Source organism: Bradyrhizobium sp. (assembly GCF_016219575.1).
Classification (GTDB): domain Bacteria; phylum Pseudomonadota; class Alphaproteobacteria; order Rhizobiales; family Xanthobacteraceae; genus Bradyrhizobium.
Window position 1 is genome coordinate 282,761 of sequence record NZ_JACRMG010000009.1, and the last position, 226,845, is coordinate 509,605.

At 64.9% G+C, this 226,845-nt stretch carries 209 protein-coding genes, 1 tRNA gene and 3 pseudogenes (2 of these 213 only partly in view); 126 read left to right on the plus strand and 87 right to left on the minus strand.

Translation table 11 applies throughout. The features are described from left to right. Positions 1-339 carry the 5' portion of a TIGR00730 family Rossman fold protein gene (locus HZB49_RS06375; RefSeq protein ID WP_291611111.1) on the minus strand. 267 nt of this gene lie to the left of the window's left edge, so the window shows 339 of its 606 coding nt (coding positions 1-339); its start codon is at positions 337-339; its stop codon lies off the left edge, out of view. 363 nt (positions 340-702) lie between these two features. Between HZB49_RS06375 and HZB49_RS06380 the strand changes: the two genes are divergently transcribed. The 13 genes from HZB49_RS06380 (at position 703) to HZB49_RS06440 (ending at position 15,906) form a co-directional block, all read left to right on the plus strand. Next, complete coding sequence (locus tag HZB49_RS06380) at positions 703-2,652, plus strand: ABC transporter ATP-binding protein/permease (RefSeq protein WP_291609662.1); 1,950 nt, start codon at positions 703-705, stop codon at positions 2,650-2,652. A 49-nt stretch (positions 2,653-2,701) separates the two neighbouring features. Further along, positions 2,702-3,400 (plus strand): phosphatidylserine decarboxylase, encoded by a 699-nt coding sequence (locus tag HZB49_RS06385; RefSeq protein ID WP_291609663.1) that lies wholly within the window; start codon positions 2,702-2,704, stop codon positions 3,398-3,400. 73 nt (positions 3,401-3,473) lie between these two features. Next, positions 3,474-4,355 (plus strand): phosphatidylcholine/phosphatidylserine synthase, encoded by an 882-nt coding sequence (locus HZB49_RS06390; RefSeq protein WP_291609664.1) that lies wholly within the window; start codon positions 3,474-3,476, stop codon positions 4,353-4,355. A 234-nt stretch (positions 4,356-4,589) separates the two neighbouring features. Further along, entirely contained in the window at positions 4,590-5,303 is a 714-nt protein-coding gene (locus HZB49_RS06395) for an RraA family protein (protein ID WP_291609665.1), read from the plus strand. Between the two features lie 139 nt (positions 5,304-5,442). Then, a complete protein-coding gene (locus HZB49_RS06400; RefSeq protein ID WP_291609666.1) occupies positions 5,443-6,402 on the plus strand; it encodes a tripartite tricarboxylate transporter substrate-binding protein in 960 nt (319 codons plus the stop codon). A 13-nt stretch (positions 6,403-6,415) separates the two neighbouring features. Continuing rightward, positions 6,416-7,237, plus strand: coding sequence for an SDR family NAD(P)-dependent oxidoreductase (locus HZB49_RS06405; protein ID WP_291609667.1), 822 nt, complete (start codon positions 6,416-6,418; stop codon positions 7,235-7,237). Positions 7,238-7,439: 202 nt separating this feature from the next. Beyond that, positions 7,440-8,213 (plus strand): MotA/TolQ/ExbB proton channel family protein, encoded by a 774-nt coding sequence (locus HZB49_RS06410; RefSeq protein WP_291609668.1) that lies wholly within the window; start codon positions 7,440-7,442, stop codon positions 8,211-8,213. 33 nt (positions 8,214-8,246) lie between these two features. After that, positions 8,247-9,077 carry a flagellar motor protein MotB gene (locus HZB49_RS06415; RefSeq protein WP_291609669.1) on the plus strand — a complete coding sequence of 277 codons (831 nt, stop codon included), beginning with the start codon at positions 8,247-8,249 and terminating at the stop codon, positions 9,075-9,077. A gap of 138 nt (positions 9,078-9,215) precedes the next feature. Next, positions 9,216-11,114, plus strand: coding sequence for a potassium transporter Kup (locus tag HZB49_RS06420; RefSeq protein WP_291609670.1), 1,899 nt, complete (start codon positions 9,216-9,218; stop codon positions 11,112-11,114). 152 nt (positions 11,115-11,266) lie between these two features. Further along, positions 11,267-13,192 (plus strand): potassium transporter Kup, encoded by a 1,926-nt coding sequence (locus HZB49_RS06425; RefSeq protein ID WP_291609671.1) that lies wholly within the window; start codon positions 11,267-11,269, stop codon positions 13,190-13,192. A 117-nt stretch (positions 13,193-13,309) separates the two neighbouring features. Then, entirely contained in the window at positions 13,310-13,636 is a 327-nt protein-coding gene (locus tag HZB49_RS06430) for a rhodanese-like domain-containing protein (RefSeq protein WP_291609672.1), read from the plus strand. 6 nt (positions 13,637-13,642) lie between these two features. After that, positions 13,643-14,818, plus strand: coding sequence for an aminotransferase (locus HZB49_RS06435; RefSeq protein ID WP_291609673.1), 1,176 nt, complete (start codon positions 13,643-13,645; stop codon positions 14,816-14,818). Further along, positions 14,815-15,906, plus strand: coding sequence for a polyamine ABC transporter substrate-binding protein (locus HZB49_RS06440; RefSeq protein ID WP_291609674.1), 1,092 nt, complete (start codon positions 14,815-14,817; stop codon positions 15,904-15,906). Before HZB49_RS06435 ends, HZB49_RS06440 begins: the two co-directional genes overlap by 4 nt. 114 nt (positions 15,907-16,020) lie before the next feature. On the opposite strand, the gene HZB49_RS06445 is transcribed toward HZB49_RS06440, so the two are convergent. The 6 genes from HZB49_RS06445 to HZB49_RS06470 form a co-directional block, all read right to left on the minus strand. Continuing rightward, a complete protein-coding gene (locus HZB49_RS06445; protein WP_291609675.1) occupies positions 16,021-16,959 on the minus strand; it encodes a lipid A biosynthesis lauroyl acyltransferase in 939 nt (312 codons plus the stop codon). 22 nt (positions 16,960-16,981) lie between these two features. After that, the gene (locus HZB49_RS06450; RefSeq protein WP_291609676.1) at positions 16,982-18,253 is read right to left on the minus strand and encodes a beta-ketoacyl-ACP synthase; all 1,272 of its coding nucleotides are present in this window, start codon (positions 18,251-18,253) and stop codon (positions 16,982-16,984) included. A gap of 56 nt (positions 18,254-18,309) precedes the next feature. After that, positions 18,310-19,497: a beta-ketoacyl-ACP synthase gene (locus HZB49_RS06455; RefSeq protein WP_291609677.1), complete on the minus strand. Its 1,188-nt coding sequence runs from the start codon at positions 19,495-19,497 to the stop codon at positions 18,310-18,312. Further along, positions 19,494-19,964 (minus strand): 3-hydroxyacyl-ACP dehydratase FabZ family protein, encoded by a 471-nt coding sequence (locus HZB49_RS06460; RefSeq protein ID WP_291609678.1) that lies wholly within the window; start codon positions 19,962-19,964, stop codon positions 19,494-19,496. The genes HZB49_RS06455 and HZB49_RS06460 overlap by 4 nt, the downstream gene beginning before the upstream one ends. A 10-nt stretch (positions 19,965-19,974) precedes the next feature. Continuing rightward, positions 19,975-20,274 carry an acyl carrier protein gene (locus HZB49_RS06465; protein ID WP_291611112.1) on the minus strand — a complete coding sequence of 100 codons (300 nt, stop codon included), beginning with the start codon at positions 20,272-20,274 and terminating at the stop codon, positions 19,975-19,977. A gap of 207 nt (positions 20,275-20,481) precedes the next feature. After that, entirely contained in the window at positions 20,482-20,808 is a 327-nt protein-coding gene (locus HZB49_RS06470; RefSeq protein WP_291609679.1) for a hypothetical protein, read from the minus strand. Positions 20,809-21,012: 204 nt separating this feature from the next. Between HZB49_RS06470 and HZB49_RS06475 the strand changes: the two genes are divergently transcribed. Further along, positions 21,013-21,639, plus strand: a complete 627-nt coding sequence (locus tag HZB49_RS06475) for a ParB-like protein (protein ID WP_291609680.1) — start codon at positions 21,013-21,015, stop codon at positions 21,637-21,639. A gap of 42 nt (positions 21,640-21,681) precedes the next feature. Here the strand turns inward: HZB49_RS06475 and HZB49_RS06480 are convergent, their stop codons facing one another. The 3 genes from HZB49_RS06480 to HZB49_RS06490 form a co-directional block, all read right to left on the minus strand. Next, positions 21,682-22,266: a peroxidase-related enzyme gene (locus tag HZB49_RS06480; protein WP_291611113.1), complete on the minus strand. Its 585-nt coding sequence runs from the start codon at positions 22,264-22,266 to the stop codon at positions 21,682-21,684. A gap of 77 nt (positions 22,267-22,343) precedes the next feature. Beyond that, positions 22,344-24,128 carry a DUF87 domain-containing protein gene (locus HZB49_RS06485; protein ID WP_291609681.1) on the minus strand — a complete coding sequence of 595 codons (1,785 nt, stop codon included), beginning with the start codon at positions 24,126-24,128 and terminating at the stop codon, positions 22,344-22,346. Continuing rightward, positions 24,125-24,376: a hypothetical protein gene (locus HZB49_RS06490; RefSeq protein ID WP_291609682.1), complete on the minus strand. Its 252-nt coding sequence runs from the start codon at positions 24,374-24,376 to the stop codon at positions 24,125-24,127. Before HZB49_RS06490 ends, HZB49_RS06485 begins: the two co-directional genes overlap by 4 nt. A gap of 332 nt (positions 24,377-24,708) precedes the next feature. Here HZB49_RS06490 and HZB49_RS06495 point away from each other — a divergent pair. Next, a pseudogene (locus tag HZB49_RS06495) lies at positions 24,709-26,448 on the plus strand (EAL domain-containing protein); the annotation flags it as partial. Positions 26,449-26,615: 167 nt separating this feature from the next. Further along, positions 26,616-27,875 (plus strand): MFS transporter, encoded by a 1,260-nt coding sequence (locus HZB49_RS06500; RefSeq protein WP_291609683.1) that lies wholly within the window; start codon positions 26,616-26,618, stop codon positions 27,873-27,875. Positions 27,876-27,884: 9 nt separating this feature from the next. Here the strand turns inward: HZB49_RS06500 and HZB49_RS06505 are convergent, their stop codons facing one another. Next, the gene (locus HZB49_RS06505) at positions 27,885-28,583 is read right to left on the minus strand and encodes a dienelactone hydrolase family protein (RefSeq protein WP_291609684.1); all 699 of its coding nucleotides are present in this window, start codon (positions 28,581-28,583) and stop codon (positions 27,885-27,887) included. A gap of 5 nt (positions 28,584-28,588) precedes the next feature. Further along, on the minus strand, positions 28,589-28,720 hold the full coding sequence (locus tag HZB49_RS06510; RefSeq protein WP_291609685.1) for a hypothetical protein: 132 nt from the start codon (positions 28,718-28,720) through the stop codon (positions 28,589-28,591). Between the two features lie 83 nt (positions 28,721-28,803). On the opposite strand from HZB49_RS06510, the gene HZB49_RS06515 reads away from it, so the two are divergent. Then, positions 28,804-29,325 carry a helix-turn-helix domain-containing protein gene (locus tag HZB49_RS06515; protein ID WP_291609686.1) on the plus strand — a complete coding sequence of 174 codons (522 nt, stop codon included), beginning with the start codon at positions 28,804-28,806 and terminating at the stop codon, positions 29,323-29,325. 66 nt (positions 29,326-29,391) lie between these two features. After that, positions 29,392-31,701 (plus strand): xanthine dehydrogenase family protein molybdopterin-binding subunit, encoded by a 2,310-nt coding sequence (locus HZB49_RS06520; protein ID WP_291609687.1) that lies wholly within the window; start codon positions 29,392-29,394, stop codon positions 31,699-31,701. A gap of 4 nt (positions 31,702-31,705) precedes the next feature. Here the strand turns inward: HZB49_RS06520 and HZB49_RS06525 are convergent, their stop codons facing one another. Both HZB49_RS06525 and HZB49_RS06530 read right to left on the minus strand, forming a co-directional pair. Further along, entirely contained in the window at positions 31,706-33,109 is a 1,404-nt protein-coding gene (locus HZB49_RS06525) for an amidase family protein (protein ID WP_291609688.1), read from the minus strand. Positions 33,110-33,232: 123 nt separating this feature from the next. After that, positions 33,233-33,306: transfer RNA gene (locus HZB49_RS06530), tRNA-Gln, on the minus strand. A 242-nt stretch (positions 33,307-33,548) separates the two neighbouring features. Here HZB49_RS06530 and HZB49_RS06535 point away from each other — a divergent pair. Continuing rightward, positions 33,549-33,950 carry a VOC family protein gene (locus tag HZB49_RS06535; protein WP_291611115.1) on the plus strand — a complete coding sequence of 134 codons (402 nt, stop codon included), beginning with the start codon at positions 33,549-33,551 and terminating at the stop codon, positions 33,948-33,950. Positions 33,951-34,036: 86 nt separating this feature from the next. Here HZB49_RS06535 and HZB49_RS06540 read toward each other — a convergent pair whose 3' ends face one another. Then, positions 34,037-34,687 (minus strand): TetR/AcrR family transcriptional regulator, encoded by a 651-nt coding sequence (locus tag HZB49_RS06540; protein WP_291609689.1) that lies wholly within the window; start codon positions 34,685-34,687, stop codon positions 34,037-34,039. 133 nt (positions 34,688-34,820) lie between these two features. Here HZB49_RS06540 and HZB49_RS06545 point away from each other — a divergent pair, with 133 nt between their 5' ends. Continuing rightward, entirely contained in the window at positions 34,821-37,106 is a 2,286-nt protein-coding gene (locus HZB49_RS06545) for an arylsulfatase (RefSeq protein WP_291609690.1), read from the plus strand. 87 nt (positions 37,107-37,193) lie between these two features. Here HZB49_RS06545 and HZB49_RS06550 read toward each other — a convergent pair whose 3' ends face one another. After that, a complete protein-coding gene (locus HZB49_RS06550; protein ID WP_291609691.1) occupies positions 37,194-37,766 on the minus strand; it encodes an invasion associated locus B family protein in 573 nt (190 codons plus the stop codon). Positions 37,767-37,944: 178 nt separating this feature from the next. Here HZB49_RS06550 and HZB49_RS06555 point away from each other — a divergent pair, with 178 nt between their 5' ends. From HZB49_RS06555 to HZB49_RS06585, 7 genes are all read left to right on the plus strand, one after another. Next, positions 37,945-38,184, plus strand: a complete 240-nt coding sequence (locus HZB49_RS06555; RefSeq protein ID WP_291609692.1) for a hypothetical protein — start codon at positions 37,945-37,947, stop codon at positions 38,182-38,184. Between the two features lie 236 nt (positions 38,185-38,420). Further along, positions 38,421-40,832, plus strand: a complete 2,412-nt coding sequence (locus tag HZB49_RS06560) for a TonB-dependent receptor (RefSeq protein WP_291609693.1) — start codon at positions 38,421-38,423, stop codon at positions 40,830-40,832. A gap of 4 nt (positions 40,833-40,836) precedes the next feature. Next, the gene (locus HZB49_RS06565) at positions 40,837-41,526 is read left to right on the plus strand and encodes a Fe2+-dependent dioxygenase (protein WP_291609694.1); all 690 of its coding nucleotides are present in this window, start codon (positions 40,837-40,839) and stop codon (positions 41,524-41,526) included. Further along, entirely contained in the window at positions 41,523-42,440 is a 918-nt protein-coding gene (exbB, locus tag HZB49_RS06570; protein WP_291609695.1) for a tonB-system energizer ExbB, read from the plus strand. Before HZB49_RS06565 ends, exbB begins: the two co-directional genes overlap by 4 nt. A gap of 4 nt (positions 42,441-42,444) precedes the next feature. Then, on the plus strand, positions 42,445-42,909 hold the full coding sequence (gene exbD, locus HZB49_RS06575) for a TonB system transport protein ExbD (protein WP_291609696.1): 465 nt from the start codon (positions 42,445-42,447) through the stop codon (positions 42,907-42,909). Positions 42,910-42,922: 13 nt separating this feature from the next. Continuing rightward, a complete protein-coding gene (locus HZB49_RS06580) occupies positions 42,923-43,711 on the plus strand; it encodes an energy transducer TonB (RefSeq protein WP_291609697.1) in 789 nt (262 codons plus the stop codon). A 127-nt stretch (positions 43,712-43,838) separates the two neighbouring features. Further along, the gene (locus HZB49_RS06585; RefSeq protein WP_291609698.1) at positions 43,839-45,323 is read left to right on the plus strand and encodes an AMP nucleosidase; all 1,485 of its coding nucleotides are present in this window, start codon (positions 43,839-43,841) and stop codon (positions 45,321-45,323) included. 5 nt (positions 45,324-45,328) lie between these two features. Here HZB49_RS06585 and HZB49_RS06590 read toward each other — a convergent pair whose 3' ends face one another. The 7 genes from HZB49_RS06590 to HZB49_RS06620 form a co-directional block, all read right to left on the minus strand. Continuing rightward, positions 45,329-45,763 (minus strand): hypothetical protein, encoded by a 435-nt coding sequence (locus HZB49_RS06590; protein WP_291609699.1) that lies wholly within the window; start codon positions 45,761-45,763, stop codon positions 45,329-45,331. Between the two features lie 29 nt (positions 45,764-45,792). Then, positions 45,793-46,473 carry a site-2 protease family protein gene (locus tag HZB49_RS06595; RefSeq protein ID WP_291609700.1) on the minus strand — a complete coding sequence of 227 codons (681 nt, stop codon included), beginning with the start codon at positions 46,471-46,473 and terminating at the stop codon, positions 45,793-45,795. A gap of 65 nt (positions 46,474-46,538) precedes the next feature. Beyond that, positions 46,539-46,931 (minus strand): GFA family protein, encoded by a 393-nt coding sequence (locus HZB49_RS06600; protein ID WP_291609701.1) that lies wholly within the window; start codon positions 46,929-46,931, stop codon positions 46,539-46,541. 132 nt (positions 46,932-47,063) lie between these two features. Then, complete coding sequence (locus HZB49_RS06605; protein WP_291609702.1) at positions 47,064-47,810, minus strand: SDR family NAD(P)-dependent oxidoreductase; 747 nt, start codon at positions 47,808-47,810, stop codon at positions 47,064-47,066. A 26-nt stretch (positions 47,811-47,836) separates the two neighbouring features. Next, positions 47,837-48,568, minus strand: a complete 732-nt coding sequence (locus HZB49_RS06610) for an SDR family oxidoreductase (protein ID WP_291609703.1) — start codon at positions 48,566-48,568, stop codon at positions 47,837-47,839. Positions 48,569-48,681: 113 nt separating this feature from the next. Then, the gene (locus tag HZB49_RS06615) at positions 48,682-50,511 is read right to left on the minus strand and encodes an IlvD/Edd family dehydratase (RefSeq protein ID WP_291609704.1); all 1,830 of its coding nucleotides are present in this window, start codon (positions 50,509-50,511) and stop codon (positions 48,682-48,684) included. 165 nt (positions 50,512-50,676) lie between these two features. Next, complete coding sequence (locus HZB49_RS06620; RefSeq protein WP_291609705.1) at positions 50,677-51,747, minus strand: LacI family DNA-binding transcriptional regulator; 1,071 nt, start codon at positions 51,745-51,747, stop codon at positions 50,677-50,679. A gap of 237 nt (positions 51,748-51,984) precedes the next feature. Between HZB49_RS06620 and HZB49_RS06625 the strand changes: the two are divergent. The 10 genes and pseudogenes from HZB49_RS06625 to HZB49_RS06670 all read left to right on the plus strand — a co-directional run. After that, a pseudogene (locus HZB49_RS06625) lies at positions 51,985-52,098 on the plus strand (sugar ABC transporter ATP-binding protein); the annotation flags it as partial. A 174-nt stretch (positions 52,099-52,272) separates the two neighbouring features. Beyond that, positions 52,273-53,574 carry a substrate-binding domain-containing protein gene (locus HZB49_RS06630; RefSeq protein ID WP_291609706.1) on the plus strand — a complete coding sequence of 434 codons (1,302 nt, stop codon included), beginning with the start codon at positions 52,273-52,275 and terminating at the stop codon, positions 53,572-53,574. Positions 53,575-53,697: 123 nt separating this feature from the next. Then, positions 53,698-54,639, plus strand: a complete 942-nt coding sequence (locus tag HZB49_RS06635; protein ID WP_291609707.1) for a sugar ABC transporter permease — start codon at positions 53,698-53,700, stop codon at positions 54,637-54,639. 61 nt (positions 54,640-54,700) lie between these two features. Further along, positions 54,701-55,552: a carbohydrate ABC transporter permease gene (locus tag HZB49_RS06640; RefSeq protein WP_291609708.1), complete on the plus strand. Its 852-nt coding sequence runs from the start codon at positions 54,701-54,703 to the stop codon at positions 55,550-55,552. 77 nt (positions 55,553-55,629) lie between these two features. Further along, positions 55,630-56,721: a sn-glycerol-3-phosphate ABC transporter ATP-binding protein UgpC gene (ugpC, locus tag HZB49_RS06645; RefSeq protein ID WP_291609709.1), complete on the plus strand. Its 1,092-nt coding sequence runs from the start codon at positions 55,630-55,632 to the stop codon at positions 56,719-56,721. A gap of 49 nt (positions 56,722-56,770) precedes the next feature. Then, positions 56,771-57,757 carry a D-erythronate dehydrogenase gene (gene denD, locus HZB49_RS06650; protein ID WP_291609710.1) on the plus strand — a complete coding sequence of 329 codons (987 nt, stop codon included), beginning with the start codon at positions 56,771-56,773 and terminating at the stop codon, positions 57,755-57,757. Between the two features lie 16 nt (positions 57,758-57,773). After that, entirely contained in the window at positions 57,774-58,709 is a 936-nt protein-coding gene (locus tag HZB49_RS06655) for a sugar kinase (protein WP_291609711.1), read from the plus strand. Continuing rightward, positions 58,706-59,356 (plus strand): bifunctional 4-hydroxy-2-oxoglutarate aldolase/2-dehydro-3-deoxy-phosphogluconate aldolase, encoded by a 651-nt coding sequence (eda, locus tag HZB49_RS06660; protein ID WP_291609712.1) that lies wholly within the window; start codon positions 58,706-58,708, stop codon positions 59,354-59,356. Before HZB49_RS06655 ends, eda begins: the two co-directional genes overlap by 4 nt. Positions 59,357-59,409: 53 nt before the next feature. Continuing rightward, positions 59,410-60,579 carry an acetyl-CoA acetyltransferase gene (locus tag HZB49_RS06665; protein ID WP_291609713.1) on the plus strand — a complete coding sequence of 390 codons (1,170 nt, stop codon included), beginning with the start codon at positions 59,410-59,412 and terminating at the stop codon, positions 60,577-60,579. Between the two features lie 115 nt (positions 60,580-60,694). Beyond that, positions 60,695-62,233 carry an AMP-binding protein gene (locus tag HZB49_RS06670; protein WP_291609714.1) on the plus strand — a complete coding sequence of 513 codons (1,539 nt, stop codon included), beginning with the start codon at positions 60,695-60,697 and terminating at the stop codon, positions 62,231-62,233. Between the two features lie 57 nt (positions 62,234-62,290). On the opposite strand, the gene HZB49_RS06675 is transcribed toward HZB49_RS06670, so the two are convergent. Both HZB49_RS06675 and HZB49_RS06680 read right to left on the minus strand, forming a co-directional pair. Then, the gene (locus HZB49_RS06675; protein ID WP_291609715.1) at positions 62,291-62,587 is read right to left on the minus strand and encodes a DUF1488 family protein; all 297 of its coding nucleotides are present in this window, start codon (positions 62,585-62,587) and stop codon (positions 62,291-62,293) included. Next, complete coding sequence (locus HZB49_RS06680) at positions 62,584-62,763, minus strand: hypothetical protein (RefSeq protein WP_291609716.1); 180 nt, start codon at positions 62,761-62,763, stop codon at positions 62,584-62,586. The genes HZB49_RS06675 and HZB49_RS06680 overlap by 4 nt, the downstream gene beginning before the upstream one ends. A gap of 332 nt (positions 62,764-63,095) precedes the next feature. On the opposite strand from HZB49_RS06680, the gene HZB49_RS06685 reads away from it, so the two are divergent. The 6 genes from HZB49_RS06685 (at position 63,096) to HZB49_RS06710 (ending at position 70,525) form a co-directional block, all read left to right on the plus strand. Then, complete coding sequence (locus tag HZB49_RS06685; protein WP_291609717.1) at positions 63,096-64,301, plus strand: CoA transferase; 1,206 nt, start codon at positions 63,096-63,098, stop codon at positions 64,299-64,301. Between the two features lie 9 nt (positions 64,302-64,310). Further along, positions 64,311-65,477 (plus strand): acyl-CoA dehydrogenase family protein, encoded by a 1,167-nt coding sequence (locus tag HZB49_RS06690; protein ID WP_291609718.1) that lies wholly within the window; start codon positions 64,311-64,313, stop codon positions 65,475-65,477. Between the two features lie 86 nt (positions 65,478-65,563). Further along, positions 65,564-66,700: a thiolase family protein gene (locus HZB49_RS06695; protein ID WP_291609719.1), complete on the plus strand. Its 1,137-nt coding sequence runs from the start codon at positions 65,564-65,566 to the stop codon at positions 66,698-66,700. Next, positions 66,697-67,056 carry an OB-fold domain-containing protein gene (locus HZB49_RS06700; protein ID WP_291609720.1) on the plus strand — a complete coding sequence of 120 codons (360 nt, stop codon included), beginning with the start codon at positions 66,697-66,699 and terminating at the stop codon, positions 67,054-67,056. The genes HZB49_RS06695 and HZB49_RS06700 overlap by 4 nt, the downstream gene beginning before the upstream one ends. A 484-nt stretch (positions 67,057-67,540) precedes the next feature. Then, a complete protein-coding gene (locus HZB49_RS06705; protein WP_291609721.1) occupies positions 67,541-68,068 on the plus strand; it encodes a carboxymuconolactone decarboxylase family protein in 528 nt (175 codons plus the stop codon). Positions 68,069-68,185: 117 nt separating this feature from the next. Continuing rightward, positions 68,186-70,525, plus strand: a complete 2,340-nt coding sequence (locus HZB49_RS06710; protein ID WP_291609722.1) for a Tex family protein — start codon at positions 68,186-68,188, stop codon at positions 70,523-70,525. An 8-nt stretch (positions 70,526-70,533) separates the two neighbouring features. Here HZB49_RS06710 and glsA read toward each other — a convergent pair whose 3' ends face one another. From glsA to HZB49_RS06735, 5 genes are all read right to left on the minus strand, one after another. Then, on the minus strand, positions 70,534-72,378 hold the full coding sequence (glsA, locus tag HZB49_RS06715; protein ID WP_291609723.1) for a glutaminase A: 1,845 nt from the start codon (positions 72,376-72,378) through the stop codon (positions 70,534-70,536). A gap of 21 nt (positions 72,379-72,399) precedes the next feature. Next, a complete protein-coding gene (locus HZB49_RS06720) occupies positions 72,400-74,463 on the minus strand; it encodes a TRAP transporter permease (protein WP_291609724.1) in 2,064 nt (687 codons plus the stop codon). A gap of 42 nt (positions 74,464-74,505) precedes the next feature. Then, on the minus strand, positions 74,506-75,669 hold the full coding sequence (locus HZB49_RS06725; RefSeq protein WP_291609725.1) for a TAXI family TRAP transporter solute-binding subunit: 1,164 nt from the start codon (positions 75,667-75,669) through the stop codon (positions 74,506-74,508). Between the two features lie 58 nt (positions 75,670-75,727). Beyond that, positions 75,728-76,891, minus strand: coding sequence for a TAXI family TRAP transporter solute-binding subunit (locus HZB49_RS06730; RefSeq protein ID WP_291609726.1), 1,164 nt, complete (start codon positions 76,889-76,891; stop codon positions 75,728-75,730). A 160-nt stretch (positions 76,892-77,051) separates the two neighbouring features. After that, positions 77,052-77,273: an acetyl-CoA carboxylase biotin carboxyl carrier protein subunit gene (locus tag HZB49_RS06735; RefSeq protein WP_291609727.1), complete on the minus strand. Its 222-nt coding sequence runs from the start codon at positions 77,271-77,273 to the stop codon at positions 77,052-77,054. 130 nt (positions 77,274-77,403) lie between these two features. Between HZB49_RS06735 and HZB49_RS06740 the strand changes: the two genes are divergently transcribed. Next, positions 77,404-78,375 (plus strand): IclR family transcriptional regulator, encoded by a 972-nt coding sequence (locus tag HZB49_RS06740; protein ID WP_291609728.1) that lies wholly within the window; start codon positions 77,404-77,406, stop codon positions 78,373-78,375. Further along, entirely contained in the window at positions 78,305-79,864 is a 1,560-nt protein-coding gene (locus HZB49_RS06745; RefSeq protein ID WP_291609729.1) for a carboxyl transferase domain-containing protein, read from the plus strand. Before HZB49_RS06740 ends, HZB49_RS06745 begins: the two co-directional genes overlap by 71 nt. A gap of 806 nt (positions 79,865-80,670) precedes the next feature. On the opposite strand, the gene HZB49_RS06750 is transcribed toward HZB49_RS06745, so the two are convergent. The 4 genes from HZB49_RS06750 to HZB49_RS06765 all read right to left on the minus strand — a co-directional run bounded on the left by HZB49_RS06750 (position 80,671) and on the right by HZB49_RS06765 (position 86,898). Continuing rightward, positions 80,671-81,960: an MFS transporter gene (locus tag HZB49_RS06750; protein ID WP_291609730.1), complete on the minus strand. Its 1,290-nt coding sequence runs from the start codon at positions 81,958-81,960 to the stop codon at positions 80,671-80,673. 100 nt (positions 81,961-82,060) lie between these two features. Continuing rightward, the gene (locus tag HZB49_RS06755) at positions 82,061-83,251 is read right to left on the minus strand and encodes an acetyl-CoA C-acyltransferase (protein ID WP_291609731.1); all 1,191 of its coding nucleotides are present in this window, start codon (positions 83,249-83,251) and stop codon (positions 82,061-82,063) included. A 248-nt stretch (positions 83,252-83,499) separates the two neighbouring features. Next, positions 83,500-84,270, minus strand: coding sequence for an enoyl-CoA hydratase (locus HZB49_RS06760; protein WP_291609732.1), 771 nt, complete (start codon positions 84,268-84,270; stop codon positions 83,500-83,502). 306 nt (positions 84,271-84,576) lie between these two features. Continuing rightward, the gene (locus tag HZB49_RS06765) at positions 84,577-86,898 is read right to left on the minus strand and encodes a molybdopterin-dependent oxidoreductase (protein ID WP_291609733.1); all 2,322 of its coding nucleotides are present in this window, start codon (positions 86,896-86,898) and stop codon (positions 84,577-84,579) included. A 79-nt stretch (positions 86,899-86,977) separates the two neighbouring features. Here HZB49_RS06765 and HZB49_RS06770 point away from each other — a divergent pair, with 79 nt between their 5' ends. Next, positions 86,978-87,535 (plus strand): PaaI family thioesterase, encoded by a 558-nt coding sequence (locus HZB49_RS06770; protein WP_291609734.1) that lies wholly within the window; start codon positions 86,978-86,980, stop codon positions 87,533-87,535. Between the two features lie 60 nt (positions 87,536-87,595). After that, complete coding sequence (locus HZB49_RS06775; protein ID WP_291609735.1) at positions 87,596-88,204, plus strand: TetR/AcrR family transcriptional regulator; 609 nt, start codon at positions 87,596-87,598, stop codon at positions 88,202-88,204. A 106-nt stretch (positions 88,205-88,310) separates the two neighbouring features. On the opposite strand, the gene HZB49_RS06780 is transcribed toward HZB49_RS06775, so the two are convergent. After that, positions 88,311-89,234 (minus strand): LysR family transcriptional regulator, encoded by a 924-nt coding sequence (locus HZB49_RS06780; RefSeq protein WP_291609736.1) that lies wholly within the window; start codon positions 89,232-89,234, stop codon positions 88,311-88,313. Between the two features lie 120 nt (positions 89,235-89,354). On the opposite strand from HZB49_RS06780, the gene HZB49_RS06785 reads away from it, so the two are divergent. The 8 genes from HZB49_RS06785 to HZB49_RS06820 all read left to right on the plus strand — a co-directional run bounded on the left by HZB49_RS06785 (position 89,355) and on the right by HZB49_RS06820 (position 98,692). Further along, the gene (locus tag HZB49_RS06785) at positions 89,355-90,851 is read left to right on the plus strand and encodes a CoA-acylating methylmalonate-semialdehyde dehydrogenase (protein WP_291609737.1); all 1,497 of its coding nucleotides are present in this window, start codon (positions 89,355-89,357) and stop codon (positions 90,849-90,851) included. A gap of 123 nt (positions 90,852-90,974) precedes the next feature. Further along, positions 90,975-92,120, plus strand: coding sequence for an isobutyryl-CoA dehydrogenase (locus tag HZB49_RS06790; RefSeq protein WP_291609738.1), 1,146 nt, complete (start codon positions 90,975-90,977; stop codon positions 92,118-92,120). Continuing rightward, entirely contained in the window at positions 92,117-93,199 is a 1,083-nt protein-coding gene (locus HZB49_RS06795) for an enoyl-CoA hydratase/isomerase family protein (RefSeq protein WP_291609739.1), read from the plus strand. Before HZB49_RS06790 ends, HZB49_RS06795 begins: the two co-directional genes overlap by 4 nt. 34 nt (positions 93,200-93,233) lie before the next feature. Then, positions 93,234-94,124 (plus strand): 3-hydroxyisobutyrate dehydrogenase, encoded by an 891-nt coding sequence (mmsB, locus tag HZB49_RS06800; RefSeq protein WP_291609740.1) that lies wholly within the window; start codon positions 93,234-93,236, stop codon positions 94,122-94,124. After that, a complete protein-coding gene (locus HZB49_RS06805; RefSeq protein WP_291609741.1) occupies positions 94,124-95,860 on the plus strand; it encodes an AMP-binding protein in 1,737 nt (578 codons plus the stop codon). Before mmsB ends, HZB49_RS06805 begins: the two co-directional genes overlap by 1 nt. Continuing rightward, entirely contained in the window at positions 95,860-96,339 is a 480-nt protein-coding gene (locus HZB49_RS06810; RefSeq protein ID WP_291609742.1) for a MaoC family dehydratase, read from the plus strand. Before HZB49_RS06805 ends, HZB49_RS06810 begins: the two co-directional genes overlap by 1 nt. A 215-nt stretch (positions 96,340-96,554) precedes the next feature. Beyond that, on the plus strand, positions 96,555-97,472 hold the full coding sequence (locus HZB49_RS06815) for an SDR family NAD(P)-dependent oxidoreductase (RefSeq protein ID WP_291609743.1): 918 nt from the start codon (positions 96,555-96,557) through the stop codon (positions 97,470-97,472). Then, on the plus strand, positions 97,469-98,692 hold the full coding sequence (locus HZB49_RS06820) for a TIGR03862 family flavoprotein (protein WP_291611117.1): 1,224 nt from the start codon (positions 97,469-97,471) through the stop codon (positions 98,690-98,692). The genes HZB49_RS06815 and HZB49_RS06820 overlap by 4 nt, the downstream gene beginning before the upstream one ends. 76 nt (positions 98,693-98,768) lie before the next feature. Here HZB49_RS06820 and HZB49_RS06825 read toward each other — a convergent pair whose 3' ends face one another. From HZB49_RS06825 to HZB49_RS06835, 3 genes are read right to left on the minus strand one after another with little or no spacing between them, the layout of a single operon-like run. Beyond that, entirely contained in the window at positions 98,769-99,851 is a 1,083-nt protein-coding gene (locus tag HZB49_RS06825; RefSeq protein WP_291609744.1) for a D-TA family PLP-dependent enzyme, read from the minus strand. Positions 99,852-99,853: 2 nt separating this feature from the next. Next, a complete protein-coding gene (locus HZB49_RS06830) occupies positions 99,854-101,668 on the minus strand; it encodes an ATP-binding cassette domain-containing protein (protein ID WP_291609745.1) in 1,815 nt (604 codons plus the stop codon). Next, positions 101,668-102,159, minus strand: coding sequence for a YaiI/YqxD family protein (locus HZB49_RS06835; RefSeq protein WP_291609746.1), 492 nt, complete (start codon positions 102,157-102,159; stop codon positions 101,668-101,670). Before HZB49_RS06835 ends, HZB49_RS06830 begins: the two co-directional genes overlap by 1 nt. A 140-nt stretch (positions 102,160-102,299) precedes the next feature. On the opposite strand from HZB49_RS06835, the gene HZB49_RS06840 reads away from it, so the two are divergent. After that, positions 102,300-103,100, plus strand: coding sequence for a hypothetical protein (locus HZB49_RS06840; RefSeq protein ID WP_291609747.1), 801 nt, complete (start codon positions 102,300-102,302; stop codon positions 103,098-103,100). A gap of 23 nt (positions 103,101-103,123) precedes the next feature. Further along, on the plus strand, positions 103,124-103,753 hold the full coding sequence (locus tag HZB49_RS06845) for a 2-hydroxychromene-2-carboxylate isomerase (RefSeq protein WP_291609748.1): 630 nt from the start codon (positions 103,124-103,126) through the stop codon (positions 103,751-103,753). 187 nt (positions 103,754-103,940) lie between these two features. Here the strand turns inward: HZB49_RS06845 and HZB49_RS06850 are convergent, their stop codons facing one another. Both HZB49_RS06850 and HZB49_RS06855 read right to left on the minus strand, forming a co-directional pair. After that, on the minus strand, positions 103,941-105,332 hold the full coding sequence (locus HZB49_RS06850) for an FAD-binding oxidoreductase (protein WP_291609749.1): 1,392 nt from the start codon (positions 105,330-105,332) through the stop codon (positions 103,941-103,943). 47 nt (positions 105,333-105,379) lie between these two features. Continuing rightward, positions 105,380-107,755, minus strand: coding sequence for a xanthine dehydrogenase family protein molybdopterin-binding subunit (locus tag HZB49_RS06855; protein WP_291609750.1), 2,376 nt, complete (start codon positions 107,753-107,755; stop codon positions 105,380-105,382). Positions 107,756-107,944: 189 nt separating this feature from the next. Here HZB49_RS06855 and HZB49_RS06860 point away from each other — a divergent pair, with 189 nt between their 5' ends. Then, positions 107,945-108,988 carry a Ppx/GppA phosphatase family protein gene (locus HZB49_RS06860; protein WP_291609751.1) on the plus strand — a complete coding sequence of 348 codons (1,044 nt, stop codon included), beginning with the start codon at positions 107,945-107,947 and terminating at the stop codon, positions 108,986-108,988. A gap of 200 nt (positions 108,989-109,188) precedes the next feature. Beyond that, positions 109,189-109,872, plus strand: a complete 684-nt coding sequence (locus HZB49_RS06865; protein ID WP_291609752.1) for an RlmE family RNA methyltransferase — start codon at positions 109,189-109,191, stop codon at positions 109,870-109,872. Between the two features lie 181 nt (positions 109,873-110,053). Here the strand turns inward: HZB49_RS06865 and HZB49_RS06870 are convergent, their stop codons facing one another. Beyond that, a complete protein-coding gene (locus HZB49_RS06870; protein WP_291611119.1) occupies positions 110,054-111,541 on the minus strand; it encodes an MFS transporter in 1,488 nt (495 codons plus the stop codon). Positions 111,542-111,876: 335 nt separating this feature from the next. Between HZB49_RS06870 and guaB the strand changes: the two genes are divergently transcribed. Both guaB and HZB49_RS06880 read left to right on the plus strand, forming a co-directional pair. Continuing rightward, positions 111,877-113,391 carry an IMP dehydrogenase gene (guaB, locus tag HZB49_RS06875; protein WP_291609753.1) on the plus strand — a complete coding sequence of 505 codons (1,515 nt, stop codon included), beginning with the start codon at positions 111,877-111,879 and terminating at the stop codon, positions 113,389-113,391. 160 nt (positions 113,392-113,551) lie between these two features. Continuing rightward, positions 113,552-114,574 (plus strand): NADP-dependent oxidoreductase, encoded by a 1,023-nt coding sequence (locus HZB49_RS06880; protein WP_291609754.1) that lies wholly within the window; start codon positions 113,552-113,554, stop codon positions 114,572-114,574. A 3-nt stretch (positions 114,575-114,577) separates the two neighbouring features. Here the strand turns inward: HZB49_RS06880 and HZB49_RS06885 are convergent, their stop codons facing one another. Continuing rightward, the gene (locus HZB49_RS06885) at positions 114,578-115,417 is read right to left on the minus strand and encodes a metallophosphoesterase (RefSeq protein WP_291609755.1); all 840 of its coding nucleotides are present in this window, start codon (positions 115,415-115,417) and stop codon (positions 114,578-114,580) included. A 133-nt stretch (positions 115,418-115,550) separates the two neighbouring features. Between HZB49_RS06885 and HZB49_RS06890 the strand changes: the two genes are divergently transcribed. Beyond that, entirely contained in the window at positions 115,551-116,849 is a 1,299-nt protein-coding gene (locus HZB49_RS06890; protein ID WP_291609756.1) for an RsmB/NOP family class I SAM-dependent RNA methyltransferase, read from the plus strand. A gap of 97 nt (positions 116,850-116,946) precedes the next feature. On the opposite strand, the gene HZB49_RS06895 is transcribed toward HZB49_RS06890, so the two are convergent. Beyond that, the gene (locus HZB49_RS06895; RefSeq protein WP_291609757.1) at positions 116,947-117,318 is read right to left on the minus strand and encodes a nuclear transport factor 2 family protein; all 372 of its coding nucleotides are present in this window, start codon (positions 117,316-117,318) and stop codon (positions 116,947-116,949) included. Positions 117,319-117,481: 163 nt separating this feature from the next. On the opposite strand from HZB49_RS06895, the gene guaA reads away from it, so the two are divergent. After that, the gene (gene guaA, locus HZB49_RS06900; protein WP_291609758.1) at positions 117,482-119,077 is read left to right on the plus strand and encodes a glutamine-hydrolyzing GMP synthase; all 1,596 of its coding nucleotides are present in this window, start codon (positions 117,482-117,484) and stop codon (positions 119,075-119,077) included. 12 nt (positions 119,078-119,089) lie between these two features. On the opposite strand, the gene HZB49_RS06905 is transcribed toward guaA, so the two are convergent. After that, positions 119,090-120,289, minus strand: a complete 1,200-nt coding sequence (locus tag HZB49_RS06905) for a hypothetical protein (protein ID WP_291609759.1) — start codon at positions 120,287-120,289, stop codon at positions 119,090-119,092. 361 nt (positions 120,290-120,650) lie between these two features. After that, complete coding sequence (locus HZB49_RS06910; protein ID WP_291609760.1) at positions 120,651-120,878, minus strand: DUF1778 domain-containing protein; 228 nt, start codon at positions 120,876-120,878, stop codon at positions 120,651-120,653. Positions 120,879-121,021: 143 nt separating this feature from the next. Between HZB49_RS06910 and HZB49_RS06915 the strand changes: the two genes are divergently transcribed. The 13 genes from HZB49_RS06915 (at position 121,022) to HZB49_RS06975 (ending at position 130,768) form a co-directional block, all read left to right on the plus strand. Further along, complete coding sequence (locus HZB49_RS06915) at positions 121,022-122,284, plus strand: serine hydrolase (RefSeq protein ID WP_291609761.1); 1,263 nt, start codon at positions 121,022-121,024, stop codon at positions 122,282-122,284. A 308-nt stretch (positions 122,285-122,592) separates the two neighbouring features. Continuing rightward, entirely contained in the window at positions 122,593-123,144 is a 552-nt protein-coding gene (locus HZB49_RS06920; RefSeq protein ID WP_291609762.1) for a carboxymuconolactone decarboxylase family protein, read from the plus strand. Between the two features lie 50 nt (positions 123,145-123,194). Further along, positions 123,195-123,542, plus strand: a complete 348-nt coding sequence (locus HZB49_RS06925; RefSeq protein ID WP_291609763.1) for a Lin0512 family protein — start codon at positions 123,195-123,197, stop codon at positions 123,540-123,542. A 108-nt stretch (positions 123,543-123,650) separates the two neighbouring features. Further along, the gene (locus HZB49_RS06930; RefSeq protein ID WP_291609764.1) at positions 123,651-123,893 is read left to right on the plus strand and encodes a ribbon-helix-helix domain-containing protein; all 243 of its coding nucleotides are present in this window, start codon (positions 123,651-123,653) and stop codon (positions 123,891-123,893) included. Beyond that, positions 123,890-124,294: a type II toxin-antitoxin system VapC family toxin gene (locus tag HZB49_RS06935; RefSeq protein ID WP_291609765.1), complete on the plus strand. Its 405-nt coding sequence runs from the start codon at positions 123,890-123,892 to the stop codon at positions 124,292-124,294. Before HZB49_RS06930 ends, HZB49_RS06935 begins: the two co-directional genes overlap by 4 nt. A gap of 104 nt (positions 124,295-124,398) precedes the next feature. Further along, positions 124,399-126,117: a dihydroxy-acid dehydratase gene (locus tag HZB49_RS06940; protein WP_291609766.1), complete on the plus strand. Its 1,719-nt coding sequence runs from the start codon at positions 124,399-124,401 to the stop codon at positions 126,115-126,117. Positions 126,118-126,147: 30 nt separating this feature from the next. Continuing rightward, on the plus strand, positions 126,148-126,783 hold the full coding sequence (locus HZB49_RS06945) for a class I SAM-dependent methyltransferase (protein ID WP_291609767.1): 636 nt from the start codon (positions 126,148-126,150) through the stop codon (positions 126,781-126,783). A 114-nt stretch (positions 126,784-126,897) separates the two neighbouring features. After that, on the plus strand, positions 126,898-127,275 hold the full coding sequence (locus tag HZB49_RS06950; RefSeq protein ID WP_291609768.1) for a metalloregulator ArsR/SmtB family transcription factor: 378 nt from the start codon (positions 126,898-126,900) through the stop codon (positions 127,273-127,275). Next, positions 127,275-127,832, plus strand: coding sequence for an SRPBCC family protein (locus tag HZB49_RS06955; RefSeq protein ID WP_291609769.1), 558 nt, complete (start codon positions 127,275-127,277; stop codon positions 127,830-127,832). Before HZB49_RS06950 ends, HZB49_RS06955 begins: the two co-directional genes overlap by 1 nt. A 42-nt stretch (positions 127,833-127,874) precedes the next feature. Next, positions 127,875-128,612 carry a DUF899 domain-containing protein gene (locus HZB49_RS06960; RefSeq protein WP_291609770.1) on the plus strand — a complete coding sequence of 246 codons (738 nt, stop codon included), beginning with the start codon at positions 127,875-127,877 and terminating at the stop codon, positions 128,610-128,612. Between the two features lie 77 nt (positions 128,613-128,689). Beyond that, positions 128,690-128,926, plus strand: a complete 237-nt coding sequence (locus HZB49_RS06965) for a hypothetical protein (protein WP_291611121.1) — start codon at positions 128,690-128,692, stop codon at positions 128,924-128,926. Between the two features lie 63 nt (positions 128,927-128,989). Next, positions 128,990-129,409 carry a GFA family protein gene (locus tag HZB49_RS06970; protein WP_291609771.1) on the plus strand — a complete coding sequence of 140 codons (420 nt, stop codon included), beginning with the start codon at positions 128,990-128,992 and terminating at the stop codon, positions 129,407-129,409. 138 nt (positions 129,410-129,547) lie between these two features. After that, positions 129,548-130,768, plus strand: coding sequence for an MFS transporter (locus HZB49_RS06975; RefSeq protein WP_291609772.1), 1,221 nt, complete (start codon positions 129,548-129,550; stop codon positions 130,766-130,768). Positions 130,769-130,822: 54 nt separating this feature from the next. On the opposite strand, the gene HZB49_RS06980 is transcribed toward HZB49_RS06975, so the two are convergent. After that, a complete protein-coding gene (locus tag HZB49_RS06980; RefSeq protein ID WP_291609773.1) occupies positions 130,823-133,216 on the minus strand; it encodes a DNA/RNA non-specific endonuclease in 2,394 nt (797 codons plus the stop codon). Between the two features lie 214 nt (positions 133,217-133,430). After that, positions 133,431-134,264, minus strand: a complete 834-nt coding sequence (locus HZB49_RS06985) for an SDR family oxidoreductase (RefSeq protein WP_291609774.1) — start codon at positions 134,262-134,264, stop codon at positions 133,431-133,433. Positions 134,265-134,375: 111 nt separating this feature from the next. Here HZB49_RS06985 and HZB49_RS06990 point away from each other — a divergent pair, with 111 nt between their 5' ends. Both HZB49_RS06990 and HZB49_RS06995 read left to right on the plus strand, forming a co-directional pair. Further along, entirely contained in the window at positions 134,376-135,083 is a 708-nt protein-coding gene (locus HZB49_RS06990; RefSeq protein WP_291609775.1) for a glutathione S-transferase N-terminal domain-containing protein, read from the plus strand. A 15-nt stretch (positions 135,084-135,098) separates the two neighbouring features. Further along, on the plus strand, positions 135,099-135,458 hold the full coding sequence (locus HZB49_RS06995; protein ID WP_291609776.1) for an ArsC family reductase: 360 nt from the start codon (positions 135,099-135,101) through the stop codon (positions 135,456-135,458). On the opposite strand, the gene HZB49_RS07000 is transcribed toward HZB49_RS06995, so the two are convergent. Continuing rightward, positions 135,455-136,075 carry a hypothetical protein gene (locus tag HZB49_RS07000; protein WP_291609777.1) on the minus strand — a complete coding sequence of 207 codons (621 nt, stop codon included), beginning with the start codon at positions 136,073-136,075 and terminating at the stop codon, positions 135,455-135,457. The two genes, HZB49_RS06995 and HZB49_RS07000, sit on opposite strands and share 4 nt — an antisense overlap. 8 nt (positions 136,076-136,083) lie before the next feature. Next, complete coding sequence (locus HZB49_RS07005) at positions 136,084-136,686, minus strand: PAS domain-containing protein (RefSeq protein ID WP_291609778.1); 603 nt, start codon at positions 136,684-136,686, stop codon at positions 136,084-136,086. 375 nt (positions 136,687-137,061) lie between these two features. Between HZB49_RS07005 and HZB49_RS07010 the strand changes: the two genes are divergently transcribed. The 8 genes from HZB49_RS07010 (at position 137,062) to HZB49_RS07045 (ending at position 145,248) form a co-directional block, all read left to right on the plus strand. Next, positions 137,062-137,817 carry an ABC transporter ATP-binding protein gene (locus HZB49_RS07010; protein ID WP_291609779.1) on the plus strand — a complete coding sequence of 252 codons (756 nt, stop codon included), beginning with the start codon at positions 137,062-137,064 and terminating at the stop codon, positions 137,815-137,817. Beyond that, positions 137,810-138,556 carry an ABC transporter ATP-binding protein gene (locus tag HZB49_RS07015; RefSeq protein ID WP_291609780.1) on the plus strand — a complete coding sequence of 249 codons (747 nt, stop codon included), beginning with the start codon at positions 137,810-137,812 and terminating at the stop codon, positions 138,554-138,556. The genes HZB49_RS07010 and HZB49_RS07015 overlap by 8 nt, the downstream gene beginning before the upstream one ends. Positions 138,557-138,595: 39 nt before the next feature. Beyond that, the gene (locus HZB49_RS07020; protein WP_291609781.1) at positions 138,596-139,813 is read left to right on the plus strand and encodes an ABC transporter substrate-binding protein; all 1,218 of its coding nucleotides are present in this window, start codon (positions 138,596-138,598) and stop codon (positions 139,811-139,813) included. A 73-nt stretch (positions 139,814-139,886) separates the two neighbouring features. Further along, a complete protein-coding gene (locus HZB49_RS07025; protein WP_291609782.1) occupies positions 139,887-140,750 on the plus strand; it encodes a branched-chain amino acid ABC transporter permease in 864 nt (287 codons plus the stop codon). A 1-nt stretch (position 140,751) separates the two neighbouring features. After that, positions 140,752-141,720 carry a branched-chain amino acid ABC transporter permease gene (locus HZB49_RS07030; protein WP_291609783.1) on the plus strand — a complete coding sequence of 323 codons (969 nt, stop codon included), beginning with the start codon at positions 140,752-140,754 and terminating at the stop codon, positions 141,718-141,720. Positions 141,721-141,873: 153 nt separating this feature from the next. Continuing rightward, positions 141,874-142,518: a DUF47 domain-containing protein gene (locus tag HZB49_RS07035; RefSeq protein WP_291609784.1), complete on the plus strand. Its 645-nt coding sequence runs from the start codon at positions 141,874-141,876 to the stop codon at positions 142,516-142,518. A gap of 16 nt (positions 142,519-142,534) precedes the next feature. Beyond that, a complete protein-coding gene (locus HZB49_RS07040; protein WP_291609785.1) occupies positions 142,535-143,542 on the plus strand; it encodes an inorganic phosphate transporter in 1,008 nt (335 codons plus the stop codon). Positions 143,543-143,631: 89 nt separating this feature from the next. Further along, entirely contained in the window at positions 143,632-145,248 is a 1,617-nt protein-coding gene (locus tag HZB49_RS07045) for a peptide chain release factor 3 (protein WP_291609786.1), read from the plus strand. A gap of 25 nt (positions 145,249-145,273) precedes the next feature. Here the strand turns inward: HZB49_RS07045 and HZB49_RS07050 are convergent, their stop codons facing one another. After that, positions 145,274-145,561, minus strand: a complete 288-nt coding sequence (locus HZB49_RS07050) for a hypothetical protein (protein WP_291609787.1) — start codon at positions 145,559-145,561, stop codon at positions 145,274-145,276. Between the two features lie 286 nt (positions 145,562-145,847). On the opposite strand from HZB49_RS07050, the gene HZB49_RS07055 reads away from it, so the two are divergent. Both HZB49_RS07055 and HZB49_RS07060 read left to right on the plus strand, forming a co-directional pair. Next, a complete protein-coding gene (locus HZB49_RS07055; protein WP_291609788.1) occupies positions 145,848-146,573 on the plus strand; it encodes a crotonase/enoyl-CoA hydratase family protein in 726 nt (241 codons plus the stop codon). A 43-nt stretch (positions 146,574-146,616) separates the two neighbouring features. Beyond that, positions 146,617-147,174: a TetR/AcrR family transcriptional regulator gene (locus HZB49_RS07060; protein ID WP_291609789.1), complete on the plus strand. Its 558-nt coding sequence runs from the start codon at positions 146,617-146,619 to the stop codon at positions 147,172-147,174. Between the two features lie 21 nt (positions 147,175-147,195). On the opposite strand, the gene HZB49_RS07065 is transcribed toward HZB49_RS07060, so the two are convergent. Next, entirely contained in the window at positions 147,196-148,428 is a 1,233-nt protein-coding gene (locus tag HZB49_RS07065) for a benzoate/H(+) symporter BenE family transporter (protein ID WP_291609790.1), read from the minus strand. A 199-nt stretch (positions 148,429-148,627) separates the two neighbouring features. On the opposite strand from HZB49_RS07065, the gene HZB49_RS07070 reads away from it, so the two are divergent. From HZB49_RS07070 to HZB49_RS07085, 4 genes are all read left to right on the plus strand, one after another. Then, entirely contained in the window at positions 148,628-149,188 is a 561-nt protein-coding gene (locus tag HZB49_RS07070; protein ID WP_291611123.1) for a hypothetical protein, read from the plus strand. A gap of 85 nt (positions 149,189-149,273) precedes the next feature. Then, the gene (locus tag HZB49_RS07075) at positions 149,274-149,858 is read left to right on the plus strand and encodes an NnrU family protein (protein ID WP_291609791.1); all 585 of its coding nucleotides are present in this window, start codon (positions 149,274-149,276) and stop codon (positions 149,856-149,858) included. Positions 149,859-149,860: 2 nt separating this feature from the next. Continuing rightward, positions 149,861-150,685 (plus strand): 3-methyl-2-oxobutanoate hydroxymethyltransferase, encoded by an 825-nt coding sequence (gene panB / locus HZB49_RS07080; protein ID WP_291609792.1) that lies wholly within the window; start codon positions 149,861-149,863, stop codon positions 150,683-150,685. Between the two features lie 12 nt (positions 150,686-150,697). Next, positions 150,698-152,308 (plus strand): class I adenylate-forming enzyme family protein, encoded by a 1,611-nt coding sequence (locus tag HZB49_RS07085; RefSeq protein ID WP_291609793.1) that lies wholly within the window; start codon positions 150,698-150,700, stop codon positions 152,306-152,308. On the opposite strand, the gene HZB49_RS07090 is transcribed toward HZB49_RS07085, so the two are convergent. Beyond that, positions 152,305-153,186: a hypothetical protein gene (locus HZB49_RS07090; RefSeq protein WP_291609794.1), complete on the minus strand. Its 882-nt coding sequence runs from the start codon at positions 153,184-153,186 to the stop codon at positions 152,305-152,307. The two genes, HZB49_RS07085 and HZB49_RS07090, sit on opposite strands and share 4 nt — an antisense overlap. Positions 153,187-153,427: 241 nt before the next feature. Here HZB49_RS07090 and HZB49_RS07095 point away from each other — a divergent pair, with 241 nt between their 5' ends. The 4 genes from HZB49_RS07095 to HZB49_RS07110 all read left to right on the plus strand — a co-directional run bounded on the left by HZB49_RS07095 (position 153,428) and on the right by HZB49_RS07110 (position 157,342). Further along, the gene (locus HZB49_RS07095) at positions 153,428-154,081 is read left to right on the plus strand and encodes a tetratricopeptide repeat protein (RefSeq protein WP_291609795.1); all 654 of its coding nucleotides are present in this window, start codon (positions 153,428-153,430) and stop codon (positions 154,079-154,081) included. Positions 154,082-154,091: 10 nt separating this feature from the next. Then, the gene (locus HZB49_RS07100) at positions 154,092-154,655 is read left to right on the plus strand and encodes a hypothetical protein (protein ID WP_291609796.1); all 564 of its coding nucleotides are present in this window, start codon (positions 154,092-154,094) and stop codon (positions 154,653-154,655) included. A 66-nt stretch (positions 154,656-154,721) separates the two neighbouring features. Further along, entirely contained in the window at positions 154,722-156,101 is a 1,380-nt protein-coding gene (der, locus tag HZB49_RS07105) for a ribosome biogenesis GTPase Der (protein WP_291609797.1), read from the plus strand. Then, positions 156,098-157,342, plus strand: coding sequence for a TCR/Tet family MFS transporter (locus HZB49_RS07110; RefSeq protein WP_291609798.1), 1,245 nt, complete (start codon positions 156,098-156,100; stop codon positions 157,340-157,342). The genes der and HZB49_RS07110 overlap by 4 nt, the downstream gene beginning before the upstream one ends. 92 nt (positions 157,343-157,434) lie before the next feature. Here the strand turns inward: HZB49_RS07110 and HZB49_RS07115 are convergent, their stop codons facing one another. The 7 genes from HZB49_RS07115 to HZB49_RS07145 form a co-directional block, all read right to left on the minus strand. Continuing rightward, entirely contained in the window at positions 157,435-158,661 is a 1,227-nt protein-coding gene (locus HZB49_RS07115; RefSeq protein WP_291609799.1) for an ABC transporter substrate-binding protein, read from the minus strand. Between the two features lie 146 nt (positions 158,662-158,807). Further along, positions 158,808-159,554: an SDR family oxidoreductase gene (locus tag HZB49_RS07120; RefSeq protein WP_291609800.1), complete on the minus strand. Its 747-nt coding sequence runs from the start codon at positions 159,552-159,554 to the stop codon at positions 158,808-158,810. A 198-nt stretch (positions 159,555-159,752) separates the two neighbouring features. Beyond that, a complete protein-coding gene (gene purF / locus HZB49_RS07125) occupies positions 159,753-161,261 on the minus strand; it encodes an amidophosphoribosyltransferase (protein WP_291609801.1) in 1,509 nt (502 codons plus the stop codon). A gap of 29 nt (positions 161,262-161,290) precedes the next feature. Then, a complete protein-coding gene (locus tag HZB49_RS07130; protein WP_291609802.1) occupies positions 161,291-161,920 on the minus strand; it encodes a CvpA family protein in 630 nt (209 codons plus the stop codon). A 164-nt stretch (positions 161,921-162,084) separates the two neighbouring features. Continuing rightward, positions 162,085-163,545, minus strand: a complete 1,461-nt coding sequence (radA, locus tag HZB49_RS07135) for a DNA repair protein RadA (RefSeq protein WP_291609803.1) — start codon at positions 163,543-163,545, stop codon at positions 162,085-162,087. A 152-nt stretch (positions 163,546-163,697) separates the two neighbouring features. Then, positions 163,698-165,104, minus strand: a complete 1,407-nt coding sequence (locus HZB49_RS07140; protein ID WP_291609804.1) for an adenylate/guanylate cyclase domain-containing protein — start codon at positions 165,102-165,104, stop codon at positions 163,698-163,700. Between the two features lie 263 nt (positions 165,105-165,367). Then, positions 165,368-165,661 carry a hypothetical protein gene (locus tag HZB49_RS07145; protein WP_291609805.1) on the minus strand — a complete coding sequence of 98 codons (294 nt, stop codon included), beginning with the start codon at positions 165,659-165,661 and terminating at the stop codon, positions 165,368-165,370. Between HZB49_RS07145 and HZB49_RS07150 the strand changes: the two genes are divergently transcribed. From HZB49_RS07150 to HZB49_RS07160, 3 genes and pseudogenes are all read left to right on the plus strand, one after another. Beyond that, positions 165,638-166,909, plus strand: a complete 1,272-nt coding sequence (locus tag HZB49_RS07150; protein WP_291609806.1) for a DUF2254 domain-containing protein — start codon at positions 165,638-165,640, stop codon at positions 166,907-166,909. The two genes, HZB49_RS07145 and HZB49_RS07150, sit on opposite strands and share 24 nt — an antisense overlap. Positions 166,910-167,084: 175 nt before the next feature. Next, positions 167,085-167,321 (plus strand): hypothetical protein, encoded by a 237-nt coding sequence (locus tag HZB49_RS07155; RefSeq protein ID WP_291609807.1) that lies wholly within the window; start codon positions 167,085-167,087, stop codon positions 167,319-167,321. An 81-nt stretch (positions 167,322-167,402) separates the two neighbouring features. Beyond that, positions 167,403-169,270 (plus strand): annotated as a pseudogene (locus HZB49_RS07160) (KUP/HAK/KT family potassium transporter). Between the two features lie 54 nt (positions 169,271-169,324). Here the strand turns inward: HZB49_RS07160 and HZB49_RS07165 are convergent. Together HZB49_RS07165 and HZB49_RS07170 are read right to left on the minus strand one after the other, a co-directional pair. Then, complete coding sequence (locus HZB49_RS07165) at positions 169,325-170,212, minus strand: prohibitin family protein (RefSeq protein ID WP_291609808.1); 888 nt, start codon at positions 170,210-170,212, stop codon at positions 169,325-169,327. 148 nt (positions 170,213-170,360) lie between these two features. Then, positions 170,361-171,086 (minus strand): sulfite exporter TauE/SafE family protein, encoded by a 726-nt coding sequence (locus HZB49_RS07170; RefSeq protein WP_291611125.1) that lies wholly within the window; start codon positions 171,084-171,086, stop codon positions 170,361-170,363. Between the two features lie 225 nt (positions 171,087-171,311). Here HZB49_RS07170 and HZB49_RS07175 point away from each other — a divergent pair, with 225 nt between their 5' ends. Continuing rightward, positions 171,312-171,680 (plus strand): GFA family protein, encoded by a 369-nt coding sequence (locus tag HZB49_RS07175; protein WP_291609809.1) that lies wholly within the window; start codon positions 171,312-171,314, stop codon positions 171,678-171,680. Between the two features lie 112 nt (positions 171,681-171,792). On the opposite strand, the gene HZB49_RS07180 is transcribed toward HZB49_RS07175, so the two are convergent. From HZB49_RS07180 to HZB49_RS07190, 3 genes are read right to left on the minus strand one after another with little or no spacing between them, the layout of a single operon-like run. Continuing rightward, on the minus strand, positions 171,793-172,563 hold the full coding sequence (locus HZB49_RS07180; protein ID WP_291609810.1) for an exodeoxyribonuclease III: 771 nt from the start codon (positions 172,561-172,563) through the stop codon (positions 171,793-171,795). Continuing rightward, on the minus strand, positions 172,560-173,888 hold the full coding sequence (gene alr / locus HZB49_RS07185; protein WP_291609811.1) for an alanine racemase: 1,329 nt from the start codon (positions 173,886-173,888) through the stop codon (positions 172,560-172,562). Before alr ends, HZB49_RS07180 begins: the two co-directional genes overlap by 4 nt. 59 nt (positions 173,889-173,947) lie before the next feature. Then, positions 173,948-175,450 (minus strand): replicative DNA helicase, encoded by a 1,503-nt coding sequence (locus tag HZB49_RS07190; protein WP_291609812.1) that lies wholly within the window; start codon positions 175,448-175,450, stop codon positions 173,948-173,950. A 575-nt stretch (positions 175,451-176,025) separates the two neighbouring features. On the opposite strand from HZB49_RS07190, the gene HZB49_RS07195 reads away from it, so the two are divergent. The 4 genes from HZB49_RS07195 to HZB49_RS07210 all read left to right on the plus strand — a co-directional run bounded on the left by HZB49_RS07195 (position 176,026) and on the right by HZB49_RS07210 (position 178,468). Beyond that, on the plus strand, positions 176,026-176,232 hold the full coding sequence (locus HZB49_RS07195; protein WP_291609813.1) for a transcriptional regulator: 207 nt from the start codon (positions 176,026-176,028) through the stop codon (positions 176,230-176,232). A 223-nt stretch (positions 176,233-176,455) separates the two neighbouring features. Next, positions 176,456-177,310: a hypothetical protein gene (locus HZB49_RS07200; protein ID WP_291609814.1), complete on the plus strand. Its 855-nt coding sequence runs from the start codon at positions 176,456-176,458 to the stop codon at positions 177,308-177,310. Positions 177,311-177,404: 94 nt separating this feature from the next. Beyond that, on the plus strand, positions 177,405-178,004 hold the full coding sequence (locus tag HZB49_RS07205; protein ID WP_291609815.1) for a TetR/AcrR family transcriptional regulator: 600 nt from the start codon (positions 177,405-177,407) through the stop codon (positions 178,002-178,004). Beyond that, positions 178,001-178,468, plus strand: coding sequence for a PaaI family thioesterase (locus HZB49_RS07210; RefSeq protein ID WP_291609816.1), 468 nt, complete (start codon positions 178,001-178,003; stop codon positions 178,466-178,468). The genes HZB49_RS07205 and HZB49_RS07210 overlap by 4 nt, the downstream gene beginning before the upstream one ends. Positions 178,469-178,501: 33 nt before the next feature. Here HZB49_RS07210 and rplI read toward each other — a convergent pair whose 3' ends face one another. The 4 genes from rplI to rpsF all read right to left on the minus strand — a co-directional run bounded on the left by rplI (position 178,502) and on the right by rpsF (position 180,961). Continuing rightward, the gene (rplI, locus tag HZB49_RS07215; protein ID WP_291609817.1) at positions 178,502-179,107 is read right to left on the minus strand and encodes a 50S ribosomal protein L9; all 606 of its coding nucleotides are present in this window, start codon (positions 179,105-179,107) and stop codon (positions 178,502-178,504) included. Between the two features lie 44 nt (positions 179,108-179,151). After that, positions 179,152-180,126, minus strand: a complete 975-nt coding sequence (locus HZB49_RS07220; RefSeq protein ID WP_291609818.1) for a hypothetical protein — start codon at positions 180,124-180,126, stop codon at positions 179,152-179,154. Between the two features lie 119 nt (positions 180,127-180,245). Next, positions 180,246-180,485, minus strand: coding sequence for a 30S ribosomal protein S18 (gene rpsR, locus HZB49_RS07225; RefSeq protein WP_291609819.1), 240 nt, complete (start codon positions 180,483-180,485; stop codon positions 180,246-180,248). A 5-nt stretch (positions 180,486-180,490) separates the two neighbouring features. After that, positions 180,491-180,961, minus strand: coding sequence for a 30S ribosomal protein S6 (gene rpsF, locus HZB49_RS07230; RefSeq protein ID WP_291609820.1), 471 nt, complete (start codon positions 180,959-180,961; stop codon positions 180,491-180,493). A gap of 373 nt (positions 180,962-181,334) precedes the next feature. Here rpsF and HZB49_RS07235 point away from each other — a divergent pair, with 373 nt between their 5' ends. From HZB49_RS07235 to gmk, 9 genes are all read left to right on the plus strand, one after another. Then, complete coding sequence (locus tag HZB49_RS07235) at positions 181,335-182,048, plus strand: TetR/AcrR family transcriptional regulator C-terminal domain-containing protein (RefSeq protein WP_291609821.1); 714 nt, start codon at positions 181,335-181,337, stop codon at positions 182,046-182,048. Beyond that, the gene (locus HZB49_RS07240) at positions 182,045-183,070 is read left to right on the plus strand and encodes a fatty acid desaturase family protein (RefSeq protein WP_291609822.1); all 1,026 of its coding nucleotides are present in this window, start codon (positions 182,045-182,047) and stop codon (positions 183,068-183,070) included. Before HZB49_RS07235 ends, HZB49_RS07240 begins: the two co-directional genes overlap by 4 nt. 946 nt (positions 183,071-184,016) lie before the next feature. Beyond that, positions 184,017-184,973, plus strand: coding sequence for an ACP S-malonyltransferase (gene fabD, locus HZB49_RS07245; RefSeq protein WP_291609823.1), 957 nt, complete (start codon positions 184,017-184,019; stop codon positions 184,971-184,973). A 135-nt stretch (positions 184,974-185,108) separates the two neighbouring features. Beyond that, positions 185,109-185,846, plus strand: coding sequence for a 3-oxoacyl-[acyl-carrier-protein] reductase (gene fabG, locus HZB49_RS07250; RefSeq protein WP_291609824.1), 738 nt, complete (start codon positions 185,109-185,111; stop codon positions 185,844-185,846). Positions 185,847-186,163: 317 nt separating this feature from the next. Next, on the plus strand, positions 186,164-186,403 hold the full coding sequence (locus HZB49_RS07255) for an acyl carrier protein (protein ID WP_291609825.1): 240 nt from the start codon (positions 186,164-186,166) through the stop codon (positions 186,401-186,403). A gap of 96 nt (positions 186,404-186,499) precedes the next feature. Then, positions 186,500-187,765 carry a beta-ketoacyl-ACP synthase II gene (fabF, locus tag HZB49_RS07260; protein WP_291609826.1) on the plus strand — a complete coding sequence of 422 codons (1,266 nt, stop codon included), beginning with the start codon at positions 186,500-186,502 and terminating at the stop codon, positions 187,763-187,765. 127 nt (positions 187,766-187,892) lie between these two features. Continuing rightward, positions 187,893-189,185: an endolytic transglycosylase MltG gene (gene mltG / locus HZB49_RS07265; RefSeq protein WP_291609827.1), complete on the plus strand. Its 1,293-nt coding sequence runs from the start codon at positions 187,893-187,895 to the stop codon at positions 189,183-189,185. A 104-nt stretch (positions 189,186-189,289) separates the two neighbouring features. Further along, positions 189,290-190,177: a YicC/YloC family endoribonuclease gene (locus HZB49_RS07270; protein WP_291609828.1), complete on the plus strand. Its 888-nt coding sequence runs from the start codon at positions 189,290-189,292 to the stop codon at positions 190,175-190,177. A 4-nt stretch (positions 190,178-190,181) separates the two neighbouring features. After that, positions 190,182-190,841: a guanylate kinase gene (gene gmk, locus HZB49_RS07275; RefSeq protein WP_291609829.1), complete on the plus strand. Its 660-nt coding sequence runs from the start codon at positions 190,182-190,184 to the stop codon at positions 190,839-190,841. Between the two features lie 15 nt (positions 190,842-190,856). On the opposite strand, the gene HZB49_RS07280 is transcribed toward gmk, so the two are convergent. The 8 genes from HZB49_RS07280 to lptF all read right to left on the minus strand — a co-directional run bounded on the left by HZB49_RS07280 (position 190,857) and on the right by lptF (position 200,661). Further along, positions 190,857-191,687, minus strand: coding sequence for a hypothetical protein (locus HZB49_RS07280; RefSeq protein ID WP_291609830.1), 831 nt, complete (start codon positions 191,685-191,687; stop codon positions 190,857-190,859). Between the two features lie 286 nt (positions 191,688-191,973). Continuing rightward, positions 191,974-193,032, minus strand: a complete 1,059-nt coding sequence (locus tag HZB49_RS07285) for an alcohol dehydrogenase (protein WP_291609831.1) — start codon at positions 193,030-193,032, stop codon at positions 191,974-191,976. Between the two features lie 19 nt (positions 193,033-193,051). Then, on the minus strand, positions 193,052-193,912 hold the full coding sequence (gene rsmA, locus HZB49_RS07290; RefSeq protein WP_291609832.1) for a 16S rRNA (adenine(1518)-N(6)/adenine(1519)-N(6))-dimethyltransferase RsmA: 861 nt from the start codon (positions 193,910-193,912) through the stop codon (positions 193,052-193,054). Beyond that, complete coding sequence (pdxA, locus tag HZB49_RS07295) at positions 193,909-194,916, minus strand: 4-hydroxythreonine-4-phosphate dehydrogenase PdxA (RefSeq protein WP_291609833.1); 1,008 nt, start codon at positions 194,914-194,916, stop codon at positions 193,909-193,911. Before pdxA ends, rsmA begins: the two co-directional genes overlap by 4 nt. Positions 194,917-194,919: 3 nt before the next feature. Further along, the gene (locus HZB49_RS07300; protein ID WP_291609834.1) at positions 194,920-195,840 is read right to left on the minus strand and encodes a SurA N-terminal domain-containing protein; all 921 of its coding nucleotides are present in this window, start codon (positions 195,838-195,840) and stop codon (positions 194,920-194,922) included. Between the two features lie 80 nt (positions 195,841-195,920). After that, positions 195,921-198,320, minus strand: coding sequence for an LPS-assembly protein LptD (locus tag HZB49_RS07305; RefSeq protein WP_291609835.1), 2,400 nt, complete (start codon positions 198,318-198,320; stop codon positions 195,921-195,923). Positions 198,321-198,397: 77 nt separating this feature from the next. Further along, positions 198,398-199,495, minus strand: a complete 1,098-nt coding sequence (lptG, locus tag HZB49_RS07310) for an LPS export ABC transporter permease LptG (RefSeq protein ID WP_291609836.1) — start codon at positions 199,493-199,495, stop codon at positions 198,398-198,400. Further along, positions 199,492-200,661: an LPS export ABC transporter permease LptF gene (gene lptF, locus HZB49_RS07315; RefSeq protein WP_291611127.1), complete on the minus strand. Its 1,170-nt coding sequence runs from the start codon at positions 200,659-200,661 to the stop codon at positions 199,492-199,494. The genes lptG and lptF overlap by 4 nt, the downstream gene beginning before the upstream one ends. Positions 200,662-201,010: 349 nt before the next feature. Between lptF and HZB49_RS07320 the strand changes: the two genes are divergently transcribed. The 3 genes from HZB49_RS07320 (at position 201,011) to HZB49_RS07330 (ending at position 203,636) form a co-directional block, all read left to right on the plus strand. After that, complete coding sequence (locus HZB49_RS07320) at positions 201,011-202,513, plus strand: leucyl aminopeptidase (RefSeq protein ID WP_291609837.1); 1,503 nt, start codon at positions 201,011-201,013, stop codon at positions 202,511-202,513. After that, positions 202,510-202,962, plus strand: coding sequence for a DNA polymerase III subunit chi (locus tag HZB49_RS07325; RefSeq protein ID WP_291609838.1), 453 nt, complete (start codon positions 202,510-202,512; stop codon positions 202,960-202,962). Before HZB49_RS07320 ends, HZB49_RS07325 begins: the two co-directional genes overlap by 4 nt. Before the next feature lie 131 nt (positions 202,963-203,093). Next, positions 203,094-203,636: a hypothetical protein gene (locus HZB49_RS07330; RefSeq protein WP_291611129.1), complete on the plus strand. Its 543-nt coding sequence runs from the start codon at positions 203,094-203,096 to the stop codon at positions 203,634-203,636. A 69-nt stretch (positions 203,637-203,705) separates the two neighbouring features. On the opposite strand, the gene HZB49_RS07335 is transcribed toward HZB49_RS07330, so the two are convergent. The 3 genes from HZB49_RS07335 to HZB49_RS07345 all read right to left on the minus strand — a co-directional run bounded on the left by HZB49_RS07335 (position 203,706) and on the right by HZB49_RS07345 (position 206,274). Beyond that, positions 203,706-205,571 (minus strand): ABC-F family ATP-binding cassette domain-containing protein, encoded by a 1,866-nt coding sequence (locus tag HZB49_RS07335; protein ID WP_291609839.1) that lies wholly within the window; start codon positions 205,569-205,571, stop codon positions 203,706-203,708. 82 nt (positions 205,572-205,653) lie between these two features. Next, positions 205,654-205,830, minus strand: a complete 177-nt coding sequence (locus HZB49_RS07340) for a hypothetical protein (RefSeq protein ID WP_291609840.1) — start codon at positions 205,828-205,830, stop codon at positions 205,654-205,656. A gap of 198 nt (positions 205,831-206,028) precedes the next feature. Then, positions 206,029-206,274 (minus strand): sulfur globule protein precursor, encoded by a 246-nt coding sequence (locus tag HZB49_RS07345; RefSeq protein WP_291609841.1) that lies wholly within the window; start codon positions 206,272-206,274, stop codon positions 206,029-206,031. 267 nt (positions 206,275-206,541) lie between these two features. Here HZB49_RS07345 and ndk point away from each other — a divergent pair, with 267 nt between their 5' ends. Continuing rightward, positions 206,542-206,964: a nucleoside-diphosphate kinase gene (gene ndk / locus HZB49_RS07350; RefSeq protein ID WP_291609842.1), complete on the plus strand. Its 423-nt coding sequence runs from the start codon at positions 206,542-206,544 to the stop codon at positions 206,962-206,964. A gap of 59 nt (positions 206,965-207,023) precedes the next feature. Beyond that, positions 207,024-207,851 carry a TerC family protein gene (locus HZB49_RS07355; RefSeq protein WP_291609843.1) on the plus strand — a complete coding sequence of 276 codons (828 nt, stop codon included), beginning with the start codon at positions 207,024-207,026 and terminating at the stop codon, positions 207,849-207,851. On the opposite strand, the gene ppx is transcribed toward HZB49_RS07355, so the two are convergent. The 4 genes from ppx to HZB49_RS07375 all read right to left on the minus strand — a co-directional run bounded on the left by ppx (position 207,852) and on the right by HZB49_RS07375 (position 212,966). Further along, positions 207,852-209,354: an exopolyphosphatase gene (gene ppx, locus HZB49_RS07360; protein WP_291609844.1), complete on the minus strand. Its 1,503-nt coding sequence runs from the start codon at positions 209,352-209,354 to the stop codon at positions 207,852-207,854. It lies immediately after the preceding gene. 12 nt (positions 209,355-209,366) lie between these two features. Beyond that, positions 209,367-211,565, minus strand: a complete 2,199-nt coding sequence (locus HZB49_RS07365) for an RNA degradosome polyphosphate kinase (RefSeq protein WP_291609845.1) — start codon at positions 211,563-211,565, stop codon at positions 209,367-209,369. A 135-nt stretch (positions 211,566-211,700) separates the two neighbouring features. After that, positions 211,701-212,378, minus strand: a complete 678-nt coding sequence (locus HZB49_RS07370) for a chromosomal replication initiator DnaA (RefSeq protein ID WP_291609846.1) — start codon at positions 212,376-212,378, stop codon at positions 211,701-211,703. A gap of 42 nt (positions 212,379-212,420) precedes the next feature. After that, positions 212,421-212,966 (minus strand): CDP-alcohol phosphatidyltransferase family protein, encoded by a 546-nt coding sequence (locus HZB49_RS07375; protein ID WP_291609847.1) that lies wholly within the window; start codon positions 212,964-212,966, stop codon positions 212,421-212,423. A 145-nt stretch (positions 212,967-213,111) separates the two neighbouring features. Here HZB49_RS07375 and purM point away from each other — a divergent pair, with 145 nt between their 5' ends. Together purM and purN are read left to right on the plus strand one after the other, a co-directional pair. Next, on the plus strand, positions 213,112-214,185 hold the full coding sequence (purM, locus tag HZB49_RS07380; RefSeq protein WP_291609848.1) for a phosphoribosylformylglycinamidine cyclo-ligase: 1,074 nt from the start codon (positions 213,112-213,114) through the stop codon (positions 214,183-214,185). Further along, positions 214,185-214,838 carry a phosphoribosylglycinamide formyltransferase gene (gene purN, locus HZB49_RS07385; RefSeq protein WP_291609849.1) on the plus strand — a complete coding sequence of 218 codons (654 nt, stop codon included), beginning with the start codon at positions 214,185-214,187 and terminating at the stop codon, positions 214,836-214,838. Before purM ends, purN begins: the two co-directional genes overlap by 1 nt. A gap of 67 nt (positions 214,839-214,905) precedes the next feature. Here the strand turns inward: purN and HZB49_RS07390 are convergent, their stop codons facing one another. Then, positions 214,906-215,115 (minus strand): cold-shock protein, encoded by a 210-nt coding sequence (locus HZB49_RS07390; protein WP_291609850.1) that lies wholly within the window; start codon positions 215,113-215,115, stop codon positions 214,906-214,908. Between the two features lie 415 nt (positions 215,116-215,530). On the opposite strand from HZB49_RS07390, the gene HZB49_RS07395 reads away from it, so the two are divergent. Further along, on the plus strand, positions 215,531-216,604 hold the full coding sequence (locus tag HZB49_RS07395) for an autotransporter outer membrane beta-barrel domain-containing protein (RefSeq protein ID WP_291609851.1): 1,074 nt from the start codon (positions 215,531-215,533) through the stop codon (positions 216,602-216,604). A 4-nt stretch (positions 216,605-216,608) separates the two neighbouring features. Here HZB49_RS07395 and HZB49_RS07400 read toward each other — a convergent pair whose 3' ends face one another. Continuing rightward, positions 216,609-217,652 (minus strand): LysR family transcriptional regulator, encoded by a 1,044-nt coding sequence (locus HZB49_RS07400; protein ID WP_291609852.1) that lies wholly within the window; start codon positions 217,650-217,652, stop codon positions 216,609-216,611. A 68-nt stretch (positions 217,653-217,720) separates the two neighbouring features. Here HZB49_RS07400 and HZB49_RS07405 point away from each other — a divergent pair, with 68 nt between their 5' ends. From HZB49_RS07405 to HZB49_RS07415, 3 genes are read left to right on the plus strand one after another with little or no spacing between them, the layout of a single operon-like run. Continuing rightward, entirely contained in the window at positions 217,721-218,332 is a 612-nt protein-coding gene (locus tag HZB49_RS07405) for a hypothetical protein (RefSeq protein WP_291609853.1), read from the plus strand. Next, positions 218,319-218,930: a GNAT family N-acetyltransferase gene (locus tag HZB49_RS07410; RefSeq protein ID WP_291609854.1), complete on the plus strand. Its 612-nt coding sequence runs from the start codon at positions 218,319-218,321 to the stop codon at positions 218,928-218,930. Before HZB49_RS07405 ends, HZB49_RS07410 begins: the two co-directional genes overlap by 14 nt. Continuing rightward, entirely contained in the window at positions 218,927-219,463 is a 537-nt protein-coding gene (locus HZB49_RS07415) for an isochorismatase family protein (RefSeq protein ID WP_291609855.1), read from the plus strand. The genes HZB49_RS07410 and HZB49_RS07415 overlap by 4 nt, the downstream gene beginning before the upstream one ends. Positions 219,464-219,472: 9 nt before the next feature. Here the strand turns inward: HZB49_RS07415 and rnd are convergent, their stop codons facing one another. Together rnd and HZB49_RS07425 are read right to left on the minus strand one after the other, a co-directional pair. Continuing rightward, the gene (gene rnd, locus HZB49_RS07420) at positions 219,473-220,624 is read right to left on the minus strand and encodes a ribonuclease D (RefSeq protein WP_291609856.1); all 1,152 of its coding nucleotides are present in this window, start codon (positions 220,622-220,624) and stop codon (positions 219,473-219,475) included. A 571-nt stretch (positions 220,625-221,195) separates the two neighbouring features. Further along, positions 221,196-222,674: a protein adenylyltransferase SelO gene (locus tag HZB49_RS07425; protein WP_291609857.1), complete on the minus strand. Its 1,479-nt coding sequence runs from the start codon at positions 222,672-222,674 to the stop codon at positions 221,196-221,198. A gap of 156 nt (positions 222,675-222,830) precedes the next feature. Between HZB49_RS07425 and aspS the strand changes: the two genes are divergently transcribed. Together aspS and HZB49_RS07435 are read left to right on the plus strand one after the other, a co-directional pair. Then, entirely contained in the window at positions 222,831-224,621 is a 1,791-nt protein-coding gene (gene aspS / locus HZB49_RS07430; protein WP_291609858.1) for an aspartate--tRNA ligase, read from the plus strand. A 56-nt stretch (positions 224,622-224,677) separates the two neighbouring features. Further along, on the plus strand, positions 224,678-226,845 hold the 5' portion of the coding sequence (locus tag HZB49_RS07435; RefSeq protein ID WP_291609859.1) for an NADP-dependent malic enzyme. 142 nt of this gene lie beyond the right edge of the window; only the first 2,168 of its 2,310 coding nucleotides appear in the window; it begins with the start codon at positions 224,678-224,680; its stop codon lies beyond the right edge, outside the window.

The window sequence follows — 226,845 nt, forward strand, 5'->3', positions numbered from 1 at the left end:
CGTGCCGACGCCGCCGGGCAGCGCCACGAAGGCGTCCGCGCGCTCGAACATCAGCCGCTTACGCTCGTGCATGTCGGGCGTGACGATCATCTCCTGTACCCTGGTCAGGGCGTTCTCGCGCGCGCGCAGGAAGTCGGGGATGATGCCGGTCACCGCGCCGCCATGATCGAGCGCGGATCTCGCGATCGCCCCCATCAGGCCGACCGAGCCGCCGCCATAGACCAGACGGATGTTGTTTTCTGCGAAGATTTTGCCGAGCGCTTGCGCGGTCTCGACGAAGCGGGGGTTCGTGCCCGGGCCGGAGCCGCAATAGACACAAACAGTCTTGATTTGGTTCATAAGGGCCATGTGGCACTGCAGCGTAGGATTATCAAGCTTATCGGATTCGTTGATCCCTGAGAATTTCCCTGCAAATCCCCGGAATCGCGAAAGAATTACCTGCAAAAGGCTGTACGGCGCGCACAAAGCCTTTATATGACGGGCACGATGCAACGAGATGAACGACACCCGTGGATCGGGGCAGGGCTATCGCCTGGGAGGAATGGTGAAAGCCTCCTTGCAGCAAATCCTTCGAGACGCCGCGCAAGCGCGGCTCCTCAGGATGAGGGCTCGTCTCGCGGCGAGATTTCAGACCCTCATGGTCAGGAGCGCCGCTTGCGGCGCGTCTCGAACCATGCGGCCCGAGACCTTCAAGGCTGATTGATGGCCCACCCGCATTCGCAAGCCCACGCGCCGGCGACCGAAGCCGCTGCCACCTCGCCCGAGAAGGCGACGCTGGCCGGGACGCTGGTGCACCTGTGGCCCTACATCTGGCCGAGCGACCGCGCCGACCTGAAGATGCGCGTGGCCTGGTCGATGGTGCTGCTGCTCATCGCCAAGCTCGCAACGCTGACGGTGCCCTTCACCTTCAAATGGGCGATCGACGCGCTGACCGGCGCCAACACCGCACCGGTCGAAGCCTCGAACTGGATGCTGTGGCTGATCGCCTCGCCGCTGCTGATGACGCTCGGCTATGGCGGCATCCGCGTCCTGATGGCGCTCTTGACGCAATGGCGCGACGGACTGTTCGCCCGCGTCGCCATGCATGCCGTGCGCAAGCTCGCCTACATCACCTTCGTCCACATGCACCAGCTGTCGCTGCGCTTTCATCTGGAGCGCAAGACCGGCGGCCTGACGCGCGTGCTGGAGCGTGGCCGTTCCGGCATCGAGGTGATCGTGCGCATGGTGATCCTGCAGCTGATCCCGACCATCGTCGAGGTGACGCTGATGCTGGGCGTGCTGTTCTGGCAGTTCGACTGGCGCTATGTGCTGGCGACCGCGGTCATGGTCGCGATCTACATGTACTACACCTATATCGCGACCGAGTGGCGGATCGAGATCCGCCGCAAGATGAACGATTCCGACACCGAGGCGAACACCAAGGCGATCGACTCGCTGCTCAACTATGAGACCGTGAAGTATTTCAGCGCGGAGGCGCGCGAGGCCGCGCGCTACGACCGCTCGATGGAGCGCTACGAAGAGGCGAGCACGCGCACCTATACCTCGCTCGCGGTCCTCAACGCCGGTCAGGCCGTGATCTTCACCGCCGGTCTCACCGCCACCATGGTGATGTGCGCGATCGGCATCCGCAACGGCACCCACACCGTCGGCGATTTCGTGCTGATCAACGCCATGATGATCCAGCTCTACGTGCCCCTGAACTTCATGGGCATGGTCTATCGCGAGATCAAGCAGGCGATCATCGACATCGAGAAGATGTTCAACGTCCTGCAACGCGATCCCGAGATCAAGGACGTGCCGGGTGCTGCGCCGCTCGTGGTGACGTCGGGCAATGTGCGCTTCGAGGACGTGCGCTTTGCCTATGAGGCCGACCGGCCGATCCTGAAAGGCCTCAGCTTCGAAGTCCCGGCCGGCAAGACGGTCGCGATCGTCGGGCCCTCGGGCGCCGGCAAGTCCACCATCTCGCGGCTGCTGTTCCGCCTCTACGACGTCTCCGGCGGCAAGATCCTCATCGATGGGCAGGACATCAAGAACGTCACGCAGAATTCGTTGCGCGCGGCGATCGGCATGGTGCCGCAGGACACCGTGCTGTTCAACGACACCATCCGCTACAACATCCGCTACGGCCGCTGGGACGCGAGCGACGCCGAAGTGGAGGAGGCAGCGCGGCTGGCGCAGATCGACGCCTTCATCAAGTCCTCGCCCAGGGGCTACGAGACGCAGGTCGGCGAGCGCGGACTGAAACTGTCCGGCGGCGAAAAGCAGCGTGTGGCAATTGCGCGCACGGTGCTGAAGGCGCCGCCCATCCTGGTGCTGGACGAGGCGACCTCGGCGCTCGACAGCCACACCGAGCACGAAATCCAGGGCGCGCTGGAGCGCGTCTCGCAGAACCGCACCTCGCTGGTGATCGCGCACCGGCTTTCGACCATCGTCGCCGCCGACGAGATCATCGTGCTCGACCAGGGCAAGATTGCGGAGCGCGGAACCCATGCGCAGCTTTTGGCTTCCGGCGGACTTTATGCCAGTATGTGGAACCGGCAGCGCGAGGCGCAGGAAGCGCGCGAAAAGCTCGCGCAGATCGACGACGACAACGAGGCGCCCAACCGCACGCCGCCGCCAATCGAGGATCCCCTGGCGAGCGCTGCGGAGTGAAAGCGTACCGACTGCCCTGGCGCCCGGGCGGCCAATTCAGTGAGTGACAATGTCCATCAGCAATTCCATCCGCGCGCAAATCCCGCCGATCCACCCCGAGGGCTATCCGTTCATCGGCGGCTTTGCGCTGGCGAGCCTGATCCTGTTCTGGATCTGGACGCCGCTGGGCTGGATCGGCACGGTGTTGACGGTCTGGTGCGCGCTGTTCTTCCGCGATCCCGTGCGGGTGACGCCGGTGCGCGAGGGCGTGGTGGTGTCGCCGGCCGACGGCCGCGTCTCCATGATCACGCAGGTGCTGCCGCCGGCCGAGCTCGGGCTCGGCGACCGGCCGCTGACCCGCGTCTCCGTCTTCATGAGCGTGTTCAATTGCCATGTGAACCGCGCCCCTGTAACGGGACGGATCGAGAAGATCGTCTACCGGCCCGGCGTGTTCATCAATGCCGAGCTCGACAAGGCGAGCGAGGACAATGAGCGGAATTCGCTGGTGATCGGCACGGCGCAGGGCCGCATCGGCGTGGTGCAGATCGCAGGACTCGTGGCGCGGCGCATCGTCTGCTTTGCCAAGGAAGGGCAGGCGATCGGCGCCGGCGAGCGGTTCGGCCTGATCCGCTTCGGCTCCCGGCTCGACGTCTACCTGCCCGACGGCACCAAGCCGCTGGTGTCGGTGGGCCAGACCGCGGTGGCGGGCGAGACGGTTCTGGCGGATTTCCGGCTCGGCGACAACGGGCTTGGCTTCCGCGCCAATTAACCATTGGTAATGGTGGATTTTGCCGCGGCTCCGGCCAATGGCGGAGGGGCCGGGCGCTTGCTATATTAGAGGTATGGTGCCGTTGGATTACAAAACCCCTGAAGGACGCCGCCGCCGCTTTCGCCCGATCCCGGTGCGCATGCTGGTGCCGAACGTCATCACGCTGCTGGCGATCTGCGCCGGCCTGACCGCGATCCGTCTTGCCATCGAAGGCAAGATGGAGTGGGCGGTCGCGGCAATCGTGTTCGCCGCCGTGCTCGACGGCATCGACGGCCGCGTCGCGCGTATGATCAAGGGGCAGTCGAAATTCGGCGCCGAGCTGGACTCGCTTGCCGACTTCGTCAATTTCGGCGTCGTGCCCGGACTGGTCCTGTACTTCTGGCAGCTGCAGGAGCTCGGCAATGGCGGCTGGATCGCCGCGATGGTGTTTGCGATCTCCGGCGGCCTGCGGCTTGCGCGCTTCAACGCCTCGATCGACGACCCCAACAAGCCGGCCTATGCCGCCAATTATTTCACGGGCGTGCCGGCGCCCGCCGGCGCGGTCACGGCGCTGCTGCCGATCTATCTCGCCTTCCTCGGCGTCGCCAAGCCGCCGGCCACGCTGACGGCGGCCTACACGCTGCTGATCGCCTTCCTGATGGTCTCGCGGCTACCGGTGTTCTCCGGCAAGACCGTGCGCATGCGCGTGCCGCCGGAAATGGTGCTGCCGGTCTTCGTGTCGGTGATCTTCTTCATCGCGCTTCTGATCGGCTATCCCTGGCACATCCTCTCGATCGGCACCGTGCTGTATCTGGCGAGCCTCCCCTTGGGCTGGAAGTCCTACAAGAACCACGAGCGCGCGGCTGCCGCAGCGGGGGCCGCGCCGGCAACCGAGGCGACCGCTGAGTCTGCGCAGACCTTCACCGCACCGGCATCCGACACCCCGCCCGACGACCGGCCGGAGCGATTGCATTAGAGGAGCGTGACATTTCCCCTCATCCTGAGGAGCGGCCCCTGGCCGCGTCTCGAAGGATGAGGCCCCAGTTGCGGCCTCATGGTTCGAGACGCGCGTGCCGCGCTCCTCACCATGAGGGTCTGACACAAATAGCAGCCATGAGCGCCGGCCGAGTTGGGTTCATCCCCGATCTCGGCTATGACCGTGGCTGCAAGAGCCCGCGACCAACGCCGGCCAGACCAGGAGACAAACGCCGTGACCCAGTCCGCCCCGCTGCCCGCATCCGTCCTTGAAGCGCTGGGCCGCTACGACACGCCGACCATCTGCAACGCGATGGAGATCGTGGCGCCGGAGCGGCGGCTGATCGGTTACACGACGAAACCGCTGGTTTGCCCGTTCCCCGACCTGCCGCCGATGGTCGGCTATGCCCGCACCGTGACCATCCGCTCGGTGCTGAAGTCCGGCCTGCCGGCGGACGAGCAGGCCCGGCGCCGCATCGCCTATTACGAATATGTCGGCACCGGTTTTGGGCCGCGCATCACTGTGATCCAGGATATCGACGGTGCCGACGTCGGCTATGGCGCGTTCTGGGGCGAGGTGCAGAGCAACGTGCACAAGGCGCTCGGCTGCCTCGGCGTCATCACCGACGGCTCGATCCGCGATATCCCGCAATGGGCGCCGGGTTTCCAGGCGCTGGCCGGCTCGATCGGCCCGTCGCATGCCTGGGTGCATGCGGAGAATTTCGGCGGCGAGGTGCGCGTGGCCGGCATGACCGTGAAATCCGACGACCTGATCCATGCCGATCAGCATGGCGCGATCGTCATCCCGACCGACATCGCGGCAAAAATTCCTGACGCCTGCGAGCTCTGCGGCCGGCGCGAGACGCCGATCCTGGAGATCGCGCGAGCCAAGGATTTTTCGCTGGAGAAGCTGAAAGAGGCGCTGAAGCGTTCCGCTGAGATACATTAGAGCGTTTTCAAGCGAAGTGGATACCGGTTCGCGTGAAGAAAACGCGTCAGATCATGAATCTAGAGCTTCGGTTCTGATTCAATCAGAACCGAAAATGCCCTAGGCGCGAAAAATCGCGCACACATCGGGGGAGGAAGTGATGAGCAGGTTAATCGCCGCGCTGTTCATGGTCGTCTGTGCAGTTGCGACTGTACAAGCGCAGACCTTTCCCACTCGGCCGCTCACCTTGATCGTGCCGTTCCCGCCGGGCGGCTCGACCGATTCCGCGGCGCGCATCATGGCGGAAAAGATGCGGGAGTCGCTCGGCCAGCCCATCGTGATCGAAAATGTCGGCGGCGCCGGCGGCAGCCTCGGCGTCGGCCGTCTCGCCCGCTCCGTGCCCGACGGCTACACCTTCGACATCGGCCAGTGGGACACCCATGTCGGCAGCATCATCTACAAGCTCGACTACGACCTGGAGAAGGATTTCGAGCCGATTGCGCTGGTCTCCAACAACCCGCAGCTGATGGTCGCCAAGAAGGATTTGCCGGCGCAGAATCTTCGCGAACTCGTGGCGTGGATGAAGGAAAACCCCGGCAAGATCAATTTCGTCAACCAGAACGCTGCGGCCAATGTCACCGGCGTCCTGTTCGAGAAGCTGACCGGCCAGAAGGTGCAGTTCATTCCCTACCGCGGCGCGGGCCCGGCGATGACCGATCTCGTCGCCGGCACCGTGGACCTCCTGGTGGTGCAGGGGGCGGTGGCGTTGCCGCAGATCCGCGCCGGCAAGATCAAGGCACTGGCGAATCTTTCGCCGCAGCGCTCGGCCTCGATGGCGGACATTCCGACGTCCGATGAGTCCGGCGTGAAGGGCCTCTATATGTCCGGCTGGTTCGGCTTCTGGGCGCCCAAGGGCACGCCGAAGGATGTGATCGCCAGGCTCAATGCCGCGACGATGGATGCGCTCGGCGACCCGGCGCTGCAAAAGCGCTTCTCCGACCTCGGCCTCGACGTCGCCCCGCGTGCGCAGCAGACGCCCGAAGGGTTGGCGGCGTTCCAGAAGGCCGAGATCGAAAAGTGGTGGCCGATCATCCGCGGCGCCGGCATCGGCGCGCAATGACGGGCGCAACGCCATGGACGTGAAAGGCAAGACCATCTTGATCACCGGCTCGACCGACGGCGTCGGCCGCTATGTCGCGACGAAGCTCGCAGGCGAGGGTGCGAAGGTCCTGATCCACGGCCGCGACGCCGCGCGCGCGAACGCCGTGATCGACGGCATCAAGCGCGCCGGCGGCGCGGCGCCTGTTTTCTATCAGGCCGATTTGTCGTCGCTGGCGGAAACGCGCAAGCTCGCCGAGCAGGTGCTGGCCGATCACGACCGGCTCGACGTCTTCGTCAGCAATGCCGGCATCGGTTCGCAGAACGAGGGGCCGCAGCGGCAGGTGAGCCGCGACGGCCATGAGCTGCGCTTTGCCGTGAACTATCTCGCCGGCTTCCTGCTCGCGCATCTCTTGCTGCCTCGCCTGAAGGCGAGCGTACCGTCGCGCATCGTCAATGTCGCTTCGCTCGGCCAGCATCCGATCGATTTCGACGACGTCATGATCACCAGGAATTACAGCGGCTCGCGGGCCTATGCGCAAAGCAAGCTGTCGCAGATCATGTTCACGATCGATCTGGCCGATGAGCTTGCCGGCAGCGGCGTCACCGTCAATTCGCTGCATCCGGCGACCTACATGAACACCACCATGGTGCGCGCCGGCGGCATTGCGCCGATGTCCACGGTGGAGCAGGGCGGCGATGCGATCCTGCATCTCGTCAGCGGTGACGATGTCGCGGGCAGGAGCGGCCTGTTCTTCAACGGCATGAACGAAATGCGGGCCAATCCGCAGGCCTATGACGCACAGGCTCGCGCCAGGCTGAGGGAGCTGAGTCTGAATCTGACCGGGCTCGGGTAGGCGACGTCGGCCGCAATTATGGTTAGCAGATGGTTGAGATCGCCGCCCCCGTTTCGGCAATTGCGCGGCCGATCAACGGCGAAAGCGCTTAACCTTTACGCGTCTTTAATGGCGAACCCATAGGGTCGATCCGTGCGGCTCCGTTCGGGCCGCACCGCCGTCCAGGACAGGCGGCGGGTTCGCGTACGCGTTGGAGTCGGGAATGGATATCACAACAACGATCGGCCTGATCTCGGGCGCTGTTGTCATTGCGGTGCTGATCCTGATGGGCGGTGACTTCCGGATGTTCTACGACATCCACGCCGTCATCATCATCTTCGGCGGATCGATCGCGGCCACCCTGATCCGCTTCCCGCTCGGCTCGATCCTGCACGGCTTGCCGCTGGGCGCCAAATTCGCCTTCACCATGAGCCGGCTGTCGGCCCGCGATCTCGTCGACGAACTCGCCCGCATCGCCGAGATCGCCCGCAAGCAGGGGCCGGTAGGTCTGGAAAAGGTCGAGACCGACGAGGCGTTCCTCGCCAAGGGCATCCGCTACGTCGCCGACGGCTACGATCTGGAATTCATCCGCGATAATCTCGAGCGCGACCGCGACAATTTCCTGATGCATCTCGACGAGGGCAGCAAGATCTACCGCGCCATCGGCGACTGCGCGCCGGCCTTCGGCATGATCGGCACGCTGATCGGCATGGTGCAGATGTTCGCCAACATGACCGATCCCTCCAAGCTCGGCCCGTTCATGGCGGTCGCGCTGCTCGCCACGCTGTACGGCGCGCTGGTCGCGAACCTGTTCTGTCTGCCGATCGCCGACAAGCTGCACGGCAAGTTGCTGGACGAGGAAACCAACCGCACGCTGATCATCGACGGCATCCTGATGATCCGCGACTCCAAGAGCCCGGCGCTGGTGCGGGAAATGCTGCTGGCCTATCTGCCGGAAAAGCACCGCCAGGAGGAAGGCGAGCCGGTGCCGGCCTGATCGGGCGGGTAGGGGCGGTCCGGAAAGCAGCCAATGGCCAAGAAGAAGCGCGGCGATGCACATGGCGGAGGGCATGGCTGGTTCGTCACCTTCGCCGACCTGATGGGGCTTTTGATGAGCTTCTTCGTGATGCTCGTCGCCTTTTCCAGCCAGGACCAGCAGAAGCTGAAGATTGTCGCCGGCTCCATGCGCGAGGCGTTCGGCGTGCAGACCGACGCGCGCTATTCCGGCATCATCGAGTCCGACGGCCTGCCGACGCGGCCGAAGCTGAAGAATACCGACCACATTCCGCCGGAAGAATCGTCCAATACGCCGACCCCGGACGAGAAGTCCCGCCAGCGTACCCAGGGGGCCAAGCTCAAGGTCGACCGCGAGTTCGCGCTCGCTTCCGCCTCGCTCCGCCAGGCTCTGCAGGACATGCCGGAACTGACGGAAATGTCCAAGCACATCATGTTCGAGGAGACAAAGCAGGGCCTCAACCTGGAGATCGTCGACCAGGACGGCCGCTCGATGTTTCCCGATGGCTCCAAGGTGCCGTTCGACCGCACGCGCCGGCTGATCCAGAAGCTGGCCGGGCCGCTGAAGGCGACGCCGCTGCGCCTCTCGATCGTCGGCCACACCGCGGCCGGCTTCGTGCCCGCGCGCAGCGACTACGGCGCGTTCGACCTCTCCGCCGATCGCGCCAATGCCGTGCGCCAGATCCTCGAACGCGAGGGCCTGCCGGCCTCGCACGTCTTCTCGGTGTCCGGCAAGGCCGATACCCAGCCGCTGTTTCCCGACGATCCCACGCTTCCCGCCAACCGTCGCGTGACGATCACCCTGATGCGCGAAGATCCGCCGTTGCCGCCGGACCTCAAGCCGTAGTTTTCCAGACGCTACGATAGTACCAGTTGCGCGGCGGAGCGAAGTTCGCTTTATGTCGCATCCCCGCGCAGCCGGCAGTGCTATGGTCGGCAGGTGAGATAGCGGATCGAAACACCGGATCAAGCGTTCCCAACTGTCATGACCGCCAGCGTCACCACCGAAGCCCATGAGGGACAGACCACATCCGGCTTTTGGGGGCTGACGCTCGGCAGCATCGGCGTCGTCTTCGGCGACATCGGCACTTCCCCCCTTTACGCCTTCCGCGAGGCGGTCGCCGGTGCGGCAGGCCACGGCCAGCCGGCGACGCGCGCCATCGTGCTCGGGGTGCTCTCGCTGATCCTGTGGGCGCTGTTCACCGTCGTAACCGCCAAATACGTGCTGCTGCTGCTCCGCGCCGACAACAACGGCGAGGGCGGCACGCTTTCGCTGATGGCGCTCGGCCAGCGTGCGCTGGGACGCCGAAGCTGGGTGCTGATGGCGCTCGGCGTGCTCGGCGCTTCCATGTTCATCGGCGATTCCATGATCACGCCGGCGATCTCGGTGCTGTCGGCGGTGGAAGGCCTCAAGCTCGCGGCGCCGGCGCTGGAGCACTACGTGGTGCCGCTGACCGTGCTCATCCTGGTTGTGCTGTTCTCGTTTCAGTCGAGCGGCACAGCGCGCGTCGCCTCGGCCTTCGGCCCGGTCATGGTGGTGTGGTTTGCGGTGCTCACGGTGACGGGACTGGTGCACATCGGCGACGACCCTTCCGTGCTCGCGGCGATCAATCCTCTCTACGGCATCGAATTCCTGCTGACGCACGGGACCATCGGCCTTGTCACGCTGGGCGCGGTATTCCTAGCGGTGACCGGCGGTGAGGCGCTCTATGCCGACCTCGGCCATTTCGGCCGCAAGCCGATCCAGTCGGCTTGGATGTTCTTCGTGCTGCCGGCGCTTCTGATCAACTATTTCGGGCAGGGCGCGCTGGTGCTGTCCGATCCGGGCGCGATCGAAAACTCGTTCTATCGCATGGTGCCGGAGATGCTGCTGCTGCCGCTGGTGGCGCTGGCGACCGCTGCGACCGTCATCGCGAGCCAGGCGGTGATCACAGGTGCGTTCTCGCTGGTGCGGCAGGCCGTGCAACTCGGCCTCCTGCCGCGCTTCGAGGTCCGGTACACCTCCGAATCCCACGCCGGGCAAATCTATCTGCCGCGCGTCAACCGGTTGCTCCTGATCGGCGTGCTGATGCTGGTTCTGTTGTTCCGCACCTCGAGCGGCCTTGCGTCGGCCTACGGCATCGCGGTTTCCACCACCATGGTGTGCGACGGCATCATGGGCTTCGTGGTGATCTGGAAATTGTGGAACTTCCGCGCCGCCGTCGCGGCTGCGCTGATCGTGCCGTTCGTCATCGTCGACCTCACTTTCTTTTCCGCCAATCTGCTGAAGCTGCTCGAGGGCGCCTGGGTGCCGCTGCTGTTCGGCGCCGTGATGGCCTTGATGATCTGGACCTGGCGGCGGGGGGCTGCGATCCTCGTTGCCAAGACGCGCCGGATCGAGGTGCCGCTCGCCGATCTCATCAAGAGCCTGGAGAAGCGGCCGCCGCATATCGTCAAGGGCACCGCGGTGTTCCTCACCAGCGATCCTTCCTTTGTGCCGACCGCGCTGCTGCACAACCTCAAGCACAACAAGGTGCTGCACGAGCACAATGTGATCCTGACCATCGAAACCGCCCAGACGCCGCGAGTCGATCCCGCCGAACGCGTCAGGATGGAGGCGGTCAGCGACAAGTTCGCCACCGTGCGGCTGCGCTTCGGCTTCATGGAATCGCCGAACGTGCCGAAGGCGCTGGTGATCGCACGAAAGCTCGGTTGGCAGTTCGACATCATGGCGACGTCGTTCTTCGTCTCTCGCCGTTCGCTGAAACCATCCGCACAGTCGGGCATGCCGCAATGGCAGGATCATCTGTTCATTGCGATGAGCCGGTCGGCCAACGACGCCACGGACTATTTCCAGATCCCCACCGGTCGGGTAGTGGAAGTGGGCACCCAGGTAACGATCTGATTTGACTTGCATATTTTGCGTATAAATGCCGTATAAAAATATGCGTTTTTGCATAACTGGAACCTGAATCCGGCCTAACCTATGCGCTGAGGGCGGGCGTATAGGGCTGCGGCCCTGCTCATTGTGCAGTGAACAATCGAGGCGCACCTCCCATGACATCCGAGACGACGGTCACCGCGGCGGAAACGCCCGCGGCCAACGGGCATGGCGAGGCCCATTCCACAGCCAGTTTCGCCGGTCTCCTTATCGGCAGCATCGGCGTCGTCTATGGCGACATCGGTACCAGCCCACTCTATGCGCTGCGCGAAGCCGTCGTCGCGGCGACGGGATCGTCGGGCGCAGCCGATCCCCAGGCGGTGCTCGGCGTGCTGTCGCTGATCCTGTGGGCGCTGATCGTCGTCGTCACGCTGAAATACGTACTGATCCTACTGCGTGCCGACAACAACGGCGAGGGCGGCACGCTGGCGCTGATGGCGCTGGCGCAGCGCGCGGTCGGCGGCAATGCCGCCGTCATCGTCCTGCTCGGCATCATTTCGGGCGCGCTGTTCTACGGCGATGCCGTCATCACGCCGGCTCTCTCGGTGCTGTCGGCGATCGAAGGCATCAAGCTCGTGACCGAAGCGTTCGAGCATTACGTGGTGCCGCTGACGCTCATCATCCTGATGGCGCTGTTCGCCGTGCAGTCCCACGGTACCGCGCGTGTCGCTTCCATGTTTGGCCCGATCATGTGCCTGTGGTTCGCCGTGCTTGCGATCGCTGCAGTGCCTCAGATTGTCCAGCATCCGGAAGTATTGGGAGCGCTCAACCCGTTCCATGCGGTGTCGTTCATGCTTCATCACGGCATGATCGGATTCATCACGCTGGGAGCGGTGTTCCTCGCGGTTACCGGTGCGGAGGCGCTTTATGCCGATCTCGGTCACTTCGGCAAGAAGCCTATCCAGACCGCCTGGCTCTTCATCGTGCTGCCGTCGCTGGCGTTGAATTACTTCGGGCAGGGCGCGCTGCTGATAGCCAATCCGAAGGCGATCGAGAATCCGTTCTTCCTGATGTTTCCGGAATGGGCGCTGATCCCGATGGTCGCGCTCGCCACCATCGCCACCGTGATCGCGAGCCAGGCCGTCATCACCGGTGCCTATTCGCTGACCCGGCAGGCGATCCAGCTCGGCCTGTTGCCGCGTTTCGAGATCCGCCACACCTCGGAAGCGCATTCCGGCCAGATCTACATTCCGAAGGTCAACCTGATGCTTTTCCTGGCGGTGATGCTGCTGGTGGTGCTGTTCCGTTCGTCCAGTGCGCTCGCCTCGGCCTACGGCATCTCTGTCACCGGCACCATGGTGGTGACAGCGATGATGGGCTTTGTGGTGATCTGGAAGGTGTGGAAGTGGTCGCCGCTCGCGGCCGGCGCGTTGATCGCGCCGTTCCTGTTCCTCGATATCACGTTCCTTGCGGCGAACCTGCTCAAGGTGTTCGAGGGTGGCTGGGTGCCGCTCCTGCTCGGCGGCGTCGTGATGCTGTTGATGTATACCTGGCGGCGCGGCAGCCGGTTGTTGTTCGAAAAATCGCGCAAGCTTGAATTTCCGCTGGCCGACCTCGTGGCCATGCTGGAGAAGCGGCCGCCGCAACGCGTCGCAGGCACGGCCGTATTCCTGACCAGCGATCCCCAGAGCGCGCCGACCGCGCTGATGCACAGCCTGAAGCACTACAAGGTGCTGCATGAGAAGAACGTCATTCTGACCATCGAGACCGCGCCGGCCCCGCGGATCGATGATTCCGAGCGGGTGCGGCTCGAGGAGATCAGCGCGACCTTCTCCAAGGTCACGCTCCGGTTTGGTTTCATGGAGTCGCCGAATGTGCCGAAGGCGTTGGCGATCGCCCGCAAGCTCGGCTGGCAGTTCGACATCATGTCGACCTCCTTCTTCCTGTCGCGCCGCGCATTGAAGCCGGCCGCCCATTCCGGCATGCCCCGCTGGCAGGACCATCTTTTCATCGCGCTCAGCCGCAGTTCCAACGACGCCACCGACTATTTCCAGATCCCCACCGGCCGTGTGGTCGAGGTCGGAACGCAGGTGACCATCTAGATTCAGGGCCGCGTTCAAGCTGCTTGCGGCGCTTGATTTTCCGCCCGCAAGAGGCGACTTTGGCCGCCGAATTGGCGGGCCGGCGCGCCCGCGGACGGGATTTTGGGAGGACTTGGCGTGGCCAATCAGGTGCAGGACTTGACACCGCAGGAAGTGTCGAAAGGCATGGAGGAGGGGCGCTATCTCCTCGTCGACGTGCGCGAGCCCAACGAGGTCGCAGCCGAGGCCTATCCCGGCGGCGTGGTCGTCCCGCTCTCGACCTTCGATCCCGCCGCGATCCCCGATCCCCAGGGAAGGCAGGTGGTGTTTGCCTGCCGCTCGGGAAAGCGCTCGGTGACCGCGTCGCTGGCGGCGCAGGCGGCCGGGCTTCCCTACGACAAGCATCTTGCAGGCGGCATTCTGGGCTGGAAGGCCGCGGGGCTTGCGACCAAGGTCGGCGGCTGACCGTCGATGCCCACCCTGAACAAGGTCTTTGGCGACCTTCCCGTCACCATTTTCGAGGCGATGTCGCAGCTCGCGCGCGACAACAACGCCATCAATCTCGGCCAGGGCTTTCCGGACGATCCCGGGCCTGAGGACATCCGCAAGGCGGCGGCCGATGCCTCGGTGAACGGCTATAACCAGTACCCTTCGATGATGGGTATCCCGGAGCTGCGGCAGGCGATCGCATCGCATTATGGGCACTGGCACCGTCTGAAGCTCGATCCCATGACCGAGGTGATGGTAACCTCGGGCGGCACCGAAGCGCTGACGTCATCGATCCTCGCCGTGGTCGAGCCCGGCGACGAGGTGATCTGCTTCCAGCCGGTCTACGATTCCTACCTGCCGATCATCCGCCAGGCCGGCGGCATCCCACGCCTGCTGCGTCTCGAACCGCCGCATTGGCGTTTGACCGAGGAGATGCTGCGCAGCGCCTTCAATCCGAAGACCAAGGCGGTGCTGTTCAACAACCCGCTCAATCCGGCGGCCGTTGTCTACCCGCGCGAGGATCTCGAATTGCTGGCGCGATTCTGCCAGGAATTCGACTCGATCGCGATTTGCGACGAGGTGTGGGAGCACGTCGTGTTCGACGGCCGCGAGCATATACCGCTGATCACGATCCCGGGCATGCGCGACCGCACCATCAAGGTCGGCAGCGCCGGCAAGATTTTCTCGCTAACGGGATGGAAGGTCGGCTTCGTCTGCGCCGCGCCGCCGCTCTTGCGTGTGGCGTCCAAGGTTCACCAGTTCCTGACCTTCACCACGGCGCCTAATCTTCAGGCAGCGGTGGCCTATGGCCTTACCAAGCCGGATCAGTATTTCTACGACATGCGCAAGGATCTGGCGCGGAGCAGGGACCGGCTGACAAAAGGGCTGGAGAGCATCGGCTTTCCCGTGCTGAAATCGCAGGGCACCTACTTCCTCACCGTCGATCTTTCGCCGCTCGGATTGAACGAAACCGACGAGGCGTTCTGCCGGCGCATCGTCAACGACTACAAGGTGGCGGCGATCCCGGTGTCGGCCTTCTACGAACAGGATCCGGTGACCTCGGTGGTGCGCTTCTGTTTCTCCAAGAGAGATGCCACGATCGATACGGCATTGGAGCGCTTGGCCGATGCGGTGCACCGGCGGAGGGGATCAAGATGATGAAGACCGGTCTTGCCGCTGCAGCCGCGATGATGCTGTCGCTCGCGCCCGCCGCCGCGCAGGAGCGCACGGTCAACTTCTACAACTGGTCGAACTACATGGCGCCTGGCGTCCTGGAGGACTTCACCAAGGAGACCGGCATCAAGGTGGTCTACGACACCTTCGACGCCAACGAGACGCTGGAGACGCGGCTGCTCGCGGGCAAGTCCGGCTACGATGTCGTCGTGCCCACCGGCTATTTCCTGCAGCGCCAGATCATGGCCAAGGTGTTTTCGCCGCTCGACAAGTCGAAGCTGCCGAATCTCGCCAATACCTGGCCGTTTGTGACAAAGCAGCTCGCCGCCTACGATCCCGGCAACAAATATGGTGCCAACTACATGTGGGGCACCACCGGCATCGGCTACAACGTCAAGATGGCCGAGAAAATCCTCGGGCCCGGCGTGAGAATCGACAGCTGGGACTTCGTGTTCAAGCCGGAGAACCTGGCGAAATTCAAAGAGTGCGGCATCCACATGCTGGATTCCGCCGATGACATCCTGCCGGCAGCTGCGAGCTATCTCGGCATCGATCCAAACTCGACCAAGCAAGCCGATCTGGAGAAGGCCGCCGAGCTCGTCAGCAAGGTCCGGCCTTACGTGCGCAAGTTCCATTCGTCGGAATATCTGGGAGCACTGGCGTCGGGCGAAATCTGCTTCGTGGTCGGCTGGTCCGGCGACGTGATGCAGGCACGCAGCCGCGCGACTGAGGCCAAAAACGGCATCGAAATCGGCTACACCATCCCGAAAGAGGGCGCGCAAATGTTCTTCGACAATTTCGCGATCCCGGCGGATGCGAAAAATGTCGCCGAGGCCCACGAGCTGATCAACTATCTCTACCGGCCGGAGGTGGCGGCGAAGAATTCCGACTTTCTGTCGTATGCCAACGGCAATCTCGCGAGCCAGAAGCTGATCGATCCGAAGATACTCAACGACAAGAATATCTATCCCGACGAGGCGACGCTGCAAAAGCTGTTCGTCATCAACTCGCACGATGCCGCCACGCAGCGGATCATCAACCGCTTGTGGACGAAGGTGAAGACAGGACGGTGAGGCTCCTCATCCCGCGGAGGCGCGAAGCGCCGTCTTAAGGGATGGCCATGTCAAGGCTTCATGGTTCGGGACGCGCAGTGTCGCCGCGCTCCTCACCATGAGGTCAACAGAGCTCTACCGCCACCTGCGGTGCAGCCACAGCCACTGGTCCGGATATTCGCGCACCCAGCCCTCGATCACGTCGGTGACGGCCTGCATGGTGCCCTGGATGTCGATCTGACCGGAGGCGTCGCGTACCGGCTTGACCTCTTCGGACAATTCGGCGCGGAAACGGTGGTCGGGCAGGCGGATGATGCGCACGCCGTGGATCGGGCATTCGACCTGGCGCACCAGACGCGCCAGCGTCGGATTGGCCTTGGTCTTGCGGCCGAAGAAGGTGACGTCGACGCCCTTGCTGAACCACTGGTCGACCAGCATGGCGACGTGCTGGCCGCTCTGCAGCGCCTGCCCGAGCTTGAAGGGGGCATCGGGGCCGGCTGGAATCAGCGTACCCATCTTGACCCTGCGTGTGCGCTCGATGGCGCGGTCGGCGGCCTCGCTGTTGGGCCGGCGGAAAAGGATGGCGGCATCGAGGCCGTGCGCGACGGCGCCGAGCGCCGGCAGCTCCCAATTGCCGATATGGCTGGCAAAGAAGATCGCGGGCTTGCCGTCGTCGCGCAGCATGTCGAACAGCTCCTTGGATCGCGGGCTGAATTCGATGCGGCTGGGTTTCTCCGGGTGGGCGGCGTCGTAGTCCCAGATGTGGTCGAGATGGGCGAACTCGGCGCCGACGCGGCCGAGATTGTCCCAGACGCCGGCAAGAATCTTCTCGATCTCATCCGGCGATTTCTCGGGGAAGGCGGCCTTCAGGTTTTCGCGGCCGATGCGATCCTCGCGCAGACGGCGGCCGATGAACAGCGCGGCGCGTCCGAAGAAGTCGGCGGTCTTGTCCGGATCGAACCGCCGCGTGGTGCGCAGAAGCGCGATCGTGAGGCCGCCGACCGCGGCCTCGGACAGCGGCTTGAGGGCGTCGCGCAGGCGCGCCTTGATACGGAGCAGGAGCAGGCGGTTCATCGCGCGGAAACGGCGGGATTGCTCAAGCCGGTTCCCGCGTCAGGATCAGCGACGCATTCTGCCCGCCAAAGCCAAACGAGTTGGACATGACAGCGGTGACGCGGGCATCGCGCGCCTTGTTGCCGACTACGTCGAACGGTATCGCCGGATCCGGGTTCTCGTAGTTGATGGTCGGCGGGATGCGCTGATGCTCCAGGGTAAGCAGCGAGAAGATGGCTTCGACCGCGCCTGCGGCCGAAATGGTGTGGCCGACCGCAGACTTGTTCGACGTCACCGGAATCTTCGATGTGTGCTCGCCGAACACGGCATTGGTCGCCGAATATTCCATCTTGTCGTTTTCCGGCGTGGAGGTGCCGTGCGCATTGATGTGATCGATCTGCTCAGGCGCCATGCCGGCATCCGCCAGCGTCTTGAGCACGCAGCCGATCGCCGGCTTGCCGTCCGGAGAGGAGCGGGTGCGGTGAAAGGAATCGGTCAGCTCGCCGCAGCCGGCGACGACGCCGAGGATTTTGGCGCCGCGGGCGACCGCCGCATCGTAGCTCTCCAGCACCAGCGTGCCGGCGCCTTCGGCCATCACGAAACCGTCGCGGTTCTTGGAGAAGGGCTTCGAGGCCGCCTGTGGCGGATTGTTCTGGGTCGACAGCGCCGACAGCAGCGAGAAGCGCACCATGGATTCCGGATTGACGGAAGCGTCGGTGGCGACGCAGAGCGCCGCATCGGTTTCGCCGCGCCGGATCGCCTCGACGCCGAGCTGGATCGCGGTCGCGCCGGAAGCGCATGCCGTGGAAAGCGAGATCGGCGAACCCTTGGTGCCGTAGGTCTCGGCGAGGTTCCTGGCGATCGAACCGAACATGAAGCGATGGTGGAGGTAGGCGTACCTGCCGCCGCCGGCGACGCGCAGGATCTCGGGGTAGCCGAAATCCTGCTGGCCGACGGCGCGGGCGACTTCGAAGCGCTGCGGCCATTCCACCTCGACCGGAGCCACCGCCAGGAACAGCGGGCCGGGGAAATCTCCCTTGGCGCCGATGCCGGCCTGGGCGAGGGCTTCTTCCGTCGCGATATGGGCGATGCGCTCGGTGAGGGCGGCGGAGGAGTCCGCGGTGACGAAATCGACCGTGCCGGCCATCGTGGTCTTCAGGCCGTCGATCGGAAACCGCGTCACGGTGCGGATGCCGGACTCGCCCGCGGTGAGCCTGTCCCAATTGTCCTTCTTGCCCGCGCCGAGCGAGGTGACGACGCCCATGCCGGTGACGACGACGATCGGCCGACCCAGTTTATCGCGTGGTGCTGACATGAAGTCCCCCGTCAACGTCTGGCGTACGATCCGCAAAGCGAAATCGGACGCAATGATTACTTGACCGCCTCGACCAGAGCGAGGCCCTCGCCCTGCCAGTGGCCGGCACCCTCGACCACAATCTGGTTAGGCGCACCCGCCTTTTCAACCTCGAAACCGGTGGGATCGTTGGGCGGAAACAGCGCGCCGCGGGAGATCGACAGTGCCGCCAGCGCCAGCCCGAGCGGAAACTGGGTTTCCAGCATATGGCCGAAGACCGTCCCAGTGGAACGCACGGCGTAGCCGGGGTGCTTCTGCAGAAAGGCCTTTTCTTCCGAGGTCGCCGGTTCGGCGCCGGTCGCACCGGTGATGAGGCTGCCCGTATCGCCGATTCCGAGTTTCGACCACAGCCGTTCCAGGGAGTTCGTGATCGCACCGGCCTGCTTGCGCGGCGCGAGGTCGGAAACCACCTTGCTCAGCCGAGCATAGGGTTTTGCGCCGCGCGCCTCGGCATGCTCGCGCGATTCCAGCACCAGAAACACGCTGGCCGAGCCGAGCGCAAATCCGCCATGCGTCTTGTCGCGCGACCACAGCGGCGCATATTTGCCCTTCAGGTTGAAATCGGCCAGTTCGTAGAGGATCAGGAGTTCCGGCCGCTCGCCATTGTGGGCAGCGCCGACCAGCGCGATGTCGCTCTCGCCGCTCTCGATGCGGGCGAGCGCGATGCGGGCGGCGTCGATGGATGCGGCTTCCTCGCCCATGAAGGTGCGCGAGGTGCCGCAGACGCCGTGGACGATCGCGATGTTGCCGGCGAGCAGGTTGGAGAGCTGCGCCAGGAACAGCGTCGGACGCAGATCGTTCATCAGCTTCTCGTTGAGGAAGCCCGGCGCCGAATTGCCCTTGGCGTCCGCATTGAGGATCGCGAGATCGACCGCAACGTCGCGCTCGCCGCCGCCGGCCGCGACGATCATGTCCATCCGCGAGAGGAATTCCGGCTTTCCCTTGACGCCGGCAGAATCGAGCGCAAGCCCCGCGGCATAGACGCCGATGCGCTGCCACGTCTCCATCTGGCGCTGGTCGCCCTTTTTCGGGATCTGCGCGTCAAAGGAGACCGGCGCCAGCGGGTGCACGATGTAGGGCGCAAAACGCGTCTCGTCGACATTGACTCGCCCGGCGTTCAGCGCCTCCCAATGCGCATCCAGCCCTTCGCCCAGCGACGACAGGATGCCGATGCCGGTGATCCAAACGTCCTTGGCCTGGCTCATTGCGCGACCGCCTGCAGCGGGAAGCCGATCTTGTTGGCCATCGCATCCATGTGCGTGCGAAAGACGGGATCGGGGAAGGGGGCAAGGCCGAAGGTTATTTCAGCGCTGCATTTCAGATCCTTGCCGATGCGGCCCTTGGCCTTTGCAACGGCGAAGCCGGAGCCCTCGTGCTCGAGCTTGGCTTCGATGGTCAGCAACTGGCCGGGGCTGACGAAACCGCGCATCTTGGCTTCCTTCACGATGGCGAGGAACGGCATGCGTTCGAACTTCAGCACGCCGAGGATCAGCCAGCCGCAGCTCTGCGCCATCGCTTCGGTCAGCAGCACGCCGGGCATGATCGGAAAGCCCGGGAAGTGCCCCTCGAAGATGGTGTGCTTCTCGGGAACCTGGGCTTCGACCGTGATGGTCCCGGCCTCGAGGTTGAGGTCGACGATGCGATCGATCAGCTGGAAATAGTCAAGATTCATGGCCTGCGCTTCAGGTGGCGGCGCCGCCGCCCGCGTTCTTGGCCGCGACCAGTTCGTCGATGCGGTCGGCGAGGTTCTTGAGCACGAAATACTGTTCGGTGGTGGCCTTGCCGTCGTTGACTTCCTGGGTCCACTTTTCGAGCGGCATCTTGATTCCGAACGCCTTGTCGATGGCAAAGGCGATGTCGAGGAAGTCCAGGCTATCGATTCCGAGGTCGTCGATGGCATGGCTCTCCGGCTTGATCGTGTCGCGCGGAATGTCGCAGGTCTCAGCGATAATGTTGGCGATCTGATCGAATGTTGATGACATCATTAAGCCTTTGATATACTGGGGAAAATTCCGGTGATGTTGGGGGACGCAAGAGCCCGTCGCCCCGGAGTGCCCGCTTTCCCTGATCCGGAGTCGAGTGCCCGTATAACGGAGCGTGCGCCTTAGTTCAATGGAGCTTGGCCGGCCCCGCCAGACCGGAATCGGTCGCATTTCCCGGCCTTGGCCGCCTCTGCCGTGGGCGGAAAATCAGCCGCGCGGGACCGAGGAAATCTGGGCGCAGTCGCGGCGCCCCATCAGCACGCAGTCCTGGTTCTTGCGCAATTCGGCGATGCTCAGCGCCAGCCAGATGCCGATCGCCGTCAGTGCGACCGTGAAGGCAAAAGCCGCGAGATTGGCCAGCATGCGGTGGCGGAAATCGTCCGGCTCCTCCGGCCCGCGCTCGTAGCGCGACAGGTCGTTCGCTTCCTGCGGCACGTTCTGCGGCGCGCGGCCGGGCGGCTGTGCCGAGGTACGCGGCCGGAACCTGACGACGCGGTGGTCGTCATCCGAGCTGATGGGCCGCTGGGTTTTCACTGCTGTCGGTCCGAAGACATCTCCCGGCGCTTTTCTAGCACGGGCGGCGAGAGCGTCACAGTGAATGTTGACGTGCCCTCAAGATGATCATGCCCCGTCTTGAAGCATCCCGTCAGGCGCTACGGGCATTTTGCCGCCTCGGTCGCCATGGCATAGTGGAACCTCCGGAGCCCGCAATGCCGTCGCCGAGGGGGAGTTTTGCTCATGGCAAATGTCCGCGAACCCTTTGTCCAGCCCATCCCGATCCTGTCATTGCATCCGACCCAGATGACGGTGGGGATGCGCGAGGTGAAGGAGAAGCGCAAGCGCTGGCGCGAACACAGATCGGACAAGAAGCGTGCCGAGCTACTCGGCAAGCACATGATCCCGGTCGTGCTCGGTCCTGACGAACGCTACTACGTGGTCGACCATCACCATCTGGCCCGCGCACTGCACGACGAGGGTGTGGAGGACATTCTCGTCACCGTCATCGGCAATCTCTCGATGGTCGATCGCGATGCCTTCTGGGGCGTGATGGACAACAAGCGCTGGGTATATCCGTATGACTCAAAGGGCGAACGCCGCCACTTCAAGGACATTCCGAAGTCGATCGCCGATATGAAGGACGATCCGTTCCGCAGCCTTGCCGGTGAACTGCGCCGCGCCGGCGGCTTTGCCAAGGACACGACGCCGTTCAGCGAATTCCTGTGGGCAGATTTCCTGCGCCGCAAGTTGCCGCGCCGGACGGTGGAAGACAATTTTGCCAAGGCGATCAAAAAGGGCCTGGCGCTGGCCAAGAGCCACGACGCGATCTATCTGCCCGGCTGGTGCGGGCCGGCGTCGGACGGCTGATCGGCAGAGCCGTTATCCCCTGCTCGGGCGGTGCGTCCCTGTCTATGCCCCCTTGGGCAGCCGGCCCATCAGGTAAAACTCGTCGTTCGGCCGCATCGCGGTGACGTTGGCCATACGGTTCGACAGGGCGAAGAAGGCCGAGATCGCCGCGATGTCCCAGACGTCGTCATTGGAGAAGCCGTGGGCGGCAAGTGCGGCAAAATCGTTCTCGGAGACCTCTTCCGCCGAGCGGCTCACCTTCATGGCGAAATCCAGCATGGCGCGTTGCCGCGGCGTGATATCGGCCTTGCGGTAATTGACCGCGATCTGGTCGGCAATTTGCGGATTCTTGGCGCGAATGCGCAGGATCGCGCCATGCGCGATCACGCAGTACTGGCACTGGTTCGCGGCCGAGGTCGCCACCACGATCATCTCGCGCTCGGCCTTGGTCAGCCCGCCGTCCTTTTCCATCAGCGCGTCGTGATAGGCGAAAAAGGCGCGGAACTCGTCGGGCCGATATGCGAGCGACAGGAACACGTTGGGCACGAAGCCGGATTTTTCCTGCACCCCCAGGATGCGCGTGCGGATGTCCTCCGGAAGCTTGTCGAGGGACGGCGTCGGAAAACGGTTCGTGGTCGGTTGCGTCATGAAAGTCGGTTGCGTCATGAAAAAGGTCCCGGCTGGTTTTGCCGGGACCTTAATCGAACGCGCTGGCGGCGCAAGGTTTAGCGCAGCGGCTTCTTCAGCAGCGAGAAGCGGTCGGGATCGAGGCCCAGCGAGGGCTGCAGCATCGGGGCTTCCACCGTGCGCGGCGCGGGCGCGGGCGGCGGTTCATAGCGCGGCTCGGGTGCCCGCGGTTCGAGCGGCCGCGTCGCCGGTCCGAAAGTCGGATCGTTGGCGACCTCGCGCTGCGAGGTGGCGCCGCGCCAGCGCTCCAGCACGGCCCCGACGAAGTGCATGTCGTGGCCGGCGGAGACCGACGGCACGGTGCGGATCGTCGCCTCGCTGCGCGGCAGTTGATGCGGCGGCACTTCCTTGAAGCGCAGACGGGTCGGCAGCGCCACGCCTTCGCCGAAGGCCAGCACTTCGCGGGTGCCGAGCGACGGCACGAAGGACAACAGGTTAGCCGCCGCGTCCGACACCGCCGAGCGCAGCAGCGCCTGGTCGCGGTCGTTGGCAAGGCGCATCGAGAACAGCGTGTTGCACTGGGAGATGATGGTGGCATCGAGCTCGGCAGGACGCTGCGTCACGAGGCCGAGATAGACGCCGTATTTTCGGCCTTCCTTGGCGATGCGCGAGATCGCCTTGCGGGTCGGGCCGAAACCGATATTGCGGTCGGCCGAGGCATAGCGGTGCGCTTCCTCGCAGATGAACAGCAGCGGCGAGACGCCGTCGCTCCACAGGCCGAAGTCGAACGCCATGCGGCACAGCACGGACACCACGCTGTCGACCACTTCAGCCGGGAAACCGGCGAGCTGCATCACCGTCATCGGCCGGCCGTTGGCCGGCAGGCGGAACAGGTGACTGATGACCTCGGCCATGGTGTCGCCGCCGACGTTCGCGTTGTCGAACATGAAGGCGTAGCGCGGATCGTTCTTGACGGTGTCGATGCGCGAGATGAGCTTGTGGTAGATGATGCGGGAGGAGCGGTTTTCCAGCTTGCCCATGCGCTCGTCGATCAGCGAGACCAGGTCCTGCAGCCGGTACGGCACCGGCGTGTCGACGGTGTAGCCGATCTGCTTGGGGTCGATGCGCTTGAGGCCGATGCGGTCGGCGTTCTGGTAGGTGGTGTAGATGCCCTTTGCCAGCGGGATCACTTCGGCAAGGATGTCGAGCTCTTCGGGCACGCCGGGACGGCCGGCGAACAGCACGTCGACGATTTCCTCGAAATTGAACAGCCAGAACGGCAGTTTCAGGTTGCGCGGGTTGAGCACCAGCGCCTTCTCACCGAAGCAGCGGCCGTATTCGTTGTGCACGTCGAGCAGGAACAGGCGCAGGTTCGGCCGCGCTTTCAGGATTTCGTTGAGCAGCAGCGAGACGCCGGTCGATTTGCCGACGCCGGTCGAACCCAGGATGGCGAAGTGCTTGGACAGCATTTCCTCGACGTCGACATAGGCGACGACCGAGCGGTCCTGCTGCAGCGTGCCGACATTGATCTGGTCCTGGCCGCTCGGCGCGTAGACGGTGCGCAGCTCCTGGGCGCTGATGAGGTCGACGGTGTCGCCGATGGTCGGATAGTTGGTGACGCCGCGCTGGAATTTCGGGCGGTCGCCGGAAAGGATTTCGCCGAGCAGGTCGACGCCGGCGCTGGCGATGTAACTGTCCGAGGTCGGCACGTCCTCGGTCGTCACGTCGGTGATCATGGCGACGATGGTCGAATTGGCGCAGCGGATCGAGATGAAGCGGCCGACGGTGGCGCGCATTTCCGACATGGGCATGTGGCTGGTCGCCAACAGCCCCACCCGGGCCAGCGAACCGCGCACGGAGATCACACGTCCAAATGATGTCACAGCAATTGTTCCGATACTTCCAGAATGGTGTCCTCGCCATTATCCGGGTGCGGGCTGGACAAACTGTTAAGCCGGCCGGATTCCCGGTCGCTCACATCGGCGGGTTGGCGCTTCCAGGCGATATCTAGGTTAATGCCCTGCGCATTTGCTGGACGGATCAGCGAAAAACGCCGTTCTATCCGCATCGATCGAGCCGGGTCGCTGATCTTAACGACTTGTTCACCATGACCGCCGCTGTCGTGCGACAAAAGGCGCTGGAACTTTTGGCGTCGCGCATGCGCGATGTTAACTGGCCCGAAACCTTTAACCCGCGGCTAACCACAAGTCCTAACGCCACTTCCACTTGTATCGGGCAACGATGCGAGGATCAGGGGCAGGCATGAGCAGGTTCGGCAAACACAGCTTCGGTCGATTGCTGCGCAGCGAGTCGTCGGCGCCTGTGGACGGCGTCGATCCGGCCGAAGGCAAGGCGATGCTGAAATGGCTCGGGCTCGGTTGCGCCGTGCTTGCCGCGAGCATTGCCGCCGGCATGGCGGTTACCACCATGAGCCTGCGCGAATGCGTTCTGCTTGCCGCCGTCGCCATCCTGGCCGTGACGGTCGGGCTGCTTCTCAAGCGCCATCAGGGGTTTCACCGCACGCTCGCCGCCGAACGGCGCCAGCTCCGCACCGCGGTCGACAATATCCCGCAGGGCCTGGTGCTGTACGATGCATCAGCCCGGATCGTCGTCTGCAACCAGCCCTACCTCGACATGTTCGGCCTGTCGCAGGACATTGCGAAGCAGGGCTGCACCATGCAGCGGCTGATTGCGCACCGCCAGGAGACCGGCTCGTTCGACGGCGACGTCGATGCGTTCTGCAGCGCCATCATCCGCAACGTCAGGCTTGGCAAGGCGACGCGCCAGATCACCGAGGCTCCGGGTGGCCGCGCCATCGAGATCGTCAACAAGCCGCTTCCGTCGGGCGGCTGGGTCGCGACAATCGAGGACATCACCCCGCGCAAGCGCGCGGAGGAGAAGATCGCCCATCTTGCTCATTACGACGCGCTCACCGATCTGCCGAACCGCGTGCTGTTCCGCGAGCAGCTGGAGCAGGCGCTGAAGGATATGAAGCCCGGTGCGCAACTCGCCGTGCTCTATATCGACATCGACGAGTTCAAGAGCGTCAACGACGCGCTCGGCCATCCCGTCGGCGACGAGCTGTTGAAGGGCGTCGCCAGGCGCCTGCGCGGCTGCCTCGGCGAGGCCGACATCGCCGCCCGGCTTGGCGGCGACGAATTCGCGATCATCCAGCATGCAGTGCAGGATGCGGCGGATGCCGAACGGCTCGTGGAGGCCATTTACGAGGCGATCCGTGAACCCCTCGAATGCGCCGGACACCTGATCACCACGGACGCCAGCATCGGCATCGCGGTGGCGCCGGGCGACGGCCGCCATCTCGACCAGCTCCTGAAGAATGCGGACCTCGCGCTGTACGGCGCCAAGGGCGACGGCCGTCGCACCTGGCGTTTCTTCGAACCGGGCATGGATGCGCGCGCCAAGGCGCGGCGCACGCTGGAATCGGAATTGCGCCAGGCCATCGCCGACGGCGGCTTCGAGGTCTATTACCAGCCGGTGGTCGATCTCGGCGACAACCGGGTCAGGGGAGCGGAGGCGCTGCTGCGCTGGCGGCATTCGCAGCGCGGCACGATTGCGCCCTCGGACTTCATCCCCGTGGCTGAAGATACCGGCTTGATCAACGAGCTCGGCCAGTTCGTGCTGGAGACCGCCTGCCGGGAAGCGGCGAACTGGCCGCAGCATGTCCGCATCGCCGTCAACGTCTCGCCGGTGCAGTTCCGCAACCCGACGCTGGCGCTGAGCGTCGCCGCGGCTCTTGCGGCTGCCGGCATTGCGCCGTCGCGGCTCGAGCTCGAGATCACCGAAGCCGTGCTGATGCGCGACGACGAGGCAGCGCTCGCCACGCTGCATCAATTGCGCGCGCTGGGCGTCAGGATAGCGCTCGACGATTTCGGTACCGGCTATTCCTCGCTGAGCTATCTGCACCGCTTCCCCTTCGACAAGATCAAGATCGACCGTTCCTTCGTCAAGCATATCGGCGACGAGGGCGCGTCCTCGGCGATCATCCAGGCCGTGGTCAACATCGCCAAGGCCAGCAACATGACGACGACGGCGGAAGGCGTGGAGCAGGAATGGCAGCGCGAGCTGCTGCGCGAACTCGGCTGCACCGAGATGCAGGGCTATCTGTTCAGCCCGCCGGTCTCTGCCGTCGAAATCGCGCGGCTGATGCCTGATGCGCGCGACAAGGCGGCCTCTGCGGCCTGAGTCCATACGCTGCCACATCTGCACCCGCGCGCAGCGCATGCCGGCGTCATTGACACTCCTCCGACCGGCGGCCTAGTTTTTCACAAAATGATTTCGCCGCCGGGGACAAGTTCCCGGCCAACAAGAAACCGGGCAGGGTGGAACGCGATGATCCGCGGCATCGAGCTTTGAGCGAGACTGCGCGCCCTTCCGCGCTTGCGCCCTTCCGCATCCGGAATTACCGATTTCAGTGGCCGGCCGATCTGCTCACGTCGTGGGCGTTCGAGATGGAGCAGATCATCCTCGGCTGGTACGTGCTGGTCGAGACCGGTTCCGTGCTGCTGCTGACTTTGTACGCCTCGTTCGGCTTTGTCGGCACGCTTATCGCACCGATGTTCGGGGTGGTGGGCGACCGCATTGGGCATCGCGACCTGCTGGCCATGATGCGCGCGACCTATGCGGTGCTGGCGGCGACGCTGATGACGCTGGTGCTGACGGGCACCTTGAGCCCGCTCTATGTATTCATCATTGCGATCCTGATGGGCCTGGTCAGGCCGTCCGACCTCGGCGTGCGCGGCGCGCTGGTGGCGACCATCATGCCGCACGATCTGCTGATAGGCGCAATCAGCGTCTCTCGCACCACCATGGACACCGCGCGCATTGCGGGCGCGCTCACCGGCGCCGGACTGTTCGCGGCGCTCGGCATGGGCGTGGCCTATGCCGTGATCGTCTGTCTCTATATTTCGGCCACTGTGCTCACGCTGTGCGTGGTTGCGCCGCGCAAGCCGCATCCGGTGACGGATGCGGCCGGCGACGTGCTGCGGGTCTCGCCGCTGCGCGACCTGAAGGAGGGCGTGGCCTACATTTGGACCACGCCGCGGATGCAGGCGGCGATGTGGGTCGCTTTCCTCGTCAATCTGACCGCCTATCCGCTCTCGAACGGGTTGCTGCCCTACATCGCCAAGACCATTTACGGCACCAACCAGACCGGGCTCGGCTATCTATCGGCGAGCTTTGCGATCGGCTCGCTGGCCGGCTCGCTCGCGCTCAGCATGATCGGCGGCGTCCGCGCGGCGCGGCTGATGGTGGCCTCGACCGTGGCCTGGTACTCGGCGCTATTGGTATTCGTGCAGATGCAGACCGTACCGACGGCGATCCTCTGGCTGCTGCTGACGGGCTTCTGCCAGAGCCTCTCCATGATCTCGGTCGCGGTCATCCTGATGCGCGCCGCCGGCGAGCATTTGCGCGGCCGCGTGATGGGCGTGCGCATGATGGTGATCTACGGCCTGCCGCTCGGGCTGCTCGCCGCCGGCAGCCTGATCGAGGAGATCGGCTTTGCCGCCACGGGCACGATCTATGCCGCGACGGGGATCGCGATGACGCTCGCGATCGTCGCGCACTGGCGCGCCGAATTGTGGCACCTGCATGCACCGGGCAATGCGCGGTAGCCTCCGAACCTAGCTCGCCAGCCGCGTCCTGAAGAACGCCAGAATCTCGTCGCGCGCGGCTGTTGTCGGTTGGCCGGCCCGGTCGATCAGATGCTGGGTGACGACGCTGTGCGGGTAGGGGACGTGGCGGGCGAAGAACGGCGAGACGTCGCTATTGGCAGCCTCGTCCGGCAGCTCGCGTCCGACGAAGCGGTTGCCGAGCGCCGCGACATAGGCGGCAAAGCGTTCGGCGCGGCAGATCTTGTCGCCCTTGAAACGGTAGGCGAGCACTGTGAGGTCCTCGCGGTCGAGCCGTTCGCGCACCGCGGCGAGCTCTTCCGGCGCGATCTCGAGGCCGGCCGGCTCGCGCAACGGCAGCGACGGCTGCGACAGCACCGGCGCCAGCATGGCGGGCTCCAGCATCATGGTGAGCGCAAAATTGCCGGTAAAGCACATGCCGATGGCACCGACACCGGGGCCGCCGCATTCATCGTGGGCCAGCCGCGCCAGCGCGCGCAGCCATTGCGTCACCGGGCTCGACTGGTTTGCCGCCATGGCGCGGAATTCCGCGCTCATGCAGGCGCGCTGGAACACCGCAGCGCCTTCTTCGGCGTCGGGCACCGCGCCGTCGCGGCCGAACAGCGAGGGCATGTAGACGGTGAAACCGGCATCGCGCACCCAGCGGGCAAAGCGTGCGACATGCGGGCTGATGCCCGGCATCTCCGTCATCACGATCACTGCGGCCCTTTGCCCGCGATATAGACGCGCTTGGTGGCTTCGTTGAGGCGGATGTCGCGGCGCGCGAAATCCTCCAGCGGGTCGTCGATGTTCATGCTGCGCCCGGAAGCGGCGCCTGTATCGGCCATTGCGTTGGTCTCATTTAAGTCCATATTATGAACTCAGGCTTATACAGGCTAAATCCAGAAAAGCAACTCAGAAGATGGATGCCATGACGGAAGCCCCCGTAATCCGCCGCTCGCCGGTCAAACCCAGCGACTGCAACCTGGCGCGCAGCTTCGAGCTGATCGGCGACCGCTGGATGCTGTTGATCCTGCGCTCGGCGATGTATGGCGTGCGCCGCTTCGACGACTTCCAGGCCGAGCTCGATGTGCCGCGCAGCGTGCTGAGCGCGCGCCTGGCGGGCCTCGTCGATGCCGGCATCATGGAGAAGCGCGAGTATCGCGAGGAGGGGCAGCGTTCCCGCGTCGAATATCCGCTGACGAAAATGGGCCGCCAGCTCGGCCTGCCGTTCTTCGCCATGACCGAATGGGGCGACCGGTGGCTTGGCGAGGGCGAGCCGCATTTCGGCCTGCGGTCGCGCGCGAACGGCCAGAAATTGAGGGTCGCGCTGGTCGACGAGCGCGGTAAGCCGGTGAAGCCGGAGGATATCCAGTACGTGGTGGACCAAAGGGTGTGGCCGCAAGAAATGCCTGACCAAAGGGCGGACAAGGCACGCCGCAAGTCCGGCTGATGCGAGGCGCTCCGGCGCTGCCATGCAGGCGTTGCCTTTGCAGGATTCCCGCTCCATACATCTGGTATGACCGGGAAATTGCTGGGCCGCAGCATCAACCGCCTCGAGGACGAGCGCTTCGTGCGGGGACGCGGGCGCTATGTCGCCGACCTGCCCGCGCGGAATGCGCTGCATGGCATCGTGGTCCGCTCGACGCATGCGCATGCGCGCATCAAGGGTGTCGATGCGGATGCGGCGCGCAGGATGCCGGGCGTGGCGGCCGTCTACACCGGCGTCGATCTCGCCGCTGACAATATCGGACCGCTGCCATGCGGGGTAAGCAACATCGCCATGGCAAAGCCGCTGGTCGTGCCGCCTTGCCATGCGCTGGCGCGGGATGCCGTCCGCTATGTCGGCGAGCCCGTTGCGTTCGTGGTCGCGGAAAGCGCGGAGGCCGCGCGCGATGCGGCCGAGGCCGTTGTTGTCGACTACGAAGCATTGACGCCGGTTGTTGCAATCGCCGATGCCGTTCGGCCGCAAAGTCCGGCGATCTGGCCGGAGGCTGCCGGCAACATCGCCTTCGTCTACGATCGCGGCGAGATGGCACAGGTCGAGGCGGCGATCCGCGGCGCCGCCCATGTCGTGGAATGCGAGCTGGTGAACAACCGCGTGGTGGCGGCTTCGCTGGAGACGCGCGGTGCGCTCGGCGAATACGATGCCGCGAGCGGCCGCCTGCACCTGACGGCGTCAGCGGCCGGTGCCCACGGGATCCGCGACCTGCTTGCGGCTTCCGTCTTCCGCATCCCTCGCGAACAGCTGCGCGTCAGCATTCCCGATGTCGGTGGCGGTTTCGGGATGAAGAACGTGCTCTATCCGGAATGGGTGCTGGTGCTGTGGGCGGCGCGGCGCCTGAAGCGCCCGGTGCAGTGGATAGGAGAGCGTAACGAAGAGTTCACAGGCTCCGTGCACGGCCGCGACAGCCTCGTTCGCGCCCGCCTTGCGCTGGACAAGGACGGCAAGTTTCTCGCGCTCGAAGCGCATGTGCTCGCCGATATGGGCGCCTATGTCTCGACCGTGGCGCCTGTGGTGCCGACCATGGCCATGGGCAGCGCGATGGGCGGCGTCTACGACATTCCCTTGATTGCGTTCCAGACCAGCGGCGTCTTCACCAACACGACCCCGGTCGACGCCTATCGCGGCGCCGGCAAGCCCGAGGCGAACTATCTGATCGAGCGGTGCATCGACATGGCGGCCGCGCAGCTCGGCATGGATGCGCTAAGACTGCGGCGAAAAAATATCGTCCGCCGCTTTCCGCATCGCTCCGCCATGGGGCTCTCGATCGAGCAGGGCAGTTTTGGCCATGCCATCGACCTCGCGATCAGGGCGGCCGACGGCTTGAAGGCGCGCCAGCGGGAATCGCGCCAGCGGGGCAGGCTGCGCGGCATCGGCTATGCCTGCTTTCTCGAAACCGCGCGCGGCCAGCCCAACGAGGTGGCCGAGCTGCAGGTGACCGAAGAGGGCCACATCGACATCAAGGTCGGCACGCACTCCAACGGCCAGGGCCATGAGACGACCTACGCGCAGATCGCGGCCGATGCGCTCGGTCTGCCGATCGAGCTGTTCGTTTTCCGGCAGGGCGACACCGACGATCTCGACAGCGGCGGCGGGCACGGCGGCGCGCGCTCCATGCACCAGGGCGGCACGGCGGTGCTGATGGCGGCCGAAGGCCTGATCGACAATGCGCGGCGGCTTGCCGCGCGTTTGCTGCAAACGAGTGCCGAGGCTGTCGCCTACGAGGCGGGCATGCTCAGGGTCGCCGCCACCGGACAGGAGATCAGCCTGGAGGAGGTGGCGCTCATCTCCCGGGAAGCGCCGGAGGACGACGTCGCGCCGGGCCTCGCGCACAAGGCGACGCATATCTGCGACCAGTACACCTTTCCCAACGGCTGCCATGTCGCCGAAGTGGAGATCGACCCGGAGACGGGCGAGGTGAGGCTCGACCGCTACGTCATCTTCGACGACTTCGGCCGCCTCCTTGATCCCCGGCTCACCCTAAGCCAGGTGCATGGCGGCGTGGTGCAGGGCATCGGCCAGGCGCTGTTCGAAGAGGCGCGTTACGAAGCGGAGACCGGCCAGGTTCTCTCCGGCTCGCTGATGGACTACGCGCTGCCGCGCGCCGACGACATTCCCGCCTTCGAGGGCGACCTGACGCAAGACTTTCCCAGCCGCGCCAACCGCCTCGGCGTCAAAGGCAGCGGCCAGGCCGGCGCCATCGCCTCACCCGCCACCGTCATGAACGCCGTGATGAACGCGCTGGCGCCGCTCGGCGTGACGCATCTCGACATGCCCGCGACGCCGTCGCGGGTGTGGGAGGCGATAGGGGCGGCGCGGGGCTGAGGACTCAGCGCGGGTCGATCGGCGTGAAGGTGGACGCGCGCGCCTCTATGGCTTCGCCGGCGGCAAGGCACACATCCTCGCGGAAGCGGCCGGCGACCACCTGGACGCCGACCGGCTTGCCGCCGGCAATTCCGGTCGGCACCGCGAGGGAGGGAAAGCCGAGCGCGGGGATGGCCAGCAGCGAACGCTGGGCGTCGATCAGCGCGCGCACCACGGCATCGTCTTCCTGATCCTGCCCGAAGCGGAACGGCAGTTGCGCCGACACCGGCAGGATGATGACCGGATACCGCTCCTGGAACAATTGCCAGGCCCGGATGATGCCGAGCCGCTGCTCGAAGCAGGCCAGCACTTGATCGCCGTCGAGCTCGGGGGCGTAGGCGATGTGGCAGTCGAGATTGTAGCGGCTCCTGGCATCGCCGAACTTGCGGATCAGCGGCGCCAGCGCGCGGCGCTCTTCGTTGATGACGAGGCGATGCCAGACATCGGCGGCTTCGGCCAGTCGCGGCGGCTCAACTTCCTCGACGGCAAAGCCGGCTTCGGCGAGCCATCGGCCGGCGGCCTCCACGGCTGCGATCACTTCCGGTGCCTCGTCGCCGAAAGGCGAGGGCGCAATCGCAACGCCGATCGGTCGGTTGAACTCCGGCCCTTGCAGCGGAACGGGCATCCAGGTGCCGTCGCGCATGTCCGGCTGCGCCATCGCGGCAAGCGCCAGCCGCACGTCCGCAACCGAGCGCGCCAGCGGCCCCTGCACGGACATCAGCTGCGCGGTGATCGGGCGATCGGCCGTTGCGGACGGATTGAAAGCGGGAATCCGGCCCGGGGTGGGGCGCAGGCCGGCAACGCCGCAGGCATAGGCGGGATAGCGGATGGAGCCGCCGAAATCATTGCCGTGCCCGATGGCGCCCATGCCGGCCGCAACCGCGGAGGCCGCGCCGCCGCTCGAGCCGCCCGGCGTCAGGCCCTTGTTCCAGGGATTATGTGTAGCGCCATGCAGATCGTTGTCGGTGAACCAGCGGTGCGAGAAGGCGGGCGTATTGGTGCGGCCGACGATGACGGCGCCCGCCTTGCGCAAATTCGCGACCACGGGACTGTCCTCGGTCGCGATCACATTGCGGAATTCGACGACGCCGTTGGTGGTGGCGCAGGCGCGCTGATCGACATTCACCTTGGTCGTGACGGGCACGCCATGCAGCGGCCCGAGCCTGTATCCGGCCCTCACCGCAGCGTCGGCCACGTCGGCGGCGGCGAGGGCCTCCTCGGCGAGCACCTGCACGATCGCGTTCAGCGCCGGATTGACCTGCGCGATGCGATCGAGCGTGGACTGCACGGCTTCCCGGCTGGAAATATCTCCCGACGCGATCGCACGCGCGAGCTCCGTCGCCGACCAACGCCACAACTCTGGCTTCATCTGTCCATTCCTCCCGGCAAGTTGGATACGTTAGCCGGGAAGCTCGGCGGACGCGAAGAGCGCAGGCCACCCCGGCGCGAAGCTGGGATGGGAATTGCAAAACTCGCGGGTCGCGGGCGATGCTGGCTGGGGAACCTGGATTCGAACCAAGACAAACAGAGTCAGAGTCTGTTGTGCTACCGTTACACCATTCCCCAATGGATTATCCCGTTAAATCAATAGCTTATTTCGCTATCCGGGTAAATCGCATGCGGCGGGAACAGGACAAATCACTGCCCGCTGGTGGCAGCGTTCTACTCGCTTGATCCCGCCCTTGGCAAGCGCGGAAGCGCGGGCATTTTTGCGGTTCGGCGGTCCGGGAAGGGGCGCTTCGGATCGCCACGCATATGCTGCATCGGCGGGTTATGCTCGCCGACCCCTCTCTTCGAAATTCGAGGCAATCGTGAACGAACCCCATCCGCGTTCGCCGTTTCAGGCCATTCAATCAATCGACTACACCGTGATCTTCGTGCGCGACATGACGGCGATGCGCCGCTTCTACGAAGATGTTCTCGGCTTTCCCTTGCTGCGCGAGTTCACCGGCTGGTTCGAATACGGGATCGGCAGCAACACGCTGGCGCGGCCGACCCGCACCGCCAGGGATGCGCCGGTGCCGAATGGCAGCGCAGCGCTGCAGCTTGCTTTCAAGGTGTCGCCGCCGCAAGTCGATGCCTGCGCCGACGAACTCGTGCGCAAGGGCGTCGCCCTGCTGTCGCCGCCGACCGATCAGCCCTTCGGCCACCGCACGGTGTTCTTCCGCGATCCCGACGGAAATTTGCTGGAGGTGTATGCGGAGTTATAGACCCCCGTCATTCCGGGGCGGTCCGAAGGACCGAGCCCGGAATCTCGAGATTTTGGGTTCGTGCTTCGCACGCCCCGGAATGACACCTAACCCATCTCCGCTTCCAGCAATTGCCGCAACAAACCGCCGAGCCGCACTTCCAGCTCCTTGTCGTGCAGCGACAGCGGGCCGGGATTGTTGAGGATGGCGTTGACCAGCGTGCCCAGCACGACCTGGAAGCCGAAGGCAATCGCGCGGGTCTTGGCGGCGCGGCGGCCCTTGCCCATGGCGGGCAGCAGAAGAGGGGTGGCGCGTTCGGTGTTGGCGCGGGCGAGCTGCTTGAACGCCGTCCACTTGTCGGGCCTGTTGTCGTCATGCTGCAGCGCTGCGCGCAGCACGCCCTCATGCGCCCGCATCCAGCCGATCACGCCGCCGACCAGCTGGCGGCAGCGTGCAGCGAGATCCGCGTCCCGTCCGGTTGTGTCGGCCGCCATCTGCGCTATCCGGCGTTCGCCGTCGCGTGCGGCGAGCGCCATCAGCGCGTTGAAATAGGCCTCCTTGCTCTCGAAGCGGCTGTAGAACGCGCCGACGGTGGCGCCGACCTCGGCGCAGAGCGCCTCGATCGACAACTCGGCAAGGCTGCGCCTGCGCAGCATCTCCGCGCCGGCCGCCAGCAACGCGCCCGTGGTCTCGCGGCTGCGCTTCTGCCGCGACGGGGTCACGCCCGGCAGGTCCAGTTGTTCCGAAAAGGGCCGCATTGCCGCTTGCATCTCCGAATATTCATAACCATAATTCGGATTATGGTTTGGGGCAATCCCGTTCCTCGGCGTGAACCGGGGAGGGCGCGAGCTGCGGATCAACCGCCGCCGCAGACAAGGCAGGGAGGAAAGCATGAGCGCTGACGACGCAAGGCCCTTCGGCGGCACGATCGGCAAGACCGTCAAGGATTCGAAGCCGTGGTGGCCGCAGGCGAAGAAGCCGCCGGCGGGTGCGCCGAACATCCTGGTCGTGCTGTTCGACGACGTCGGCTTCTCCGATTTCGGCTGCTACGGCTCGGCCATCAGCACGCCGACCATCGACAGGCTTGCAGCGGAGGGCCTGCGCTACACCGGCTTCCACACCACGGCGATGTGCTCGACCACGCGCGCGGCGCTGCTCACCGGGCGCAATCACCATTCCGTCGGCGTCGGCTGCCTCGCCAATTTCGATTCCGGCTATCCCGGCTATCGCGGCAAGATCGCGAAGGAGGCGGGCACCATCGCCGAGATGCTGCGCGCCCACGGCTACCGGAACTACATGCTCGGCAAATGGCACGTCACGCCCTTGACCGAGAGCGGCGCCACCGGGCCGTTCGACGGCTGGCCGCTCGGCCGCGGCTTCGACCGCTTCTACGGCTTCCTCGACGCCGAGACCGACCAGTATGCGCCCGAGCTCGTCTCCGACAACGCGCACATCGATCCGCCCGGCACCTATGAGAGCGGCTATCACCTGACCTCGGACCTGATCGACCAGTCGATCCGCTTCATCGCCGATCATCTCGCCGACCGGCCGGACCTGCCGTGGCTGACCTGGGTCGCGCTCGGGGCTTGTCACGCACCGCACCAGGCGCCGGCCGATCTCATCAGGGGGTATGACGCGATGTTTTCCCATGGCTGGGACGTCGAGCGCGAACAGCGCATGGCGAAACAGAAGTCGATGGGCGTGGTGCCGCAAGGGACAAGAATGCCTGTTCGAAACGACGGCGTGAAGACGTGGGAGGAGCACTCCGACGACGAGCGGCGCGTCTTCACACGCCTGCAATCCGCCTTCGCCGGCATGCTCGACCATGCCGACCAGCACCTGGCGCGGCTGGTCGCCTTCCTCGACGAAGCAGGCGTCCGCGACAATACGTTGATCATCGTGATGTCCGACAATGGCGCGAGCCAGGAGGGCGGGCCGCTCGGCTTCATCAATGCGATGGGACCGTTCAATTTCCGCCCCGAGCCGATGCCGGAGAAGCTGCGCCGCATCGACGACATCGGCGGGCCCGACACCCACACCAACTTTCCGCATGGCTGGGCAATGGCGTCGAACACGCCGCTGCGCCGCTACAAGCAGAACACCCATGGCGGCGGCATCCGCGATCCCTTCCTGATGTGCTGGCCGAAGGGCATCAAGGCCAAAGGCGAGCTGCGCCACCAGTTCGTGCATGCCTGCGATCTCGTGCCGACCCTGCTCGAGTTGATCGGCGTGGATGCGCCGGCCAGCATAGCGGGCGTTCCGCAGATGCCGGTCGAGGGTGTCAGCTTTGCGCCGTCGATCGCCAACCCGGCCGTGCCGTCGAAGAGCGCATCGCAATATTTCGAGATGTTCGGCCATCGCGGGCTCTGGAAGGACGGCTGGAAGGCGGTCTCCTTCCATCCTTCCGGCACGCCGTTCGAGAACGACAAATGGGAGCTGTTCCATCTCGATCGCGATTTCTCGGAGGTCGACGATCTCGCGGAGAAGGAGCCGGAGCGGCTCGCCGACATGATCAAGCTGTGGTGGGCCGAGGCGGAGAAGCACAATGTGCTGCCGCTCGACGACCGCTTTGGGCCGCGCTTTGCCGAGAACGCCGCGCGTTTCCACGGCGAGCGCAGCCGCTTCACCTTCCACGCCGGCATGGGCCATGTGCCGACCGACGTGGCGCCTGACGTGCGCAGCCGCAGCTACACCATCGAGGCCTTTGTCGAGATCGGCGACGGCGACGAGGGCGTGCTGATCGCCCATGGCGATGCGACCTCCGGCTACAGCCTTTATGTGAAGGACGGTCATCTCGTGCACGACCTCAATATCGGCGGCGGCCACGAGATATTGCGTTCCAGCCGCAAGGTGCCGTCGGGCGCGCGCCGGCTCGGGCTGCATGTCGAGCGACTCGTGCGCAGGGAGCCGCCGGCCAAGGGATCGCGTACCGGTTTCAGCGAATACACCCTGCTGATAGACGGCGAACCCGCCGGATCGATGCAGACCCAGTTCGCCTTCAACACGCTGATCTCGTGGTCTGGCCTCGACATCGGCCGCGACCGTGGCAGCCCGGTGTCGCACTACAATGCGCCGTTCGAGTTCACCGGAAGATTGCTGCGCGTGACCGTCGTCATGCACGACGACCAGAAGCTCGACGGCGAGGGTGTGGGCAAGGCCGAGATGGCGCGGCAGTAGAACGGAGCCGTCATTGCGAGGAGCCAACGGGTTCCGCGAACGCGCGCCCGATGACAGGCTTCGCTTCGCTCGCAATGACGGAGAGGCTTACTTGATCTTCTCATACGCCACGGCGAAGTCGGCGAGTGGCATCGGGATGGTGATCGTTTCCCTGGCCAGCGTCTGGAACGACACCTTGAGCTGCTTGCCGGACTTCATCGCCGCCAGCAGGTCGGGGGTGACCGCCGTGTTGGCAAAGCAGCCGCGCGCCTCGCAGGTCTGGACCGGCAGGTCGACGCTCTTGCCGTCATCGACCTGGATTTTTGCCCCGGCCGGCAGGTTGAGTCCGAGCGGCAGTTGCACCAACACGACCGGGGCACGGCTGTCGCCGGGCACGCGGATATTGACGAGCACGATCAACTGGCCGGTCCTGGTCATCACCGCGGTCTGCTCGATGGCGCATTCCAGCGGCGCCTCGCGGCTCGCGCTGGTGCAGCGCGCATTCCAGCCGGGCTGGGGCGGAGCGACCGCTTGTGCCGCTTCGCCCTGCGGCGTTGCCGGCGGCTTCTGCCCGGCCGGCGGCGGCGTCTTGGCCTTGGACTGCTGCGCCAGCGACTGGCGCGGCAAGCCCGTGCCTGTCATGGCGGCGGCGATGGCGATGGCAACGAGAAATCTCTTCAACTGACCGGCTCCGGACTGAACGACCTTCGGATGGGCCTGGCAACCGGCAAAGTCAAGGCGTCCGGCTGCTAGCCTGGCGGACAGCTGCGACGCGCACGCAAGGCGCACGGGCCGTTGCAAAGGGCAACGGGCTCGTTCATATCGGCGCGCCAATTTTCCAGATGAGGAGCGGTCAGCGATGGAAGAACTCAACGGACGCATGCTTGCGTGCCAGATCCTGATCACCGGACTGATCGCGCGCGTTGCCAACGATCAGCGCGATCCCTTGCGGTTCCTCAGCGACTTTCGCGACGAGGTCAAGGCCGTGGTGAAGGGCGTCAACATATCCGGCATGGAGAACACCGAACGCGTGCGGCAAGTGGCGTCGCGGTGCATCGACGAATTGTTTTCGCTGATGAAGCCGCCGAGCAGCGAATGATCGAGGAAACCTCTCGAGCGTCGATTTGGAATCGTTCTTAGAGCGCTTAGAAAAGTTGACGATTAGAATCGTTTGAAGCCACAAACTTAGAATCTATTTCAACTACATCGATTCAAGCGGGTAGTTGCGCTCATCGCATTGACCCGAATTGTCTCGCTCGATACTCACGCAACAGGATGGTTCGACGCGCGCAAGAAGTCGCGTTGCGGATGTCGCGGGAAATCAGGGGCGTGGAAATGGGCACAGCAAGAGCACCGAGGTCGCTGCGTTTCGATATGGCGATCGACTCGATCGACGAAAGATTCGACGGCTATTCCGGCAGGAAGGTTTCCGCCGTTGCGGGGCTGATCGCGGTGGCTTCGTTTTCGGGCGCCGCCGAGGCGCAGCAGTTGCTGCCGCCGGTCAATGTCGATGCGCCCGTCGAGCGGCCGCGCCCCACGGCGTCAAAGCCCGGCGCCGATCAGCTCCGCGCGCGCTCGGCGTTGCGCCGCGCGGCGCGCCGCGCGCAGCCCGCGCAGGTCGCGGCCGTTCCTTTTCCCAACGCCGGTCAGCTCGCTGCCGACCGCAATCCCTATGCCGATGCAGCAGCGCCCTACAAGGTCGATCGCGTGCAGGCGTCGGGAAAGTTTCCGGAACCGCTGCTCAACACCCCGAAGACGATCACGGTGCTGAGCAAGGAAGTGCTTGCCGACAAGAACGCCACCTCACTGCGCGAAATCGGCCGTTCCGTCGCCGGCGTGACGCTGGGCTCGGGCGAGGGCGGCAATGCATTCGGCGACCGCTTCTTCATCCGCGGTTTCGATGCGCGCAATGACGTCTTCATCGACGGCATCCGCGATCCCGCTGTCTCTATCCGCGAGAACTTCTTCACCGAGCAGATCGAGATCCTGCGCGGGCCGGCATCCTCCTATGCCGGTCGCGGCACCGCCGGCGGCGCCATCAACATCGTCACCAAGCAGGCCGCCGACCGCAACTTCTACAACGCCGAGAGCACGTTCGGCACCGACCGCACCAAGCGCGTCACGCTCGACGTCAACCAGGTGATCAGCCCGGTCTTCTCGGTGCGCACCGGGGGCATGTTCCAGGATGCCGGCGTCGCCGAGCGCAACTATGTGACCGACAACCGCTGGGGCGGCTTCATCTCGACAAAGTATGCGCCGACCAACGACATCAAGATCACGACGAATTACGTCCACACCGACCTCAGTGGTTACCCGGATTTCGGCGTGCCCTGGTATCGGCAGGGCAACGTGCCGGTCACCGAGGCCGGCATCCCGCGCCAGAACTGGTACGGCTTCATCAACCGCGATTTCCAGTTCGCGCGGCAGGACTTCGGCACGCTGACCGCGGAATACAAGCCCACCGACAGCATCACCTTGACCAGCCGGACCCGCGCCGAACATTCGACGCTCGCCTATATCGGCACGCTGCCCAACTCGCCCGTAACGACAAATCCAGATCCGACAAAATGGACATTCACGGCGAGCCCGCAAAGCCGCAACCAGTTCGTCGATATTCTGGCGAACCAGGAGGACGCCACGTTCAAGTTCGACACGGGGTCGGTCAAGCACACGGCCGTAGTCGGCCTCGAGGTCTCCAACGAGCGCGTTGGAATCAACCGGTACACCGGGCTTGCCTCGGAAGCCTTCGGTGGGGGTGCATTCAATCCCAACGGCGCTTTGCCGGGCCAGTCGATCTATGCGCCGAGCTATACTTTTCTTCCGTTCAATACCCTTCCGGTGCTGGGCAGCGATCCGACCCGCTACAATGTCGACAGCAAGGCCGTCTACGTCCTCGATACCGCGAATTGGGAAGACAAGATCATCCTGAACGGCGGCGTGCGCTATGACGGGTACAATCTGCGATCGTCCACCAGTGCCAGATCGAGCACGGTCAACTCGGACTTCATCAACTACAACGGCGGCATCGTCTTCAAGCCTGTATCGATCGGAAGTCTCTATGCGGCCTACGCGACCTCGACGAACCCGTTCGGTTCAGAGCTCGACGGCACCGCAGGGGACTACGGCGGAGCCGTGCCCGGCGGCGTCGTACTTGGGCCCGAGCGCAACAAGGCCGCCGAGGTCGGCACCAAGTGGGAGCTGTTCGATCGTCACCTCCTGGTGACGGGCGCGCTGTTCCATACCACGAAGGACAATGCGCGCGAGACCGTCAACGGCGTTCTGGCATCGGGAGCGGCCTACCAGGTTGAGGGCATCGATCTTGAGGTGAGCGGCAACATCACCGATCGCTGGAGCGCTTTCGGGGGCCTGGTGCTCATGAAGTCGAAGGTCCTGCAGAGTGCGCTGGCGTCCAACGTCGGACTTCAGTTGGCCAACATCGCCCATGAGTCGTTCAGTATGCTGACCAAGTACAAGTTCGACGGCGGCTGGGAACTCGGCGGGCAGGCGGTGTTCCGCTCCAGGATCTACGGCGGCACTTTCGGCGCCAACACCGGCACGCTGCTGCCGAGCTACTGGCGCTTCGACGCCTTCGTCGAGAAGAAGATCGACAAGAACTTCAGCGTCAAGCTCTACGCGCAGAACCTGACCAACAAGCTCTATTACGACACGCTCTACCGCAGCGCGACGCCGTTCGTCGCCGTCGCGCCGGGGCGGGCGTTCTACATCGTCACCTCGGCAAAATTCTGATCGTATGCTGATCTGCGTCCCCGATGTGCTGAGCAAAGCCGATGTGGCGGATTTCCGCCGCATCATGGATGGCTGCCCATGGGAGGACGGCCGCTCCACGGCGGGAGCGCAATCGGCGATGGTGAAGAAGAACGAGCAGCTGCCGCCGGACAGTGAGGCAGCGCGCAGGCTCGGCAACCGCATCATCTCGGCATTGACGGGCAATCCGCGCTTCATCTCGGCGGCGGTTCCGAAGCAGATTTTTCCGCCGCTGTTCAACCGCTACGCCGCTTCCAACGGGCACCATTTCGGCATCCATGTCGACAACGCGGTGCGGGGAGATCACCTTACGGGCCAGCGCATCCGCACCGACCTCTCGGTCACGCTGTTCTTGTCCGAGCCGGAGGAGTACGACGGCGGAGAGCTCATCATAGAAGATTTCTATGGTTCCCACGAAATCAAGCTGCCGGCAGGACATCTGGTGCTTTACCCGGCCTCCAGCCTGCATATGGTCACCCCGGTCACGCGAGGCATGCGCGTGGCGTCTTTCTTCTGGTTGCAGAGCATGATACGGGATGCCCACGCCCGCAGCCTGATCTTCGATCTCGATACCGCGATCCAGGCTCTGGTGGAGCGACTGGGACGGGACGATCCCGAAACGGTCAAATTGACCGGCATCTATCACAACCTGATCCGCTACTGGGCCGAACTATGAACAGCTTCCCGTTTCGCGTGGCCGCGGCCGTAATTTCCGCGCTCGTCCTGTCGGCGCAGCCGGCATCGGCGCAGCAGCAGACGGCGCCGCAGGCCCCGGCGGTGCAGCAGGCGCCGGTCCCGGCGCAGGCGGCGCCTGCCCAGGCAGGACCTGCTGCGGCGCCGGCAGCGGGTGCTGCCGTGCCCGCCGAGAGTGCCTCGGCCAAGCCAGCAATCTATGTTCCCAGGGAATTGTCGCCGTGGTCGATGTTCATGTCGGCCGACGTGGTGGTGAAGGGCGTGATGCTTGGTCTGGCCTTCGCCTCGCTCGTCACCTGGACGATCTTCATTGCGAAGATGGTCGAACTTTCGGTCGTGCAGCAGAAGGTGCGCTCGGCGCTGAAGAGGGTCTCGGAAGCGCGATCGCTGGCCGAAGCGCAGTTCGCGCTCGGCTCGAAGGAGGGCGTGCTGCCCTCGCTGCTGGCGGCCTGCATGCGCGAGGCGCGCCTGTCGGCCGGCATTTCCAGCGACGGCGGCATAAAGGAGCGCGCGGCATCGAGCTGCGCCGAGATCGTGCGTGCGGAGGCCCGCCGCGTCCGTCTCGGCATGGGTCTGCTCGCCACCATCGGCGCGACCTCTCCCTTCGTCGGCCTGTTCGGCACGGTGTGGGGCATCATGAATTCCTTCATCGGCATCTCGAAGGCGCAGACCACCAACCTCGCCGTCGTCGCGCCCGGCATTGCGGAGGCGCTGCTGGCGACCGCGATCGGCCTGGTCGCCGCGATCCCCGCGGTGATCATCTACAATCACTTCGCGCGAGCGACGAAGGGCTATCTCGAGCTCGTCAACCGCGCCTCGGGCGCATCGGCGCGGCTGTTGTCGCGCGATCTCGATCGCACCCATGTCAGCGGCGGCGGTCGCGCGGCGGCGGAGTAGGGCAATGGCGGTATCGATCGCAGGCAGCGAGTTCGACGACGAGGGCGATTTCGCCGAGACCCACGAGATCAACGTCACGCCGTTCATCGACGTGATGCTGGTGCTCCTGATCATTTTCATGGTGGCGGCGCCGCTGGCCACCGTGGATCTGCCGATCGACCTGCCGACCTCGTCGGCCGTCGCGCAGAAGAAACCGGACAAGCCGACCTATGTCAGCATCAAGCCCGATCTCACGGTTGCCATTGGCGAGACGCCGGTGAAGCGCGCCGAGCTGGTCCCGGCGCTGGACGCCGCCCCCGACAACAGCAAGGACCGCTTCATCTTCCTGCGTGCCGACAAGGCCGTGCCCTATGGCGACCTGATGGAAGTGCTCGAAATCCTGCGCGCCGGTGGCTATACCAAGCTCAAGCTGGTCGCGCTGGAGGTACCGGCCGCGCCGGCGCAGACGTCCCAACCTTCGAAGCCCTGAGGGGCCGGCTGCGATGTCCGATCTCGAAAACGAGCCGAAGCCGTCGATGCGGCTGTGGGTGCTGGCCGCGACCGCCGCGCTCGCGCTGCATCTTTGCGGCGTTGCGCTCGCGCTCGCGCATCTGCGCACCGATGGGCTCGATGATTCCCTCGGCGCCAACGCGATCGAGATCGGGCTGCTCGCCTCGCCCCATGTCGAGCAGAACGATCTGCCGCCCGGGCCCGACACCGACGCCTCGGCGGCTTCCCCGCAGCTCAACGAGCAGAAGGCGGAGGTGAAGCAGACCGACTTGCCGAAGGACAAGCCGCAGGAAGCCGAAGATCCCGACCGGATCGTGACGCAGAACGAGTCGAACAAGCCCAGAGAGGACGACCCGAAGATCGCGGCGGTTGCCACCGCAGCCTCCACCGAGTCCGTCGCGCAGGAAGCGACCGCGCGCCAGACCCTGGACGAGACTGCGCCGGAGGCGGACAAGGCGAGGGCGCCAAACCTCGGCATCGGCAAGGACAAGGGCAAACTCGCCGCCGACTGGGGCAGGCAGATCAGCGCCTATTTCGAGCTGCACAAGCGCTATCCCAAGGTGAAGAAGAACAAGACCGCGACCGTCAAGGTTCACCTGACGCTGAACCGTCTCGGCAATGTCGTGCAGGTCGGCGTCCTGCAGTCGTCGGGCGACACCGCCTTCGACGAAGCCGCGCTCGACATGATCCGCCGCTCCGACCCCGTGCCGCGCCCGCCGGCCGAATTGACCGACGATACCTTCAGCTACAGCCTGAACGTGAACTTCAACGAAAAGAAGTAATGGCTTGGCCGTTCGTCCTGCCGGGGGCTCAATCGCCGCGCTGGAACCTTCGGCTCTTTTCTCCATATACTCCGGCGGTCAGGCAGCCGATCCTCGGCTGCATTCCGTCAGGCAAGTGTGTCCAGCCATGAATTTCGAAACGCCCCCGGCGATTGCGACGGAAGCGTTCACAAGCGCGACTGCTGCGGTCGATCGCCTGGAGGAGATCTACGGGCGCAACACAAGGTTTCTCCGCGAGCGCTTTGAAGCCTACGCCCAGGGCGGAACGCTCGCGTCGCGGGTGCGCGCGTTCTATCCGCTGGTGCGGATCACGACCGCGACCTATGCGCGGCTGGATTCGCGTCTTGCCTATGGCTTCGTTGCGGGGCCTGGCGTGCATGAGACCAGCGTGACGCGTCCGGACCTGTTCCGGAACTATCTCACCGAGCAGATACGGCTCCTGATCGAAAACCACGGCGTGCCGGTCGAAATCGGCGAGTCGAGCGAGCCGATCCCGATCCATTTTGCCTATCGGCGTGACATCAACATCGAAGCCGCGCTCGGCATGAGCGACGACTCGGTCGTCACGCGGCTGCTGCGCGACGTATTCGATACACCCGATCTCGCTGCGATGGACGATACGATTGCCGACGGCACGTTTGAACTGCCGTCCGGGGCGGCCGAGCCGCTTGCGTTGTTCCGGGCGGCGCGCGTGGATTATTCGTTGCGCCGGCTCTATCACTACACCGGCACCGACCCCGAGCACTTCCAGAACTTCGTGATCTTCACCAACTACCAGTTCTATGTCGATGAATTCGAGCAGCTTTGCCGGCGCCGCCTGGCGTCAGGCGAGGTCGGCCCCGAAGCGTTCGTCGGGCCGGGGAACGTGACGACCCGCAATGCGCGCCTGGGCGGCGGCACAACCGGGATCGCGCCCGCCCGCATGCCGCAGATGCCGGCCCTGCATCTGGTCGAGGCCCGCGAGCGCGGCATCACCCTGATCAACATCGGTACCGGCCCGTCCAACGCGCGCAACATCACCGACCACGTCGCGGTGCTGCGGCCGCATGCCTGGTTGATGCTCGGGCATTGCGCCGGCCTGCGGAACACGCAGCGGCTCGGCGACTATGTGCTCGCGCACGGCTACGTTCGCGAGGACCATGTGCTTGATCGCGAGTTGCCGCTGTTCGTTCCGATCCCGGCGCTGGCCGAGATGCAGGTTGCGCTGGAGCAGGCGGTCGGAGAGGTGACCGGGTTTGCCGGGTTCGAGCTCAAGCGATTGATGCGCACCGGAACAGTTGCCAGCGTCGACAACCGAAATTGGGAAATCAGCGGTCCCGCGATCATCCGGCGTCTGTCGCAATCGCGCGCGATCGCGCTCGACATGGAGTCGGCGGCGATCGCCGCCAACGGTTATCGCTTCCGCGTTCCCTATGGCACCTTGCTGTGCGTTTCCGACAAGCCGCTGCACGGCGAAATCAAGCTTGCCGGCATGGCCAGCGAGTTCTATCGCCAGCGCGTCGGCCAGCACCTCGAGATCGGACTGAAGGCGCTGGAACGGCTCAAGCTCCAGGAATGGGAGCGCCTGCATTCGCGCAAGCTGCGGAGCTTTGCCGAGGTCGCATTCCAATAGCAGGCCTACCGCCAGAAATATCTGATGCCGACGTACACGACCACGAGGCAGATGAAGATCAGCGCCACCGGCAGTCTCGGCCTGGCGCCCGGACTCGCCGGGTAGACGGTAGCCTGCCTGGGCTTGGGCGGCGGAGGACGGCGGAAGGCGGTGACGTTATCGGCGGCCGGCTCGCCCTGGCGCGAGGGAATCTCGGGCGGGGCGCCGGCGCCGCCCATCTCCGCATAGTAGCTGCGATACATCAGCGCGATGGTCGCTTCGCTCGCATCCGCATCCGTCATCTGCCTGAGAAACTTCTGGTAGGCGAGGAGGAAGTCCTGCGCTTCCTGCGGCAGCGCCGAGCTTCCGTTCAGCTTGGCCAGCATCTTCCAGGTCGCAAAATCGGCGCGGGCGCGGGTATCGGCCCGTCTTGCAATCAACATGTCGGCGGCTTTCACCACTTGTATCCTCAGCCCGGATCCCGGCAAGCCTACGCGTTGCCCGTCAGGAATAGAACGGCACCCAGCACGTAGCCGGTCAGCGTCCGCAGTATCGCCGATATCACATCAAGATTTAGACCGAGTTGGGCGCCGAGCAATGGCAGAAGGATCAGCGCCCCGATCAAAATCAGCATGCCATAGGGCTCGAGCCGGGCCAGCGGAAAGGCGAGAAACCGCGGCAACAGCCCGACCGCGACCCGGCCGCCGTCCAGCGGCGGTATCGGCAGCATGTTAAAGACCGCCAGCACCGCATTGATGATAAGCGAGTTTTTCAGGTTGTCCGCGACCCATTTGGCGTAGTCCGCCGGCACCAGAGGCAGGGCGTGGAAGGCGGCCGCAGCCGCCAGTGCCAACAGGATGTTGGTGGCGGGGCCGGCCAGCGCCACCCAGACCATGTCCAGCCGGGGGTGGTTGAGGTTGCGGAAATCGACCGGAACCGGCTTGGCATAGCCGAACAGGAAGGGCGAATGCGACAGCAGCAGCACGCCCGGCAGGATCACGGTACCGAAGGGGTCGATATGCCGGAGCGGATTGAAGCTGACCCGGCCGAGCTGTTTTGCCGTGTCGTCGCCGAGCCGCCAGGCGACGAAGCCGTGAGCGGCCTCATGAAAGGTGATGGCGATGAGGAGCGGCAGCACCCACACCGAAACGTCATACAGCGAGATATTCAAATGGGGTGCCCCGGGGCGTTGCGCATTGCGCGGGCAGGTTAGCACGGATTCCGGTTACCAGCCCGTTATTGCGGCACCGACTCCTTATACTGCTTCAGGCCGTCGTCGATCCGCACCCAGTCCATCTTCTCGGACAGCCATATGTGTTCGGTCGGCTGGAAGGCGTTGCGGTCGTCGAAAACTGCCAGTGCCACGCCCACCACGGTGCTGTTGGTCCGCCGCGAAAACATTCGTGTGCCGCATTTCTTGCAGAACACGCGCTCCAGCGCTTCAGAGGAGGGGTACTGTGCGGTCTCGCCCGCGACCTTGAGCGCGCGCTGGTCGAACAGCGCTCGGGCAAAGAACGGCGAGCCCATCGCCTTCTGGCAGTTGCGGCAATGGCAGATGCGGACATTGAGCGGCTCGCCCTCGGTCTCGAAGCGAACCGCGCCGCACAGACATCCGCCTTGGCGTGTCATCACAGACTCCAATGTCAAACCCTCACCCTGAGGAGGCCGCGCAAGCGGCCGTCTCGAAGGGCGAGGCCACCGGCGGGGCCTCATCCTTCGAGACGCGCGTGCCGCGCTCCTCAGGATGAGGGGATGGAATTCTCAATACGTTGCCCGCCCGCCCGAAATGTCGAACACCGCACCGGTGGAGAAGGAACAATCCTCCGACGCCAGCCACGCCACCATCGATGCCAGCTCCTCGACCAGCACGAAGCGATTCTTCGGGATCTTCGACAGCATGAAGTCGATGTGCTGCTGCGTCATCTGGTCGAAGATCGCGGTCTTTGCGGCTGCCGGCGTCACCGCATTGACGATGATATCGTGTGCGGCGAGCTCCTTGCCGAGCGACTTGGTCAGCGCGATCAGGCCTGCCTTGGAGGCGGAATAATGCGAGGCGTTCGGGTTGCCTTCCTTGCCGGCGATGGAGGCGATGTTGACGATACGGCCGTACTTCTGCTTCAGCATCACCGGCACGACCGCCTTGCAGCAGATGAAGGGGCCGTCGAGGTTGATGCGTAACACCTTGCGCCATTCGTCGAGGTCGGTCTCCCACACCGTCTTGTTGACGCCGGCGATCCCTGCATTGTTGACGAGGATATCGATCTTGCCGAACGCGGCCAGCGTTACATCGCGCGCTTTCTCCACCGCCGCGAGATCGGTGACGTCGACCTTGATGGCGGTCACCGCGGGGCCGATCGCCTTCGCCGTCTTCTCCGCCAGCGCATGGTCGTGATCCCAGATCGCGACCTTGGCGCCGGAAGCGACGAAGCGTTCGGTGATGGCCTTGCCAAAGCCCTGCGCGCCGCCGGTGACGACCGCGCAACGGCCGTTGAGATCGATCTTGTTCATGCTGGAAACCTCTGGTCGGATATCTGTCAGAGCATGTAGCCGCCGTCGACGACGAGGTCGACGCCGGTAGTGAACGCGCTTTCGTCGCTGGCAAGATACACGGCCATAGCTGCGATTTCCTCGGCGGTGCCGAGCCGGCCCATCTTCTGGCGGGCGATGAATTTTTCGCGCCCGTCCGGGCCGGCCGCGGCGGCGCGCTCCAGCATCGAGGGTGTTTCCACCGTGCCGGGGCAGATGCTGTTGCAGCGGATGCCCTGGGTGATGAAGTCCGATGCGACCGCGCGCGTGAGCAGCGAAACCGCAGCCTTGGATGCGCTGTAGACATAGCGGTTGGCCGGCGGCCGCAACGCCGCGCAGGACGAGATGTTGACGATGCTGCCGCCTCCGCCCGCCAGCATCGCCGGCAGGAACGCCTTGATGGTCCGGTGCATCGACTTGACGTTGAGGTCGAACGAAAAATCCCAGTCCTGTTCCGAACAGTCCAGGATGGTGCCGTGATGCACGAAGCCGGCCGCATTGAGCAGGACGTCGATCTTGCCGATCCGCCTGGCGAAGGCGTCGACGTCGGCCGTGCTGCGCACGTCGAGCCGCGCCGTTTCGGCAATCCCGTCCTGGCCCAGCGTGGCGATGCCCTTTTCATTGATATCGGTGGCGACGACCGTGGCGCCCTCGCGCGCGAATGCGATGGCGCAGGCGCGTCCGATGCCCGCGGCTGCCGCGGTGACGACGGCGCGTTTGCCCTTCAGGCGGTCTGACATTTTGGTCTCCTTGAGAGTCCTTCAGTGGTCATACGCGGGCTTGACCCGCGTATCCATCTTCTTGGCAAGAGTGATGGATTGCCGGGTCAAGCCCGGCAATGACGAATTGGGTTCTAGTGGTTATCCCGCGCCACGCCCACCTTGCCGGCGATGTCGTGGTAGCGCGTGGCGAGTTCCATGCAGGCGCCGGTGGCCTGCTGGCCGACGGTGTTGCGATAGATCTCCTGCCACGGCGTCTGGTTCGGCGGGAAGCGGAAGCCGCCTTGCGCCTTCAGCTCGGCGTGACGCTTCTTCACCTCGTCGTCCGAAATCAGGATGTTGGCGCTGCCCTTGTTGAGGTCGATACGGACCTTGTCGCCGGTCTTCAGGATCGCAAGCCCGCCGTTGGCGGCGGCCTCCGGCGAGGCATTGAGGATCGAGGGCGAGCCCGACGTGCCCGACTGCCTGCCGTCGCCGATGCAAGGCAGCGAAAGGATGCCGCGTTTGATCAGCGCCGCCGGCGGCTGCATGTTCACCACTTCCGCGCCGCCGGGATAGCCGATCGGGCCGGCGCCGCGGATGAACAGCATGCAATGCTCGTCGATCGCAAGCTTGGGATCGTCGATGCGGTCGTGATAGTCCTCCGGCCCCTCGAATACGATCGCGCGCCCCTCGAAGGCGTTGGGCTCCTTCGGGTTGCTCAAATAACGGTCGCGGAATTCCTTCGAAATCACGCTGGTCTTCATGATCGCGGAATCGAACAGATTGCCGCGCAGCACGACGAAGCCGGCATCCTTCACCAGCGGGTTGTCATAGCTCCAGATCACGTCGCCGTCGGGGATGAGCGCATCCTTGCAGTTCTCGCCCATGGTGCGGCCATTGACGGTGCGCGCATCCTCATGGATGCGCTTGTGCTGCATCAGCTCGCGCACCACCGTCGGCACGCCGCCGGCGCGGTGATATTCCTCGCCTAGATAGAAGCCGGCCGGCTGCAGGTTCACCAGCAGCGGCACATCAAGGCCGTGCTTCTGCCAGTCGTCGATCGACAGCTCCACGCCGATGTGCCGCGCCAGTGCGTTGATATGGATCGGCGCGTTGGTCGAGCCGCCGATCGCGGAATTGACCACGATGCAGTTCTCGAACGCCTTGCGCGTCAGGATGTCGGAGGGCTTCAGATCCTCCCACACCATCTCGACGATGCGCTTGCCCGTCTCATAGGCAATCTGCCCGCGCTCGCGGTAGGGGGCGGGGATCGCGGCGCAGCCGGGCAGGGACATGCCGAGCGCTTCCGCCAGCGAGTTCATGGTCGAGGCGGTGCCCATGGTGTTGCAATGGCCGACCGAAGGCGCCGAGGAGGCGACGATGGTGATGAATTCCTCATAGTCGATCTCGCCGGCGGCAAGCTGCTCGCGCGCCTTCCACACGATGGTGCCGGAGCCGGCGCGCTGGCCGTTGTGCCAGCCGTTCAGCATCGGTCCGCCCGACAGCACGATCGCGGGCAGGTTGACGGTCGCTGCCGCCATCAGGCAGGCCGGCGTGGTCTTGTCGCAGCCGGTCGTCAGCACCACGCCGTCGAGGGGATAGCCGAAGAGAACCTCGACCAGGCCGAGATAGGCGAGGTTGCGGTCGAGGGCTGCGGTCGGGCGCTTTCCCGTCTCCTGGATCGGATGGGTGGGAAATTCCATGGCGATGCCGCCCGCAGCGCGGATGCCCTCGCGCACGCGCTTGGCGAGATCGAGGTGGTGCCGGTTGCAGGGAGAGAGGTCGTTGCCGGTCTGGGCAATGCCGATGATCGGCTTGCCGGACTGCAGTTCCTCACGGGTCAGCCCGTAATTGAGGTAGCGCTCCAGGTAGAGCGCGGTCATGCCGGGGTTGTGCGGGTTGTTGAACCACTCGAGTGAGCGGAGTTTTCGGCCCTTGCCGCCTGCCGATTTGTCGTGACCGTTGCCGTGGTTCTTGTTCATTTTGTTTCCCTCCCGCAATGCAAACCCGCTCGTAGCGTCGCTTCGAACCGCAAGCTCTACCAAGCGCAGAATTTCGCGCCTGACAAACGTTACAGCCGGCCGATCTTCACGCAACCTTGCTGCTGGCCGCTAATTCGAGCCATTTGATTGCGCAATCAACTTGTCTTATTCAGCAGCGCGTTGCCGTTCGGCAGACACCCGGCCGGCATGGCCGGGGCGGACCGAACTCTGCCGCACCATCACGGTGTATCCGAGATCGACGACCTTCTGTTCCGGCCGGCGTCCGTCCATCGCCTCGATCACCATCGTGGCAGCAGTCCTGCCCATTTCGTAACGATTGGTGCGCACGCTGGTCAGAGTCGGGACGGCGGAAGCCATGAATTCGAGGTCGTTGAAGCCGGAGATGAGCATCTGCTCGGGAACCGAGATTTGCCGCCGCTGGCATTCAAACAGCACGCCGAGCGCCAGGTCGTCATTGGCGCAGAACACCGCATCGGTATCCGGTGCTTTCGCCAGCAGGTCCGCAAACAATGTGCCGCCGAGCGTGACCGAGGTCGGCAGCGGCGTCGTCACGATGAGACGGGGATCGAGCAGGCCGGCATCCTTCATGGCCTGCTGGTAACCGAGGAAGCGCCGCTGCACCCGCGGGTCCATGCGCGCGCCGAGGAAGCCGACCCGGCGGCAACCCTGGTCCAGAAGGTGCGAAATCGCTGCGTGGCAAGCATCCGCGTGCGAAAACCCAATCATCATGTCGACCGGATTGTCGCCGATTTCCATCAACTGCACGACCGGACAATCGGTCGCTTCCATCATCGAGCGCGATTCCGGCGTCTGGTCGATGCCGGTGACGATCAGCCCGGCCGGCTTCTGCGCCAGGAACACGCGCAGCAGCTTTTCCTCCTGCAGGATGGAGTAGCGGGTATTGGCAAGCTGGATGGTGTAGCGGCTGCCGTCCACCGCATCATAGATGCCGCGCAGCACATCGGAGAACACGTTGTTGGTGAGCGAGGGGATGAGGACGCCGATCACCTCGGTCCGCTGCGAGGCCAGCGCCCGTGCCGCGAGATTGGGCACATAACCAAGTTCTCTTGCGGCGCTCTCGACACGGACGCGCTTGTTGATGGACAGCGCCTCGGGGGTGCGGAAGAAGCGCGACGCGGTGATCGGGCTCACACCGGCGAGCTTTGCCACTTCGGTGAGGCGGATCTTTCCGGGCTTGGTGCGTTTCCTGGCCATGTCGGCGCTCATATCACAAGCAGTCCCGCGGACAAAGAACTATTGACAGCGCTACCAAGCCGCGGCTAAGCAACCGATTGCCAAGACCGCGCAAACTGCGGACAATATCCTCGGAGCCCGGCGGACCACGTCCGCAGAACCAAAAGGCTTTGCGGATCCGCGGAGCCATAACAAGAAACGATGCGGCCTCGGCGATGTCTGGATCTTCGCCGGGCAAAATCTCAGGGAGGGACTTGGATGTCGTCGGTCCAGTTTCGCGACGTGCACAAATCATCCGGCAGTCGTGAGATGCTGCACGGCGCCTCGATCCCGATCGAGGACGACGAATTCGTCGTGCCGGTCAATCCCACCGCCGATATCCTCGCGCTTTCCCAACGGCAAAATCTCGATGGAGTTTGCGGCCATCGATAAATACATTCATGCTGGCATAGCCGGCAGAATTCGATCCTAGTTCGGTCAACGGGCCTTAAGAGCCACGCTGCAGATTTGGAAACGCTTACCCACTAGTTCCCAGGGAGGGAGTCTATGACGAAGATCAATCGACGCAATTTCCTGAAGACGACGGGCGGCGCGGCCGCCGTCCTGGCGTCCGCGAAGATGCCGGCCATCGCGCAGAGCCCGACGGAAGTGCATATTCTGCGCTGGAATGACTTCGTCCCCGCTTGCGATACCTACCTGCGGACCAAGCTGTTCCCCGATGCGGAAAAGGCGCTCGGTATCAAGGTCAAATTCGAGACCGTCAACGCCAACGACCTGCAGGCGCGCATCACCTCGGGCATTCAGGCCGGTGCCGGCCCCGACGTGATCATGCTGAACAACAACCATCCCCACCTCTACAAGGCGAGCCTCGTCGACGTATCCGACGTTGCGGCGGACGTCGCAAAGGGCCAGGGTGAATGGTACAAGGCCGCATTGGCCAACGCCTCGTCGGGGGGAAAATTCTTCGGCGTGCCGATGAACTATGTCGGCGGTTTGAATGCCTGGCGCGTGTCGATGTTCAAGGACATCGGGCTGACCGAATTCCCCAAGACCTGGGACGCCTATCGCGACGCAGGCAAGAAATTGAAGGCCAAGGGCTTCCCGATCGGCCAGTCGCTCGGCCAGTCGTTCGGCGATCCCGTCGGGTTCGCGTATCCGTACCTGTGGTCGATGGGTGGGGCCGAGGTCGACGACAAGGGCAAGGTCGCCATCAACTCGAAGGAGACCGTTGAGGCCGTCAAATACATGACCGCTCTCTGGAAGGATTCGATGGACGAGGGCGGCCTCGCCTGGGATGACTCCTCCAACAACCGCGCCTTCCTCGCCAACACCATCTGCGCGACGCTGAATGGCGCGTCCATCTATATCGAGGCCCTGCGCAAGCCCGACCAGTACAAGACAGCCGACGGCAAGCCGCTCAAGGACGACATCCAGCACGCATTCCTTCCGGCGGGCCCGAAAGGCGTGTTCGGTCTCCACCTCGTGCAGTCGCACGTCATCCCGACCTACTCGAAGAACCAGAAGGCAGCCAAGGACCTGCTGCGTTTCATGCAGACCAAGGCCAATTACGAGCCGTGGTTCGAGACGGGCCAGGGCTTCTACACGCCACCCACGTCCGGATGGGAGACGCACAAGGTCTGGACCTCGAATCCGGTGATGGCGCCGTTCGCGTTGATCGGAAAGTCAGGTCTGGCACCCGGATATCCCGGTGAACCGAATGCCAAGGCCGCCGAAGTGTTGTCGAAATACCTGATCGGCAACATGTTTGCGGCGGCCATCAAGGGCCAGTCGGCAGAAGACGCCGTCAAGGCCTGCGAGGGTCAACTGAAGTCGATCTACGGCGCCTGATGCGAGCCGGTCCCTGTCGCCGCAGGCGGCGACAGGGACATCTCCGCCTTGCCGTTTTTCTCTGGGCGCCTTCCGTTGGCAACAACGGACCAGGCTTCAAGTATCCGCATCCGGATTGATGTAATGGCGACCACCGCAATACCTGTTCCCGACGGCACTATCATCGTCGGCAAGCCGAAATGGCGGCCGTTGGAGAGCGAGGGCAACCTCGCGATGCTCCTGCTGCTGCCGACGGTCGCGCTGCTGGGGATGTTCATCGCTTACCCGTTCGTGCGCGGGATATTGCTCGCCGTGACCAATTCGAAGGTCGGGCAGATCGGCGATTTCGTCGGCTTCGAGAATTTCGCGCGCCTGTTGAAGGACCCGATTTTCCACGCCGTCGTCTACAACACTTTCCTCTACACGTTCGTCACGACGATCTTCAAGCTCATCCTGGGTCTCTGGCTCGCGCTGCTGCTCAATCGCGATTTCAAGTTCAAGGCATTCACGCGCGCCTTCATCCTGCTGCCGTTCATCGTGCCGACCGTGCTCGCCTGCTTCGCCTGGAAGTGGATGTTCGATCCGACTTTCGCGGTGCTGAACTGGATGCTGTTCAAACTGGGCATCGTGGCCGCCGGCGCGGGCGTCAACTGGCTCGGCGATGGCGATATGGCGATGCTGTCGATCATGATCGTCAACATCTGGCGCGGCGTGCCGTTCTTCGCCATTTCGCTGATGGCGGGCCTGCAGACCATCAGCCCCGACCTTGGCGAGGCCGCCGCCATCGACGGCGCCAAGCCGTGGCAGCGGTTCTGGTACATCACCTGGCCGCTGCTGATGCCCGTGACCATGGTCGTCGTGCTGTTCTCGGTCATCCAGACCTTCTCCGACTTCCAGATCGTCTATGTCATGACGGGCGGCGGCCCGGCCAATGCGACCCACCTGTTCGCAACCTATGCCTACCAGCTCGGCGTCGGCACCGGCCTGCTCAGCCAGGGTGCCGCCGTCTCGCTCGCCATGTTCCCGCTGCTGTTCGGCATCGTGATCTTCCAGCTGATGTACATCCGCAGGGTGGAGACAAGGTGATGAGCAATTGCTTCAACCGCGATGCATCGGACGCGAAATTGGCCAGCCCGGAGTCCCGCCGATGATCGAAGGTTCAATCTGGCGCCGGTGGGTGTTCTTTCGCCTGCCGATGGGGATATTCCTGATCTTCCTGCTGTTCCCGTTCTACTGGATGATCATCACGACGTTCCGGCCGGATGGTGAACTCTACATCCCCTGGTATCGCGCCACGTACAAGCCGTTCTGGACATGGAATCCGACCACGGCGCACCTTAAATATCTGTTCGGCGAGACCACGTTCGCGATCTGGATGTGGAACACCACTTTCATCGCAGTCGTCTCGACGGCCATCTCGCTGTTCTGCGGCGTACTCGCCGGCTATGCGCTGTCGCGGCTGACCTTCAAGGGCGCAGCCCTGCTCGGGACGACCATCTTCGTCACTTACCTGGTGCCGCAGACGCTGCTGTTCATTCCGCTGTCCGAGATCATCCGCGCCTACAGCCTCGGAGACACGCCCTGGTCGCTGATACTCAGCTACCCCACCTTCCTTATCCCGTTCTGCACCTGGCTGATGATGGGTTACTTCAAGTCCGTTCCGAAGGAGCTGGAGGAGTGCGCGCGCATCGACGGCGCCGCACGCTGGCAGGCGATGCTCTACATTATCATTCCCGTGGCGGTGCCGGGCATCCTGTCCGCCATGATCTTCGCCTTCACACTCAGCTGGAACGAGTTCATCTACGCCCTGGTGTTCCTGTCGAGCCCGGAGCAGAAGACCGTGCCCGTCGGCGTCATCTCGGAACTGGTGCGCGGTGACGTGTTCTTCTGGGGACCGTTGATGGCCGGCGCGCTGTTCGGCTCGATTCCGGTCGCCATCGCCTACTCGTTCTTCGTCGAGCAATACGTCTCCGGCGTGACGGGGAGCGTGAAGGGTTAGCGGACGAAATGCCTGGCCAGGGGAGCAAGTCGCTGGCGTACAAAAGAAAATGGACGACTGGGGATTAGAGAGCGGCAATGTCAAGTGTAACGATCCGTCAGGTACACAAGCGCTACGACGATTTTCACGCGGTGAAGGGCGTCTCGCTCGAGATCAAGGACAAGGAATTCGTCGTGCTGGTCGGCCCGTCGGGCTGCGGCAAGACCACCACCTTGCGCATGGTCGCGGGGCTGGAGACGATCTCCGAGGGCGACATCATGATCGGCAACAAGGTCGTCAACCAGCTGCCGCCCATGGACCGTGACATCGCCATGGTGTTCCAGAACTACGCGCTCTATCCGCATATGACGGTCTACGACAACATGGCCTTCGGCCTGAAGATGAGGAAATTCGATAAGGCGGAGATCGCCAAGCGGGTCAACAACGCCGCCGATATCCTCGACATCAAGGACCATCTCGGCCGCAAGCCCCGCATGCTGTCGGGTGGGCAACGCCAGCGCGTCGCGCTCGGTCGTGCCATCGTGCGCAATCCGCAGGTCTTCCTGTTCGACGAGCCGCTGTCCAACCTCGACGCGAAGCTGCGGGTCCAGATGCGCGTCGAGATCAAGAAGTTGCACCAGCGCCTTGCCACGACCTCAATCTATGTGACCCATGATCAGGTCGAGGCGATGACGCTGGGGGACCGGGTCGTCGTGATGAAGGATGGCCTGATCCAGCAGGTGGGCGAGCCGCTCGAACTCTACAACAACCCGGCCAACAAGTACGTGGCCGGATTCATCGGCTCGCCGGCGATGAACTTCGCCGACACGATGATCGAGGAAGCGGGGGGCGTGGTCTATGCCGCCAATCCGACGATGAGGATCCGTGTGCCGGAGCAGATCGCGGCGCGGATGGGCCCGCACAAGGACAAGCCCGCGACGCTCGGCATTCGGCCGGAAGACCTGCGCATGGCCAACGGCGCCGACCCGGAAGACCTTTCGTTCGATGCCGTGGTGGAGGTCGCCGAGCAGCTTGGCTCCGAGATCATCCTGGACTTGAAAGCCGGCGGCAGCGCGATGGTCGCCAGCGTCGAGCCGACCGTCAGGGTGAAGCCCCAGCAGAAGATCCGCCTCGCCATCAACCCGGCAGGCCTTCGGTTCTTCGACGCGACGACCGAGGCGGCAATTTGATTGCCGCGATCGATGCGTCCAGGTCTCGAGAATAACAAGGAGTAGGGTCTTGCACGTTCTGATCCTCGGTGCGGCCGGCATGGTCGGCCGCAAACTGACCGAGCGCCTGCTGCGCGACGGCCGCCTGGGCAACCGCGAAATCACGGGCATGACCCTGCAGGACGTGGTCGCGCCGGAAAAGCCGGCGAAGGCGCCGATGCCGGTGAAGGTAGTCGCCTCCGACTTTGCCGATGCCGGGGCTGCCGCAGGCCTGCTCGCCGACCGGCCGGAAGTGATCTTCCATCTCGCCGCCATCGTCTCCGGCGAGGCCGAAGCCGAGTTCGACAAGGGCTATCGCATCAATCTCGACGGCACACGCTATCTAATCGAGGCGATCCGCCATGCCGGCGGCGGCTACAAGCCGCGCCTGGTCTTCACTTCCTCGATCGCCGTGTTCGGCGCGCCGTTCCCGGAAAAGATCGGCGACGAGTTCTTCCATACGCCACTGACCAGCTACGGCACCCAAAAGCTGATCTGCGAGCTCCTGATCAACGACTACACCCGCAAGGGCATGCTGGAGGGCATTAGCATCCGCCTGCCCACCATCTGCGTCCGCCCGGGCAAGCCGAACAAGGCGGCCTCCGGCTTTTTCTCCAACATCATCCGCGAGCCCTTGGCAGGGCAGGAGGCGGTGCTGCCGGTCTCCGAGGATGTCCGCCACTGGCACGCCACGCCGAAGTCGGCGGTGGGCTTTCTCGTCCATGCTGCCACCATGGATCTTTCCACCGTCGGCGCACGCCGCAATCTCTCCATGCCGGGCCTGTCCGTCACCGTCGGCGAGCAGATCGCAGCACTCGAGCGCGTTGCCGGCAAGAATGTCGTCTCCCGCATCAAGCGCGTGCCCGATCCCGCCATCATCAGCATCGTCGATGGCTGGCCGCGCAATTTCTCGACTGACCGTGCGCTGAAGCTCGGCTTCACCACTGCCGAGAAGACGTTTGACGACATCATCCGCATTCATATCGAGGATGAGCTCGGCGGCAAGTTCGCCGCGTAACTTTCGCGAGCCGATCATGGCAAAGGTCGCATGCATCGGCGAATGCATGATCGAGCTGCGGCAAGCGCCCGGCGGCCTGTTCTTGCGCGGCTTCGGCGGCGATACGCTGAATACGGCGGTCTACCTGGCGCGCCTCGGCTTCGCGACCGACTACATCACGGCGCTCGGCGATGATACCCTGAGCGACGAGATGATCGCAGGCTGGCAGGCCGAAGGCGTCGGCACGGCGCGGGTCGCGCGTCTCAAGGGCAAGCTGCCCGGCATCTACATGATCGAGACCGACGCCAGGGGGGAACGAAAATTCTTCCACTGGCGCGAGAACGCGGCAGCGCGACAGCTGATGGATTTGCCGGAAACTGGCGCTATCCTGCAATCGCTTGCGGGCTACGACATCGTGTATCTCTCCGCGATCACGCTCTCGATTTACGATGAGGCGGGACGGACGCGGCTGTTCGCGGCGCTGAAGGATATTCGCCGGCGCGGCGTACGTGTTGCCTTCGACACCAATTTCCGCGCTCGCGGCTGGCCGGATCTGGAGACCGCGCGCCGCGTCTACGTGCAGGCTTTCGAGGCCGCCGACATCGCGCTCGCCTCGACGGAGGATCTGTTGCCGCTGTATTCCGGCGACAGCAGCGACGGCTTGCTTGCGCGCATCGCCAGCCCCGAGGCCGTGCTGAAGCTTGCCGAACCCGCCAGCATCGTTCGCTTCGGCGGCGCACGCCACGAGGTGAGGGCGGAGCCTCTGACCAAACCCGTCGTCGACACCACCGCCGCCGGCGACAGTTTTGCGGCAGCCTATCTCGCCGCGCGCCTCGGCGGCGCCGATCCCCTGGCGGCCGCCGGTGCGGGGCACGATCTCGCCGGCGTCGTGGTGTGCTATCCCGGGGCGATCATTCCCCGCTCGGCGATGCCGCCTGCCGGCACGCCCAAGTCGCGCAAGGCTTCAAAATGACTGCGTTACCGAGACAGGCGAAACTGGCTGATCTCTTCAGGCAGGCGGTGGTAATTCCCGTCCTGACCATCGAGAAGGTGGAGCACGCTGTGCCGCTGGCGAAGGCGCTGGTGGCGGGCGGGGTGCGCACGCTGGAAGTCACGCTGCGGACCGATGCCGCGGTCGCCGCGGCGAAGGCGATCATCGCCGAAGTCCCCGACGCCATCGTCGGCATCGGCACCATCCTCAATCCCGCCGACCTCGATCGCGCCCGCGCCCTCGGCGCCAAATTCGGCATCAGCCCCGGACTGACCCCCGAGCTGCTGAACGCCGGCGCCGCCAGCGATCTGCCCTTTGCGCCCGGCATCGCCACCGCCTCTGAGCTGATGCAGGCGCTGGCCGCGGGCTTTGACGTGGTCAAATTCTTCCCGGCCGAGCAAGCCGGCGGTATCAAGGCACTGCGGGCTCTGGCCGGCCCGTTCCCGCATGTCCGCGTCTGCCCGACCGGCGGCATCGGCGAGGCCAATGCCGCCGCGTGGCTTGCCGAGCCCAACGTGCTCTGCGTCGGCGGCTCCTGGCTGTGCCCGGCGGCCGATATCCGTGCCGGCAACTGGGCCGGCATAACCGCCATGTGCGATTCCGCTATGAAATCGCTGAAACCGGCGTGAAGTCCGCCTGCCGATAGGCTAAATATCCACCCGACCAATTCAGGGAGAACGCCATGACTGCCAGCATCGTAGGGTGGGCGCACACGCCCTTCGGAAAGTTCGACGCCGAGACCGTCGAAAGCCTCGTCGTGAAGGTCGCCAACGAGGCGCTGGCCGATGCCGGCATTGCGGCCTCCGACGTCGACGAGATCGTGCTCGGCCATTTCAACGCCGGTTTCTCGCCGCAGGACTTTACCGCCTCGCTGGTGCTGCAGGCCGATCCGGCACTGCGCTTCAAGCCGGCCACCCGCGTCGAAAACGCCTGTGCCACCGGTTCGGCCGCCGTGCACCAGGGCATCCGCGCCATCGAATGCGGCGCAGCCAAGGTGGTGCTGGTGGTCGGCGTCGAGCAGATGACGCGCACGCCCGCGGCCGAGATCGGCAAGAACCTCTTGAAGGCCTCGTACCTGCCCGAAGACGGCGACACCGTCGGCGGCTTTGCCGGCGTGTTCGGCAAGATCGCGCAGAGCTATTTCCAGAAATATGGCGACCAGTCCGACGCGCTCGCCATGATCGCCGCGAAAAATCACAAGAACGGCGTCGCCAATCCCTTCGCCCAGATGCGTAAGGATTTCGGCTTCGAGTTCTGCCGCGCCGAGAGCGAGAAGAACCCCTATGTCGCGGGTCCCCTGAAGCGCACCGACTGCTCGCTGGTGTCGGACGGCGCCGCGGCGCTGGTGCTGACCGATGCCGAGACCGCCAAGACCATGGGCAAGGCGATCAACTTCCGCGCCACCGCGCATGCCCAGGACTTCCTGCCTATGTCCAAGCGCGACATTTTGCAGTTCGAGGGCTGCACGGTGGCCTGGCAGCGCGCACTGCAAAAGGCGGGCGTCACGCTTTCCGACCTCTCCTTCGTCGAGACCCATGACTGCTTCACCGTTGCCGAGCTGATCGAATATGAAGCGATGGGCCTGACGCCGAAGGGGCAGGGCTTTCGCGCCATCAAGGAAGGCTGGACCCAGAAGGACGGCAAGCTGCCGGTCAATCCGTCTGGCGGCCTCAAGGCCAAGGGCCACCCGATCGGTGCCACCGGCGTCTCCATGCATGTGATGACCGCGATGCAGCTCGCAGGCCAGGCGCCCGAGGGCATGCAGCTTCCGAACGCCAAGCTCGGCGGCATCTTCAACATGGGTGGCGCGGCGGTGGCCAACTATGTCTCGGTGCTGGAGCCCGCGAAGTAGGTGATTTCGTCATGGCCGGGCTTGACCCGGCCATCCATGTCTCCTTTACGCTGCGAGCAAGGACGTGGATGCCCGGGTCAAGCCCGGGCATGACAGCTATTCTGGGGCGACAGCGATGAACATCGCCGAATGGCTGGCGGCAACGGCGCGCGCGCGGCCCGAGGCGCCGGCGCTGCTGACCGGCTTCGAACGCGATGCCGACTACAGAACCTTTGCGCGGCGCGCCGCTTCGCTCGGCGCGGCGCTGGCGCGCGATCACGGCATTTCGCCCGGCGACCGCGTCGCGCTGTTTGCGGGCAATTGCACCCAATATCTCGAATGCCTCTACGGCATCTGGTGGATCGGCGCGGTCGCCATTCCCATCAACGCCAAGCTGCACGGCCGCGAGGCCGCCTGGATTTGCAGCAATGGCGGCGCCGGCCTTGCCTTCGTCTCCAGCGACACCATTGGCGCGCTGATCGAGGCAAGGGACGATCTGCCCTCCGGCATGAAGATGCTGTCGGTCGACAGCGACGACTACGGCAAAATGCGAGGCGGCGAGGGGCCGCCATCGCCGCTGGAGCGCGAGGACGACGATCTTGCCTGGCTGTTCTACACGTCAGGCACGACCGGCCGGCCCAAGGGCGTGATGATCAGCCACGGCAATCTAGTGGCGATGTCGCTGTGCTACATGGCCGACGTCGATCACGCGACGCCGGAGGACGCCGCGCTCTATGCCGCGCCGATCTCGCACGGCGCGGGGCTCTACAACTTCCCGATCACGCGCATGGGCGGCCGGCATGTCGTGCCGGAAAGCGGCGGGTTCGATCCAGATGAGGTGCTCAATCTCGGCCGCCAGCTCGACAATGTCGTGATGTTCGCTGCTCCCACCATGGTGCGGCGGCTGGTCGATGCTGCGAAGAAGCGCGGCGAGAACGGCGAGGGGCTGCGCACCATCATCTATGGCGGCGGGCCGATGTATCTCGCCGATATCCGGGATGCCATCGCCACCATGGGCCAGCGCTTCGTGCAGATCTACGGCCAGGGCGAGTCGCCAATGACCATCACGGCGCTGAGCCGTGACTGGCACCGCCGCACCGAACATCCGCGCTATCTCGAACGCCTTACTTCCGTAGGCACGGCGCAAAGCGTTATGCGCGTTCGTATCACGGACAAGGACGGCAACCCGCTGGCCGCGGGCGAGACCGGCGAGGTCGAGGCCAAGGGCGCCGCCGTCATGCTCGGTTACTGGAACAACCCCAAGGCCAATGCCGAGACGCTCAAGGACGGCTGGCTGCGCACCGGCGACGTCGGCCGCCTCGACGAGGACGGCTTCCTCACGCTCTCCGACCGTTCCAAGGACGTTATCATCTCCGGTGGCACCAACATCTATCCGCGCGAGGTTGAGGAAGCCTTGCTGACCCATCCCGACGTCCGCGAAGTCTCCGCCATCGGCGTGCCCGACCCTGATTGGGGCGAGATCGTCGTCGCCTGCGTCGTGCTGGAAAAAGGCGCTGTCGCGGATGACGGCAAGCTCGATGCCCATTGCCTGGCGTCGATTGCCCGCTTCAAGCGTCCGAAGCGCTACGTCTATCTCGACGCGCTACCGAAGAACAATTACGGCAAGGTGCTCAAGACGTCGCTCAGGGAGATGATGAAGAAGCAGGAAGGTTGAGAGCGCAGCTCGTAGGGTGGGCTTTGCCCACCCTACTTTTCTATCCGCCAGCGCGCGCTACTCGCGAAAATCGATGCTGCGCAGGACAATGCCGGGAGGCTTGCCCTCGAATGGCCCCCCGTTCTGGAACTTGCGCGACGCGCACTGTTCAATCCGGTCGCGCAGCCTGAGGAATTGTTCCTCGCGGAGGTCGTCCTTGGTCCACGGCACCTGTTCCATCTGGTCCATGGCGTGGTTGCTGATGGCGCAGGGAATTTCGTTTTCGCCGTCCTTCATGGAAAACAGCATGACCATCCGGCGGAATTCGAATCCAATCATGGCGCCGCGTTCGAGCATCAGGTTTGTTCCGATCATCGTCGTTTTTTAGCCGGGGGCGGATTGATCTCGGCGATTCTGCGGAGGCAATCGGCTTCGGAATCATGGGGACCCGAAACGAACGTGCCGCTGACCTTTGTCGAGTACCAGCCGGACAGGACGCCGAGCCGAAGCGCCTCGTCAGTCTTGACGTGGCGCGGCGAGAGATTTTGCATCTGGTTGCTTTCTGTTGGGATGCCGGCGGCGTGCAAACGCCCTGGGTCGGCTTCGATGTCGGCGCGATTGGTGTCGGTGTGCGCCCTTTCCCGGCAAATAGCTATCGCTTTCTCCCGAATTGCCGCAATCCATAACCCCTACCGGGAGTTTGAATTCTCAGGGGCGCAATTGCGCCCCATAGCGCGCGCCAAGGGGTGCTCCCCCGGAATGAGGGTGCCCTGCATAACCCCATACCCCCGGCGCAGCTTGATCTTGGCCGAGCGCTGCCGTTACTTGGCCAGACAAGCAAGATCGCGGCGCAAAATACCGCCGACCGGGAGAAATCGCGCAGATGGGACCGCTGAATGGCATCAAGGTCATCGACATGACCACCGTGCTGATGGGGCCTTACGCGACCCAGGCGCTCGGCGACTACGGCGCCGACGTCATCAAGGTGGAATCGCCTGACGGCGACGTGACGCGGCAGATCGGGCCGACCCGGCATCCCGGCATGGGGCCGGTGTTCCTCAATACCAACCGCAGCAAGCGCTCGATCTGCCTCGACCTGAAAAAGCCCGCCGGCCGCGACGCCGTGTTGCGGCTGATCAGGACGGCGGACGTCCTGGTCTACAATGTGCGCCCGCAGGCGATGGCGAGGCTGCAGCTTGGCTACGACGTCGTCGCAAAGATCAATCCGCGCCTGATTTACGCCGGCGTATTCGGTTTCGGCCAGGACGGCCCCTATGCCGCCAAGCCCGCCTATGACGATTTGATTCAGGGCGCCACCGCGCTGCCGGCGCTGATGGCGCAGACCTCGGAGGACGGCGTGCCGCGCTATGTGCCGAACGCGCTGGTCGACCGCATCGTCGGCCTCACCGCCGTCGGCGCGATCTGCGCCAGCCTTGTGCACCGCGACCGCACCGGGCAGGGGCAGCGCGTCGACATACCCATGTTCGAGACCATGGCGAGCTTCGTCATGGGCGACCACATGGGCGGGCTCACCTACGATCCGCCGCTCGACAAGGGCGGCTATGCCCGCCATCTGTCGCGCGACCGCCGGCCCTACAAGACCTCCGACGGCTACATCTGCGTCATCGTCTACAACGACAAGCAGTGGGAGAGCTTCTTCGCTGCTACCGGCCGCGCCGACCTGCGCGACGACCCGAGATTTGCCAGCTTCGCCGGCCGCGCCGGCAATATCGACCATGTCTATGCCGAGCTCGCACGCATCCTCGAGACGAAGTCGACCGCCGAGTGGATGGATATCCTCACCCATGCCGACATCCCGGTCATGCCGATGCACGATCTCGAGAGCCTGCTCTCCGATCCGCACATGGTGGCGACCGATCGCTTCCCCGTGGTCGATCATCCGACCGAGGGAAAAATCCGCAGCATGAAGGTATCGGCGAACTGGTCGGAAACCCCGGTCGAAACCCCGCGGCTGGCGCCGCGGCTCGGCGAGCACTCGGCCGAGGTGTTGCGGGAGGCCGGCTATTCCGGCGACGAGATCGCAGCGATGGTGCGCGACGGCGTCACCAGAACTGCGGCAAGCAGATAGGATCACAAGATGGACTTCGCGCTCTCCGCCAACCAGGAATCGATCAAGGATGCCGTCGGCAAGATCTGCTCGCGCTTCGACGACGCCTATTGGTTGAAAAAGGACAAGGAGGGCGGCTTCCCCGCCGATTTCCACATGGCGCTGGCCGATGCCGGCTGGCTCGGCATCTGCATCCCCGAGGAATTTGGCGGCTCCGGCCTCGGCATCACCGATGCCGCGATCATGATGCGGACGATTTCGGAATCCGGCGCCGGCATGTCGGGGGCGTCGGCGGTGCACATGAACGTGTTCGGTCTCAATCCCGTGGTCGTGTTCGGCAGCAAGGAGCAGTGCTACCGCATGCTGCCGGGAATCGTCGACGGCCGCGACCGTTCCTGCTTTGCGGTGACCGAGCCGAACACCGGCCTCAACACCACGCAGCTGAAAACGCGCGCGGTGCGCAAGGGCGACAAGTATATCGTCAATGGCCAGAAGGTCTGGATCTCCACCGCGCAGGTCGCCAACAAGATCCTGCTGCTGGCGCGCACCACGCCGCTGGAGGCGGTGAAGACGCCGACGCAGGGGCTGAGCCTGTTCTACACGGACTTCGACAAGCAGCGCGTCACCGTGCACGAGATCGAGAAGATGGGCCGCAAGCCCGTCGATTCGAACGAGCTGTTCTTCGAGAATTTCGAGATTCCGGTCGAGGATCGCCTCGGCGAGGAGGGGCGCGGCTTCGAATACATTTTGCACGGCATGAATCCGGAGCGTATCCTGATCGCGGCAGAAGCCGTCGGGCTCGGCATGGTCGCGCTGTCGCGCGCCTCGGGCTATGCCAAGACCCGCATCGTCTTCAATCGCCCGATCGGCATGAACCAGGCGATCCAGCATCCCCTTGCCAAGAACTGGATGGAGCTGGAAGCCGCCTGGCTGATGGTGCTGCGCGCCGGCTGGCAATATGACCAGAACATGCCCTGCGGCCCCGCCGCCAACTCCGCAAAGTATCTCGCCGCCGAGGCCGGCTTCCGCGCCTGCGAGCAGGCCGTGATGACCCATGGCGGATTCGGCTATGCCAAGGAATACCACGTCGAGCGTTACCTGCGGGAATCCCTGATCCCCCGCATCGCCCCGATCTCGCCGCAGCTCATTCTCAGCTTCATCGGCGAGAAGGTGCTGGGCTTGCCGAAGTCGTATTGATGCAAACCGAAATCTCTCCATCGTCATTCCGGGCCTGCGCCTTACGGCGCATCCCGGAATGACGCGGGGAGGGAGTGTGCCAAACCATGAGCTACATCACCGGCGTCGGCCTCACGTCCTACGGCAAGCACGAAGGCTCGAACTCGCTCGACCTCATGAGCAAGGCTGCTGCGCTTGCCATTGCCGATGCCGGGCTGAAGCGCGCCGATATCGACGGGCTGCTCTGCGGCTACAACACGGTCTCGCCGCACATCATGCTCGCCACCGTCTTCGCCGAGCATTTTGGCCTCCGGCCGAGCTACGCCCATGCCGTTCAGGTCGGCGGCGCCACCGGGCTCGCCATGACCATGCTGGCGTATCACCTCGTCGATAGCGGCGTAGCAAAGCATGTGCTGGTCGTCTCCGGCGAGAACCGGCTGACCGGCCAAAGCCGCGACGCCTCGATCCAGGCGCTCGCCCAGGTCGGCCATCCCGACTATGAGGTCTCGCTCGGGCCGACCATCCCCGCCTATTACGGTCTCGTCGCCTCCCGCTACATGCACGAATACGGGCTGACCGAGGAGGATCTCGCCGAATTCGCCGTGCTGATGCGCGCGCACGCCTGCACCCATCCCGGTGCCCAGTTCCATGAACCGATCACCGTTGCCGACGTGATGGCCTCGAAGCCGGTGGCGATGCCGCTAAAGCTGCTCGACTGCTGCCCGGTGTCGGATGGCGGCGCGGCCTTCATCATCAGCCGCGAGCCGACCGGAGCTGCAGGCATTCGCATCCGCGGCTGCGCGCAGGCGCATACCCATCAGCATGTCACGGCCGCGCCGGCACTCAGCGAGCTCGGAGCCGAAATCTCCATTGCCAAGGCCAAGACAGCTTCCGGCCTTGCGATATCAGACGTGCGCTACGCTGCGGTCTATGACAGCTTCACCATCACGCTCGCCATGCTGCTCGAAGACCTCGGCTTCGCCGGGCGAGGCGAGGCGGCAGCGCGTGTGCGCTCCGGATACTTCAACCGCGACGGCGAGGTGCCGCTCAACACTCATGGTGGCCTTTTGAGCTACGGCCATTGCGGTGTCGGCGGCGCGATGGCGCATCTGGTCGAAACCCATCTGCAGATGACCGGCCGCGCCGGTAATCGCCAGGTGCGCGACGCCTCGATCGCGCTGTTGCATGGCGACGGCGGCGTGCTGTCGTCGCATGTCAGCATGTTCCTGGAGCGCGTGCGATGAGCGAAAAACTTGCCGACTGGACCAGGGGCGCCGAAGCCATCGTCTATCAGCAGTGCGCCGCCTGCGGCACCCGCCAATATTTCCGTCGCAGCTTCTGCGCTGCCTGCGGGGCCGCAGATCCGCAGGACAAGCAAGCGAGCGGCGAGGGGACGGTCTATGCCACTTCGCTGGTCTGCCGCGCCGCCACGCCGGAGACCAGAGCGCAAGTGCCCTACAACATCCTGCTGGTCGATGCGGCTGAAGGCTTTCGCATGATGGCGCACGGCGACAACGGCCTCGCCATCGGCGACAAGGTGGTCGCGCGGTTCAAGCAATTCGCGGGAAGGCTGGTGCCGCATTTTGAAAAGGTGAGATGAGAATTTTGGAACGTCATTCCGGGGCGATGCGCCAGCATCGAACCCGGAATCTCGAGGTTCCGGGTCTGGTGCTTGCGCACCATCCCGGAACGACAGGAAGTTCATCACCGTACATAGAGCACGACGCTGGCGATGACGAGCATCGCCGTCACCGCCAGCATCTGCGCGAACGCTTCCGAGGCCGCCCTCTTGGTGGCTTCCTTCATGTCTATCTCCCTAGACTTGGGCACGATTCACCGTGGCGCGCCAAGACACACTGTGCCAAGCCACGCAGCGACGATCGTATCGGTTACTCGGAACACCCCGCGACGATGATCCGCCCTTTGATGAGTCCCCACTCAGGCGAATATCGACAGTCCCACGGTCGAATAGTAATGCGGCGGCAATTTGACTCGGTTGTGTTGCTCTGGAGTCGGTCGCCGGATATCGTTTCGGCCGGACGGTAGGCAAAACATCAGGAAACCCAAGGCTAAAGAGGCAGATCATGGCCCGCATCGACTACAGCGATCCCGCAAAGCACAACGAGCGCACCAAGGAGCTGCTCGGCAAGAACCGCAACGCCAACATCTTTCGCATGATGGCGCATTCGCCGAGCTATCTCGAGCAATACTGCCGGCTCGGCGGCGCGATCCGCCACAAGGGCGAGCTCGATCCCGTGGTGCGCGAACTCGCGATCACGCGCACGGGTATCCTGTGCCAGGCGCCCTACGAGATCGTGGCGCACAAGCGGATCGGCAAGAATGTCGGCGTCACCGACGAGCAGAACGAGGCCTTGGAGAACTGGCAGCAGGCCTCCTGCTTCAACGAGACGCAACGCGCCGCGCTCGCCTTCACCGATGAGATCGTCAAGCTGCACAAGCCGACCGATGCGACCTTCAATGCAATCCGCGCCAGACTGACGCCGGCCGCGCTGGTCGAGCTGCAACTCTCGGTCGGTTTCTACATCATGACGTCGAAATTCCTGGAGACATTTGCGATTGACATGCAGCCGGTGACGGAAGTGGTCAGCTGAGCCGATCCACAGAATAAAATCTTTCACCGGCCGCCTTGATCGGTCGCGCGGCAATGGTCCATAAGCGGCGTCCCTGCGGGGTGGTTGGGTAACCGCGGCCAGTTGGAAGGTTTTTGCGTGGCAAACATTCATGGCAAGATTGCGCAGGAACTCGGCGTCCGCGAGCAGCAGGTCGAAGCAACGGTCACGCTGCTCGACGGCGGGGCCACGGTTCCGTTCATTGCCCGTTATCGCAAGGAGGTCACCGGCGGCCTCGACGATGCGCAATTGCGCACCCTCGAAGAGCGCCTGACCTATTTGCGAGAGCTCGAAGCGCGCCGCATCGCGATTCTCGATTCGATCCGCGAACAGGGCAAGCTCGATGCGGCGCTGGAGGCCTCGATCCTCGCCGCCGACAGCAAGGGCCGTCTGGAAGACATCTACCTGCCGTTCAAGCCGAAGCGCCGGACGAAGGCCGAGATCGCCAGGGAAGCCGGCCTGGAGCCGCTGGCCGAATTGCTGCTGACGCAGCCCGGGAACGATCCGCAGGCCGTGGCCGCAGGCTTTGTCAATGCGGACAAGGACGTCGCCGATGTGGCCGCCGCGCTCGAAGGCGCGCGCGCGATTCTGGTGGAGCGGTTTGCGGAAGATGCTGATCTGATCGGCCAGCTCCGGGAAGAGATGTGGTCGAACGGGCGGATGATCTCCACGGTCCGCCGCGGCAAGAAGACCGAAGGCGAGAAGTTCAAGGACTATTTCGATTTCAGCGAGCCGCTGACCAGGCTGCCGTCCCACCGCATCCTCGCGATGTTTCGCGGGGAGAAGGAAGAGATTCTGGAATTGCAGATCCAGCCGGAGGCGGAGCCGGTGGCTGCGGGCGCGACCAGTGCCCATGAGCGCAAGATCATGCAGCGCTTTGGCATTTCCGACCAGGGCCGCGCCGGCGACAAGTGGCTTGCGGAAACGGCTCGCTGGGCGTGGCGCACCAAGATTCAGGTGCATCTCAACATCGACCTGCGCATGCGGCTGTGGACCGCGGCGGAAACCGAAGCGGTGCGGGTCTTCGCCTCGAACCTGCGTGACCTTCTGCTGGCCGCGCCAGCCGGCGCCCGCGTCACCATGGGGCTCGATCCCGGCTACCGCTCCGGCGTCAAGGTCGCGGTGGTCGACGCCACCGGCAAGGTGGTGGACACCGCGACGGTCTATCCGCACGAGCCGCAACGGCGATGGGATGAAACGCTGGCAACGCTCGGCAAGCTCGCTGTCAAGCACCGCGTCGATCTCATCGCGATCGGCAACGGCACCGCCTCGCGCGAGACGGACAAGCTGGGGACCGAGCTGGTCAAGCTGCTGCCGGATCTGAAAATGTCGAAAATCGTCGTCTCGGAAGCCGGCGCTTCCGTCTATTCGGCCTCGGCCTTCGCATCGGAGGAATTGCCCGACCTCGACGTCACGTTGCGCGGTGCGGTGTCGATCGCCCGGCGTCTGCAGGACCCGCTGGCCGAATTGGTCAAGATCGATCCGAAGGCGATCGGCGTCGGCCAGTACCAGCACGACCTCAGCGAGTCGAGGCTGGCGCGTTCGCTCGACGCCGTGGTCGAGGATTGCGTCAATGCCGTCGGTGTCGATGCCAACACCGCTTCGGCGCCGCTGCTGGCGCGGGTATCGGGGATCGGTGAGGGGCTCGCGCAAGGCATCGTGCAGCACCGCGACGTCAACGGTCCGTTCAAGTCGCGCAAGGCGCTGAAGGATGTGCCGCGTCTCGGCCCGAAGGCGTTCGAGCAATGCGCAGGCTTCCTCCGCATCAATGGCGGCAGCGATCCGCTCGACGCCTCCGGCGTGCATCCGGAGGCCTATCCGGTGGTCCGGCGAATCCTCGAAGCGACGCGGAGCGACATCAAGGCGCTGATCGGCAATGCCGAGATCGTGCGGCAACTGAAGCCGCAGGCCTTCGTGGACGAGACGTTCGGGTTGCCCACCGTGACCGACATCCTGCGCGAGCTGGAAAAACCGGGTCGCGATCCGCGTCCGGCCTTCAAGACGGCGGTGCTGAAGGAAGGCGTCGAGACGATCAAGGACCTCAAGCGCGGCATGATCCTGGAAGGGACGGTGACCAACGTCGCCGCATTCGGCGCCTTCGTCGACATCGGCGTGCATCAGGACGGGCTGGTGCATATCTCGGCGATGTCCAAAACCTTCATCAAGGACCCGCGCGAGGTCGTGAAGCCCGGCGACATCGTCAAGGTCAAGGTGCTGGACGTCGAGGTCGCCCGCAAGCGCATCGCATTGACGCTGCGTCTGGACGACGAGGTCGCGGCCAAGGGCGGCGAGAAGGCAAAGGGCGCGACGCGCGAAAATTCGCGCTCGTCATCGCCCGCGCCGCGCAAGCCGGCGCCGGCTTCCTCCGGCGGCGGGGCGCTCGCTGACGCCTTGCGCCGCGCCAGCGAGAAGACGGGACGCGGCAAGTCGGGCAGGTGAGAGGCGTCTCAATTCGACGTTAGCACGTCAATCTTGGTGTTGGCGACGATCAGGCGGTCGGCGAGCAATAGCGCGAGGTTTCGCATGACGCGTTCGCCGGCACGGGGGTGCTGCTTGCGGAAGCGCTCGAATTCCCGCAACGGGATCTCGTAGGCTGTCGCAGCCATGTCCGCCGTCACGTCGGCGGTTCGGGTCGGCTCGAGCAGCGCCATCTCGCCAAAGGCCATGCCGGCGGTCAGCGTCGCCAGCCGCACGCCGCCGGGCAGGGTGACGAGAACGGCGCCGCTGCGCAGGAAGAAGACGGAGGCGGCAGGCGTACCGGCCTCGACGATCTTCTCGCCGGCGCGGTAATGCCTGACGGTTCCGATCGAGGCGAGGTCGGTCAGTTCTTCCGTCGACAGGCCCGCGAGCAGGGGCTGCTCGGAAAGCTCGGTGGTCTCGTGGAAGTCGATCGCGCCGCCATGGCGGTAGACGATCTGGTCCTCCGCCCATTCGATCGCGGTGTCGAGGAGATAGAAATCGCGGACGTTGGTCAGGCCGCCGGTCCATTCCCGGATGATATCCCACTCGCGCGATCCGCGCTTCACCCCGGAGAGCACCACCGTGACATGGTGAGCGGCGAGTTCGCGAAATTCCTCCGCGACCAGCCGCGCGCCGGCGCGGGTCAGAGAGGTGACGCGGTGCAGGTCGAAGATGACGAATTGCGGGCGCGGCTTTCCGGCCAGCTGCCGCGAGACGTAATCCACATTGGAGAACGACAGCGTGCCGACCAGTTCGATGACTCGAACCTGTTCGTGATGTGTGGCGAGGATGTCGCGCTCGTGGGGGCGCCGGCTGCGCCGCGAAGGATTCTTGCTGATCGTGTAGTCGGCAATGATGCTGGTGCGGGCATCGTCGCTGCGGTTGAGCATATGCAGGTCGTAGTGCGAGGACAGTGACTCGCACACCCTGATGCCGCGCACGCTGTTGCCGTGGCTGTCGAGCCTGGGCGAATAGCTCCCGAGCCCCAGCCGTGCCGGCAGTGCCGCCAGAATGCCGCCGCCGACGCCGCTCTTGGCGGGGATGCCGACGCGGTAGATCCATTCGCCGGCATAGTCGTACATGCCGGACGACGTCATCACCGATAGCGTGCGCGAGATCGCGTAGGGCGTCATCACCTGCTGGCCGGTGAGGGGATTGAGTCCGCGGTTGGCGAGCGTGGCCGCCATCACCGCGATGTCGCGCGCGGTGACGAGGATGGCGCATTGCCGGAAATAGACGTCGAGCACGGAATCGACCCGGTCCTTCAGCACGGCGTTGGTGCGCAGCAGATAGGCAATGGCGCGGTTGCGGTCGCCGGTGGCGCTTTCGGAGGCGTAGACAGCCTCATCGAAGGCGAGCGTGCGCCCGGCAAAGCGGCCGAGCGCCTCGCGGATATATTCGAAGGCGTCATCGTCCCTGGCCTCGTGGATCAGGCCCGAGCAGGCGATCGCGCCGGCATTGACCATCGGGTTGAAGGGATGGTTCTCGGCATTGAGCCGGATCGAGTTGAAGGGATCGCCGGAAGGCTCGACGCCGATCGCGCTCTCCACCCGCGCGGCGCCCAGCGTGTCCAGCGCCAGCGCAAAGACGAACGGTTTCGACATGGACTGGACGGTGAAGGGGACCTTGCTGTCGCCTACTTCGTAGACGTGGCCGTCGAGCGTGGCGAGGCTGATGCCGAAATGGGCAGGATCGGCCTTGCCGAGCTCAGGGATGTAGTCAGCGACGGCGCCGTCGTCGTCGGCCGAGAATTTGGCGTGGCATTCGTCAAGAAACCGCAACAGCGGCGGCTTCGAGCCGACCCAGGTGCCATTGGCAGCGACGGTTTTCATCGTCTCCGTTGTGCACCGCAATCACGGCACGCGCAACTGGCTCGCGACCAGGGTTTGCCGGCGTATCAGGAACGTCGCGACTAGGGCTGTGGGAGCCAGGATCGCCAGCCCGAGCGAGGTGATCTGCATCTGCGACAGCGGCATGATGCCGCCGCCGGGCGTCGCCACCACGAAGCCGCCAATGATCAGCAGCACGCGCAGCGGCCATTCCAGCCAACCGGCATGACGGAGATCGCCGACGAAGACCTGGTAACCCTGGATGCCGCCACAAATGAACAGCGTACCGAAGGCGGCCAGTCCCATCAGGCCGAGGCCGGCGAAATAGGGGCTTTCCCCCTGCAGCACCAGCGCCGGGTTCAGTACGAAGAAGAACGGGATGAAATAGATGATGCTGCCGACCCACATCGATTCCCAGCCGGTCTTCATCGCGGGCGACCCAGCGATGCCGGCAGCGGCGAAGGAGGCGATCGCGACCGGCGGCGTGATCGAGGACAGCATCCCCCAATAGAAGATGAACATGTGGATCGCCATCCGGTTAAGCCCGAGCTTCTCCAGGGCGGGCGCCACGAGGATGGCGAGGAAGATGTAGCAGGCCGTGGTCGTCAGCCCGAGCCCGAGCACCAGGCTGGTAAACGCGCACATCACCAGCAGCAGCAGCGCGTTGTCGCCGGCAATCCGCAGCAGGTCGTTGGCGAGGCTGGAGACCACGCCGGTCATCGAGAAGGCGCCGATGAGCAGGCCGCAGCCGGCGAGAATGCCGACCAGCTCGACGAAGGTGCGTCCGTTGACTTCGAGGAAGCGGTTGATCGTGGAAGGCGTCCAGCGCGTCTCCTTGGAGAAGAGCTGGTTCAGCACCAGCAGCAGCGCGGTGGCATAGAACGGAGCGTGGCTTTCGCGCTTGAAGTGCAGCAGCATCACGATCAGGAGCGCGATGACGAAGATGTAGTACCAGCCTTCCTTGATCGTATCCCAGACCTTCGGCAGCTCGGAGCGCGGGATGCCTTTCAGGTTGTGGCGGGCGGCGTAGGAATCCACCTGCATGAACAGGCCGATGTAATAGAGCGCGGCGGGGATGATCGCGGCGACCGCGACCTCGGCGTAGCTCACGTTGAGGAACTGCGCGATCACGAAGGCGGTGGCGCCCATCACGGGCGGCGCCAGCACCGCACCGGTGGAGGCGCAGGCCTCGATGGCGCCGGCATAGGAGGCGCGAAAGCCGCTCTTCTTCATGACCGGGATGGTCATGGTTCCGGCGGTGAGCACGTTGGAGATGATCGAGCCGGACATCATGCCGAGCAGGCCGGAAGCGAAGATGCACACCTTCGCGGCCCCGCCGCGGAACGTGCCGCACAGCGCAAAGGCGATGTTGATGAAGAATTTCCCGGCGCCGGTCATCATCAGCGCGGTGCCGAACACCAGGAAGCCGATCACCGTGTCGGCAAAGGCCTGGATCGGGATGCCGAGCAGGCTTTCCCCGGACAGCACGTGATACGAGGTTGCCTGTTCGAGCGTCGATTCCGTGCCGCGGAACGGGCCGAGCCATCGGGCGTCAGCGAACAGCGGATAGAGGGTGAACGGCAACACGCTGAGCAGCAGGCTCCAGCCGCCGGTGCGGCGGAGCGCTTCCATCAGCACGATCCACATGATGAGGCCCGCCACGATGACATAGGTCGGGGCCCCGCCGAATTCCCAGCCGGCTTCAGCCGCCTTGCGCACAGTCCGCATCAGCACGATGGAGGAGGCGAAGGTCAGGACAAAGTACAGCACATCATACCAGGGGATGTGGTCTAGCGACGCCTTTTCCGTTCCCGGGAAGATCAGGAACGTGAAGGGCAGCATCAGTGCGATCAGCAGGTAGAAATATTCGGTGTTGAGCTGCGTGTAACCGACGAAGAACCGCAGCGAGAACTGCTGGTTGATGCAGAGCAGGATGGTGGCGGCGGTCGCCACCACCAGGGCCCAACGCCAGCCCCCGCGCAGCATGCGCACGCGCGTGACCTCGGCCTCCTGCATGTTGGCGTGGGGATCCTCGAACTCGACTTTTTTCGGCGCCGCCATGGTGGCGCTGTTGGTTGCAGACATCATTGATCCCCCGTCGCATGGCGCCTGCGGCGCCGGCGTCCTTCCTCATTCAAATCCGTTCGGCATCTTGGCCTTTGCCAGCGCCGCCGCACGTGCCTTCATCCAGCCGTCGAGGAACGCCTTGTCGTCGGAGGGTGGATTGCCTTTGTTGTATTCCGTCCAGGCCGAGGCCAGCACTTCCTGACGCTTGTAGAGAGCATTGTTGTGGGCCTCCTGCTCGGCCGTCCACTGGCCGGCTTCCTTCAGCGCCTTGACCGCGCCGGCGTGCACCGGCACCACCCAGTTCTTGGTCTGGCGGGCAGCGCCAAGTCCGGAGGCGCCGGGCGTGGAGTCCTTGTAGTCGTCGTAGCCGTCGATCATGGCCTTGGTGATGGAATGGACCAGATCCGCCGCCTGCGACGCATAGACGACATAGATCGGGTAGGGGTAGCTGCCGAGTTCGACCGGCTTTTGCGGCGAGATGCCTGCGCCGCACGTCGCGAGTAGCGGGAAGTAGTATGAGCCAATTTTGTTCATCCGCTCCCAGCCCGCTTTGTCGTTCTTGGGCAGCGGCGGCCAGACCAGGCCGCGCGGTGAGGTCTCGAGTTCCTTCGCAGGCCCCGAGATGGTGGCGCCGATGGCGGCGTCGGTGTCGTTGTTGAGCAGGCCCTTCCACATCGCGCCATAGCCTGCAAACTCGACGATCTTGACGTCGTCCCTTGTCAGGCCGCCAAAGGCGAGCACCGCGAGCGCGTTCTGGTTCAGCGCCGGCGAGCCGACAACGAAGCCGATGCGCTTGCCCTTGAGATCCTTGATCCCCTTGACGCCCGTGTCGGCGGCAACGCCGAGGGAAATGCCGTTGCAGTCGACCGACGAGAGCAGGGCCTGAAGCGGCTGGGGTCCCCAATCCCTGGCGCCGAACTCGAACACGCCTTCCTGCGCGAAGTAGGTGCCCACCCCCATGGCGGAGGCAACCGCGCGCTTGGATCGCAGCGGCGCAAGACGGGCGACGTCGTTGCCGGCCGGCAGCACGCGGACGTCGCTGCCATACTTGTCCTTCATCATCTTGCCGACGGCTACGGTGATGTTGAAGCCGGAGGTGCCGGTGTCGTAGGCGGTCATCGCCATGGTTGGCGGCAGCTTGACGTCCGCGGCGGGCGCGGGCGCGATGGCAATCAGCGAAAGCGAAGTGAAGACGGCGGGCGAAAGCATCAGTATCCTGCGGATCATGTTTCTCTCCCAAAAAGTTTCGCTATTCCTCAACCTCGTTCGGCACCCGCGTTCCTGCCTATTCGAATCCGTTCGGCATGTTGGCCTTGGCGAGTGCGGTAGCGCGGGCCTTCATCCATCCGTCGAGAAAAGCCTTCTCGTCGGGGGGCGGATTGCCCTTGTTGTAGTCCGTCCAGGCGGCGACCAGCACCTCCTGGCGTTTGAAGAGTGCGTTGTTGTGGGCCTCCTGCTCGGCGCTCCAGTGGCCGGCTTCCTTCAGCGCCTTCACCGCACCGGCGTGCACCGGCACCACCCAGTTCTTGGTCTGGCGCGCGGCGCCGAGACCCGAGGCGCCGGGCGCCGAGTCCTTGTAGGCGTCATAGCCGTCGATCATCGCCTTGGTGATGGAATAGACGAGGTCCGCCGGTTGCGAAGCATAGGTGACGAAGATCGGGTAGGGGTAGTTGCCGAGCTCGATCGGCTTCTCCTTCGAGATGCCGGCGCCGCAGGTGGTCAGGTGCGGGAAGAAGAACGAGCCGACCTTCTTCATCCGTTCCCAGCCGGCAGCATCGTTCTTCGGCAGCGGCGGCCAGACGATGCCGCGCGGCGAGGTCTCGGCTTCCTTGGCGGGACCCGTGATGGTGGTGGCGAAGGCGGCATCGGTATCGTTGTTGACGAGGCCCTTCCACATCGCACCGTAGCTGGCGAATTCGACGACCTTGATGTCCTTCTGCGTCAACCCGGCGAAGGCGAGCACCGCGAGCGAATTCTGGTTCAGCGCCGGCGAGCCGACGACGAAGCCGACGCGCTTGCCCTTGAGGTCCTTGAGCTCCTTGACGCCGGTATCGGCGGCAACGCCGAGCGTGGCGCCGTTGCAATCGACCGAAGACAGGATCAGTTGCAGGGGCTGCGGTCCCCATTCCTTGGTGGCGAACTCGAACACGCCTTCCTGCGCGAAATACGTGCCCGATCCCATGGCGGAGGCGACGGCGCGCTTGGCGCGCAGCGGCGCCAGGCGGGCGACGTCGTTACCGGCCGGCAGCACGCGGACGTCGCTGCCATATTTGTCCTTCATCATCTTGCCGACGCCGACGGTGATGTTGAAGCCGGCGGTGCCGGTGTCGTAGGCGGTCATCGCCATGGTCGGCGGCAGCTTGACCTCGTCGGCGCGCACGGGCGCGACTGAAATCAGCGACAACGAAGCGAAAGCGACAGGCGAAAGCGCCAGCACGCGGCGGATCATATTCCCTCCCCTAGTGTTTCGCTGTGCGAAACCTTGTTCTTGTTGGCTGCATTGACATCATCGCATCGTCGCGATGACCAAGTCCGAGCGATTAAACGCTCAAATCTGCGCGCGGAACAGGCAGATTGTCGCGGACGTTAGTCTAACCTCCCGCACGCACCTAGAATTCGACGATCGCAATCGCCTGTCCTTCGGCAACGACGTCATCCAGCTGGACGAGTATCGACTTCAATATTCCCGCCGCGGTCGCGGCGACCGGGATTTCCATCTTCATGGCTTCGACGAATGCAATGTCGTCACCGTCGCCGACATTGCCGCCCACTTCCACCGGAAGCGCGCATATGCGTCCGGCAACCTCGGTCACAATCTTGATCTCTGGCATTCCAGCTTCCTTGCCCTGAATGACGAACCGGCGTCCGTCGCGACGGCTTTTTGTTGTGGCCGCAGATTGCCTGAGGTAGCTTGTTCTGCAAGTGGAATTTTATTCCGCATGGCGGAATGGGAGCCATAACATGGGACGGCGCTCGGAACGGCTTAGCAAGCAGGGAATGCTCGCCAGCGATTTGTCTGGCGAGGGAGATGTGATCCAGGTGGTATCGCGCGCGTTCGACGTGCTGCGCTGCTTCGAGGGACACGAGGCGCGGCTCGGCAATCTCGAAATCTCCAACCGCTGCGGACTGCCGCGTTCGACGGTGTCGCGGCTGACTCACACGCTGACGCGGATGGGCCAGCTGGTCTATCTGCCGCGCGACCAGAAATACCGCATCGGTCCGAGCGCGGTGGCGATGAGCACCTCGATGATGAAGGGGCTGCAGCTGCGCAACCTGATCCATCTGCGCCTGCAGGACGTTGCCGAACATCTGCCTGGCACCGTCGGCTTCGTCATCCCGGACCGCTTTCACCTGGTCTATCTCGAGTTCGCGCGCGCCGCGAACGCGCTCGGCCTGCACGAGAGCACCGGCAGCCGCATCAGCATGGCGAGCACGGCGGCGGGCAGCGCCTATCTCGCCGCGCTCGACCCCGAGGTCGGCGACGCCCTGATCAATGAAATGGAGCGCGAGACGCCGGATGCGGCGAAGCTGGCGCGGTCGCGCATCGAGATCAACCGCCGCAGTCTTCGCGAACATGGCTACGTCACCGCCTTCGGCACCTGGAGCCCGCATATCAATGGTTGCGCCGTGCCGCTGTGGTCGCCGCAGTACCAGACCTATGTCGTGGTGACGATCGGCCTGCTGTCGGCGATGTATGATGAGAAGCGCGTGCACAAGGAAGTGGCGCCGCGGATGCTGGACCTTGCCGCCGCCGTCGGCGCGCTGCTCGATGGCGAGGGCGATATCTTTGCCAACCGGCTGGAGCGCAAGTCGATCGGCGTGCCGGCGCACAACAACAATAAAATAATGACGGAGGAAATGAATGGTCTGGAAGCCGGAACTCGAAGACCTCGCCCGGCGCGAAGCGTTCGCGCGCGAGATGGGCGGCGTTGACAAGGTCAAGCGACAACGCGACCAGGGCCGGCTCACCGTTCGTGAGCGTATCGACAGGATTGCCGACCAGGACAGTTTCCACGAGATCGGTGCAATCTCAGGCATCGGCGAATACGACGAAGCGGGCGAGCTGAAGCAGCTGACGCCGGCGAACTGCGTGTTCGGCCGCGCCAGGGTCGATGGGCGTACGGTCGTGGTGGTCGGCGACGACTTCACGGTGCGCGGCGGCTCGGCGGATGCCTCGATCTCGGCCAAGCCGCTGATGGCGGAGGAGATGGCGCACGATTTCCGCCTGCCGATCATCCGCGTCATCGAAGGGTCCGGCGGCGGCGGCTCGGTGAAGACGATCGAGACGAAGGGCGCTGCCAACCTGCCGGGCGGCGTCGGCGGCACGCGCTGGTACTGGTACACGATGGCCAATCTGGCGCGCGTGCCCGTGGTGGCGCTCGGCCTCGGTTCGGTCGCCGGTCTCGGCGCAGCGCGGCTGGCCGCGAGCCATTACTCGGTGATGACCAAGAATTCGGCGATGTTCGTGGCGGGGCCGCCGGTCGTGAAGCGGCTCGGCCAGGATCTGACCAAGCAGGAACTCGGTGGCGCCGACATCCAGACCCGCGCCGGCGGCGTCGACCATGCGGTCGAGACCGAGGAAGAGGCATTCGAGTGCACGCGGCGCTTCCTGTCCTACCTGCCGTCGTCGGTCTACGACCTGCCGCCGACGGTGCCCTGCACCGACGATCCCGAGCGTGCGGAGCAATCGCTGATGAAGGCGGTGCCGCGCAGCCGCCGCCAGGTCTACAAGATGCGTCCCATCATCGACGCCGTCGTCGACAAGGGTTCCTTCTTCGAGGTCAATTCCAATTTCGGCAAGCCGATCATCGTCGGCCTCGCGCGGCTGGAGGGCCGCGCGGTGCTGCTGCTCGCGAGTGACCCCCTGCATTACGGAGGCTCGTGGACGGCGGAAGCCTGCCAGAAGGTGATTCGCTGGGTGGATTTCGCCGAAACCTTCCATCTGCCGATCGTCTATCTCATGGATTGCCCCGGCTTCATGATCGGGCTCGATGCGGAGAAGTCGGCAACCATCCGCCACGGCGTGCGCGCAATGGCGGCGGTCAACCAGACCACGGTGCCCTGGTGTACCATCATCGTGCGCAACGCATTTGGCGTGGCGGGCGTCGTGCATCAGCCGGCCAATCGCTTCTCGATGCGCTATGCCTGGCCGTCGGCCTATTGGGGATCGCTGCCGCTGGAGGGCGGCATCGAGGCGGCCTATCGCGCCGAGATCGATGCGGCGGCCGATCCCGCGGCCAAGCTCAAGGAGATCGAGGACCGGCTGAACAAGCTGCGCTCGCCGTTCCGCTCCGCCGAAAAGTTCTGGGTGGAGGAAGTGATCGATCCCCGCAAGACCCGCTCGCTGCTGTGCGAATTCGCGCGCCTCGCCGAGCCGCTGCGCACGCCCGGTCCGCCGGCGAACATGACGACAAGGCCGTAGTTCCACAGCCGTCACTCGAGATGTCATCACCCGCGAATGCGGGTGATCCAGTACGCCGCGGCCTCTCGGTTCAGTCACTGGCGTCTCTGGAATACTGGGCGGATTCAACCGGTCAAGCCGGGCGATGACAGCGGAGTACGACGAAAGACATGCGCTCGCATTCTCACGGCGCGATTCTCGCCTGAGTCTTGCAATTGATCGGCCCTCTCTTGTGAAGAGGGCGCAGGGAAGGCCGGGCGCCGGCGGCACCCGCATCACCGTGTGCGAAGAGTGCTACAACGAATGCACACGGGTTTGACAGGTACAGCCGAGACATCCCGGCCTTCCCCGCGCAATGGCTTTACGGTTTACTTCGTGCTCTCCCCGGTGAGCGGCGTTTGTTGTCACCGTTGCGGCACCCGCACAGGCAGGGCCGATAGACGCCACGGTCGCGGCGCCAGGACCACACGACTTCGCCGTACGCTGCAGACGTTTCGTCTGGCAGGAAGAACGACCCGCCTGACGCCGCAGCGTCCATCGCAACCCGCGCCAACGTTCCGTGACGACCGCGAAGCGTCCCCTCGTGGTGGCGCGGGCTGGCCGAACGCATACCGTAAATCAGAATTCCTGTAAAGCGAAATATTTTCAATCACGGAGCTTGACCCGATTCCGCCAAACCGAAGTGATTTGCCCGTCGTGCCGGAAATGCAACAGCTCTTGCCCACACTACGTTGTCGCCCCGGCGAGAGCCGGGGCCCATAACCACAAATGCTCGTGGTTGTGCCGAGCTGGAGTCCCGGTCCCGGCTTTCGCCGGGACGACACCACTCAGGCCGCTGCCGCCGCCACCTTCGCCGGCCGCGAGATGGCGAGCACGATCAGGGCCGCGACGATGCAGAGCGCGCCGGCGACGAAGAAAGCCGGGAGATAGGTGGCGAGCACGGTGCGCGACAGGCCTGCGCCGAAGGCGGCGACGCCGGCGCCGAGCTGGTGGCCGGCGAAGATCCAGCCGAACACGAGGTTGGCGCGCTCGGCGCCGAACCGCTGCGCGGTGAGGCGCACGGTCGGCGGCACGGTGGCGATCCAGTCGAGGCCGTAGAACACGGCAAACAGCGACAGCCCGTAGAAGGTGAAATCGGTGAACGGCAAAAACAGCAGCGACAGGCCGCGCAGGCCGTAATACCAGAACAAGAGCCAGCGGTTGTCGTAGCGGTCGGACAGCCAGCCGGAAATGATGGTGCCGAAGAAATCGAAAATACCCATGGCTGCGAGCAGGCCCGCGGCCTGCACCTGCGGGATGCCGAAATCGAGGCACATCGGGATCAGGTGCACCTGGACGAGGCCGTTAGTGCTGGCGCCGCAAATGAAGAAGGTGGCGAACAGGATCCAGAACACCGGCTGCTTCGAGGCATCGCGCAGGGTGCCGAGAGCAACCGCCGCAATCGGCGCGGTGCTCGGCGGCGGCGCGGGCAGGGGCTCCGTGCCCTCGTCGCCGAACGGGCGCAGGCCGAGATCGCCGGGCCGGTCGCGCATCACCATCAGCACGGCGAAGGCGGCGACGCCGAGCATGATGCAGACCAGCGCCAGCGCGACGCGCCAGCCGACCTGCTCGGTGACGGCGGCGAGCGCCGGCAGGAACAGCAATTGCCCGGTCGCGACGCTCGCCGTGAGGATGCCGACCACGAGTCCGCGGCGCGCCACGAACCAGCGCGTGGCGATGGTCGCGCCCAGCACCAGCGCCGTCATGCCGGTGCCGATGCCGATCACGACACCCCACAACAGGATCAGCTGCCAGACCTGCGTCATGAACAGCGATCCGAGAAGGCCGGAGACGACGACGAGTTGCGCCGCCAGCGTTACGTTGCGCAGGCCGTAGCGGTTGAGCAGCGCCGCGGCAAACGGCGCCATCAGTCCGAACAGGATGAAGCGGATCGACAGCGCCGAGGAAATCTCGGCGTTGCTCCAGCCGAACTCCTTCTGCAAGGGCACGATGAAGACGCCGGGCGCGCCGACCGTGCCGGCCGAGATCAGCGCGGCGAGGAAGGTGACGGCGACCATCGCCCAGCCATAATGGATGTTGCGGCGGGCGAGGGCGGCGGACAGCCAGTTCGAGATCATGGAGCCTCAGAGGGTCTTATTTTTTTTGTGTTGATGCAATTTGCCACAAGGGAGGCACGGCGCGAATGCCGTGCTTCCCTCATTTCCGGACCTGCACGCGCTAGTGAACGATGCGCTCGACCGCGATGGCGGTGGCTTCGCCGCCGCCGATGCAGAGCGAGGCGACGCCGCGCTTGAGATTATTGGCCTCCATCGCATGCAGCAGCGTCACGATCAGCCGTGCGCCGGTGGCGCCGATGGGATGGCCGAGCGCGCAGGCGCCGCCATTGATGTTGAGTTTCTCCCGGGGAATTCCGAGGTCGCGCTGCGCCGCCATTGCCACCACCGCAAAGGCCTCGTTGATCTCGAACAGGTCGACATCGCCGACGCTCCAGCCGACCTTGTCCAGCAGTTTCCGGATTGCCGGGATCGGCGCTGTCGTGAACCATTGCGGTTCCTGGCTGTGGGTGGCGTGGCCCTTGATCTCCGCCAGCACCGGCAGCCCGTCGCGATCGGCGAGCGAACGCTTTGCCAGGATGAGCGCGGCGGCGCCGTCGGCGTTGGCCGAGGAGGCGGCTGGCGTGATGGTGCCGTTGGCGCGGAAGGCCGGCTTCAGCCCGGGGATCTTTGTAGGGTCGACCTTCAGCGGATGCTCGTCATTGGCGATGATGCGGGGGCCGGCCTTTTCGGCCAGCGTGATCGGCGCGATCTCGCTCCTGAAGGCGCCGCCTTCCACCGCCTTCCGCGCGCGGGTCAGGGTTTCCATCGCGTACTTGTCCTGGTCGGCGCGGGTGAACTGATAGGCTTCGGCGGTGGCCTCGCCGAAATCGCCCATCGAGCGGCCGGTCTCGTAGGCGTCCTCGAGGCCGTCCATCATCATGTGATCGATGATGCGGTCGTGGCCGGCGCGGTAGCCGCTGCGTGCCTTGGCCAGGAGATACGGCGCGTTGCTCATGCTCTCCATGCCGCCGGACAGCACGATGTTCGCCGAGCCGGCATGGATGATGTCGTGTGCCAGCATGGTCGCCTTCATGCCGGAACCGCAGACCTTGTTGACGGTGGTGGCGCCGGTGGCGTCAGGCAGTTTTGCCCCACGCGCGGCCTGCCGCGCCGGGGCCTGGCCCTGGCCGGCGGGAAGCACGTTGCCCATGAAGACCTCGTCGATCCGTTCCGGCGCGAGTTTCGCACGCTCCAGCGCGGCGCCGATCACGTGCGAGCCGAGCTTGTGGGCGGCGAGCGGCGACAGCTCGCCCATGAAGCGGCCGAGCGGGGTGCGGGCGGCGGAGAGGATGACGACGGGATCGTGGGCCATGGCGGTGCTCCCTGCGGGAATTCAATAGATTATGGTCATCATATGATGCGACGAAAAAAATGCAACGGCGCGGGGCATGATAAATTGTCGTGATCGCATGAATTGGGCGCGCAATGCCGCCGAGCCACACCCGGCGCCCTCATCCTGAGGAGCGGCTTGCGCCGCGTCTCGAAGGATGAGCCAAGAACGAGATAGTGGCCTCATGGTTCGAGACGGCGCTGTGCGCCTCCTCACCATGAGGATTGGCGCTAGCGCTTGCGGTTGAGGAACCCGCCCATCATCTGCTGCGGCTCGCCCGTCAGGAACGACCTGCCGAAGGCGCCGACGCTGAGATTGACGGACTCGCTCAGCGGCAGTTCCTCCCAGCCGCGGCACAGCTCCTTCTGGATGCGCAGCGCCTCGGGGCCGCATTCAAGCAATGCCTTGACGGTATGCTCGACGGCGTGGTCGAGGCCGCCGGGTGAGGCGACCCGATCGACCAGGCCCCAGGCGAGCGCCGTCGCCGCATCGATGTTTTCCGCGGTCATCACCAGCCAGCGCGCGCGGCCGTAGCCGATCAGCCGCGGCAAGAGCGCGGCGTGGATCACGCTGGGTATGCCGACCTTGACCTCGGGCATGCCGAACATGGCGTCATGTGCGGCGACGCGGATATCGCAGGCGGCTGCGACCTCGAGCCCGCCGCCGAGACACCAGCCGGGCAGCCGCGCGATCACGGGGGCAGGGAAGCGGCGGATCGCCGCGCAGAGATCGCGCAGGCGGGTGATGAAGGCCTCGGCCGATTTCTGGTCGAGCTTCGCCATCTCCCTGATGTCGGCGCCGCCGATCATGCTCTTCTCGCTCTGGCCGGTCAGGATGACGGCGCGGATGCTGTTGTCGCCGGCGAGCTTTTCAAATCCTTCGCGCACGCCGTCGGTCACGGCGGAGCCGAGGATGTTGAGCGAGCCGGCATTGCAGACGGCGAGGCGCACGACGCCTCTGTTGTCGCGGGCAATCCCGCAATGCGGATTGAGCATTTCCATGGTTCTTGTTGTGGCTCCCTTGTGCGTGCGAGCGGCGAGGGAGCACTTCCTTGGCAAGCGTGGCTGTTGTCAAGGGTTGCTGTCGGCTTACCTCTCCCCGCGCTTTGCGGGGAGAGGTCGGATCGCGCAGCGATCCGGGTGAGGGGCCGGGCGCTCCGCTAACCACGGATATGGCGTATCCGACTCGCTGTCTTCCTCGAGCTAAATATCGCGGTTGCCAGCGTGCCTCGCCCCTCACCCGAAGCCTTCGCTGCGCTACGGCTTCGACCTCTCCCCGCAAAAGAGCGGGGAGAGGTGAGATTCTGCCTACGCCGACGCCCGATGGATGCGCTGCGAGGCCGCCTCATGGGCCGCGGCTTCCGCTGCCGCCAGCCGTTCCAGCCGCACGAGGACGTGCTTGTGATAGGGCGTGGCCGCGATGGGGTCGCAGTTGCCGCGGTCGGTCAGCACATTGATGCGAGGGCCGTTGCTGAGACGCTCGCCGTCGCCCGCGGGATAGGCCTGCCCGTAACCGTGCGGCAGCGCGAGCTGGCCGCTGCGCATGGAGTCGTCGCGCTTGGCCCGCGCGACGACGCGGCCGGCAGCCGATTGCACGGCGATCCATTCGCCGTCGTTGGCGCCGAGTGCTTCGAGATCGGCGGCATTGATCAGCAAGGCGCCGTCGGGATCGTCGCGGCGCCAGGCCGGATCGCGAAAGATCTGGTTAGCGTTGAACATGCGCCGCTGGCCGGCGGCGAGCACGAAGGGATAATCGTCGTGAGGTGCCGCGGCAGCCGGATCGAGCTTATCAAGCCACTCCAGCATCGGTGCGATCGCGAGCCGCACCTTGCGGTCGGGATGCGAGATCAGCGACCACACGTCGTCGTAGTCGTGCTCGGTGAAGGCGGCGCCGTTGCGCGATCCGACGATGGCGTCGAACAGGACTTCGCCGAGCGCCTGGTCCGGCACCTCGGGGCCGGTGTTGAGCGCGCGGCGCACCGCCTGCGGCGAGCGTTTGGCGCAGAGATGCGCGGCCTGCCACAGCGGCGCGGCGGCGGCAGTGCCATCGGGCAGGGTGGCGCCCAGCGTATTGTAGAGCACGAGCGCGCCGAGCGGCGCCAGCGCGGGATTGGCGCCCATCAGGCTGCGAAGCTCCGCGGCGAAGGCGGCGCGGGAGCGGAACGCGGCTTCGCGCAGCGGCGCCAACGCGTTGTCGCCGGGCAGAAGTCCCAACGCACGCGTCAGCCGCGTGTAAATTTCCGGCTCGGGCAGGGTGCCTTCGAGCGGTGCGACAACACCCGCCCGCACATGGAAGTAATTCCTCGGGAATTCGAAGTTGAACAGCGTGAACTCGGTCTTCTCGTATTGCGAGGAGGCCGGCAGCACGTAATGCGCCAGCCGCGCTGTCTCGGTCATGGCGACGTCGACGACGACGACGAGATCCAGCGCGCGCAGCGCCTTCTCCACCTCTGCGGTATTCGCAGCGGTGTTGGCGGGATTGGAACTGTCGATCCACACCGCGTGCAGGCGGTCGGGATGGTCGGCAAGTACCGCATCCGGGAACAGGTTGGGCGGCAACAGGCCGCCGATCACCTCGGTATCGGCGGCGGCAAAGCGCTGATTCGGCGAATTGCCCCATAGCGGCTGCAGCCAGCTGTGCAGCTGGTTGGTGCCCTTGCGGCCGAAACTGCCGGTCAGCATGATCAGGAGCTTCTCGAGCCACGAACTGAGCGTCGAGTTGACGCCCTGCTGGATGCCGAGCTCGACGCGGACGGTCATGGCCTTGGCAGCAACGATCATGTCGACGCATTGCTCGATCTGCGTGAGCGGGATGTCGGCGGCATCGGCCCATTGCTCGGCCGGAATCTTCAGCAAGGCATCCCTGACCTCGGCATAACCCGTGGTGTGCTGCTCGATGAAGGCATGGTCCACGGCATCGCGCTGGATCAGGCGCGCCAGGATTGCGCCGAGCAGGAAGGCATCGGCGCCGGGACGGACGGCCAGATGCAGGTCGGCGCGCTCGGCAGTCTCCGAGCGGCGCGGATCGATCACGATCATCCTGCGGTCCGGATCCTTGCGGATGTCATTGAGATGGTCGCGCGCATTGGGAAAGCCGTGGGCGATCCAGGGATTGGCGCCGATCACGAACAAGAGGTCGCAATGATGCACGTCCTCGGCGGTGTGGCAGGTCTGGCTGCCGAACATGTGGCCGTTGACCCAGAAGTCGCCGGTCTTCTCCTGCGCCAGCGCGTTGAAGACATGGCGCGAGCCGAGCGCGCGCATCAGCGCGGTGGCATAGGCGCCGCCGGCATGGTTGCCCTGGCCGCCGCCGCCATAGAGCGCAAGGCTCTTGCCGCCGTGGCGGTCCACCACCTCGCGCAGCCTGGCGGCGATCTCCGCGATCGCGGTGTCCCAGTCGATCGCGTCGAAACCGCCGTCGGAGCGGCGGCGCAGCGGCGTGGTCAGCCGGTCGCGGTGGTGGGCGTAGAAGGGGATGCGCGCCGCCTTGTTGCAGAGATAGCCCTGCGACTTCGGATTGTCGCGGTCGCCGCGCACTTTTGTGATGCGGTCGTTCTCGACGAGCACCTCGAGGCCGCAATTGACGTAGCAGAGATTGCAGGCGGTCTTCCGCCAATCCGCGCCCGGCATGGCCATCCCTTCCATTGTTGGACGGAGGCGTTATATATGACGAACATCATTCAATCAATCGGCCTGAAGGAGATCCTCCATGACCGCGGCCAGCGCCCAGAAAACCCAGGAACTTCCGGACCTGTTTGCGCCGCAGCTGCGGCGGGAGCGGGTGGTGGACTGGCAGGCGCCGGGGCCGGCGGCCAGGGCGGCGATGACGATGTCGGGGATGGAGGCGATGCGCGGGATTCGCGACGGTATCCTGCCGCCGCCGCCAATGGCGAAACTGATCGGCTTCCGCATGGCCACGGTCGAGCCGGGGCGGATCGTGATGGAGCTGGACGCCGAGGAGAGCCTGGAAAACACCATTGGGCTGCTGCATGGCGCGACCGCCGCGGCGCTGCTGGATACCGCTATGGGCTGCGCGATCTCGACCATGCTGCCGGCCGGCCAGACCTCGGTGACGCTCGACCTCAAATTGACCTATCTCAGGCCGCTGTCGGTGAAATCAGGCACGATTCGAGCTGAAGGCAAGCTGATCAAGCTCGGCCGCCAGAACAGCTATACCGAGGGCTTCGTGCGCGACGGCGCGGGCAATCTCGCAGTGCACGCGACGGCGACTTTTTCCATGATCGGCGGGCCGCAACAGGCGAAATAGCAGCAGCTTTTTCAACCCGGTGGTGCTATTATATGACTACAGACATGTAATGGACGGCCCATGCGCTATACCAAGGAACACAAGCAGGAAACCCACGCCCGCATCGTGCGCAAGGCCTCGGTGCGGCTGCGCGAGAAGGGCGCGCACGGCATCGGCGTCGCCGACCTGATGAAGGAGGCGGGGCTGACCCATGGCGGCTTCTACGCCCATTTCAATTCCCGCGAGGCGCTGGTGATCGAGGCGTTCAACTACGCGATGGACCGCTCCACCGACCGCTGGCGCAAGCTCGCCGAGCAGACCTCGCCGGAGAAGCGCTTTGCGGCGATCGTGGAGTCCTACCTGACGACGATCCACCGCGACGATCCCGGTCACGGCTGCGCGGTGCCGACGCTGGGGCCGGAGATCGCCCGCGAGGGCGCGAAGGCGCGAAAGGCGTTTGCCGCCAGGCTCGACGAGATGATCGAGATGATGGCCGACCAGCTGCCGGAACTGCCGCGCAAGGCGGCGCGGGCGCAGGCGATTGCGGCGCTGTCGACCATGGCCGGCGCGCTGGTGCTGTCGCGCATCGCCGGCACGGGCGAGTTCTCCGAGGAGATTCTTGGGGCAGGGCGCGAAGCCGCGCTGTCGCGGGCGTCGAAGCCTGCCGCCAGGAAGCCGCGCGCGAACTAATTGGTTGCCAGACCCATGCAGGGTGGGCAAAGGCGCCTTTGCGTCGTGCCCACCTTCTTGTGTGCTCTTGAAGGTGGGCACGCTGCGCTTTGCCCACCCTACGGCGCTACGGCGCTTTCGCGCGCCCGTTGAACAGCGCCCGCTCGCGCTCCACGGTTTCATGGATGTAGTCGGCCACCGCGCGGATGCGCGCGAGATCCTTGCTGTCGGCGTGCATCAGCATCCAGAAGGTGCGGGAGATCGAGACTTCGTCCGGCAGCACCGGCTTCAGCTCCGGGTGCGCTGACGCCATGAAGTGCGGCAGCACGGCAATGCCGAAGCCCGAGATGGTGGCATTGAGCTGCGCGATCAAATTGGCGCTGCGGAATTTGGCGGAGATTTTTGGCGAGACCTGCGGCAGGTAGTCCAGCTCCGGCGTGAACAGCAGCTCCTCGATGTAGCCGACGAAGCGATGCGCGGCGAGATCGGCGCGGTCCCTGATCTCGGGCGCGCGAGAAAGATATGCCGGAGCGGCGTAGAGGCCGAGGCTGTAGTCGAGCAGCTTTCTCCCGACGATGCGGCCTTCCTTGGGCATGGTGAGGCTGATGGCGATGTCGGCCTCGCGCTTGGACAGGCTGAACAGCCGCGCGGTCGCGACCAGCTGCAGGTCGAGATCGGGATACCGCTCGCCGAACGCGACCAGCCGCGAGGCGAGAAAATGGCTGCCGAACCCGTCAGGCGCGCCGATCCGCACCGTGCCGGTCAGATGCGCCCGCGAGCCGCCGACCGCCTCCTGGTTGGCGACGATGGTGGATTCCATCGCCTCGGCGCTGTCGGCGACGCGCTGGCCGGCTTCAGTGAGGAGATAGCCGCTCTTGCGGCGGTCGAACAGCTTTGCCGAAAGCGACTGTTCCAGCCGGTCGACACGCCGGATCACCGTGGCATGATCGACGCCGAGCTGGCGGGCGGCAGCCGAGACCGACCCGCCGCGCACGATGGCGAGCACGAAGCGAAAATCATCCCAGTCGATCGTGCCGCCTTGATCCAGCATTTCCGCACATCTAAGGTGCAATATCTCGGACTTGAATCCTATAAAATGCAGGTCAAAAGGGTTTGTAAAGCGATCCCTAGAGGGTCGACGCGAACCGGCCGGGACCAGGGAGGTTATTTCATGCGCTCAATCGGACATTTCATCGGCGGCAAGGAAGTAAAGGGCACGTCCGGGCGGACGGCTGACGTATTCGAGCCGATGACCGGCGATGTGCAGGCCAAGGTGGCGCTGGCCTCCAAGGCGGAAGTCCGCGCCGCGGTCGAGAATGCGCGCGCTGCTCAGGTCGAATGGGGCAACACCAATCCGCAGCGCCGCGCCCGCGTGATGATGAAGTTCCTCGAACTGGTGCAGCGCGACTACGACAAGCTCGCCGAGCTTCTAGCTCGCGAGCACGGCAAGACCGTTCCCGACGCCAAGGGCGACATCCAGCGCGGCCTCGAGGTGGTGGAATTCGCCTGCGGCATCCCGCATTTGATGAAGGGCGAATACACCGAAGGCGCCGGCCCCGGCATCGACATCTATTCGATGCGGCAACCGCTCGGCGTCGTCGCCGGCATCACGCCGTTCAATTTCCCGGCGATGATCCCGATGTGGAAGTTCGCCCCCGCGATCGCCTGCGGCAATGCCTTCATCCTCAAACCCAGCGAGCGCGATCCGGGCGTGCCGATGCGGCTGGCCGAGCTGATGATGGAGGCGGGGCTTCCGCCCGGCGTCCTCAACGTCGTCAACGGCGACAAGGAAGCCGTCGATGCAATCCTCGACGACCCCGATATCAGGGCCATCGGCTTCGTCGGCTCGACGCCGATCGCGCAGTACATCTACGAGCGCGCCGCGCAAACCGGCAAGCGCTGCCAGTGCTTTGGCGGCGCCAAGAACCACGCCATCGTGATGCCCGACGCCGACATGGACCAGACCGTCGATGCGCTGATCGGCGCCGGCTACGGCTCGGCCGGCGAGCGCTGCATGGCGATTTCGGTCGCGGTCCCCGTCGGCAAGACCACGGCCGATCGCCTGATGGAAAAGCTGATCCCGCGCGTGGAGAGCCTGAAGATCGGCACCTCGATCGATCCGTCCGCCGATTACGGTCCGCTGGTGACGCGTGAAGCCGTCGAGCGCGTCAAGAACTACATCGACATCGGCGTCAAGGAAGGCGCGACGCTCGCCGTCGATGGCCGCGGCTTCAAGATGCAGGGCTACGAAAAGGGATTCTATCTGGGTGGTTGCCTGTTCGACAACGTCACCAGGAACATGCGCATCTACAAGGAGGAGATCTTTGGTCCCGTGCTCTCGGTGGTGCGCGCGCATGACTACAAGGAAGCGCTGGCGCTGCCGTCGGAGCACGACTACGGCAACGGCGTTGCGATATTCACCCGCGACGGCGACGCCGCGCGCGACTTCGCGGCGCGCGTCAACGTCGGCATGGTCGGCATCAACGTGCCGATCCCGGTGCCGATCGCCTACTACACCTTCGGCGGCTGGAAGAAGTCCGGCTTCGGCGACCTCAACCAGCATGGTCCGGACTCCGTTCGCTTCTACACCAAGACCAAGACCATCACCTCGCGCTGGCCGTCCGGCGTCAAGGAGGGCGCGGAGTTCTCGATCCCGTTGATGAAGTGATGGTGTATTTTGCCGTCATTGCGAGGAGCGAAGCGACGAAGCAATCCAGAGTGAGCAAGGCAAGTTGGATTGCTCCGCTTCGCTCGCAATGACGGCTGCGGGGAACAGCTTTCAAGGACAAGAATGCAATTCGCTCTCAACGAGGACCAGGTGGCGGTTCGCGACATGGCGCGCGAATTCGCCGTGGAGAAGATCGCGCCGCATGCGCTGCGTTGGGACGAGGAGAAGCACTTTCCCGTCGACGTGATGCGCGAGGCGGCCGCCCTCGGCATGGGGGGCATCTATATCAGGGACGATGTCGGCGGCTCCGCCATGACCCGCTTCGACGCCGCGCTGATCTTCGAGGCGCTGGCGACCGGCTGCCCCACCGTGTCGGCCTTCATCTCGATCCACAACATGGCGTCCTGGATGATCGATGCCTACGGCAACGACACCCAGCGGCAGAAGTGGCTGCCGAAACTCTGCACGATGGAGTCGCTCGCAAGCTACTGCCTGACCGAGCCGGGCGCCGGCTCCGACGCGGCTGCGCTGCGAACCCGCGCGGTGCGCGAGGGCGATCATTACGTCCTGAACGGGCAGAAGCAGTTCATCTCGGGGGCCGGCGGCACGGATATCCTGGTGGCGATGGTGCGGACTGGCGGCGACGGTCCGGGTGGGGTGTCGACGGTCGTCATCGACGGCAAGGCGCCAGGGGTGTCGTTCGGCGCCAATGAGCGCAAGATGGGCTGGAATGCGCAGCCGACCCGCGCGGTGATCTTCGAGAATGCGCGCATCCCCGTCGAGAACCGGCTGGGCGATGAGGGCATCGGTTTCAAGATCGCGATGGCGGGGCTCGACGGCGGCCGCCTCAACATCGCCGCGTGTTCGCTCGGCGGTGCGCAGAGCGCGCTCGACAAGACGCTGGGCTACATGAAGGAGCGAAAAGCCTTCGGCAAGCGGCTCGACGAATTCCAGGCGCTGCAGTTCCGCATCGCCGACATGGCGACCGAGCTCGAGGCGGCGCGGACCTTTCTGTGGCGCGCGGCCGCGGCACTCGACCGCAAAGACCCGGACGCGACGATGCTGTGCGCGATGGCCAAACGCTTCGGCACCGATGTCGGCTTTGAAGTGGCCAACCAGGCGCTGCAGCTGCATGGCGGCTACGGGTACCTGTCCGAATACGGCATCGAAAAGATCGTGCGCGACTTGCGCGTGCACCAGATCCTGGAAGGAACCAACGAAATCATGCGGCTGATCGTATCGCGCAAGCTGATCGAGGGCGCGCGATGAGCGAGGCTCCGGCGGTTGTGGGCGCCGAGCCCGACCTGATCGTGCGGCGTGAGGGCGCGGCGGGGATCATCCGGCTGAACCGCCCGAAAGCCATCAACGCCATGACGCTGGAGATGTCGCTCGGCATCGATGCCGCGCTCGACCAGTTCGAGGCGGACCCGGCGGTGGCGGTGGTGGTGCTGGAAGGCGCGGGCGAGCGCGGACTTTGCGCCGGCGGGGATATCCGCGGCCTCTGGGAAAGCTCGAAGGTCGGCGGCGATCTCGGCAAGGTGTTCTGGCGCCAGGAATACATCATGAACGCCCGCATCGCCAGGTTTCCAAAACCCTATGTCGCGTTCATGGACGGGCTGGTGATGGGCGGCGGCGTAGGACTGTCGGCGCACGCCAGCCATCGCGTGGTGACGGAGAAAACCAAGCTCGCGATGCCCGAAGTCGGCCTCGGCTTCTTCCCCGACGTCGGCGGCACCTGGCTGCTGTCGCATTCGCCGGGCGAAATCGGCACTTATTTTGGACTGACCGGCCAGACCATGAACGGTCCCGATGCGATCTATTCCGGCTTTGCAGATGCGGTGGTGCCGACCGCGAAATGGCCGGCACTGCGCGAGGCGCTGACCAGGGTTCGCGCCGGTGCTACGGCGACCGAGGTCAGGAAGCTGATCGATGGCTTTGCGACCGCTGAGACGTCGGGGCCGGTCGCGGCCATGCAGTCGAGCATCGATCGCTGGTTCGGCCATGACCGCATGCAGGATATCATCGTCGCCTTGCAGCGCGACGGCTCCGAGCCGGCGCTGGCGACGCTGAAGGCGCTTTCCGAAAAATCGCCCCGCGGCATGGTGGTGACGCTGAGGCTCCTGCGCCTTGCGCGCACCGCGAAGTCGCTGGAAGAATGCCTGGTGCGCGAGTATCGCGCAGCGCTGCAGGTTTTTGCCAGCGACGATTTCCGCGAGGGCGTGCGTGCCGCCGTGATCGACAAGGATCGGCAGCCAAAATGGTCGCCGCCGCGCATCGAGGATGTCACGCCCGCGATGGTCGCACCCTATTTCGCGGAGATCGGCGCGGACGAATTGAGATTCCCCTAGATCAAAAAAAAGCGACAGCCGGAGGAAACAGAATATGGCAAACATTGCATTCATCGGACTCGGCAACATGGGCGGGCCGATGGCGGCCAATCTGGTCAAGGCCGGCCACAAGGTGACTGCGTTCGACTTGGTCGCGGCCTCGCGCGATCAGGCGAAGGCCGATGGCGCGTCGATCGGCGAGAGCGCGGTGGCGACCGTGAAGGACGCCGACACCGTCATCACCATGCTGCCGGCGGGCAAGCATGTGCTGTCGGTGTGGAACGAGGTCGTCCCCGCCATGAAGAAGGGCGCGCTGATCATCGATTGCTCCACCATCGACGTCGAGAGCTCCAAGCAGGCGCATGCGCTGGCGGCGAAGCACGGCATGGGCTCGGTCGACGCGCCGGTCTCCGGCGGCACCGGCGGCGCCAAGGGCGCGACGCTGACCTTCATGTGCGGCGGCGACGAGAAGTCGTTTGCGGCGGCCACGCCCGTGCTGGAGAACATGGGCAAGAAGATCGTTCATTGCGGTGGCGCCGGCGCGGGGCAGGGCGTCAAGATCTGCAACAATATGGTGCTGGCCGTATCCATGGTTGCGGTTGGCGAAGCCTTTGCGCTGGCCGAGAAGCTTGGGCTGTCGCATCAGGCGGTGTTCGATGTTGTCTCGACCTCGTCGGGCCAGTGCTGGGCGCTGACGACCTATTGCCCGGTGCCTGGTCCGGTGCCGACGTCGCCCGCCAACCACGACTACAAGCCGGGCTTTGCCACCGCGCTAATGGTGAAGGACCTCACGCTGGCGCAGGATGCGGCGAAGGCTTCGGGCGCGGCGACGCCGCTCGGCAAGCACGCGCAGGAACTCTACAAGGCCTTCGATGCTTCCGGTCATGGCGGGGTCGACTTTTCCGGAATTATCCAGCACGTTAGGGGCCTTGCCGGGAAAGCTTGATGACGACTTTCAAGGAAGCGCGCGCCTTTCTGCTGCAGCATCGGACCGACTACGATGCGGCGGTGAAGGGATTCCGATGGCCGGATCCCGTGTCCTTCAACTGGGCACTGGACTGGTTCGATGCGGAACTGGCGCGCAATCCTGAAAGCCGCGACCGCGCGGCGCTGTGGATCGTCGATGCCGGCACCGACCGCGAGGCGAAACTGTCATTCGCCGAACTGTCGCGCCGCTCCAACCAGGTGGCGAACTTCCTGCGCGCGCAGGGCCTGAAACGCGGCGATCATCTCTTGTTGCTGCTCGGCAATGTCGTGCCGCTGTGGGAGACCATGCTGGCGGCGATGAAGCTCGGCGTGGTCGTGATTCCCGCCACCACGCTGCTGACGGCAGACGAATTGCGCGACCGGCTCGACCGCGGCCGGGCGAGAGCGGTGGTGGCGACGCAGGATCAGGTCGCGAAGTTCGCCGGGCTCGGCGACGAGAAGCTGGTCCGCATCGTCATTGGCGGCACAGGCAAGGACGGCTGGCTGCCGTTCGAGGAGGCGGCGAAGGCTTCGGATGCTTTCGCGCCCGATGGTGCGACCAACGCCGACGACCCGATGCTGCTTTATTTTACGTCCGGGACGACGGCCAAGCCGAAGCTGGTGCGGCACAGCCAGCGCAGCTATCCCGTGGGTCATCTCTCGACCATGTACTGGCTCGGCTTGCAGCCCGGCGATGTGCATCTGAACATTTCTTCGCCCGGTTGGGCCAAGCATGCCTGGAGCTGTTTCTTCGCGCCGTGGAATGCGGGAGCGACCATCTTCATCGTCAACCAGCCGCGTTTCGAGGCGAAGGGCCTGCTGTCGATCATCGGCCGCTGCGGTGTCACCACGCTGTGCGCGCCGCCGACGGTGTGGCGGTTGTTCATCCAGGAGAAGCTGTCGGACTTCAAGGTGAGCTTGCGCGAGGTCTGCGGCGCGGGCGAGCCGCTCAATCCCGAAGTGATCGACCAGGTGCGCGCGGCCTGGGGCCTCACCATCCGCGACGGCTACGGCCAGACCGAAACCACGGCGCTTGCCGGCAACTCGCCGGGGCAGAAGGTCAAGGTCGGCTCGATGGGCCGCCCGCTGCCGGGCTATCGCATTCGCATCACCGACCACGACGGCAACGAGACCAGAGAGGGCGAGGTGACGCTCGTGCTCGGCAGCGGCCGGCCCGCCGGCCTGATGCAGGGCTATCAGGGCGAAGACGGCAAGCTTTCGGGCACCGACCGCGATCTCTATCGCAGCGGCGACGTCGTGTTCGTCGATGACGAGGGCTATTTCACCTTTGTCGGCCGCTCGGACGACGTGTTCAAGTCCAGCGATTACCGCATCAGCCCGTTTGAGCTGGAAAGCGTGCTGCTGGAACACGAGCAGGTGGCGGAAGCCGCCGTGGTGCCGAGCCCCGATCCGATCAGGCTCGCGATCCCCAAGGCCTATGTGCTGCTCATTGCCGGCGTCGAGCGTTCGCCCGAGACGGCGCTGTCGATCTTCAGGCACCTGCATGCGCGGCTTGCCCCGTTCAAGCGCATCCGCAAGCTCGAGCTGGTGACGGAACTGCCCAAGACGATCTCGGGAAAAATCCGCCGCGTGCAGTTGCGTCGCCTCGAACATGACAATAATCGTGACGACGCGATGCGGGGCCTCGAGTTCCGCGAGGAAGAATTCCCCGAGCTTGCCAAGGTGCGCACGGCCGGGCTGGAGACGAGCCAGTAATGAATGAAGTCTGGAAGAAGCCGCCGGTCTCGCTCGAGGCCTATCAGGCCATGGTGGGCAAGGAAGTCGGCGTGTCGTCCTGGCACCTGATCGACCAGAGCCGGATCAACGTGTATGCCGACGTGATCGAGGACCACCAGTTCATCCATATCGACCCCGAGCGGGCGAAGAAGGAAACCGCGTTCGGCAACACCGTGGCGCACGGCTTTCTGACGATGTCGCTGCTGTCGATCATGTCTTATGAGGTGATGCCGGTGATCCAGGGCACCACCATGGGCGTCAATTATGGCTTCGACAAGCTGCGCTTCTTGTCGCCGGTGCGCGCCGGCTCGCGCGTGCGCGGCCGTTTCGTGCTGACGGAGGCGAAGCTGCGCAAGCCGAAGGAGCTGCAGTCGCGCACCAGCGTGACAGTCGAGATCGAGGGCGAAGACAAGCCGGCGCTGGTCGCCGATTGGCTCGGGCTGATCTATTTCGAATAGGGCCACTGCCGCGTCATGGCCGGGCTTGACCCGGCAATCTCCGCCTGCTCAAAAAGCCGCCAATAACCCTCTCCCCTTGTGGGAGAGGGTGGCTTCGCGAAGCGAAGCCGGGTGAGGGGTGTCTCTCCGCGGATGCAGGCCCCTCATCCGGCGCACTTCGTGCGCCACCTTCTCCCACAAGGGGAGAAGGAAGGAAGAAATAAGGGATCTTTCGCATGACTATCAGGTTTGACGGACGCGTCGCCATCGTGACCGGCGCGGGCAATGGTCTGGGACGCGCGCATGCGCTGGGGCTCGCCAGCCGCGGCGCCAAGGTCGTGGTGAATGATTTCGGCGGCGCGCGCGACGGCACCGGCGGCTCGCTCACGCCGGCGGAAGCCGTGGTCGAGGAAATCCGCAAGGCCGGTGGTATCGCCATGGCCGACGGCGCTGATGTCTCGAACTTCTCCCAGGTGAAGGCGATGGTCGAGCGCGCCACCAGGGAGTGGGGCAGCGTCGATCTGCTGGTGGCGAATGCCGGCATCCTGCGCGACAAGTCGTTCAGCAAGATGGAAGTGCAGGACTTCGCAAAAGTGCTCGATGTGCATCTCGTCGGCACCTTCTACTGCTGCAAGGCTGTGTGGGACGGCATGCGCGAGCGTAATTACGGCCGCATCGTGCTGACGACCTCGTCGTCGGGCCTGTTCGGCAATTTCGGCCAGGCCAATTACGGCGCGGCGAAGGCCGGCATCGTCGGGCTGATGAACGTGCTTGCCGCGGAAGGCCGCAAGAACAACATCCGCGTCAACACGATCTCGCCGACGGCGGCCACGCGCATGACGGAAGAGCTGTTGCCGCCGCAGGCGCTGGAGCTGATGCGGCCCGAGGCGATCACGCCTGCGGTGGAATATATGCTGAGCGAGGACGCGCCGACCCGCACCATCATGGGCGCGGGCGCCGGCTCGTTCGCCGTCATCAAGATCGTGGAGACCGAGGGCATCAACCTGCCGCCGTCCGAGTGGACGCCGGATGCTATCGCCGCGCATTTCAACGAGATCGCGGACATGTCGACCGCCAGGGCGCTCGAAGGCGCGTTCGAGCAAACGCAGAAATATGTCGGCCATGCCGCCAAGCGGGCAGGGGTGAAACTCTGAGCGACGTCGCCGTCATCGGTGCCGGTCCCGCCGGCCTGATGGCGGCCGAAGTGCTGGCGCGGGGCGGCGCCAAGGTCACTGTCTACGACGGCATGCCGTCCGCCGGCCGCAAGTTCCTGATGGCCGGGCGGGGCGGACTCAATCTCACCCACAGCGAGCCGCTGCCGGCGTTTCTGGCGCGGTACCGTGAGGCGGCGCCGCGGCTTGCGGCCGCCATCGATGCGTTTCCGCCCGATGCGTTGCGCGCGTGGAGCGAGGCGCTGGGACAACCGACCTTCGTCGGCAGCAGCGGGCGCGTGTTTCCGAAAGCGTTCAAGGCGTCACCCTTGTTGCGTGCCTGGCTGCGGCGGCTCGATGCGGAGGGCGTGAAGTTCGCGTTTCGTCATCGCTGGTGCGGTTGGGACACGAAGGGCCGTCTGCTGTTTCAAACACCGGATGGAACGAGCACGGTAGGTTCCTCCGCGACAGTGCTGGCACTTGGCGGCGCAAGCTGGCCGCGGCTCGGCTCCGACGGCGGATGGGTGGACATCCTTGCCGCGAAGGGCGTCGCGGTCTCGCCGTTGAAGCCCGCCAATTCCGGCTTCACGGTCGCCTGGTCGGACGTGTTTCGCGATCGCTTCGAGGGCCAGCCGCTGAAGGGCGTGGCGTTGAGCATCGGAGGGCACACCGCGCGTGGCGAGGCTGTCATTACCCGCGCCGGCATCGAAGGCGGCGCGGTCTATGCGCTCTCGGCCGAACTGCGCGAGGCGGTCCTGTGCGACGGGCAGGCCACTCTGACGGTCGCGCTGCGGCCCGATCTTGGCGCCGATGACCTGGTAAAGAAGCTGTCAGCGCCAAAAGGCAAGCAGTCGCTGTCGAATTTCCTTCGCAAGGCAGCGAACCTGTCGCCCGTCGCCATCGGGCTGCTGCAGGAGGCCGCGAAAGCATCCGGCATGTCGCTGGCATCGATGTCGCCGCCCGATCTCGCCCGGTTCATCAACGCCGTGCCGATCCGGCTCACCGGCGTCGCGCCGATTGCACGGGCGATTTCTTCGGCAGGCGGCATTGCCTTGGATGAGCTGGACCCGGACTACATGATCCGCAAGCTGCCCGGCGTCTTCGCGGCGGGCGAGATGCTCGATTGGGAAGCGCCGACCGGCGGCTATCTGCTGCAGGCGTCGTTTGCGACGGGCTCGGCGGCCGGGAAGGGCGTGCTGACGTGGCTTCGTAGGATGGGTTGAGCGCAGCGAAACCCATCAACTCCTTCCCCAGGACCTGATGGGTTTCACTTCGTTCAACCCATCCTACGGATTATACTTACCGCAACTTGCCTCGCGCGGCGACCGGCAGCGTGCCGACGATCTCGTCGCCGCGCACCATCACCACCTCGTCCATCATGTTGACGACGACGCAGACGTGATTGGGCACGATCCGCACGACGTCGCCGACATTGGGACGGGTGTTGCTGCGGGTGAGATCGAGGAAGCCATGCTCCTCGGCAAAGCGCGCAATTCTCGCCTCGGGATGTTCGAGGATCAGGCCGTGGCCGTCGAGTCCGCCGCCGGTATCCGACGTTAGCGTCTTCGAGCCGGCGTCGAGGATGCCGCGATCGGGCGCGGCGCGGCTGACCACGGTCGAGTAGATGTTGAGCGCGCAATCGTCCCAGGAGGCGACGCCGGCTGCGACCTGCATGCGGTCGTTGTAGATATAGGTGCCGGGCCGGTGTTCGGTGGCGCCCTTGAGCTTGCCGAGGTTCTTCAGGTTGGGTGAGCCACCGGTCGAGACCATGCTGGCGTCGAGGCCGTGGGCACGGACGCCGGCCAGCGCCTCGTCGTAGAATCTTTGCGCTTCCGCCCAGCCGGTCTCGGTCGGGTACAGCATGAAGCCGCCAAACTTCAGTCCCTTTGAGCCCGCGATCTCGCGCGCCAGCGCGATCGCTTCCGCCGGTGTTTCGACGCCGGCGCGCTTGCGCCCGGTGTCGCACTCCACCACGACATTGAGCGTACGCCCGGATGCTGCGGCAGCCTTCGGCAGGTCGGCGACGACCACCGCGTTGTCGGCGGCAACGGTCATGGTGGCCCTGGCCTGCAGCGCGGCCAGCCGCGCCATCTTCTCTTCGCCGAGCAGATTGTAGCTGATCAGGATGTCGTCGATCCCGGCATCGGCCATCACCTCGGCCTCGCCGATCTTCTGGCAGGTGATGCCCTGCGCGCCGGCGGCGATCTGCATCTGCGCCAGCATCGGGCTCTTGTGGGTTTTGATGTGCGGGCGGTTGGCGAGGCCGGCCGCGTCGCACGCCGCCTGGACACGGGCGATGTTGCGCTCGACCCGGTCCATGTCGATGACGGCGCAGGGCGTGCCGTATTCGCGGGCGATCTTTGCGGCGAGCGCAGTTGTCATGGTTATGCCTGTTCTATTTCTTCCCGCAGGACTTCCAGTTCCAGCCACCGGTCTTCCGCCGCGGCGAGCTCAATCTGCGCGGTGGTGATGGCGGCGGAAGCCTCATCGAACTTCTTGCGATCTTTCCGGTAGAGATCGGGATCGTCAAGCAGGCGCTGCTGCTTTGCGATCTCGCCCTGCAGCTTTTCGATGGTTTTCGGCAGCGTTTCCAGCGCATGCTTTTCGTTGAAGCTGAGCCGGCGTTTCGGCGCGGATGAGGGCGCGGCGGCGCGGGCTTCCTTCTTTTCCTCGGCCGCGGGTGCGGTCTTGGCGTGTTCGCGCTTCAGGTCGGCGCCGCGCTGCAGAAGCATGTCGGAATAGCCGCCGGCATATTCGATCCAGCGGCCATTGCCTTCGGGCACGATCACCGAGGTCACGACGCGGTCGAGGAAATCGCGGTCATGGCTGATCAGGATCACGGTGCCCTCGTAGTCGCCGAGCATCTCCTCGAGCACGTCGAGGGTTTCCAGATCGAGGTCGTTGGTCGGCTCGTCCAGCACCAGGAGGTTCGAGGGTTTTGCCAGGGCGCGCGCCAGCATCAGCCGGCCGCGCTCGCCGCCGGAGAGTGCTTCCAGCGGCGTGCCGCGCTGCACCTCCGCGAACAGAAAATCCTTCATGTAGCCGATGACGTGTTTTGGCTTGCCGCCGACCATGACATGGTCGCCGCGGCCGCCGGTCAGCGCTTCCGCCAGTGTCGATTTGGGATCGAGGCTTTCGCGGTGCTGGTCCAGCGTCGCCATCTCGATATTGGCGCCTGCCCGGATCGAGCCGCTGTCGGGCGCGAGCGCGCCGGTGAGCAAATTGACCAGCGTGGTCTTGCCGGCGCCGTTCGGGCCGACGATGCCGATGCGGTCGCCGCGCTGCACGCGGATCGAGAAGCCGTCGACAACCTTTCGGTCGCCCCACGATTTGTCGATGCCTTTGGCCTCGATCACCAGCCGCCCGGATTTTTCTGCTTCCGCCGCGACGAGATTGGCAGTGCCGGCCGCGCCCTTGTGGGTTCGGCGCTGCTCGCGCAGCGCATGTAGATTGCCGAGCCGCTTGACGTTGCGCTTGCGCCGGCCGGAGACGCCGTAGCGCAGCCAGTGTTCCTCGTTGACGATCTTGCGGTCGAGCTTGTGCTGCTCGCGCTCTTCCTCGGCCAGCACCTCGTCGCGCCAGGCCTCGAAGGCGGCAAAGCCGCGGTCGATCTGCCTGATCTGGCCGCGGTCGAGCCAGGCGGTGGACCGCGAGAGATTGGTGAGGAAGCGGCGGTCATGGCTGATCAAGACCAGCGCGGATCGGCGGGCGTCGAGTTCGGCCTCCAGCCATTCGATGGTCGGGAGGTCGAGGTGGTTGGTCGGCTCGTCCAAGAGCAGGATGTCGGGCGAGGGCGCCAGCACCCGCGCCAGCGCCGCACGGCGCGCTTCGCCGCCGGAAATGTGCGCGGGGTCTTCCTCGCCGGTGAGGGCGAGCTGTTCGAGCAGATAGCGCGCCTGATAGTGGTCGTCGCCCGGCCCGAGGCCGGCCTCGACATAGGCGAGCGTGGTCTTGTGGTCGCCGAAATCCGGCTCCTGCGGCAGATAGCGGATGGTGGCGCCGGGCTGCACGAAGCGGGTGCCGGCATCGGGCTCGACCAGCCCAGCCGCGATCTTCAGCAACGTCGACTTGCCGGAGCCGTTGCGGCCGATCAGGCAGACCCGCTCGCCGGCGGAGACGTTGAGCTCGACGCCCGACAGCAGCGGCGTGCCGCCGAAGGTCAGCTTGATGTCCTTGAGCTGGATCAGCGGCGGCGCCATCAGCCTTGTCCCGAAACGCCTTGCTCGGCGGCGCGGCGCTGGATGCGCCGGATGGTCTGGTCGAGCGCGGAGAGGAAGTTCGAGCGGTCGCGCGGGCCCGGCGGTTTGGGACCGCCGGTGATCTCGCCCGAGGAGCGCAAGTCCGTCATCAAATTCCGCACCGCGAGCGCCATGCCGATGGACTGTTCGGTGAACGGCTTGCCGTTCGGCGCGATCACCTCGGCGCCGGCCTTCACGCAGCGGCTCGCCAGCGGGATGTCGGATGTGACCACGATATCGCCGGGGCCCGCGCGCTCCGCGATCCAGTCATCCGCCGCGTCCATGCCGTCGCCTGCCGCGATGCGCTCGATCAGCGGATCCTGCGGCACGCGGATGAACTTCCCCGCGACGATGCTGACGGGCACGCCGAGCCGGATCGCGACGCGGTAAATCTCGTCCTTCACCGGGCAGGCGTCGGCGTCGACATAGATGCGGGGGGAGGTCTCGGTCATGGCCGCCGCGTGGTACCCCATCGGTTGCGGAATTGCGAGCGAAACCCGAGAAAAACCGATGCGCGGAACATGCTTGCGCGGGCTCTCTGTTTGCGTAACCTTGGCGGTCATAAGAACAGCCAAAAACAAGGAAACGCACGATGTCCGGCCGGCTCGAAACCTGGCGCCTCCAGGCCTACAACACCGCGAAACAATCCGAAAACAAGATGCACGATGACACCGTGGCCAAGCGCTACGGCTTCAGCGGCGGGCTCGTTCCCGGCGTCGACGTCATGGCCTACATGATGCACATGCCGGTGGTGAAATGGGGCCGCGATTTCCTGGAACGCGGGTTGATCGACGCCCGCTTCATCAAGCCGGTCTATGACGGCGAAACCGCCGAGGTGACGGCGGAGGACAACAACGGCGTACTCGCCATCGAGGTGAAGAGCCGCGGCGATCTCTGCGCCACCGGCAGTGCCTCGTTGCCGGCTGCGGCGCCATCGTTTTTGATTGCCGATTATCGCGAGGTGCCGGCGGTTGCCGAGCGCAAGCCGGTGAATGCCTCGTCCTACGAAATGGGCAAATGGCTCGGCACCACGCCGCGCCGCTGGGCCGGCGAGGCGGCGAGCGAATACCTCGCCGATATCAGGGAGACCGATCCGATCTTCGCCCGCGAAGGTCTCGGCCATCCCGGCCTGATCCAGCGCGTGATGAATCGCGTGCTGGTCGACAACGCGATCCTGGGGCCCTGGATTCATGTCGGCAGCAAGATGCAGCTGCTGTCGGCCGCGAAGGCCGGCGACGAAATCACCGCGCGGGCCAAGGTCACCGGCAATTACGACAAGAAGGGCCACCGCTTCGTCGAGCTCGACGCGCTGGTTGTCGCCAATGGCACGACGCCGTTGGCGCATTGCTGGCACCTCGCGATCACCCAGCCGCGCGAGCAGGCGGCGGCGTAGCGCGCATTCGAAAGCCCCAAAACATGTCCGTCACCATCGACTACTACATCTCGCTCAATTCGCCCTGGACCTACATGGGCAGCGCGCTGCTCGCCGAGATCGCCAAACGCAACGGCGCTGATGTCAACGTCAAGCCGGCCAAGTTCGGGCCGATCTTCGAGAAGACCGGCGGGCTGCCGCTGCCGAAGCGTTCGCCGGAGCGCCGCGCCTACCGGCTGATGGAGTTGAAGCGCTGGCGCGAGGTGCGGGACATTCCGCTGATCCTGCAGCCGAAGAACTCGCCGAGCGACGATGCGGCGGCGACGCGCCTGGTCATCGCGGCGAAGCTGCAGGGCAAGGATGCCCACCGGCTGGCGACGGAGCTGGGGCGCGCGCTGTGGGAGCTGGACGAGCCGCTCGGCGACCCCGCCGTGATCGCGGCAGCGGCCAAGCGGGCGGGCATCGATGCTGCGGAGGTGCGCGCTGCGGGGCCGCCGGATGCCGAACTCGACCAGCTCTACGAGCAGTATACGCAGGAAGCGCTGGCGGCCGGCGTGTTCGGCGCGCCGAGCTTCGTGCTGCCCTCGGGCGAGATCTTCTGGGGCCAGGACCGGCTGGAGTTGCTGGAACGCGCGCTGAAGATGCTGCGCCAGCCGCAGGCGGCCTCGGCGTGAGCTGGAGCGCAAGGTGCCCGCCGCCGCCAGAAGGATGCATTTCGCTCCGAAGCAAAAATGTTGAAAACAACCCCATGCAAAGTAGCGGCATCAGGCAAGGGGTGCCTGCGGGGACGCTTGACACGTCGGGCAAATCACGGGCACTGGGTCAAGGTCGCGCGATCTGCCGCGCCGCCCCTCGCCGGTGCTAGACCGTGAATATTCGTCCGGGATTGAGGATGTGATGCGGGTCGAGCGCGCGCTTCAGCGTGCGCATGGTCTCGATCTCCTCCTCGGTGCGGCTGAGCTTCAGATAGGGCCGCTTCAGGATGCCGATGCCGTGCTCGGCTGAAATCGAGCCGGCAAATTCGCCGGTAATGCCGTAGACGAGCTTGGTGATCTCCTCGTTGCGGTCGGCCGTCGGCGGATATTTGACGTTGACGTGCAGATTGCCGTCGCCGGCATGGCCGAACACGATGGCATAGGCATCCTTGTCGATCTTCTTCGCCTCGGCCTTGATGCGATCGGCGAACGCCTCCATCCGGTCGATGGCAAGGCTGATGTCGAAGCCGACGCCGTTGGGGCCGATGGCGCGGCCGAGTTCGACGGAGGAGTCGCGGATCTTCCAGATCGCCGCGGCCGCGGCACCTGAACTGGCAATCGTCGCATCGAGGATGATGTCGTTCTCCAGCGCCGTTTCGAGCATGTCCTCGAGGTCGCTGCGGATGCGTTCGGCGTCGCTGCCTGAGGATTCCAGCAGGACATAGAAGGGATGGTTGGTTGCAAGCGGTGCGGCCACGCCTTTCACCAGCTCGGTGGTCAGGCGGTAGTATTCGTTCCACATCACCTCGAACGCGGTGAGGTCGCCGCCAAGCCGCTTCCTCGACAGCGCCAGAAAGTTGCGGACCTTGTCGAAGCTCGACAGCGCACACAGCGCCACCTGCTGCTCGGCCGGCGCCGGAAAGATCCGCAACGCCGCGCGCGTGACCACGCCGAGCGTGCCCTCGGTGCCGACGAACAGCTGCTTGAGATCGATGCCGGTGTTGTTCTTGATGTATTTGCGCACGCCCCTGAGAATGGTGCCGTCGGCCAGCACCGCTTCCAGCCCGAGCACGAGATCGCGCGTCATGCCGTAGCGGATCACGCGGTTCCCGCCCGCATTGGTCGAGATGTTGCCGCCGATGGTGCAGCTGCCGCGCGCGCCGAGATCGAGCGGGAACATGAAGCCGTCCTGTTCGACGCGTTCCTGCAGCCGCTGCAGGGGCACGCCGGTCTGGGTGATGACGACCCCGCCGCCGGTGTCGACTTCCTCGATCGCGTTCATGCGCTCCATCGACAGCACGATCTCGCCGGCCTGCGGCATGGTGGCGCGCACGAGGCCCGTCATGCCGCCCTGCGTCGTCACGGGCACGCGCGCCAGATGGCAGAGCCTGAGGAACGTCGAGACATCCTCCGTGCTGCGCGGGCGCATCACTGCAATCGGCGGGGCGACGGGAATGCCGGCCATGTCGGTGTGATAGCGCGCGTCGATGTCGGAGCCGGTGAGCACCGTGGTGGAGTCGAAGACCGAGCAGAGCTCGTCGATGATGGCGGCTGGCACTGGACCGGCTCCGTTTTCTGTCGGGACAGGAGGAGAGGACGAAGGCGTTACGCCGCCTTCGCCTTCTCTGCGTCGCGGATCGCGCGCCAGACCTTTTCCGGGGTCAGCGGCATGTCGATCCCGGTGATGCCGTATTCGGACAGCGCGTCGAGCACGGCGTTGACGATCACGCACAGGCTGCCGGCGCAGCCGGCCTCGCCGCAGCCCTTGGTACCCAGCGGATTGGTCTTGGCCGGCGAGGGATGATCGGCGATGTCAATCAGGGGAATGTCCTCCGCGCGCGGCAGCGCATAGTCCATGAACGAGCCGGTGATCGGCTGGCCGCTGGAGTCGTAATTCACCTCCTCCATCAGCGCCTGGCCGATGCCCTGCGCGACGCCGCCGTGCAATTGGCCCGCGACGATCATCGGATTGACCACCGTGCCGAAATCGTTGACCGCATTGTAGCGCACGATCTCCACCACGCCGGTATCGGGATCGATTTCGACCTCGGCGACATGGCAGCCGTTCGGGAAGGTCGAGACGATTTCCTTGGTGGCGTGGTCGACGTCGAGCGAGGAGGGGGTGCCTTCCGGCACCTTGCCCTCGCGCAGCCGCTGCGCCAGCTCCATGATGCCGATCGACCGGTCCGTGCCGGCGATGGTGAAGCGGCCGCCGGAAAATTCGATATCGCCCTCGGACGCCTCGAGGGCATGGGCTGCGGCCTTCTTGCCCTTCTCCACGACCAGCGCGGACGACTCGACGATCGCCTGGCCCGTGGCCGTGATCGAGCGCGAGCCGCCGGTGCCGTTGCCGAAGCGCACGAGGTCGCTGTCGTTCTGCTCCAGCGTGATCTTCTCGAAGGGGACGCCGAGCTGCGCTGAAAGCACCTGCGCGAATGGCGTGGCATGGCCCTGGCCGTAATCGAGCGTGCCGGTGGTGAGCTTCACCGAGCCGTCCGGCTCGAAGGTGATCTTGCCGAGCTCGCCGGCCGGCGGCGCCGTCACTTCGAGATAGGAGCCGATTGCGATGCCGCGCAGCTTGCCCGCCTTGCGGCTCTCCTTCTTGCGCCTGGCGAAATTGGCATGATCGGAGATTTCGAGCGCCTTGCTGAACACGCCCTGGAAATCGCCGCTGTCATAGGTGACGCCCGACGCGGCAGGGAATGGCAGCTGCGCCGGCTTGATGAAGTTGCGCTTGCGCAGCGTCAGGCGGTTAATGCCCATCTCATCGGCGGCGCGGTCGATCAGCCGCTCCATGTAGTAGTTGGCCTCGGGGCGGCCGGCGCCGCGATAGGCGCCCATCAGCGTGGTGTTGGTCAGGACGGTCTTGATGTCGACGCCGAGCAGTGGCGTGCGATAGACGCTGGCGAGGTTCTTGCCGGTGTTGAGCGAGAGCGGACCGGGCGCAACGCCGGTGATGTAGGCGCCGAGATTGCCGTAGCCGGAGAGGCGCACGGCGAGGAAATGGCCTTCGGCATCCAGCGCCAGCTCGGCATGGATCAGCTGCGCACGGCCGTGGCTGTCGGAGAGGAAGCTGGTCGAGCGCTCGTCGGTCCACTTCACGGGACGGCCAAGGGCCTTGGCCGCGTGCAGGATGCAGACATATTCGGGATAGCTGACGTTCTTCATCCCGAAGGAGCCGCCGACATTGGCGGTGAGGATGCGCACCTTGTCGTTGGTCGTGTTCAGGATCTTGGCCAGCGTCACCTTGTTGCCGGAAACGCCTTGGGTCGGCACCTGCAGCGTATAGCGCTCGGACTTCCTGTCGTAATGCGCCAGTGCCGTGCGTGGCTCCATGGAGACCACGGCGACGCGGGTGTTGACGATATCGAGCCTGGTGACGTGCGCGGCTGCCGCGAAGGCCGCCTCGATCTTCGCGGCATCGCCATAGTGGTAGTCGAGCGCGACATTGTTGGGGATGTGGTCGTAGAGCTGCGGCGCGCCGGGTTTTGCGGCTTCCGCGGGGTCGGTGACGGCGGGCAGGGGCTCGATGTCGATCGCCACGGCCTCTCCGGCGTCGCGCGCCTGCGCCAGCGTTTCCGCGACCACGACGGCGACGGGATCGCCGACAAAGCGCACCTTGTCGATGGCGAGCGCCGGGCGGTTGGTTTGCAGCAGCGGGCTGCCGTCGCGGCTCTTCAGCGGCAGGCCGCAGGTGAAGGGATTGTAGTTGGCGGAAGCAAGGTCGGCGCCGGTCCACACGCCCAGCACCCCCGGCATCGCCTTGGCGGCCTTGGTGTCGATGCCCTTGATGAGGCCATGGGCATGGCTGGAACGGACGATCCAGGCCCAGGCCTGGCCGGGCAGGCTGAAGTCGTCGGTGTACTTGCCCTTGCCGCGAACCAGCGTGTCGTCCTCCTTGCGGCGCACCGGCTGGCCGACGCCGTATTTTTGCAGTGCGATAGCGTTCTCGATGGACGGCTTCGACGGCTGATCTTGCATGGAAATGACCTGAATTGGCTCGTTTTGGACGGTTCCGAGCGGGCTTTTCGAGGAGATATCGCACCCGCGCGGGGACGACAACGCACGAATGGGCATGGTCGTTGTGATGGATTGCACCAGAAATCGGCGCTGCTAAGGTTTCGGCGAACGGTAATTCCATGACGGCCGGCGGGCCGCGGAAAGAATTTGATGAACGATCACACGCGGCTTCGCGACGGCCATGGGCCTCGCGGGGACCCGCCCGGGTTGGCTGCGGCAACGGTGGACAACGCCGTCTACGCGGCACTCGACCTCGGCACCAACAATTGCCGGCTGCTGATCGCCTGTCCCACCGGCGACGGCTTCCGCGTGGTCGATTCCTTCTCGCGCATCATCCGGCTCGGCGAGGGCATCTCCTCGACCGGCGCGATCAGCGAAGCGGCGATGGAACGCGCCATCGCGGCGCTGTCGATCTGCAGCGACAAGATCCGCTATCGGAAGGCGCGCCGACTGCGGCTGATCGCCACCGAAGCCTGTCGCGCCGCCGAGAACGCCGACCATTTCCGCGCGCGTGTCGCGGCCGAGACCGGCATCAAGCTGGAGGTGATCGACCGCGAGACCGAGGCGACGCTCGCCGTGATCGGCTGCTCGCCGCTGCTCGATACCAGGGGGCGCGGCGCCATCCTGTTCGATATCGGCGGCGGCTCCACCGAGCTGGTGCGGATCGAGCGCGATCCGGAAGCCCCCGGCGCGTCGCCCGAGATCAAGGGATGGATGTCGATCCCGCTCGGCGTGGTATCGATCGCCGAACACTTCGGCGGGCGCGACGTGACGCAGCAATCCTATGCCCGCATGGTGGAAGAGGTCGCACAATATGTGGCGCCGTTTGCGGCCGAGCACGGGAGCGACCTGCGCGACATGCACATGCTCGGCACGTCGGGCACGGTGACGACGCTCGCCGGCGTGCACCTCAACCTTGCCCGCTACGACCGCCGCCGGATCGACGGCATCTGGATGAACGATGCGGATGTCTCCGCCACCGTCGCAAGGCTGCTCGGCATGAGCTACCAGGAGCGCATCGCCAATAACTGCATCAGCGTCGAGCGCGCCGACCTGGTTCTGGCGGGTTGCGCCATCCTGGATGCGATCCGCAACGCCTTCCCGATGCCGCGGCTGCGCGTGGCCGACCGTGGCCTGCGCGAGGGCATGCTGGTCGAGATGATGCGCGAGGACGGCGTGCTCAAGGCGTGCTAGGCATTGCCCGTCCGGTGGCTTCATCCTTCGAGACGCGGCGCAGACGCGGCTCCTCAGGATGAGGTCTGCCAGACCCTCATGGTGAGGAGCGCGGCGCGCGCCCGAGCAGGCTGAGCGTAGCTCAGCCGTCAGCGAACGGGCAGTCAATAAAGCCGCGCGTCTCGAACCACGAGGCCGTGATCGATCAGGCGATTTTGAAAATGGCGAAAGACACCACCGGGCGGCTGCATGTCCAGGTCAAGACCGGCGGCAAGCGCAAGCTCTCTTCCAAACTCTGGCTCGAGCGCCAGCTCAACGATCCCTATGTCGCGAAAGCCCGGCGCGAGGGATATCGCTCGCGCGCGGCCTTCAAGCTGATCGAGATCGACGACAAATATCGTTTCCTCAAGCCCGGCCTGACCGTGGTCGACCTCGGCGCGGCGCCCGGCGGCTGGAGCCAGATCGCCGCGAAACGCGTCGGCGCGCCCGAAAAGGGCAAGGTGATCGCGATCGATCTCCTGGAGATGGGCGAAATCACCGGTGTCACCTTTGCGCAGCTCGATTTCCTCGATGCCGATGCGCCGGACAAGCTGCTTGCCATGATGGGCGGCCGCGCGGATGTCGTGATGTCGGATATGGCCGCCAACACGACCGGCCATCGCAAGACCGATCAACTGCGCATCATCGGCCTGGTCGAGGCCGCGGCGCTGTTTGCGAGCGAGGTGCTCAATCCCGGCGGGGCGTTCCTGGCAAAGGTGTTCCAGAGCGGGGCGGAAGCGGAGTTGCTGGCGCAGCTGAAGCGCGATTTTTCCAGCGTACGCCATGTGAAGCCGGCGTCGAGCCGGCAGGATTCCTCCGAGCGATACGTGCTGGCGATGGGATTCCGCGGTCAGCCCATCCGCTGATCCCAGGGTCAGCTAGGGCTATCGCATCCCGCCACAAACTCGTCATGCCCGGGCTTGTCCCGGGCATCCACGTTCCTTGTGCCGCGGGAAGATCGTGGATGGCCGGGACAAGCCCGGCCATGACGATGTGGAAACGCCAGTGCGAATGCGGGCCAGCGCCATATGCGATTGCCCTACGCGGTCAGCCGAGTCGCTGATCCCTGGCGTTCTGGGTCTCTTCGGTGGCGGCCTTGACGGCCGCGCTCGCCTTCGCACTTGCCTCGCCCTTGCGGCTGGAAACCTCGATCGCCTTGCGACCCGAAATTTCGTGGCCGGCATCGTCCGGCATTTGCCAGAAGAACCAGGCCGAGGCCGCGGAGATGACCGAGACCACGATGAAGGCCGGCGCGAACATGGTGGCGTCGAGTTCGGTGGCGTGACGCCACCACATCGTCGATTCCACACAAAACGCGCCGACGGCGACGCCCGCGGAAATCGCCAGCTGCTGGTTGACGCTGACCAGCGTGGTGGCCCGGCTCATCTGCGCCGGCTCGACCTCGGCATAAGCCACCGTGTTGATCGCGGTGAATTCGAGCGAGCGGAAGAAACCGCCGACCACCAGGATGATCATGATCAGCAGCAGCGGCGTGTGGATGGTGAACAGCGCGCAGGCGGCGAGGAAAATCGTGCTGATCAACGCGTTCGCCGTCATCATGTTGCGGAAGCCGAAGGCGCGGATGATCCGCGCGGCCAGCGTCTTCATGCCCATGGCGCCGACGGCCGAGGCGAAGGTCACGAGGCCGGACTGGAACGGCGAAAGCCCGAAGCCGACCTGCATCAGGAGCGGCAGCAGGAAGGGTAGCGCGCCGATGCCGAGGCGAAACAGGAAGCCGCCGATGATGGCGGCGCGCAGCGTGGCAAGGCGCAGCATCGAGAAATCCAGCACGGGCGAGCCGGTGCGCCGGGCGTGGATCACATAGAGCGTCATCGAGATCGAGCCGATACCGACCAGCGCGGCGACGACCGTCCACGGCAGCAGATTGAGGCCGGCGACCGACAGGCCGAACGCGATGCCGGCAAGGCCGATGCCGGCGAGCACGAGACCGTAGAGATCAAACGGCTCCGGATTCTCGCTCTTGATCGGGTCGATGTATTTCAGCGCGAGGAAGATGCCGAGCAGCCCGATCGGGATGTTGATCAGGAAGATCCAGTGCCAGGAGAAATAGGTGGTGATGAAGCCGCCGAGCGGCGGGCCGATCACGGGGCCTATCAGCGCCGGGATCGTCACCCAGGCCATCGCGTTGACCAGCCCGCTCTTGTCGATCGAGCGCAGCAGCACCAGCCGCCCGACCGGCGTCATCATGGCGCCGCCGAGGCCCTGCAGGATGCGCGCGATCACGAAATGGGTGACCGACTGCGACAGCGCGCAGCCGATCGAGCCCAGCATGAAGACGCCGACCGCGACCGCAAACACCAGCCGCGCGCCGAAACGGTCGGCGGTCCAGCCGCTCGCCGGAATGAACACCGCCAGCGACAGCAGGTAGGAGGTGATGGCGAGCTTCAGCGTCAGCGGGCTGGTGCCGATGTCGGCCGCGATCGCCGGCAGCGAGGTCGCAATGACCGTTGAGTCCATGTTCTCCATGAACAGCGCGGTGGCGACGATGAGCGGGATGAGGCGCTGCTTGTCCATGGCGATGCGGGGCGGGAGACGGCGGGTCAGTTCGGGCTGTATCATCCCGCTGTCATGCAGGCTATTGCGGAAGCCGCCGGCAAACCTAAATCCCGCGTGACGTGCGCGCCGCCTGGACCGCTTCGGCCTGCCGGAGACGGGCCCCGGAGCGCCCCGCCGGTCACAAAAACCTGTGCATGGCAGCCAAACGCTTTGATTCGGCTGAAGGCCATGCTAGGGACCAGCGTCAACCCCACCGATGGGCTTCGATTCGAGGGCCGGGCCGCATGGCTCAGCCGAAGGCGACGCTCATCCCCAGTTGTTTCGCGGCGCCGCGCCGCCGAAAGGAGTTGGCAATGGCTGTTGCCCAAGGCTCTAACGCAAGCGCCAATAACGCGATCCGCGAAGCCTTCACGTTCGACGACGTCCTGCTCAAGCCCGGCCTTTCCGACGTCCTGCCCTCCGACGTCGACATTCGTTCCCAAGTCACCCGCGCCATTCCCCTGAACATCCCGATCATGGCGTCCGCGATGGACACCGTGACCGAAGCCCGCATGGCGATCGCAATGGCGCAGGCCGGCGGCATCGGCGTCATCCACCGCAACTTCGATCCCGAGGGGCAGGCGGCGCAGGTGCGGCAGGTGAAGAAGTTCGAATCCGGCATGGTGGTCAATCCGCTGACCATTGCGCCCGAGGCGACGCTGGCCGATGCACTCGCGCTGATGAAGGATCACGGCATCTCCGGCATTCCCGTGGTGACGGGTGGCGTCAGCGGCAAGAAGGCCGGCAAGCTGGTCGGCGTTCTCACCAACCGCGACGTGCGCTTTGCGACCGATCCGAACCAGAAGGTCTCGGAGCTGATGACGCACGAAAACCTCGTCACGGTGCGCGAGGGCGTCAGCCAGGATGAGGCGAAGCGCATGCTGCACAAGCATCGCATCGAGAAGCTTCTCGTGGTCGACGACCAGTACCGCTGCGTCGGCCTGATCACCGTCAAGGACATCGAGAAGGCGGTCGCCCATCCGCTCGCCTGCAAGGACGCCCAGGGCCGGCTTCGCGTGGCGGCGGCAACCACCGTCGGCGAGGGCGGCTTCGAGCGCACCGAACGGCTGATCGATGCCGGAGTCGACCTCGTGGTGGTCGACACCGCGCACGGCCATTCCTCGCGGGTGCTGGAGGCGGTGAACCGCATCAAGCGGCTCTCCAACGCCGTGCAGGTGATTGCCGGCAACATTGCGACGCGCGAAGGGGCGCAGGCGCTGATCGACGCGGGCGCCGACTCGATCAAGGTCGGCATCGGCCCGGGCTCGATCTGCACCACGCGCATCGTCGCCGGCGTCGGCGTGCCGCAGCTCACCGCCATCATGGATGCGGTGGAAGCGGCGAAGAAGGCTGGCGTGCCCGTGATCGCCGACGGCGGCATCAAGTATTCCGGCGACCTTGCCAAGGCGCTCGCCGCCGGCGCCGATGTCGCCATGGTGGGCTCGCTGCTCGCCGGCACCGACGAGACGCCGGGCGAGGTGTTTTTGTGGCAGGGCCGCTCCTACAAAGCCTATCGCGGCATGGGCTCGGTCGGCGCGATGGCGCGCGGCTCGGCCGACCGCTACTTCCAGCAGGACATCAAGGACACGCTCAAGCTCGTGCCTGAGGGCATCGAGGGCCAGGTGCCTTACAAGGGCCCGGTCGGCAACGTCATGCACCAGCTCGCCGGCGGACTTCGTGCGGCGATGGGCTATGTCGGCGCGCGCGATCTCGAGGAGTTTCACAACAAGGCGCAGTTCGTGCGCATCACCGGCGCGGGCCTGCGCGAGAGCCACGTCCACGACGTGACGATCACGCGTGAAAGCCCGAACTATCCGGGCGGGGTCTAAGCCCACTTTCAGCCGTCATTCCGGGGCGATGCGCAGCATCGAGCCCGGAATCTCGAGATTCCGGGTCTGGTCCTTCGGACCATCCCGGAATGACGACTACGTTGCTTCCTCGCCCTGCTTCTCCTAATGACGGAGAACAACAGAGTTGGAGGAAACAACCATGTCCCAGGGCAAACGCGTCGTGCTGGCTTCCCGTCCCGTCGGCGAGCCGAAAGCGAGCGACTTCCGCATCGAGGAATATGCCGTGCCGGCGCCCGGGCCGGGCGAGGTGCTGCTGCGCACGATCTGGCTATCGCTCGATCCCTACATGCGCGGGCGGATGAGCGAAGGGCCGTCCTACGCGCAGCCGGTGCCGGTCAACGGCGTGATGGAAGGCGGCACGGTGAGCGAGGTCGCGGCTTCCAACAATCCGGCCTTTACCAAAGGCGACATCGTGCTGTCGCGTGCGGGCTGGCAGACGCACGCGATTTCCAATGGGCAGGGGCTGGCGAAGGTCGATCCGAAGATCGCGCCGATCTCCACCGCGGTGGGTGTGCTCGGCATGCCCGGCATGACGGCCTATACCGGCCTGCTCGACATCGGCAAGCCGCAGCCCGGCGAGACCGTGGTCGTTGCGGCGGCCTCCGGCGCGGTCGGCTCCGCGGTCGGCCAGATCGCGAAGATCAAGGGCGCACGCGCGATCGGCATCGCCGGCGGCAAGGATAAGTGCGCCTATGTGAAGAACGAGCTCGGCTTCGACGACTGTCTCGATCACCGCGATCCCGATCTCGCCGCGAAACTGAAGGCGGCGTGCCCGAAGGGCATCGACGTCTATTTCGAGAATGTCGGCGGCAAGGTGTTCGAGGCGGTGTTCCCGCTCTTGAACGCGTTCGCGCGCATTCCCGTGTGCGGCCTGATCTCGGAGTACAACAATTTCGGCGAGACGAATCCCAAATGGGCGGGCGCGCTGATGCGCGCGGTGCTGGTCAAGCGGCTCACCATCCGCGGCTTCATCGTCAGCGATTTCGCCGCGCGCCACGGCGATTTCCTGCGCGACATGTCGGGCTGGTTCCGCGAGGGCAAGCTCAAGCACAGGGAATTCATCACCGAGGGCCTCGACAGCGCGCCCGGCGCCTTCATGGGTCTGCTGAAGGGCGCCAATTTCGGCAAGCAGCTGGTGCGGGTCGGGCCGGACAGGGCGTAGCGTTCAGTCCTTCGGCGAGAACAGCTCGTCGAGGCCTACATCGACCTGGCCGGGCGCACGGACGTGGAAGACCTCGAAGCTGTCGGGTCTGAAGCGATACTCCACGTGCCCGGTCTCCTTGGTGCCGATCACCGGCTGCCTCGAGTCCGGAATGAGGAAGCCCGTCGACGGCGCCCAGACGTGGCGCGTGCGGCCATAGGTGAAATCGCGGCGCTGGTGCACGTGGCCGCTGGCAACGAGGCGGACGTCATGCGCGGCGAGCATCTCCACGAGCTGCGCGCGCACCGGCTGCGGCACGTAGCGGATCGCCGTGCCCTCCGTTTCCGGATCCTCCGGCGTTTGCAGGAACAGCGGCTTGTGCAGGAACAGCGCGACGGGCTTGCCGTTGACGCCCGACAGTTGCGAAGTGAGCCAGTCCATCTGCTCGGGCTCGCTCGGCAGCCCGGTGTTCATGATCAGCGAATTCAGCCCGATGAAGCGCCAGCCGGCGGCTTCGAACTGCCAGCGGTCTTCGGAGAAGACGTCGACAAAGGCGTCGCGATCCCTTTCGTTGGCGCGATGCGAGGGCGGCTTGCCGACCGCGGTCGGGTTGTCGCCGATGTCGTGATTGCCCGGCAGATAGCGGCAATCCACCGGCAGCGCCGCGTGCAGTTCCCTGGCGTAGGCGAGATCGTCGCGGCTGGTCGGGCCGTCCCATGACACGTCGCCGCTGTTGATGACGAGGTCGGGCCTGACGGCGTCGATGTGCTCGCTGACGCGGTGAAAATTCTCGGTCAGCCTGGCAAAACGGGCGGCACGGGAGAGGTGGGTGTCGGAAATCTGGGTCAGGCGAAATTCGGTCATTGCAGCATGCTTTCAGCGTTTCCTGGCAATATTTCTTCCAAATGAAACCGTAGCAGTGTAACGCGTCGGAACGGTGACGCCAGCCGCATGGTGCCTGGCCTGGTCACTCCCCGCGACATGCGAAAGATTCCAGATGATTCCCGCCGCCCGGCTGTCCGCAGCCATCGAAATCATTGCCGCCATCGAGACCCAGCGCGTTCCGGCGGCGCAAGCGCTGAAGGAATGGGGCACGGCGCATCGCTTTGCCGGCTCCGGCGATCGCGCCGCGATTTCGGGCCTGGTGTGGGACGTGCTGCGGCGGCGGGCTTCCAGCGCCTATCTGATGGGGAGCGAGACGCCGCGGGCGCGCCTGCTCGGCATGCTCAGGCTGGAGCGCGGCATGGATGTCGATGCGATCGCCGCGCTGTGTGACGGCGGCCGCTTCGCGCCGGAGCCGCTCGACGAGGCCGAGCGCACGGCGCTCGCCTCCGGCTCGCTCGATGGGGCGCCTGCGCATGTCGCGGGCGATTATCCCGAATGGCTCGATGCGCAGCTTGCCGCGGTGTTCGGCGAGGACCGCGTCGCGGAAGCGACCGCGATGGCGAGCCGCGCGCCGCTCGACCTGCGCGTCAACACGCTGAAGGCCAAGCGCGAGAAGGTTCTGGGCTCGCTGAAGCATCTCGGCGCCAAGCCGACGCCTTGGTCGCCGGTCGGCTTGCGCATCGAGCTCGGCGCCGACGCGCGCAATCCCGGCCTCCATTCGGAAGAGGACTTTTTGAAGGGCGCCGTCGAGGTGCAGGACGAGGGCTCGCAGCTCGCCGCGCTGTTCTCGGCGGCAAAGCCGGGCGAGCAGGTGATCGACCTCTGCGCCGGCGCCGGCGGCAAGACGCTGGCGCTCGCCGCGATGATGGGCGGCAAGGGCCGGCTGATCGCGGCCGACCGCGACAAGCGCCAGCTCGCGCCGATCCATGAGCGGCTGTCGCGCGCCGGCGTGCACAATGCCGAGGTGCGCGCGCCGAAGGGCGAGGCCGAGCCGCTCGCCGACATCAAGGCATCCGCCGACCTCGTGCTGATCGACGCGCCCTGCAGCGGCACCGGGACGTGGCGGCGCAACCCCGACGCCAAATGGCGGATGCGGCCGGGCGCGCTGGAGGTGCGGCTGAAGGACCAGGTCGAGGTGCTCGATCGCGCCGCCGGCATGGTGAAGCCGGGCGGGCGGATCGCCTACATCACCTGCTCGGTATTGCCTGCGGAGAACAACGAGCAGATGCGCGCGTTCATCGCGCGGCATCCGGAATTTTCGATCGTGCCGCCGGAAGAGACCGCGAGCGTGCTGTGGGACAAGGCCGAGGATTTCGCCGCCGCCGCGCTGCGCTCCGACGAAGGCTGGCTGCTGACGCCGCGCCGGACAGGGACGGACGGGTTTTTCGTGGCGGTGCTGAGGAAGGCCTGACGTGCGGCTTCCACTTGCGTCGCCCCGGCCACGGAGCTTGTGAGACCCTGTCATTCCGGGCTCGCGCCTACGGCGCGCCCCGGAATGATAACAGAGCTCAATGCACCAGATGGTTCGCCGATCCCTGCCGGATCCTGCCGTCGGCGTTGAGGCGCAGGTACTCGCAGATCTTCGCGCCACGCTCGTTCTCGTAGAACACCACGAGGCTGTCGGGGCTGACATAGACGTCGATCAGGGTGAAGTGCAGGTTGGGCAGCAGGTCCAGCCCCTTGCGCCAGTAGGCGCGCAAGGCCTCCTTGCCGCGAACGGTGCCGCTGGGGTCGAAGCCGAGCAGCGGGATCTTGTCCGAGGTCATCTCGGCCTCGTCGGCATAGAGCGCGAGGACGCGCTCGAGGTCGTGCGAGTTCCAGGCGTCGATCCATTCCCGGCCGAGGGCGGCGCAGAAGGCCGGGTCGTGCTGCTGGGCCATGGTTTCCTCCCCTGTTTATATAGGTCAGTATTACTGACATATATGAAAAGTCCATCGGGAGAGCCGGAAAGGCTGGCCCGCGCGGTCCGCATGCCTGCGAAAGCATGTGGGCTGCCCGGATGCCGTTGTTGCGGGAGGGGGCGGCGTCGCGTATCTGCTTGCCATGACAGCCCCACAGCAAGCCCGCCAATCGACGCCGCCAGCGGCCTCGGCGCATGAAAAGATTCTGATTGTCGATTTCGGCAGCCAGGTGACGCAGCTGATCGCCCGCCGCGTGCGCGAAGAGGGCGTCTATTCCGAAATCGTGCCGTTCCAGAAGGCAGAAGCCGCCTTCCGCGAGATGAAGCCGAAAGCGGTGATCCTCTCCGGCGGACCGGAGTCGGTGCACGAAGAAGGCTCGCCGCGCGCGCCGCAGGCGATCTTCGATTCCGGCATTCCCGTGCTCGGCATCTGCTACGGCCAGATGACCATGGCGCACCAGCTCGGCGGCGAGGTCGAGGGCGGGCATCACCGCGAATTCGGCCGCGCCGATGTCGAGGTGAAGGGCGAAAGCCGCCTGTTCGACGCCACCTGGGACAAGGGCGGCAAGTACCAGGTGTGGATGAGCCATGGCGACCGCATCACGAAGATGCCGCCGGGCTTTGTGGTGGCCGGCACCTCTGCGAATGCGCCGTTCGCCGTGATCCAGGACGAGAAGCGCAAGTATTACGGGCTGATGTTCCACCCCGAAGTGGTGCACACGCCCGACGGCGCCAAACTGCTACGCAATTTCGTGCGCAAGGTGGCGGGCCTCTCCGGCGACTGGACCATGCGCGCCTTCCGCGAGGAGGCGATCGAGAAGATCCGCAGGCAGGTAGGCAAGGGCCGGGTGATCTGTGGCCTGTCCGGCGGCGTGGACTCGGCGGTTGCGGCCGTGCTGATCCATGAGGCGATCGGCGACCAGCTCACCTGCGTGTTCGTCGACCACGGCCTGTTGCGGCTGGACGAGGCGAAGACCGTCGTCGATCTCTTCCGCGGCCACTACAACATCCCGCTGGTTCACGTCGATGCGTCCAGGCAGTTCCTGGGCGAGCTCGAAGGCGTCACCGACCCCGAGGTGAAGCGCAAGACCATCGGTCGCCTCTTCATCGATGTGTTCGATGCCGAGGCGAAGAAGATCGGCGGCGCCGAATTCCTGGCGCAGGGCACGCTCTATCCTGATGTGATCGAGAGCGTGTCGTTTACCGGCGGCCCGTCGGTGACCATCAAGTCGCACCACAATGTCGGCGGCTTGCCCGAGCGCATGAACATGAAGCTCGTCGAGCCCCTGCGCGAGCTGTTCAAGGACGAGGTGCGCGCGCTCGGCCGCGAGCTGGGCCTGCCCGAAATCTTCGTCGGCCGCCATCCGTTCCCGGGCCCCGGCCTTGCCATCCGCTGCCCCGGCGACATCACCCGCGACAAGCTCGACATCCTGCGCAAGGCCGATGCCGTCTATATCGACCAGATCAGGAAGCACGGCCTCTACGACGAGATCTGGCAGGCCTTTGCCGTGCTGCTGCCGGTGAAGACCGTCGGCGTGATGGGCGACGGCCGCACCTACGACTACGTCGTGGGCCTCCGCGCAGTGACCTCCACCGACGGCATGACCGCGGACTTCTACCAGTTCGACATGAAGTTCCTGGGCGAGACCGCGACGCGCATCATCAACGAGGTGAAGGGCGTGAACCGGGTGGTGTACGACGTGACGTCTAAGCCGCCGGGGACGATTGAGTGGGAGTAAGGGGCTTTGTGCTCACGTTTCTCCCGACAGATTGCCTTCATGTTTTCTCATGGCGCTGGCAACTGCCGTGTGAATTGCTCGCGTCCCTTCAGCCATCGACAGAATTTTTGACCATTCTGGCGGTTTTCTCCACCCTTTACCCCAGCTGCTATCCAGCAGCAGGTCAAACACTTCGAAGGCAGCGAGCTCCCTGTCGTTCGGTGAGTACAGCCCGGCTTCTGCAAGTCTCAGTTTGATCGTTAGAGGGTAGGCGAAGGCCGCAAGGACAAGATGCTGCCAAGCCGACCAATTTTTGCTGAACTCAGATCGCGGACCCTGATGGACTGTTGCACTGCGAGCTTCGTATAGCTCCTTCATCCACTTGCGATGTATCGGCCAAGAGTTCTGTTCGGGCGTGTATTTCTCGTCTGGCTTAATCCGCTTCGCATTCGCAACGGTTAACCTGACAAAAGGTGCCCAATAGTCTGCAAATGCCGAAGCCAATCCTTGTGCGGTGTTGGTGGTAGGCTCGATAAGTCGCTCAAACGAAATTGCAGAGAGGGTCACACAACTATCCGAATCGAGGTCGGGTGCTTCCGCGTTGGCAAGCAGAAAGGTTTCTAGGGACGAGTTAACTGCGCGCGCAGCGCCGCATTCTAGACGCTCAGCCTTCTCTAGTGCCCTCAAGAGACGTTCATTGATTACCTCGCACGACGTGCCTTCTATCTGCGGCGGCCGTTGGAATACGACGTCTTTGAAACGTAACCCCCCGATTTGAAGGCCGCCACCGCGCCTTGCAAAGTAGGGAGCAATCTGATCCGACCCGGCACTTACGCCTTGGCCGATTATTCGAAACATGGTCGCGTTGAGATGAGGACTGAAATGCCCCTCAAAGAATCGTTGTTCCGACAGGCAAGCCAAGGCAAGCTTTTTGGCAGCTTCGACCGCTAAATTCCAGTGTCTACGAGGGACATTCCAATGCTGAGGGCCGCGAACCCGTAGAACGATCGTGCAACTTTCGATTGGCTGGCCGTTCCGTCGAACGTAGCACTGCACGGCTCTTTCGACGACTGGCGCAATGCTCTGATCAACTACCGTTGCGATTTCGCTTAGACGTAACGGACAGAAGCGGAAGCGTCCAACTCGGATGCTTCGGGGAAGCGTAACCCAAGGCATGAAAACAACAAAGCCACTAGCGTTATCCTCAGAGGCTGGCAGCGAGATATCGGCCATTGGGCGTTGGTTACAGTTGGAGCTAAGGTCGCCCCGATGTGAGCCGCGCTTTCACCGGTTGGGCGTTTAACGGCATGATCGTCGACGTCCCTTCGAGATGAAATGCCTCGGCGAAACCGCGACGCGGATCATCGACGAGCTGAGGGGGAATTATCTATAGCGTGCTTCTAGATCGTCCGCCAAGTTAGTTAAGCCCGTAGGGTGGATTGATCCAACGGGTCCTCAACTAAACGCCGCGACCACGGTTTCGATCGGAAGAAGCGGAGCGTAGGGCGGATTAGCTGAAGGCGTAATCCGCCGCTTCGCATCAATACGTGTGCTTTTGGATGGTGGGTTAGGTCCCCCCGGTCCACCTGATCGGTCACTTCTGCCAAGCCGGAGTTCGGTGCAGCAGCCATCGCAACTTGGGGCCTGGCTCAACAGGATCGTCGAGTACTTGCATCAACGTCCGATGTTGGTCGGGTTCGAGCACAAAAAGGCGCTGGTCGAGCACGACGTCGATGCTGCGCGTTGCAGCGGCGGGTGATCTGCGCGCCGTGGCGGCGTCAGCACCTGTTCCTTTCACGGACGATCGTAGTCGCTTCGGCATGGCGGTAATCTCAAGCGTTTGTAACCATACATTAACTCGGGTATTTCTTGGGAAATATTAGCAAGTGTCTGGGCTGGCGGGTTACGCTTCGCTAACCCGCCCTACACAGCGATTCCTGTATCGTCCTTCCGGAGTCCGCCTTCATGTCTGTCGCAACCGCACAAAGTCAGCCCACTCCGATCGCCGCCGCCGAAACCGATCCGCAAGCCCTCGGCTGGATGCAGGGTTTTCCCCCGCCGCCGGACAAGACCATCACGTTCCACGACGGTTCGTTCCGCAGCTTCCCCGAATTGCGCTGGGCGTGGAGCAACATCCGCCAGCTGGTGCCGACCGTGAACGTCTGGCGCGGCGCAGGGCCTGCGTCGGTGTTGCCGCGCGAGGATCATGACATCGGCGCATCTAGCTCGGTCACGATGGACGGCCGTCCCATGACGTTTGCGCGCATGTGTGAGGAGACCTATGCCGACGGGATCGCGGTGCTGCACCGGGGCAAGCTGATCTACGAGCGCTATTTCGGCGCGCTGAGGCCGCACAAGCCGCATATCGGGATGTCGGTGACGAAGTCGTTCACGGGCACGCTCGCCGGCATTCTGGTCGCGGAGGGCAAGATCGATCCGCAGGCGCCGGTCACGGATTATGTGCCGGAGCTTCGGGCCAGCGCCTTCGGCGATGCGCGCGTGCACGAGGCGATGGATATGACCACCGGCCTCGAATACACGGAAGTTTATACCGACAAGAATTCCGGCGTGTTCGGCTTGAGGCGGGCGAACGGCATGGCGCCGATCGAGCCGGGCTATACGGGCGCGACCAATATTTTCGATTTCCTGTGTGCGCAGAAGAAGCAGGGCGAGCACGGCAAGGCGTTTTCCTACAAGACCGTCAATTCGGACGTGCTGGCTTTCATCTGCCGGCGGGCGAGCGGCATGACGCTGTCCGATCTCTTGTCGGAACGGATCTGGATTCCGATGGGGGCGGAAGAGGACGCGCATTATCACGTCGACCGCATCGGCACCGAAAGCGGCGGCGGCGGGTTGTCGACCACGCTGCGCGATCTCGCTCGCTTCGGCGAGACCATCCGCAATCACGGCCGGTTCAACGGCCGCCAGATCGTGCCGGCAGCCGTGGTCGAGGACATCGCCCGCGGCGGCGATCCCGAAAAGTTCAAGCCGGCCGGCTACGCCACGCTGCCCGGCGCCTCCTACCGGAACCAGTGGTGGGTGACGCACAATGCGCACGGCGCCTTTATGGCGCGCGGCGTGCACGGGCAGGGCATCTACATCGACCCGAAGGCCGAGATGGTGATCGCCCGCTATGCCTCGCACCCCGTCGCCGGCAACGTCGCCAACGACCCCGTGACGCTGCCGGCCTACATGGCGTTGGCGAGAGACCTGATCGCCGGCGGGTGATGAGCGCCGAGGCGTAGGGTGGATTAGCCGAAGGCGTAATCCACCACTATTGTGCATGAGGTGAATCGGCGGATTACGCTTCGCTGATCCGCCCTACGGGCGCGCTGGCGAGGGACCTGATCGCGGGCGGGTGACGAGGCCGAGATGCGTAGGGTGGATTAGCGAAGCGTAATCCACCGCTACTGTGCATGGGATGAATTGGCGGATTACGCTTCGCTAATCCGCCCTACGGTTCTCGGGGGTTTGACAGCATCGGCAATCCCGTGTCGAATCCCGCCTTCCGGCAACACCGTCGAAGCGAGCCTTCCATGTCGCGCGTATCGATCAAGAACAGGAACGATCTGCCCGAAGCGCTGTGGCCGCTCTGGGACAAGATGACGACCTATGGCGCCTTCGAGAACCAGGCTGGCGTGATGGTGCATCGCCCGCCGATCTTTCGGCATGTCTGGTCGCTGCTGGTCGATCTCGCCGACAACGGCGTGCTGTCCAAGCGGCATCTGGAGCTGGCGCTGGTGGCCGCCTCGCAGCTCAACAAGTGCAGCTATTGCGTGTCGCATCATGCGCCGAAGCTGACGGTGCAGGGCGTGTCCGCGCAGGGCGTCGAGCGGCTGCTCGATTTTCGCGATCACCCCGAGCTCGATGAGGTGGACAGGCTGGTCGTCGAGTACACCGTCGCCGTGAACGACAACTGGACGCGCACGCGCGACGAGGTCTTCACGCGCCTTCGCAAGCATTTCTCCGAAGCCCAAATCGTCGAGTTGACCTGGCGAATCGCTCTGTGCGGGGCGTTCAACCGCTTCAGCGACGTCCTGCAGCTCGATGTCGAAGAGGGCGTTCCGGGCAGCCAGGCCGCCGAGTGAGCGCTTCGCCGGTTCGGCGGTTTTTCTGACAACAAAGACAGGGAATTGCGATGGCACGGGTGCGCTGTATCACCGAGATGGGCATGGGCGTCGACGTCCACGGCAAGGACGCCACCAAGGCGGCGAAGCGCGCGGTGTCGGATGCGATCCGCCATTCCAGCCTCGGCTTCTTCCGCATGCTGGGCAAGACCGCGAACGACATGTTCGTGGATGTCATGATCGGCGTGCCGAACCCGGACGCCGTCGACACGGCCGCGGTGGCCAAGGGACTGCCCTACGGCACGGTGAAAGTGTCGGCGGTAAAGGGCGGGCTGGAGATTCCGGCCGAGCAGGGCACGGATTCGATCCTCATTGCGAACGCCGCCGTGATCGTCAGTTTCGACGACGACAAGGGCTAGGCGTTCCACCGGAAGCGCGCGCCGCTTTTCAAGGTCCATACTTGCAGAAGCCCCGGCCTTTCGATATATAACCTATAACAGGTTATATATCGCGCATACGGTGTTGCCATGAATTTCAACCTCTATCTCGACGATAAAACCGCCAAGGAATTGGACAAAACGGCCAAGAAGCTGGGCGAGACGCGCAGCGGGTTGATCCGCAAGGCGCTGCGCGAATGGCTGGACAAGAAGGCGCTTGGCAGTCCTGGCTGGCCGTCGCCGATCCTCGAGTGGCAGGGTGTTCCCGACACGCCGCCGTTCGAATCATACCGCGGCGAATTGCTGCCACCATCTGAAGATGCCTTTTCGTGAAGTATCTCCTCGATACCAATGTGCTGAGCGGCTTTGCGCGCGGCGATCAGGCGGTGATGGCGCGACTTCGTCAGGAAGCGCCGCCGCAATTGGCAGTTTCGGTGATCACGGAGATGGAAGTCGAGTACGGGCTGTCGCGCAATCCCAACCTTGCGCCGCGTGTGCGGGAAACCATGAGGATGCTTCTGAATACGATCTCCGTCTTGCCATTCGAGCGGGAAGATGCACGCGTGGCGGCACAATTGCGCGCAAGCCTGAACAGCAAAGGTACCCCTATCGGAGCATATGACCTGTTGCTCGCCGCATGCGCGTTGAGGCGAGGCCTCAAGATCGTAACGCACAATTCGCGGGAGTTCGCTCGCGTCGGCGGGCTCGGAATTGAGGATTGGCATAGCCGGTAGATATCGGACACAGCCGGACTGCCGTCGCGAGGAATGTGCGTCGATGAAGTCTGGACGACGGCGCCCGAAGGCTTCATAGCAATCTGAAAATTCTGGAGGATGGCTTGGTACAAGACAGCAGCACCTACTGGAAGCGATCGCGCGTCGAGTTGCGCGCGGCCGGGTTCGATCCGGACCGCGCGGCGAATACCAGCGCCGTCGTCACCATCGCCAGCGCCTGGACCAATGCGCATCGCTGCAACAACCGCGTGCGCGGGATTGCCGACATGCTGGTCGAGATCCTCGGCGAACGCGGCGGGCAGGGGCTGGTGGTCGGCGCGCCCGCGGTGTCGGATGCGCTGACGCAGGGGACGCCGACGGCGGGCTACAGCCTGGTGTCGCGCGACGTCGTCGCCGATTGCATCGAGATCGGCCATTACGCCCATCACGGTGACGCCATGATCGTGATCTCCGGCTGCGACAAGACGGGTGCGGCCGCGCTGATGCCGCTGGCACGCACCAATGCGTTCGGGCTCGTGCTCTATCCCGGCACCGCTACGCCCGGCCGGGTGTCGTTCGGCGCGTGGGCCGCCAAGGGCAACAATCTCACCATCATGGATTATGCGGAGGCGCGCGCCGCCAACGAGAGCGGCCGGATCTCCGACAAGGAACTGCTCGAGGTCGAGCGCAACGTGATGCCGGGCAGCGGCACCTGCGGGGCGATGTTCACCGCCAACACGATGAGCACGATTGCGGAATCGATCGGCATGATGCTGCCGCGCGGCGCCTCGCACCCCGCCGACACCGGCGCCGGCAGCGATATCCATGCCGATGTCCGCGCCCAGGCGCGCGCCTCGGTCGAGGCGCTGTACCGGCTGATGGAGGCCGGCATCCGGCCGCGCGACATCATGACCGAGCGCGCCTTCGAGAACGCGATTGCCACCGTCTACGCCATGGGCGGCTCGACCAACATGTACCTGCATCTGCTCGCAGTCGCCCGCGAGGCGCAGGTGCCGGTCGGCATCGAGCGCATCCAGGCCGTCGGCGAGCGCATTCCGCTGCTGGTCAATCTGCAGCCGCACGGGCCCTATGCGATGGGAAGCCTGCATGCGATCGGGGGCGTGCCGATCGTGATGAAGGAGCTGTTGCGCGCCGGCCTGCTGCATGGCGACGTCATGACGGTCACCGGCAAGACGCTGGCGGAAAACCTCGCCGGGGTGCCGACGCTGGAGGAGATTCCCAGGCAGGATATCGTTTCGCCGGTGAAAAATCCCGTCGCGCCGCCCAACAACCACATCAGCGTGCTCAGGGGCAATCTCGCGCCGGAGAGCTGCCTCCTGAAACTCTCCGGCAAGACGCTGGAGAAGGGCGAATTCCGCGGCACCGCGCGCGTGTTCGAATCCGAGGCCGACACGATGGCTGCGATCCGCGCCGGCCAGATCGTGGCAGGCGACGTCATCGTCGTGCGCAATGTCGGCCCCGTCGGCGGGCCCGGCATGCCCGAGATGGTGATGCTGACGATCCAGCTGCAGGGGCGCGGCCTCGGTGAGGACGTCGCATTGATTACGGACGGCCGCTTTTCCGGCGTGTCGCACGGCATCCTGATCGGCCACATCTCGCCGGAAGCCGCACGCGGCGGCCCGATCGCGGCCGTGCAGGAAGGCGACACGATCGTAATCGATCCGAAGGCGCGGACGTTGACGCTTGACGTGAGCGATGCCGAGATCGCCCGGCGCATGGCGGGCTGGCGCGCGCCCGACCGGGCCGAGAAGGCGCGGCCGGGCTCGGTGCACGACAAGTACATCCGCCTGGTGTCATCGGCGCATTACGGCTGCGTGCTCTGAAGGCGTGCTTGAAGGGGACAAGGGACCGTCATGTTTCGGATCAAGAATGACGCGCGGTTCTGGGATCGCATGGCGCGCAAATATGCCGCCCACAAGATCGCCGATGCCGGTGGCTACGAGCGCACGCTGGAGCGGACGCGGCATTATCTCAAGGCAGATGATAAAGCGTTCGAGTTCGGATGCGGGACGGGAACGACCGCGCTGAAACTTGCGCCGTCCGTCGCGCACATCACCGCGACCGACATTTCCGGCGAAATGATCGCGATCGCGCGCGAGAAGGCGAGGGCCGAAGGCTGCGGCAACGCCACGTTCGAGGTGGTGCGGCCCGAGGCGGCGCCGTGGCCGGACGGGGCCTTCGACGTAGCCTTCGGCTTCAATGTCCTGCACCTGGCGACCGACCGCGCCGCCGTCCTCGCCAGCGTCCGTCGGCTGCTGCGGCCGGGCGGACTGTTCATTTCCAAGACGCCGTGCCTGAAGGAAATGAATCCGCTGGTGCGCGTCGCCGTGCCCCTGATGCAACTGATCGGCAAGGCGCCGCATGTGGCGTTCTTGTCCGCGGAGGAGCTGGAGCACGAGATCGCGGCGGCGGGATTCGAGATCGTCGAGCGCGCCCGCCATGGCTCGCGCGGCAAGGACGTGCGGCCGTTCATCGTGGCGAGGAAATGATGATCGATCGCATGCGGCCTGGGTGACGGCGGGAACCTGCCGCTAACGCGGCCGTGATGGACAATACTAAACCAATGGGTTGACTATCTGGCGTCTGCGTCTATATTCAACCATATGGTTGAGCTTCAGACACCGCAGATGAATGCCGTCTTTCACGCGCTCGGCGACACGACGCGGCGGCAGATGCTGCACGATCTCGCCTCCGGCGAGCGGACGGTGAGCGAGCTGGCAAAACCCTTTGCGATGTCGCTGGCGGCGGCCTCCAAGCACATCAGGGTGCTGGAAGGCGCCGGCCTGCTCCGCCGCGAGGTGAGGGGGCGCACGCATGTCTGCCGGCTCGATCCCGGGCCGCTGGCGGGCGCGCATGAATGGCTCGGCTTCTACGAGCGCTTCTGGAACGGCCGCCTCGACCTCTTGGAGCAGCTGCTCCGCGACGAGGACGTTGTCAGGGCGAAGGCCCGCAAATCGAAATCACGAAAGGGAGACGAGTGATGAACGCACCTGCAAGCCGCGATGCCCAAGGCTCGCCACGCGATGCCTATGGCACGCTGATCGAACCGACCACATTGAAGATCCAGCGGCTGCTGCCGGGGCCGATCGAGCGCGTCTGGTCCTACATCACCGACGGCGAGCTGCGCCGCAAATGGCTGGCTGCCGGCACGATGGAGATGAAGGCCGGCACGTCCTTTGAACTGGTCTGGCGCAATGACGAACTCTCCGATCCGCCCGGCAGGCGGCCGGACGGGTTCGACGAAGAGCACCGGATGGCGAGCCGCATCACCGAGCTCGATCCGCCGCGAAGAATTTCCTTCACCTGGAACAACAGCGGCGACGTCACCATCGAGCTGGAAGAAAAGGGCAAGGACGTGCTGCTGACGCTGATCCACCGGCGGCTGCCCAACCGCAACACCATGATGATGGTCGGCGCGGGCTGGCACATGCATCTCGACGTGCTGGTGGCGCGCGCCCGCGGCGAGGAGCCGCCGCCGTTCTGGGACGGCTGGCTCAAGCTCAAGCAGGACTATGACCGGCGGCTGCCGCCGGCATGAGCCGGGCAGGCCGCAACGCTCAGGAAAAACAGGAGGCTAGTCATGAATGCTAAAATCGTTTCCGCGAAGGAATGGGATGCCGCGCGCGCCAAACTGCTCGTGAAGGAAAAGGAGTTGACCCGCGCGCGCGATGCGCTCGCCGCCGAGCGCCGGCGCATGCCGTGGCAGGCGATAGAGAAGGCATATTCGTTCGACGGGCCGAAGGGAAAGGTGAGCCTGCCCGACCTGTTCGAGGGCCGCCGTCAGCTGATCGTCTACCGCGCCTTCTTCGAACCGGGCGTGCATGGCTGGCCGGAACATGCCTGCATCGGCTGTTCGATGGTGGCCGACCAGGTCTCCCATCTCGCCCATCTGCATGCGCGGGACACGACGCTCGCCTTCGCCTCGCGCGCGCCACAGTCCGACATCGCGCGGCTGAAGGCGCGGATGGGGTGGCAGCACATCCCCTGGTACACCGTCACCGACAGCTTCGATGCGGATTTCGGCGTCGATCAATGGCACGGCCACAACGCGTTCATCCGCGAGGGCGACCGCGTGTTCCGCACCTACCTCATCAACAGCCGCGGCGACGAGGCGATCGGCACCGTCTGGAGCTACCTCGACATGACCGCGCTCGGCCGTCAGGAGGCGTGGGAAGACTCGCCGGAAGGCACCTCGCAGGGCCGGCCCTACAAATGGTGGAACTGGCACGACAGCTACGTCGAGGGAGCCGCACCGGACAAGCGCTGGGTCGAGGTGTCGGACGCGGGCGAGGCCGTGCTCCCAAAGAAAAGCGGCTGATCCCGGCGCGCCAACTGCGATCATATTGGAGAGACAACATGAACGATGCCCCTGCCGGCATGCACGGCCGCGAGGCCATGCGTGAAGATGGCAGCGGCCTGGCGAGGAGCGCAGCCGACTGGCTGTACCTCGCGGCCACGCCGACCTTCGCCATCATGGGGCTGCTGACGGGCGTGCTGGGCGGCGGAACGGCGGATGCGCTGTGCTCGGTCGCCGGAGCGTCGGTGCTGAGCGGAATGCTGCCGATGTATCTGCTGATGAGCGCCTTCCACTCGGCACCCTGGCTGAAGCTGATCGCGGCTCGGCGATGCTGATCCCGCGTTCGAGGTCGATATGGCCCCCCTGCTTTTTTCAATACACTTCATCGAAAGGACAACATGAGCAACGCCTTTGCCGGCGGATGCGCCTGTGGCGCGATCCGCTATGAAATCTCCGCCGAACCGGTCTTCATGAATGATTGCCAGTGCCGCGATTGCCAGCAGGCGAGCGGCACCGGGCATGGCTCCTATCTGACCTTTGCCAGCCGGAAGGCCGTCAAGCTGGCGGGGAAGGCGACGCACTGGGACCTGGTCGCCGACAGCGGCAATGTGAAGACGCGCGGCTTCTGCCCAAGCTGCGGTGCGCCGGTCTATCTCACGTTCGCGGCGATGCCCGATCTGTTCACCGTCCATGCCGCGAGCCTCGATGATCCCGCCCGGTTCAAGCCGCAGGCGGCGACGTATCGCGCGCGGGGCCACGATTGGGACCATGTCGATCCCGCCTTGCCGCAATTCGACAAGATGCCGCCCGCCGGGTGACTGCTTCTCGTCATGCCCGGGCTCGTCCCGGCCATGACGAAGGGCTTACGAAGCGGTGACATTTTTTTCCGGGCCGGCGTGTCGTCTCTCGCTTTCCTCATTCGTCCTGTGTGCCGAGAGCAGGAACGGAGAAGAAGAATGAACGGTTCAAACTATCGCTGGGTCATCGTCGCCGCGGGCGGCTTGCTGGGCTGCGTCGCCATCGGCGGCATGTTTTCGCTGCCGGTGCTGTTGCAGCCGATCGCGCGGGATACCGGCTGGTCGGTGGCGGGCATTTCTAGCGCCATGACCATCGGCTTTCTCGCGATGGCGTTCGCCAGCATGATCTGGGGCACCTTGTCGGACCGATTCGGGCCGCTGCCGGTGGTGCTGACGGGATCGATCGTCATCGCAGCCTCGCTGGCGCTGGCGAGCCGCGCCACCTCGCTGATCGAGTTCCAGCTGCTGTTCGGCCTGCTGGTGGGGGCGGCGACGGCCGCGATCTTCGTGCCGATGATGGCGACCGTCACCGGCTGGTTCGACACCCATCGCAGCCTCGCGGTGTCGCTGGTCTCCGCCGGCATGGGTATGGCGCCGATGACGATGTCGCCGCTGGCGGCCTGGCTCGTCTCCCGCCATGACTGGCGGACGACGATGCTGATCCTGGCCGGGATCGTCGCAGCCATCATGATCCCGGTATCGCTGCTGCTGCGCCGGCCGCCGGCGCTGGCCGGAGGCGCCGCTGCCTCCGGCGACGCCGGGCCGCAACCGGAAATGTCGCGCGCGGAAGCGCTCAGGTCGCCGCAATTCATCATCCTGCTCGCCACCAACTTCTTCTGCTGCGCCACGCATTCCGGTCCGATCATCCACACCGTGAGCTACGCCATCAGCTGCGGCATTCCCCTGATCGCCGCCGTGTCGATCTACAGCGTGGAGGGGCTGGCGGGACTGTTCGGCCGCATCGGTTTCGGCCTGCTCGGCGACCACTTCGGCGCCAAGCGGGTGCTGGTGATCGGGCTATTGATGCAGGCGTTCGGCGCGCTGGCCTATGTGTTCGTGCGCGAGCTCGCCGCCTTCTATGCCGTCGCCGTCCTGTTCGGCTTCATCTATGCCGGGGTGATGCCGCTCTATGCGGTGCTGGTGCGCGAAAACTTCCCGTTGCGCATGCTGGGCACGGTGATGGGAGGCATTGCGATGGCCGGCAGCCTCGGCATGGCGACCGGCCCGGTCGCGGGCGGCCTGATCTACGACACCTTCGCCAGCTACGCCTGGCTCTATATCGGCGCCTGGGGCATGGGCATCGGTGCATTCTTGATGATGATGCTATTCCGGCCGTTCCCGAAGCCGCAGGCGCAGGCGGTGCCGGCAGCGCTGGCTTGAGAATGCGTTGCGGGAGGCCACCGCTCACGGAGGAGCGGTGGCCGACTTCCCGCGCTATTTCCTCTTCTTGCTCGCTCGTCTTACGGTTCGCTTTCTTGCCGAGCCCCGGCGGCCGCTGTTGCGCCTCCGCGGGCGCTTCAGAACGGATTCGTCCGCATCGATAGCCGGCGAGAGCCCTTCCTGGCCGGCGCGGACGTCGGCGTCGCGGACTTGCTTTCCGAAATCGAGCTTGGTCAGTCGCTCAATTTCGGCAACGGTGGTGAGAAACTCCGAAACGCGCGACAACTCCTCCGGATCGCCAAATGCCTCGGCGAGTTCGGCGCCCTCCGGTACACCCTTGGTCAGCTTGTCGAGCACCGGCTTCTGATTGGCGATGACGGCGATGGCGTGCAACTCGTCGTCTTCCGCCCAGATTGCGATCTTCCAGAAGCGGACCGGGACCTTGGAGTCCTGTCGGTACGGAATATCATTCCGGTCGTCGAACACGCATCCCGCAAAAATGCACACGCGTTGCCGCATCGTCAGCGCATTGCGCAGGACATAGGTTTCAAGGGCGCGCCAGCGCAGCTTTCCTTTTACGCCAGGCGCGTTGTCTGGGCTACCCTGGTTGAAGAAGCCAAGCTGCGGCACCGCGTTGGTATAGAAAAAGGTGTCGGCTTCGGCGGCGACGGCCTGGTCTTCCGTTCCCCACGCCGGGTCACTGCGCAAGGTGAGGTGCCCCTTCTGGAACATGCGCGCAGTCCGTTTCATCGAAGCCTTTGCGAAAGCGCTCTTCTTGCTTTTTGGCGCGTCGCGACCCGGCGAAACGGGCTTGGGGAAGCCTGGGACCTCCTGGTCGCTGTAGAATTCAACCCCCATCTGGTCGTCTTCGACACGCGGGTCGCTCTGGAAGTCATCGGATGACTCCGCCCCACCCATCGACTCCAGGTCCATATCCGACGGCCTCGAAGCCTTCTTGACCTCCTTCGTTCTGCGATTGATGGCAAAAAGCCGGCTGCCGTCGACGTTGCAGGCGGTCAAGGCCGCCAGCTTGCGATCCGCATTCATGAAGATCGAGAAGTGGTGATAGCGCAACTCGTGGCGATCCTCGCCGCGTCCGGCCTCGCGGTTGACGGCGAGATTGTACGGTACTGAGTCAAAGCTCGGCAGCGGAACGTTGAAGCCGCGAATGAAGCCCGGCTCGTAGCCACCGCGGTCGGAGAAGTCGACACTGGCACGTTCGGCACCGGCGATGGGAGCCGCCGGTGGGGGCAGGGAGGCCGGAGGCTGGGGCGTAACCAGATTCGCCGCGGCCGGACTGGCGAGCGGTGCGCGAACGCTGATTTCAACCGGAAAGGTCCAGGTCATCGATCCATCGCCGTTGATCCGCGGCTGGTCGCTGCGTCCAAGGGCCTCGCCCCCGGCCGGCACCGTGCTTTCGGGACGAATGGGGCCTGGGCGCTGGACGCCGTCCCACATCGCGAGCAGCCTGGCGACCGCCTGCGATGTGGCCGGCTCGAGGCCGGCGACGCGGCCGCGCAACGCGCGGACGATCGCGCTGATCCGTATCCCTTCGTTGATCTCCTGCGGCAACGGCCGTCCGTCCGTGCCCTTGATCTCCAACCCCGGCCCGCCCCAATGGTGCAGCGCGATCGGATCCCAGTCGTTGTTGCAGACCGGTGAGCCGGAAGAGCCGTGGTCGGTGTCGGCGAGATAATGCAGCACCTGGTTCGTCTCGTCCCGCGACACCAGGTTGTTCTCGCGCACGACGATCTGCTTCAGTCTGCCCTGCGGATGCTGGATGATGTTGGCGATCTCGCCCAGCATGTGCTTGTCGGTCGCGTCCGACAGCGGGATGTAGCCGAACCTGTCGATCGTCTTCGTGCCGCTGACGCGCTCGCCGATTGCGATCAAGGTGAAGTCGAGTTGCCGGATCGGATCCGAGGCAAAACAGCGCCCTGGGTCGAGCGTGAACACCGTGATCGGACGATTGCTGCCGGCATCGTCAGCCTCGAAATCGAATTCGACGAACATTTGACCGGCTTGCTCTGCCGTTGTGATGACGTGGTTGTTGGTCAGGAAAATACCCGGTCCGACCAGAAAGCCGGTGCCTTGCGCCCGGCCGGAGCGAAACCGGACACGACCGACCGCGTTGGCGGCGAGGCGCCCGCGGGAGAGAAACTCGACCCCGACGAAATCGATCGTTGGCCCGATAACGGCTTCCGCCCCGCCACGCTTGCGTTCCACCTGATTGGCAGTTTTCGAGATCATGTCGGAAATGGCGGTGCAGTCCTGGACGGAGAGACCGGTTTTGCGGGTGATGCGCTCGACCCGCCGGTCCTCCTCAGGTTCGGCTCCGAGCGGATTGCCGGCACTGATTTGCTTGAGCGAATTCTGTATCTGCTTCTTGTTCTTGGCGATGCGTGCTCTGGCAAGTCCTTCGATTATCTGATCGACATCCTCGGGCATGGTCATAACTCCATAACAAGGAAAATTGACGGCCGGGTTCAGGTCCCGGAAAATCGGTTCGGTCGGGCAACGGCATCTTCAGGTTGCCGTCTCGCAATGGATCGCTTTTACACGAAAAGGTTGCATTCCACCAGAGCGACGTGGTGCGACCCGATTACGACCATCGATCGCGCGGCGCAGCAGTTCGACAGTCTCGTGTGAAATCCGCTAGCGGCTACTCTCCGCCGAAATATTCCGGCTTGCCCGTGGTCCAGGTCTCGCCCCAGTGCTGGCCGCCGCCGTCGACCGTCAACGTCTCACCTGTGATGTATTTTCCGGAAGCTGCCGAAAGGTAGACGCAGGCCTCGGCGATGTCCCACGCAGATCCGACGCGCATCATGGGGTTGGAGCGCGGATAGGCCGCACGCGCCTCCGCCGAGTAGACCTCCCATCCCCCGGTTTCGATGAGCCCGGGGGCGATGCAGTTGACGCGGATGTCGAGCGGCGCCCATTCGACCGCCACCGCGCGCGACAGGCCGACGACACCGCTTCGCGCGGCGATGGTGTGGGCGATGCCGTAGAGGCCGTGCGTCGTCACCACGACGATGTTGACGATGCTGCCGGGAGCTTTTCGCGCGCGCCAGCCCTGGGCTGCGGCCTGCATCATGTACCAGGTGCCGTTGAGGTTGGTGTTGATGACGGCGTTCCAGCCCTTGACCGAGAAATCGATCGCCGGTTGCGGAAATTGCCCGCCGGCGCTGTTGACGAGGATGTCGAGGCGGCCGTGCTCGTCCCAGACCTTGTCGAACAGGGCTGCGACCGCATCCGGCTCGCGGATATCCACCGCATGCGCCGAGGCCTTCAGGCCGTGGCCGACGAGATGCGTGACGAGCAGGTCGAGCTTGGTCTGGTCGCGCCCCGTCAGCACCACATGCGCGCCGAGCCGCGCGAACAGCCAGGCGATGGCGCGGCCGATGCCGCCGGCGCCGCCGGAGATCAGCGCCACCTGGTTCTTCAGTGCGTCCGCGGCATAGACCGTCGGGTGCGTCGAAAGATCGTGGTCGTTCAAGTCCGGTTTCTGGCCGTGATCCATTTGCTCGCTGCGACCCTTGCGGCTTGTGGCAACGTCCGTACATTACCCTCAGCAGGGGCCAAGCCAAGAAGAGATAAACGAACAGACATGACGTCCGACCTGTCCGCCTTTCCCATCACCAATCGCTGGCCTGCAAGCCATCCCGACCGCCTCCAGCTCTACTCGCTGCCGACGCCGAACGGCGTCAAGGTGTCGATCATGCTGGAAGAGGTGGGACTGCCCTACGAGGTCCATCTCGTCGACTTCAACAAGGACGACCAGAAGACGCCGGAATTCCTGTCGCTGAACCCCAACGGCAAGATCCCCGCGATCCTCGATCCCGATGGCCCCGGCGGCAAACCGCTGCCGCTGTTCGAGTCCGGCGCGATCCTGCACTACCTCGCGGAGAAGACCGGCAGGCTGCTGCCGGTTGACGGCGCACGGCGCTGGCAGGCGATCCAGTGGGTGCATTTCCAGATGGGCGGCATCGGGCCGATGTTCGGCCAGGTCGGCTTCTTCCACAAATTTGCGGGCCGCGAATACGAGGACAAGCGTCCGCTGCAGCGCTATGTCAACGAATCCAGGCGCCTGCTCGGTGTGATGGAAGCCCATCTTGCGGGCCGGCAGTGGTTTCTGGACGACGAATACAGCATCGCCGACATTTCCATGCTCGGCTGGGTGCGCAACCTGATCGGCTTTTATGGCGCGCGCGAACTCGTTGCCTTCGACGAGTTCGACAACGCCGCCGCCTGGCTCGAGCGGGGGCTGGCGCGGCCGGCGGTGCAGCGCGGGCTGCAGATTCCAATGCGAACTTAAGCGAGAGGCGGGGCAATGGCGACCATCTACGGCATCAAGAACTGCGACACCATGAAGAAGGCCCGCGCCTGGCTCGACGCAAAGGGCGTGGCCTACGACTTCCACGATTACAAGGTCGCAGGGATCGCGAAGGAAAAGCTGAAGGGCTGGAGCGACAAGGTCGGCTGGGAAACCCTGCTCAACCGTGCCGGCACAACGTTCAAGAAGCTGCCCGACGGCGACCGCGAAGGCATCACCGAAAAGAAGGCGCTGGCCCTGATGCTGGCGCAGCCGTCGATGATCAAGCGGCCGGTGCTGGAACTCGGCGGCAAGCTGGTGGTCGGCTTCAAGCCGGAGATCTACGAGAAGCAAGTCGGCAAGGGCAAGAAGGGTTAGAGTTCGACCACGTCGTTGGAGGCGCGAGGCTCTGCCGGCGCGGTTGCGACGGCGAGGTCGATGACCGCCTGAACGAGGATGAGCGGTACGCTGCTGGCCTGCAGACCCATCAGGTTATTGACCTTGAAGCCGCCCTCTATGCTGATGGCCTTGAATGAGCCTACCATCTGTTCGACTCGATTCCCGAAGCCGAATGGCAGCAGCAACCGCTCGTAGGAGACGTCCTTGCCGTCGGCATCCTGGACAGTGGACACCGAATAGATCGGCCGGCGATGCCGCACGCAGGCAAGATAGGACGGCACCACGCGGGCATAGCGTTCCGGGCCGATCGCATCGTGCAGATAGCGATTGGTCCGCTTCGCCGGCTCGATATGTTCATTGCCGTAGGTTGCAGTAAGGCGCGCGCCTTCCTGCTTGATGACGAAGCGGGCGTCTTCGCCGTCGTCCTCGACGTCATATCCCATCATGTCGGGCAGCTCGCCCTTGACGTCGCCGGGGTCGAAATCAACCAGCAAGGGCAGCGGCTGATGCGTCCGCGCCGCGCGCAGCCAAGCATTGAGCAGGACGCGCTGCATGATGTTGCGGACGACGGAAGGGTCAGCGCTCTTGAAGTCCATCGCGATATCTAGCCGAATTCCAGCAGGTCGCCGGAGGGAATACGCCCTGGCAGCCGGTGGAACAGGTCGCGGTCGATGATGGTACGCAGTTTCGGCACCGGCAGCGTGTCGTTGCCGCGCATCAGGTTCTTGATCTCGAAGCCGCCGTCCTCGCTGATGGTCTTCAGCGATGCGATGATATGCGTGACCCCCCGGCCATCCGAGAACGGCAAGAGCAGTCGCTCATAGGCGACGATGCGGCCGTAGATGTCGTCGATATGAGCGATGGTGTAGGCGGGCAGGGCGCGCCGGATACACTCGTAATAAACCGGCATCACGATCGGGGCGAGGCGGGGACCGAGATACTGGTCGAGCGGGCGACCCTTGCCGGTGTGGCCATAGGCGCTCGACATCCGCGTGCCGTCGCTGTCGATGATCAGGCGCGGCGGCTTCTGCGTGGTATCGACGGTGTAGTAGACGAGGTCCGGAAGTTCCTCCTCGATGCGCGCCGGCTGGTATTCCGCCATGGCAGGCAGTTTCTGGTCCCGGGCATATAGCCGCAGCCAGGTATTGAGCAGGTCACGCTGCTTGATCGATTTGACGACCGTCGGATTTGCGCTTTCGAAGTCCATGCCCCTACCGCCCGCCTTGAAAGCAAAACGCTGAAGCTTGCGATGGAAGGCCAAATTTTTGATGAAGGTAAGGGATTGCTGCCAAACAGCCTTAAGAAAGGCTTTCCGTCCCCCGAAACCGGGCCACACATCGCAGCATTGCCGCCGCGGGCCCGTGGCAGGTACCCGACAAATGGCCGCCGCGCCGGCCGCCGCGGCAAGGGGGCCGGCACCCTGTCTTTCCGCCTTGCCTAACCGGCTAGGATGACGGCATATTCCGCCCCCGGAGGCGGCCGGTCCGTGACGTTGCAAGACGTCCGGGAGAACCAGCCGGCAGAAAGATAATTGGCCAGGCGCGCGCGGACCTCGCGACGACGGCCAATGGGGGAAGTTTGTTTGGCCGATGAGTTCATTCTCGAAACCCACGGATTGACCAAGGAGTTCGCGGGGTTTTTCGCCGTTCGCGATGTCTCTCTGAAAGTCCGCCGGGGTTCCATTCATGCGTTGATCGGTCCGAACGGGGCCGGCAAGACGACGTGTTTCAACCTCCTGACCAAGTTCCTGCAGCCGACGGCTGGCCAGATCCTCTACAAGGGGCATGACATCACCGCGATGAAGCCGGCGGACGTCGCCCGGCTCGGGCTGGTGCGCTCGTTCCAGATCTCGGCGGTGTTTCCGCATCTGACTGCGCTCGAGAACGTGCGGGTGGCGCTGCAACGCCAGCACGGCCATTCCTTCGACTTCTGGCGCTCCAAATCGGTGCTGGACCGCTTCAATTCCAAGGCGCTGGAACTGCTCAATGACGTGGGCCTCAGCGAATTCGCCAAGACGCCGGCGGTGGAGATGCCCTACGGCCGCAAGCGCGCGCTGGAGATCGCCACCACGCTCGCGCTCGATCCCGAAATGATGCTGCTGGACGAGCCGATGGCCGGCATGGGCCATGAGGACATCGACAAGATCGCGGCGCTGATCAAGCGCATCTCGGCGAAATACACCATCCTGATGGTCGAGCATAATCTGAGCGTGGTCGCCAACCTCTCCGACATCATCACCGTGCTGACGCGCGGACAGGTGCTTGCCGAGGGCAACTATGCAGAACTGACCAAGGACGAGCGCGTCAAGGAAGCCTATCTGGGAGCCGGTCATGCCTGAGGTGATGACTGCAGCCAAACCGGCCGCGAAGGCGGGCGGCGCGCAGGTATTGTCGGTCAAGGATTTGCAGGCCTGGTACGGCGAATCGCACATCCTGCACGGCATCAATTTCCATGTGAACGAAGGCGAGGTGGTGACGCTGCTCGGGCGCAATGGCGCCGGCAAGACCAGCACGCTGAAGTCGGTGATGGGCATCATCGGCAAGCGCACCGGAACGATTCAGTTCAACGGCAAGGACATCTCGCGGGCGTCGTCCGACAGCATCGCGCGGCTCGGCGTGGCCTTCTGCCCGGAGGAGCGCGGCATCTTTGCCAGCCTCGATGTGCGGGAAAACCTGCTGCTGCCGCCGATCGTCGCCAGCGGCGGTCTCTCGCTCGATCAGATCTTCGAGCTGTTCCCGAACCTGAAGGACCGGCTCGGCAGCCAGGGCACCAAGCTTTCCGGCGGCGAGCAGCAGATGCTGGCGATCGCCCGCATCCTGCGCACCGGCGCGCGCTTCCTGATGCTGGACGAGCCGACGGAGGGACTGGCGCCCGTCATCATCCAGCAGATCGGTCACACCATTGCGCGGCTGAAGAAGGAGGGCTTCACCATCCTCCTTGTCGAGCAGAACTTCCGCTTCGCGTCCACCGTCGCGGACCGCTACTACGTCGTTGAGCACGGCAAGGTGATCGACGGTTTTGCCAATTCGGAGCTCGAAGCCAACATGGACAAGCTCCACACCTATCTCGGCGTCTGAACGACGATAATCACTCCAGGCAGATCCAAGGGAGATACAATGAAACAGAAGCTCTCGAAACTCCTTCTCGGCACGGCGCTTTCGCTCGTTGCCGCCACCGGCGCCTTTGCGCAGGACAAGACCATCAAGATCGGCGTGCTCACCGACAATTCCGGTCTCTATGCCGACCTCGGCGGCCCGGGCTCGACGCTCGCGGCGCAGATGGCGGTCGAGGATGCGGGCCTCGCCGGCAAGGGCTGGAAGGTCGACGTTGTCTCAGCCGACCACCAGAACAAGCCCGACATCGGCACCAACGTCGCGCGCCAGTGGCTCGACGTCGAAAAGGTCGACGTATTCGTGGACGTCCTGAACTCCGGCGTTGCGCTGGCGGTCAGCAATCTCGTCAAGGAGAAGAACGCCGTCCTGATCGACACCGGCGCGGCGACGTCGGACCTTACCGGCAAGGCCTGCACGCCGAACACCATTCACTGGGTCTATGACACCTACATGCTGGCCAACAGCACCGGCCAGGCGCTGGTGAAGGCCGGCGGCGATAGCTGGTACTTCCTCACCGCAGACTATGCGTTCGGCCACGCGCTGGAGCGTGACACCGCGGCGGTCGTGACCAAGTCGGGCGGCAAGGTGGTCGGCACGGTCCGGCATCCGCTCAACACCGCGGACTTCTCCTCGTTCCTGCTGCAGGCGCAGGCCTCCAAGGCGAAGATCATCGGCATGGCGAACGCCGGCGGCGACACCACCAACACCATCAAGCAGGCGGCCGAGTTCGGCATCGTCTCCGGCGGCCAGAAGCTCGCCGGCCTGCTGCTGTTCCTCCCGGACGTCCACGCTCTCGGCCTCAAGGTGGCGCAGGGACTGAACTTCACCGAGACCTTCTACTGGGACCTCAACGACGGCACGCGCACCTTCTCCAAGCGCTTCTCCGAGCGCATGAAGAACAAGGCGATGCCTTCGATGATCCAGGCCGGCGTCTATTCCGGCCTGATCCACTATTTCAAGGCGCTGGAAGCGATGGGCGGCAACCCGCATGACGGCGCCAAGGTGGTGGCCAAGATGAAGGAAATGCCGACCGACGATCCGCTGTTCGGCAAGGGCTCGATCCGCATCGACGGCCGCAAGATCCACCCGGCCTATCTGTTCGAGGTCAAGACGCCCGCCGAATCCAAGGGGCCGTGGGACTATTACAAGCTGGTCGGCACCACGCCGGCCGACCAGGCTTTCCGCCCGCTGTCGGAAGGCGCCTGCCCGCTGGTGAAGTAAGAAGGGAAGGGCACCCGCCGGCTGATGGCCGGCGGGTGCCGTCCGCAACTCAGAGTTTGCGAAAGATCGATCGATGCAAGCCCTCTATGCTCAGCTTCTGGTGGGACTGATCAACGGCTCGTTCTACGCGCTGTTGAGTCTCGGCCTTGCCGTGATCTTCGGCATGCTCAACATCATCAATTTCGCGCATGGCGCGCTCTACATGATGGGCGCGTTTTGCGCCTATTTCCTGCTCAATCTCCTGGGCATCGGTTACTGGTGGGCGCTGATCATCGCGCCGATCGCCGTCGGCATTTTCGGCATGATCCTGGAGCGGACCATGCTGCAGTGGCTGACCGGTCTCGACCATCTCTACGGTCTCTTGCTCACCTTCGGCATCGCGCTGATCGTGCAGGGCCTGTTCCAGAACTATTTCGGCTCGTCGGGCCTGCCTTACGCGATCCCGGACGAGTTGAGGGGCGGCATGAATCTCGGCTTCATGTTCCTGCCGATCTATCGCGGCTGGGTCGTCGTATTCTCGCTGGTGGTGTGCCTGGCCACCTGGTTCCTGATCGAGAAGACGCGGCTTGGCGCCAATCTGCGCGCCGCTACCGAAAACCCGACGCTGGTGCGCGCCTTCGGCATCAACGTGCCCCGCATGATCACGCTCACCTACGGCCTCGGCGTTGGCCTTGCCGCGCTTGCCGGCGTGCTGTCGGCGCCGATCAACCAGGTCCGCCCGCTGATGGGCGCCGACCTCATCATCGTCGTGTTCGCCGTGGTCGTGATCGGCGGCATGGGTTCCATCATGGGCTCCATCATCACCGGCTTTGCGCTCGGGGTGATCGAGGGCCTGACCAAATACTTTTATCCCGAGGCCTCCAACACCGTCGTATTCGTGCTGATGGTGCTGGTGCTGCTGATAAAGCCGACGGGACTGACTGGACGGGCGGCCTGACATGAGCGCAATGACCGACGACACCCTGCCGGCATCGCCGCGCACCCTTCGCGACGAGATGATCGTATTCGCGGCGATGGCGGTGCTGCTGGCGATCGTGCCTGCGACCGGCATCTATCCGTTCTTCGTGATGCAGGCGCTGTGTTTCGCGCTGCTTGCCTGCGCGTTCAACCTCCTGATCGGCTTCGGCGGCCTGCTGTCGTTCGGCCACGCGATGTTCCTGGGCACGGCCGGCTATTTCACCGCGCATGCGTTGAAGGAGTGGGGCGTCTCGCCCGAGATCGGCATCGTGATCGGCACCGCCGGCGCGGCTGCGCTCGGCCTCATCACCAGTTATGTCTCGATCCGCCGCCAGGGCATCTATTTCTCGATGATCACGCTGGCGCTGTCGCAGCTCCTGTACTTCATCTACCTGCAGGCGCCGTTCACCCATGGCGAGGACGGCATCCAGGGCATTCCGCAGGGCATGATGTTCGGCTTCATCAACCTGTCGAACCCGACGGTGCTCTACTATGTCGTGCTGGCCGGGTTCCTCGGCGGCTTCCTCCTGATCTTCCGCACCATCAACTCGCCGTTCGGCGAGGTGCTGAAGGCGATCCGCGAGAACGAACCGCGCGCGATCTCGCTCGGCTACAAGACCGACCAGTACAAGCTGCTCGCTTTCATCCTGTCCGGCACGCTCGCCGGTTTTGCGGGATCGCTGAAGGTGTTCGTGGCGCAGAATGCCTCGCTCACCGACGTGCACTGGTCGATGTCCGGCGAAATCGTGCTGATGACGCTGGTCGGCGGCCTCGGCACCATCTTCGGCCCCGTGGTGGGTGCCTTCGTCATCATCGCCATGCAGCAATATCTTGCCGGTTTCGGCCAGTGGGTGACGGTGATCCAGGGCGTGATTTTCGTCGCCTGCGTGCTGACCTTCCGGCGCGGCATCGTCGGCGAGATCGGCCACTATTTCCGCCGGTCGCTGTAAGCGCCGGTTTTCAGGGCGATTTTGCTTCGAGAAAGCGGTGGATGACCCGGTTCCGGGCGCCGCCGCCTTGGGTTTTTCCGGCAATTCGGTCTATGACAGTTTCGTGACGGGAGCGCGGGCTTCCCGGCCGTTTCTGACAATGGACTGACCCACATGCTGCGCTGGTTTCGTGCCTTCTTGCCGAAGGAAGAGCGGTTTTTCGACCTGTTCGCCCGCCACGCCGAAACCTGCGTCAAGGGCGCCGAGGCCCTGCAGGGCGTGCTGCGCGGCGGCGAGGAAACGGCGGTCTACTGCCAGCGCGTCAGCCAGTTCGAGAACGACGCCGACGGCATCACGCGCGAGGTGCTCACCGCCGTGCGCCGCACCTTCATCACCCCGTTCGACCGCGGCGACATCAAGAACCTGATCACCTCGATGGACGATGCCATCGACCAGATGCAGCAGACCGCGAAGGCCGTCATGTTGTTCGAGGTGCGTACCTTCGAGCCGCCGATGCGCGAGATGGGGCAACTCCTGGTCGAATGCGCCAATTTGGTGTCCCGCGCGCTGCCGTTGCTGAAATCGATCGGCGAAAACGTCTCGATGCTGACGTCGATCACGGAAGAGCTGACCAAGCTGGAAGGCCGGGTCGACGACCTCCACGACATCGGCATGAAGGAGTTGTTCCTCAAGCACCGGAATGCCAGCGCCATGGACTTCATCGTCGGCGTCGAGATCTACGACCATCTCGAAAAGGTAGCCGACCGCTTCGACGACGTCGCCAACGAGATCAATAGTATCGTGATCGAACAGGTATAGGGCAGGGACCTGAGCCGTGGACGCCTCGCTGGGTCTACCCATTCTGGTCGCGCTGATTGGCGTGGCGCTGCTGTTCGACTTCCTGAACGGCCTGCACGATGCCGCCAATTCGATCGCGACCATCGTCTCGACCCGTGTGCTGCGGCCGCAATATGCAGTGTTCTGGGCGGCGTTCTTCAACTTTATCGCCTTCACGGTGTTCGGCCTGCATGTCGCCAACACCATCGGCAAGGGGATCATCGAGCCGAGCGTGGTCGATGCTTCCGTGATCTTCGCAGCCCTGGTCGGCGCAATCGTCTGGAACCTGATCACCTGGGCGCTCGGCATTCCCTCCTCGAGTTCACACGCGCTGATCGGCGGGCTCGTCGGCGCCGGCATGGCCAAGGCGGGCCTTTCGGCTGCGGTTTGGAGCGGACTGTCCAAGACGTTGCTTGCCATCGTGCTGTCGCCGCTGGTCGGGTTCCTGCTGGCGATCGTGCTGGTTGCCATCGTGTCGTGGCTCGCCGTGCGTTCGACGCCGTTCGCCGTCGACCGCGCGTTCCGTATCCTGCAGTTCGTCTCGGCCTCGCTCTATTCGCTCGGCCATGGCGGCAACGACGCGCAAAAGACCATGGGCATCATCGCGGTGCTGCTCTATTCGCAGGGCTATCTCGGCGCAGACTTCAACATCCCGTTCTGGGTGGTGATCTCCTGCCAGGCCGCGATGGGGCTGGGCACGCTGATGGGCGGCTGGCGCATCGTGCGCACCATGGGCCTGCGCATCACCAAGCTGACGCCGATGCAGGGCTTTTGCGCCGAGACCGGCGGCGCGGCCACGCTGTTCATGGCGACCTATCTCGGGGTTCCCGTCTCGACCACCCATACCATCACCGGCGCCATCGTCGGCGTCGGCGCCTCGCGGCGGCTCTCCGCGGTGCGCTGGAACGTGGCAAGCTCGATCGTCTATGCCTGGGTGATCACGATCCCAGCATCCGCGCTGGTGGCGGCCGCGACCTACTGGGCGGTGCTGCTGCTGCGCTGGTAGCCGGTTGGCGAAAAGCATGCCCAATTCCTATATGGGTTGGGTTCCGAACAAGCTTGATATCAGCCGTTTTCCCTGCCAAACGCTCGCCCATGTCCGATATTGCCCTGACCGCCGCGCAACCCGCCGCGTCGCCGCTTGCCCATGAAGTGGCACGTCGCCGCACCTTTGCGATCATCTCTCACCCCGACGCCGGCAAGACCACGCTGACGGAAAAACTGCTGCTGTTCGGCGGCGCCATCAACCTCGCCGGCCAGGTAAAGGCCAAGGGCGAGCGGCGCAACACCCGTTCCGACTGGATGAAGATCGAGCGCGAGCGCGGCATTTCGGTCGTCACCTCGGTGATGACCTTCGAATTCAATGGTCTTGTGTTCAACCTGCTGGACACGCCGGGCCACGAGGACTTTTCCGAAGACACCTATCGAACGCTGACCGCCGTCGATTCGGCGGTGATGGTGATCGACGCCGCCAAGGGCATCGAGGCGCGCACCCGAAAACTGTTCGAGGTGTGCCGGCTGCGCGACATCCCGATCATCACCTTCATCAACAAGATGGACCGCGAGAGCCGCGACACCTTCGAATTGCTGGACGAGATCGAGAAGACGCTGGCGCTCGACACCACGCCGATGACCTGGCCGGTCGGCCGCGGCCGCGACTTCCTCGGCACCTATGATGTCGTCAACGGCGGCGTCCGCCTGCTCGAGGGTGGCGGCGCCAAGACCGGCGCCACCGAGCAGATCGACATCGCCGATCTCGGCAAGCGCAACCCCAATCTGGACGTCGGCCAGGTCAGGGAAGAGCTGGAGCTGGTCTCGGAGGCCTGCAAGCCGTTCGATCTCGAGGCGTTCCGCGAGGGCCATCTCACCCCGGTCTATTTCGGCAGCGCGCTGCGCAACTTCGGCGTCGGCGATCTGCTTGAAGGTCTCGGCAAGTTCGCACCTGCCCCGCGCGCGCAGGACAGCAATTTGCGCAAGGTGGAAGCCGCCGAGCCGCGCATGAGCGCGTTCGTGTTCAAGATCCAGGCCAACATGGACCCGAACCACCGCGACCGCATCGCCTTTGCGCGGCTGTGCTCCGGCAAGCTCAGCCGCGGCATGAAGGCCAAGCTGGTGCGCACCGGCAAGAACATGAGCCTGTCGAGCCCGCAATTCTTCTTCGCCCAGGACCGCTCGGTGGCGGATGAGGCCTTTGCCGGCGACGTCGTCGGCATCCCCAACCACGGCACGCTCCGCATCGGCGACACCTTGACCGAGGGCGAGGATCTCACCTTCGTCGGCGTGCCGAGCTTTGCGCCGGAAATCGTCCGCCGTGTGCGGCTGACGGATGCGATGAAGGCGAAGAAACTGAAAGAGGCGCTGCAGCAGATGTCGGAGGAGGGCGTGGTCCAGGTATTCCGCCCACGCGACGGCGCGCCTGCGCTGGTCGGCGTGGTCGGCCCGCTGCAGCTCGACGTGCTGAAGGCGCGGCTCGATGCCGAATACTCGCTGCCGGTGGAATTCGAAGTGTCGGAGTTCCAGCTGGCGCGCTGGATTTCCTGCGACGACCGCAAGAAACTGGAAGCCTTCATCAGCGCCAACAATTCGGGGATCGCCGACGACGTCGACGGCGATCCGGTGTTCATGGCCAGGAACGAGTTCTATCTCGGCTACACCAAGGAGCGCGCCGAGGGGATCGAGTTCTCCGCGGTGAAGGATGTGAAGAAGAAGTAGGCGCGGCTGCCGTCAGGATCGTTGACTATTCCCAGCCGGCCTCTTCCTCACATGCCTTCTGCTCTTCGGGGTGCGTCTTTTCCCACTCGGTGACTGACTGCGTATCTTCATCAGTCATCTTGTTGTTCATGCAAGTGCAGTACTTGAGCACGACCAGGCGCTTCGCGCCTTGATCGGAATTATCCTTGACGCATTGATTGATCCACTTGACGTCATCGGTTGTCACGGCGACGGCACTGCCGCCGGCCAAAATAACGGACAGGCTGCTCAGCAGTAAGCCTTTTAGAATTGATCTCGCGGCAAAATTCGACATCTCGCACCTCTGCTCCCGCCGATATGCGGTTCACTGGTGTTGATGCTTTTATCCGATCCAATGCGATTTGTCTGCTGTGACCTCCGCGTCATTGCCATGAGCTGCGGGGGCGAGGCCGCCCCGACCAAGCCGGGCGATGACACCTCTTGCGGGACGACTAGCCTTGGCCTTCTCGCTACATATGCATCCAGTGGATGCCGCTATGCGTCCACTGCCCGTTGTCGGGACTTGCGCCCGACCGAGCAGAAGTATCCACTGGATGCATGTAATCCAGGGAGAAGCAGCTATGACGAAACTCGCCACCTATTCCCGTTCCGGGGCCATCGCCGCCATCACCATGGACGACGGCAAGGCCAATGTGATGTCGCTGGCCATGCTGAACGCGCTGCATGCGGCCTTCGACGAGGCCGAGCGCGACAAGGTCGTCCCGATCCTGAACGCCCGCGGCAGGCATTTTTCCGGCGGCTTCGACCTCGCCGTGTTCGCCAGGGGTAGCGCCGAGGAGCAGTATTTGATGGTGAAGGCGGGCGCGGAGTTGGCGCTGCGGATATTGTCGTTTCCGTTTCCCGTGGTGGCGGCGTGCCAGGGCAATGCCTACCCGATGGGAGCGTTCCTTATCATGTCGAGCGATCACCGCATCGCCGCCGAGGGCGATTACCGGATCGGCATGAACGAGGTCGCGATCGGGTTGACCGTGCCGCGTTTCGCCATCGAGGTGGCGCGGCAGCGGCTGACGCCGGCCTATTTCAGCCGGGTCGTGATGACCGCGGAGATGTTCGGACCCGCCGAGGCCGTCACCGCCGGGTTCTTCGACCGTGTCGTTGCGGCGGACCGGCTGGAGCAGGCGGCGGAGGAGACGGCGCTGGCGCTGAGCGGGCTGAACATGGCCGCCCACGCCGCGACCAAGGCGCGGGCGCGCGGCGCGGTCATCAAGCTGATCCGGCAGGTCATCGACGAGGACATCACGCCGCAATATGGCGATGATCGCGTGGCGCGGCGGGCTTCGGCGTGAGGCGGTGGTAGCGTCCGGCGCGGGAGCTTTGTATGAAGAGAACATGACTGCAAAGCCGCGCCGGGCGACCTATCGCCACGGCAATCTCCGTGCCGATGCGCTGAAGGCCGCCACCCGCCTGGTGGCGGAGCACGGCCATGAGCGCCTGAGCCTGCGCGAGGTCGCCGAGGAGGTCGGCGTCGCGCACCGCTCGCTCTACAACCATTTCGTCCACCGCGAGGCGCTGCTCGATGCGGTGGCGACGGAGGCATACTTGCGGCTGGCGGCGAGCGTGGCCAAGGCAAGGACGCCGGAGGACTACACCGCGCGCTATGTCCGCTTCGCGCTCGCCAACCGCGCGCTCTATGCGCTGATGACCAGCCGGCCGCACGCCACCATGAAGCACAACCCGCCGCTGCAGAGCGCGGTGCACAAGGTCATCTCGGAGGCGATGCGGATTTTCGCCCGCGACATCGAATCCTCGGCCGCGCGGCGCCGTGCGGTGATGAAGGTTTACATCACCCTCTATGGCGGCATCTCGCTCTATGCCGCCGGCGTGCTCGATCAGCCCAGCGAAAAGGCGCTGATTGCGGAGCTCTCGGCCATGAACGCGAAGCTGTGATCGCGCGTCGCGTGGGCGGCGTCAGGATTTTGGCTTCGCCGCAAAGTCCGGCCGTTCCATCAGCAAGGAAACGGCAAGGCCGCCGATCAATCCCCAGAAGGCGGCGCCGACGTTCAACAGCGGGTGGTCAGCGACGGTGACGAGAAAGGCCACCAGCGCGCCGAGGGAGAACCGGCTGCCGAAGGCCGTGGTGAAGGCCGACTGCAACACGCGCAACATCGCCAGCCCCGCCAGCGCCGCGATCAGGGATTTTGGCGCGTTGAGCAGCAGCCGGGTGAAGGTCGGTGCCAGCAAACCGAACAGGATCGCCAGGATGCCGACGACGATCCCGGCGGTATATTGGCGTTTGCGCTCGCCGCTGCCGACGAGGATGGCGTTGGTCGGCCCGGTAAGGCAGGTGCTGATTCCGCCGGCGAGGGCAGTGATGGCCGAGCCGATGCCGCACGCGACAGCCACCGCGTTGATCGGCGGCTCATGACCTGCCGCCTTGAGAACGGCGATGCCCTGGCCGTTCTGCACGACGAGGACCGTGATCGCCAGCGGCACGACAAGCTCGACCATCGCGGCAATCGACCAGGCCGGCTCCTGGAGCACGGGCCGGATCAGTTCCAGCCGCAGCGGGGCCGAAGCGTCGAACTTGCCCAAGGCGATCGTGGCAACCGCGCCGACAATGAGCGCGCCGATGATCGGCGGACAGCGTTGGCCCAGCCATGGCAGCGCGGACAACAGCAACCAGACCGCGACCATGGGACCCGCGATGGCAATGTCCGCGAAGACGGCATGGACGAGGTCGAGGCCGAAACGCAGGAAGACGCCGGCGACCATTCCCATCACGATCGGCAGGGGAACGAGCTCCATGGCGCGCTTCACCGAGCCCGTGGCGCCCAGCACGAGCATCAGCGCGCTCGTGACGTAATAGGCGCCGACGACCTGGGGAAACGTCAGATGCGTCAAGGACTGACCCACCAGCACCGTGCCTGGAATGGTCCAGAAGAACGCCAATGGCTGCCGGTACAGCCAGCAGAACAGGATGGTGATGAGGCCGTTGATGAAGAAGACGCCGAAAATCCAGGAGGCGATTTCGCCCTCCGAGAGCCCGCCTTTCGAGCCGACCGAGAGGATGATGGCTACCGGCGCAGTAACGGCAAATAGCCAGCCGATGAACCCGCTCGACGCATATATCGGGCCGAAGTCGGAAAGTACTCTTCCCGGAGCCGGCGGTCTCTCGGTCGGTCGCTCGATCTGCTTCAACATGTATGGGCTTGTACGAGTGGCAGGAATCCCGGCCGGACCTTATCAAGGCGACGACGGGCGGCAAGGCTCATGAACGCAGGGCTGTGAACGGCGACGGTCTTGAACCCGGGCATCGGGAGCACCATTGTCCGGACTTGTCATTTTCGAGGCTGCCATGGTGCGGCGCGTCGTTATCATCAGCGGTCTGCTGTCCCTTGCCATGCTTCTGTCGGGCCAGGTCGACACGAGCCGCCAGATCAACCCGATCCCGTTCTCGCACGCGCCCTGCAGCGTGCTCGACAACCGGCCATGCACGCCGTCCTATTGCGGCGTATTCAACAACGGGCTCTGCATTCCCGAGATCGAATATCCCTACGGGCAGGATCTGCGGTTGACGATCCAGAGCGCGCCACCACAGCAGGACGCGGCTAGATACCGGAAGCCCGACCACGACCTCAATACCATTTCCGACCTCTTCGCCGCGCTGCGTTCCTGCTGGTCGCCGCCTTCGGCGGATACCGCGCGCGAGGGCATGCAGATGTCGGTGCGCTTCAGTTTCAAACGCTCGGGCGAGATGATCGCGGCACCGCGTGTCACCTTTGTCACATCAGGCGTTTCGGCAGACACGCGCGCCACCTATCTGAAGGCGATCAACGCCTCGCTCGATGCCTGCCTGCCGCTGAAACTCACCGATGGCCTTGGCGGCGCGCTTGCCGGCCGGCCGATCGCGATCCGCTATGTCGATAACCGCGCGCTGGGCAAGAGCTCGCAGCAGCAATGAGGCAGTCGGCAGGCGCATTGCGCTCCGCGCCCCTAAAATGATAGCCCTAGCTACGGGGGATACGGGCGCAAAACGGGAGGGTACCGTGGGACTTTGGGTGATGATCGCGGGCCTCGTGGTGTTTCTGGGCGCGCATACTTTCACTACGCAGCGCGATGCTCGCGCGCGGATGATCGCTTCGTTGGGTGAGGGCACCTACAAGATCGTCTATTCGCTGGTTTCGGCGATCGGCCTGGCGCTGATCATCTGGGGCTTTGCGCGGTATCGCGCAACCGGCTGGATCGACGTCTGGTCTCCGCCGGTCGCGATGAAGCACATCGCGATTGCGCTGATGCTGCCGGCGGTGATCATGGTGGTAGCGTCCTACATCCGCGGCCGCATCTACACGACGCTGAAGCATCCGATGCTGGCGGGCGTGAAGCTGTGGGCGGCAGCACATCTGCTCGCCAACGGCGATCTCGGCTCCATCATCCTGTTCGGCTCGTTTCTCGCCTGGGCGGTGTTCGACCGCATCTCGCTGAAGCGCCGCGGCGACGCTGGCGGTCCGCCGATTCCGGTGGGCGGGACGACCAACGACCTGATCGCGGTTGCGGTCGGCGTCATCGCCTATCTCGCGCTCGCCTTTGCGTTCCACCCGGCCGTGATCGGCGTTCCCGTCGTCGGAGCCTGAGCATGTCGGTACAGGCGGCGATCAGGCGCAAGACGGCGCCGGACATATTCGCACGCAAGGGCGGCGAGCCCATCGTGATGCTGACCTCCTACCACGCCCATACCGCGGCGCTGGTCGACCGCTATTGCGACGCCATTCTCGTTGGCGACTCCCTCGGCAATGTCATGCACGGCTACGAGACCACCGTGCCGGTGACGCTGGAGATGATGATCCTGCAGGGCCGGGCGGTGATGCGCGGATCGCAGCATGCGCTCGTCGTCGTCGACATGCCCTTCGGCTCCTATGAGGCGTCGAAGGAGCAGGCGTTCCATTCGGCGGTGCGGATCTTGAAGGAGACGCAGTGCGGCGCGGTGAAGCTCGAAGGCGGCGAGCGGATGGCGGAGACGGTGGCCTTCCTCAGCGAACGCGGCATTCCCGTGATGGGCCATATCGGGCTGACGCCGCAGTCGATCAACACGCTCGGCTCGTTCCGCGCCCAGGGTCGCGAGGAGGGGAGCTGGGAGCCGATCGAGAACGATGCCCGCGCGATCTCCGATGCCGGCGCCTTCTCTATCGTGATCGAGGCCGTGGCCGAGCCGCTGGCGCGCAAGATCACCGGGAAGATCGCAGCCCCTACCATTGGCATCGGCGCGAGCGCGGCCTGCGACGGCCAGGTGCTGGTGCTCGAGGACATGCTGGGCCTGTCGCCGCGCACGCCGAAATTCGTGCGCCGCTATGGCGATCTCGGTCCGGCCATCGAAGCCGCCATCAAGGGCTATGCGGCCGATGTCCGCTCGCGTAATTTTCCCGGTCCCGAACACGTCTACGGAATGAAAACAAGAAACTGAGGGAGCGGCGCCATGGACTGGTCGCATTCTTCCATTCCTCCCATGCGGCTGGAGGCGCGCTTCGGCGACCGCCTGGTGCCGGCCTTTGCCGAGCGGCCCGCCAGCATCTGGGCAATGATCGCGGATGCCGCTGCGCGCAATCCCGATGGCGAAGCGATCATCTGCGGCCAGCAGCGGCTGAGCTGGCGCGAGGTGGTGGCGCGATCCGCCGATATCGCGGCCGGCTTTACCAGGCTCGGTCTGGTGCCCGGTGACCGCGTCGCGGTGCTGCTCAGCAATCGCATCGAATTCGTGCTGACGATGTTTGCGGCCGCGCATGCGGGCCTCGTCACGGTGTTGCTCAGCGTGCGCCAGCAGAAGCCGGAGATTGCGTATGTACTGACCGATTGCGGCGCGAAGCTGCTGGTGCATGAGGCCGCGCTGGCGGAGCGCATCCCGGACGCGCGCGACGTGCCCGACCTCAGGCATCGTATCGCCGTGGATGACATCGCGGACCGGTCACAATTTTCGGCGCTGCTCGGCAATGCTTCGGTGCCTGCGCCCGCCACGGTCGGCGAAGAGGACACCGCGATGATCCTCTATACGTCGGGCACCACCGGCAAGCCGAAGGGCGCAATGCTCGCCCATTGCAACGTCATCCATTCCTCGGTCGTGTTCGTGTCGTGCCTGCAGCTCACGGAAGCCGACCGTTCCATCGCCGCGGTGCCGCTCGGCCATGTCACCGGCGTCGTCGCCAACATCACGACCATGGCGTGCTGTGCGGGCGCGCTCATCATCATGCCGGAGTTCAAGGCGGCCGAATATCTCAAGCTCGCCGCGCGCGAACGCGTGACCTACACCGTCATGGTGCCGGCGATGTACAATCTCTGCCTGCTGCAGCCGGATTTCGACAGTTACGACCTGTCGAGTTGGCGCATAGGCGGCTTCGGCGGCGCGCCGATGCCGATCGCCACCATCGAGAAGCTGGCGGCGAAGATTCCGGGGCTGCGACTGGCCAATTGCTACGGCGCGACCGAGACGACCTCGCCGTCGACCATGATGCCCGCCGAATTCGTCGTCAGCCATATCGACAGCGTCGGCTTGCCGTGCCCGGGCGCCACCATCATCGTCGTCGATGCCGCCGGCAGGGAGCTGCAGCGCGGCGAGATCGGCGAAATCTGGATTCACGGCGGATCCGTCATCAAGGGCTACTGGAACAATCCGACGGCGACCGCGGAAAACTTTACCGGTGGCTTCTGGCATTCCGGCGATCTCGGCTCGATCGATGCGGACAATTTCGTGCGCGTGTTCGACCGCCAGAAGGACATGATCAACCGCGGCGGCCTGAAGATCTATTCCGCCGAGGTCGAGTCGGTATTGGCCGGCCATCCCGCCGTGGTCGAAAGCGCAATCGTCGCCAAGCCGTGCCCGGTGCTCGGCGAGCGCGTGCATGCTGTCGTGGTAGTGCGCGATACCGTTGAACGCACGGCGCTGCAGGCGTGGTGCGCGGAGCGGCTCTCCGACTACAAGGTGCCGGAGACGATGGACCTGATGACTGAACCCTTGCCGCGCAACGCCAATGGCAAGGTGATCAAGCGCCAGCTGCGCGAGGGGCTGGCGTCCCGCTCGGCCGCGGCGAGCTAGAGTTTCGGTGCGCCGGCCTTTGGCGCGGCACCGCCGTTGCCGGCGGCGAGTGCCTCGGCGTCGATGGCGGAGGCGCTGATCACCCGTTTCACGTCGAGCAACACGAACTGCGCGATGCTGATGCGATCGGCTTGTGTCGACGGCGTGAACTGCACGCTGACGACACCGTCACAATTGGCGCCCCTTGCGTCCTCGATCAGGGCGGCGAGCGACTTCTCCTTCGCGGCGATCGAGCGCTTGACCACGGCGACGCAGCTGCCGCGGCCGCGGCCGCTCTCGGTGTTGAGCTTCAGCGCCATCTTGGGATCGAGCGGCTTGTCGATGGCTTCGAGCGCCAGCGCCGGCTTGCCGAACTTGCCGCCGACCGACACGATCGAATTGCCGCGGTAGATGTAATAGAGATGCTGGTCGCCGACGATCGTGGGCGTGCCGTATTTTTCCATCACCTGCTTGATCAACTCGGCCCTGGCCGGCTGCTCGCCTTCGGCGAAATTCAGCGTGCGCGAAACGAAGAAGACGCGGTTCTCGCTGGCGGGCGAGGAGAAGCCCGCGACCAGCGCTTCGCCGCTTTGCTTTGCGCCGAGCGGCGCGCTGAAATTCAATGTGGCGATAAAGCTCGCGGATGAATTGCCGAACTTGGCTTGCCCGATCTCGGTCTTGCTGTCGGCGCGTCCCCTCAAGGCGGATTCGAACACGCTTCGGGCGGCGTCCGCCGTCGAGTCCGCGGAAATACCCAGGATGTCCGGGCGAAGCTTGCCGGCGAACGCGCTGTCAGGCGTCTTCGGTTTGATCTCGGCGGCGCGGCAGGCCGCAGGCAGAATGGCCGGGCCCAGGGCAAACGCAACGGCCAACACGACAAGCGAGGCGCGCAACACCATGAATCACCTGCAAACCAGATTGGGTCGGACCGGACTACGCCAAATTCTGAACCACGATGTCAACGCTGACGGGCGATTCGTCGCGGGTCTTTCAATCCGGTCTCCCCCGTTAACGTTTTGATCCGCCTCGCTTTGCCTTGCCACGGCCATATCGTTAGGGTAACGCCGCGCGAAAGCGGGGACCGGGCGCTTGGCGCCGCTCCCTTTGGCAAACGGCTCATCGGCGGTGGGATAGCCTTAAGTGTCTGAATTATTTGACGAAGTTGATGAGGAAGTACGTCGCGAACAGCTCAAGAAGCTGTGGGACAAGTACTCCATCTATATCATTGCTCTGGCATTCCTGATTATCGCGGGCGTGGGCGGCTGGCGCGGCTACCAGTACCTGGAAGCCAAGAAGGCCGCCGAAGCCGGCGCGGCGTTCGATCGCGCCGCGGAGCTTGCCGATCAGAACAAGCATGCCGAGGCGGAGGCCGCGTTTGCCGATCTGGTGGCGAAAGCGCCGTCCGGCTACCGCATCCTGGCCCGGCTGCGCACGGCCGCAGAGGTCGCCGCGCGCGACAAGCCGGCCGCTGCCAAGATGTTCGACGACATCGCCTCCGACACCTCCGTTGCGGCGCCCGAGCGCGATCTGGCGCGCATCCGCGCGGCGCAGCTGCTGCTGGAAACCACGACCTATCCCAACATGCTGCAGCGGCTCGAGCCGGCTGCCGGGAAGGACGGCGCCTTCCGCCACAGCGCGCGCGAATTGCTGGCGCTGTCGGCCTGGCGCGCCAACGACACCGCCGCTACGCGGCAATGGCTGGACATGATCGCCAATGACGGCAACACGCCGCCGGGCCTGCGTTCGCGTGCCGAAGCGTTGCAGGCCCTGTTGCCGCCGGTAGCGAAGAGCTGACGAGATTCTGATGCGCGGATCGCAACGCCTCATTGCTCTCACCGTCCTCGTCGCCCTTTCGGGCGCGCTGGCCGGCTGCGGCGGTGGCGGCATGGCCAATTTCGATCCGTCCGACCTGCTCGACTGGATGGACACCAAGAAGAAGCTGCCGGGCGAGCGCAAGCCGGTATTCCCCGAGGGCGTGCCCGGACTGGAGCAGGGCGTGCCGCGGGATCTCTACAAGGGTTCGCGCCAGCAGCAGATCGACGAGCAGAACGCGGCCGCAGCCGCAGCCGCCGCAGCGCCGCCCCCGGAGCCGCCGCCGGGTTCGAAGAGTGCGAGATCGAAGGGCAAGTCGAAGCAGGCCGCTGCACCCGCAGCGCAGCCTGCCGCTGCGCCCGATCCGGACGCGGCGCCCGCCGAGGAGGAAAACACCGTCGCCGCCGCGCCGCCGCCGCCAAAGCCGGCCAAGATCGTGCGCCGCCGCACCACCGCGCCGCCGCCCGATCCGCCGCCGCAGCAGCAGGCGCAGCCGGCGCAGCAACAGCAATCCGCATTCCCGGCGCCGCTGCCAAGCGGCGGTTTCTCGCGCTAGTTTCTCCCCGTCGCATTGACAGGCGCGGCAAGAGCGGCGCCTGACATCGTTCCAAAAAACGGCCCCATGTCGTTCACCATTGCCATCATCGGCCGGCCCAATGTCGGCAAGTCGACGCTGTTCAACCGTCTGGTCGGACAGAAGCTTGCGCTCGTCGACGATATGCCCGGCGTCACCCGCGACCGCCGCGAGGGTGAGGGGAAGCTCTACGATCTCGCCTTCACCATCATCGACACCGCCGGCCTCGATGAGGGCGCCAAGGGCTCGCTGACCGCGCGGATGCAGGAACAGACGGAAGCTGCGATCGCGCAGGCCGATGCGCTGATGTTCGTGATCGACGCCCGCATGGGGCTCACGCCCAACGACCGCGCCTTTGCCGATTTCGCCCGCCGCGCCAACAAGCCGGTGGTGCTGGTCGCCAACAAGGCCGAGGGCAGGCACGGCGAGCTGGGGGCGATGGAATCCTATGCGCTCGGGCTTGGCGATCCCGTGCAGATTTCCGCCGAGCACGGCGAAGGCATGAGCGAGCTCTACGACGCGTTGCGCGCGCTGATGCCGGAACCGGTCGAAGAGGACGAAGATACAGACGACGAGGACATCTCGGAGGAAGAGGCCGCGACGCGGCCCATTCGCGTCGCCATCGTCGGCCGGCCCAATGCCGGCAAATCGACCCTGATCAACCAGTTGCTCGGCGAGGAGCGGCTGCTCACCAGCCCCGAGGCCGGCACCACCCGCGATTCCATCGCGGTCGAGATCGAATGGAAGGGCCGGCAATTCCGCGTATTCGATACCGCCGGCCTGCGCCGACGCTCGCGGATCGAGGAGAAGCTGGAGAAGCTCTCGGTCGCGGACGCCCTGCGCGCGGTGCGCTTTGCCGAAGTCGTCGTGCTGATGATGGATGCGCAGAACAAGTTCGAGGAACAGGACCTGCGCATCGCCGATCTGATCGAGCGCGAGGGCCGCGCCATCGTGCTTGCGGTCAACAAATGGGATCTGGTCGAACGCAAGCCGAACCTGATTACGACCATGCGGACCGATGCCGATCACTGGCTGCCGCAGGTCAAGGGCGCGCCGCTCGTTGCCGTGTCCGGGCTGATGGGCGAGGGCATCGACCGCCTGATGACGGCGATCCAGCAGGCCTATGCGGTGTGGAACCGGCGCGTCCCGACGGCGGCGCTCAATCGCTGGTTCGAGCAGGCGGTCTCCAACAATCCGCCGCCGGCGGTGTCGGGCCGCCGGCTGAAGCTCAACTACATCACGCAGAACAAGGCGCGGCCGCCGAGCTTCGTGCTGTTCTGCTCGCGTGCCGACGCCGTGCCGCAATCCTATCTGCGCTATCTCGTCAACTCGCTGCGCGAGGCGTTCGATCTGCCGGGCACGCCGATCCGCATCACGCTGCGCGAAAAAGCCAATCCGTTCGCGCACAAGCGGAAGCGTCCCTCGTGAGCGGGGAGGCGCCGGCAAGTCCGGCAGCGGCTGCGCCCCGCGGCGCGGCCGTCGCCTTCATCTTCGTCACCATCCTGCTCGACATGCTGGCGCTGGGCGTGATCATTCCGATCCTGCCCAAGCTGATCGAGAGCTTTGTCGACAACGACACCGCCAATGCGGCGCGCATTTTCGGCCTGTTCGGCACGGCCTGGGCCGTGATGCAGTTCTTCTTCTCGCCGGTGCTCGGCGCACTGTCCGACCGCTTCGGACGCCGTCCGGTCATCCTGTTGTCGAATTTCGGACTCGGGCTCGACTATGTGCTGATGGCGCTGGCACCATCGCTGTCCTGGCTGTTCGTGGGACGCCTGATCTCCGGCATCACCTCTGCGAGCGTCTCGACCGCGTTCGCCTATATCGCCGACATCACTGCGCCGGAGCATCGTGCTGCGATGTTCGGCAAGGTCGGGGTTGCCTTCGGCGCCGGCTTCATTCTCGGCCCTGCGCTCGGCGGCGTGCTGGGCGATATCGATCCGCGGCTGCCGTTCTGGGCTGCGGCTGGCCTGAGCTTCACCAACACGCTTTACGGGTTCTTGATCCTGCCGGAGTCGCTGTCCAGGGAGCGACGCTCGCCCTGGCGCTGGAAGAGCGCGAATCCCGTGGGCGCACTGCGTTTGCTCGCTTCCGATAGCGTTTTGGCGGGATTGTCGCTGGCGAATTTCTTCGCACAGCTCGCCCATGTCGTGCTGCCGTCGGTGTTCGTGCTGTATGCGACCTACCGCTATGGCTGGGACGTCAAGACCGTCGGGCTCACGCTGGCACTGGTCGGCATCTGCCAGATGGTGGTGCAGGGCGCGGCGATCGGGCCGATCGTGAAGCGATTCGGCGAGCGCCGCGCGCTGTTCTTCGGGCTCGCCTGCGGTGCCGTCGGCTTTTTCATCTGCGGTACGGCGCCTACCGGTCATTGGTTCTGGACCGCCGTTCCCGTGATGGCACTCTGGGGCGTGGCGGGCGCAGCGACCCAGGCATTGATCACGCGACGGGTTTCGCCGGAGCAGCAGGGCCGGTTGCAGGGGGCGACCAACAGCGTGCAGAGCATTTCGCAGCTGCTCGGCCCGTTCCTGTTCACGCTGACCTTTGCGCACTTCATCGGCCCGCAGACCGCATTCAAATTGCCGGGCGCGCCGTTCCTGCTGGCATCGGTGCTGTTGCTTCTGGCGCTGGCGATTGCGCTGCGGACGCTGGCGGGGAAGCAGAGATAACTGTCGCTCCGGGCTGATGCGTGAGCACCAGACCCGGAGTCTCGAGATTCCGGGTTCGCGCTCTTGCGCGCCCCGGAACGAGCGCTATGCCGTTACTTCTTCACCAGCGGGCAGTCGCTGGCCGAAAGCGGCTTGGCCGCGTCTTCCGGCGCGATGGTGGCGATCAGCTTGTAGTAATCCCACGGGCCCTTCGATTCCTCGGGCTTCTTCACCTCGAACAGATAGGCCGGGATCAGGCGGCGGCCGTCGGCGCGCAGCGGGCCCTTGCCGAACAGGGGATCGTCGGTCGGGATTTCCTTCATCTTGGCGACGACCTTGGCGCCGTCACGCGGATTGCTGCCGAGCGCTTCCATCGCCTTCAGGTAATGCAGGATCTCCGCATAGAGCCCGGCGACCGTCATCGAGGGCATGGCGCCCTTCGGCGAGACCTTCTGGAAACGCTTCGACCATTCGCGGGTCTTGTCGTTGAGATCCCAATAGAAGGATTCGGTGAAGGTCAGGCCCTGTGCCGTCTTCAGGCCGAGCGCATGCACGTCGTTGATGAAGAGCAGCAGCGCGGCGAGCTTCTGGCCGCCCGCGACGATGCCGAATTCGGCTGCCTGCTTGATCGAGTTGGTGGTATCGCCGCCGGCGTTAGACAGGCCGATGACCTTGGCCTTGGAGGACTGCGCCTGCAGCAGGAAGGAGGAGAAGTCCGACGTGTTGAGCGGATGCTTGACGCCGCCGACCACCTTGCCGCCGGCCGCAGTGACCGCGGAAGCGGTGTCACGCTCAAGGGCATGACCGAAGGCGTAGTCGACGGTCAGGAAGAACCAGGTGTCGCCGCCGGCCTTCGTCAGCGCCTTGCCGGTGCCGTTGGCGAGCATGTAGGTGTCGTAGGTGAAGGAGACGGTGTTGGGTGTGCAGGCCTTGCCGGTGAGGTCGGCAGTGGCGGCACCGGAGTTGAGATGCACCGCGTTCTTTTCCTTCACCAGATTGCTCACGGCCAGCGCGACGCCGGAATTCGGCGTATCCGCGATGGCGTCGATTTTTTCCGCATCGAGCCACTGCCGGGCGATGTTGACGCCGATGTCCGGCTTGTTCTGGTGATCGCCGCTCAGCACCTCGATGTTCCAGCCCTTGGCCTTGAGGCCGGAATCCTCGACGGCCATCTTGACCGCTGCCACCGAGTTCGGGCCGCCGATGTCGGCGTAGAGGCTCGACATGTCGTTGAGCACGCCGATCTTGATGTTCTTGTCCTGGGCAATAGCGGGGCCCGCGAGCGAGAAGCCGGCGAGCGCGATCAGCGCGGCGGAGTTCCGCGCAAGTCTGGTTTTCATGTTTTTTCCTCCATGGATTGATGCCGGTGGATTCCTGCGAAATCCGATCCGGCATTGCTGGCGATCTTGGTGGCGCAATGCTTGCTTTGCAAGGCGCATATCGTAGCGGTCGGGATCGATGTCTGAACGACGGGAAATAAATTTCGCTACGCCTGCACCGGCGCCCGGAAACTCAGCAGCGCGCGGCTCATGTAGTCGTAGAGCTTGCCGGTCTCGGTCCATTCCGGCGAACACATCGGTACGATGAATTCAGCAACCTTTTCCGGCGGCTCCAACGTGTCCGGATCGATCCCGGGGAACACGGTGGCGTGCATGCGGGTTCGCGTGGGTCCGGGATCGAACAGGTTGACGCGGAGAGGCGTGGTCGCGGTTTCATGTGCCCACGCGCGCACCAGCGTCTCGAGCGCAGCCTTGGATGCCGCGTAAGGCCCAAAATAGGCGTTGGCCCAGCGCGCCGCGGCCGAGGTGACGAACACGGCGCGGCCGGCGTCGGACCGTTTCAGCAGCGGCTCCATGCAGCGGATGAGCTGGAAATTCGCGGTCACGTTGATGGCGAACGCGTCGTTCCATTGTTTCAGCTCGATATGGCCGAGCGGCGAGGACGGCCCCGGCACGCCGGCATTGCCGACGAGGATATCGAGTTTGCCGCCCCGTTCGTGCAGGGCTGCGCCGAGGCGGGCGATGCCGTCGGTGTCGGCGAGACTGAGCGGCACCAGCGTGGCGCTGCCGCCTTCCTTCCTGATCTCGTCGTCGAGCTCTTCCAGCCCGCCTTGCGTCCGCGCTACCGCCACGACATGCGCGCCGCGTCTGGCGAGCGCAACCGCGGTGGCATAGCCGATGCCGCGCGAGGCGCCGGTCACAAGGGCGATACGATTGGCGAGGGGCTTTGTCATCGGTCGATCAATCCACGTCTGTGCGGGGCCGTATTACAGACGTGGATGGCCGGGACAAGCCCGGCCATGACGAAAAATGACGACGTCATTCCGGGATGGCCCGAAGGGCCAGACCCGGAATCTCGAAGTTGGCTTGCGCAAGACAATCTCTGGATTCCGGGTTCGATGCTGACGCATCGCCCCGGAATGACGGGGCAGCTAGCTCGCCTCGGCCAGCAGCGACAGCTGGCGCGGCTGCGGTTCGGGCTGGTTCTGGTCGGTGAGGCCTGTCGGATAGGCGCCGGTGAAGCAGTGGTCCGAGAATTTGGGATTGGCGGGATCGCGGCCCGGAAAACCCATGGCGCGGTACATGCCGTCGATCGACAGAAAGGCGAGCGTGTCGGCGCCGATGATCTCGCGCATTTCCTCGAGGGAATGCGTCGCCGCCAGCAGCCCGCCGCGGTCGGGCAGGTCGATGCCGTAATAGTCGGGATAGAGGATCGGCGGCGAGGCGAGGCGGAAGTGCACTTCCTTCGCGCCGGCTTCGCGCATCATGCGCACGATCTTCTTCGAGGTTGTGCCGCGCACCAGCGAGTCGTCGATCAAGAGGATGCGCTTGCCCTCGATGGCGACGCGGTTCGCCGCATGCTTCATGCGCACGCCGATCTCGCGGCCGCTCTGGGTCGGCTGGATGAAGGTGCGGCCGACATAGTGGTTGCGGATGATGCCGAGCTCGAACGGCACGCCGGAATGCTGGCTGTAGCCGAGGGCTGCGGGCACGCCGGAATCCGGCACCGGCACCACCACGTCGATGTCGACATGGCTTTCGCGGGCGAGCTGCGCGCCAAAGGCCTTGCGCACATCGTAGACCGAGCGGCCGCCGACGATGGAGTCGGGCCGGGAGAAATAGATGTATTCGAAGATGCAGGGCCGCGGCGGCTTCGGCGGGAACGGCTTGTGGCTGTGGGCGCCTTGTTCGTCGAACACGACGATTTCGCCGGGGTCGATGTCGCGGACATATTTGGCGCCGATCATGTCGAGCGCGCAGGTTTCAGAAGCGAGGATCGGGTGGCCGTCGAGATCGCCCAGCACCAGCGGGCGAATGCCGAGGGGATCGCGGGCGCCGATCAGCTTCTTGTTGGTGAGGGCGACCAGCGAGTAGGCGCCTTCCAGCGCGCGCAGCGATTCGATGAAGCGGTCGATGAAGTGGCTGCGCCTGGACTGCGCGACCAGGTGCAGGATCACCTCGGTGTCGGTGGTCGACTGCATCATGGCGCCGTTCTTCACGAGGTCGCGCCGCAGCGACAGGCCGTTGGTGAGGTTGCCGTTATGACCCACCGCAAAGCCGCCGGCATTGAGCTCGGCAAACAGCGGCTGAACGTTGCGCAGGATGGTGGCCCCGGTAGTGGAATAGCGGACATGGCCGACCGCGACAGTGCCGGGCAGGCGGTCGATCACTTCACGCTTGGAGAAGGCGTCGCCGACAAGGCCGAGGCGGCGCTCCGAATGGAAGCGGCTGCCGTCGTAGGAGACGATGCCGGCGGCTTCCTGGCCGCGATGCTGGAGGGCGTGCAGCCCGAGCGCGGTGATGGCGGCGGCTTCGGGGTGGCCATAAATGCCAAACACGCCGCATTCCTCACGCAGCGTGTCGCCTTCGAGATCGTCCTGCAGCTCGATGCCCATGCCGGGTTGGTCGGCGGGATCGGAAGGGGTTTGCATCTCGTCCATCGCGCCTCTCTAGGTCGGCCTCAAAAAGGTTAACGGCCCGCCGGTTTTTCGATCAGCTTTTTAAGGCTGTCGCGGGCGGACTTGTTATAGCCATCGGCGGAACCCGGCTGCGCCGGCTCGGCGTCAGCCTGGTCATCCTCGGGCTTATTCTTCTTGAATTTCTTTAAGATGGTGTTCTCGGGATCGTCTGGCAAGAGGCCCTTGAGCCATTCGCCGGAGGCATCCAGCACCGCGCGGGACTTGGCCTGCTGGACCCAGTCCGGCCGCTGCTTTTCCGGCACCAGCCAGATGAAGAATTCGTAGGCGACGACGACGATCAGGAGGCCGCGGGCGAGGCCGAACAGGAAGCCCAAGGTGCGGTCCAGCGCCCCGATCCGGGAATCCAGGATCATGTCGGAGATCCGGACCGTGATGACGGAGACGACGATCAGGGTGCCGATGAAAGTGCCGGCGACGACGACGGCGAGCGCGACGGTGTCGTTGCCGAAGTAGCCCTTGGCCGTCGGCAGCAGCTTTGCGTAGCTGTACAGCGTCACCAGCGCGGCGGCGCCCCAGGCGGCGATCGACAGGATTTCGCGCATGAAGCCGCGGACGAGGGCCAGCAAGCCCGAGATCAGCATGACGCCGAGCAGGACGATATCGAGATAGGGAATCGGCATCGGCTGGTCAGGTCCGCTCGTAAATCGTGGCATCCGAATCGGAAGCGTCAGTGCCGTCCTAACTGACGGTGAACCGCCGCAACCCGCAAGGCCGGATGAGGTGTCATCCCGCCGCCTTTTGCGCGGGTGGTATAGCGGCGCGGGCCGGTGACGTCACGCCCGCTTTAGCCATTTTCCCTACGGAATCGGGCCGGTGTGGCATTTTTCTCAACCGCCGTCGCATCCCGGGAACCCTCGCGATTGCCCCGCGGCACCCCGCGCGCGGCGATTTCCGCAACCAGCGTGGTGAGCCCGCCGACCGGGTTGAGGGTCAGCCCGGCATCGCCGGCGACCTCGCCGCGCGCCGATTCCGGCAGCACGGCCCGGCCGAAGCCGAGTTTGGCGGCTTCCTTCAGCCGGGCGGCGGTCTGGGCGACCGGGCGGACCACGCCGGAGAGCGAAATCTCGCCGAAATAGACCGCATCCGTCGGCAGCTGGGCGTTCACCAGCGACGACACCAGCGCAGCAGCGGCGGCGAGGTCCGCAGCCGGCTCCTGGATGCGCAGGCCGCCGGCGACGTTGAGATACACGTCATGTCCGGAGAGCTTGACGCCGCAATGGGCCTCCAGCACCGCCAGCACCATCGAGAGCCGGCTCGGATCCCAGCCGACGACGGCGCGGCGGGGGGTGCCGAGCGAGGTCGGGGCCACCAGCGCCTGCAACTCGACCAGCACCGGGCGGGTGCCCTCGATGCCGGCAAACACGGCGGTGCCGGGCGCGCCGAGGTCGCGCTCGGACAGGAACAGCTCGGAGGGGTTGGTGACTTCGCGGAGCCCGAGGCCCGTCATCTCGAACACGCCGATCTCGTCGGTCGGGCCGAAGCGATTCTTCACCGCGCGCAGGATGCGGAACTGCTGCGAGCCTTCGCCCTCGAAGGACAGCACGGCGTCGACCATGTGCTCGACCACGCGGGGACCGGCGATCTGGCCGTCCTTGGTGACGTGGCCAACCAGGATGATGGCCGCGCCGGTCTTCTTGGCGAAGCGAATGAGCGCCTGCGCGGAGGCGCGGACCTGCGTCACCGTGCCGGGTGCGGACTCCACCGTGTCGGTCCACATGGTCTGGATCGAGTCGATCACGATCAGGCGGGGGACCGCACCCTCCGAAAGGGTTGAGACGATGTCTTCAACCGAAGTCTCCGCGGCAAGCTGCACCGGCGCATCCGCCAGCCCCAGCCGCTCGGCGCGGAGCCGCACCTGGGCGATGGCCTCCTCGCCGGAGATGTAGACCGCGCGGTGGCCGGCGCGCGCCATCATGGCGGTGGCCTGCGTCAGCAGCGTCGATTTGCCGATGCCGGGATCGCCGCCGACCAGAAGCACCGAGCCGCGGACGAAGCCGCCGCCGGTGACGCGGTCGAGCTCGGCCATGCCCGACGACAGGCGGGGTGCGTCCTGGCTCTTGCCGGAGAGCGATTCCAGCGCGAACTGCCGGCCCTTGCGCTTGGAGCGGATCGAGACCGGCACGGCGGTTGCGTTATCCTCCTCGGACAGCGTGTTCCACTCGCCGCAAGCCTCGCACTTGCCCTGCCAGCGGTTATAGGCCGCGCCGCAGTTCTGGCAGACAAAGGAGAGGGAGGATTTGGCCATGTGCGATTCTACCGCGTCAGTCATTAGCGCGCGGGGGCGACTCTGTCAGGACATTTCCACCGCTATAATGGCAATTCCTCATGGTGAGGAGCGCGAAGCGCGTCTCGAACCATGAGGCCCCGCTGTCGCCTGCGGCTCACACCTCGACGCGATCAGGCCGCGTGGCCGGCGCGGGTCCAGATGCCAAGCGGCCGCTCCAGCCCGCGAATGGCCTGCGGCGGCTGCGCCACCAGATGGGCGAAGTCGGCGCTGGAGCCGCCGGCTTCCGCGCGCGCCTGCTGCACGAGTTCGTCGCTGGCGATCATGGCGCAGCCGAACTGGCGGGTCAGCGATTCAAGCCGGCTTGCCGCGTTCACGGTGGTGCCGATCACGGCGAATTCGAGCCGGTTCAAGCCGATATCGCCGAGCACGACCTGACCGTAATGCAGGCCGATGCTGATGCGGATCGGCGGTTCGCCGCGGGGTTTTCGCTCGTGGTTCAGCTCGTCGACGGAGTCGAGCATGGCCTGCGCGCAGCGCAGCGCATTACCGGCGTCGGAATTGCCGGCGAAGGGCGTGCCGAACGTCGCCATCAATCCATCGCCGAGATATTTGTCCAGCGTTCCCCCGTGCCGGAAGATCTCGCGCTCCATCCGCTCGTGGAACTGCCGCAACGTCCTGATCACTTCGGCCGGGTTGCGGCCGTCGGCATAGGCGGTGAAGCCGACGATGTCGGTGAACAGCACCGCCACGTTCTCGGTGCGGACCTGCTTGAGCGGTTCGTCGTTCTTCGACAGTTGCTCGACGACATTGGGCGAAAAGTAGCGCGCCAGGTTGGTGCGCTCGCGTTCGATCCCGGCATGGCTGACCAGGAGCGCGTTGGAACGGCGAACCGCCACCGCCAGCGTCACCGCGACGATGATGAACACCACGACTTCCTGAAACCGCGCGGTGACGTTGATCGTCGTGGGGTCGATTGCCGCGAACATCCTGACGTCGGAGCCTATGGCCGCACGCACCCGTTCGGCCAGCGCGGCATAGCTGTCGGCATGAAAGTACCAAGCCCAGCCGACGCCGATCGCCCACAGGCCCGCCGTCCAGGTGCCCATCGCGATGACGGTTCGCCAGGAGTAGGCGAGCGTGGCAGTGGACAACAGCACGAAGAAGTAGATGAAGCTGTTGAAGCGGAATTGCATTCCGATCGGCCAGTCGCTGGGGGCGAAGGGATTGGGCACCACGGCAATGAAGGTCATCAGGGCCAGGTCGCAAAACATCAAGAACAGTTCCGGCCGCGAGACGCCGGCCTTGCCGACCTTGAGCTGGGCCCAGCCGATCGCTGCAAAAAGGCCGAGCGAGGCGATGTAATAGAGAACATCCCAATGGGGATTCATGATTGGCAGCGTCACGGCGATCACCGCGAGTGCAACCCAGCGCGCGCGAACCGCCAGCCACAAGCCTTCGCGCTTGCTCTCCGCCAGCGCCGCCTCGGCAAATCTCTGGACGTCTTGCCGGACGCCGTCCCGCCCGTTCGCCGGGTTGCCAGAAAGGGGGAAAACGGCAGGTTCCGCCACTGCGCTCACGACACCCACTCCTTCGCTGGAAGATCGGCTCCATCAAATGAGCCCGGAAGCTAGGTTATTTCAAGTGGGATGCGATCGGGCGATGACGCCGGACCCTTGCCGGACGTTACCGTCTCGCATCGCCAAGCCCTGTTTCGCCGACACAAACGGCACGGCCGATCCCGGCACCGTCGTGGTCGGTCGGCATGCATGCCGGCACCGGTACCAAAAGACTGGCTCTTTCGATCCGGATCGATTGTTGCGGCGCAACCGGCCGGTCGATCTCATCTGGCGCCATTCGCCTCGAAGCCGCAAAAGAATCGAAGGCTCGCAAGAGGTGCGCCGACGAAGAAACTTGAATTCGATGGTAGTTTCTTGATCTCGGTGGTCAGCATGTCTGCTGCTGCCGAAGACGACATCTGACGCCCATTGCTGGCCATCTTGTCCGATCGCCTTCCAGCCTTCTCGCTCGCCGCCAACTTGATCTGTGTCAAGGTTGCTGTCTCGGTGATTGTTCTTTTATCCAGCAGCGCAGCGCGGTGACGTCGTAGCACATGTTCTGGAAAAAGCTGTTTCATACTCGAGATTATCTCAGATCATCCCTGTGGGTGGTGCCATTTGTCGCCATCCCATTGGAACTGGTCGCGACGCGAATCCTGCACAGCCTGGACGACCGGCTCGGCTCGGCGTTCCTGGGCCTTGGTGTCTCCGGCGCACAAGCAATGCTCGACGCCATAATAACCGCGATGTTGAGCTTCGTTGTCTTTACATTTGGATCGTTGCTTGTCGCCCTTCAAATCGCAAGCGGCCAGATGACGCCGCGGATCATTGCTACCATACTGGTCCGTGACAACGTGGTCAGATACACAACGGGGCTTTTCATTTTTACCCTGCTGTTCGCAATAAGCGCGGTGAATCGGATTCAGGCAAGTGTTTCCCAACTCGTGGTCTTCGTTGCTGCCTGCCTTGCCATAATTTGTTTCGGGGCATTCTTGTATCTGATCGACTACGCTTCGCGACTATTGCGGCCGATCAGTATCGTCGGGCTTGTGGGCAAGTCAGGTCTCGCGGTGATCGCCAACAGCTATCCCGGGCTGAACCCGAACGGAACGGAAGCCCGCTTCCGTAACACGCGAAAGTCGCCGGTTCGTACCGTCTCGCATGAGGGCGCGTCGGAAATCGTGCTTGCTGTCAGCCTACCCCATCTGATCAAACTGGCAGAGCACTCGAATGGCGTAATAGAGCTGGTGCCTCAGGTGGGAGATTTCGTCGCGACTGACGAGCCGCTCTTCAAATTGTACGACGGTGCAGAGTCGCTGGATGACGGGGAATTGCGATCTGTGGTCGCGTTCGGGCCGGAGCGGACGCTCGATCAGGACCCAACCTTTGCATTCAGGATCATCATTGATATTGCGCTCAAGGCCCTGTCACCTGCGATCAACGATCCGACCACAGCCGTGATTGCGATCGATCAGCTTCACAGACTGCTTCGCAGTGTCGGCAGACGAAATCTGCGCACGGAAGAACTGGTGGGCCGTTCGGGCGAACTTCGCGTCGTTTGCCGCACTCCGAACTGGGAGGACTTCGTACATCTCGCATTTACGGAGATCCGTCATTGCGGGGCGCACAATATCCAGATCGCGCGGAGATTGCGGGCGATGATCGAAAATCTCATCGAAACATTGCCGAAGTATCGTCATGCCGCTTTGTCGCAGCAATTGGAGCTTCTCGATCGTGAGGTGGACAGGCGCTTCAATTATGCTGAGGATCGTACCCTTGCGCATGTGGCAGATTCCCAAGGTCTTGGCGGAGCCTCAGGGTTGTAAAGGATACCAAAGCCGCCAAATTGCAGTGCGCAGAGAGGTGTCCAACGGCGCGATTCGAGCCAGATCATGATATACTTGACGATCATGGGTTCTCGGGCGATCGAGCCTTGCCAGCTGGGCCATCCGCTCGCCGAGGCAGTCGCATGCGACGCAGCAAGGCGATGAGGAAGGCTTGATGCCAAATCGAGCAGCAGCTTTCTGGCGCAGGTTTCTCGGAAGAGTCAGAGGACATCACGATCTCCACGCTCCGTTTTACGTAACGACTCACCGCGGCCACATCATGCAGACGTTTCAATCGCTCGAATTGGCGATCGAAGCCGCCGAATCCCTGGGCCCAGATCACTACATCATCGACCGGCACGGCCTGCAAATCTGGAATCCGGAGAGAAGACTGCTGCGCAATGAGGAATAGCGCGGCCGTGGCGAAGCACAGGGCGGCTCCGGACGGACATGATATGAAGGTGATATGGCCGTCTCTGAAACGACTGCGCGAATGAGCAGGAAGGTGTCGCCCCAGCCCCATAGTCCGCAATACAGGTTGATGCTCGGGGCGTGCGGCGTTGTGTTCGGCGACATCGGCACCAGCCCGCTCTATGCCTTTCGCGAAAGCTTTGTCGGCCATCATCGGCTGCCCACCGATCCGTTCCACGTGATGGGCGTTCTGTCGATGCTGATCTGGACGCTGATCCTCGTCGTCACCGTCAAATACGTGTTCGTCACCATGCGTGCGGACAATCGCGGCGAGGGCGGAAGTTTTGCCTGCTCGCTCTCATCGAGCGCGTGGCCGGCAGCTCGCCGGTCTTTCCCGCGATCGCCATGGCAGCGCTGACTGCCACGGCCCTGTTCTATGGCGATGCCGTTATCACGCCTGCGATTTCGATCCTGTCGGCGGTGGAAGGCCTGTCACTGCTCGACGAACGCTTCAATGTGCTGGTGATACCCCTGACGCTCGCGATCGTGGTGGCGCTGTTTGCCGTTCAGCGCCGCGGCACGGCAACCATCGGCGGCGTGTTCGGCCCTGTGATGGCGGTCTGGTTTGTCGCCATCGGGATGCTCGGCGCGATCCAACTCGTCGCCAATCCGTCGGTGCTCGTAGCCGCGAGCCCGCATCACGCGCTGCGCTTTCTGCTGGCGGACCCGGCCGGGGCGTTCCTTACCCTCGGCACCGTCGTGCTCGCGGTGACGGGTGCCGAGGCGCTCTACGCGGACATGGGGCATTTCGGCCGCTCGGCGATCGCCAGGGCCTGGACCTGGCTGGCACTGCCGGCGTTGCTGTTATGCTACGCGGGTCAATCGGCGCTGGTGCTTGCGGATCCGGAAGCGATGCGCTCACCCTTCTATCTGATGGCGCCGCCCGCGCTATTGATCCCGTTGCTGTTGCTGGCGACCGCAGCCACAATCATCGCCAGCCAGTCGATCATCAGCGGGGCGTTCTCGGTGACGCAGCAGGCGGTGCAACTCGGCTACCTGCCGCGCCTCAACATCGTCCACACCTCCGATGAGGCGCGCGGCCAGGTGTTCGCCCCGACGGTCAACCTGCTGCTGTTGCTGGCGGTGATCGCGCTCGTGCTCGGCTTTCGTTCGTCGAGCGCGCTTGCGGCCGCGTTCGGGCTCGCGGTGACGGCGACGATGGTGCTGACCACGCTTATGATCGGCTTCGTGGTATTCAGGATCTGGCGTTGGCGTCCTGCGCTCGCCATTCCGCTCTATGTCGTGCTGCTGACGCTCGATCTCGGGCTGTTTGCGGCCTCCGCAACCAAGTTCACCGACGGAGGCTGGCTGCCCGTCAGCATCGCCATCATTCTCATCATGGTATTCACGACCTGGCAACGCGGACGCAAGCTGTTGGCGAAGCGACTCGCCGCGGACGCGATCTCGGTCGAAACGCTCCAGAAGAGCACGGCAAGCGTGCCGCGGATTCCGGCGACCGCCGTCTACCTCACCTCGAATGCGGCGGGCGTGCCGCCTGCGCTGCTGCACAACCTGAAGGCCAATCACGTCCTGCACGCCCGCATCCTGTTTGTGACCGTCGAGACGGCGCTGACGCCGCGCGTCGACGCCCAGGCGCGGGTGTCGGAGGAGGAGATCGGGCCTGGAATGACCCGCATCGTGATCCGCTATGGTTTCAGCGAGGCGCCGAACGTGCCTGCAGCGCTGTCCGCACTGTCCGCCGGCTTCGATGCAATGAAGACGACCTATTTCCTGAGCCGGCAAACCCTGGTCCCGACCCGCAGGCCGGGCATGGCGCTTTGGCGTGAACATCTGTTCGCCGCCATGATGCGCAACTCGCAGACGCCGATGTCCTATTTCAGGCTGCCGATCAACCAGGTCGTCGAACTCGGCAGCCAGGTCGAGATCTGATCGAGTCCCTTACGCCGCTCCGGCAGCTTTCGCCGCCTGGTATTATGCGGCGTCCTATTTCACCGACACGAACGGTACGGCCGAGCCGGGCACCATCGTGGTCGGCAGCACGCCGTTCCAGCGTTCGGCCTGCACCAGCGTGACGAGGTTCGGGTTGGAGCCGAGCGCTTTGGCGCGGGCCTCGATGGCGGCGGCTTCGGCCTCGCCGACGAGGCGGATGTTGGTGGCGCGGGCTTCGCCGTTCAGGCGCAGCGCATCGGCAGCGGCCTGGGCCTCGGCGCGGACGGCGTTGGCCTTTGCCGTAGCTTGCGTCACCGTGATCTGGGCCTGCACCTTCTCGCGCTCGGCGTTCTGCTGCAGCTTCTGCACCTCGACCTCGGCCAGCATGCGCTGCTCGATCGAGTGCAGATAGTTGGCGCTGAATTCGATGTTCTCCAGCTGCACGCTTTCGACGATGATCATGGGATCGTCGCGCAAGGTCGCCGTGATGGCGTCCTTGATCGCGGCATTGAGCTGGCCGCGCTCCTGGATCGCCTTCACCGCCGTGTAGCGGCCGAACACGATCTTGACCTGCTGGTTCACTGCGGGGCTGACGACCTGGTTGACGGCGGTCTCCAGCCTGCCGAACTTGGCGTAGAGCTCGCCGACCTTTTCCGGCGCGGCGCGCAGCGTGACGCTGATCTTCAGGTCGGCCGGCTGCTGGTCGTAGGAATAGGAATTCATCTTGTCCCAGCTGTAGGTGATGGTCTTGACGCTGATCTTCTGGACGGTGTCGAGCAGCGGCACCTTGAAGCCGAGACCGGGTTGCGCGGTGCCGATCACCGCGCCGGTGCGCAGGATCACGCCGCGCTCGGTCTGATCGACGGTGTACCAGCTGCCGAAAACGATGGCGGCGACGACGGCCACCGCGGCGACGACGGCGGCAATGATTCCGTTGTTCATGTGGAGCTCCTGGCCCTGGGATGGCCGGACATAGGCGAAGAGATGTAACGATCCCTAAGAAGGCGGACCGCAGGCCGCAGTGATCTGCATCACTGCGTCGCGCTTTCCCCGCATTTGGTTCAGATTGGACGAACGGAATCGGTAAAGTTTACACCGTCGCCGCCGTCCACAGCATCGCCACACCCGCCGCGATCATGATGCCATCCATGATGAGGCGGAAGACGTCGGGCTCGAGCCTGAGCACGAAGCGCTTGGCGATGAAGGCGCCGAACATCAGGGACGCGCCCGCGATCAGTCCCTTGATGGCGATATCCGGGGTCAGCGCGCCGAAACGCTCGAAGGTAACGGACTTGCTTAGATAGAGCCCGAGCGAACTCGCGGCTTCGGTGGCGAGGAAGGCGCCCTTGGTCAGGCCATAGAACAGGAACAAGGGAACGCTGAGCGGGCCGGTCGAGACCACGATGCCGGTAAGATAACCGATGATGGCGCCGCCGGCCGCGAGATGCCAGAGATTGGCGTTGGGTTGATGTCGCGCGAGCCAGTGCCGCACCGGCACCATCGCGACCAGGAACAGGCCGATGGCGATGTCGACGGTGCGCGAGGGCAGCACTAGCAGCGTGCGCGCACCGAGCGCGGCAGCGGGGATGCCCGTCACGGAATAGGCGGCGCAGGCGCGCCAGTCCACCTCGCGCCACCAGGCGAGGATGCGCGACAGGTTTGCCATGACAGCGGCGACCGCCATGATCGGAACCGCCTCCTTCGGTCCGTATTGATAGACCAGCACCGGCATCAGCATGATCGACGAGCCGGTGCCGACGATGCCCGAGATGGTGCCGGCGAGCAGGCCGACGATGAGGACGAAGAGGAATCCCACCGCGTATTCCCAAGTTTCCTTCACCCTGAGGAGCGCGTCCTTGCGCGTCACCGGACGATGCTACGCATCGCCGGGCGAAGGGTGAGGCCGCAGTGTGGCCTCATGGTTCGAGACGGCGCAAGCGCCTCCTCACCATCAGGGGCAACAGCAGACTGCTGACAGCAGGGTGGCAGCAGTGCCAGGGTATGTGCTCAACAGCATCGGATCAATTGGAAGGGGCGGGTGATGCCACTGAAGGGAAGCTGCCATTGCGGCAACACGAAGTTCGAAGTGAGCGAGCCGCCGGCCGACGTCACGCGTTGCACCTGCTCGTTCTGCTCCAAGCGCGGCGCGCTGTGGGCCTACTACAAGCCGGCGCAGTTTCGCCTTACCTCGCCGGAGGAAAATGTTGCGACCTATCTGTGGCGATCGCGCACCGTGAAACATCATTTCTGCGCCAATTGCGGCTGCGGCACGTTTGGCGAGTCGCCGGACTGGTCGACCGGCAAGCCGGACTTCGACAATCCGAAGATCGGCGTCAATGCGCGGCTGCTCGATGATTTCGATCTCGACGCCGTGCCGGTCACCGTGGTCGACGGTAAAAATCTGTGGTGAACCTCATCCTGAGGAGCGGCCATCAGGACGCGTCTCGAAGGATGCAGGCCCGCCTGTGGCCTCATGGTTCGAGACGCGCGAAGACGCGCTCCTCACCATGAGGGTCGGTACTCTACCTCAACACCAGCCATGCCGGGGCGTGGTCGCTGGCGCCTTCCTCGCCGCGGACCTTGCGATCGACGCCGGCTCTTTGCAGGCGGGGCTTCAGCGCCGGGCTGAGCAGGAGATGATCGAGCCGCAATCCGGCATCGCGCGGCCAGCGGTTCCGCATGTAGTCCCAGAAGGTGTACATCGGCTGTTTCGGGTGCAGCTCGCGGATCGCATCCGTCCAGCCCTGATCGATCAGTGCCGCGAAGGCGGCGCGGCTCTTCGGCTGGATCAGCGCGTCCTTGTCCCAGGAGCGCGTCGGATAGATGTCGAACGGGGTTGGCGCCACGTTGTAGTCGCCGGCCAGCACGACCGGGATGTCCTGCTTGATGAACTTTGCTGCGTGCGCGCGCAGGCGTTTGAACCAGGCGAGCTTGGTGTCGAATTTCGGTCCGGGCTGCGGATTGCCGTTCGGCAGATAGATGCTGGTCACGACGATGCCGCGCACGGCGGCCTCGATGTAGCGGGCCTCGCGATCGCCGGGGTCGCCGGGCAGGGCGGAGCGGATCAGGATCGGCTCGGCATTGCGGGCGAGAATGGCGACGCCGTTCCAGGTCTTCTGTCCGCGCCACACGGCGCCATAGCCCGCTTTCTCAATCGCGGAGATCGGAAATTCGGCGTCGGTCGCCTTCAATTCCTGCAGCGCAACGACATCGGGCTTTGCCGCGCGCAGCCAGCGCAGCAGATTGGGCAGGCGCCTGTTCACATTGTTGATGTTGAAGGTGGCGACCTTCATGCCTTGTCGGTGGACGCGGTCTCCGGGGGCACCGGCGGCGGCGTTGCGGCGGCAGGCGCGGCCTCCGCAGGCACCGGCGGCGGTGTCGCCGCGACTGGCGCAGAGGCTGCGGCCGCTGGAATTTCCCCGGTCGCCGGCGCGGACAGCTCCACCCTGGCTTCGCCGCCCTTGTAGACGCGGGCGAAGCGGCGGCCGAGGCTGGTCAGCACCTCATAGCCGATGGTACCGAAATGGTGCGCGAGCTCGTCGACGGTGATGCCTTCGCCGATCAGCGTCACCAGGTGGCCGCGGCGGGCAGCGTTCTTGTCGAGATCGGTGACGTCGACCGCCATCAGATCCATGGAGATGCGGCCGGCGATCGGGCAGCGCTTGCCTGCCACCACCACCTCGGCGCCGCGTGAGCCGTCATTGGCGCTTGCCGCGCGGAAATAGCCGTCGGCATAGCCGGCGGCGACGATCGCCAGCCGCGTTGGCCGCCGCGCCGTCCAGGTGCCGCCGTAGCCGACGGTCTCGCCGCGCTCGACATTGCGGATCTGCACGATGCGCGCCTTCAGCTCGACGACGGCCTGCATGGGATTGTCGGCCTCCGGCGTCGGGTTGACACCATAGAGGGCGGCGCCGGGGCGGACGAGGTCGAACTGGAATTGTGGACCGAGGAAGATGCCGGACGAGTTGGCCAGCGCGGCCGGCACGCCCGAGAACTCGCTGGCAATCTCGCGGAACGCCGCGAGCTGCCTGGCATTGGCGGGATTGTTGAGCAGTTCGGCGGAAGCGAGGTGGCTCATCACAAGCGTGATGCCGTGATCGCCGGCATTGATGCGGGGGATGATGGCCTGCGCCTCGGCGATCGTCAGTCCCAGCCGGTTCATGCCGGTGTCGATATGGATGGCGGCGCCGCCGTTCCACCCCGCGCGTCGGCAGAACACGTCCCACTCGGCGAGTTCGTTGAGATCGCCGATCACGGGCCGGCAGTCGATCCTGGCGTAGGCCTCGCCGGAATTCTGGAAATAGCCGTCCAGCACGTAGATGGCAGCCGAGGCTGGCACGGCGCTGCGGACGACTTTCGCCTCGTCGATTGTCGCTACGAAAAAGGTCTTGCAGCCGGCATTGGCCAGCGCGCGTGCGACCTGTTCGGCGCCGCAGCCATAGGCGTTGGCCTTGACCACGCCGGCGCATTCGGCCGGAACCGCGTTCTTCTCCAGCTTGCGCCAGTTGGCGACGATGGCGTCGAGATCGACGGTGAGGATGCCGGTCGCGGTGGCATGCGCCGCGGCGAGATTGGCCTCGGCCGAGAGCAGGGATTTTGGATCGGAGGCGATGTTCATGCCGCATTTTAGGCGGCGAGGCGCAGCGGTTCAACCGCGGCCGCTACGGATGGCAGCGGTCAATAGCCGCGATCCGGCAGCGCATTTTCGGGCGACAGATCGCCGAAGCGGGTGACGGCGGCATCGAACTGCAGCTCGACCGTGCCGGTCGGGCCGTGACGCTGCTTGCCGATGATGACTTCGGCCTTGCCGTGCACCAGCGACATGTCGAGCTGCCACTTCTCGTATTCCGGCGTGCCCGCACGCGGTTCCTTGTTGGCCAGATAGTATTCCTCGCGGAACACGAACATCACGACGTCGGCGTCCTGCTCGATCGAGCCGGATTCGCGCAGATCCGACAGCTGCGGGCGCTTGTCGTCGCGGCTTTCGACCTGGCGCGACAGCTGCGACAGCGCAATCACGGGAACGTTGAGTTCCTTGGCCAGCGCCTTCAGGCTGGTGGTGATCTCGGTGACTTCCTGGACGCGGTTGTCATTGCCGCGCTTGCCCGAGCCCGTCAGCAGCTGGATGTAGTCGACCACGATCAGGTCGAGGCCCTTTTGCCGCTTCAGCCGGCGCGCGCGCGCCATCAGCTGGGAAATCGAAAGGCCGCCGGTCTCGTCGACGTAGAAGGGCAGGGACTGCAGCTCGATCGAATAGTCGCGGATCTTCTCGAAATCGGCCTCGCTGATGCCGCCGCGGCGGATCGAGCTCGAGGGGATGCCGGTGCGCTCGGCGATGATACGGGTGGCAAGCTGCTCGGCCGACATTTCGCAGGAGAAGAAGCCGACCACGCCGCCATTGGCCGCTTTGGTCGTGCCGTCAGCCTGCACCTCGGGTACATAGGCCCTGGCGACGTTGTAGGCGATGTTGGTGGCGAGCGACGTCTTGCCCATGCCGGGGCGGCCGGCAACGATGATCAGGTCGGATGACTGCAGGCCGCCCATCTTGGTGTCGAGGTCGCGCAGGCCCGTGGCGATGCCCGACAGCTTGCCGTCGCGCTGGAACGCCTTGGCGGCCATGTCCACGGCAACGGTCAGCGCCTGCGAGAAGCGCTGGAAGCCGCCGTCGTAACGGCCGGACTCGGCGAGCTCATAGAGCTGCCGCTCGGCGTCCTCGATCTGGGCGCGCGGGGCGAAGTCGACCGGGGCGTCATAGGCGACGTTGACCATGTCCTCGCCGATCCGGATCAGGTCGCGGCGCAGCGAGAGCTCGTAGATGGTGCGCCCGTAATCCTGGGCGTTGATGATGGTGGTCGCCTCGGCCGCCAGACGCGCGAGATATTGGCCGATCGTCATGCCGCCGATGTCGGTATCGGCCGGCAGGAAGGTCTTCAAGGTCACAGGCGTTGCGACCTTGCCCATCCGGATCAGGCTGCTCGCGGTTTCGAAAATAGTTTGATGCAGCGGCTCAAAGTAGTGCTTCGGCTCGAGAAAGTCCGAGACGCGGTAGAAGGCATCGTTGTTGACCAGGATCGCGCCCAACAGGCTCTGCTCCGCCTCGATATTGTGCGGGGCGCTCCGGTAGGCCGGAGTGGCCGCATCGGGCGCGAGCTTGAGGACGTTCGAATCAGTCAAGGCCATGACGTTCTTGATAAAGCTTTGATTGCGTTCGTTCAGAGGATTTTCGCGGGGAGCGGGCGGCGATAAAGCGCCTGTTGGGCGCAAAGCGGAAGCAAAAGCTCGCGTCTATCAACCGCTCATCACAATTGTGGATTAGTCGGGCCGCCATACCGCGCCGTGCTTGACGGGTTTTCACGGAAATTCGGTCTGCGACGGGCCGCATTCGGTGGATGCCGCTGGATTTCCGTCAGGCAGGCTGAACCTTTGCGCTTCCCCGAAACACCCAACCAAGGGTGAGGGCGCGTTTGGGCAGGTCGTTCCGCTTCTGTCAGGTCAGGAGCAGGTAGACCAGCGCGATCAGCGCGGCACCCACCCCGGTCGCGATCAGGATGTAGTCGGTTCCTAGGTCGCGCTGCGGATCGAGATCGATCAAGGGTTCACACGTTCTCTGGGCCATATCGGACGTTTAGCCCCGGACGTGGAATCCCTTTGTGAAGCAGGTCACACCGGGTGGGTTTTCTTTGGCGTTAGGTCGGCGGGAACGGTTTTTCGGCACCGGAATTGGTCAAGCGGGCGCCGGGACAGGGTCAGGCAAAATGGGCCAGAAGTTTCAGGTTTCCTTCCGGCGCGGAGGCCATGGCGAGCGGCTGTGGCTGTCGGCGCTGGTCGATGCCATGGAGCAGGTTTCGCAACCGCCGCCGCGTCCCGAAGCCTGCGATGGCCGGAGGCTCGCAGCCCTGCGCGCCCAACTCGCGCTGCCGGCGCAGATGCGCTTCACATCGCCCTTTAGCCTGCGGAACTGAGCCAGAACGGGTTCGGATCTTTTCGTGGTTCTTGCTGAGAATTACTGTCAAGCGGTCTTGATACTGCGTTGTAGTCAAAGCAGATATTTGGGCCGGGCGACTTCACGCAGATGCGTCACAAGCCTGCTTCCATTCGCGCCATAATCGGATAAAAGGTGACCGCCCCGCCCGTGTTGGCTTACGACATCGGGCGCGATTGCTGTTGTACGGAGAAGGACTGAGGATGTTGAGCCGAGCGCTCAGGCTGGCGACGGTGACGCTTCTGATCGGCTGTCTCACGGCGGTGGCGGTGCACGCGGTCGAGAACCTCGAGGCCGGCAAGACGCCCGCGCAGATTTTCGCGGGCACTTGCAACGCCTGTCACAAGTCGCCGCGCGGCCTGTTGCGCAGCGTGCCGGCCTCCTCGCTGCCGAGCTTCCTGCGCCAGCATTACACCACCAGCAGCGACATGGCCTCGGTGCTGTCCTCCTATCTCGTCTCGAACGGTGCGGCGGATACGCGCTTCCAGGCCAAGGACGGCAAGGAGGCCAAGCAGAAGGACGGCGGGAAAGACGGAACCAAGGAAGCGCGGGCGCCGGCGGACCAGGGCGCCAAGCAGCGACTGCCGCGGCCCGGCGAAGCGACGGACGTGATGCGCCCCGACGTGCCCGCTCATGCGGCGACGGACAAGGGCAAGAAAGACAAGGACAAGGGCAAGAAGGGCCGGCCCGAAGAGCCGGCGCGGACGGAGCCTGCTGCCGAGCCTGCGAAGGAGACCGCCCGGAGCGACGAAGGCGCCAAGCCTGCGGAGCCCAGGACGGAGTCCGCCAAGGTCGAGCCGGCCAGGGAGAATACCGGGGAGCGGGCCACCACACGGCCCGATCCGGTTCCGGCCGTTACACCGGCGCCGGCGATGACGGCTGCGGCGCCGCCTGGCTCGTCCACGCCGCCGGTGCAGGCGCTTGATGCGCCCCCCACGCCTGGCAGCGAGCTGCCCAAGGCACTTATCGAGATGATGAAGGCGCCCGCAGTGGCCGCAGCTCCCGCGTTGCCGCCCGTGCCTAAGGCCGGGCCGCCGGCCGTCCCGATTTCCCAGTAGACAATTCTGCCCATTGCTCCCGGAGCATCCGCTTGACCTCCACTAGAGTATCACTCTAGAGTGTTGATCCACAGTCTCATTGCCGGAAGGATTCATGACCACGACTGCCCGGGACGACCTGCTGGCCGCGGGCCTCACCGTGTTCGACCGCGACGGCTTCGAGGGCGCGACGGTGGCCGCGATCCGCAATCTCGCGCGTGCCTCCAATGGCAGCTTCTTCCACTTCTTCGGCTCGAAGAAGGAACTCGCCGGCACGCTGTTCCTGGAAATCCTGCAGCGCTACCACGCGAGCGTGGTGAGCGCGCTCGATCCGGGCGCCGGCGCAAGCGAGGGCATCGCGCGGCTGATCCGCGCCCATCTCGACTGGGTCGTGAACAACCGCCGCGAGGCGCGCTTCCTGTTCGAGATTTCCCGCGCCGAATGGAGCGAGGAGTTGCGCGATGCCCAGCGCGGCGAGAATTCGCGGCTGGCGGAAGGTGTCGAGCGCTGGCGCAGCCCCCTGATCGCGCGCGGCGAATTGTTTCCGATGAGCGCGACCGTCTTCTTTAGCCAGATCGTGGGGCCGGCGCAGGTGTTTTGCCGCGCCTGGCTGTCCGGCCGCGACCGCTCCGACCCGCGCGCACAGGCCGACACCCTGATCGCCTGCGCCATTCGCGCGCTGGTCACGTCAGACAGAAACGGAGAAAAGAAATGACGCCGCAACAGGACACCGATTTCACCCCTATCGCGACGCGCATCCGCGACAGCGTCGGCCGCCAGGGATTCATGGCGCATGTCGGCGCCGAGCTGTCGGAGCTCGCGCGCGGAACCTGCACGCTCGAAGTGGGGCGCCGCCCGGAGCTGTTGCAGCAGAACGGGCTATTCCACGGCGGCGTCACCGCGTTCCTGGTCGACAATGCGACGACGATTGCGGCGGCGGCCTCGCGCGGCCAGTCGGCGCTGACGGCGGAGTACAAGCTGAACTTGCTGTCGCCCGCGGTCGGCGAGCGCCTGATCTGCCGTGCCCGCGTCATCAAGCCCGGGCGGCAGGTCGCCGTCGTTGCCGCGGACGTGTTCTGCGTCAGCGGCGGCGTCGAGAAGCACACCGCAACGGCACTGGCCTCGATCGCGATGCTCGACGAGAAGACGTCCCCGAAAATGCCAAGCCCGGCCGCCTGAGGCGGCCGGGCCCGGGGTAGCAAACAGCTGGGCTTACTTCTCGGCCTTCTCGGCGGGGGCGGCAGCAGGCTCCTCTTCGTGCTGCGCCTCCGGATCGAAGAACTCGCCGGCAGCGGCGATCGCCTCGGCAGCCGCGTCCTGATCTTCCTGGCGGGTCGAGATGTCCTCGCCGCGCTTGATGCGCTCGGCCTCGTCGGCGCTGCGCGCAACCGTCACCGAGATGCTGGTCTCGACCTCGGGATGCACGGCGATCGTCACCTTCTTCTGGCCGATCACCTTGATCGGGGAATCCAGCCAGACCTGCGGGCGGGAAACCGTGATGCCGTCGGCGGCGAGGCTATCCACGATGTCACGCACCGAGACCGAACCGAACAGCTGGCCGGATTCGGCCGCCTGTCGGATGATGATGATCTCCTTGCCGTTGATCTTCTCGGCAACCTTGCTGGCTTCGCCCTTGGCCTTGATGTTGTTGGCCTCGAGCTCGGCTTTCATGCCGTCATACTTGGCGCGGTTTTCGGCGGTGGCGCGCAGCGCCTTGCCGCGCTTGAGCAGGAAATTGCGGGCAAAGCCGTCGCGCACTTTGACGACTTCGCCCATCTGGCCGAGCTTGGCCACGCGTTCCAGCAGAATGACTTCCATTTTCGTTCTCCTTTGTATGATCGATAATTTGGGTTGGTGAAACTCTATGCCGCGGGCAAAGGCGGCGGCCGCGTCCGCATGAAGCGCTCGCGGAATCCGAAGACGGCGTCGGCAAGACCGAGCACGGTCATCGCCAGCACCGGCCAGAACAGCACGATCATGACGGCGTAGCTGAAGACCAGCCAGATCGTGCGGTTGCTCGAGGCCAGGGTCAGGGTATGCAGCACCGCAAGGCCGGTGAGAGCGTATGCCGTCAGCAGCGCGCCGGCGACGACCTTTGCGAGCACGGCGAGCAATCCGCCGGTGAAGCAAAACGCAATCGCCACGCAAAGCGCGACCAGCGTCATCGGCGGCAGCGCCGTGGCCTTCAGGTCGGGCCAGGGGCGGTTGAGCCGGCCCGATGTCACGGCGATCTTGCCCGCGAGCCACAGATTGATCGTCAGGATGATGATCGGTCCGCTGGGGATGCCGGCAGGCGCAATTGCGGCCATGGCATCGATGACGCCCTCGTCGATCGTGACGCCGCGCAGCGCAAACAGGCGGACCATCCGGCCAAAGGCCCGCTTCATCGCCGCCGCGATGGCCTCGGAATCGGTGCCGATGGTCAACAGCGTCACGAAGGCGAGCACTGCGGCAATGACGGCGATCCACAGCAGCAGCCGGCCGCTCGGGTACCATTCCATGGTGTTTGCCGGCGGCGTTGCGCCATTGCCCTCCGATGCGGCGGTCGGCACCGGTCGTCCCAGCAAGGCGAGATGGCCGAGCCACCAGGCAGGCACCGCGGCTGTCGTGGCATAGGCGATGGCGAACGGCATGCCGAACAGCAATCCGAACACGGTTGCAGCGGCGACGCCGCCGATCGCCGCGGTCAGCGGACCCCAGCCGATCGCAGCCACCATCAGCGGCAGCGGCGCCAGATTGAACAGCACGAGCGAGATCAGCGCGCCCGAAATGATCGAGGCGAACATCAGCGCCGAGGCGGCGCCGGAGGCAATGGCAACCAGAACAATCGCGATCATCGGGTGTCCCGCTCCTTTCGAGCGGTTAGAGGCATCGCTGCCCCAACCATCGGCGACCGGACGACCCGGAAGCCTTATGAGAAAACCCCGCGGCGCGGACGCCGCGGGGATAGAAGGTGTTAGCGAATGACGTAGGGCAGCAGGCCGAGGAAACGCGAGCGCTTGATGGCGCGCGCGAGCTCGCGCTGCTTCTTGGCGGATACCGCCGTGATGCGGCTCGGCACGATCTTGCCGCGCTCGGAGACGTAACGCATCAGCAGCTTGGAATCCTTGTAGTCGATCTTCGGCGCGTTGGTGCCCGTGAACGGGCAGCTCTTGCGACGGCGGAAAAACGGACGGCGTGCACCGGCTTCGGCCATGATTCTTACTCCTCGTCCGTCGTCGTTTCAGCATCTTCGCGGGGGCGGCGCGGGCCGCGGTCGCCACGATCGCCACGGAAACCGCCCTCGCGGTCACCGCGGAAACCGCCTTCGCGGAAGCCGCCGCCGCGGTCGTCACGCTCGCGGTCGCGGTCGGCCTTGCGCATCATCGCCGACGGGCCTTCCTCGTGTTCCTCGACGCGGACGCTGAGATAGCGGATCACGTCTTCGCTGATGCGCTCCTGGCGCTCGATCTCGGCGATCGCCGAAGACGGCGCGTCGATGTTGAGCAGCACGAAGTGCGCCTTGCGGTTCTTGTTCATGCGGTAGGTGAGGGAGCGTACGCCCCAGTTCTCGGTCTTGGTGACCTTGCCGCCGGCCTGTTCGACAACGCCGGTCATCTGGGCCGTCAGTTCTTCCACCTGCTGGGTGCTCGCGTCCTGACGCGCGAGAAAGACATGCTCATAGAGAGGCATGGAGATCCTTTCCTGGTGTTGGCGCGGCTCCCGGCGTCAAGCCCTTCGAGACCTTCGGAAAGGACTCTGGAGTAGCTCAAGAAGGCGGGAACACGGGACGACGGACCGACTGGCCCTGCCACACCAATTCACCTGAAAGGAGAGATTGCTGAGACCGTCCGTTCAGCTCCCGGCCGGGATCCACGGATGCGCGCCTTATAAGGATTTTGGCCGGGATGGCAAGGGAAAGGGGCCCTGGAGGCACTTTGGGTTCCCATTCTCAAAAACCGGAAAACAACCCCATGCACAGTACCGCCTCAGGCCCCGCGCCGGGAGGCGAATACCCCTTGCAATACTTGTTTGTATGACATACAATTATCCGAGGTAGGAAACAATGGCCCCGAAGCGGACCGAGACCACAGCCGAGCCTCTGGCCGGCGATCCCAAGCATGCCGCGCGTGCCACGCGCACGGCCGGGCGCAGGATGCGTTCGCTGCTGCTCGACGGCGCGAGCCGATTGTTCAAGGCGAGGGGCCTTGCCGGAACCTCGATCTCGGATATCGCTGCCGCCGCAGACGCTTTCCCGAGCCAGATCACCTATTACTTCCGCACCAAGGAGGCGCTGTTCGTCGAGGCCGCCTGTCGCGACATGCTGTATGTCGCGCGCGCCACCGAGCAGGCGGCGCTGCGGACGGAGACGCCGCGCGATTACACCCGCGCGCTGGTGGAAACGGTGACCGCGACCGACTCGGTCGCTTTCTTTGCGGAAGCGCTGGCACTGACCCGGCGGCGCCCGGATCTGGCCCCGCTGGTCGAGCGCACCATCGAGCGGCTGCATGCCGAGGGCATGCGCGCCTATGCCGAGCAAATCGAGCGGCATGGCTGGCGCTCCTTACGCGATCCCGATGCATCCTCGCGGCGCTTCTGGGCGCTCGCCATCGGCGTGATGGTCGAAGGATTTGCCATGGGCCGATCATCGGAGGAAATGGCCGCGGAAATGCTGCGCGTGCTGGGCGATCAGGCCACCACGAAGGCTGCCGGCAACGCCCTGCGCCTCGTCGGCAGCGGCGTCACCGAAGAAACATCCGAAGGGGAGAACGAGACATGACAGCACTTCGCATGCGTGCGCGCGATTTCCTCAGCGAAGACGAACTGGTTGCGGTGCGCGAGCGCTTTACCTGGAAGGGCGTCGCGCTGATCGCGCATGCCTGGGCGCTGATCATTGCTGCCATTGCGCTGGTGGCATGGTGGCCCAACCCGATCACCTACCTGCTTGCCGTCGGCATTATCGGCTCGCGCCAGCTGGGGCTCGCGATCCTCATGCATGACGGCGCCCATGGCTGCCTGTCGCCGGATGAGAAGACCAACCTGTTCCTGAGCCAGTGGTTCTGCGCCTATCCGGTGTTTGCGGAGACGCGGGCCTATCGCCGCTATCATCTGCAGCATCATGCGCGCACCCAACAGGAGGACGATCCCGACCTCATCCTGTCGGCGCCGTTCCCGATCACCAGGCTGAGCTATCGCCGCAAATTCTGGCGCGATATTTCGGGCCAGACCGGCTACCAGCAGCGCAAGGCGCAATTGCTCAATGCGCTCGGGCCTTCTGAATGGCCGCTGTCACGGCGCGCCGCACAGTTCTGGGAAAAGCTCGGCCCGCAATGCGCGGTCAATGCGATCATGTTCGCAGGATGTGTCGCGGCCGGCGTATGGTGGGCCTATCCGCTGCTGTGGCTGGTGCCGCTGTTCACCTGGATGATGGTGATTACCCGCATTCGCAACATCGCCGAACATGCGGTGGTGCCCGATAGCCACGACCCCCTGCGCAACACCCGCACCACGCACGCCAACTTTCTCGAGCGGCTGTTCATCGCGCCGTATTATGTGAACTACCATCTTGAGCATCACCTGCTGTTCTACATCCCCTGCTACAACCTGCCGCGCGTGCACGAGATCCTGTCACGCAGCCCCATGGCCGGGCGGATGGAAACGCAGCCCAACTATCGCGCCGTGCTGCGGCTGGCGACCGCCAAGCCGAACCGCGAGGATCGCCCGGGCCAGCTCGTCAACAGCCTGCGCCGGTCGCGGGCCGGAGAGGCCGTCGGCGGAGACCAGAAGGCCGGCGGGTTCTAGGGCGCATCCCTGCACCAGGCACCCCGGCGGCTTGACATGGCTGCCGGCGTCGGTGACTTACGCCCCAATCCAACGCGTGCTTGACTGCGCACTGCGACACAGAACGCAACTTGGTTGGCGGGGGGCCTATGGCGTTAGTTCAAGGACGCGAGTGCGGTGACTGCGTCGCATGTTGCAAGTGGCTGGAGATTCAAGAGCCTCAACTGACGAAGCCCGCTGACGTGCTGTGCCAGCATTGCACGGGCCACAGCTGCGGCATCTATGACGTCAGGCTATCGGTCTGCCGCGGCTGGTACTGCGTGTGGCGGGTGGAAAAGGATTTGTCGGACGATATGCGGCCAGACAAATGCGGCGTCATGTTCGCACTTGACGGAGATCGGCAGCCGCAGACCATATTCGACAACTTCTTTATCGTGGGACGCACGTTAGCTGACGGTGACCGCTCGGCCCAGCTGCTCTGCAGATACTGACAAAGAACGGTACAGGGGCGGTGCCGGTATTCGGGAGCTGGGAGTATGGCTTGAAGGCCCTGCTGTACCCGAATGGTCCTCTCGCCCATGCGATCCAGCATCCAACGACAACGCCCTTCGGCTATCTTGCAGTCGAGGCGCAGGGGTGGCGGACCCGATATGCGCAAGTGCTCCATTCCGTGGGCGTCGTCCCGAACTTCGTGCCGTAACCGCTCAGGGCAACAACTTCCGGCGGCGCAGGGCGGCAGGTTTCGGCCGCGCTTCGGTCCGCTGGATCGCTCGATCCCGGCTATTCGCTGACTTCCCTGCCGGCCATGCCGTTTCTGCTCCGGTCCCGGAAGCGGACAATCCCGGATTTGGGGCCCCACGCCCTGGCGCATCTCCGAATCCGGCCCTTTGGGCGGCTTGACATGGCCGCCGCGGTCGGTGACTTACGCCCCAATCTTCGTGAGATTTCGGGACTTCAGGGAGCGCCGATGACGGCAGCATTCACATTTCCGGGGCAGGGATCGCAGGCGGTCGGCATGGGCAAGGCTCTGGCCGAGGCCTTTCCGGCGGCGCGCGCGGTGTTCGACGAGGTCGATTCGGCACTCGGCGAAAAGCTCACTTCCATCATCTGGGACGGTCCGGCCGAAACCCTGCAGCTCACCGAAAACGCCCAGCCCGCGCTGATGGCGGTGTCGATCGCGACCTTGCGCGTGCTGGAGACCGACGCCGGATTTTCCGTCGGCCGGGACGCCGCCTTCGTGGCCGGCCATTCGCTCGGCGAATATTCCGCGCTGGCGGCTGCCGGCAGCCTCAGCATTTCCGACACCGCGCGGCTCTTGCGCACACGCGGCCGTGCCATGCAGAAGGTGGTGCCGGTCGGCGTCGGCGCCATGGCCGCGCTGCTCGGCCTCGATTACGACGCGGCGGTTGCCGTGGCCAATGAAGCCGCGCAGGGGCAGGTCTGTCAGGCCGCCAACGACAATGGCGGCGGGCAGGTGGTCGTCTCCGGCGACAAGGCCGCCGTCGACCGCGCGGTCGAGATCGCAAAGACCAGGGGCGCCAAGCGCGCCATGCTGCTGCCGGTGTCCGCACCCTTCCATTGCGCGCTGATGCAGCCTGCGGCCGATGCGATGGCCAAGGCGCTGGCCGATGTCGCCATCAAGGCGCCGGCCGCACCGTTGGTCTGCAACGTGCTGGCCGCGCCCATCACCGATCCCGCCGAAATCCGCCGCCGCCTGGTCGAGCAGGTCACCGGCACCGTGCGCTGGCGCGAGTCGGTAGCCTATATGGCAGGCCATGGCGTGACGCGGTTCCTGGAGATCGGCGCCGGCAAGGTGCTGAGCGGCCTCGTCAAGCGCATTGCCGAGGGCGCAGTCGGCGTCTCCGTTGGCGGACCCGGCGACATTGTTGCGGCAAAGGAAGCATTGGCAGCTGCGAAGGCGTAAAGCGCGATGAGACTAATCCCTCATGGTGAGGAGCGTGAAGCGCGTCTCGAACCATGAGGCCACAGACGGGCCTGCATCCTTCGAGACGCGCGCGTAGCGCGCTCCTCAGGATGAGGAATAGAGCGGGAGAGTTTCATGTTCGATCTGACTGGCAAGACGGCGCTCGTCACGGGTGCAACCGGCGGAATCGGCGGCGCGATTGCATCTGCATTGCACAAGCAGGGCGCCACCGTTGCGATATCGGGCACGCGCCGCGAGGTGCTCGACGCCTTCGCGGCGAGCTTGCGCGAGCGCGTCCACGTGCTGCCCTGCAACCTCTCCAAGAGCGACGAGGTCGAGGCGCTGGTGCCGGCAGCGGAAGCCGCGATGGGGCAGGTCGACATCCTGGTCGCCAATGCCGGCGTCACCCGCGACAATCTGTTCGTGCAGTTGCGTGACGAGGACTGGGACGACGTCATCCAGATCAACCTGACCGCGACCTTCCGGCTGGCGCGCGCCGCCACCAAGCTGATGATGCGCAAGCGCTTCGGCCGCATCATCGCCATCACCTCGATCGTGGGCGTCACCGGCAATCCCGGCCAGGCCAACTACACGGCCTCCAAGGCCGGCATCATCGGCCTGATCAAGACGGTCGGAGCCGAATACGCCAAGCGCGGCGTCACCGCCAATTGCATCGCGCCCGGTTTTATCAAGACGCCGATGACGGACGCGCTCAACGACAAGCAGCGCGAGACCATCCTGTCCAAGGTTCCTGCCGCCAGGCTGGGGACGCCGGAGGATATCGCCGCTGCGGCGGTTTATCTCAGCTCCAACGAGGCCGGCTACGTGACCGGTCAGACCATCCACGTCAACGGCGGAATGGCCATGTTTTGAGCCCGATAGAGCCCGGTTGCGGCGGCGCAGGTGCCGCCCGCAGGCCGGTTTGGCCCTTATAGTCAAGGGTTTGGAAGTGTGATAACCGAACGGCGCAATGGATGGGCAAAGAACGCCTTGCAGGAATTTGAAACCCTGTATATTGGCGGGGCAAAGCCTGCCGACGTTCGCCGGGGTCTTGGGACCAGGTCTTGAGTTCAGCTCTTGGGACAAGACCGGGCCGAATCAACGCGATTGCGAAGGAAGCTTAACGACCACGATGGCTCTATCGTCTTCGGTTGGGGTCGGGACCAATGGAACAAGCACGAGGTTGAACGATGAGTGAGATTGGCGAGCGGGTTAAGAAGATCGTGGTCGAACACCTTGGTGTTGAGCCCGACAAAGTGGTCGACGGCGCGAGCTTCATTGACGACCTCGGCGCCGACAGTCTCGACACCGTCGAGCTCGTGATGGCGTTTGAAGAAGAATTCGGTTGTGAAATCCCCGACGATGCCGCGGAAACCATTCTGACCGTCGGCGACGCGACGAAGTTTCTGGAAAAGAACGCGAAGAGCTGACGCCCTCGCGGCGATGACGAAGCCGGACGGGCCGCGTTCGTGCGGTCCCCCGGTTTCTTGTTATCGGCCGCCATTTCCAAGGGTGGGAGTTTTGAAATGAGACGGGTGGTCGTCACGGGGCTCGGCATGGTCACGCCGCTCGGCTGCGGCGTGGAACCGACCTGGACGCGAATCCTGGCCGGCAAGAGCGGCGCGAAGAAAATCGACACCTTCGACGCGTCGGATCTGACCTGCCAGATCGCCTGCATGATTCCGCGCGGCGACGGCACCGACGCCACCTTCAATCCCGACCAGTGGATGGAGCCCAAGGACCAGCGCAAGGTCGACGACTTCATCATCTATGCGATGTGTGCGGCCAAGCAGGCGCTCGACGACGCCAATTGGCATCCGTCCACCGAGGAGGAGCGCTGCGCGACCGGCACGCTGATCGGCTCCGGCATCGGCGGCCTGTCCGGCATTGCCGACACCGCGATCATTCTGAAGGAGCGGGGACCGCGCAAGGTATCGCCGTTCTTCATTCCGGGCCGGCTGATCAATCTCGCTTCCGGCTATGTGTCGATCGAGCACGGCCTCAAGGGGCCGAACCATTCGGTGGTGACGGCCTGTTCAACCGGCGCGCATGCGCTCGGCGATGCAGCGCGGCTGATTGCGCTCAGCGATGCCGACGTGATGGTGGCGGGCGGTACGGAATCGCCGGTCTGCCGGATCGGCATGGCGGGCTTCTGCGCCGCGCGTGCGCTGTCGACCGGCTACAACGAGACGCCCGAGAAGGCATCGCGTCCATACGACAAGGATCGCGACGGTTTTGTGATGGGCGAGGGCGCCGGCGTCGTCGTTCTCGAGGAATATGAGCACGCCAGGCGCCGCGGCGCCAAGATCTACGCCGAGGTGACCGGCTACGGCCTGTCGGGCGACGCCTATCACATCACCTCGCCGTCGCCGGACGGCGACGGCGGCTTCCGCAGCATGTCGGCGGCGCTGAAGCGCGCCGGCCTCACGGCATCCGATCTCGACTACATCAACGCGCACGGCACCTCGACGCCGCTCGGCGACGAGATCGAGCTCGGTGCGGTCGAGCGGCTGCTCGGCAACGCCGCCTCGAAGGTCTCGATGTCCTCCACCAAGTCGTCCACCGGTCATCTGCTCGGTGCGGCCGGCGCGATCGAGGCGATCTTCAGCATTCTGGCGATTCGCGATAATGTCGCCCCGCCGACGATCAATCTCGACAATCCGTCGGTGGAAACGGCAATCGACCTCGTGCCGTACACGGCGCGCAAGCGCGAGATCAATATCGCGCTCTCGAATTCGTTTGGTTTCGGGGGCACCAATGCTTCCGTGATCTTGCAACGCGTGACCAATTGAGAGCAGGTCTGGAGTTAATCCACGGATTTGCCGTATTCGGCGCCGACTCCTAGTTGCGGGCGTATGCTATCGGAAGGGCGAGGATTTGCCCGGCCGCGATTGAACCGGCAGGAACCAGGTTGCATCGATGAGTGAGAGGCCGCCCATTTCGCCCCGCAGTCCGCGCGCCGCGCTCGAACCCGAGCAGGTGCCGCCGCCGCCGAGGCGCTCGGAACGCGCCCGCAATCCGCTGGTCGTGATTGGCAATGCCATCTTCACGATCCTGATCCTGCTGATGATCGGCGCCGGCGTTTCCTACTATTACGGCAAGCAGATCCTGGAATCGGCGGGGCCGCTCAGGGAAGACCGGATCGTCAACATCCCGGCGCGGGCCGGCAAGCGCGACATTTCCGACGTGCTGCAGAAAGAGGGCGTGATCAACGTCAATCCCTGGATCTTCATCGGCAGCGTCTATGCGCTCAAGGCGAGCTCCGACCTGAAGCCCGGCGAATACCTGTTCCAGAAACATGCGAGTCTGCGCGACGTCATCGGCACCATCGTCGAGGGCAAGGTGGTGCAGCACGCGATCACGATTCCCGAAGGGCTGACCTCGGAGCAGATCGTGGCGCGGCTGTCCGAGAACGACATCTTCTCGGGCAGCGTGCGCGAGATCCCGCGCGAGGGTACGCTGCTGCCGGAAACCTACAAGTTCCCGCGCGGCACCACGCGCGAGCAGGTGATCCAGCGCATGCAGCAGACGCAAAAGCGCGTGCTGGCCGAAATCTGGGAGCGCCGCAATCCCGACATTCCGGTCAAGTCACCGGAAGCGCTGGTGACGCTCGCCTCCATCGTGGAGAAGGAAACCGGCAGGGCGGACGAGCGCAGCCGCGTGGCCGCCGTCTTCACCAACCGCATTCGCCAGAAGATCAAGCTGCAGTCCGATCCGACCATCATCTACGGGCTGGTCGGCGGCAAGGGCACGCTGGGGCGGCCGATCAAGCGTTCGGAAATCACCGCGCCGTCGCCCTACAACACCTATGTCATCGAGGGCCTGCCGCCGGGGCCGATCTCCAATCCCGGGCGCGCCTCGCTGGAAGCCACCGCCAACCCGGCGCGCACGCGCGACCTGTTCTTCGTCGCCGACGGCACCGGCGGGCATACCTTCACCGAAACCTACGACGCGCACCAGAAGAACGTCGCCAAGCTGCGCGCGATGGAAAAGCAGATCCAGAACGACACGGTCGAACCGGCCGAGGAAGCGCAGCAGCCTGCCGCCGCCGGCGCGCCTCCAGCAGCCGCCGACGGCAGCCCGACTGCCGGCACCAGGCCCCCGGCAGCGAAGCGCCCGGCGCGCCCGCCGGCTCCTGCAGCTCCTGCCCAGGCGCCGGCCCGGCAGGGCGCGGCGCAATCCACCGGCACGCCGCCGGTGGTGCAGCGCTAGCCTTCCGGCAACGCACGGCCAAGCCGATTTCCCCAGGCGTAAAATCGTCCTAAGGTCCGCGCGTTCCTGAGTCTCATCCCCCTGCGTTCGGAGAATTTTTCGCGATGGCGCTGTCGAGCATGACCGGTTTTGCCCGCAGCCACGGCGCCAGCGGCCCCTATACGTTCGAGTGGGAACTGAAGTCGGTCAACGCCAAGGGTTTTGACCTGCGCCTGCGGCTGCCGCCCGGCTGGGACGACATCGAGGCGCCGGCCAAGAAGCGGGCGGGCGAATTGCTCGTGCGCGGCACGGTCTATGCCAACCTCAACGTCAAGCGCACCAATGCGGTGGCGCAGGTGCGCATCAACGAGGACGTGCTGGCCGCGGTGGTGAAGGTCGCAGGCCAGGTTGCCGGCAAGATCGACGCGGTGGCGCCCAGCGTCGACGGCCTGCTCGCCATCAAGGGCGTGATCGAGGTGGTCGAGCCCGAAAGCGACGAGGAAGAGGACAAGGCCGCGAAGGCAGCCGCCATGACGGCATTCGAGCAGGCCCTGACCAACCTCGTCGACATGCGCCGCCGCGAAGGCGCGACGCTCGGGCAGGTTCTCGGCGCACGCATGGACGAGATCGAGAAGCTCGCCAGGCGCGCCGAAGCCGCGCCCGGCCGCAAGCCGGAGGCGATCCGCGCGAGGCTGGCCGAACAGGTCGCGACGCTGCTGCAGACGTCCGACCGCTTCGACCAGGACCGGCTGGCCCAGGAAGCGCTGCTGATCGCCACCAAGGCCGATATCCGCGAGGAACTCGACCGCATCGCTTCCCACATTGCGCAGGCGCGCGAGATGCTCGGCAAGGGCGGACCGGTCGGCCGCCGGCTCGATTTCCTCGCCCAGGAATTCAACCGCGAGGTCAATACCTGCTGCTCGAAATCCAACGACATCGAGCTCACCAATACCGGGCTCGAGATGAAGAACGTCGTCGAGCAGTTCCGCGAGCAGGTGCAGAATCTGGAGTGAGGCGATGGCGACGGGCGGCCAGACTGCGGACGGGGTGGCGCGGCGCGGACTGATGTTCGTGCTGTCCTCGCCGTCCGGTGCCGGCAAGACCACGCTGTCGCGCATGCTGATGGCAGCGGTGCCGGACCTTCAGATGTCGGTATCGGCGACCACACGCGCGAAGCGGCCTGGCGAAGCGGAAGGCCGCGACTATTGGTTCGTCGACAAGGCGAAATTCGAGGCGATGGTCGAGCGCGGCGAATTGCTGGAATGGGCCACCGTGTTCGACAACCGCTACGGCACGCCACGCGCGCCGGTTGAGGCCGCGCTGTCCGCAGGACGGGACGTGCTGTTCGACATCGACTGGCAGGGCACGCAGCAGCTGCGTGAAAAGGCGGGCGCCGATGTCGTCAGCGTGTTCATCCTGCCGCCGTCGGCCGCCGATCTCGAAAGGCGGCTGCATACCCGCGCGCAGGATTCCGACGAGGTGATCCGCGGGCGCATGGACCGCGCCAGCCACGAGCTCAGCCACTGGGCGGAATACGACTACATCGTCGTCAACCAGAACGTCGACGCGGCGTTTGCCGAGGTGCAGTCGATCCTGAAGGCGGAACGTCTGAAGCGCGCGCGCCGCGTCGGCCTCACCGAATTCGTCCGCAATCTGCAGCGCCAGCTCGAGAAGTAACCGGCCCGGCCCTCCTCAGGCGGCGTGGCGCCCGCCCGACTGCGCCCGCATCCGCTTTCGCATGCGGTAGAGGTCGCCGGGCCGGCGCGGCTGGTCCGGCGATTCCAGCGGCGGCATCGGGGCGCTCGGTGTCAGCCGCGCCCTGCGGGGGGCGAGCCAGGCGAAGAACAGGCTCACGAGCACGGCGAAGACCGAGAATCCGCCGGCGACGATCGTGATCAGCATGGGAAGCGACATCGGCTTTTCCGATGCAGGCATCGGCGGGACGGCGCGCGGCATGACCGGCGGCTTCTGGGCCGGCGTCGTCGCAGGCGCGGGACGGACTTCCGCGCCCTGATCGGCCGGTGCGGCCGCCGCGGCAGGCGGATTGCCCGTGGAATTCACCGTCGATATCGGATCCGGCCAGCGCGCGGCGGCCGCAGGCGCGAGCATATTCGCGCTTCTTTCGGCTTGCGAAGGCGCGGTCTGCCCGGGCCTTGTGTCCTGCTGGACGGGCGGTTGCGAGAATTCGGCGCGGGCATCGGAAACCGAGCGAGGCGGGGCCGGCTTCCTGCGCTGCGGCGCGGGGGCGGGCTCCTCCGCTGCTGCGCTCGATTGCTCGGCCGCCTTGCCCGCAGTCCTTTCGGCATCGTCCTTCAAATACCAGCAGTGACGCCCGGTGCCCCGTTCGAGACGGTAGCGCCAACGGGTGCCGGGCGGGGTGTAGTCACGAGGAGACGTCAGGCAGGTGTCGGCTCGCTGTTCGGCGCTCTCGGGAGCGGCATCGTCGGGAGCAGCGAAGGCATTCGCGCTGGAAAGAATGGAGACGATGACCGCCGCCATGAATTTTGCAGCGCGGGTTTTCATGAACACCTCCGGTACGCGACGCAACGCTGATTACGCGCCCGTTCTCTGCGAGAATCTGGGTCGCAATGAGCCGCAAATCCGGAGTCGTTAGGGCTTAATTGAGACCCCGCCGGCACGCGCCGGCGGGGCGAAAATCAGGCGAAAATTGCGCGAAAACCCGCCTGAAGCGCGCTGAGATTCGGATGAATCATCATCGCGCTTCAGGTTGTCGCTTGAGCATAATCTCCGCGCAAACGCTTCGCGTTTGTCGCAGGGAAAACCGCTTCACACTTTTCCGGATCAGGCTCTAGTTCTTCAACACGATGCGGCCGACGACTCGGCCCGCGCGCAGCTCGTCGATCCACTTCTGCACGTCCCCCATGGGCTCCTCGCGCATCGGGGTAGGCTTGATCTTGCCGGCGCGCGCCAGCGCCATCAGTTCTTTCCCTTCGGCCAGCGTGCCGACCATGAAGCCTTCGATGGTCATGCGCTTGTAGACCCACTGCACCATCGGCAGGCTGAAATTGCCGCCCATCAGGCCGGACACCACGATCTTGCCGCCGCGCGCGACAACCGAGACGGCGAACGCCATCGACTTCTCGTTGCCGGCGAAATCGACGATCTCGTCGAAGCCGCCTTCGGTCTCCTTGATCATGCGCTTGACCACGTCGGGCTCGGCGGGATCATAGGCCACGGCCGCGCCGTTCTTCAGCGCGCTTTCGCGCGCGGCCGGGCTGAGGTCGGCGACCGCAATCGGCTGCTTGAACATGGCCTGCGCGAACGACAGTCCCATCATGCCGACGCCGCCGAGACCGATCAGCAGCAGATTGCGCTGCCGCGGCCGGTCCACCAGCCGCTTCAGCGCGCCATAGGCGGTGACCCCCGAGCACATCAGCGTCGCCGCCTGGTTCACCGGCAGCGGATCGTATTCCAGCAGGTATTTCGCATCGGGCACCAGTACGTGGCTGGCGAAGCCGCCGTCGATGGAGACGCCGAGGAAGCGCTGCTTGACGCAGAGATTCTCGTCGCCATTGGCGCAGTCGCGGCACTGTCCGCAGCCGATCCAGGGAAATACCGCGCGCCTGGCGCCGATCAGGTCCTTCGGCGCATCGGGGCCGACTTCCTCCACGACGCCGGCGATCTCGTGGCCGAGCGTGAAGGGCAGCACCATGCCGCGCGTGGTGTCGAGCTTCTTGCCGCCGCCGAGATCGGCGTAACCGTCCTGGATGTGCAGGTCGGAATGGCAGAGCCCGCAGCGCTCGATACGGACCAGCACCTCGCGGCCTTGTGGCTTGGGCGTGTCGACGATGGTTTCACACAATGGCGCATCGAATTTGACGAGTGACTGGCGACGCATCAGCGCCATTGGCTCTCTCCCTGCAGGCTCAAGTTTGTTTTGCGGACCGTATATCGGCCAATTCGCGCGCCATGGCAACAAAGCCGGAGACCGGCACGGTCTCGGCGCGCCGGGTCGCGTCGACATGGGCCGCAGCGGCGAGTTGTGCCGGGTCGATGCCGAGCGATTTCAGGCTCTGCCGCAGCATTTTCCGGCGCTGGCCGAAAGCGGCGGCTGCGACCTGCTCCAGCGCGCGGCGGTCGCAGGCTTCGGGCATTGCACGCGGCACCAGCCGCACCACGGACGATGTGACCTTGGGCTGCGGCACAAAGGCCGATGGCGAGATGTCGAACAGGATTTTTGTCTCGGCACGCCAGTTGGCGAGCACGGCAAGCCGCCCGTAGGCCTCGTCGTTCTCGCGCGCGACGATCCGTTCGGCAACCTCGCGCTGGAACATCAGCACCATCATGTCGTACCAGGGCGGCCATGGTTCGACCGTGAGCCAGTCGATCAGCAGCTGGGTGGCGATGTTGTAGGGCAGGTTGGCGACGATTTTCGCTCGCGCCCCGCCCAGCATCGGACGCGGGTCGAAGGTCTGCGCATCGGCGCAAACGATGTCGAGCCGGCCCGGATAGCGCCTCGCGATCGTCTCCAGCGGCGCCAGCGCGCGCTCGTCGCGTTCGATCGCAATGACGCGCCGCGCGCCGAGCGCGAGCAGCGCGCGTGTCAGCCCGCCCGGACCGGGGCCGACCTCGATCACGGTGGAATCTTCCAGCGGACCCGCCGCGCGGGCGATCCGCGCGGTGAGGTTGAGGTCGAGCAGGAAATTCTGGCCGAGCGACTTGCGCGCGGAGAGGGAATGTTCGCGAATGACGTCGCGCAGCGGCGGCAGGTCGTCGATCGCGCTCATGCCGGTTCTGTCGCCGCCATGCGGGCGGCGAGTTTAAGCGCGGCGATCAGGCTCGCCGGACTGGCCTTGCCGGTGCCGGCGATGTCGAAGGCCGTGCCGTGGTCGGGCGAGGTGCGCACGAAGGGCAGGCCCAGGGTGACGTTGACGGCGTCGTCGAAGGCGATCGTCTTGATCGGGATCAGCGCCTGGTCGTGGTACATGCAGATCGCGCAATCGTAGGTCTTGCGCGCCGCCTCGTGGAACATGGTGTCGGCCGGCAGCGGTCCGCGCGCCTGGATGCCGCGGTTGCGCAAGGCGGCGATTGCGGGGGCCACGATCTCGTCGTCCTCGCTGCCGATCGTGCCGAACTCGCCGGCATGCGGATTGAGCCCGGAGATCGCCAGGCGCGGATTGGCGATGCCGAAGCGCGACTTCAGGTCGGCAACCGCGATGCGCGCGGTGGCGACGATGAGCTCGCTGGTGAGCTGGGCGATCGCCTCGCGCAACGGGACGTGGATCGTCACCGGCACCACGGCAAGGGTCGGCGACCACAGCATCATCACCGGTTGCGGCGTGCGGCCGTCCCGGCTGGCAAGTTCGGCGAGGAATTCGGTGTGGCCGGGATGCTTGAAGCCGGCGCGGTACAGCACGCTCTTGGCGATCGGATTGGTGACGACGGCGCTGGCGCGACCGGCGGTGACGTCGCCGACGGCCTGGCGGATCGAGGCGAGGGCCGCCTCGGCGCTGCTGCCGTCCGGGCGGCCGGGCGATGCGGTCGCCGGTTTGCCGGTCGCGACCACGGGCAGGGCTCTCGCAAATGCAGCGCCGGCTTCGTCGGCGCCGCCGACCTCGGCGAAGTCTGCCTTGAGGCCGAGATGCCTGGCCCGGTCGGCGAAGAAAGCGGGGTCGCCGAGCAGATAGAACGGCGGAAGATCTGCATCGCCCCGGCGCAGCCACGCCTCGATCGCGATGTCGGGTCCGATTCCTGCGGGCTCACCCGAGGTCAAGGCAAGGGGTTTTGCCATGCATCAACGATATTCGATCATCGCCGACTTGCGGACTTGCTGCAGGTACGATTTCGATTTCGCCTCGTACTTCTCCACGAACATCTTTTCGCGGATTTCCTTCTTCTTCGGCGTATCGATGGTGGTCTTGTTGCGGGCGCACAGGGCAACCATCTCGATGCCCTGCTTGGTCTGCTCCGGCGGTGTCAGGCGGCCGACCGGGGTCTTTTCCAGCATGTCGCGCAGTACTTGCGGCAGATCGGCGGAGGTCTTGGTGACGATGTCGCGGATCGCCGCGTTCTGCATGGACTTGAAGTAGCTGTTGGCCTCGGCGCAGCTCGTCACGCGCTCGCGCAGCGCCTCGGCCTCCTTCTTGCGAAGTTCGTAGGCTGTCGGAGGCGATCCGCGCGGCACGATCAGCACCACCGGCTGCATCTTGTATTCGGAAGCATCGACCTCGAGCAGCTCGTCACCCTTCTCGCGCACGGCGGCAGCCACGTCCTTTTCGCCGACCTGCAGGCTCTCCTTGTAGCGGCCGCGGACCAGGCTGCCCCAGACCATGTCTGCCTTGATGCGGGAGCGCAGCGTGTCCGGCCGCACGCCCTGCTTCTCCAGCACCTGGGTGAGCTGATCGGGTGACAGGCGCATGCGTTGCGCCATCGCGGCATAGGACTGGTCGATGTCGGTCGACGTCGGGTCGACGCCGAAGCGCTTTGCTTCCCTGATCTTCACCTTCTCGTCGATCAGATCGCTGATCACCTCATCGCGGGTCGGCTGCTTGCGCGTGGTCATCAAGGTGAGCTTGCTGCGCTGCTCGATGTCCATGCTGGTGATTGGTTCGCCATTGACCATGACGACGACGGTTTGCGCATGCGCCGGAGCGCTGCAACCGATCGCGGCAAGCAGGATTGTGGCGAGAAGGGTTGAGAGGCGGAGCGAGGGCATGGCAGTCATGTTCCAAATGCGCTTTTCAACCTGTTCGATCTGGCCGCTGTCCGCGGCAAGTCCATCCCCGGGGTCAGAGGTTACCGAACGCCGCCGCCCGAACCCGACGAGGTCGCGATGGTGCGCAAGCCGATCTGCAGCATGAACGTATGGTTCAGGGTCGGCGGTGCGGAACCGGCGGAGTAATTGTACGACGTCAGGTAGTTGGCGGCCAGCACGAAGCAGTCGTCCACGTAGCCCGCGCCGACGATGTATTGGTTGACCTTGTTGGCTTCAAGGTCCCAGCGCGCTGCGCCCGAGACCACCCAGTTGGCCGCGACCTTCACCGAGGCGCTGCCGAGCAGGCCCTCGCGCCGGGTGAGGTAGCCCAGCTCCGGCTGCTTGGCGTAGTTGCCGTACATCATCGACACCGACCAGCGGTCGAAGGTGGCGCGTCCCTCGGCCTCGAAGCGGTTGATGTTCCCCGTCGCCTCGTCGAACCGCGCGCGGGTCGAGAAGGTGTAGGTGCGGTTCGGCGAGTAATTGACCCGAGCCACATAGTCGGAGCGCTGCTTGGCGAGGCCGGAGTCGAGACCGGTGTTGGTCGCATCCGTCACCGCGAAGGAATTCACGCCGAACAGCTGGTAGGACTGGCCGAACAGCACGTTGATGGAGCCGCCGCGGTCGAATTGCGTCGTGGCCTGGACGCCGACATTGGCGCGGCCGCCGCCCTCGACGCGGTCGTAGCCGGAGAACTTGTCGACCGCAAACAGGTTGCTGGCGTCGAACACCAGGCTCTGGGCGTCCTCGTTGGGCAACCTGCCGGCATAGCTCTCGTTCGGGCGCAGGATGACCTGCGCGATCGGCTCGACCGTCGTCGTGCCCCATGGCTGGACGTTGATGAAGGGGTAGCGGTACTCCAGACCCACGGCCGGCATCGCGCGCAGCGCCTGGGTATCGCCCACCGGCAGGAAGTTGGAAACGCCGGGCTGGTTGGAGATCGAGGCGTCGATCGCATCCGCGCGGAGGATCGCAAACGGCGTCCAGATCTGGCCGATCGGATCGGTGAAGGACTTGCGCCACTGCACCTCGGCCGTCGCGCGCGTGTACGTGCCGGGCATGCCGCGCAGCAGGCACTGCGAAGGCAGCCGCGCCAGCGGATCGGCCGAGGCGTTGAGGCAGAGCCCGTTGGTGTTGGCCAGCGTCGTGATCGGGTCGAACGCGGCGGTGGAGCGCGTCAGGCTGGTGAAGTTGGTCTTGTAGCTGAGCTCGCCGCCGAAGATGTTGCTGTTGATGACGTTGTTGTAGTCGATCACCGGATGGATCACCGGAACCTTGTCCTGGTTGCCGGAGAAGCTCAGGTAATAGATCGCCCGCGCGTCGAAGAAGCTGCGGTTGCCGACGCCGGTGAGATAGAGCTGCGAGATCGCTTCCGTCGGCAGGCTCAGGAACGAGTTGAGCGGATCGCGATACTGCGCGAGGCGGTAGTCCGAGAAGAAGTAGTAGTCGGACAGCAGCACGCCATCCCAGCCCCAGACCCATTTGTCGTTGATCGAGAACTGGCCCTTGGTGTCGACGCCGCCGCGGAACTGGCGGTCGCCGGGCTGGCCCGCAAACGCGCCCGGGTTGAGCTGGTCGATGCCGTAGAGGCGGATCTGGTAGGCGCCGTCCATCAGGCGCTGGCGGAACTCGACCTGGCCAAGCACGCCCTGCCTGGTGGTGAAGCGCGGGGTGATGGTCATGTCGTAGTCGGGTGCGAGCGCCCAGTAGAAGGGCGTATCGACACCGAAGCCGTAACCGGACGCCGAGCTGTAGCTCGGCATCAGAAAGCCGGTCTTGCGCTTCACGGTCGGATCGGGCGTCGAGAAATAGGGCAGGTAGGCCATCGGCACGCCGAAGAATTCGAGCTGCGCGTTCTCGAAATACAGCATCCGCTCTTCCTGGTTATGGATGATGCGGGCGCCCTTGACCTGCCACAGCGGCGGCTTCTTCGGATCGTCCTTGCAGGGCGCGCAGGCGGTGTACACGCCGTTCTCGAACACCGTGTAATTGCCGGCCGAGCGGTCGGCGCGGGTCGCCGCCATGCGGGTCTGGTCCTCGGTATCGACGCGCAGCGAATCGACGAAGCCGTCGCGGTAGTCGTCGCTGAGATCCATGACGTTGGCGTAGGTGATTCGACCTTCCGCATCGGTCAGGCGGATGTTGCCCTCGGCATGCAGGCGCTTGGTCTTCTGGTCGTAGACGACCTTGTCGGCCTCGACGCTTGTGCCGTTGTAGAACATCTGCACGTTGCCGACCGCCGACACGCGCTGATTGTTGTAGTCGTAATCGACCTCGACGGCCTGCACGAGCATTTGCCCGTCATTCGGCGCCGCCGGCTTCGGAGGCTTCGGCGGCCGCGGATTGTAGGTGAAGCTCTGGGCCGAGGCGGGCGCGAGCAACGCGAGATCGATCGCGCCGGCGAAAATGAATCCGGAAATCAGGATCAGGAGCGCGGCCATGCGACTGCGTTGACGGCGCACGCGACTGCGCCGCCTGAACGCAGGCGACCTCAACTGGCGGGCGGCGACAACGGCCACTACCCGTCCTCCTGGTACAGCAAGGCCAAGAAACCGGTGAGGCCACCCACGCAGACGGGTAACCACGCCGCAGCGATGGGGTGCATCAGCTCAGCCTTGCTCAAATCTTCAGTTACTTTCGAGAGAACGTAGAGCAGAAAGCCTGCACCCACGCCACTCAAAACCATCTTCTGCACGCCGCCCATCCGGAAGAAGCGAAGGCTCACGGAAGCGGCCAACATCACCATTGCAGCCAGCAAAAACGGCTGTGCGATGAGCTTGTGGTACTGCAGCCGGTACCCCGCCGTCGCAAAACCCGAACTCTCGGACGAGCGGATGTACGTCGGGAGTTGCCAAAAGGACACAGTTTCGGGGGTCGAAAAGCTGTTCCGGACCTGGGCCTGGGTGAGGGTGGTCTTGATGTAGAACGTGTCCTCCTCAACCGGCGGTGAGTCCAGCGAGAATCGGCGCGCCGATTTGAACACCCAGCGGCCTTCTTCCAGCGTCGCCTCGCGAGCCTCGATTCGTTCCTTGAACTGCAGATCGGTATCGAACCGGAACACCGTGAGGCCCGTCAGCCGGACACCCTGCTGCTCGCTGCGGGCGGCGTTGATGATCCACTGACCTTCGTTGTTGACCTGGTTCAGCCAGAAGCCCGAGGCATCCTGGATGCCGCCGCCGGGCGACGAGCCGAACAACTCGGCTTCCATCCGCTTGGACAGTTCGCGCAGGTTTGCCGACATCGGGTTGTAGGCGATGGTGGCGAGGATGCCGAGCACGATGGAGCTTGCCAGCGCCGGCGCGATGAACTGCCAGGCCGACACGCCGGCGGCGCGTGCCACCACCAGTTCAAGCCGCCGCGACAGCGCAAGGTAACAGGTCATTGCGCCGATCAGCACGCAGAACGGCATCATCTTCTCGAGCAGCTGCGGCACGCGGAACAACGACGTCAGCGCCACCGTGACGGCGGAGGCCGTGGCGAGCCCGGAGGTCTTGCGCACCATCTCGATGTAATCGACCAGCACGAGCAGCAGGAAGATCGACGCGAACACGCCCACCGCCGCGACCACGAAGCGGCCGGCGAAATATCGCCCGAGCGTGTTGGTCATCATGCTCATGCGGTGGCCGGCCTCCCGAACAGCCGCGTCATGCCTTCGACGGTTCTGTTGATCGCCTCGACCAGCGAAGCCGGCGCGTCGATCACGATGCCGCGGACGATGATGAACATGCCCGCCGCGGTCGCCGTGACCAGCATCAGATACTGCACGAGTGCCGCCGACGGGGTCTTCACGGTCAAGACCGAGCAGGCAAACCCCGCCATGCGCAGGCCGAACACCGTCAGTACAGCGCAGGTGATGGCGAAGCCGCGGCTCTGACGGGTGGTGCGCGGGGTGCCGAGAAAGGCGAAAGTCAGCACGGAAAAGGCGAAGGGATAGATCGGCGACAGGAAGCGGTCGTGCAATTCGGCACGGAACTGCCCGGGGAGCTGCTTGAAGACGGGATCGTCGGGGGGAGGCGACAGCAGCTCCCACAGATAGCGCTCGCGGATTCCGAGCGAGACGTCGCGGCCGCGATTGGAGAACTGCGACATGTCGAAGGCATAGCTGCGGAACGCGACCAGCACAGGCTCGCGCTTGCCGGCCTCGAAGCGTCCGAGATGGCCGTCTTCCAGCACGAGATAGGAGCCGCTGTCGTTGCGCAGGATGGTGCCGCGGTCGGCGATGATGGTGGAGCGTTCCTTGGGATCGCGGCGATCGTCGACGAAAATGCCGCCAAGCACGCCGCCGGGCTGGCGCTCGCGAATCCGGATGGTGAGATCCTGGTCGAGCCGGGCGAAGCGGCCAGGCTGCAGGATGTTGGTGAGCACGTCCGCGGTGATCTCGGCGTCCCATTGCTTGATGCGGCGCAGGCCGTCGGGAGCGAGGTAGGCGGCGATGAACGCGACGATGAGCGACACCACACAGGTCGCGTAGAAGAACGGCAGGAACAGGCGCAGCGGCGAGTAGCCGGCGGCGTTCATGACGATGATCTCGGAGTCGGTCGCGAGCTTGTTCAGCGTGTGGGAGATCGAGATCATCAGCGCGATCGGCGAGATGATCAGGATCAGCGCGGGGATGACGAGGCCGGTGATGCCGAGGAAGGTCAGGATGGTCTGGCCCTGGCTCGTCATCAGGTCGATGCCGCGCAATGCCTGCGTAATCCAGATCACGCCGGTGAGGCTGACCAGGACCACCGCAAACGACGCCAGCGTCGTGCGGAAAATATACCTGTCGATCGACCCCATCACCTAGGCACGTCCCCACCTCGCAGCCAAACGCGCAGCCCGCAACCATCCCGAATTTTCGGGTTCCCCAATGGTTGCGCCGCGTACCGTCCAGCCGGCTTACATACTCACTACCATCCCGTTGATCCGTCAACAAAATGGCCGAGCGAAGGCACCCCCTTTCCCGATGGTTAATAATTCGCTTGACGTGGCTTGCCGGCCACGGTGGCGCTTGGCAGCGCTGCCGCCGGCAGGCCATAGTGCGCCAACACGCGCCTGGCGGACCTCGTCCGCGGCCGAAGGCAGCATTTCGGCTCCTTCCGGCGGGGTTTTGCGACCCGGCGGCAGTCCTGAACTGGAGGAATTCCCTATGTCCGACGCCGTGAAGGTCGGCTTCGTCCCGTTGTCCACAGCCCCGCGCGGCGTCCTGGTCGCCTTTTGCGATGACGCACTGAAGTTCGGATCGGCCACGCGCAAGGCGCTGGGGGAGGCGGCCGGCACCGTCAAGCGAGCGGCTGCCGCCAACCAGTTCAAGGGCAAGAGCGGGTCGATTCTCGACATCCCGGCCCCCGAAGGAATCAAGATTCAGCGCTTGATCGTGGTTGGTACGGGCAAGGGATCCGGCCTCAAGGAGACCGATTTCCTCAAGTTCGGGGGACTGATCGCCGGCAAGCTCAACGCCGCCAGCGAACAGGTGACGGTCCTGGCCGATCTGCCCGACGAGGCGATGACGGCGGCCGAGGCGGCATCCGTGGCAGCGGGCCTGCGGCTGCGGGCCTACAAGTTCACCCGTTACAAGACCAAAAAGAAGGACGGCGAGGATTCAACCCTGCGTGCCGAGGTCTCGATCGCGACCGGCGACGTCAATGCTGCGCGCAAGGCATGGGCGCCGGAGGCTCACATCGTCGATGGCGTCAATATCGCGCGTGAGCTGGTCAACGAGCCGCCGAACGTTCTCTATCCCGAAGAATTTGCCCGCCGCGCGTCGCAGCTCAAGAAGCTCGGCGTCGAAGTCGAGGTGCTCGACGTCAAGGCCATGACCAGGCTCGGCATGGGCGCGCTGCTCGGCGTGGCGCAAGGCTCCGCACGCCCAGGCCGCACCGTGATCATGCGCTGGAACGGCGGCAAGCGCGGCGATCAGCCTGTCGCATTTGTCGGCAAGGGCGTTTGCTTCGACACCGGCGGCATTTCCATCAAGGGCGCGGCCAATATGGAGGAGATGAAGGGCGACATGGGCGGCGCTGCCTGCGTGGTCGGGCTCATGCATGCGCTGGCGGCGCGCAAAGCCAGGGTCAATGCGGTCGGCGCCATCGGGCTCGTCGAGAACATGCCCGACGGCAATGCGCAGCGGCCCGGCGATATCGTCACCTCGATGTCGGGGCAGACCATCGAGATCATCAATACCGACGCCGAAGGACGCCTCGTTCTGGCCGACGTGCTCTGGCATGTGGCGAAGAAGTTCAAGCCGAAATTCATGGTCGACCTGGCCACGCTGACCGGCGCGATCATGGTTGCGCTCGGCACCGAGCATGCCGGCATGTTCTCCAACAATGACGAGCTTGCCGAACGCCTGGGCAAGGCGGGCCAGCAGACCGGCGAAAAGGTCTGGCGCATGCCGCTCGGTCCCGAATACGACAAGCTGATCGATTCGCAATTCGCCGACATGAAGAATACCGGCGGCCGCAACGGCGGCTCGATCACCGCGGCCCAGTTCCTGCAGCGCTTCGTCGACGGCACGCCGTGGGCGCATCTCGATATTGCCGGCACCGCGATGGGCGCGCCGAAGACCGACATCAATCACAGCTGGGGTTCCGGCTACGGTGTGCGCCTGCTGGATCGGCTGGTTGCCGAGCATTACGAAGCGAAGAAATGACCGAAATCCTGTTCTACCACCTGCAGAACATGTCGATCGAAAACGTGCTGCCGTCTCTGCTCGAGAAATCCCTGGAGCGCGGCTGGCGGGTGGTGGTGCAGTCGACTTCGCATGAGCGCACCGAGGCGCTGGATGCGCATCTGTGGACCTACAGCGACGACTCCTTCCTGCCCCACGCCACCGCACACGTCAGCGATGCAGAAGACCAGCCGATCATCCTCTCGGTAGAGGACGCCAATCCAAACGGCGCCAATGTCCGCTTCCTGATCGACAATGCCGGATTGCCCTCCGACACCGACCGCTATGAGCGGGTGGTGCTGGTTTTCAATGGCGATGACGGCGAGGCGCTCGATGCCGCGCGGCTGGCCTGGAAGGATTGCAAGGCGAGGGGCTTTGAGGTCACCTACTGGCAGGCCGACGAACGCGGCCGCTGGCAACGCCGGGAATAGGATTTTCCGCGATTAATGATATTCTGGGGTTTTCGCAGCCGACCTTGCGTGCAGCCTTGGTCGTGCCGCAAAGTGATGGTCGGACAAGTGGTTAAGGCCGGGAATGGCCTTTGGGTGGAACCTGCTTCATCGTGCGTAACGGAAAGCTCTGTCGTAATGGCCTGATCGCGCTCCTGGCGCTTGCACCCGCTTTGGCGGGCTGCAACAGCTCGCTCGACCAGATCCAGTCCGAATTCCTGTCGAAGGATGCGCAATGGTTTCAGCGCTCCGGCCGCCTTTTCATCCGCAATATCTCGATCGATGCGCCGCCGCTGACCCCCGACAAGCCGGTGACGGCCGAAGACCTCGTCAGCGCCGACGGCGCCTGCCCGGGCATGGCGCCGCCAGCCAATGCGCTGGCCGACAATGCCGCCGGCGCACCGCCGCCGGCCGGCGGTACGGTGGCCCTGCAACACACCGAATGTGACGTCGTCCGCGGCATCGGCGCGCCTGACAGCGTCAACATTTCGACCGCTCCCGGCGGCGGCAGAATGGCGGTCGTGACCTATTTGCGCGGGCCTCGCGCCGGCATCTACACCTTCACCGGCGGACGGCTGTCGTCGATCGAGGCGGCGCCCGAGCAGCCGGGCCAGCCGAAGACGGCCAAGCCGAAGCCGAAGAAGAAACAGGCTTGATTGGTCTTGGATTCTTGATTTGACGCGTTTTCTTGACGCGAACCGGTATCCACTTCGCTTGAAAACGCTTTAACCCGCTGCCTGTTCCAGCAGCGCGCTCGCTTCCAGCCACGCTTCCTCGGCACGCTGCAACGCTTCGGCCGCACTCGCGCGCGCCTTCGCCAGTTGCGCGGCCTGCTTCGGATCGCGCGTGAAGAGATCGGGCAGCGCAAGGGCTGCGTCGATCTTTTCGATGATGCCGCCGATGCGTGCGATCTCGGCTTCGGCGGTCGCAACCTTCTGCTTCAGCGGAACGCGTTTCTCGCTACGGCCTCGCTGCGGCCTGTCGCGCTCCTCGCCGCCGCGCTCGCGCGCGGGTTCCGTCTTGCGGTCGGATGAAAGCACCAGCCGCCGGTAATCTTCGAGGTCGCCGTCATAGGCCGTCACGGTGCGGTCGGCGACGACCCAGAGCCGATCCGCGCAGGCCTCGATCAGGTAGCGGTCGTGCGAAACCATGATGACGGCGCCCGCGAAATCGTTGATGGCTTCCGCAAGCGCCGCGCGGCTGTCGATGTCGAGATGGTTGGTCGGCTCGTCGAGGATGATCAGGTTGGGGGCGTGGAATGTCGCAAGCCCGAGCAGCAGGCGTGCCTTCTCGCCGCCGGAGAGGCTCTTCACCAGCGTATCGGCAGCCTTGCCGGAAAAGCCGATAGCGCCGGCCCGCGCGCGGATTTTCGATTCCGGGGCGTCGCCCATCAGCCTGCGCAAATGATCGTAGGTCGAGCCTTCGAGATCGAGCTCGTCGACCTGATGCTGGGCGAAATAGCCGACGGAAAGCTTGTCGGCGCGGGTGACCTGGCCCGAGAACGGCGCGAGCTTGTTCGCAATCAGCTTGACCAGCGTCGACTTGCCATTGCCGTTGGCGCCCAGCAGCGCGATGCGGTCGTCGGGATCGATGCGCAGCGTGACACGGGCGAGCACCGGCTTGGCTGGATCGTAGCCGACCGAAACATTGTCGAGCGCGATGATCGGCGGCGACAGCGTCTTCTCCGGCCTGGGGAAGCTGATCTCGTGCACGTCCTGCGTGACCAGCGCCGTCACCGGTTTCATCCGCTCCAGCATCTTGACGCGCGACTGCGCCTGCCGGGCCTTGGACGCCTTGGCCTTGAAGCGGTCGACGAAGGCCTGCAGGCGCTTGCGCTCGTCGGCCTGCCGCTTGGCGTGCTTCGCATCGAGCATTTCGCGGGTGGCGCGCTGCTCCTCGAAGGAGGAGTAGGTGCCCTTGTAGAGCGCGAGCTTGCCGCGATCGAGATGCAGTATCTGGTCGACCGAGGTGTCGAGCAGGTCGCGGTCATGGCTGATCACGATCACCGTGCGCGGATAATTCGCCAGATGATCCTCCAGCCACAGCGTGCCTTCGAGGTCGAGATAGTTGGTGGGCTCGTCCAGCAGCAGCAGGTCGGGCGCGGCGAACAGCGTGGCGGCGAGCGCCACGCGCATGCGCCAGCCGCCGGAGAATTCCTGGCACGACCGCGCCTGGTCGGCTGTCGAGAAACCGAGACCTGACAGAATGGCGGCGGCGCGGGCGGGTGCCGAATGCGCGTCGATGTCGACGAGCCGGGTCTGGATCTCGGCGATGCGGTGCGGATCGCGCGCGGTCTCGGCCTCGTGCAGCAGCGCAGCGCGCTCGACATCGGCCTTGAGCACGACCTCGATCAGGCTTTCCGGTCCGTCGGGCGCCTCCTGGGCGAGGCTGCCGATCCGCCAGCGCGGCGGCAGCGCAATCGTGCCGCTCTCGGTCGGCACGTCGCCGCGGATGGCGCCGAACAGCGTCGACTTGCCGACCCCGTTGCGGCCGACGAACCCGACGCGCGCTCCGGGCGCGATCTGCACGGAACTGTGGTCGATCAGGAGGCGGCCGGCGATTCGAACGGAAATGTCTGTCAGGGACAACATGCGGCCTTGTCACCGGAGCCGCCTTCAAACGCAACCTGTTTATGGCCGAAAACGCGGCCCGGCCGCGCCGGTTTGGGAGCGGTCAGGAACGGCCGGGAACGTCGCGCCGGCGCAGTTCATCGAGGAGTTGGCGCAAGCGGTCGGAAAGTCCGGTTTCCGGCCGCATGGATTGCTGCAGGCGTTCGCCGATGGCGTCACAGATGGACCGCGACGTCCTGCGATCGATCGGCTCGCCGTCGTTTTCGAACAAGGCTCTCATGGCGAGCTCCAGGTGGCTCGGGTTATTGCGGGTGGTCGAAAGCATGCAAGGTCAAGTCGCAAGAGGAGCATTTGTTTCCGCACGCGGACCGCGCAAGCAACCAACTGCAAATGCCGAATCGCCGATTGGTTCCATGGCTGCGAAAAAAGCCCCGGCGCGGCCGGGGCTTTTCGCAAGGGGTCGGTCAGACCGATCGGGTCAGTAGCAGCGGTTCACCAGCCGCCACTGCGGTCCCCAGGGCGTGCCGACCAGCCGCCGCACATAGCAGCCGCCATAGGCGTAACCGCCGCGGTAATGGGCGGGGCCGCCAATGACGATGCGCGGGCCGCCCCAACCGTGCCAGCCACCGTGCCGGCCGGCCCAGGCGGAGGCCGAGGTCGGAGCCAATGCGGCCGCACCCAGCGAGGCCGCAGCAAGGGCAACAAGCGAGAGTTTGCGTAACATGGTCCACTCCTTGGAAAGCCGGCGCGGCAAGCGCCGTTGTCAAATTACCTTCCCGCGACAGCCGGTTCGGCAGGCCCGGGCGTCCGATTGGTCGAAAGCCTAACCGTGCCAGGCTGAACGCAACCGGCACGCTGGTGTCAGAGTGGGTTCATCAGGGTGAAATTGTCGTAATCCAGCCGGTTTTGGCCGCGTCACCGGGTCGCTTGCCGAAGCCGGGGGGCGCCGATATAAGCCCGACAAATCCCCGTGGCATCCCAAGGAAAAAGTATGGCGATTCAACGCACCTTTTCGATCATCAAGCCCGACGCGACGGCGCGTAACCTGACCGGCGCGGTCAACGCCATCATCGAAAAGGCCGGCCTGCGAATCGTGGCGCAGAAGCGCATCCGCATGACCCGCGACCAGGCCGAGACCTTCTATGCCGTGCACAAGGCGCGGCCGTTCTTCGGCGAGCTCGTTGATTTCATGACCTCCGGCCCGGTCGTGGTTCAGGTGCTGGAAGGCGAAGGCGCAATCGCCAAATATCGCGACGTGATGGGTGCCACCGATCCGTCGAAGGCCGCCGAGGGTACCATTCGCAAGGTGCATGCAAAGTCGATCGGCGAGAATTCGGTGCACGGTTCCGATGCGCCGGAAACGGCAGTGATCGAGATCGCCCAGTTCTTCTCGGGCAACGAGATCGTCGGTTGATCGAACCGGCAAGCAGGCAATAGCCGCGCAGAACGGCGAAAGGTCGGAGGGAACAGACTGTGGATTGGCTGCTGCAGATTTTTAGTCCGGCGACGATCGCGAACTTCTTCACGCAGTTCTATGCCGAGATGCAGCAGCCCACCTTCTGGGTCGCTCTCGGCAAGATCATGTGGATCAACATCCTGCTGTCGGGCGACAATGCGCTCGTCATCGCGATGGCCTGTCGCGGGCTGGCGCCGCGTCAGCGGTTCTGGGGCATGTTCCTCGGCGCCGGTGTCGCCGTGCTGCTGCGTATCGTCTTCACCTTCATCGTCGTGACGTTGATGAGCCTGCCGTACCTCAAGCTGGTCGGTGGCTTGGCGCTGCTCTGGATCGCTGCCAAGCTGCTGGTGCCGGAACACGAGGACGAGGATGGAGGCGTGGATGCCGCCGCCCATCTGTGGGCGGCGGTGCGAATCGTCGCGATCGCCGACATCGTAATGAGCCTCGACAATGTGATCGCAGTTGCGGCTGCCGCCGGTGGCAGCGTGCCGCTGCTGGTGCTCGGCCTTGCGATCAGCATTCCCCTGATCGTGGCAGGTGCGGCGCTGATCATGGCGCTGCTGACGCGCCTGCCGATCCTGGTGTGGGCGGGCGCAGCGCTGCTCGGCTGGATCGCTGGCGACGTCATAGCAACCGATCCGGCAATCGAGCCCAAACTCAGCGCACTGTTCTCAGGTCCGGTCGGAACCAAGCTGGATTCGATCCTGGCTGCGGTCAACATCGCTCACGGCCACAGCGCGGAGTTCGTGCTGGCCGTGCTCGGCGTCATCGTCGTGCTGGTGATCGGCGGTGCCTGGCGCAAGCGCACGCTGGCGAAGATGGAGCATCCGGAAACGGCGATCTGATTAGCGCCGCACGATCGATCCGGATCGGCCGACCAGGCGGGCGAGCTGCTTGAAGCGGCTGCCGACGCGGTCGGCGACGAGGTCCACCATCTGGTGCTCGAACACCAGCATCAGCTTGCGGCCGCGGGTGCGGAAATGCGTGGCCGGGAGCACGCCGGGGCGGGCAGCCGAGATCAGGTGGGCGACGCGGAAGGCCGCGCCCAACAATCGCGCACGCTCGTCCATCGCCGGCGGCAGCAGGTCGCGGATGGTCTCCGGAGGCTCGTTCTGCACCGACAAGCCGGCATAGCGGTAGAACACGGCCAGCGCGACGAAGGCGCGGCCCTGATGGCTGATCGAACCGAAATTGCCGTTGGTGATCAGGCTCAGCGTCTCCTCGCCGCGGTGGTCGGGATGCACCCGCCATCCGACGTCGGAGAGCAGGCAGGCCGCATGACGCAGGCGGCGGTCCTCCACGGTCTCGCGCAGGTGGACGACCCGAACCAGGCGATCGGTCCAGGCGATCAGCTCCTCGGCATGGCGCGCCGAGCGCGACAGCAACCGGTTGAGGTTCTGCGCGGCGCAGATCAGTCCGTCTTCGGCACGCTGGTCCCGCGACAACATCTCGTAGAACAGGCCCTCGCGCACGCCGAAGGTCGAGAACACGATGGTCTTCGGCCTGACGACGCGGATGACATATTCCAGCACCAGCGCGGCATAGGTGAGCAGCGGCCGCCGCGCGTCCGAGACGACCTCGATGTCGGCGAGCCGGTTGGCCGCGGCCAGGCGCCGCAGGCGCTGCGCAAAATCGAGCGCGTCGGGCGCGGGGATCGAATAGCCGTGCATCACCTTCAGCGGATAGCCGCTCTGCACGATGTGGATGCGCGCCAGCGCGCGCCAGGTGCCGCCGACCGCGTAGAAGGTGCGGCCTCGGCCTTGCTTGAGCAGATCGACGCCGGAGATGGTGTCGCGCACGATGTTTTCTGCACGCTTCAGCGACCTGTGCGAGGAGTCCTGCAGGGCGAGGCTGCCGAGCGGCAACGTGACGCCGTTGCGGACGCGGTCGCGGCGCACGTCGATCAGTTCGAGCGAGCCGCCGCCGAGATCGCCGACGATGCCGTCGGGATCATGGATGCCGGAGATCACGCCGAGCGCGGAGAGTTTTGCCTCGCGCGGCCCCGAGAGGATGTCGATCGGCACGCCGCAGATGCGTTCGGCCTTGGCAATGAATTCCGGACCGTTGGTGGCGTCACGGCAGGCCGCGGTCGCAATGACATAGACGCGGCCGACCTTCTGGATCCGGCAGAGCGCACGGAAGCGCCGCAGCGACGTCAGCGCCCTGGCCACCGCATCGGGCGCGAGCAGGCCGGTGCTCTGCACCTCGCGCCCGAGACCGCATAATGCCTTCTCGTTGAAGACCGGGATGAGGCTGCGGCTCAGGTTCTCATAGACGACGAGGCGAACCGAGTTCGAACCGATGTCGATGACCGCGACGCTGGATTCGCGTTTGCGCGGCCGCTTCACTGCCGAAGCTCCTTACGTCGTTTGCTGACGCTCGTTGCGGCGGGTGAGCCGGCGCGGCGAAGATTCCTTGAGCGACTTTCCACGGCCGGACAGACTCGGATTCGTCATGAAATAGTTGTGCAGGTTGAAAGGCTCTTCGCCTTTCGCGGCCTTCATACGCGTTGACGATCCATCCGGCAACAATTGCCAGCTCTGCTCGGTATCCTTCAGGTTCGCGACCATGATCTGTTCGAGAACCTGCTGATGCACCGTGGGATTTTGCAGCGGGCACAGCACCTCGACGCGGCGGTCGAGGTTGCGCGGCATCATGTCGGCCGACGAGATATACACAGCCGCCTTGGCGCCCGGCAGGCCCTGACCCATACCAAAGCAGTAGATGCGGCCGTGCTCGAGGAAGCGGCCGATCACCGATTTGACGCGGATATTCTCCGACAACCCGGGAAGGCCCGGCCGCAGGCAGCAGATGCCACGCACGACCAGTTCGACCGTCACGCCCGCCTGGGAAGCCTGGTACAGCGCGTCGATGATGTCGGGGTCGACCAGCGAGTTCATCTTCATCCAGATCGCCGCCGGCCGGCCGTGTTTGGCGTGGTTGATCTCGCCGTGGATGTGCTCGAGCATGCGCTTGCGCAGGGTCAGCGGCGAGACCGCCATCTTCTCGAGTTCGCTCGGTTCGGCATAGCCGGTGATGTAGTTGAACACCCGCGCGGCGTCGCGCCCGATCGCGGGGTCCGAGGTGAAGTAGGAGAGGTCCGTGTAGATGCGCGCGGTGACCGGGTGATAGTTGCCGGTGCCGGTGTGCACATAGGTCGTGAGGTTGCCGCCCTCGCGGCGCACGACCATCGACAGCTTGGCGTGGGTCTTCAGCTCGATGAATCCGTAGACGACCTGCACGCCGGCGCGCTCGAGGTCGCGCGCCCAGCGGATATTGGCTTCCTCGTCGAACCGCGCCTTCAACTCGATCAGGGCGGTGACGGATTTGCCGGCCTCGGCGGCCTCTGCCAGCGCGCGGACGATGGGAGAATTGTTGGAGGTGCGGTACAGCGTCTGCTTGATCGCCACCACGTCGGGATCGCGCGTAGCCTGCTGCAGGAACTGCACCACCACGTCGAAGGATTCGTAGGGGTGGTGGACGATCAGGTCCTTCTGCCGGATCGCGGCAAAGATGTCGCCGCCATGGTCGCGCACGCGCTCGGGGTGGCGCGGCACATAGGGCGGGAATTCGAGGTCGGGCCGGTCGAGCCGCGTTAGTTGCGACAGCTCGTTCATCGCCAGCACGCCGTCGACCAGGAATATCTCGTCGTCGGCGGCCGACAATGCCTGCTGCACGAAGGCACGCAGCTCCTCCGGCATCTTGGCGTCGATCTCCAGCCGGATCACCGATCCGCGGCGGCGCCGCTTCAGCGCGGTCTCGAAGGTGCGGACGAGGTCTTCGGCCTCTTCCTCGATTTCGATTTCGGAGTCCCTGATGATGCGGAATGCGCCCTGGCCGTTCACGGTGTAGCCGGGGAACAGCCGTCCGATGAACAGCGAGGTGGCCTGCTCGAGCGTAATCAGCCGCGTCACGCCGTCCTTGGTCGAGGGCATGCGAATGAACCGGTCGATTTTGCCGGGCATGCGGATCAGTGCGTTCATCGGCTTGCCGTCGGCGATTCGCACCAATTGCAGCGCGATGGTGAAGCCGAGGCTCGGGATGAAGGGAAAGGGATGCGCCGGGTCGATTGCGAGCGGCGTCAGCAGCGGAAAGATGTTGTGGAGGAAGTGATCCTCGATCCAGCTTCGCTCCGTCTTGGTGACGTCGCGGCCGTCGACCAGCACGATGCCGACTTCGGCGAGCGTGTGGTGCAACTGCCCCCAGATCGTCTGCTGGTCCCGGGCGAGCTGCGAGACCGTCTCGTTGACGAGGTGGAGCTGCTCCAGGGGGGTGCGGCCGTCGGGGCTGCGCTCGGTGATGCCTTCGCGGACCTGCGCCTTGATGCCGGCGACACGGACCATGAAGAACTCATCAAGGTTATTGGCGGAAATCGACAGGAACCGGACCCGCTCCAGCGCAGGATGACCCTGATTGACCGCTTCCTCCAGCACCCGGCGATTGAAATGCAGCCAGGAAAGCTCCCGGTTGATGAACCGTTCCGGGCTCGAGGCGATCGATGGCGGGGCCTGAACTTCGGCCTCTTTCTCTTTAGTTATAATGGCTTGTGCGGAATCCATCAGGTTCCATCCGAGCGACGGCTAGGTGCGCCGCAATATAAGAAAAACGTTCCAGACCATGTGATATTGCGATGACGTTTCAATGACATTGACGTTCCGCGCGGCGTCGCCGTCAAGATGGGGTTTGCCCGATCTTCAGGCGTTGCGCAGCAGCTCCGCGGCCAGCGCCCGGGTCACGGGGCGGCCGAGCCGCAGCGCCTCGGTATCCAGTAACTCCACCGTCAGACGCGCCGCGGCGTAGGAGCGCTCGATACGGCCTACGAGATAGCTGACCAGGCTTTCGTCGACGGCCATTTGCCGGTCGGCGCAGAATTTGACGATCAACGCGCGGAACAGGAGATCGTCGGGCGGCGCCACCGACACCACGGGTACCGCGCGCAGTCGCGAGCGCAGGTCGCGCAGTTCGATGTCGAGCGCCGGCGGCGGCACGCGCGCGGTCATGAGGACGAAGGCCGCGTCCTCCCGCGCCAGGTTCATCAGGTGAAAGATGGCGCGTTCGTCGAAACTGCCCGCCTTCAGGTCCTCGACCACGAGCGCACCGGTCGCGAGCGCATTCGGCACCGACGCTGCGGCGAGCGCATGCGCCGAGATGACCCGCGCGCCGGATCGTTCGGCCCAGATCGAGGCGAGGTGGCTCTTGCCGGAGCCGTCCTCGCCCGCCAGCCACATGATGCGGTTGGGCCAGTCCGGCCATTGCTCGATCAGCGCGAGTGCGGCCGCATTGGCCGGCCCTTCGAGAAAATTGTCGCGCGTCAGGCTTTCCGCATGCGGCAGCGCAAATGCAAGCTGTCGGGGTTGAACGCTACCTGCCACGCCGTCACTCCATGCCGGAAAAACCGGCAATGCCTAGCTAGCCTACCTTGGGGCTTCGATCGTGCTCATGTGCCGCACCCAGCCCACGAGATAGAGCGAGACGGAAACCAAAGTAAAGACCGTGACAAAACCCATCAGGATGAGGTCATAGGGCGCGCTCGGACGATCGAATGCGAGCGACCCCAGCACCAGCGCTGCAAATGCCACCTGCGCCACCGTGTTCAGCTTCGACACCATCGACGGCTTCATCGGCACGGGTTTGTCGAACAGCCAGGATACGATCACGGCTGCCACGATCATGATGTCGCGGGACACCACGAGGATGACGATCCAGCGCGGCACCGCACCCCAGATGCCGAGCGCGACATAGATCGAGACCAGCAGCGCCTTGTCGGCGAGCGGATCGAGCAGGGCGCCGAGTTCGCTCGCCATGTTGAAGCGCTTGGCCAGAAAGCCGTCGACGGCATCGCTGACGCCGGCAACGACGAAGACCGCGAAGGCGATCGCCATCTGGTTCGAGGCGATGGCCCAGACGATGACCGGCACCAGGATGATGCGGCCCAGGGTGATGATGTTCGGAATATTCAACGCGGAGCTTCCCGGCTACCGGCCGGTTTCGGTCCCGGGCGGGGCCAACCGGCTGTTATCTACATAGTATAGCGGCGGGCCGCTTGCGAGCCATTGCACCGGGGCGGAATCCGACGTAACCAGCCGCCAACACACGGAAAATAGCATGGCGGACCGCAAGAACGGGCTGACTTACGCGGATTCGGGCGTCGATATCGATGCCGGCAACCGGCTGGTCGATCTCATCAAGCCCATGGTCCGCGCCACCGCCCGGGCCGGCGCCGACGCCGAGATCGGGGGGTTCGGCGGGCTGTTCGACCTCAAGGCGGCGGGCTTCAGGGATCCGGTCCTGGTGGCCGCCACCGACGGCGTCGGGACCAAGGTCAAGATCGCGATTGATACCGCCCTGCATGGCGGAATCGGCATCGATCTGGTCGCCATGTCGGTCAACGATCTCGTCGTACAGGGCGCCGAGCCCCTGTTCTTCCTCGACTACTTTGCCTGCGGCAAACTCGATCCCGAGGCGACTGCGGCGATCGTCGCCGGCGTTGCGGAAGGCTGCCGGGAAAGCGGCTGCGCGCTGATCGGCGGCGAGACCGCGGAAATGCCCGGCCTGTACAAGGACGGCGATTACGATCTTGCGGGCTTTGCGGTCGGCGCGGCCGAACGCGGCACGCTGCTGCCGCGAGGCGATATCGCGGCCGGCGATGCGGTGATCGGGCTCGCTTCTTCCGGCGTCCATTCCAACGGCTTTTCGCTGGTGCGCAAGATCGTCGAGAATTCGCGGATTGCCTGGGACGCACCGGCGCCGTTCTCGCCGGTCATGACGCTCGGCGGCGCGCTGCTGACGCCGACCAAACTCTACGTCAAGTCCTGCCTGCGCGCGATCCGCGAGACCGGCGCGGTGAAGGGCCTGGCCCATATCACCGGCGGCGGCTTCACCGACAACATCCCGCGCGTGCTGCCGAAGCATCTCGGGGTACGCATCGACCTGGCGCGGCTGCCGGTGCTGCCGGTGTTCAAATGGCTGGCGGCGCAGGGCGGCATCGCCGAGCTCGAACTGCTGCGCACCTTCAACTGCGGCATCGGCATGATCGCCATCGTCAAGCCCGACGCCGTCGAAGAGGTCACCCGGGTTTTCACCGAGAGCGGCGAGACCGTCGCCTTGCTCGGCGAGGTGATCGAGGCCAAAGGCGAGCATCGCGTGGTCTATAACGGTCACCTCGATCTGGCGCTCTGATGAAACGCCGCGTCGCCATCCTGATTTCGGGGCGCGGATCCAACATGGCCGCGCTGATCGAGGCCGCGAAGGCCGGCGACTTCCCGGCTGAAATTGCCGTGGTGATCTCCAACCGCGCGGATGCCGCCGGCCTCGACCGGGCGAGAGCGAACGGCGTTGCGACTGAAATCGTCGAGAGCAAGCCGTTCGGCAAGGACCGCGCCGCGTTCGAGAAGGTGCTCGAGGAAAGCCTCGCCCGGCACCGTGCCGAGCTGATTTGTCTGGGCGGCTTCATGCGGCTCTTCACGGCCGAATTCGTGCAGCGCTGGCACGGGCGGATGCTCAACATCCATCCATCGCTGCTGCCGTCGTTCCCCGGGCTCGATCCGCACGGCCAGGCGCTGAAGGCGGGCGTGAAGATTTCGGGTGCGACCGTGCACTTCGTCATTCCCGAGACCGACGCCGGTCCCATCGTGATGCAGGGCGCAGTTCCCGTGCACGATGACGATACGGCCGAGGCGCTGTCGCAGCGGATCCTCTCCGTGGAGCACCGCATCTATCCCGAAGCGTTGCGATTGCTGGCGAGCGGCCGGCTCCGCCTGGAAGGCGACCTCTGCAAGATCGCGGGCGGCGCAGGAAGCGGTGAGCCCCTGATCTCGCCGTTGGCGAGATAAAGCCAAAAAGGAAATCCCCCGGCAACGCCGGGGGGATCATCATGAACCTGTGCGGATCGTGATAGTCTTAGGTGACCTTGAGATTTTCCGCGGACTGTTTGCCGCGATTTTCGACAAGGTCGTATTCAACCGTCTGGTTTTCATTGAGGGTCGAGAGTCCGGCACGCTCCACGGCAGAGATGTGGACGAACACGTCCCTGTCGCCGCCCTGGGGCTTGATGAACCCGTATCCCTTGGTCGGGTTGAACCATTTAACGGTGCCTTTGTAGCTCGGCATCGCTAGTCTCCTGGTCTGGACGAAAAAAAGACGCGGTCACGTCTCCCAACGTGCCACGCCACAAGCGGCTTCCGGGTGTCTTCTTGTATTTCCAAGTCGCGAAAACGCACAGTCAAACGGCCTAGATCCGATTGTGCGAGTGATTGCAACACGAAACCTGCACATTAGCAAGCACATGGCGGGCGGCGCGCGTTGTCGCAGCTTCGGGTGACCTGTGGCAGGGGCACCACAACGACGGCTATTCGGGCTTTGACGGGGTTCCCAAGCGATTGACGCTCCCGGCGAACTGGGGGCAAATCGGTCGCCGAGCGGCAGGAATCCGGCGCAGCCGAGGCCGGCGCTCGCGGTGGGATCGGAATTCATGCGCTGCGCATCGCGGCCTTCACTGGCAGGGGAGACCGGGGCGGGCCGCAGGATGGTCCGGGCCATTGCGATGGCCATTGCGCTGGCGATTGGGGCGATATCGTCGGCCGAAGCCCAGCTGGTGCCGTCGCCCTCACCGACGCCTACGCCGGGCATCACGATCATCAGTTCCGACATCTCGGCCAACCAGGCCGTGGGCAATCTCGGCAGCAGTTTTCTGGAGCGACTCGCGGGTCAGGCGACCAACGGCGTGGACCGGATCGGGCGAGGCAATCCCGGCGGCGGCGGCGCTTCGGAAGCGACCGAAGCGCCGAAATTCCGCGCCTGGGTCGAAGGCTACGGCTTGTCGTCGAGGACCGATGCCCAGGGCGATTTCGCCGGCGACCGCCGCACCACCTGGGGCGGCGTGGCCGGCATCGGCGCGACGGTCGGACCCGGCGTAAACTTTGGCCTTTCCGTCGACCAGAGCCGCAGCAAGATCGATGTGCCGCTCGCCTTCCAATGGGCCACCCTCGATCTCACCCAGGTTGGCGCCAGCTTCTCCATCGACAAGGGGCCCTGGACCCTGGCCGGCGCGTTCGTGCACGGCTTCGGCAAGGTCAATTCGAACCGCGACACCGGTGCGGGCATTGCGGTTGCCGACTACAACGCCGCGCTGGACGGGGGAATCGTCGAACTCGACTACTACTGGATGAAGGACGAATTCCGCATCGTCCCGAAAATCGCCCTCGAATATGTGCGCTCCTCGACGGACGCATTTACCGAGCAAGGCGCGGCCTTCTTCCTGGTGACGGCAAGCAATGCGACGGCGGAGCGGGCGAGGGCGCTGATCGGCGCGGAGGTCGGGCGTTACTTCATCTTCGACCGGAAGATCCTCGACCTGTCGGCCTATGGCAAGTTCATCGACAATTTCCACCAGAGCTTCAGCACGGTCACCGTCAGCATTCCCGGCTTCCAGCCCGTCAGCGTCCAGGGGATCGGCGAGAGCCGTTACGGGGCGGATGCGGGCGCTGCGGCCTCGCTCAGCCTGACCAACAGTTTCCGTCTCTATGCGCGCTACGACGGCAAGTTCCGCGAGCACTTTCAATCGCACCAGGGCCTGGCCGGCCTTGAAGTGCGATGGTAGCGAACTAGCCTGGCCCCGTAGCGGTATAGCCGCGCAACCCAAAATTCTCCCGCGTTTCCTGCATCAGCGGCACCAGATCGCTGGGATGGATGAATTCGTCCCGGAAGCAGGGATAAGCCCTCGGATCGAAAATCTTCTTCAGCCAGTCGATGACGATCTTGTGCCGCTCCGAATTGCGAAACTCCTTGTGATAGGTGATCCAGAGGTCGGTATGATGGCTGACGCCCATATCGACGGGGATCAGCGGCGCGCCGAGCGCCACCGATGCGGTCGGCAGGAAGCCGACGCCGGCCCCGCGCTCGACCGCATAGAGCACGCCGATGGAGGAGTTGGTCTTGATGCCGACCACGCCTTCGAGCGAGGTGATGCCGAGGATGCGCGCATAGGCGTTGTCGTCGATCTGCGGCGCATTCTGCTTGATGATGCGGTGGTTCTTCAGCTCCGCCAGCGTCTTCGGCACGCCGAACAGCTTGCGGTAGCCTTCCGAGACGAAGGGATAGACGTGGAGGCGGCCGATCCGCGCCGCGATCAGGTCCGGATTGGTCGGACGCTCGAACTGGATCGCAATGTCGGTTTCCAGTCGACCGACGTCGGCCTGTTCCATGGCGCAACGCAGGTCGACGGTGATCTTGCGATAGGTTTTCTGGAAATCGATCAGCCGCGGCAGGATCCAGAAATTGCCTGGTCCCTCGGTGACGGCGACGCGCACCGTTCCGGTGCTGGTGCCTGAGGCTCGCGACGCGCAGCGGAAGATGTTGAAGGCATGCCGCTCCATTTCCGTGAGGTCGGCGATCATCGCAAGGCCTTCCTCGGAGATCGTCAGCCCGCTCTGGTCGCGCAGGAACAGCCGGCACCCGATCCGCTCCTCCAGCCGGTCGATCCGTCGCATCAACGTGGTGCTGGTGACGCCCAGGAGGTCGGCGGCGTTGCGGAAACTCTTGTAGCGCGCGCAGGCCAGAAACGACTTCAGGTCATCCCAGGATGCGTCCAGGGAGTCCTCGGGCCTGTGCTGCGCGAACGCAGCACCCCGGTGCAATAGTTGCTGCATACCCCATATCCCCGCCCGCTTAAGTTGCTCAACGAGGGCTCGAGCAACGATAGAGGCGCAACCTGGACATGGAAAGGGCCTGTTTTACCGCACGGCACGATTTCGACTTCCTGCCGACCACCGCCAGGGTCGAAGTCCGGCCGGCAACGTTCGAGGAAATGCCGGCCGTTGCCGCCATGGCGCGCAGCATGGTGCCGGGGGTTCAGATCGGGGAGCAGGGGCTTCTGCAGCACCACCTGCATGACCCCGAGTGCATCCTGGTCTTCGCCCGGAAGGGCGGTCTGCTCGGCGGCATGGCGTTTCTCTATCTCAACGAGCGCGGGCACGACGCGCTGATGTCAGGCGAATTGTCGCCGACGCACCCGGACTTCTCGTTGCTCGCCGGCGCGAATGAGCAGGTAGCCGCCATCTACATCTGGGCGATCGGTGCGACCGGCCGCGGCATCGCGGGATTGGGCAAGATGGCCGCGCATCTGCGCAAGCCGCGCTATGTCGACGCCAACTGCTTCGCACAACCGTCAACGGCGGCGGGCCGCGATCTGATGATCGCGACGGGCTTCCGGCCGATCGCAAGTTCACAGCCCGACCTCTGGTGCTACGAGCGGCCGTGGAAGCGGCTGCCCGCGGGCCTCGGCGCATCCAATTTCACACAAGGGAGCATTTCAGATGCACGGTACTAGACCCGCGAAGCCGCCTGCACGCGCGATCACCATTCGTCTCGCCCGCGACCCCAACGACCTGATGACGGTGACCGCGATCCGCTCTGCGGTCTACCTTGCCGAGCAGGATTGCCCGATCGAGGAAGAATTCGACGGCAACGATCTCTGCGCGGCGCACTTCCTCGGATTCATCGGCAGCGAGCCGGCGGGCTGCCTTCGCGTCCGCTTCTTCGGCGAGTTTGCCAAGATCGAGCGGCTGGCCGTGCGGCATCAATTCCGCCGCACGCGGGTCTCCTTCAAGCTGGTGCAGGCCGCCGTCGAATACATCAAGCGCAAGGGCTTTCGGAAGATCTACGGCCTTGCGCAGGACAGGCTCGTGAATTTCTGGGCGCATTTCGGCGGACGCCCGCTCGAGGGCGGCCGCAAGGTCACCTTCTCCGACTTTTCCTACACCGAGATGGTGTTCGACATCGAGCCGGGCCCCGATGCGATCACGATCAAGAGCGATCCCTATGTGATCATCCGACCCGAGGGCGACTGGGACCGTCCCGGCGTGCTGGATCTTTCGGCCGAGCGCGAGGTGACGTCGCCCTTGCGCGACGTCACCGCGGGGACATGAGCCGCGGGTATCCGCCGATCCTCGTCTGCGCCGACCTCCAGGTCCAGTATCTGGGCGAGGAGTGCGGGGCAGATCGCGCAGCCGCGCGATTGCTTGCCCTGCTCGAGTTGTGGCGCGCGGAATTGTGGCCGGTGCTGCACCTCAAGCGGATCGCACAGGCCGCATGGTTCGATCCGGCGTCGAACCTCAGCGAGTGGTCGGCGGCGTTCCGCCCGCGGCCGGGGGAGATGGTGTTCGAGCACCCGCTGCCATCGGCCTACAGCGCGTCGCGCTTTGCCGAATACATGGCGAGCATGAGGGGCGTTCATTGCCTGGTGGCGGGTTGTTCTCTCGACGAAAGCATTCTGGCCACCGTCATCGAGGGATTTCACCGCGGTCACCGCTTCTGCGTCGTCGGCGATGCCGTGACCTGCGTGCCCTCGGCCGCCGGCAATGCCGAGGGGCATCATGCAGCGATGATGCGCGCGATCGGCAAGTTTGCAGCGGTCGAACAGAGTTCCGGTCTGATCGCGGCGGCAGCGAGTGACGCCTGAGGCGTCACTTCAGTGCCGGTCCACCCGGACAACGCGGCCCTTTTCGATCGCCAGCGCCAGCTTGCCGTGCTTCAGCGACAGGGCCGCCTCGCCGAACAGCTCGCGGCGCCAGCCGTGCAGGGCGGCGACGTCGGCCTGGTCGTTGGCTGCGATCTGCTCGAGATCGTCGACGGTGGCGATCACCTTGCTGGCCACCGCGTGCCGCTCCGAGGTCATGCGCAGCAGCACCTTCAGGAGCTCGATGATGGCCGTGCCGTTTGAATTGTTGCGCGGCTTTTCCAGCTTCGGCAGCGAGTGCGGATCGCGGGCGAGTCCGCGCTGCACGGCCGCGATGATGTCGTTGCCCCATTTCGAGCGGTCGAAGCCTTTCGGCAGCGAGCGTAGGTTGGCGAGCTTCTCCAGCGAGGTCGGCGCATGCGTCACGATATCGCCGACCGCATCGTCCTTGAGCACGCGGCCGCGCGGCACATCGCGGCTCTGGGCCTCGGTTTCGCGCCAGGCCGCGACTTCCATCAGGATGGCCAGTTCCTTCGGCTTGCGCACCCGCGTCTTCAGCCGCTCCCAGGCGCGCTCGGGATGGAAGTCGTAGGTGCGCGGCGAGGTGAGGACTTCCATCTCCTCGCTGACCCAGTTGTTGCGGCCGCGCTTCTTGAGGTCCGCATCGAGCGAGGCGAAGACGTCGCGCAAATGGGTGACGTCGGAGACCGCGTAATGCATCTGCTCCTTGGAGAGCGGACGGCGGGACCAGTCGGTGAAGCGGTGGGTCTTGTCGGGCCGATGGCCGGTTACCCGCTCGACCAGCTGGTCGTAGGCGATGCTGTCGCCATAGCCGAGCACCATGGCCGCCACCTGGGTGTCGAAGATCGGATGCGGGATGATGCCGGCGAGATGAAACACGATCTCGATGTCCTGGCGCGCGGCATGAAACACCTTCAGCACCGCCTCGTTGGACATCAGGTCGAAGAAGGGTTTGAGGTCGATGCCTTCCGCCAGCGCATCGATGATGACGGCCTCATCCGGGCTGGCCATCTGCACGACGCAGAGCAGCGGGTAATAGGTCGACTCCCGCAGGAATTCGGTATCGACGGTGATGACGGGGAACTTGGCGAGCCGGGAGCAGACGTCCGCGAGTTCGGCGGTGGTCGAAATCAGGTGATCCATGCACAGTCCATGACGTTTCCCGCACTGCCGATCTGTCCTTCCCTTGGCTCCGCAGCGTGCGGGGCCGGGACGGCAGACCGAAAGGCAGCGCTGGAATTTTGCCTTCCTGTGCCCAACGGTTTCCGAAGCTCGCCTCGAAGCTCGCCCTGAGGCGGGCTTCGGAAACCGGGGCACAAGGTCAACGCGTCGGCCGAAAGCGCTGATAAGTCAAGGGTCTTGTGGGCAAATTTGAAGGTTGCGTTCGGTCCGGCCGGCTTTCTGCCAGGCCGGACCGAGGCATCGCGACCACCGGTGGGCGGCCGCAATTTCCGCGAATGGGCTGCTTTTGCTCGGGATCAGTAGTGACGCACGTGCTTGGACGGGCGCCGCCCGGACGGGACGGCCAGCACGGCAAGGCAAAGGGCGATCATCATCAGGCCCATGAATTCGAAGGCAAACGCGTCCATGGAATTTCCCCCAACAGGGTCGCTAGACTTGTCGGGGTCGCGTTGAGCGTTTCTTAATTTGCCGAAACCGGCCGGACGCGCGCGATTCGATGGTGCACGCCGCCTTAACAAGCTCGGTTAACGCTTCATGTGCCGCAGAAGGTCTGCGTCACCCGCTGGCCGGCCTCGGGCGGCTCGGCATAGGCCGCGAACCGAGGCTGCTCCTCGAAGGGCTTTGCCAGCACCGTCAGCAGCTCCTCGAAGGGTGCGTAGTCGTCATCGTTCATCGCCGCCTGGATCACCGCTTCGACGCGGTGGTTGCGCGGGATGAAAGCGGGATTGACGCGATGCATCGCCTCGTGCCGTTCGGCCGGCGTCTGCGGCTCCAGGGCAAGGCGTTGTCGCCAGCGCGCCGCCCATTCGTCGAACCGGGTGGGATCGATGAAGAGACTGCGGACCGGCTCGTCGTTGTCGGCATCGAGTGCAGCGTCGCCGAGCCGGCGGAACGTGAGGGTGAAATCCGCCTGGTTCGTCGTCATGGCGTCCAGCAGGTCCTGCACCAGCGCCTCGTCGCCATCGGCCATGGTGGACAGGCCGATCTTGGCGCGCAGGCCGGCCTGATAGGCCGTCGTGAATTTCTCCGCGAATTCGCCGAGCGCAGACTGCGCCTGCTCGATCGCCTTGTCCTTGTCGTCAGAGAACAGCGGCAGCAGGCACTCGGCCAGCCGCGTCAGGTTCCACAGCGCGATGCGTGGCTGGTTGCCATAGGCGTAGCGGCCCATCTCGTCGATCGAGGAGAACACCTTGGCCGGATCGTATTCGTCCATGAAGGCGCAGGGGCCGTAGTCGATGGTCTCGCCCGAGATCGAGGTGTTGTCGGTGTTCATCACGCCATGGATGAAGCCGACCAGGAGCCAGTGCGCCACCAGCTCGGCCTGCCGCGCGATCACGGCGTCGAGCAGCGCGTGATAGGGGCGTTCCGCCTTGGCGAGTTCCGGATAATGCCGGCCGATCACGTGATCGGCGAGGCGGCGCACCCCCTCGGTGTCGCCGCGCGCAGCGAAGAACTGGAAGGTGCCGACGCGGATGTGGCTTGCCGCAACGCGGGTGAGCACGGCGCCGGGCAGCACGGTCTCGCGCATCACGCTTTCGCCTGACATGACGGCCGCGAGCGAGCGCGTGGTGGGAATGCCGAGCCTGAACATGGCTTCACTGACGATGTATTCGCGCAAGACCGGTCCGAGCGCCGCGCGGCCGTCGCCGCGGCGGGAGAACGGGGTGGGGCCGGAACCCTTGAGCTGGATATCGCGGCGGACGCCGTCGCGATCGATCACTTCGCCGAGCAGGATGGCGCGGCCATCGCCGAGCTGGGGCACGAAATGGCCGAACTGGTGGCCGGCATAGGCCATGGCGATCGGCTCGGCTCCCTCGGGTAGGCGCTTGCCCGAGAGGATTTCGGCGCCTTCGGGGGTCGAAAGCTGGTCCGGATCTAGCCCGAGCTGGATCGCCAGCTCCCGGTTCAGCTTGATCAGCCGGGGGGCTGCGACCGGAGTTGGCGCCACGCGGGCGAAGAAATTCGCCGGCAGGGCCGCATAGGTATGCTCGAAGGCGAATTGCAGCGTCATGGGCTCAAGATAGGCGCGGGAAGGGCCTTTTTCGAGCCCAAAACAGCTGCCTCATTCGGTTGCCGCACCCCGTTCCGTCGGGTAAACCGTCCCGCAATTCGGGCCTGGCTTTTGCCCCCGATTCGATCCCTCCGACAGCTGTTTTCTGGAAATTCCATGCATCGTTACCGGTCCCACACCTGCGGCGCGCTCCGCGAGAGCCACATTGGCGAGCAGGTCCGCTTGTCTGGCTGGTGCCACCGCATCCGCGACCATGGCGGTGTGCTGTTCATCGATTTGCGCGACCATTACGGGCTGACGCAGGTCGTCGCCGACCCGGATTCGCCGGCGTTCAAGACCGCCGAGAAGCTGCGCTCGGAATGGGTGGTGCGGATCGACGGCAAGGTGCGCCGCCGCCCCGCCGGCACCGACAATCCGGAACTCGCCACCGGCCTGGTCGAGGTCTATGTCAGCGAGATCGAGGTGCTGGGGCCAGCGGCCGAGCTGCCGATGCCGGTGTTCGGCGATCAGGAATATCCTGAAGATATAAGGCTCAAGTACCGCTTCCTCGACCTTCGTCGCGAGAAGCTGCACGCCAACATCATCAAGCGCGGCCAGATCATCGATTCCATCCGGCGCCGCATGAAGGAGCAGGGCTTCTTCGAGTTCCAGACGCCGATCCTGACCGCGTCCTCGCCCGAAGGCGCGCGCGATTTCCTGGTGCCGTCGCGGCTGCATCCCGGCAAGTTCTATGCGCTGCCGCAGGCGCCGCAGCAGTTCAAGCAACTCACCATGGTGGCGGGCTTCGACCGATACTTCCAGATCGCGCCCTGTTTCCGCGACGAGGACGCGCGTGCCGACCGCTCGCCGGGCGAGTTCTATCAGCTCGATATCGAGATGAGCTTCGTGACCCAGGACGACGTGTTCGGCGCGGTCGAGCCGGTCATGCGCGGCGTGTTCGAGGAGTTCGCCGAGGGCAAGCACGTCACCAAGAAGTTCCCGCTCATTCCCTATGGTGAGGCGGTGCGCAAGTACGGCTCCGACAAGCCGGATCTGCGCAACCCGATCCTGATGCAGGAAGTTTCCGAGCATTTCCGCGGTTCCGGCTTCAAGGTGTTCGCGCGGATGCTCGAAGATCCGAAGAACCAGGTCTGGGCGATACCCGGCACGGGCGGCGGTTCGCGCGCCTTCTGCGACCGCATGAACTCCTGGGCGCAGGGCGAAGGCCAGCCCGGCCTCGGCTACATCATGTGGCGCGAAGGCGGCGAAGGCGCCGGTCCCTTGGCCAACAACATCGGCCCGGAACGGACGGCCGCGATCCGCGACCAGTTCGGCCTGAAGGAGGGCGATGCCGCCTTCTTCGTCGCGGGCGATCCGGAAAAATTCTGGAAGTTTGCAGGGTTGGCGCGCACCAAGCTCGGCGAGGAACTGAAGCTGATCGACAAGGATCGCTTCGAGCTCGCCTGGATCGTCGACTTCCCGATGTATGAGTGGAACGAGGAAGAGAAGAAGATCGACTTCTCGCACAATCCGTTCTCGATGCCGAACATGGAGCCCGACGCGTTCCTTGCGCTCGACCCGAACGACAAGGAAACGCTGCTCAACCTCAAGGCAGTCCAGTACGACATCGTCTGCAATGGCGTGGAGCTGTCATCGGGCGCGATCCGAAACCACCGTCCGGACGTCATGAAAAAGGCGTTCGCGATCGCCGGTTATCCGGAGGAGGTGCTCGAGGCGAAATTCGGCGGCATGTTGCGCGCGTTGTCGCTGGGCGCGCCGCCCCACGGTGGTATCGCACCGGGCATCGACCGCATCGTCATGCTGCTTTGCGGGGAGGAGAACCTGCGCGAGGTGGTGCTCTTCCCGATGAACCAGCGTGCCGAGGACCTCATGATGGGCGCGCCCTCCGAGGTCACGCCGAAGCAGTTGCGCGAGCTTCACATCCGGCTCAATCTGCCGCAAAACTGAGGCAAACCGCCGATATCCTGAATTCGGGGTAGAGGAAGCTCGCGGGGGAAGCGTGCATGTCGTCCTATTCTGAAGACCTCCATTCCGCGGCGCTGGCCTATCACCGGCTGCCGCGGCCGGGCAAACTCGAGATCCAGGCCACCAAGCCGCTCGCCAACCAGCGCGATCTCGCGCTGGCCTATTCGCCGGGCGTGGCCGCCGCCTGTACCGAGATCGCGAACAATCCCGCCGAAGCCGCTTCCCTGACCGCGCGCGCCAATCTGGTCGCCGTGGTCTCCAACGGCACCGCCGTGCTCGGCCTCGGAAATATCGGCCCGCTAGCTTCCAAGCCCGTGATGGAAGGCAAGGCGGTTCTGTTCAAGAAATTCGCCGGGATCGACGTGTTCGACATCGAGATCGCCGCCGACACGATCGAGCGCGTGGTCGAGACCGTGGCCGCTTTGGAGCCGACTTTCGGCGGCATCAATCTGGAGGATATCCGCGGGCCGGAGTGTTTCGAGATCGAAGCGCAGCTGAAGGAGCGCATGAAGATCCCGGTCTTCCACGACGACCAGCACGGCACCGCCATCATCGTCACAGCGGCGATCGTCAATGCGCTGCAGCTCAACGGCAAGAAGCTGCCCGATGTGAAGATCGTCGCCTCCGGCGCCGGCGCGGCAGCGATTGCGACCCTCAATCTGCTGGTGTCGATGGGCGCCAGGCGCAGCAACATCTGGGTCTGCGACATCGACGGCGTCGTGCATGAAGGGCGCAACACCCAGATGGACCGCTGGAAGGCGGTTTATGCCCAGAAGACCGACAAGCGCACGCTGGGCGACGTGATCGGCGGAGCGGACATCTTCATCGGCCTGTCGGCGCCGAACGTGCTCAAGCCCGACATGATCAAGCAGATGGCAGAAAAGCCGCTGGTCATGGCGCTTGCCAATCCCACGCCGGAAATCATGCCGGACGAGGCGAGGGCGGCGCGAGCGGATGCGATGATCTGCACCGGCCGGTCCGACTTCCCGAACCAGGTCAACAACGTCCTTTGCTTTCCCTTCATCTTCCGCGGCGCGCTCGACGTCGGTGCCACCGCGATCAATGAGGAAATGAAGCACGCGGCAGTCGACGCGATCGCCCAGCTCGCGCGCGATCCGCCGTCCGATGCCGTGGCCCATGGTTTCGACACCGGGGAGACGCAGGGCTTCGGCCCGGGCTCGCTGATCCCAAGTCCGTTCGATCCGCGCCTGATCCTGCGGATTGCCCCGGCGGTGGCGAAGGCCGCGATGGATTCCGGCGTCGCGACCCGGCCGATCAAGAATTTTGACGAATATTGCGCCCAGCTTCAGCGCTATTCATTCCGGTCCGGCCTGACCATGAAGCCGGTGTTTGCGAAGGCGAAGACCCAGCCGGTGCGCGTGGTCTACGCCGAGGGCGAAGACGAGCGCGTGCTGCGGGCCACGCAAGTGGTGCTGGAAGAGAAGATTGCGCGGCCGATCCTGGTCGGGCGTCCCTCGGTGGTCGAGGCGCGGATCAAGCGGTTCGGCCTGTCGATCAGGTCCGGTCGGGATTTCGATCTCGTCAATCCCGAGGACGATCCGCGCTACCGCGCCTATGTGCAGTCCTATATCGACATCGCCGGCCGGCGCGGCGTCACGCCCGATGCCGCGCGCACGGTGGTGCGGACCAACAACACGGTGATCGCGGCGCTCGCAGTGGCGCGCGGCGAAGCCGACGCCATGCTGTGCGGCGTCGGGGGCCGTTACATGAGCCATTTGCGCCATGTCCGCGAGATCGTAGGCTTCCTGCCCGGCGTCAGCGAATATGCGGCGTTGGCGCTGCTGATCACCAGCAAGGGCGCCTATTTCATCGCCGACACCCAGGTGCGGCCGAATCCGAGCGCCGAGGAACTGGCGGAAGTGGCATCGCTCGCGTCGCTGCATGTGCAGCGCTTCAACATCAAGCCGAAGATCGCCTTCGTGTCGCATTCCGACTTCGGAAGCTATGACACGGATTCCTCGCGCAAGATGCGGCGCGCCACGCAATTGCTGAAGGACAAGCATCCGGAGATCGAGGCCGACGGCGAAATGCAGGGCGACACCGCGCTGTCGGGCGCGGCGCGGAAGCTGGTGCTGCCGCAATCCAATCTGGAGGGCGAGGCGAACATCCTGATCATGCCGAACCTCGATACGGCCAACGTTGCCTATCAGATGATCAAGTCGCTGGCGGACGCATTGCCGGTCGG

Bases quoted from the DNA above. Each gene is read 5' to 3' on its own strand.
- HZB49_RS07005 (WP_291609778.1), bottom strand. From the start codon at position 136,686: ATGGACTTCGAAAGCGCAAATCCGACGGTCGTCAAATCGATCAAGCAG.
- HZB49_RS06860 (WP_291609751.1), top strand. From the start codon at position 107,945: ATGAACGATCACACGCGGCTTCGCGACGGCCATGGGCCTCGCGGGGAC.
- HZB49_RS06700 (WP_291609720.1), top strand. From the start codon at position 66,697: ATGAGCGAAAAACTTGCCGACTGGACCAGGGGCGCCGAAGCCATCGTC.
- HZB49_RS06545 (WP_291609690.1), top strand. From the start codon at position 34,821: ATGAGCGCTGACGACGCAAGGCCCTTCGGCGGCACGATCGGCAAGACC.
- HZB49_RS07395 (WP_291609851.1), top strand. From the start codon at position 215,531: ATGGTCCGGGCCATTGCGATGGCCATTGCGCTGGCGATTGGGGCGATA.
- HZB49_RS06865 (WP_291609752.1), top strand. From the start codon at position 109,189: ATGGCGAAAGACACCACCGGGCGGCTGCATGTCCAGGTCAAGACCGGC.
- HZB49_RS06955 (WP_291609769.1), top strand. From the start codon at position 127,275: ATGAACGCACCTGCAAGCCGCGATGCCCAAGGCTCGCCACGCGATGCC.
- HZB49_RS07190 (WP_291609812.1), bottom strand. From the start codon at position 175,450: ATGGCCTTGACTGATTCGAACGTCCTCAAGCTCGCGCCCGATGCGGCC.
- HZB49_RS07130 (WP_291609802.1), bottom strand. From the start codon at position 161,920: ATGCCGATTCCCTATCTCGATATCGTCCTGCTCGGCGTCATGCTGATC.
- HZB49_RS06965 (WP_291611121.1), top strand. From the start codon at position 128,690: ATGCGTGAAGATGGCAGCGGCCTGGCGAGGAGCGCAGCCGACTGGCTG.
- HZB49_RS06760 (WP_291609732.1), bottom strand. From the start codon at position 84,270: ATGGAAATGCTCAATCCGCATTGCGGGATTGCCCGCGACAACAGAGGC.
- HZB49_RS06655 (WP_291609711.1), top strand. From the start codon at position 57,774: ATGGCAAAGGTCGCATGCATCGGCGAATGCATGATCGAGCTGCGGCAA.
- HZB49_RS07060 (WP_291609789.1), top strand. From the start codon at position 146,617: ATGACTGCAAAGCCGCGCCGGGCGACCTATCGCCACGGCAATCTCCGT.
- HZB49_RS06870 (WP_291611119.1), bottom strand. From the start codon at position 111,541: ATGGACAAGCAGCGCCTCATCCCGCTCATCGTCGCCACCGCGCTGTTC.
- HZB49_RS06885 (WP_291609755.1), bottom strand. From the start codon at position 115,417: ATGACCGAATTTCGCCTGACCCAGATTTCCGACACCCACCTCTCCCGT.
- mltG (WP_291609827.1), top strand. From the start codon at position 187,893: ATGAGTGAGAGGCCGCCCATTTCGCCCCGCAGTCCGCGCGCCGCGCTC.
- HZB49_RS06785 (WP_291609737.1), top strand. From the start codon at position 89,355: ATGCGCTCAATCGGACATTTCATCGGCGGCAAGGAAGTAAAGGGCACG.
- HZB49_RS06440 (WP_291609674.1), top strand. From the start codon at position 14,815: ATGATGAAGACCGGTCTTGCCGCTGCAGCCGCGATGATGCTGTCGCTC.
- HZB49_RS06615 (WP_291609704.1), bottom strand. From the start codon at position 50,511: ATGAACAAGAACCACGGCAACGGTCACGACAAATCGGCAGGCGGCAAG.
- HZB49_RS06845 (WP_291609748.1), top strand. From the start codon at position 103,124: ATGTCCGTCACCATCGACTACTACATCTCGCTCAATTCGCCCTGGACC.
- HZB49_RS06890 (WP_291609756.1), top strand. From the start codon at position 115,551: ATGATTCCCGCCGCCCGGCTGTCCGCAGCCATCGAAATCATTGCCGCC.
- HZB49_RS06925 (WP_291609763.1), top strand. From the start codon at position 123,195: ATGGCACGGGTGCGCTGTATCACCGAGATGGGCATGGGCGTCGACGTC.
- alr (WP_291609811.1), bottom strand. From the start codon at position 173,888: ATGAACATCGCCTCCGATCCAAAATCCCTGCTCTCGGCCGAGGCCAAT.
- HZB49_RS06810 (WP_291609742.1), top strand. From the start codon at position 95,860: ATGAATGAAGTCTGGAAGAAGCCGCCGGTCTCGCTCGAGGCCTATCAG.
- HZB49_RS07035 (WP_291609784.1), top strand. From the start codon at position 141,874: ATGCTGCGCTGGTTTCGTGCCTTCTTGCCGAAGGAAGAGCGGTTTTTC.
- guaB (WP_291609753.1), top strand. From the start codon at position 111,877: ATGGCTGTTGCCCAAGGCTCTAACGCAAGCGCCAATAACGCGATCCGC.
- HZB49_RS06775 (WP_291609735.1), top strand. From the start codon at position 87,596: ATGCGCTATACCAAGGAACACAAGCAGGAAACCCACGCCCGCATCGTG.
- HZB49_RS06745 (WP_291609729.1), top strand. From the start codon at position 78,305: ATGGTCTGGAAGCCGGAACTCGAAGACCTCGCCCGGCGCGAAGCGTTC.
- HZB49_RS06910 (WP_291609760.1), bottom strand. From the start codon at position 120,878: ATGCCGAAGCGACTACGATCGTCCGTGAAAGGAACAGGTGCTGACGCC.
- HZB49_RS06765 (WP_291609733.1), bottom strand. From the start codon at position 86,898: ATGCCGGGCGCGGATTGGCGGAAGACCGCCTGCAATCTCTGCTACGTC.
- HZB49_RS06525 (WP_291609688.1), bottom strand. From the start codon at position 33,109: ATGAAGCCAGAGTTGTGGCGTTGGTCGGCGACGGAGCTCGCGCGTGCG.
- HZB49_RS06920 (WP_291609762.1), top strand. From the start codon at position 122,593: ATGTCGCGCGTATCGATCAAGAACAGGAACGATCTGCCCGAAGCGCTG.
- HZB49_RS06690 (WP_291609718.1), top strand. From the start codon at position 64,311: ATGGACTTCGCGCTCTCCGCCAACCAGGAATCGATCAAGGATGCCGTC.
- HZB49_RS07220 (WP_291609818.1), bottom strand. From the start codon at position 180,126: ATGATCGCGATTGTTCTGGTTGCCATTGCCTCCGGCGCCGCCTCGGCG.
- HZB49_RS06610 (WP_291609703.1), bottom strand. From the start codon at position 48,568: ATGTCAGACCGCCTGAAGGGCAAACGCGCCGTCGTCACCGCGGCAGCC.
- HZB49_RS07425 (WP_291609857.1), bottom strand. From the start codon at position 222,674: ATGACGCTGCAATTCGCCTTCGAGCATACCTATGCGGCCCTGCCGGCG.
- rnd (WP_291609856.1), bottom strand. From the start codon at position 220,624: ATGGATCACCTGATTTCGACCACCGCCGAACTCGCGGACGTCTGCTCC.
- HZB49_RS07210 (WP_291609816.1), top strand. From the start codon at position 178,001: ATGACGCCGCAACAGGACACCGATTTCACCCCTATCGCGACGCGCATC.
- HZB49_RS06480 (WP_291611113.1), bottom strand. From the start codon at position 22,266: ATGACGCAACCGACCACGAACCGTTTTCCGACGCCGTCCCTCGACAAG.
- HZB49_RS07205 (WP_291609815.1), top strand. From the start codon at position 177,405: ATGACCACGACTGCCCGGGACGACCTGCTGGCCGCGGGCCTCACCGTG.
- HZB49_RS06475 (WP_291609680.1), top strand. From the start codon at position 21,013: ATGGCAAATGTCCGCGAACCCTTTGTCCAGCCCATCCCGATCCTGTCA.
- HZB49_RS07235 (WP_291609821.1), top strand. From the start codon at position 181,335: ATGGCCCCGAAGCGGACCGAGACCACAGCCGAGCCTCTGGCCGGCGAT.
- ndk (WP_291609842.1), top strand. From the start codon at position 206,542: ATGGCGATTCAACGCACCTTTTCGATCATCAAGCCCGACGCGACGGCG.
- HZB49_RS07270 (WP_291609828.1), top strand. From the start codon at position 189,290: ATGGCGCTGTCGAGCATGACCGGTTTTGCCCGCAGCCACGGCGCCAGC.
- HZB49_RS07120 (WP_291609800.1), bottom strand. From the start codon at position 159,554: ATGACAAAGCCCCTCGCCAATCGTATCGCCCTTGTGACCGGCGCCTCG.
- HZB49_RS07240 (WP_291609822.1), top strand. From the start codon at position 182,045: ATGACAGCACTTCGCATGCGTGCGCGCGATTTCCTCAGCGAAGACGAA.
- HZB49_RS07255 (WP_291609825.1), top strand. From the start codon at position 186,164: ATGAGTGAGATTGGCGAGCGGGTTAAGAAGATCGTGGTCGAACACCTT.
- HZB49_RS06830 (WP_291609745.1), bottom strand. From the start codon at position 101,668: ATGGCGCCGCCGCTGATCCAGCTCAAGGACATCAAGCTGACCTTCGGC.
- HZB49_RS07050 (WP_291609787.1), bottom strand. From the start codon at position 145,561: ATGTCGAATTTTGCCGCGAGATCAATTCTAAAAGGCTTACTGCTGAGC.
- HZB49_RS07085 (WP_291609793.1), top strand. From the start codon at position 150,698: ATGGACTGGTCGCATTCTTCCATTCCTCCCATGCGGCTGGAGGCGCGC.
- HZB49_RS07065 (WP_291609790.1), bottom strand. From the start codon at position 148,428: ATGTTGAAGCAGATCGAGCGACCGACCGAGAGACCGCCGGCTCCGGGA.
- HZB49_RS07045 (WP_291609786.1), top strand. From the start codon at position 143,632: ATGTCCGATATTGCCCTGACCGCCGCGCAACCCGCCGCGTCGCCGCTT.
- purM (WP_291609848.1), top strand. From the start codon at position 213,112: ATGGCGGACCGCAAGAACGGGCTGACTTACGCGGATTCGGGCGTCGAT.
- HZB49_RS06520 (WP_291609687.1), top strand. From the start codon at position 29,392: ATGACCGGGAAATTGCTGGGCCGCAGCATCAACCGCCTCGAGGACGAG.
- HZB49_RS07090 (WP_291609794.1), bottom strand. From the start codon at position 153,186: ATGGTGTTGCGCGCCTCGCTTGTCGTGTTGGCCGTTGCGTTTGCCCTG.
- HZB49_RS07285 (WP_291609831.1), bottom strand. From the start codon at position 193,032: ATGGCGCTGATGCGTCGCCAGTCACTCGTCAAATTCGATGCGCCATTG.
- HZB49_RS07320 (WP_291609837.1), top strand. From the start codon at position 201,011: ATGTCCGACGCCGTGAAGGTCGGCTTCGTCCCGTTGTCCACAGCCCCG.
- eda (WP_291609712.1), top strand. From the start codon at position 58,706: ATGACTGCGTTACCGAGACAGGCGAAACTGGCTGATCTCTTCAGGCAG.
- HZB49_RS07115 (WP_291609799.1), bottom strand. From the start codon at position 158,661: ATGAAAACCAGACTTGCGCGGAACTCCGCCGCGCTGATCGCGCTCGCC.
- panB (WP_291609792.1), top strand. From the start codon at position 149,861: ATGTCGGTACAGGCGGCGATCAGGCGCAAGACGGCGCCGGACATATTC.
- HZB49_RS06455 (WP_291609677.1), bottom strand. From the start codon at position 19,497: ATGAGCCAGGCCAAGGACGTTTGGATCACCGGCATCGGCATCCTGTCG.
- HZB49_RS06755 (WP_291609731.1), bottom strand. From the start codon at position 83,251: ATGGCCCACGATCCCGTCGTCATCCTCTCCGCCGCCCGCACCCCGCTC.
- HZB49_RS06465 (WP_291611112.1), bottom strand. From the start codon at position 20,274: ATGTCATCAACATTCGATCAGATCGCCAACATTATCGCTGAGACCTGC.
- HZB49_RS07365 (WP_291609845.1), bottom strand. From the start codon at position 211,565: ATGGATTCCGCACAAGCCATTATAACTAAAGAGAAAGAGGCCGAAGTT.
- HZB49_RS07345 (WP_291609841.1), bottom strand. From the start codon at position 206,274: ATGTTACGCAAACTCTCGCTTGTTGCCCTTGCTGCGGCCTCGCTGGGT.
- radA (WP_291609803.1), bottom strand. From the start codon at position 163,545: ATGGCCAAATCCTCCCTCTCCTTTGTCTGCCAGAACTGCGGCGCGGCC.
- rsmA (WP_291609832.1), bottom strand. From the start codon at position 193,912: ATGAGCGCGATCGACGACCTGCCGCCGCTGCGCGACGTCATTCGCGAA.
- HZB49_RS06435 (WP_291609673.1), top strand. From the start codon at position 13,643: ATGCCCACCCTGAACAAGGTCTTTGGCGACCTTCCCGTCACCATTTTC.
- HZB49_RS06705 (WP_291609721.1), top strand. From the start codon at position 67,541: ATGGCCCGCATCGACTACAGCGATCCCGCAAAGCACAACGAGCGCACC.
- HZB49_RS07165 (WP_291609808.1), bottom strand. From the start codon at position 170,212: ATGAACAACGGAATCATTGCCGCCGTCGTCGCCGCGGTGGCCGTCGTC.
- HZB49_RS07305 (WP_291609835.1), bottom strand. From the start codon at position 198,320: ATGGCCGCGCTCCTGATCCTGATTTCCGGATTCATTTTCGCCGGCGCG.
- HZB49_RS06735 (WP_291609727.1), bottom strand. From the start codon at position 77,273: ATGCCAGAGATCAAGATTGTGACCGAGGTTGCCGGACGCATATGCGCG.
- HZB49_RS07025 (WP_291609782.1), top strand. From the start codon at position 139,887: ATGCAAGCCCTCTATGCTCAGCTTCTGGTGGGACTGATCAACGGCTCG.
- HZB49_RS06380 (WP_291609662.1), top strand. From the start codon at position 703: ATGGCCCACCCGCATTCGCAAGCCCACGCGCCGGCGACCGAAGCCGCT.
- HZB49_RS06605 (WP_291609702.1), bottom strand. From the start codon at position 47,810: ATGAACAAGATCGATCTCAACGGCCGTTGCGCGGTCGTCACCGGCGGC.
- HZB49_RS07195 (WP_291609813.1), top strand. From the start codon at position 176,026: ATGGGCCAGAAGTTTCAGGTTTCCTTCCGGCGCGGAGGCCATGGCGAG.
- HZB49_RS06685 (WP_291609717.1), top strand. From the start codon at position 63,096: ATGGGACCGCTGAATGGCATCAAGGTCATCGACATGACCACCGTGCTG.
- HZB49_RS06635 (WP_291609707.1), top strand. From the start codon at position 53,698: ATGGCGACCACCGCAATACCTGTTCCCGACGGCACTATCATCGTCGGC.
- HZB49_RS07100 (WP_291609796.1), top strand. From the start codon at position 154,092: ATGCGCGGATCGCAACGCCTCATTGCTCTCACCGTCCTCGTCGCCCTT.
- HZB49_RS07020 (WP_291609781.1), top strand. From the start codon at position 138,596: ATGAAACAGAAGCTCTCGAAACTCCTTCTCGGCACGGCGCTTTCGCTC.
- HZB49_RS06445 (WP_291609675.1), bottom strand. From the start codon at position 16,959: ATGAACCGCCTGCTCCTGCTCCGTATCAAGGCGCGCCTGCGCGACGCC.
- rpsR (WP_291609819.1), bottom strand. From the start codon at position 180,485: ATGGCCGAAGCCGGTGCACGCCGTCCGTTTTTCCGCCGTCGCAAGAGC.
- HZB49_RS06405 (WP_291609667.1), top strand. From the start codon at position 6,416: ATGGACGTGAAAGGCAAGACCATCTTGATCACCGGCTCGACCGACGGC.
- HZB49_RS06680 (WP_291609716.1), bottom strand. From the start codon at position 62,763: ATGCAAAATCTCTCGCCGCGCCACGTCAAGACTGACGAGGCGCTTCGG.
- HZB49_RS07150 (WP_291609806.1), top strand. From the start codon at position 165,638: ATGTTCTGGAAAAAGCTGTTTCATACTCGAGATTATCTCAGATCATCC.
- HZB49_RS06585 (WP_291609698.1), top strand. From the start codon at position 43,839: ATGAATTTCGAAACGCCCCCGGCGATTGCGACGGAAGCGTTCACAAGC.
- HZB49_RS07030 (WP_291609783.1), top strand. From the start codon at position 140,752: ATGAGCGCAATGACCGACGACACCCTGCCGGCATCGCCGCGCACCCTT.
- purF (WP_291609801.1), bottom strand. From the start codon at position 161,261: ATGGACGAGATGCAAACCCCTTCCGATCCCGCCGACCAACCCGGCATG.
- HZB49_RS06420 (WP_291609670.1), top strand. From the start codon at position 9,216: ATGACCGCCAGCGTCACCACCGAAGCCCATGAGGGACAGACCACATCC.
- pdxA (WP_291609833.1), bottom strand. From the start codon at position 194,916: ATGGCAAAACCCCTTGCCTTGACCTCGGGTGAGCCCGCAGGAATCGGA.
- HZB49_RS06460 (WP_291609678.1), bottom strand. From the start codon at position 19,964: ATGAATCTTGACTATTTCCAGCTGATCGATCGCATCGTCGACCTCAAC.
- HZB49_RS06515 (WP_291609686.1), top strand. From the start codon at position 28,804: ATGACGGAAGCCCCCGTAATCCGCCGCTCGCCGGTCAAACCCAGCGAC.
- HZB49_RS07015 (WP_291609780.1), top strand. From the start codon at position 137,810: ATGCCTGAGGTGATGACTGCAGCCAAACCGGCCGCGAAGGCGGGCGGC.
- HZB49_RS06970 (WP_291609771.1), top strand. From the start codon at position 128,990: ATGAGCAACGCCTTTGCCGGCGGATGCGCCTGTGGCGCGATCCGCTAT.
- HZB49_RS06895 (WP_291609757.1), bottom strand. From the start codon at position 117,318: ATGGCCCAGCAGCACGACCCGGCCTTCTGCGCCGCCCTCGGCCGGGAA.
- HZB49_RS07335 (WP_291609839.1), bottom strand. From the start codon at position 205,571: ATGTTGTCCCTGACAGACATTTCCGTTCGAATCGCCGGCCGCCTCCTG.
- HZB49_RS06815 (WP_291609743.1), top strand. From the start codon at position 96,555: ATGACTATCAGGTTTGACGGACGCGTCGCCATCGTGACCGGCGCGGGC.
- HZB49_RS07390 (WP_291609850.1), bottom strand. From the start codon at position 215,115: ATGCCGAGCTACAAAGGCACCGTTAAATGGTTCAACCCGACCAAGGGA.
- HZB49_RS06415 (WP_291609669.1), top strand. From the start codon at position 8,247: ATGGCCAAGAAGAAGCGCGGCGATGCACATGGCGGAGGGCATGGCTGG.
- HZB49_RS06905 (WP_291609759.1), bottom strand. From the start codon at position 120,289: ATGGCCGATATCTCGCTGCCAGCCTCTGAGGATAACGCTAGTGGCTTT.
- HZB49_RS06835 (WP_291609746.1), bottom strand. From the start codon at position 102,159: ATGACCGAGACCTCCCCCCGCATCTATGTCGACGCCGACGCCTGCCCG.
- HZB49_RS06770 (WP_291609734.1), top strand. From the start codon at position 86,978: ATGACCGCGGCCAGCGCCCAGAAAACCCAGGAACTTCCGGACCTGTTT.
- gmk (WP_291609829.1), top strand. From the start codon at position 190,182: ATGGCGACGGGCGGCCAGACTGCGGACGGGGTGGCGCGGCGCGGACTG.
- HZB49_RS07070 (WP_291611123.1), top strand. From the start codon at position 148,628: ATGCTTCTGTCGGGCCAGGTCGACACGAGCCGCCAGATCAACCCGATC.
- guaA (WP_291609758.1), top strand. From the start codon at position 117,482: ATGACAGCCCCACAGCAAGCCCGCCAATCGACGCCGCCAGCGGCCTCG.
- HZB49_RS07000 (WP_291609777.1), bottom strand. From the start codon at position 136,075: ATGGACTTCAAGAGCGCTGACCCTTCCGTCGTCCGCAACATCATGCAG.
- HZB49_RS06505 (WP_291609684.1), bottom strand. From the start codon at position 28,583: ATGACGGAGATGCCGGGCATCAGCCCGCATGTCGCACGCTTTGCCCGC.
- HZB49_RS06790 (WP_291609738.1), top strand. From the start codon at position 90,975: ATGCAATTCGCTCTCAACGAGGACCAGGTGGCGGTTCGCGACATGGCG.
- HZB49_RS07405 (WP_291609853.1), top strand. From the start codon at position 217,721: ATGGAAAGGGCCTGTTTTACCGCACGGCACGATTTCGACTTCCTGCCG.
- HZB49_RS06425 (WP_291609671.1), top strand. From the start codon at position 11,267: ATGACATCCGAGACGACGGTCACCGCGGCGGAAACGCCCGCGGCCAAC.
- HZB49_RS06675 (WP_291609715.1), bottom strand. From the start codon at position 62,587: ATGATCGGAACAAACCTGATGCTCGAACGCGGCGCCATGATTGGATTC.
- HZB49_RS06725 (WP_291609725.1), bottom strand. From the start codon at position 75,669: ATGATCCGCAGGATACTGATGCTTTCGCCCGCCGTCTTCACTTCGCTT.
- rplI (WP_291609817.1), bottom strand. From the start codon at position 179,107: ATGGAAGTCATTCTGCTGGAACGCGTGGCCAAGCTCGGCCAGATGGGC.
- HZB49_RS06670 (WP_291609714.1), top strand. From the start codon at position 60,695: ATGAACATCGCCGAATGGCTGGCGGCAACGGCGCGCGCGCGGCCCGAG.
- HZB49_RS06565 (WP_291609694.1), top strand. From the start codon at position 40,837: ATGCTGATCTGCGTCCCCGATGTGCTGAGCAAAGCCGATGTGGCGGAT.
- HZB49_RS07340 (WP_291609840.1), bottom strand. From the start codon at position 205,830: ATGAGAGCCTTGTTCGAAAACGACGGCGAGCCGATCGATCGCAGGACG.
- HZB49_RS06950 (WP_291609768.1), top strand. From the start codon at position 126,898: ATGGTTGAGCTTCAGACACCGCAGATGAATGCCGTCTTTCACGCGCTC.
- glsA (WP_291609723.1), bottom strand. From the start codon at position 72,378: ATGAAAACCGTCGCTGCCAATGGCACCTGGGTCGGCTCGAAGCCGCCG.
- lptF (WP_291611127.1), bottom strand. From the start codon at position 200,661: ATGGGGTCGATCGACAGGTATATTTTCCGCACGACGCTGGCGTCGTTT.
- HZB49_RS06630 (WP_291609706.1), top strand. From the start codon at position 52,273: ATGACGAAGATCAATCGACGCAATTTCCTGAAGACGACGGGCGGCGCG.
- HZB49_RS06620 (WP_291609705.1), bottom strand. From the start codon at position 51,747: ATGGCCAGGAAACGCACCAAGCCCGGAAAGATCCGCCTCACCGAAGTG.
- HZB49_RS06560 (WP_291609693.1), top strand. From the start codon at position 38,421: ATGGGCACAGCAAGAGCACCGAGGTCGCTGCGTTTCGATATGGCGATC.
- HZB49_RS07200 (WP_291609814.1), top strand. From the start codon at position 176,456: ATGTTGAGCCGAGCGCTCAGGCTGGCGACGGTGACGCTTCTGATCGGC.
- HZB49_RS06665 (WP_291609713.1), top strand. From the start codon at position 59,410: ATGACTGCCAGCATCGTAGGGTGGGCGCACACGCCCTTCGGAAAGTTC.
- HZB49_RS06720 (WP_291609724.1), bottom strand. From the start codon at position 74,463: ATGATGTCTGCAACCAACAGCGCCACCATGGCGGCGCCGAAAAAAGTC.
- HZB49_RS07410 (WP_291609854.1), top strand. From the start codon at position 218,319: ATGCACGGTACTAGACCCGCGAAGCCGCCTGCACGCGCGATCACCATT.
- HZB49_RS06930 (WP_291609764.1), top strand. From the start codon at position 123,651: ATGAATTTCAACCTCTATCTCGACGATAAAACCGCCAAGGAATTGGAC.
- fabF (WP_291609826.1), top strand. From the start codon at position 186,500: ATGAGACGGGTGGTCGTCACGGGGCTCGGCATGGTCACGCCGCTCGGC.
- lptG (WP_291609836.1), bottom strand. From the start codon at position 199,495: ATGAGCATGATGACCAACACGCTCGGGCGATATTTCGCCGGCCGCTTC.
- HZB49_RS06960 (WP_291609770.1), top strand. From the start codon at position 127,875: ATGAATGCTAAAATCGTTTCCGCGAAGGAATGGGATGCCGCGCGCGCC.
- ugpC (WP_291609709.1), top strand. From the start codon at position 55,630: ATGTCAAGTGTAACGATCCGTCAGGTACACAAGCGCTACGACGATTTT.
- HZB49_RS06410 (WP_291609668.1), top strand. From the start codon at position 7,440: ATGGATATCACAACAACGATCGGCCTGATCTCGGGCGCTGTTGTCATT.
- HZB49_RS07280 (WP_291609830.1), bottom strand. From the start codon at position 191,687: ATGAAAACCCGCGCTGCAAAATTCATGGCGGCGGTCATCGTCTCCATT.
- HZB49_RS06840 (WP_291609747.1), top strand. From the start codon at position 102,300: ATGTCCGGCCGGCTCGAAACCTGGCGCCTCCAGGCCTACAACACCGCG.
- HZB49_RS07415 (WP_291609855.1), top strand. From the start codon at position 218,927: ATGAGCCGCGGGTATCCGCCGATCCTCGTCTGCGCCGACCTCCAGGTC.
- HZB49_RS06855 (WP_291609750.1), bottom strand. From the start codon at position 107,755: ATGCAAGATCAGCCGTCGAAGCCGTCCATCGAGAACGCTATCGCACTG.
- HZB49_RS07180 (WP_291609810.1), bottom strand. From the start codon at position 172,563: ATGAAGGTCGCCACCTTCAACATCAACAATGTGAACAGGCGCCTGCCC.
- mmsB (WP_291609740.1), top strand. From the start codon at position 93,234: ATGGCAAACATTGCATTCATCGGACTCGGCAACATGGGCGGGCCGATG.
- HZB49_RS06385 (WP_291609663.1), top strand. From the start codon at position 2,702: ATGTCCATCAGCAATTCCATCCGCGCGCAAATCCCGCCGATCCACCCC.
- HZB49_RS06540 (WP_291609689.1), bottom strand. From the start codon at position 34,687: ATGCGGCCCTTTTCGGAACAACTGGACCTGCCGGGCGTGACCCCGTCG.
- fabG (WP_291609824.1), top strand. From the start codon at position 185,109: ATGTTCGATCTGACTGGCAAGACGGCGCTCGTCACGGGTGCAACCGGC.
- HZB49_RS06945 (WP_291609767.1), top strand. From the start codon at position 126,148: ATGTTTCGGATCAAGAATGACGCGCGGTTCTGGGATCGCATGGCGCGC.
- HZB49_RS06980 (WP_291609773.1), bottom strand. From the start codon at position 133,216: ATGCCCGAGGATGTCGATCAGATAATCGAAGGACTTGCCAGAGCACGC.
- HZB49_RS07145 (WP_291609805.1), bottom strand. From the start codon at position 165,661: ATGAAACAGCTTTTTCCAGAACATGTGCTACGACGTCACCGCGCTGCG.
- fabD (WP_291609823.1), top strand. From the start codon at position 184,017: ATGACGGCAGCATTCACATTTCCGGGGCAGGGATCGCAGGCGGTCGGC.
- HZB49_RS06400 (WP_291609666.1), top strand. From the start codon at position 5,443: ATGAGCAGGTTAATCGCCGCGCTGTTCATGGTCGTCTGTGCAGTTGCG.
- HZB49_RS06640 (WP_291609708.1), top strand. From the start codon at position 54,701: ATGATCGAAGGTTCAATCTGGCGCCGGTGGGTGTTCTTTCGCCTGCCG.
- HZB49_RS06780 (WP_291609736.1), bottom strand. From the start codon at position 89,234: ATGCTGGATCAAGGCGGCACGATCGACTGGGATGATTTTCGCTTCGTG.
- HZB49_RS06825 (WP_291609744.1), bottom strand. From the start codon at position 99,851: ATGACAACTGCGCTCGCCGCAAAGATCGCCCGCGAATACGGCACGCCC.
- HZB49_RS06555 (WP_291609692.1), top strand. From the start codon at position 37,945: ATGGAAGAACTCAACGGACGCATGCTTGCGTGCCAGATCCTGATCACC.
- HZB49_RS06795 (WP_291609739.1), top strand. From the start codon at position 92,117: ATGAGCGAGGCTCCGGCGGTTGTGGGCGCCGAGCCCGACCTGATCGTG.
- HZB49_RS06915 (WP_291609761.1), top strand. From the start codon at position 121,022: ATGTCTGTCGCAACCGCACAAAGTCAGCCCACTCCGATCGCCGCCGCC.
- HZB49_RS06510 (WP_291609685.1), bottom strand. From the start codon at position 28,720: ATGGCCGATACAGGCGCCGCTTCCGGGCGCAGCATGAACATCGACGAC.
- exbB (WP_291609695.1), top strand. From the start codon at position 41,523: ATGAACAGCTTCCCGTTTCGCGTGGCCGCGGCCGTAATTTCCGCGCTC.
- purN (WP_291609849.1), top strand. From the start codon at position 214,185: ATGAAACGCCGCGTCGCCATCCTGATTTCGGGGCGCGGATCCAACATG.
- HZB49_RS07155 (WP_291609807.1), top strand. From the start codon at position 167,085: ATGCCAAATCGAGCAGCAGCTTTCTGGCGCAGGTTTCTCGGAAGAGTC.
- aspS (WP_291609858.1), top strand. From the start codon at position 222,831: ATGCATCGTTACCGGTCCCACACCTGCGGCGCGCTCCGCGAGAGCCAC.
- rpsF (WP_291609820.1), bottom strand. From the start codon at position 180,961: ATGCCTCTCTATGAGCATGTCTTTCTCGCGCGTCAGGACGCGAGCACC.
- HZB49_RS06730 (WP_291609726.1), bottom strand. From the start codon at position 76,891: ATGATCCGCCGCGTGCTGGCGCTTTCGCCTGTCGCTTTCGCTTCGTTG.
- HZB49_RS07400 (WP_291609852.1), bottom strand. From the start codon at position 217,652: ATGCAGCAACTATTGCACCGGGGTGCTGCGTTCGCGCAGCACAGGCCC.
- HZB49_RS06450 (WP_291609676.1), bottom strand. From the start codon at position 18,253: ATGTCAGCACCACGCGATAAACTGGGTCGGCCGATCGTCGTCGTCACC.
- HZB49_RS06805 (WP_291609741.1), top strand. From the start codon at position 94,124: ATGACGACTTTCAAGGAAGCGCGCGCCTTTCTGCTGCAGCATCGGACC.
- exbD (WP_291609696.1), top strand. From the start codon at position 42,445: ATGGCGGTATCGATCGCAGGCAGCGAGTTCGACGACGAGGGCGATTTC.
- HZB49_RS06990 (WP_291609775.1), top strand. From the start codon at position 134,376: ATGACGTCCGACCTGTCCGCCTTTCCCATCACCAATCGCTGGCCTGCA.
- HZB49_RS06880 (WP_291609754.1), top strand. From the start codon at position 113,552: ATGTCCCAGGGCAAACGCGTCGTGCTGGCTTCCCGTCCCGTCGGCGAG.
- HZB49_RS06995 (WP_291609776.1), top strand. From the start codon at position 135,099: ATGGCGACCATCTACGGCATCAAGAACTGCGACACCATGAAGAAGGCC.
- HZB49_RS06390 (WP_291609664.1), top strand. From the start codon at position 3,474: ATGGTGCCGTTGGATTACAAAACCCCTGAAGGACGCCGCCGCCGCTTT.
- der (WP_291609797.1), top strand. From the start codon at position 154,722: ATGTCGTTCACCATTGCCATCATCGGCCGGCCCAATGTCGGCAAGTCG.
- HZB49_RS07175 (WP_291609809.1), top strand. From the start codon at position 171,312: ATGCCACTGAAGGGAAGCTGCCATTGCGGCAACACGAAGTTCGAAGTG.
- HZB49_RS06975 (WP_291609772.1), top strand. From the start codon at position 129,548: ATGAACGGTTCAAACTATCGCTGGGTCATCGTCGCCGCGGGCGGCTTG.
- HZB49_RS07055 (WP_291609788.1), top strand. From the start codon at position 145,848: ATGACGAAACTCGCCACCTATTCCCGTTCCGGGGCCATCGCCGCCATC.
- HZB49_RS06580 (WP_291609697.1), top strand. From the start codon at position 42,923: ATGTCCGATCTCGAAAACGAGCCGAAGCCGTCGATGCGGCTGTGGGTG.
- HZB49_RS06740 (WP_291609728.1), top strand. From the start codon at position 77,404: ATGGGACGGCGCTCGGAACGGCTTAGCAAGCAGGGAATGCTCGCCAGC.
- HZB49_RS07325 (WP_291609838.1), top strand. From the start codon at position 202,510: ATGACCGAAATCCTGTTCTACCACCTGCAGAACATGTCGATCGAAAAC.
- HZB49_RS06695 (WP_291609719.1), top strand. From the start codon at position 65,564: ATGAGCTACATCACCGGCGTCGGCCTCACGTCCTACGGCAAGCACGAA.
- HZB49_RS06750 (WP_291609730.1), bottom strand. From the start codon at position 81,960: ATGATCTCGAACTGGCTGTCCGCCGCCCTCGCCCGCCGCAACATCCAT.
- HZB49_RS07300 (WP_291609834.1), bottom strand. From the start codon at position 195,840: ATGCCCTCGCTCCGCCTCTCAACCCTTCTCGCCACAATCCTGCTTGCC.
- HZB49_RS06600 (WP_291609701.1), bottom strand. From the start codon at position 46,931: ATGACACGCCAAGGCGGATGTCTGTGCGGCGCGGTTCGCTTCGAGACC.